The following is a 230,686-nucleotide window of genomic DNA, read 5'->3' on the forward strand; positions in this document are numbered from 1 at the left end:
AAAGCTAAGAAATACGGAGGAGAATTTGTTGCACTAATCAGTCGTTATGTAGAAGATAATGATATTATTCGTCCAGACGATCTTGTGGTGAAATCTACAGGAGTAAATTCTGCGAATAAATTATATATCATTCAAAATATAGATCGAAAATTATCTTTGAACGATATTGCTTCTGCCAAAGGATTATCTATGGATGCCTTGATCAAAGAAATGGAACAAATCGTTTACTCGGGCACAAAACTGAATATCAAATATTGGGTTGATGATATGCTTGATGATGATCAACAAGAAGAAATTCACGATTATTTCATGGAATCAGAATCAGATAAAATCGAAGACGCACTTAAAGAATTCGATGGCGATTATGATATTGATGAATTACGCTTAATGCGAATTAAATTTATTAGTGAAGTAGCTAATTAGATATAAGTTAAATGTGAGATGTAAAATGTATTTCAGTTTCATCTCACATTTTTCATTTTACAGATTACTCAGAATAAACTTCTCCTCGATGCGGTTTCAAAGCATCTCGTACCTGAATCATATTTTCATCGGTTACAACCATAAAAGCAATAGCTTGCATTTCGTTTATGATTTTAAAACCCGTAATATTCAACGGAAGTTTTTCTATCGCGATATATTCTTTGAGATGAATTTCATGATGTTCGGCTGTTTTTGCAGAAGCCGGACCACGAAAATCCCAAATCAATTTTATTTTTCTAGACATTTTTTTTAAGGTTCAAAGGTTCAGGGTGGCAAAGGTACAAAGTCTATTTTGAAAAAAAGGTTCTGAGTTTTTTTTCTGTAGAGACGCACTGCAGTGCGTCTAACTGTTCTTGCAATATTTATAGATTTTGCGATGAAGAGAAAGTTGCTGTAGAATTAACCGCAAAGTGCGCTAAGGTTTGGTTTTTCTTTATGCATAAAACACAAAGTTCACAAAGCTAAATCAACACAAAGCTTTGCGAACTTTGCGTTTTTGTAAAACCATACTGTTAAAAAAACTTAGCGCACTTTGCGGTTAATTACATAATCTCATTTCAAAATAGTATTTTTGCATGTTCTTTTCATAGATAGAAAAGCTAATTGAATAAATAAAATAAAATGCCAAGAGAACTTTTACTTCAGGTAACTCCAGAAATTGCTGCAAACGAATTGTTGCTTAAAGACTATTTGTCTAAACAAATAAAGGTTTCTCCTAAGGAAATTCAACATGTTTCTATTTTAAAACGATCAATTGATGCGCGTCAAAAAGCGATCAAAATCAATTTGAAAGTGGTTATCTATTTACAAGGAGAGCTGTTTCAGGAAACTAAAATTGAGCTACCTATATATAAGGATGTTTCATCAGCGCAAGAAGTGATTGTAGTTGGAGCAGGTCCGGCTGGACTTTTTGCAGCTTTGCAATTAATCGAATTAGGCTTAAAGCCAATTGTAATTGAACGCGGAAAAGATGTTCGCGGTCGCCGACGTGATTTAAAAGCTATTAACGTAGAACATATCGTAAACGAAGATTCTAATTACTGCTTTGGCGAAGGTGGAGCCGGAACTTATTCTGATGGGAAATTATATACGCGTTCTAAAAAACGTGGTGATGTAACCAGAATCCTGGAGCTTTTAGTTGCATTTGGAGCTTCTGAAGATATTTTGGTAGAGGCGCATCCACATATTGGAACTAATAAATTACCGAAAATCATCGAAGATATCCGAAATAAAATCAGAGAGTTTGGAGGTCAGGTTTTATTTGATACTCGAGTTACAGATATCTTAGTGAAGAATAATGAAGTCGAAGGAATTGTAACGCAAACGGGCGATAAAATTCTGGCTAATAAATTGATTTTAGCAACTGGACATTCGGCACGTGATATTTTTGAATTATTAGATAAAAAGAAAATATTTATCGAAGCAAAACCTTTTGCTTTAGGAGTTCGTGCAGAACATTCGCAACAATTAATCGATAGCATTCAATACAGTTGTGATTATCGTGGTGAACATTTGCCACCGGCGCCATATTCAATTGTGAAGCAAGTAAATGGTCGCGGAATGTATTCGTTTTGTATGTGTCCGGGTGGTGTAATTGCGCCTTGTGCCACAAGTCCGGGCGAAGTGGTTACAAATGGTTGGTCGCCATCTAAACGTGATCAGGTTACGGCAAATTCAGGAATTGTAATCGAGTTGAAATTGGAGGACTTCAAACCTTTTGCAAAATTTGGAGCTTTGGCAGGGATGGAATTCCAAAAAAGTATCGAACAAAAAGCATGGCATTTGGCTGGTGAAACTCAAAAAGTTCCGGCACAACGAATGGTTGATTTTACTCAAAATAAAGTTTCGGCTGATATTCCTAAAACTTCTTATGTTCCCGGAACGACTTCGGTAGAAATGGGACAGGTTTTTCCGGGTTTCTTATCGCAAATTCTGCGTGAAGGATTTAAAGAATTCGGAAAATCTATGCGTGGTTATTTGACCAATGAAGCAATTTTGCACGCTCCGGAAAGCAGAACTTCATCTCCGGTTCGTATTCCGAGAGATCCAATAACTTATGAGCATTTGCAAATAAAAGGTTTGTATCCGTGTGGAGAAGGTGCAGGTTATGCAGGCGGAATTATATCTGCAGCAATCGATGGTGAAAAATGCGCTTTGATGATTGCAGAGACTTTAAAATAGCATATTTTGATAAAAGACTTCTTCTCTGATTTTTTTGGCAGAAATAACGATCCAAAATCAATTGTTTCTTTTGATGTTATTGATTCTATTTATTCTCATTTATATAATGAAGAGAATAGATTAGAGATTAAGCTAAAAGGGATTTATGATACGATTTCGGTAAATTTATACTCGTTTCCAAATTCATTTAATAATGAAGAAGCGCAAAGAGAAATTAAGAAAGCGGGATTTAAAAATGCTTATGAAGTCTTAAACGAATTATATAAAAAGCTTAATATCGGAGCTATTTCTGAAGAAGATATTCAGGCAGAATTAGAATTCGATTATATTCATATTCAGTTTTACACAGAGCCGCCAACTCCGGAAATGAAAAAACATTTAAAACATGTTTTGCATAATTTTATCATTTTCTTTTGTTGTACAAATAGTTTAGAAACCAACGATTTTAGAATTTTATATAACAATAGTTACTTTCTGGACTATACAAGAGGAATACTTGATACAGAATATATTGACTTTAATGATCCGAAAAATGATGTTGAGAAAATAGGTTTTGAAGAATTCGGAAGAGTATTACAGGGAATTTGTCAATATATAGAAATTGAATTACCGGAAAGTATCAAACTTCCTTCTCAAGAAAATTTATTACCGGAAGATGTTGAGATTACTCAGGAAACTTTTGAAGAATTTATTAGGTTGGTTTCAAGAGGAAATGTTGAAGGGAAGTTACTTCAGAAACAAGCTAAAAAGCTTGTGAAGAATTTTGAAAAAGATTCAAAAGAATATTACAAGATCGTTGAAAATCATTGGAGTTTTTTTGAAAGCATAGATTGCTGGAATAGCGATTGGAAATTTGATCCTGAAGACGCAGAATATTTCATTTCCGAAATGATTGGCGAAGACCTTAATTTCGAATATCCGGAAGAAACTTATAGTCATGATTTATTTCCTTATATTCAATCGGCTTTAGCGAAACGTGATCTCGAATTAATGACTTACGATACGCGCGGAGATAATTATTTGTTTTTTGTCGCGAATAAAAAGGATGTTGGTCGAATCTTAGAATTATCTGAATTGACTAAGATTGAGATTAATCAGTTGTAAATTGAGTTGAGTTTTCCTGAAAAGAAAGTACGCGGATAAAACGGATTCGCTAAGCGAAAACGCGGATTAAAACGGATTTTATATACGCATTTTGTGTCATTTCGGCGGAGGAGAAATCACACTAGAAACTCTATACAGAAATTCGTCAATCTTTGTCGCGAATCCCGATTGTGATTTCTCCTCTGTCGAAATTGACAAGATTACTTGGTAAACTGAGACTGAAAACTGTCTCCCGCGTGAGGGATAGAGCTAATCCGCCGCGGGGGAAGTGAAAGCCCGACAGCAATAAAAAAAGGGGCGACTAAGCGATTGCATAGTCTGCCCCTTTTTTTATTGGTGGCACGCCCAGATTATTATTTAAGGAATTAAAATTATTTTTCCTGTGCTTTTTCGGCTTTCTAAATAATCGTGCGCTAGTTTTCCTTCGGATAATTTGAAAGATGTTGGTGTTGAAAGTGTAATTTTTCCTTCGATAATCCAAGAGAATAATTGATTGGCTCTTTTGATTCTTTCTTCCTTTGAGTTTAAATAACTCCATAAATCTCCGCCGGTTAATGTTTTTGAAGTGTCCATTAACATTCTTGGATTTACAGGTTCAGGATCTCCGCCTGCCATTCCGAAGAAAACAACTTGTCCGCATTCTTTTGTGACTTCGAAACTTTCTGTTAAAGTGCTTCCGATGCTGTCGTAAACTACATCGACGCCTTTTGGAATCGTTTTAAAAATATCCGATTTCCAATCTTCATTGTATAGAAAAACATGATCTGCACCTTGTTCAAGTGCAACTTTTGCTTTGTCTGAAGAAGAGGTTAAGCCAATAACATTTGCTCCAAGAAGTTTGCTGATTTGTGTTAGAAACTGACCAACTCCGCCAGCAACAGCGTGAATTAAAACGGTTTCGCCTTTTTGAGTTTTATGGCTGTCTGTCGCTAAATAATGTGCGGTTAAACCTTGCAGTAAAATAGAAGCAGCAGTTTCAAAAGAAATAGCTTCGGGCAAAGGAAGAACGTGATTTGTATTAACGGCAACAAACTCAGCATTTGCAAAAGGAACATCGGCGAAAGCCACGCGATCTCCAATTTTATATTCTGGATGATTATTTGCATCAACAACAATTCCGGCACCTTCGTAACCAGCAATAAAAGGAGGATTTCCTTTTAAATGATAGTTTCCTTTTCGTCTGTAAACATCGGCAAAATTTAATCCGATGGCTTTCATTTCGACTAGAATTTCATCTTTTTTTAATTGCGGATTCGGAATTTCGATATATTCTAAAACATCAGAATCTCCGAAAGAGGAGAAGGTAAGTGCTTTCATTTTTAATGTATTTAGGAATACAAAGTACGTGAAAAATTAGTTTAAGTTTTGAAAGCTTTTCTTAAAACTGAATAAAAAAACCTCGCTTAAATTTAGACGAGGTTTTGAATTTTTTGGCCACAGATTTTAAAGATTAAAAAGGATTTTAAAATCTGGATCAATTTGCCACGAATTTCACAAATTCACACTAATTAATTCGTGCTAATTCGTGAAATTCGTGGCGAAAAATAAATTATATTTTTGGGAATTTCATTTCGTTGAATGTGCTTTTTTGAGCTGCAAGTTTCTCAATATCCTGCCATTTTCTCGGAGAATCAGCAGATAAATTTTCGTAAGAATCTTTTTTGATTGCAATATCATCTTCGATACGAACGCCAATGTTCCACCATTTTTTATCGCATTTACTATTTGCAGGAATGTAAATTCCCGGCTCAACAGTTATAACCATATTTTCTTTAAGACCACTTTTTGGACCGCTAAAATTTCCCTTATCATGAACATCTAATCCTAGAAAGTGAGAACAACTGTGCGGATAATATAGTTTTACGTCTTTTGGATCTGTGATGATTCCTAATTTTATTAAACCATTCGCCAGAACTTCTTTTGCAGTATTATTCAAATCTACAAGTGGCGTTCCTTCTTTACAGATTTTAAAAACAGCTTCCTGAGCATCATAAACTAATTGATAAATGGCTTTTTGCTCTTCGGTGAATTTTCCGTTTGCCGGAATTGTTCTTGTAACATCCGCTGAATAACCGTGATATTCAGATCCAACATCCATTAATAGTAGTTGATTGTCGATTTTTGTGCTGTTGTTATCGCCATAATGTAAAATACATCCGTTTGCTCCGGCGCCAACAATTGGTGGATAACCTTCGCCTTCGGCACCATATCTACGATGAATATAGGCGTGAATTCCGTCAGCTTCATTTTCGCTCATATTTGGTCCGATGGCTTTCATAACTTCGTTGTGAGCGACACAGGAAAGTTTAACGGTTTTGCGCATTAATTCCATTTCCTCCGGAGTTTTTATTTCTCTAAGTGTAGAAGTAATCGATCTGAAAAGCTCTAAAGAAGCTGGATCTTCTTTTGTTATTTCGGCTTTGGTTTTGAAGCTTTGAATTAATCCAAAAAGATCAAAACCTGTTGTGTTGTTTCTAATATCGACAGGAATGTTGTCGTAGATTATTTTATCGAATTTTTTGAAATCAATTGCAAAATCTTTAAAATCTTTTCCGTTGTAAGCAGTTGAAATTCCTAATTGAGATTTTGCGCCTTCAACGCCAAGTCGTCTTCCTGTCCACATTTCTTTTCCGGCATTTCTTTCTCTTATAAAAAATACTTCATTGTAGGTTTGATCTGTTCCTTGAGTTTCTTTGAAAATTAATAAAACAGCGTCTGGTTCTTTATATCCTGTTAGATAATAAAGATCAGGATTTTGGTGGAAATTATAGTTAATGTCTTTTGAAAAAACTCGCTCTGGATAAGAAAAAATTACCGCAACAGAATTGGCTGGCATCAGATTTCTGAATGCTTCTCTGCGACCTTTGTGAAATTCTTTTGAAAGATAATCTGTTGGCAGATTTTCTTGTGAATGAATTTGATTAAGAGTAATTAAGAAAACAAAGAATAGAAATAATTGTTTCATTTGGTAGTTTTTAGTTTTAGATTTTGATTGATTTGTTGTTGCAAATTACAAAAAATATGAATTGATTTTTGTGTAAAAATTTTACCACGAATTATACGAGTTATTATTATGTGTTTTTTTGCCACAGATTAAAGGATTCTATGGATTTTAAATCTGTGAAAATCTTCTAATCTGTGGCAAAAAAAAATATTCCGATTTTGAGAGAAGAAAAATTCGTGGCTAAAAAAAACATAAAAAAACCGCCCATAAAAAATGGACGGCAACTATATTAACCAGATAAAATATTTTATTTCTTTTTTAATTTGTCTTTAAAAACCTTTTCGAATTTCTCGATTTTAGGCTGAATTACCATTTTGCAATACGGTTGGTTTTTATTGTTTGCATAATAATTCTGATGATAATCTTCGGCTTTATAGAAAGCTTTAAAAGGTTCTACTTTCGTTACAATTGGACTATCGTAAACTTTTGCTTTGTTAAGATCTGCGATAATACCTTGCGCGGCCTTTTTTTGCTCTTCATTTTTATAAAAAATCACAGAACGATATTGCGTTCCAACATCTGCACCTTGTCGGTTTAAAGTTGTTGGATCATGAACGGTGAAAAAAACTTTGAAGATTTCATTAATATCAGTTACGTTTTTATCGAAGGTAATTTGTACCACTTCGGCATGACCAGTTGTTCCCGTGCAAACTTCTTCATAACTTGGGTTGGCTACTTTTCCTCCGGAAAATCCTGAAACAACAGATTTTACTCCGTCAAGATTTTCATAGACAGCTTCTACGCACCAATAACATCCTCCGCCAAGAGTAATTGTTTCAAGGTTTGGAGCTTTTTTATTTTGCGCAAATCCATGTAAGGATAAGGCAAAAAGGCAAATTAATATGGTATTTTTCATGTTTGTATTATTTGTTATCAGGAATAAAATCTAATGCAATCGAATTCATGCAATAACGTTTTCCGGTTGGAGGAGGTCCATCATCGAATAAATGTCCTAAATGTCCGCCACAACGACCACAAAGGGCTTCTGTTCTTTCCATTCCAAGTGAATTATCGTTTTTGTAAACCACACTTTTTTTGTTGTCCTGTTCAAAAAAGCTTGGCCATCCGCAACTGCTGGCAAATTTGGCACCGGATCTAAAAAGTAAATTTCCGCAGGAAGCGCAGTAATAGGTTCCTTTTTCATCAGTTTTCCAATATTTTCCTGTAAAAGGTCTTTCGGTGTCAGCTTCGCGCATTACGGCGTAAACATCATCCGGAAGTACTTTCTTCCATTCGGCGTTACTCACATTTAGTTTTGTGGTATCTGTATTCGAATAATAAGGATTTCCGGGTTTAGAGATTTTGTTTTCCATGACCACTGTTTTTGTATTTTGTTTTTTTGCGCTTTGTCCACATGCCTGTAAGATAAAAAGCGGAATTAAAAAGCAAAGGCTGAAGATTTGAGTTTTTGTTTTCATTGTTTTTGTGTGCTTTAATTCTGTATTTCAAAGATACGACGAGATTTTACCTCGAAATGTCGTGTACTTTACAATTCAGATTTATTTAAGTATGTTTTAACTTTTTATTATTTACGAAAAATAACAAGTTGCAGTTTTTATGTCTTATTTTTAAAGGTTTTTAAGAAGTAGGTGAGACGCAAATATTTGTAAATCAGTTTTGTATAAAATGCAATGCTCGTTAAACTTTTCACAATCTTTTCTGAGATTTTCAAGCCATTTCTTTTTTCGTATTTTTGTTTGTACAAAACGCCCTAATGATAGAAGAAAACGTAATACTAGTTAATCAAAATGATGAGCAAATTGGCTTAATGCCAAAATTAGAAGCACATGAAAAAGCATTATTGCATCGTGCTTTTTCGGTTTTTATTTTAAATAGTAAAAACGAGATTATGCTACAACAGCGTGCTCATCAAAAATACCACTCACCTTTACTCTGGACCAATACTTGCTGTAGTCATCAGCGTGAAGGCGAAACGAATATTGAAGCAGGAAGCAGACGATTGTTTGAAGAAATGGGTTTTAAAGCAGAATTGAAAGAACTATTTCATTTCATTTACAAAGCTCCTTTTGATAATGGTCTTACAGAACATGAATTAGATCATGTTATGATTGGATATTATAATGAGAATCCAGATATAAACTTCGAAGAAGTCGAAGCTTGGAAATGGATGAAGATTGAAGACGTAAAAAGTGATATTGAAAAACAACCCGAAATTTATACCGTTTGGTTCAAAATAATATTTGATGAATTTTATCATTATTTAGAAGACCATAAAATATAAAGCCATAACAACCAAAAACCTAAATGAAAGTAACCATATCAAGAAAAGCACATTTTAATGCTGCACATCGATTGCATAGAAAAGACTGGACATTTGAAAAAAATAATGCTGTTTTTGGAAAATGCAACAATCCTAATTTTCATGGTCATAATTATGGTTTAACAGTAAGTGTTACAGGAAAAATTGACCCGGAAACTGGTTTTGTTTTAGATGTGAAAGTATTAGCGGATATTATACACGAAGAAGTAGAAATACCGTTTGATCACAAAAACCTGAATCTGGATGTTCCGGAATTCCAGGATTTGAATCCAACTGCAGAAAATATTGCAGTTGTGATATGGAATAAAATTAGAAAAAGAATTCAGCCTGATTTTGACCTAGAAATCGTTCTGAATGAAACGGACCGCAATTTTGTAACTTATAAAGGAGAATAATAAATGTCATTAAAAATAGGAGATATAGTTCCGAATTTTACTGCAAAAGATAGTCATGGTGAAGTTTTTGAAAGCCAAAGTGTTTTGGGGCGGAAACCACTCGTGATTTATTTTTACCCAAAAGATAATACGCCTGGTTGTACTACAGAAGCTTGTAGTTTTAGAGATCAATACGAAGATTTCAAAGACTTAGGAGCTGAGGTTATCGGTATAAGCAGTGATAGTATAAAATCACATCAAAAATTTGCCAAAAAACATCAATTGCCATTTATACTGTTATCTGATCAGGATAAAAGAATCCGACACCTTTTTGGTGTTCGTGATACTTTATTTGGTCTTGTACCAGGTCGTGTAACATATGTTATTGATCGAAATGGCGTTGTTATTTTGATTTTTGATAGTATGAATGCAGCAAAACACATTCCGAAAGCACTTGAGACTATTAAAGAATTAGTATCGTAAAACTAGAAAATAGTATTACATCAGTGTTTATTAAATAATAATATTTGCCAAAAAAAGATATTTATGAAGCCAAAATTATATCCATTGCAATTTGAACCTATTCTGAAAGAAAGAATTTGGGGAGGAGAAAAACTAAAAACAGTTCTTAATAAACCAATTGTTTCTAAAATTACTGGAGAAAGTTGGGAATTGTCTACAGTAGAAGGCGATGTAAGTGTTATTGCAAATGGAACTTTGAAAGGAAAATCATTAATGGAACTTATTGATGAAACGCCAAATGAAATTCTGGGAACAGAAGTTTATAAGCGTTTTGGAAAACAGTTTCCGTTACTTTTTAAATATCTGGACGCTCGCGAAGATCTTTCGATACAAGTACATCCAAACGATAAATTGGCAAAAGAACGTCATAATTCTTTTGGTAAAACCGAAATGTGGTACGTTCTGCAAGCTGATACTGATGCCAGAATTATTGTTGGTTTTAAAGAAGATTCCAGTAAAGAAGAATATTTAGAGCATTTACACAATAATACACTGGTTTCTATTTTAGATACTGTGAAAGCAAAAGTTGGTGATGTTTTCTTTTTGGAAACTGGGACCGTTCACGCAATTGGCGCAGGACTTGTAGTTGCCGAAATTCAGCAAACTTCTGATATTACGTATCGTTTATATGATTTTGATCGTGTCGATGCTAATGGAAATAAAAGAGAACTTCATGTAGATTTAGCACTCGATGCTATAAACTATAATAAGGTTGATACACAAAAAAAATACGAGACAAAAACAGATACTTCGAATGTAGTAGTTGATTGTCCTTACTTTACCACCAATTTTATTCCGTTAAAAGATAAAGTAGCGGTTTCTAAATCCGGAGAAACTTTTACTGTTTATATGTGTATCGAAGGAAGTTTTGAAATTGAATTTGATGGGTTTAAACAAAACTACCAAAAAGGAGACACGGTTTTGGTTCCTGCTGAGATAAATGCATTTTTCTTAAGCGGAAATGCTTCAATTTTAGAAATTTACATTTCATAGCACTTAATAAAAAGATTATGTGTACTTTTGCAGTCGCAAATTAAAATATAAATAAAAATGGCAAACGTTAAAAATTTAAAGAAAGACATCAACTTCGTATTAGGAGATATTATTGAGGCAATTTACTTATTTGAAATGTCTACTACAGGAAATCCTACTCCAGAAACGAATGCTTTGATCGATCAGGCTATTGCAGCTTTTGATACTTTGATCACAAAAGTGAATGCTAAGAACGTTGAAAACAAAAAAGCACACTTCAAACAAATCAATGTTGAATTGGAAGAAACTGCTAATCAATTGATTGCTAAAATCAACGAATTGTAAGCAAAAAAAAGTATAAAAAAGTGCAAATTTATTTTGGTAAAACGAAAAACCGCTTTATATTTGCACCCGTAATGAGTCGCCAGCGTAGCTCAGTTGGCTAGAGCAGCTGATTTGTAATCAGCAGGTCGTGGGTTCGAGTCCCTCCGCCGGCTCAACAAAAACCATCACTTAGTGGTGGTTTTTTATTGAAATAAGCAGTAAATTTATTTTGGAAATTACAAAAATCCATTTTATATTTGCACCCGTAATGAGTCGCCAGCGTAGCTCAGTTGGCTAGAGCAGCTGATTTGTAATCAGCAGGTCGTGGGTTCGAGTCCCTCCGCCGGCTCAACGGAAAACCATCACTTTTTAGTGGTGGTTTTTTTTTGCTTTATACTTAAGAATCAATCTCCATACCTTGGTGAAGAATATTTTAAACCCGACAGGTTTTTAAAACTTGTCGGGTTTGTCATTTCGAGGAACGAGAAATCTTCGTAAGTAACTCGACAAAGATTCGTTACCTTGCTTTTTGTAGTACGCGGATGATACTGATTCGCTATCGCGAAAACGCGGATTTACACAGATTTTGTTCGTATTTTTGTCATTTCGAGGAAGGAGAATTCACACGAGAAGCTCTACAAAGATTGGAATCCCGTTGCGGAGTCACTTGTGTGATTTCTCCTTTCGTCGAAATGACAAGATTGTGTGTTTCATTTTTGTAGAATAAACAATCAAAATATCATTTGTCCGAAAAATTGTATTTTTGTCAGTATCGTACATCAGTAAATATGTTTCTTACATATTGTTACTATTACACTTAATTATTATCTTTGAATTATGAGCACACTAGCAAAACCAAATCATATAGGGCGAAAAATTAGCCGTATTCGTGAACTAAGAGATATGAAGCAAGAGGCATTGGCGCAAGCTTTGGGAACAAACCAACAAGCGATTTCTGCTATTGAAAATAGTGAAACTATAGATGAAGAAAAATTAATTGAAGTGGCAAAAGCGCTTGGTGTGACTGCAGAAGCAATTAAGAATTTTTCGGAAGAAAATATGATTAATTATTTCAATACATTTCATGATACTGATTTTAGCAATAGTCAAGGAGCTTTCAGTCAAAACCATCAGTGCTCATTCAATCCTCTTGATAAAGTTGTAGAACTTTATGAGCGTTTGGTTCAGGTTGAAAAAGATAAGGTTGAATATTTAGAGAAAATTCTAAAGGGAAAATAGTCTTTTTAAAAGTATATAAAGCAAAAAAGAGATCTCGCGAGAGTTCTCTTTTTTTTTGCTTTATATAATAATTAAAAGTGAAAAGTTATTTGATTTAAGCGTTAGGGTTTGCAAAATAACTCTAAAAGATCTTTCGATTTGTGGAATGTTAGGTGGGTAAGGAAATAAGAAGGCGTTTGATAGTTGAATTTGATCTTTGTTATCTTCCAAATTTTTGATGCGCTGCTGTAAACTGTCCGCACGACATAGCGGCCAGGATCGATATTTCGCCGGCTAAACAAACGTTAATAGCAATTTCGGCAAGTTTCGTGCTTTTACCTGGTCCATAACAGTCGATCAGTTCTAAGCATTCTTTTTGTGTTGGAAAAGAAGTTCCGCCACCAACTGTACCAACGATTATATTGGGCATTGTGATTGAGCAATATAAATTTCCATTTTCGTCTATTTCCATTCTTGTTACAGCAGTAGAAGCTTCTCCGGTACAAGCGACATCCTGACCACAAGCAATGAATAGTGCTGCAAGCGCATTAGCGGGATGCATTCCTGTGCCATTACTGCCACATTTTATTGCTCCCGAGGTAGTAATTTTCCATTGTTGCTGCAATAGTTCAGGAGTTGTTTTCAGGACAGATTCAATTACACTTCTTTTTAATGTGATTTCTGAAGTTACTTTTTTTCCGCGTACTCTTGTCGCTAATGACGTAGCTTTTTTATCTCCCGACGTATTTCCTTCTATGGTCCAGAAAATTGGCTTCGTTGGGCAGTTTTCAAGGATATATTTACAGATTCTATCCGTACATATTGTAACTATGTTTTGACCTGATGCGTCTCCGGAAGTATATTCGAATCGTAATATTAAAATATTTCCTTCTATATTGATTCCTACATCATTTAAGATGGCATAATTACTGGATTCTCGGGTTAATGCGCTGAAGATTTCTTTGTTGTCTAGAACCCATGTTACGAATTTTCCAAGATCAATTAAGTTTTTAAATTTAAAGGTAGGTGTTCTTTGTACTCCTTCTTGCAATGTAATTGTGGTAATTGCACCAGATTCTCTACAAGCTTTTGCGCCTCTGTTGTATGATGCTAATAATGTGCCTTCGGTTGTAGCAAGGGGAATATAAAAACCTCCTTGTGCATGAGTACCATTAATTAATATTGGTCCAATAATTCCTGTTGGGATTTGTGTCATGCCAATATAATTTTCAATATTCCCTTTTAGACTTTCGTTGTCGTTGAATACTTTTTCTCCGGATAAATAGTCAACGTTTGTACTTAATTGTTTTCGGATAAAATCTAAACGCAATTTTTGACCGTTTAAAGAGTAGGGATCAAGTTTTGGGATTATCTCTAATTCTGGACTAGGTTTTGAATTGTAAGATTCAAGCTTTTCAATTACTGATGAATTAATAAAATCAAACTTTGCACGACTAATAATACTAGGTGGGTTTTTCATGATTTTTTTATTTAGGATGTGCTAAGTTAGTCTAAATAGAAAGTAATTGAATGAAATTTCCGAAGTATTTTTACGTAATTATCTAATTATCAAATATTTAAGAATTTAAAAAATATAGCAGGAAAAAGATCATAAAAAAATCCTGTTTTACTAAAAAAACAGGATTTAGGGTATTGTAGAAAGTATGTTACCAGATGTTTTGTTTTAACTTCAAAAATCTATTTTTGCTGTTGCTTTTTGATTTCAGCAATATATTTGGTTAGCTTTTTTCCATATAGAGAATTAGCTACTTTTGGAGTCATTGATTTTTGAATCGTATCAAGAAATTTGATATTAATGTCATAAATCTCTGCTAATGCAATATATGGTGCAATTTCGTGATCTTTGTTGTTAATGGCAAAGTTTGTAGCGTATAGATATTTTCTTTTGATATTTGAAGATTGTTTTGCGTCAATGCTATCAATTGCTTTTTGATCTTTTCTTTTTATAGCTTTAAATCTTGGTTCAACCAAAGAAAGATTCTCTCCAATAAAACGAGAATTTATTTTTTGATATTGCTCATACAATTCCTGATTTTTTGATCCGGTGATTTTAGCGCTATAAATAAAATTATCCAGATTAGTATCAATATTGATGTTTCCTGGTTCTGCAAAAAATAAAATGTTATTGTCTAATGAATTGGTTACTCCACGATCCAGGAATAAATAAAGCATTTCAGGAGATTCTAATTTTATGTCACTTTCAAAAGCTGAGTTTCCGTCAATTTTTATACTGTCAATAGCAACAAGCGAAGTATCAACAATTCTTTGAATATATAAAGTTCCTTTTTTTAATCCTTTTATATTTCCGGTAATATGTAAGTTGTCAGTTGATGATTCTTTTTTGCTACAAGATGCTAATACAGCGAGAGTAACAAAAGCAATAATTGATTTTTTCATTGGTTTTTTAGATTTGGCTGCAAAATAAAGAAAATAGTTTGAATGTATAGATGTAGTTGTTAAATTTTGCTAAAAAATAAATCCCAATCTGAAAATAGATTGGGATTCTTATTATTTATGGAAGAAAATTCTTTTACATTACTAAATTGAAAACCTTTCCGTTTTCATGAGTATAAGTGTATTTACCGTCACAATCGTTGTTTCCGTAATCAACAACTCCGTTTAAGGCTCCTCCCTGAACTTTTAATTTTCCTTTAGAAATAAAAGTACAAGAATATTTTTTTACCAATGTTTCAAGAACCGTCAGAGTTAATGTTCCTCCTTTGTCAGAAGTTACAGTAAGATTTCCGTTAGTCATTTCATATACATTATCACTTAATAAAAAAGGAGTATCAACACCTGCAGTTTGTTTTACTGTCCATGTGCTTGAGTTTGTAAATGTTTTTCCTTGTGTATCAGTTAATTTCCCATTTGTCACTTTTCTAGTCCATTGTGGTACAGTTGGAGTCGTTGTTGTGTTTGTATATTCTATAGTTCCTTCTACTTTTAATCCATTGATAGAGTAGCCAATTCTTTCGATAGTCATTTTGCTTCCCGTTGTGGTTACAGGTCCGGAAACGGTGATTTGTAATTTTCCTTTTCTTGTAAGTTGCTCAGTTGTGCAACCTGCAGTTCCAAAATCTATAGTAAATACTTTAGGGTAAGTATCTGTTGTTGGAGATACTGTGATTGTACCACAAATTCCTGCTGGAGGAGTTTCGGTTGGTTTTCCGGTCGAAGCAGCTGGTGCTGTTACAAGTAACCCTGTGTTGATGTCCATTTCGTTTACAGCGTCAATCGCTATAGCAGCTCCAACTGCACTTACATCCGTTTGCTGCGTAATACTGTCATTGTTAGAACATGAAATGTAAGTTAGCGCTGATGTGCAAACTGCCAGGAATAAAAGGATCGTTTTTTTCATATTGTTTTTTTTGTTTAAGTTAGATGAATGGGATTCAAATGTAATAAAAAAATAAATTGCAATAAAAAATTCCTATAAGCGAGACTTACAGGATTTTATAAACGTTATTTTATGGGATAATGTTTTATAGTTGATTGGTTTTCTTTGGTCTAAAAGTTTTTTTCTGTAAAGCATAAAAAAAAACCTGCAAGTATAACTTGCAGGTTTTTAGATAGATTTTTGTAAAATCTTATTTAATCATTTCAAAACTTCTTTTTACAAAAGCAGTCAAAGCTTCTCCTTTTAATAGGTTTTGCGATAATTTGGCTAAGTCTAAAGCTTGTTTTACCAAATGTTCCTGATGTGTTTTGTCTTCAGTATTTAAGATACTTGTTGCCAAATCAGAATTTGTGTTTACAACCAAATTGTACATTTCCGGCATATTACCCATTCCGAACATTCCGCCACCACCAGATTGACTCATTTCTTTCATTCTACGCATAAATTCCGGTTGCGTAATAATGAATGGAGCAGCTTGGCTATCCATAGCTTCCAATTGTACAGAATATGCTTTTGGAATATAAGCTTCTAATGAAGTTTTAAGTGTTTCTTTTTCTTCATCAGATAATTTAGAAATCGTGTTTTCGTCTTTTTTGATTAAATTATCAATATGATCAGAATCTACACGTACAAAAGTTACGTCTTTGTTATCTCCTTCAATTTTTTGAATTAAATGCGAAATAATTGGCGAATCCAAAAGTAAAACTTCGTATCCTTTTTCTTTTGCTGTTTCAATATAAGAGTGCTGAGCATCTTTGTTTCCAGCATATAGAACAACTAATTTTCCGTCTTTATCAGTTTGATTTTCTTTTAAGTTCTCTTTTAATTCTTCAAGAGTAAAATATTTATCATCAACTGTTGGATATAAAACAAACGCACCTGCTTTTTCATAGAATTTATCTTCAGAAAGCATTCCGTATTCTAAAACGATTTTAATATCGTTCCATTTTGCTTCAAAATCAGCACGGTTTTCGTTGAATAAAGCTTTTAGTTTATCAGCAACTTTACGAGTGATGTAGTTAGAGATTTTCTTAACTGCACCATCTGCTTGTAAACCAGAACGAGAAACGTTTAATGGAATATCCGGTGAATCAATAACTCCTTTTAGCATTGTCAAAAATTCAGGTACAATTCCTTCTACATTATCAGTAACGTAAACTTGGTTTTGGTACAATTGAATTTTATCTTTTTGAATTTGCATATCTGAACCTAACTTAGGGAAATATAAAATTCCGGTTAAGTTAAACGGATAATCTACATTCAAATGAATATTGAATAACGGATCTTCAAACTGCATTGGATACAATTCTCTGTAGAAGTTTTTATAATCTTCATCAGATAATTCGCTTGGTTGTTTTGTCCATGCTGGATTTGGATTATTGATGATGTTATCAACTTCAATTGTTTCGTTGATATAATCTTCAGGAGCATCTTCCGGTTTTGGAAGTGTTTCTGTTCTTGATCCAAATTTAATTGGAATAGGCATAAACTTGTTATACTTATTCAATAATCCGCTGATTTTAGAATCTTCTAAAAATTCAAGAGAATCTTCAGCGATATGTAAGATGATTTCTGTACCACGTGAAGTTTTGTCAGCCGGCTCTAAAGTAAATTCAGGGCTTCCGTCACATGTCCAGTGTGCTGCAGGTTCGTCTTTGTATGATTTTGTAATGATTTCTACTTTTTCTGCAACCATAAATGCAGAATAAAAACCAAGACCAAAATGACCAATAATTCCAGAATCTTTTGCAGAATCTTTATATTTGTCAAGAAATTCTTCGGCTCCTGAAAAGGCAACCTGATTGATGTATTTTTCAACTTCATCAGCCGTCATTCCTAAACCTTGGTCAATGATGTGGATTTTCTTTCCTTCTTTATCAACTTTGATTTCGATAATTGGATTTCCGTATTCTACTTTAGCTTCGCCAATACTAATTAGGTGTTTTAATTTTAAAGTAGCGTCTGTTCCGTTCGAAACCAGCTCACGTAAAAAGATTTCGTGGTCGCTGTACAAGAACTTTTTGATTAAGGGAAAGATGTTTTCTACCGAAACATTAATTTTACCTGTTGTCATATTTATTTTTATTTTTTAGTTTAATGTGATGATACTCATTTCTTCAAATAGAATACCAATTGTTTTTTGAGTGACAAAATGTCGTAAGTGTTAATTTTGAAAGAAAATAATCAGATTTTGGAACTCAAGATATTCCTATGAATTGTATCTTTGTACTATAATAATTGTTAAACGTGTCAGTATTAACTTAAAAAAAATGTACAAAATGAAGAAAGTTATTTTCATTTGCTTGATCGCCACGATGTTCTTCGCGTGCAAATCAGCTTCGTCTACAACAGCTTCAACAGAAGCGCCTACACTATCAACTAAACTTGACAGACCTACTCAAGTAGCACTTAAAGGAAATTGGGTACTTACAAATGTATCTTATCCGGGTTCAGACTATATTAAAGTAAACTCGTTTGATCTTGCAGATTCTAAATGTTTTATTGGAAGTACATGGAACTTTATTTCAAATAATAATAAAGGTACTATGGCTTTAACGGCACCAAGCTGTACAGCTTTTACTTCTCCAATCGTTTGGAGTATTAACAATCAAGGACTTTTTGTACTTAAGATTGTAGATCCGGGATTGAAATCAAAAAATGTTAAATCAGGATATTTACTTAAAGTAGCCGGATTAACTGATAATTCATTTCAATTGATCGACAACATTAATGTTGGTGGACAAGTTAAGGATGTAACATACCAATTTCAAAGAGCTAATTAATATAAAAAAATAAAAATATGAGAAAGATAACCGTTTTAAGCCTGAGTAGTTTATTTGTATTAGCAAGTTTCTTTACAAGTTGTGATTCAGTGAAAAATGCAAACAATACACAAAAAGGTGCCGGAATTGGAGTAGTTGCCGGTGGACTTATTGGTGGTATTTTAGGAAATAATTTAGGTCACGGAGGTAATGCTGCTTTAGGTGCTGCAATTGGAGCAGCCGTAGGTGGTGGAACCGGAGCACTTATTGGAAACAAAATGGATAAACAAGCCCGTGAAATTGATCAGGCTTTACCAGGTGCTGATGTAGAAAGAGTTGGAGAAGGAATTCACTTAACTTTAAATGAAAACTCTGTTCGTTTTGATACTAACAAATCGACTTTGACTTCTCAGGCAAAAGCTAACTTAGATAAATTAATTCCTGTATTTACGGAATATGGAGATACAGATATTCAAATTTTTGGTTACACTGATAATACAGGAAAACCAGAATATAACTTGACACTTTCAGGACAAAGAGCGGCATCTGTGCAAGCTTATTTAGTTTCAAAAGGATTAAAATCTAGCCGTTTCAAAACTTCAGGTTTAGGAATCGCTGATCCAATTGCAACAAATGATACTGCTGAAGGAAAAGCACAAAACCGTCGTGTAGAATTCTCAATTACTGCAAATGACAAAATGGTAAATGATGCAAAAGCTCAATCCGGAAAATAAGTTTCAGACGCAATAAAATTTCTTTAAAGCTGTTTCTTAATTGAAGCAGCTTTTTTTTTGACTTTAGAAATTAAACATTGTAAATTTGACCTTTCAAATATAACCCATGCTCGACATTCAAAATATTTCTTTTTCGTATACCGAAAACCCTGTTATAAAAAACGTTTCTTTTACTGTAAATAAAGGCGATAATATTGCCATTATTGGTGAGAGTGGCTGCGGAAAAAGTACGCTTCTTAAATTAATGTACGGTTTATATGATCTGGATGAAGGCAAGATTTTTTATAATGAGAAACCTGTTTTAGGTCCAAAGTATAATTTAATTCCCGGAATGCCTTATATGAAATATCTGGCACAGGATTTTGATTTGTCTCCTTTTGAAACCGTAGCCGAAAATGTTGGAAAGTTTCTTTCGAATGGTTTTGCAAACATGAAAAAACTTCGTGTTCAGGAATTACTAGAAATGGTGGAAATGGAATCTTTTTCTAATGTAAAAGCAAAATTTTTAAGTGGAGGTCAACAACAAAGAGTGGCGCTGGTAAGAGTTTTGGCCTTAGAGCCGGAAGTTATCTTATTGGACGAACCGTTTAGTCAAATTGATGCTTTTAGAAAAAATGCTTTACGCCGAAATTTATTCCGTTACTTAAAACAAAAAGGAATTACGTGCATTATTGCAACGCATGACAGTACGGATGCTTTGTCGTTTGCAGACGAAGCGATTGTAATGCGAAACGGAGAAATTATTGTTAAGGATAATCCATCAAAAATATACGAAGATCCGCAAACTAAATATGTAGCGTCACTTTTTGGAGAAGTAAATGAACTTCCAACGCATTTATTACTTCCGTATGAAGATCAGGAACATAAGACTTTGGTTTATCCGCATCAATTTAAAATGGTTACAGAATCTAATTTACCAGTAAAAATTAGAAGAACTTATTTTAGAGGAAATCATTATTTGATTGAAACTGTTTATAAAAGACAACTTGTGTTTTTTGAAAGTGAAATCGATTTGCCTCTTGAACAGGAAATTTTCTTAAGTTTAAATTATTTGTAATTAGATAATGTGTCAATTAGAAAATTAGATAATTTTTTTTAATGTTATAAAAACAAACCCGATAGATTTTTGAAATCTATCGGGTTTGTTTTTATTTGATAATCTTTAATAATCTAGTTTTTTAAATATTTTTCTAAAAACTGATCTTGTTCCCAAAGTAAATGTAGAATGTTTTCTTTGGCAACATAACTATGTGCTTCTTTAGGTAAAATCACCATTCTTGCTGGAGCGCCTAAACCTTTTAAAGCTTGAAAATAACGTTCTGTCTGCAAAGTAAAAGTTCCCGGATTATTATCGGCTTCGCCATGAACTAATAAAATTGGAGTTTTCATTTTATCTGCATTCATAAAAGGAGACATTGCGTTGTAAACATCTGGAACTTCCCAGTAATTACGTTGCTCACTCTGGAAACCAAACGGAGTCAAAGTTCTGTTATACGCGCCGCTTCTTGCAATTCCGCAGGCAAATAAATTAGAATGTGTTAATAAATTTGCCGTCATAAATGCGCCATAAGAGTGTCCGCCAATAGCGACTTTTTTACGATTAATATATCCTAAAGCATCAACAGCATTAATTGCAGCTTCGGCATTGTCTACTAATTGCGAGATAAAGTTGTCGTTTGGTTCTGTAGTTCCTTCTCCAATAATAGGGAAAGCTGCATCATCCAAAACCACATACCCTTTGGTTACCCAATAAACAAAAGATCCATAATAAGGAAAAGTAAACTCATTTGAATTTTGAGTCGATTGTCCAGCACTATTTCGGTCTTTGTATTCGGCAGGATAAGCCCAGATTAATAAAGGTAGTTTTTCTTTTTTTGCTTTATCATATCCAGCAGGAAGATATAAAGTTCCCGAAAGTTCCAAACCGTCTTTACGTTTGTATTTAATAACTTCTTTACTCACATCTTTAATACTTTCAAACGGATTTTTGAAAGTTGTAATTGGAGTTAAACTGTTTTGTTTTTTAATGTTTCTGAAGTAATAATTTGGATATTCACTTTTTGACTGAATCTGAACTAAAACTTTACCGGATCTGAAATCTTCAATTTCCAATAAATCTTCTTTTTTGTCTTTATAAGAAGAAGTATAAATGCGTTTAGATTGTAATGTTTTTAAATTGAATTCATCAATAAATGGAAACTGACCATTTTTAGTATATCCGTCACCAATTCTGTAAGCGTTATCTTTTTCGATTGCAAGAACATATTTATTATATTCATTCTTTTTGGTTTCAAAAGTACCAGGATCTGAGTAAACGTCTTGTTGGTTTCTGTCCGTAATCACTTTTGCTTGCTGACCAGGATTTGATGGATTAATCAAATATGTTTTAGTATTACGCGTATCGTACCATTCGTCAGTAACAAAAGCAATATTATCATTTCCCCAAACAATATCAGAATAACGTTGAGGTATTTTTACCAATGAAGTTGCATCGCTTGTAAAAGGCGCATCCCAAAGAAAAACTTCATCTCTAAAATCTGCTTTGTTCGCAGGATCTCCTTCATCCAGAGCTGTAACATAAGATAAAGTAGCTGGTTTGTCATTTCTCCATGCCATTTCTCTTTTTCCTTTTCGAACCGCCATAAAACCTTTTGGTATAATTTCGTTCAACGGAACTTCGTTAACTGTTTTGATTTCTTTTCCTCGAATGTCATATACAACTGATTTAGATGGAAATCTGCTTAAAGGAACAACATAAGAAAATGGTTTCTGAATGGTTGTTAACATAATATAATTACCGTCTGGAGAGATTTTTTCTCCGACAAACATTGCAGCTTCTTTAAATAAAACAGCATTTCCGTTAATGTTGACTTTGTATAATTCAGATGTAATGATATTTTCAAAATTAACTTCATCGTTTTTGTTTTTCAACATATCCGGATAAGTTCTGTTTTGAGATTTTTCGCCTGAAGTATTCGAAATAATTGGTCCTGTTGGTAAATCTTTTTTAGAATCCAGAAGTGGTTTTCTATCTTTTGGAAGCATTTTTACCAGGATAGTTTCATTGTCTAAAAGCCAGCTAAACGGATTTCCCAGATTTGCATTTACAGTAGCTTCCGTTAGTTTTGTGGCTTGTGCCGATGCAACATCCAAAACCCAAAGTTCTAAACCAGTATTTGTAGTATGCGAAAACAGAATTTTTTTGTCATTTGGTGACCAAAGGACATTACTGATTTTAGGATTATTTGGTAGTCCTTTTACTTGAATTTCGTCTTTACCATTAGTCTTTCTTAATTTCAGATTGTTGATATAAGTAACGGTACTTGAAATATTGGTAACAGGATTAATCCTTAAACCTCCCAAACGAAGTTCCTCCTGATTTAAATCGTCTAATGTTTTGTATGTACTTCTATATACTAAGAGCATATTTTCTTTTTTAGTATCCATAGATACTGTAGGAGCTCTTTCATAATCTGCTAAATCCAGGATAGATTTAGACGGTTTTTGGTAGGTTAGGTTTTCCTGAGCAAAAGCAAAGAAACCAATATTTAAAAATAAGAATAATGTAACCTTTAATTTCATAGTTTGAATTTTATGGGTTTGAAAAAAGTGGGCTTCATAAATGTTTGTCTAAGGTAGTTTACTCTTGTTACATTTTATGCGTTATTTTTCATACTTTTCATTGTTTTGGACTAAAAACTGGTTTTTTAGAATTGAACTTGGTTTAATAGCTTGTATAATTAAAGTATATTAAATTGCTAATTACGAAAAAAAGAGTAATTTGTACGCTTATGTTTTAAACAATACTTAAATTTGCAATCCAATTTTTTAACAAATAATAAAAGAATATGTATCATTCAAAAATAGCGGGCCTAGGATATTATGTTCCTTCAAATGTTGTGACCAACGATGATTTGTCTAAGATTATTGATACCAATGATGAGTGGATTCAGGAGCGAACAGGGATTCAGGAGCGTAGACATATTATTCGTGGAGAAGATACCACGACAACAATGGGAGTAAAAGCAGCTAAAATTGCTATAGAACGTTCTGGCGTTGCCAAAGAAGATATTGATTTTGTAGTTTTTGCTACATTAAGTCCTGATTACTATTTTCCAGGACCTGGAGTTTTAGTACAACGTGATTTAGGATTAAGAACTGTAGGAGCATTAGATGTTAGAAATCAATGTTCTGGTTTTGTTTATGCAATTTCTGTTGCAGATCAATATATTAAAACCGGAATGTATAAAAATATTTTGGTGATAGGCTCTGAGGTTCATTCAACAGGATTAGACATGACAACTCGCGGACGTGGAGTTTCAGTAATTTTTGGAGATGGAGCAGGAGCGGCAGTTTTAAGTCGTGAAGAAGATTTGACAAAAGGTATTTTATCTACACATTTACATTCAGAAGGACAACATGCTGAGGAACTAGCTTTGCAGGCACCAGGAATGGGAGCGCGTTGGGTAACAGATATATTAGCAGATAATGACCCGAATGATGAAAGTTATTATCCTTATATGAACGGACAATTTGTATTTAAAAATGCAGTAGTTCGTTTTGCTGAAGTAATCAATGAAGGTTTGGAAGCAAATGGTTTGCAAGTTTCAGATATTGATATGTTGATTCCGCATCAGGCAAACTTGAGAATTTCGCAATTCATTCAGAATAAATTTAAATTGAGTGATGATCAGGTTCATAATAATATTCAGAAATACGGAAACACAACTGCAGCATCTATTCCAATTGCTTTGACAGAAGCTTGGGAACAAGGAAAAATCAAATCAGGTGATACAGTTGTTTTGGCTGCTTTTGGAAGTGGTTTTACCTGGGCAAGTGCTATTATAAAATGGTAATTTAATTCCTCTTACATTATATTTTAAAACCTGCTCTTTTTGGAGCAGGTTTTTTTTATACTTTCGTGTTGAATTACGCAATCTTGTCATTGCGAGGAACGAAGCAATCACATTTAGTGTGTTATTTTTGATAAAGAAATGTGTTTATTGTTAGTGTGGTTGCTTCGTTCCTCGCAATGACAAATAATTTAAATTACAATGAAAAAAAATCAACTTGAAATAGCGTGTTTTAATTACGAATCGGCCATAATTGCACAAGAAAATGGAGCTGATCGAATAGAACTTTGTGATAATATGAAGCTTGGCGGAACAACTCCTAATTATATTTTAGCCTTAAAAGTGAGGGAGAATGTATCCATGAAAATGCATGTAATCATAAGACCTCGAGGCGGAGATTTTGTTTATACAGATGAAGAGTTTATAGAAATGAAACAAGATATTAAACAATTTAAAAAATTGGGTGTTGATGGTTTTGTTTTCGGAATCTTAAAAGCAGACGGAAGCGTTAGTAAAAGACGCAATAAAGAATTGGTTGATTTAGCAAGTCCGCTTTCTTGTACTTTTCATCGTGCTTTTGATGTTGTAAAAGACGTTAAAGAATCTCTTAAAGATGTAATTGAATGTGGTTTTAATACTATTTTGACTTCGGGACAAGGAATCAATGTCGAAGAAGGAATTTTTACTTTAGAGAAAATTCAAAAATGGGCCAAAGATAAAATAGAAATCATGCCCGGCGGCGGTTTGCGATCTTCGAATATTAAATTATTACAGGATAAACTAGAACCAACTTTTTATCATTCATCGGCGATTACAGATAATACAGAAACTGCAAATCCCGAAGAAGTAAAAGAACTAAAGAATTTTTTGTAAAAGCATTTAAATAAAAAAGCCTGGAGTTGGCATACTCCAGGCTTTTCTTTTCTACAAGAACTATTAAAATCTACTAATAAAAGAGGGATTAAAACATTCCGCCACCACCTTTATTAGTGTTATCTTCTCTTTGTTTACGTTGAAGGTTTTTGATTTTTGCACCTCCAAAGTTATAAGTCAATCCTAAGTAAACCGTTTGACTTTCCCATGTAAATTGCCCTTCCTGAGGATAAGGATAAACACCGTCAAAAGCATATTTCATTGTGTTGAAAACATCGTTAAAACGTACACTTATGTTCATTTTATTGTCTAACAATGTATAACGTGAACCAATGTCCATTTTGTACATTTCTTTTCTGTGTTGTTGAATTTCCTCAACCGGACCTCTGTAAAAACCAAACAATAAAAAGCTTAAACGTTTTGTAGGTTTGAAGTTTGAGTTCATACGGGCATTAAATGCTGATGTTGTTACAGTACGTTCAAGCGGTGAACTTTTACCTGTTTTAGGATCAAATTCAAATACAACACCGTGTTGTTTTATACTTGAAAAGTCAATCGATGGTTGGATATCCCACCATTTTGTAAGCTTATAATTTAATGAAGCTTCAAAGCCATAAGAGCTGCTATTGTCATAATTTGCAAAACCTAAAATTTGTTTATATCCTGAATCATCATTTGGATCAGGACTTAAAGTTCTGCTTATTTGATCATTAATTCTTCTTACAAAAACTCCGGTAGTGATACTTCCCTTTTCAAGAGTTCTTGTGTAGTTTACTTCAACCGAATTGGTGAACTGAGGTCTTAAATTTTGATTTCCGTAAGATGTTACCAACGGGGTAGAAAACTCACGAATAGGTTTAGTTTGCTCTAAACTTGGACGGTCAACGCGACGACTATAGCTTAATTGCAATACATTTTTGTCATTTAAATTATAAGTAAAATAAGCTGATGGATACAAAGTGATATAATCATCATTAAAGGTTTTATAACCATAATTAAGATTAGACTTAACTTGATAGCTTTCAAAACGAGTTCCTATCTGGTAGCTGAATTTTTTGTATTTCTGACCAAAAGTTACATAAGCAGAGTAAATATCGGTATCATATGTATAGATAGAAGTTTGATCTTGAGGGTCAGTAACCGCTGGGTTTGCTGTATGGTAATCGTTATCCGTTCTTGTAATTCTGGCTTCAGCACCGGCTTCAAGAGTAGTTTTTTCGTTCAACGGGTTTACATAATCAACATTTAAAGTACCTAGTTTTCTGTTTTCACCTGTAGCATCATTGTACACAATATCTTTAGAGGTGTTGTTAGGACTTGTTGTTTTAGTGTCGAAGCTTGCATTTTGAGTTTCTTTAGTGTCACTATAGTTTCCTTCAAAATCTAAAGTATGACCTTCTTTTTTAAAGATGTGTTTGTATGCTAAATTGTAAGTACCAGTTTGATTAGGTCCTTGGTATCTTGCTTTTTGGTAAATGTTTTTAATATCCGGATCACCATTATTATAATCAATATCAGTTAATACAATTCCGGTTCCGGTAGATTTATTTTGATTCGTATAAAAAGATAAAGTATTATGATCATCGATTAAATAATCCATACCAACTTTGTACAAATAATTGTCATTATCATTAGAGATTTTTAGTTTTTGCTTAACATCCTGATCTAATCTTTCAATTCGGCCATTGTTAAAATAGGTACCAAAATTTTCACCCACATTTCCGAAGAAGTTTACTTTTCCGGTTTTATAATTCAAATCTAATGATTGATTGTATTTGGCAGTTTCTCCAAAAGTAATACCACCGCTATAGCTTCCGTTGAAACCAGTGTTGGCATTTTTATGCAAAACAATATTGATGATTCCAGACATTCCTTCCGGATTGTATTTGGCACTTGGATTTGTAATCAGCTCAATTTTTTTGATAGAAGTTGATGGAATTTGTTTCAACAATTGCGCAGGATCAATATTAGATGGTCTTCCATCAATTAAGACACGTACATTATCGTTTCCACGAAGAGAAAGTTTACCGTCCTGATCAACATTTACAGACGGAATGTTACTCATAATATCAGAAGCAGAAGCTCCCGCTGTTGTTAAATCTTTTCCAACAGTAATTACTTTTCTATCAATTTTTTGTTCAATAGTAGAGCGCTCAGCTACAATGTTTACCCCTTTTAATTGCGTTGCTTCTTCTTCAAGCGATGCATTAACAGTAGCTGTTTTTTTGTTATCACTTAAAATTACAGAACCTATATATTTTCTAAATCCAATGTATTGAATTTCGATTGTATAGTTTTTTATCGCTAAATTTTTAATGGTAAAATCACCATTATCATCAGTGTTAACTCCGGTTACTACTTTTCCGTTGTCTTTAATAGAAACTGTAGCATAAGAAATTGGCGCATTGTTTGACTTTTCGGTAATTTTTCCGGACACTACACCGGCATTCTGGGCTTGTGCTGTTGCAAATACACCTAGTAATGCAAACAGAAAGAATTTTAGTTTCATAATATGGGAATGATTGATTTTTTTGATTGATTGATGATGATGATTGTTATTTTGTTTTTTTTTTAGTTTTTTTTCTTTAAACGAATTTAAAGTGTCCCTATTAAGACTCTTTTATCATCGATATGTTACAGGAAAATCAAATAAAAAAAATGTTTTATTTGGAGATTATCTGTTTTATAGGAGATTAGCGTTTTGATTTTTTGATAATTTTAACATTAAGAATGATTTGCTTTTTAAGGAATTCTAATCGTTTTCTTGTATTTTATATGTTTTTCATTTTCTGTAATTGATGAATAAGCAGTATCTTTGCTCACTTTAAAAATAAGTTTACATGTCATTATCACAAATTCTTACTCCTTCTATACAAAAAGCAATACAAGCATTATTTGATGTTACTGTTGATAAAATCGAATTTCAAACTACCCGAAAAGAGTTTGAAGGCGATATAACAATGGTGATTTTTCCTTTGCTAAAAGTTATCAAAAGCAATCCTGTGGAATTAGGAAATAAAATAGGAAATTATTTAGTAGATAATCTTCCTGAAGTAGCACGTTTTAATGTTGTTTCGGGATTTTTGAATATTGTAATTTCGGATAGTTATTATCTAAATTTCTTTAATGAAATCAGAGAGAATAATAAGTTTGGATATGTAAATCCAAACCCGGAGGATAAAGCAATAATGGTCGAATATTCTTCGCCAAATACTAATAAGCCTTTGCATTTAGGTCACGTTCGTAACAATTTGTTAGGATATTCTGTGGCGGAAATTATTAAAGCTTCAGGGAAAAAAGTATATAAAACTCAAATTATAAACGATCGTGGAATTCATATTTGTAAATCAATGCTGGCTTGGCAGAAATTTGGAAATGGTGAAACTCCTCAAAGTTCAAATTTAAAAGGAGATAAACTGGTTGGTAAATATTATGTTGAATTTGATAAAGCTTATAAAGCCGAAATCAATCAATTAATAGAAACCGGTAAAACCGAAGAAGAAGCAAAAAAACAAGCTCCGATTATTGTTGAAGCTCAGGAAATGCTGCAAAAATGGGAAGCTGGAGATGAAGAAGTAATTGCGCTTTGGAAAATGATGAACCAATGGGTTTATGATGGTTTTGCAGTAACATATACTAATCTTGGAGTTAACTTTGATAAATATTATTATGAAAGTAATACTTATTTATTAGGAAAAGATGTAGTTCAGGTTGGACTTGATAAAGGAGTTTTCGAAAAAGATCCTGATGGTTCAGTTTGGATTGATTTGACAGATGAAGGTTTAGATCGTAAAATCGTATTACGTTCAGATGGAACAGCGGTTTATATGACGCAAGATATCGGAACTGCAATTCAGCGTGTTAAAGATATGCCAGATGTTGGAGGAATGGTTTACACAGTTGGAAACGAGCAAGATCATCACTTTAAAGTTTTATTCTTAATCTTGAAAAAATTAGGTTTTGATTGGGCTTCAACTCTATATCATTTGTCTTACGGAATGGTTGATTTACCTTCTGGGAAAATGAAAAGCCGTGAAGGAACTGTTGTAGATGCAGATGATTTGATGCAGGATATGACAGATACAGCCAAACAAATTTCAGAAGATTTAGGTAAACTGGACAGTTATTCTGCCGAGGAAAAAGCGAAGTTGTACAAAACAATTGGTTTGGGAGCATTGAAATATTACATTTTAAAAATAGATCCTAAAAAACGTATTTTATTTAATCCTGAAGAATCTGTTGATTTCGCTGGAAATACGGGGCCTTTTATACAATATACTTACGCAAGAATTCAATCTATTATCCGTAAGGCCGATTTCGATTTTTCAGCTAAAAGCGACATTCAGGAATTACACGAAAAAGAAAAAGAACTGGTAAAACAAATTGAACTTTTCCCTGAAGTTATTCAAAATGCAGCTCAAAATCATAGTCCTGCTTTAATTGCGAACTACACATATGATTTGGTAAAAGAATATAATTCATTTTATCAATCGGTTCATATATTAGGTGAAGTTGATTTGACAAAAAAAATATTCAGAGTTCAGCTTTCGCAAAAAGTAGCCGAAGTTATAAAATCTGCGTTTACTTTATTAGGAATCGAAGTTCCGGAAAGAATGTAAAAGTTTTAGTATTTAAATATATGAAGCCAATAGTTTTTTAACTATTGGCTTTTTTTATTGCTTTTAAAACTTATGGTGTCAGATTATAGTGTTATTATGTAATACTTTTACGACAAGTTTTCATAGGTTAATAATTAGTAAAACATCTCCTTATGTTTATTTTTAGTTATTTTAAATTAGTAAACTTTAATAAGAAAATAAAATAAGGAATCAACAATTAAACCGTTTAAACTTGATTTAGACGGTTTTTTTATGCCTTGCCTTATTCGGAAGAACGAAAAGAATGAAATTCTATTGGTAGTTTCCGTTTAAAATAATTAACCTCATATTATTTTATTTAACATTTTATTCTGTAAGAATTAAATTATAAACATATATTTGTAAGAAATGTATTTAATTTTAAGCCTTATGAGTAAATATCTACCAGTTTTTGTCTTATTATTCTGTTTTTCTGTAAAAGCACAAACCAAACTTACTTTCGATTATGATGCAGCAGGAAATCAAACCAATAGAACCTTGTGCATTACCTGTGTCTTAAAATCTGCAAAACAGGTCAAAGAAGTTGAAGCAATTGTACAGGATGATTTATTGAAATTTTCTCCGGATGATGTCATTTCTTATTATCCAAATCCTGTAAAAGAAGAATTGTATTTGCAATGGCAGCTTGCCAATGATAATTATGTGACTTCTGTTTATGTCTATTCTATAACAGGACAGGTTTTACAAACCTATCAAACCAATAGCGGTTCAAACAACTTAAATATCCCTTTTCAGCAATATTCGACTGGTGTTTATCTGGTATTACTTTCGTACAAAGACGGGGGCGAGAAATCTATTAAAATCATTAAAAAATAAAAGCTATGAAGAATATATATTTAACCCTTGTTTTTTTATTGTTTAGTTTTTTGGTTTCTGGACAGTCAGCAGAAGTCGGTGTTACAGAAGGTCAATTGTCTGTTTCCTTGTCTGGAGGTGCAAATTATATAATTCCTATTGCTGTACCTCCGGGAATCAATGGAATAGTGCCACAGATAAGTTTGGGGTATAATAGTCAGGGCGGAAATGGTACAGCAGGGTATGGCTGGAATATTTCGGGTGTCTCAGCAATTTCCAGAATTCCTGCGACTAAATTTCATGATGGAATAATTGATGGAGTAGATTTCAATAGTTTAGACCGTTTCGCACTAGATGGACAAAGATTGATAGTGAAAAACGGAACAAATGGAATTTACGGGGCAGACAAAACTGTTTATGAAACCGAAAGCTTCTCAAACGTAAAGATAACATCTTTTGGTGTAAACCCAATAGGAGCAAAGTATGGTCCGTCATATTTTTTAGTTGAGTATCCGGATGGTTCAAAAGCATATTATGGTAACTCAGCAGATTCACGTTCTGCAACAGACTGGGCGATTGTTTATTGGGAAAATCCACAAGGAATAAGAATCAGTTATGCTTATTCTTTGGCTAATAATACGCTGGATATAACTACTATAAAATATGGTAGTATCACGACTCAAACACCAATCAACGAGATTAAGTTTAAATACGGTACTAAAAAGCGTGGTGAACAAGCCTATGTAGGAGGCTCGAGTATTACTAGAAATACATTGCTTAAAGAAATTAATATAGTTGGGAACGGTATAGGTTTTAGAAATTATATTTTGAAACAAGAAGAGACTTCTTTAGGGTATGACCGTCTAATTAGTATTACAGAAAAAAATGGCGATAATTCTAAGAGTTATAATCCTACTACATTTAGTTATGATACTACTGTTAGTGACGTTCCTATGATAATCAATAATCCTGCGACAATTGGCATGTCAGGAGTTAATTCAGTAAATACAGACTATATATCCGGTGATTTTAATGATGATGGAAAAACAGATTTTATTTTGTTTTCAAAGACCGGATTAAAAAACAGCTTCACACTTTATTCAAGTTTAGTACCAGGACAACTTAGTAATGGCAGGACAGAAAATGTAGACAGCTTTGATGGTATTTTTCCTGCTGCCTTTTTAAGTTTAGATAATAAAATGCTGCCTCAAGGTTGGATGATTGTAAAAAAGAACGCTACTAATTACACTTTTTCATTATATGGAGGAGGATCAACTTCATCTACTTCTAAACATTATGAAAGAATTGTAAATTTTCCTTTAGATGTATATGATGAAGTTTGTAATTCTACTTGTAAAATTGTAAGCAGCTCTCAATCAGTATATCCTAAAAAAATAATATCAGGTGATTTTAATGGAGATGGCTTGACAGATGTAATTGCCATTGATTTAGGTACAAGTAGTATGAGTTATTGCGGAGATGATGGGATAAAACGTTGTGTAACGCAATCTGACACAATGACTTTGAAAAATGTATATTTTGTGGATTTAAAACGTGATAAAACAAGTGATTTTTTAACTCATTCAGGCAAATTAGCAATTATGTTAAATGATCTTTCTAAAATTGAGGTCATTGATTTTAATGGTGATGGAAAGTCAGACTTTATTATTTTCGATCCGGGTTCTGTAAGGGTTTATACTTTAGATAATGCGAATAAATTGGTTTTACTATATAAAAGTGCAATCAGTGATTCGGGTATTGTTCTGGACAAACCAATCTTGATGGGGGATTTCAATGGAGACGGAAAAACGGATTTTGTAATACCTCAAACTGATAATGTAGACAGTTGGAATTTTTATTTCTCAACGGGGACAGTTTTTAATAAAGTAAATACTGCAATTGGTGTCGCATACTATACTTCATATGCAGGGTATTTTGGTGTTGTTGGTTTTCCTACAACTACATATAGCATAAACGAAGGAACTTTTATTGCGAACGATTTTAACGGAGATGGAAAAACAGACATTTTGTATCAGCAGAATCTTACCGTAGAATATATTATGGGTGATAAGAATATGTATGCAAGAAAAGGAGAGTCACAAGTTACCAAATTAGTTCTGCTTGAAAATATATCATCTACAGGCAATGCTATTAGCTTTAATCTACTCAATAAGCATTCGCAGCTTGCTGGAGTAAAAAGATTTCCAATTTCAATTTTCACAAATCACAACAAGATAAACCAAAATTTAGAATATAGTTTAATTAGTGATAATGCTATAATCTCTTTTAATAGCCCAAAGGATAATAGAGTAGATGTGTTATTAAAAACAATTACAAATGGCAATGGCGTTAAGGAAACAATAACGTACAAACCTTTACAACAAGATCCTTATGAGCCTATATATACACCAACTATTTTTACGGAAACCTATCCTAATATTGATATTATAGTGGCTTCAGGAGTTAAAATTGTTTCATTTCTTGAGAAACAAAGTAAAGATGTAAATAAAAAACAACAATTCTTATATGCAGGAGCTGTTTCCAATACCGAAGGATTAGGGTTTTTAGGTTTTAGATCGACAGTAAGAACCAATTGGTACGATGATGACAATGAAGAAATTTCGACTATTTCAAAGAATGATATTACTTTAAGAGGTGCAAATACAGAAAATTACACTGTATTAGGACTTGGTAGACCATTAATGCCAAACGCTACTCAAATACCATCAGCTAATTTCATAACGAAAACAATATTAAGCTACGAAAGTGAATTACTAAGTAATAAAGTTTTTAAACTTAAAAACACAATTACAAAACAATTTAATAGCTTAGATAATACAAGTTCGGAAAATTATATAGAGTTTGATGCTGATAACAATCCTTTAAAATCGAGGACCTATTTAAAAGAATCTGGAGCTACAATTCAAACAACGGTTTCAGATATTGCATATAATGTACCTACAGCTTCGCCTTATGTGATAGGAAGACCTAAAAGTAAAAAACAAAGTGTTACAGTTTCTGGTGATGTAATGACATCTGAAGAATTGTATTCTTATCAGAACAGTTTATTAACTCAAATCAAGAAAAAAGGAACTAATACAGACTATATTATCGAAGATAACATTTATGATGTCTGTGGTAACATTACTAAAAAAACAATAACAGCATCAGGGCTTACTCCAAGAGTTACAAGTTATGAATATGATCCTTCAGGTCGATTTTTGACAAAAAGCACCGATATCGAAAAGTTGTCTACATCATTTGTTTATAATCCGGACAGTACATTAAAATCAGAAACAAATCCTTATGGATTAACAACTTCTTATTTATATGATTCATGGTTCAAGAAAACGACAACAACAGATTATCTGGGCAAAAAGAATAGTTATGCTTATATGCGTAGTGGTCAAAAAAACATCGTTACGACAACAGCAGATGATGGCAGTGCAAGTGAAGAAACATTTGACGATTTAGGACGAAAAGTAAAAGAAGGACGTAAAAACATAATGGGGGCTTTCTCTTATGTCGATTACTTGTACGATATTCAGAATCGTAATTATAAAGTAAGTGAACCGTATTTTGGATTAACAGGAACACAGTGGAATGAAACCAAGTATGATATTTATGGAAGGATAATTAAAAATATTGCTGCTACAGGAAAAACAACTGACATTACTTATTCTGGATTATCAACAACGGTAAATGATGGCACAAAATCAAAAAAGTCAGTTAAAAATGCTATCGGAAATGTGGTGTCTATGACAGACACTCCGGGCGGTACAATAAAATATACCTATTTTGCCAATGGAAATTTAAAAGAATCTGACTATGCAGGCGTAAAAACCATGATTAAACAGGATGGTTGGGGTAGAAAAGTAGAATTAAAAGATTCATCTGCAGGTATCTATGGATATGATTATAATGCTTTTGGAGAAATAATAAGTACAACCACTCCTAACGGAACTACAACATATATATTAGATCCCGCAGTTGGTAAAGTAGCTCAAAAAACTATTAAGGGTATTAATACAGATTCAAAAACGACTTATTCGTATGATTCGTCAAGCAAGTTGTTGATTGGTATTGAATTTACCGATGTAGCAAACGGATCAAAGAAAACCCTTAATACAATTACTTACGACGATTCAAAAAGAATAAGTACGACGATAGAAGCAACACCTTATGCGACATTTACAAAAGAATTTAAATACGATGATTTTGGAAGAGTTTTTACTGAAACCTTTATTGCACAAGCAGGTGGGAAATCGAGTTCGAAAACTATTAAAAATAAGTATTTAAACGGATCGCACTGGCAAATTGTAGACAACAATACAGGTGCCATATTGTGGCAAACTAATACTGTGAATGCGAGAGGTCAGCTTACCAGTGCGCAAAACGGACCAACAACCGTAACAAATAATTATGATAGTTATGGTTTTGCTTCTGAGCTTAAATATGACAAAACCTCTGGAGCAACAAACATACTGACTTTAAATACTGCTTTTGATGCCAAAAAAGGAAATCTGACAAGCAGAACAAACAGTTTGTTTAATCGAAATGAAAGTTTTAAATACGATGCACAAGATCGTCTGATAGAATTTACAAATGCAAAAGGTTTACAGGAAAAGCAAATTTATGATGATCAAGGCAGGATTACTGAAAATAGCTTAGGAACCTATACTTATTCAAAAGATAAACCATATCAAAACACAGCAATTGACCTTACTATTCAGGCATTGGATTATTACTCTAATAGCAGAAATAATAACAATAATAGTAATAATAATGAGGAGATTTTTTATGCAGATATGGAAAATAAAACCGGATGGTCTATGCTTCCACAAGCTCTGCAATGCATATCATTTGATAATACGAAAACTCATACAGGTAATAATTCTATTAAAATAAGCACTACACCTATAGATAGGGTAAGCCATGTGCTATCAGATATAGCACTTGATATTAATAATACAATAAATATTGAGTACACGTTTTCAGGTTGGGTATATAGTGATAGTCCAACTGCAGAGTTAACTTTGCTTGGTTACAAAGGAACCAGTACGGGGTATAATTATGCATTTGTAGATCGTGTTGGTACTGGAACTTTAAATAAATGGACTTTTATAACGAAAACCATTCTTGTTCCGCCAGACACTAAAAGTCTGCGATTGCGAGTTGGAAATATAGGAAGTGGTAATGTTTGGTATGATGATGTGCAGATATATCGAGCAAATTATTATTCTACTAACGGAGATAATCATAATGTAGAAGTTTTTAATGATGGTATGGAATATAGAACAGGATGGTCTATGCTTCCGCAAGCGTCACAATGTATATCATTTGATAATACAAAAGCATACACAGGAATTAATTCTATTAAAATAAGCACTACATCTGCAGACAGAGTAAGTCATGTATTGTCAGATATAGCACTTAAGGTTAATAATATAGTAAGTACCGAGTATACCTTTTCAGGTTGGGTATATAGTGACAGCCCAACTGCAGAGTTAACTTTGTTTGGTTACAAAGGAACCAGTACGGGGTATAATTATGCATTTGTAGATCGTGTTGGTACTGGAGCTTTAAACAAATGGACTTTTATAACAAAAACCATTCTTGTTCCTCCAGATACTAAAAGTCTACGATTGAGAGTTGGTAATGTTGGAAGCGGTAATGTGTGGTATGATGATATACAGGTATATAAAAAAGATAATATTGGAAGCGATAATACATCACAAAATATAACATATAATACTTTTAAAAGTCCTGTAGAAATTACAGAAGCTGGTGTAGACAAAATAAGCTTTATTTATAACGATGGCAACGATCGTAGTGCCATGTTTTATGGAGGTTTACAAGATGAAAAATTAGACAGACCGTTACGAAAATACTATTCTGCTGATGGCAGTATGGAGATTAAAGAAAACAAAACAACAAAGACATTTGAGTTTATTACTTATATTGGTGGAGACGGATACTCTGCACCAATCGTAGTAAAAAGTAACGGAACAACACAAGATTATTTATATTTACAACGAGATTATCAAGGCTCTATAGTAGCGATAACAAATCAGGTAGGAGCAGTTGTAGAGAAACGTTCGTTTGATGCCTGGGGAGCCATTGTCATTGTGCAAGATGGTGCCGGGAATATACTTGCTGGATTAACGATCTTAGACCGTGGGTACACAGGTCATGAACATTTGCAAAGTGTAGGACTCATAAATATGAATGGTCGTATTTATGATTCTAAACTGCATCGTTTTTTACAGCCGGATAATTTTGTGCAGGATCCTTTTAATGCCCAGAATTTTAATCGTTATGGTTATTGTTGGAATAATCCTTTAAAATATACTGATCAAAGTGGAGAGTTTATTCCTTTAGTTATAGTTGGAATAATTGTGGTTAGTGCCGCAATAAATGTATATAATAATTGGGATAATATTACTGGAGGAACTGGTAAATTTTCAGATATTAAATGGGATAAATTTACTGGTTATACAGTGTCAGGAGCAGCTTCTGGGGCATTAACAGTTTATGGCGGTCCTTATGGTGTAGTTATAGGGGCAGGAGTACAATCGTTTATGAATTCAGCCATTAAAGGAGAAAGTATGCAGCAAACAGTATTAAATACAATGGGAGGAGTTGCAGGGGGATTTGTAACACGAGGTATTGGATTAAGCTTTGATGTTAATTTCACTAATGGACTAATAGGAGGTAATAGTATGTTTAATTCAATTATATCAGGTGCTACTAGAGAGGTATTTGCTAATGTTGGAGGGAATGTTACATATGATCTAATTAGTACAGAATTTAAAAATCCTGATAAAAGTTTTAAAGGAGCTTTAGACCCAGTGAATTTAGGCCTTAGTGCTGTTGGTGGAGGACTAACAGGATTAAATCGATTTGTGGTACAACCATCATATATATCCCAAACACAATCCCCGTTAATAAATTCTTTAGAGTTAAGACCAATAACACCTTTTAATGTAAACCCAAATCTTGTTATTCCTAATTATATTATACCAGCAAGAAATGTGATTCCACCTTCGTTTTATGTTCCTAAGCTTAAACCACAATTTAAAGGATAACTTGTCTAAGAATTATTTATTATGAAACAAATTTTGAATATTGGTGAACATGCTAAAATGGTTGTAATTATTTACATTATCGTTTTGATCTGTATTTCGTTTTACTTTTATAGGAACTTTAAAACAATTGATTATCAGCTTAAAATAATATTGCTTTTTTTGTTTTTCTTTTTTATATACGCTATTTATTACAGTATAGAAAAAAATGAAAAAGTTTTTTTACTAAAAAACAATTTCTCTCTTACAACAGGAAATATTGAAGAATATTTTGTTCCAAAACTTAGAGGACGTGGTAGTAATACTAGTATTAAATATATTTATCGAGTAGATGATCAATTTGTGGAAAATCAATATCAAGAAAATTATTATGTTGATATTCCTGATATCAAGCCTGATTTAAGTCTTTTATATTTGGTTATTTACGAAAAGGCAAATCCTAAGAATAGTTTTATACTCTTAAATTATCCCATCAATTCTTCTGACGACTTAGAGCGGTATAAAAAAATGTTTAAAGAAAAAATTCCTGAAGATGCTATTAAGCAAAATTAAATTTTAAGAAAGGACGTGGTGATATAAACTTATAGTATTGGCTTACATGACGGAGTAGGAAATAAACTTATAGGATTAGCCATCTTAGATAAAAATTAAATACATTTTATTGCGTTTATAATGTAGTAAACAAAAATCCCTATATCGTTTTGAATTATATTGGATTAGTAAACATTTAGAAGAAAACATAAAAGGGTAAACCGTCTGGATTAAATTTCAGGCGGTTTTAATTAAAAAAAGCCGATAGTTTAGAAACTATCGGCTTTTTACAACTAACACAAACAATTTTATTTTACGAACTTGTTGATGATCGCATCTGTTTCTGCTTTTGTAGCGTCTGGTTTTAAATCAAACAAAAGAGAATACAGCGCTTTTCTATCAACTTTAGCTTCTAAGTTTAAGTCTTGGTGTCTGTCAAATAGCGTTTGCCATTTGTCACGAACATTTTTCCAAAGTGCATTGTTGGCAACCCACCATTTTTGAGCAGCGATACATTTAACATCTGGAACTTTAGTATAAACATCTAGTCCTTTTTCTTGTGCTAACAAAACATCTTTTCCACTGTCATCTCTAACCAATTTATCGTTGTCTTGCTCATGATTCCATCCTGTAGCAGTAATTTCGTGAATATTTCTTCTTTTCAAAACATTGTAATCATTACGTATAGTTTGCTCTCTTCTTGGTAGAGGTGCATCAGCAACGTTTGCCCAATAATCTTGTCCGTCAACGTGTACCCAAGTCGAAGATCCTTCATATCTTGGACTATCATCTACCTGATATACTTTTTGAGTCCATTGACCTTTAACAGCTTTCTTGTCTAATTTTTTGTATTTCCAAGAAGTTCCTTTGTCAAATGAATATAAATCAGTGTTTTCATATAGCCAATCTTGTCTCCAGTGTTTGATGATCATATCATCACTTACTATTAATAAGTGTTGCATTACAATTTTATTTGGAGTGTCTTCTAAAAGTTCTACCCATTCTAATGCAGATTCGTGTTTAGTTGGTGAAGATTTATATGTAATAGAATCTTTAGGGTACTTAAAAGTTTCTGTAAAATTAAATTTTACTTCATAACAACCACACATTGATTTGATTGACTTAATGTCTTGTTGTTTTTTGTCCTGACTGAAACCAAGGCTGCATGTCAAAGCCATTAAGGCTGAAAAATAGAGGCTTTTTGAAATCATAACTTTATTTTTTTGTTTTAAAATTTTTCGCAAATATATGGTTTTTATTTAGAACAAATAAAAATAGTTTCTATATTTGCGTCATTATTAAGACTGAATAAAAATAATGAAAATAAAATTTACCCTTTTTGCTGCTTTTCTTTTTTGCCAAATATCTTTTGCGCAAGAGAAACAAAAAGATAGTATAAAATCGAATGAATTATCAGAAGTTACTGTTACAACGGCAACAAGAACTGAAAGGGTGCTTTCTTCTTTGCCATTACCAATGACAGTTATTACATCTGAAGCAATTATAAAATCGGGTGTTACAAGATTAAATGAAATTCTAAATGAACAAACAGGGATTATTTTAATTCCGGATGAAAGTGGTTTTGAAGGTGTTCAGATTCAGGGTTTAGATGCAGCTTATACTATGATTCTGATCGACGGAGTTCCTCTTGTGGGAAGAAGTTCGGGAGTTTTAGATTTATCAAGAATTTCTGTTGGAAATATAGAGCGAATTGAAATTGTAAAAGGAGCGTCTTCTGCTTTATATGGTTCAGAAGCAATGGGCGGGGTGATTAATGTAATTACAAAAAGACCTAAAAAAGATATGTTTTCAGGTAATCTGTCTTATCGATATGGTACATTTAATACCAATGATGCGAATGCTAATTTACTTTGGAAGAAGAAAAAATTTGCAGCCAACTTATTTACCAATTATTATTCAACTGACGGATTTGACTTAAATAAAGATTCCTGGTTACAGAATGTTGAAAAATATCATAACACGACAATTCAGCCAAAAATATATTACGATTTTTCGGAAAATCTTAAATTAACTGTAAGTAACCGTTTTTTTAATCAAAAGATGGATAACAAAGCTATAATTGAAAATGAAAAGTATACTGGTGACGCAAAAGAAAATGAATGGAATTCACAAATTAAATTAGAACATAGATGGAATTCCAGATTATACTGGGAATATGAAATGTATGCTACGAATTATAAGAATGATGCTTTTTTGAATAATCCGGATAATGTACTTTTTGAGAAAACATATTATAATCAATGGCTTGTTCGACCAGAAATTAGAACAACGTGGTCTATAAATAGGGATAAATTAACAGCTGGAGCAGGATTAAATTATGAAACGTTGGATCGTACGTATTTTGCTAATAATGTCCAGTTTAATTCGCAATACATTTATCTGCAGTATGATTATAATCCCACAGAAAAATTAAATATTCTTGCAGGATTCAGATATGATAATCATAGTGAATATGCATCTCAGCTAAGCCCAAAATTAGCAGTAAATTATAGATTTAATACTAATTTTTCTCTTAAAGGTTCAGTAGGTTATGGTTATAAAGCACCAGATTTCCGTCAGTTATATTTCGATTTTACAAATCCATCAGTAGGATATACTGTTTTGGGATATAATGTAGCCGAAGCTCGTTTAAATGAATTTGAAAGTCAGGGTCTTCTTTCTTCTAGAGTAGCGGGAGTAAATTTCGATCAACCACTAAAACCGGAAAGTTCGATCAATTTTAATTTTGGAGGATATTATAGAAAAAATAAACTTAAAATAGAGCTAAATGCTTTCTACAATTCGATTAGCGATTTAATTGATACAGGCGTAGTTGCTGCAAAAAAGAGTGGTCAAAACATATTTAGCTACTTCAATTATAGCAAAGTTTTTACCTATGGTTTAGAGTTTAATTCTACTTATAATTTTACCAAAGACTTTTCGGCTTCGCTTGGATACCAATTTTTAACTGCCAAAGACAAATCGGTTGTTGATAATTTTGAGGAGCATCAATACATTCGAAATTCGGATTTGCAAACCATTAAAATTGATAAATCTGATTATTTCGGGTTGTATAACAGATCAAAACATACAGCCAACGTTAAATTTGGTTATACCATTCCGTCAATAAAAGCCGATGTCAATTTGCGTGTTCTATATCGAAGCAAATACGGATTATTTGATACTAACGGAAATGGAATTCTAGACAAATATGACAATTTTATAGGGGATTATTTTATCGCAAACCTATCGGCCTCAAAATATATTATGGATAAATTCATGCTTCAGGCAGGAGCTAATAATTTATTTAACTACACAGATCCTAGCCAAATTCCGAGTTTGGCAGGAAGACAGCTTTATGCACGAATTCAATATAATTTCTAAATCAACAATTATTTAAATACCATTATTATGAAAACAAATTTTTTTAAACTTTCGCTTTTAGTATTAGTACTTTTTACTGCATCTTGTAGCAGTGATGATGATAAAAACACAACTCCTGAAGTAGTTGTAACAACAAAAGTATCTGACCTTAATGCTCCACAATCAGGTGGTCAAGGGCAGCCAGTTACTGGTGCATATACAAAATTCAGCTTTTCTGAAAATAAAGTTGTTACTAATGACAATTGGGATATCGCTTTTCGTGGAACGTTTATTATTGTAAACGGAGGAGCAAAAGTCAATGTTGATGATGCAGGTGAACCGGCAAGAACTGGATCAGGAGCTATTAGTATTGTTTCTAATACTTTTGCGGCTGTAACAGCATTTCCGGCAGCAGCTACTTTTAAACAAGATGCAGCTACTGTTTACGCAATTCCTGGAGTAAGCGGACAAGGATGGTATAACTATGCTAATACTATAATTTCTCCAATCGCAGGAAAAGTTATTGTAGTAAAAACTCATGATGGGAAATACGCAAAATTTGAAATCTTAAGCTACTATAAAGGAGCACCAGTAACTCCAACGGCAGAATCTACGTCAAGATATTACACTTTTAATTTCGCATACCAAGCTAATAGCACAACAACATTCTAAAAAAAATATTAGTAACCTCGGATGATTTATTTTGTCTGAGGTTATTTTTTAACCTATAATTAATTTTAACATGTAGAAAGTTACTTTTATTTTATTGTAATTTTTGTTTTACGTCTTTTTTTATAAAAAGAGATCTAAAATTAATTTTAAAGTAGCTGAGGGTAATTACTTAATGTTATCTAAATCATTATAAATATGAAAATAAAATTACTATTATCAATCGCTGTATTATTTTTTGTTGGATTGTTTGCAATTCCAGGTTATTCTCAAACCCAAATGATTTCAATAAGCAATTTAAAATATACAAATGGTGCTGCAATACCAAATGGAACATCAATTAAAATTGCCGAAGGAGGGACTGTTTATGTAACGTTTGATTTAAGTATCAATAATCCTCAAATGGCATTAATAAAAGGGGGAACCTTATCTGTTTATAGTAAATTAAATAGTAATTCAAATATACAACATGTGTCTATAAACTTTGGTCAAAATGCGATAACAGGAACGGTTACTAGACAATGTACAATTGATTTAAGATCTACACATTTCCCTACAGGTACAGGTTCTATATATGCACAATTTTCTCCTATAAATAATAGTCCTATTTTAGGAACAAGCGTACCTGTAAAAGTAGTTCCATTAATAACGAGTAATTATATTTTAGGAAATCAAACAGTCTACGAAGGCGATCCTGTAGGTTCTATAAATGGACCAGTTCCAAATGGTGGAGATGGATTGTATACTTACTCTTGGCAGCAAAGAATTGGCAGCGGAGGTTCATGGACAACTATATCAGGAGCTACTGGTGTTACTTATAAACCTGTAAATGTTTCGGCTTCTACAATATCGTATAGAAGAATTGTTACATCATTATTTGGCACGCTTACTAGTACAAGTAATGAAATAACAGTTACGATTTTGCCTATTACGCCACTGCTAAATAACACAATAAGTAGATCTGGTTCTGAATTACAGGGTAGTTTACCAACCGGAGGAACTGGGACATATGTTTATTATTGGTATGCATATGTTCTACAAGACGAAGATCCTTGGTTGCTTGGACAATCAATAAACTGCACGATTCCTAATAGTGTGTATAATTTTGTTGATTCTATGGGGTATAATGGATATATTAACCGTGTAGTTGTATCGGGTAAACAACAGGTAGTTAGTAACACGATAACTATTACTCCTTCACAAGAAATTACAAATAATACAATTACATTATCAGGGAATAGTATTTTAGGTAGTTTACCAAGTGGTGGCACAGGAAATTTCACATATGAATATAATGTCTATAATGAATTCGCTGATGGTGAAATTGTTGATGGAGTTAGCGTAGTTGGATTTAATCAAAATTATGATTCGGTCGTTCAAGGGTATTTAACTACCAAATTTTATAGAAAGGTTTACTCAGGAAATAAAGTTTCTTATAGCAATACAATAACCATATTGCCTAAAGTAAGTTTTGCAAAAACGGCAAGTACGAATAATGAAGAAACGGCTTCTGGCGATTTAACAGTTTACCCAAACCCAACAACTGAATCAGTTAACTTCTCAACAAATTTTTCAACTAATAAAGAAATTGATATCGTTGTGTATTCAGATAAATTAGGAAATGAAAAATCAGTTTTTAAAGGAACAGTAACACCAAATCAAGTTGTGAACTGGAATATTCCTGCTAGTTACCAAAAAGGAATTTATTTCTATAAAATACTTTCGGGAAATAAAGAAGTTAAAACGGGTAAAATAATAGTTCAATAATGACAATATAAGAGTGAATTGACTTTTCGTAATTTAAAGTTTAGTTAATCATTAGCTTTGTTTTTTTTATTTTTTTTTTGATAAAGAGGTTAGATTCGTCTGACCTCTTTTTTTGTTTTTAGTTCAAATAAAATGAACAATACATTCATTTTTAGTCCTATCTTTGCGCATATTTTTTTTTCAAGCAGTTAACATAGATTTAAATATGGTTTAATTCTTGTAATGTTATTCTTCAAATTTATAATTAGTAAGTGAATACAAAATCTTATTTTTTTCAGTCTTTTGCAATCGTCGCTTTAGCGTTTGTAGCTTTTATTGGATTTAAGCAAATCTTGCCGAATAAAATCTTTTCAGATAGTAAAATTGATTCCAAAAATGTACTAATCGATAGTATGCTTTTAGAGTCAGTAGCAAAAGATTCATTATCGCTAAAAGGCGATAGTATCGATGATAGCGAAAGAAAACTGGGAGAGGAAAAAATCATTTATGATGCTACAGAAGGAATTGAATTTCCATCCGAGACTTTTGATAACTATAAAGGTTATCAGTATTTGATTTCTTTTTATGAAAAATTATACCAGCTTGAAAAGAACCCGCAAGGCAATGTCAGAATTGCTTATTACGGAGATTCTATGACAGATGGAGATTTAATTGTGCAGGATGTTCGTGCCAATTACCAGGAACGTTTTGGTGGAAATGGAGTTGGTTTTGTACCTATTACTTCAGAATCTTCCGCTTCGAGAGGTTCCGTAAAATCATTGTATTCTAAGAATTGGAAAACACAATCGTATTTGAATGTCAAGAGACCAATAAGTCCTTTTGGTGTAAACGGACACGTGTTTTTTGCAAATGATAAAGCAAATTCGACGTGGGTTCAATACGAAGCAGGATTAAATAAAAATTCAACATCATTAGATAATCCAACATTGTTTTATGGAAGAGCTTCCAAGAAAGGAAATGTGAATTTTATCATAGGAAAAGATACTTTACGAAAAAGTTTAATTCCGAATAATTTAGTAAATACTTTAAAAGTGACTTCGGGAAGTATTAAAGCTTTCAAAGCAAACTTTATTCATGCAGATTCAATTCCGATTTACGGATTTAATTTCGATAACGGAAAAGGAGTTCACGTTGATAACTTTTCGCAAAGAGGAAATTCAGGACTACCAATTTCGACTTTTGATGCCGGAGTAATGAGAGCTTTCGATAGTAGTTTGAAATACGATTTGATCATTTTACATTACGGAACAAACGTATTGAATTATGGTACCAAAAATTATTTCTGGTATGAAAGAGGAATGAAAAAAACAGTGAATAAAATCAAAGAATCTTTTCCGGGAGTTTCAATTTTGATTATTTCAACTGCAGATAAATCGACTAAGTATGATCTTGAAATGAAAACAGATTCTGCTGTTGTTCCATTAATGAAAGCTCAAAAAAGATATGCTTTAGAAACTGAATCCGGATTTGTAAATTTATACACTTTAATGGGCGGTGACGGATCTATGGTAAAATGGGTTGATGAATCTCCGGCTAGAGCCAATAAAGATTATACGCATTTTAATCAACGTGGCGCAAAAGCAATTGGTAGATTATTGTACGATCAATTGAATAAAGGATACGAACAATATAAAGCACTTCGTGAAAATAGAGAAACTGTTACCGATAATCGGAAAACAGTCAGAAAAACAAATGCAGATTCCGTTTCTGTAAAAAAAGATAGCGTAAATGACTAGACTCCTAATTTTATTTTGTTGTCTTTTTTTCTCAACAAACGAAAAACCAAAGACGGCAGATTCACATTCAATAACAAAAAATATGATTCACAAAGTAGATTCAGCAACGATTGAACCTTTTTCTGATGATGAGATTTATAATGCGAAAGTATTAGAAAGTGTATTTGAGAAATTACAGAAAATTGAAAAGAACAACAATCAAAAGATAAACATTGTTCATATTGGAGATTCTCATATTCAGGGCGATTTAATGACCAATGAAATCAGAAAGAATCTACAGCAGAAATTTGGGAATGCTGGTCGCGGTTTGGTTTTTCCATATCAATTAGCCAAAACAAACGGTTCTTATAACGAGCGTTTTCGTTCGAATAGAGTATGGGAAAGTTACCGAAATATTCATCCTTTTAAAAATGTTCCGGTAGGTTTAAGCGGAATTGGACTTTGGAGAGATACCGGAGGTTTTGCGGTTGAACTGAATGTCAAAGATGCGGCTTATAAGTTTAATACAATTCGAATTATTACGCCTCAAAACCAAAATATGTTTGATTTGGCAACATCATCGCAAACCAGTATTATTCAGTCGACAGAGCGAAAAGTAATTACGCATAAAATCAAAAAAGGTGAAGCGATCTCAACCATTGCTGATAAATACAATGTTTCGGTTGCCGAAATCAAAAGAAACAATCATCTTAAGTCAGATAATATTCGTGCAGGAAGAGTATTGAAAATTCAAACAAACGAAACAAAGCTCAAAGCAATCAAGAATTCATCGTTTGTTTCTTTAGATTTAGAATCGGATTCCTTTAGTCATTATTACAATTCAGATAAAGCATTAGATAAGATTTATTTGATTCCGAATAAAAACGCTAAAGAATATGAACTAAACGGAATTGTTCTCGAGAAGGATTCACCAGGTTTGATTTACAGCAGTATTGGAGTAAATGGCGCTAAGTTTTCGGATTATACTAAATATCCTTTGTTCTTTGAGCAGTTAAAAGCATTACATCCTGATATGTTGGTTCTTTCTTTAGGAACAAATGAAAGCTACGATCATATGGAAGCTCCGGTTTATATTGAACAGATTCGTCATTTTATTAAGAAAGTAAGAGAACAAAATATAAATGTTCCAATAATTATTAGTACGCCGGCACCTTCTTTGCTTAAAGGGAGAAGAACTAATACATACATATTCGATTATGCCAGAAGTATAATTCAAATTGCCGAAACGGATAATGTTGCTGTTTGGGATTTATACGATGAATTTGGCGGAATGCATGGAATTAATCAATTAAAAACTCAAGGATTAATTGGGCCGGATTGGGTTCATTATTCTAAAAAAGGATACGAAAAACAAGGAAATTTGTTTACACAGGCATTTTTAAGCGCATACAATAATTTTAAATTAAAGAATTAAGTTGATTACAATAGATAGCATAAATGATTGGTTTGTTCAAAATTTTGGTGCAATTACCTTAGAGCAAGCTAAAAGTTGGTTTATATACAATCCCGAAGAAAAATTATTGTTTAATACAGGTTTATTCTTAGGACTGTTTTTGGTTTTTTATTTTGTGTATGCTTTTTTACGCAAGACATTTTATTTGAGATTAACGTATGTTATTCTCTTCTCGCTTTTCTTTTATTATAAGTCAAGCGGAATTTACTTTTTACTCTTATTACTTTCTTCGGTCGTAGATTATGGTTTGAGTCAGATTATTTTTAAAACAACAAAAGACAGTACAAAGAAAATTTATCTTGTAATAAGTGTAATCCTGAATTTAGGATTATTGGGGTATTTCAAGTATATGAATTTCATGATTGTGACATTCAATGATATGTTTCATGGTAATTATCAGCTTCATGATGTTTTTCTTCCTGTTGGAATTTCGTTTTATACTTTTCAGTCGATGAGTTATATTATTGAGATTTATCGTGAAGAAATCAAGCCAACAAAAAACTATATTGAATATTTATTTTTCGTTTCGTTTTTCCCGCAATTAGTTGCCGGACCAATCGTTAGAGCAAAAGATTTCTTGCCACAGATTTATCAAAAATTAAATCTAACAAAGCAAGATGTAAACAACGCTTTGTTTTTAATTATTGGAGGTTTAATCAAGAAAACTGTAATTTCAAATTATATCTCTATAAACTTCGTTGACCGTGTTTTTGATACGCCAATGAATTATACTTCGTTTGAAAATTTAATGGCATCTTACGGATATGCAATTCAAATTTATTGTGATTTCTCAGGATATTCAGATATGGCAATCGGGATTGCTTTATTGTTAGGATTCAAATTACCGGCCAACTTTAGAACGCCATATAAGTCAACTTCTATAACAGATTTCTGGAGAAGATGGCATATTTCGCTTTCAACCTGGTTAAAGGATTTCTTGTATATTTCTATTGGAGGAAACAGAGAAGGTTCGTTTGCAGGATATCTATTCCCTAGTTTATTCTTTTTCGGGTTATTGCTTTGGGGAATTTCAAATGTAAAAGAGAGTTTTATTCCATTTGGGATAGCAATTGGAGCAATCGTATTATTCTGTTTGACATTTTTACTTTCAAAGAAAAAACATCAAACATTGGTAACCAATTTCAATTTGTTTACCACAATGCTTTTAGGCGGATTATGGCATGGAGCAGGAGCACAATTTATTGTTTGGGGAGCATTACACGGATTAGCATTAGCGGTACATAAAATTTTCATGGAATTTTTCCCTTCCAAAAAAGAGGGAAAAAGTTCAAATTTCTTGTGGACATTATTCTCTATAGTAATAACATTTCATTTCGTAGTTTTCTGTTGGATCTTTTTCCGAGCTAGAGATTTCGAAACAGCTTTGCAAGTAATCAATAATATTGGTCAATTAACTTTCGAGCCGGAACATTGGAAAGCAATTGTTTTAGGATATAAAAACGTATTTGGATTAATGCTTTTTGGATATGTTTGGCATTTCTTACCGGAAGTATTTACAGACAAAATGAAATTAGTTTTCGATAAAACTCCTTTACTAGGAAAAGCAATTATTCTAGGTTTCGTATATTGGGTTGTTTATGCAACAGCAGTTGCGGGTTCACAACCTTTTATTTATTTCCAGTTTTAATAGAGAAGGTTCAAAGGATCAAAGTTACAAAGGCGCAAAGGTTTATTCTTTGCGTTTTTTTTATTTATAGCCACAGATTAAAAGGATTGAAATGATTTTGAAATCTGCTAAAATCTTTTTTAATCTGCGTGAAACAAAAAAAACTTTGCGTCTTCGCGGCTTTGCGAGCAAAAAAACATAGCGAACTTTGCGTAAAACTTCGCGCACGTTGCGGTAAAATCAAAACGCACTTTGTACTTAAATAAAAATTGCCTGAAATATCTAATTAGATTATCTTTGCACTTCAAATAAAGAAAAAATTATGTTTGATAATTTAAGTGATAAGTTAGATAAAGCGTTCCATATATTAAAAGGACACGGTAAAATTACAGAAGTAAACGTTGCCGAAACCTTAAAAGAAGTTCGTCGTGCCTTACTTGATGCCGATGTTAACTTTAAAATTGCTAAAGATTTTACTGCCAAAGTAAAAGAAAAAGCGATTGGACAGGACGTTTTAACAACACTTCAACCAGGACAATTATTGGTGAAGTTAGTAAAAGACGAACTAACAGAATTGATGGGTGGAGATGTTGCGGGAATAAATCTTTCCGGAAATCCAAGCATTATCTTAATGTCAGGATTGCAAGGTTCTGGTAAAACAACTTTCTCTGGTAAGCTTGCCAATTTTTTAAAGACTAAGAAAAATAAAAAACCACTTCTTGTAGCTTGTGATATCTACCGTCCTGCGGCGATTAATCAGTTGCACGTTGTTGGAGATCAAATAGGTGTTGAGGTTTACTCAGAGCCAGAAAACAAAAATCCTGTAGAAATTGCTCAAAACGCAATCAAACATGCAAAAGCAAACGGTTTCAACATAGTTATTGTCGATACCGCTGGACGTCTTGCAGTAGATCAGGAAATGATGGATGAAATTGCTCGCGTTCATAAAGCAATTCAGCCACAGGAAACTTTGTTTGTTGTTGATGCAATGACAGGACAAGATGCTGTAAATACAGCAAAAGCCTTCAACGATATCTTAAACTTTGATGGAGTTATCTTAACAAAATTAGATGGTGATACACGTGGTGGAGCTGCAATTTCGATTAAATCGGTTGTAAACAAACCTATCAAATTTGTGGGTACAGGCGAGAAGATGGAAGCAATTGATGTTTTCTATCCGGATCGTATGGCTGAGCGTATTCTTGGTATGGGAGACGTTGTGTCTCTTGTAGAAAGAGCGCAAGAACAATTTGACGAAGAAGAAGCTAGAAAACTTCAAAAGAAAATCGCTAAAAACGAATTTGGTTTTGATGATTTCTTAACTCAAATTCAGCAAGTAAAGAAAATGGGTAATATGAAAGACCTGGTTGGAATGATACCGGGAGCTTCAAAAGCCATGAAAGATGTAGAAATAGAAGATGATGCTTTTAAACATATTGAAGCAATCATTCACTCGATGACGCCAATCGAAAGAAGCAAACCTGCCATAATCGACGTAAAAAGGAAAGCCAGAATCGCTAAAGGTTCCGGAACCAAAGTCGAGCAAGTAAATCAGTTAATGAAGCAATTCGACCAAATGAGCAAAATGATGAAGATGATGCAAGGTCCGGGCGGAAAAAACCTGATGAAAATGATGGGAGGCATGAAAGGAATGCCAGGCGGAATGCCGAGATAAAGAAAAATTTGTTTAAGGTTTAAAGTTTCAAGTTGCTTGGAATTTTAGACCTTAAATTTTTTAACTATATTAATAATAGAGAAGCAGTTAACTTCTCACTTTTAACTCAAAACATTTAACTTACAAGAAATGCAACTACTAGACGGTAAAAAAACAGCTGAAGACATTAAAAACGAAATTGCAGCCGAAGTTCAATCGATAAAAGCAGCCGGAGGAAAAGTACCTCATTTGGCAGCAGTAATTGTTGGGACAAACGGAGCGAGTTTAACTTACGTAGGAAGTAAAGTAAAATCTTGCCAGCAAATAGGCTTTGATTCAACTTTAGTAAGTTTACCGGAAGATATTACCGAAGCAGATTTATTGGCAAAAATCAAAGAACTAAACGAAGATGACGATCTTGATGGATTCATCGTTCAGTTGCCATTGCCAAAACATATCGACGAACAAAAAATCTTATTGGCAATCGATCCTGATAAAGATGTTGATGGTTTTCACCCAACAAACTTTGGTAGAATGGCTCTTGAAATGGAAAGTTTCATTCCTGCAACACCATTTGGAATCATGCAATTATTAGAGCGTTACAATGTAGAAACTGCCGGAAAACATACCGTTGTTATTGGTAGAAGCCACATTGTAGGTCGCCCAATGAGTATCTTAATGAGCCGTAAAGGAAATCCTGGAGATTCAACAGTAACTCTAACGCACAGTAGAACTAAAAACTTAGCTGAGTTCACTAAAAACGCCGATATTATTATCACAGCATTAGGAGTTCCAGAATTCTTAAAAGCAGATATGGTTAAAGACGGAGTTGTAATCGTAGATGTTGGAATTACTCGCGTAGAAGATGCATCAAACCCAAAAGGATACGTTATCAAAGGAGATGTTGATTTTGACGGTGTAAGCAAGAAATCATCATTTATCACGCCAGTTCCTGGTGGAGTAGGACCAATGACAATTGCAATGTTATTAAAAAATACACTTTTAGCAAGAAAAATGAGAAGCGCGAAAAAATAATTTTTGCAATCAAATCATAAACAAAGCCTATTCAATCGAGTAGGCTTTGTTGTTTTATATACTTTGGGCGTGACCGTATTTACAAAAGGCGCTATTTAACATACCGCTTATGCGCGCCTTCCGCAAATACGGTCGGGCTATCCACGCTACTTCGGTAGCCAGCTCCTATCCCTCACGCAAATATTAGGTGAGTGATCAAATCTCAACGGGCAATGTCATTAAGTTAAGCTTTAAACACAATCCCTTTGCGATCTTAAAGCAAAGCGCAATTCACAAAACTTTGAGAACTTTGCGTAATCCTTTGCGAACTTTGCGGTAAAATTTTATGTGTCGAGTTACTTACGTGACTTCGACTTCGCTCAGCCTGACAAGATTGCATTTTTTTTTAAAAATTTAACTTAATAATTGCTCAACGGGACGAGATTTAACTCCGCTAGGAGTTGCAGATTGGTAGAAAAAAATACAGAACAAAGAATAAATTATACGTCAAGAAAAATAACTCCGCTAGGAGTTACAGGTTGGTAGAAAAAATACAGAACGAAGAATAAATTATACGTCAACAAAAATACTCCGCTAGGAGTTACAGGTCGGTAGCAAATATATATAGTGAATCCATAAAATATCCCGTAGGGATTACACATTTTTAGATAGCACAGATTTATTTAAAACCATAAAAAAAAATCACAATAAAAAAAATCAACATTAATACTTGTCAATTCAAAATAAAACATAACTTTGCAATACAAAGTACTTTTATTATGAATCAGAAGCACCAAGAAGATTTAGCACATATTCGTTCCATGATGGAGCGCTCTTCAAGATTTATATCCTTAAGCGGACTCTCAGGAGTATTTGCCGGACTTTCAGCTTTAATTGGAGGATTATATGTTTATCAGCTTTTTAAAGCAAGCGGACTTGAATATTTTGATGGCGAACATAAATTGTATTCAGCTAATTTAGTTTCTCATTTATTCATTACTGGAGTTGTTATTCTGATCTGTGCTTTTACGTTTGGACTTCTTTTTACGATCAGAAAAAGCCGAAAATACGATTTGCCTATTTGGACAACGGCCACAAAAAAAATGCTGTTTAATTTAGCCGTTCCACTTTTGGCAGGAGGTATATTTTGTTTAGCACTTTTGCATCATGAAATTTATGGTTTTGTAGCGCCAACGACTTTGATCTTTTACGGTTTGGCACTTGTAAATGCTGAAAAATATACTTTTTCGGATGTGAAATATTTAGGATTCAGTGAGTTAGTATTAGGATTTATTTCTCTTTTTTATATTGGATATGGTTTAGTTTTTTGGATCATAGGATTTGGTATTTTGCATATCTTGTACGGATTAATAATGTTCAAAAAATATAAATAATCCAAGCAATGGGAATTATTGATAAATTAAATAAAGATTTTGAAAGCCGTGTCAGATTGGGAATTATGTCCATTCTGATGGTTAATGAATGGGTTGATTTTACTGAGATGAAAAATCTCCTTAATATCACTGATGGAAATTTAGCAAGTCATTCCTCAGCACTTGAAAAGTCAGAATATATCGAAGTCAAAAAAGAGTTTGTAGGCAAAAAGCCCAAAACCTCGTACCAAGTTACACCTAGAGGACGTGCGGCCTTTAAGGAACACCTTTCTTACCTTGAAAAATTAATGAAATCGTAATAACTATATTTTTTTATCTAAATACTTTGAAACGCAAAGTGCTTTTAAAATTTAAAACAATGAAAAAACACCAAATTATTCTAGCTAGCAGTTTGATATTTACGCTGCTTTTTTACAACGAGTCAGTAGGAGTAAACCTCGCTATTTTTGGACTATTCTTAACCTGTTTAATTTCCTATTCCTTTCAGGATCGGTCTGTTGACAGATTGCATTTGGTTTTGGTAATTACTTCAGTTTTATCTTGTTTGGCATTTGCCTGGTATGGCGATGCTGCGTCTTTTTTTGCTATGGCAATGTCTATTCTCTTTTTGCAATTCAAAACACAGGATTCGCAACTCAAAATAATACAGATTTTTCCACTTGTGTTTTTAAATGCATTTGCCACATTGGGACGTGTATTTATCTTTACTCAATGGCTTCCGGAAAGAAAAATTCACAACAATTTCACTAAAAAACTAGTTGCTTATTTTATTATTCCAACAATATTCCTGGTTGTTTTTTTTGCAGCTTATTCGTTCGGAAGTACTCATTTTTCGTCTTTGCTAACAGATTATACTTTAGATCTTGATATTGTTCAGGTTATTCTAATTGGATTATTAGGGTTTTATATCTCTTTCAGTTTTTGGAATTATTGGGTACCAGAAGTTTGTTATGAAAAAAATGAAATGCTGAATAATGATTTCACTAATGCAGCTGAAATCAAAAATCAACAAACATTTTCATTTCTGGATTTGGATTTCGAAAGAAAAAGTGGCGAAATTACTTTAGCGCTTTTAAATTTTATGCTTTTGGTTTTTATCGTGACCTATAATTATGAACAGTTTTTTGAAGTGGTAAAAAAATCAAACTTAAGTGCCGATACACACGAGAGAGTCAATTCAGTAATCTTCTCGATTATTATGGCGGTTGGTTTAATATTGTTCTATTTTAAAGGCGGATTTAATTTTGATAAAAAAGCTGATAACCTTAAAAAATTAGCTAAAATATGGATAGTCTTAAATGGACTTTTAATTGTAAGTACAGTTATTAAGAACTCGGAATATATTGCGATTCAAGGATTAACTTATAAACGATTGGGTGTTTATGCTTTTCTTATTTTAGCAATAATAGGTTTGTTTTTTGTATTTCTAAAAATCACAAAACAAAAAACAAATGCTTATCTGGCAAATCAAATGGTGTGGTATTTTTACGGAACAGTTTTAATATGCAGTTTTGTAAATTGGGGAAGTCTAATTACGAGTTATAATATTTCTGTTAATAAATGTGTAGAACCGATATTCTTAAGTAGTTTGAATTTTAATGATGAAGCCAGAAGAGAATATTTTTCAAAGAATCACTTAGATGGTCAATTAGAAGAAATTAACAGAGAGCAGCTAATTGATGGGTATCAGAATAAACCATTTCTATCAAAAGCGCTCTATTATGAGTTTATGAATAATAAATAGTTTGCATAACCGTCTTAAATATGATATTAAGGCGGTTTTTTAATGCCTAATTGTTTTTGATTCTAAAAATAAAAGATACTTTTGCAGCACTTAAAAAATGACTTCTCCAATGGACGATTATTATTCGTTAGTATTAAATTAAAAAGTAGCTTTTTGATCTTTTTCAAATTGCTATGATAAACCCCGCAATTTTGAAATGAAAGCCTTTTACAAAAACAACAACGGACTAATCGAGACACAAGAATGGACTCCAAATTGCTGGATCAATATTGAATCTCCTACTGAAACTGAGAAAAAGTACTTACTGGAAGAACTTCAAATTCCCGAAGCATTTTATAATGATATTGAGGATATTGACGAAAGGCCTCGTGTCGAAATAGAAGATGGCTGGACGCTAATTATTATGCGTGTTCCTATAAAAAGTAACGATGTTAAATTACCTTTTCAAACCATTCCGATGGGTGTGATTTTTAAAAAGGATATCTGTGTTACCATTAGTTTTTATGAAACACAAATTATTTCTGATTTTGTACAATATACAAAACGAAAAAACATCCATATAAAAGACAACTTCGATTTAGTTTTAAGGTTGTTATTGTCATCAAGTGTTTGGTATTTAAAATATCTGAAACAAATCAATCAAAAGATAAAACTAGCCGAAGATAATTTGGAGAAATCTATAAAAAACGCAGAACTACAAGCGCTTTTGCAAATAGAAAAGTGTTTGGTGTTTTTTATTACTTCCTTGAAAGGAAATGATGTTTTGTTTCACAGAATAAAAAACCTAAAAGCACACAGAGAAGATTTTGATCCTGATTTGCTTGAAGATGTAGAGATCGAAATAAGTCAGGCACAAGATACAGCCAATATTTACAGCAACATTTTGACAGGAATGATGGATGCTTATGCTTCGGTAATTTCTAATAATATGAATAATATTATGAAGCAAATGACTTCAATTTCTATTATTCTGATGATTCCTACTTTAATCGCCAGCTTATACGGAATGAACGTGCCAAATGGTATGGAAGAAAGTAAATACGGATTTTGGATACTTCTTTTTATATCTGTTATTTTATCTTCTTGCGGCGCATTTTTGTTTAAAAGAAGAAGATGGTTTTAATAAAAATATTTTAAAAATAGTCATAAAAAGAGAAGTCCCATTCGCCGCGGCGAATGGGATTTTTTTATAAATTTAATAATCTCCTTTTTTCTTAAATCGAGGATCATATTTTGAGATGAATTCTGTTCTTCTTGTTGGAGGAGTTTTAGGAGCTTTGGGAGCTTCTACTTTTGGTAAACTCGCTTCTTCTGTTTTACTAGATGGCTCAATTAATTGATTTAATTCTTTAATCTCATCATCAGTCAAATCGCGATAACGACCAACCGGAATATCAAGCGATATGTTTATAATTCGAATACGTTTAAGCGCCGTTACATCATAACCCAAGTATTCGGTCATTCTACGAATCTGACGGTTTAAACCTTGCGTTAAAATAATTTTAAACGTGTATTTACTAATTTGTTCCACTTTACATTTTCGGGTAACCGTATCCAAAATCGGAACACCATTTCCCATTCGTTCTATAAAGCGATCCGTAATTGGTCTGTTAACTGTTACCGTATATTCTTTTTCGTGATTGTTTCTGGCGCGCAAAATCTTGTTTACGATATCACCGTCATTTGTCATAAAAATTAATCCTTCACTGGCTTTATCCAATCTTCCAATCGGAAAAATACGTTTAGGATAATTAATATAATCCACAATATTGTTTCGAACCTCTAAATTCGTTGTACATTCAATTCCAACAGGTTTGTTAAAAGCCAGGTAAACCAATTTCTCATGTTTTTCAACAATCAATTTTCCGTCTATACGTACTTCGTCATTTGGTGAAACTTTCGTTCCCATTTCAGGCACAACACCATTTATTGTTACACGTCCTTCTTCGATAAGTTTATCGGCTTCACGACGAGAACAGTAACCTGTTTCTCCAATAAATTTATTAAGACGTTTTAAATTCTCTTCCATATTGCAAAAGTAAGCAAAATTTAGACTTCTTAGAATTTTAGATTTCAGACTTTAAATTGCTGGATTGTGAATTTTATGCAATTTTGTTATTCTAAGGCACAAAATCTTCACAAACGTTTCATTGTACGCGGATGACGCAGATTTGCTTCGCAAAGACATGGATTAAAACGGATTTTTTTCTTTCTGCATGAAACACAAAGTAATTACTTTATTCACTAAAAAAAACTTAGAAACTTAGTATCTCAGAACCTTAGTGACTTAAAAAAAAAGCCTTTGTCCCTATGAACCTGTGAAACTTCGAACCTTTACTCATGATATGAAGAACTATCTTCCGGCGTTTCTTTGCGATCAAACATTCCGTAATCGCGAACTACGGTTGCAATTCTTAAATGATAATCTTTAAAAACTTCATTTCTTCCTTTTGCTTGCGCATGACGATGCATTTCGAGATTTCTCCATTGCTGAATACTTTTTTCATCTCGCCAAAAAGATAACGACAAAACCTTTTCCGGATTGTTAAAGCTTTGAAATCTCTCAATAGATATAAATCCATCGATATGATCTAATTCAGGGCGAAGATTTGCTGCTATTTCAAGATATTCTTCTTTTTTCCCTTCGTTAGGAATTACTTCAAAAATTACTGCTATCATATTTTTTGTTTTTTAATTATTGAATAGAAAGCCAAATGTTTTTAGGTAATCTGGCATTAATCATTGGTTCGTATTGAATGTTGTTTTCTAAAATTGTAATTGTTTTATATTTATCAAATAAAAACCATAAAGCTTCAGTTGCCAATTGAATCGAGAAATATTTAGCCAGACACATATGACCGCCAATTCCGAAAGTTAGATTTTCGATATTGTTATTTCTTTCAATATCAAAAATAGCCGGATTTTTAAACTTTTCAGAATCGCGGTTTGCCGAAGCCAGAACAATTAAAATCAAATCATTTTTTTTAATAAGGCTTTCGCCGATATGAAAATCTTCAGTTGCAACTCTTCTTGTGTTGTGAATTGATGGATCAAACCGAACTGTTTCTATAACTGATTTTTCTATTGCAGTTTTATCCGAAAAAGTCTTATTGTGAATGATTTGTAACAACGAATTACTCAAAATTCCGCGTCCGGCATCATAACTCTGAATAAATAATCCGATTAAATTACTCAGGGCTATTTTTATAATCTCATCAGATGAAATTTTATGCTTTTCGCCGATGGAAAACAATGATGATTCAAGAACAAGAACGGATAAATGTTTCTCAATTCTTAAAAACAAGTCCTCTGAAATTTCATTAATAGCATTTACTTCTTCATCAGTTTTCTTTGGAAGCATTATTTTAACTATGGTTTCTATATTTTTAGAAATAAAATTAGAATCGCTGCCATTAAAATTAAAGCTTTTCAGAAGAATTAGTATCGGCAGTTTTTTGGATACAGAATTGACCCAATCTATTTTGTTTTCGATTAAATCATTTTGAATTAATGCAGTGGTAACCGAACTTATTTCAACAGATTTCATTTTTGAAAAAAGCATTATCGAAATTTCTCTTCCAATTTCATGTTGAATTCCATTTGATAATCGAGTCAGATTATTCAAAATATCTAAAGCATATTCGTTTAGATTCTGAATGTTATCAGGATTTATAGTCGGAATTTGGGCTTTAGGATTTTTTAAAACTTCAACACAATGTTTATGAGAATATATTGCCCATATTTTATTTGATTCATCCCAATAAACGGCATTTTTATTCCGCATATTTTCATATAATAAATAAGGATCAGAAACATCAGATTGCAAGAATAAAGAAGAGTTCATGTTTATTTTTTTTGCAAAGTTATTTAACTTTACAAAGAGATACTTCATTCTGTACTTAACTATAAAAAACCAAATGGAAGATCAATTTATAAAAACAGCAACTTTAATTGGTGATCCAACTCGTGCAGCAATTATGTGGACATTGCTCGACGGAAGAGCATTTACAGCAACAGAATTGTCAATTGCAGTAAATACGTCTCCACAAAATATGAGTATGCATTTGGGTAAACTTCTAGATGCCAATTTACTTAGCGTTGAAAAACAAGGGCGCCATAAATATTACAAATTCTCGAATAAAGAAGTTGCGTACGTTATTGAAGCAATGGCGAATCTTATTCCAAAACCAGCAATTCAATCCAAAAAAGAAACCGAAAGTTATCCTCCAATAAAATATTGCAGAACTTGCTACGATCATTTAGCAGGAAAGATAGGTGTTGCTGTAACGGATAGTTTGCTAAATCAAAAGATATTAATAGAAAATAAAAGTAATTTTGAAATCAGTCCTAATGGAGAAAAATGGTTTTCTGATTTTGGAATTAATATAGAAGAAGCTCAAAAGCAAAAACGAATATTCTTAAAACCTTGCCTGGATTGGAGCGAAAGAAAAAATCATATTGCTGGTTCGATAGGTTCACTTTTGTTCAATAAAATGATAAATGAAGATTGGCTCAGAAGAACAAAAGATTCAAGAGCGATAATCATCACAGGAAAAGGCGAGAAGGAATTGTTGAAATATTTTAATGTAGTTGTTTAAAAATTTTAGATTGCAGATTTTAGACTTCAGATTAATAAATTTCACGCAATCTTGTCATTTCTCCTTGGTAGAAATGACAATACTACCATTTATTAAGGAAAAAACTTAGAACCTTAGCTACTTAGTACCTCAGAACCTTTAAGACGAAAACAAAAACTCAATTACTCTCTGATACAATTCATCGTCATGCATTCCGTGGCCTAAACCTTTGGTTTCGATAAACTGACTGTTTTTCCAATTACTGGCAATTTTCTTTCCTTCTTCAAAAGCAACAATCTTATCAGAAGTATCATGTGCAATTAAACCCGCAACATTAAATTCTGAAGCGAATCTTTGTCCGGAGAAATCTTCCAGTTTAAAGTTGAAACGACTCATGAATTTACTTTCTAAAAGTGAAAACATCTTCGTATTTAAACTCAACATCGATATGTAATTATTAATCAAAGTTTTCAATTCTGATGGAGCTCCAAGAATAACCATTTTGTTAATGCTGGTATTCGGGAATAAATATTGGTGATAAACGCAAGCCGCTCCACCAATCGAGTGACCAATAATAATTGTAGGCTGATATTTTTCGACCGCTTTATTAATGAATTCAGCGTAAAGCGGAACATTAAATTCTTTTCCGCTGCTTTGTCCGTGTGCCGGAGCATCAATAGCAATTATCGTACTTCCTGATTCTTGAAGATGTGGTAAGGTTTTTTTCCAGCGCGAAGCATTACTTTCCCATCCGTGAACCAGTAGAATTTTGGTTTCGTTTCCTTTCCAGATATACGTCTGAAAATGATGTTCGTTATGATGAAACGTTTCTGTTTCGGTATTTTTCAGGACTTTTGGTAAACTCTCTTTTTGTAATCGGCCAATTCTGGGTTGGCTAAAAAGAGCATATGAAAGTTCGACAGCTTTTTGTGGACGAACATAACTTAAGAAATTAATATATTGTCCAACTGATTTTACTGTAATGAAACGAATTCCTTTTTTAATTCCCAAAACTTAAATTTTTTCTAAAGGTAAAAAATGTTTTGCCACAGATTAAAATGATTTTCACAAATTAGTGAAAAGTTTCGCCACGAATTTCACGAATTCACACTAATTAATTTGTGCTAATTCGTGAAATTCGTGGCGGAAAATTTTAAGCAAAAAAAATCCCGATTTAATCGGGATTTTAAATATTTAGAATTTAGAGAACAATTGTTCCATTTTTTCTTTTTCTTCTTCAGCTAATGCGCTGTCAACCAAAATTCTTCCAGAGTGCTCATCAGTGATGATCTTCTTTCTAGAAGCGATCTCAACTTGAGTTTGTGGCGGAATAGTGAAGAATGATCCTGCAGAAGCACCTCTTTCGATAGATACTACAGCTAAACCATTACGAACACTAGTTCTGATTCTAGTATAAGCAGCTAATAATCTTTCTTCGATTTGACCTGAAAACTCAGCTGATTTCTCAGATAAGAAGATTTCTTCTTTTTGAGTTTCTGCCATAATCGCATCTAATTCATTTTTTTTGTGTTTTAAATGAGAGCTTTTAGCATCAAGTTTTTCTTTTAAGTTAGAAATAACTTCTTTTTTATGCTCGATAGAAGCTTTCATTTCTTTGATTTGCTTTTCAGCCAATTGAATTTCTAATTCTTGAAATTCAACCTCTTTAGTCAAAGAATTAAATTCTCTGTTATTACGAACTGATTCTTGTTGTTTTGTGTATTTTTTGATAACCTCTTTGTGCTCATCAATCGCATTTTTCTTCGATTTGATAAGATCCTCAATCACTTCAAGTTCACTTTTCAGTTTCTCTGAACGAGTGCTTAAACCTGCAACTTCATCTTCTAGATCTTCCACTTCTAAAGGAAGTTCTCCTCTTACGTTTCTGATTTCGTCAATTCTAGAGTCAATAAGCTGTAAATCGTATATTGCTCTTAACTTGTCCTCAACACTTAATTCTTTCGTATTCGCCATATTCTATAAGTACTTAACTGGATTTGTATTTTCTTCTGATAAAATGATTGCAAAATTAAGGATTTTTTTTCGAAGATAATCAACAATATAGTTTTTTGTATAGCGTTCGCTCTCAAAATGACCAATATCGGCTAAAAGTAGTCGGTTTTCAGCTTCATAAAACTGATGGTATTTTAAATCGGCAGTCAAAAAAGCATCGGCTCCAGCCTGAATTGCATTTTTTATGGCAAAACTTCCTGAACCTCCCAAAACGGCAACTTTCTTAATTTTTTTTCCTGTAAAGGCAGAATGGCGAATTCCATCGGCAATCATTTTGTCTTTTACGAAATGCAGAAACTCTTTTTCATCCATTTCGGTTTCAAATTCTCCAATCATTCCTAATCCAATATTTTGATGAGAATTTTGAAGATCATAAATTTCATAAGCGACTTCTTCATAAATATGATTTGCAAAAAGAGCTTTTAGAATTTTAGATTGTAAGTGCTTTTCAAAAACAACTTCAATTTTTATTTCAGTTCCGGTATGTAGTTTTCCTTTTTCTCCAATTACAGGATTACTGTCTTCATTTCCTTTAAAAGTAAAAAAGCCTTCCGTATTAAAACTGCAGTTATCATAATTTCCAATTGTTCCTGCACCGGCTTCAAACATCGCATTACGCACTTTTTCTGAATTATCCGGAACGGTATAAGTAACTAATTTTTGAATGAAATTCTGTTTCGGAATTAGAACTTTAGTATTCGTTAATCCTAAAGCATCGCAGAAAATTTTATTAACTCCAGCCGAATGATTATCCAAAGCGGTATGAACGGCATAAATAGCAATGTCATTTTTGATAGCTTTTAAAATCGCACGCTCAACATAGTTTTTACCCGTGATTTTTTTAATTCCCGAGAATAAAATAGGGTGAAAGCAAACCACAAGATTGCAATTTTTAGCAATAGCTTCTTCAATTACATTTTCTAAAGCATCGTGACAAACTAAAACTCCTGTACTTTCGGTTTCAGCATCACCGACTAAAAGTCCAACATTGTCAAAATCCTCGGCGTAAGCCAAAGGTGCCATTTCTTCGAGAACTTCTATTATATTTTTGATTTTCATTATTTTGTTGTTTCAAGTTTTATTTGTTTCAGGTTTCAGGTTGTTGTGTGAATCTTGAAATCTGAAACAAATTCATCAAACAAATTAACGAATAAAGGTATCAACTTTAAAATATTTGATAGATATTGTTTTATGTAAATAAGTACTATAATATTACAAGTATTACACGTAATAGTAATTTTGTATCTTTGTGTTTAAATCAAGAATCATGAAAACGCTAACCGTAAAAATAAACGAACGCACAAAGATAGGGAAAGCTTTTATTGCCATATTTGATAGTTTTAAAGGTTTTGAGGAAATTGAAATTATTGAAACAGATGCTTATGGACAAGTTAACGAGGAACAAAGCATATATAGTTCAGAATTTATTGAAAAGGTTAAAAAAGCAGAAGAGAATATTAGACAGGGAAAAACCACAAGATTAAATCCAGATGATATATGGGGAAGTATTTTGTAGAATTTGACGATATTGCTCGTAAAGATTTGAAAAATCACTATAAATCAGGAAATAAAGCTACTATAAAAAAGATTGAAAAAATACTTTTGGAATTAATTGAAACACCTTTTTCAGGAGAAGGACAGCCAGAGGAGTTGAAACATAATTTTAATGGATATTGGTCTAGAAGAATTAATCAAAAAGATCGAATGATTTATCGGGTAGAGGAAGAAATTGTGACTGTTATTATAGTTTCTGCGATGGGACATTATTCTGATAAATAACTTTATGAACTTACTTCGAAAAATACTTTTTCCGTTTGCCATCTTATACGGATTCATTACTTCAATCAGGAATTTTCTTTTTGATAAAGGAATTCTAAAATCGACTTCATTTGATATTCCGGTTATTGCTGTTGGAAATCTGAGTGTTGGCGGAACCGGTAAAACACCTCAAATAGAATATTTAATCCGATTGTTGTCTGATCGATATAAAGTGGCAACTTTAAGCCGCGGTTATAAACGTAAATCCGAAGGTTTTGTTTTGGCTAGTGCAACTTCAAATGCTGAAATTCTGGGAGATGAACCGTTTCAGTTTTATCAAAAGTTTCCAAATATTCAGGTTGCAGTTGATGCTGATCGAACAAACGGAATTACGCAATTGCTTTCGCAACAAGAAAAACCTCAGGTAATTTTATTGGATGATGCTTATCAACATCGAAAGGTAAAAGCAGGATTTTATATTTTACTGACTTCTTACGGTGATTTGTTTGCCGATGATTTTATGCTTCCAACTGGAAATTTGCGTGAAAGCAGAAGTGGAGCAAACAGAGCTAATGTTGTAATTGTAACAAAATGTCCAAAATCTTTATCTGATGAAGAACAAGCTCAAATTCGTTTGAAATTAAAACTTACTTGTTCTCAACAAATTTATTTTACTTTTATAGATTACGATAGTTTTATTTATGGCGAAAATGAAAAAGTAGCGGTTAGTGAAATTAAAGACGAATCGAAATTACTTCTTGCCGGAATAGCAAAACCAACTCCGTTTTTTGATTATTTAAAAAATGAGAAAGATGAATGTTTGACTTTTCCGGATCATCATAATTTTTCTGATGCCGATTTAGAATTGGTTCAATCTAAGGCTCAAAATAAAAGAATCATTACAACAGAAAAAGATTATGTGCGTTTAAAAGATTCTAAATTAGCTTCGCAATTGTATTATTTGCCTATTAAAAGTACATTTATCAAACATCAGCAAAATTTTGACGCAACAATTTTGGAGTATGTCAAGTAAACTTAAAACTGAGAATCTTAGAGACTTAGTCCCGAAGCTTCGGGATAGTAATTCAAAAAGACTAATCAAAAAACTTAGCGATAATGCTGTAAAATTCATCTGGAACAAATGGTTTTGTAATAACATCATTCATTCCAAAAGATAGAAGCATGTCTCTGTTTTCGTCAAGCGAAATTGCTGTAAGTGCAATAATAGGAGTCGTTTTATCAAATTCTCTGATTTGTTGTGTAGCCGTCGTTCCATTTATTCCAGGTAAATGAACATCCATTAAAATCATGTCGAAACGTTTGACTTTCAGAAGTTCTACAGCGTCTTCACCATTATCGAGAATCTCGCAACAAATCGCTTTGTTTTCAAGCATTTTTCGAGTAATCATTTGATTGATTTTGTTGTCTTCAATCAATAAAATCGATTTGTGTTTGAGTTGCTTGTCATTATACGGTTTAGCTTCTTCGACTACTTCCAATGGTTCATTGTTGATTTTAAAATTTAGTTTGAATGTAAAAGTAGATCCTTTTCCAACTTCACTTTTTAGTTTTATTTCTCCGCCCAAAAGCTCGATTAATTTTTTTACAATGGTAAGACCCAATCCGGTTCCGCCATATTTTCTATTAACCTCAATTGATCCTTGTGAGAAACTTTCGAAAACAGATTGTAATTTGTCTTCGGGAATACCAATTCCGGTGTCTACAATTTCAAAATAAACGGTAGCAATTTCATCTTCCTGCGCATACAATTTGGCTATAACATTTACGTTTCCGTTTTGCGTAAATTTTAAAGCATTGTTTATTAAGTTCAGTATGATTTGGGATAGCTTTGTTGGATCGCCAATTAAATTATCCGGAATTGTTTTGTCAATCTCCAGATTAAAATAATTTTTATTGGCTGTTGCTAATTCTTTCAGAGAGCTCTGAATGTTGAATAGTAATTCTTTTAGGTTGAAGCTAATGTTTTCTATCTCAACTTTAGTCGAATCGATTTTGTTGATTTCAAGAATTTCATTAATAAAAGTAGTGAGGTAATTTCCGGAGAATTTTAAAGACTCAAGATATTTTAATTGTGTTTTTTTAGGATTGTCTTCGAGTAATAAATGCGTGATTCCGTTAATTGCATTCAAAGGCGTCCGCAGTTCATGACTTACAGTCGAAAGAAATTCTGATCTGGCTTTAGATGCTTTTTCAGCTTTGTTTTTTGCGAGAATAAGTTCTTTATTTTTCTCTCTCAAAAGTAAATTATTCTGATTTCGAATAATATTGTTTTTGTATAAAGCTAAACTTAAAAGGGATAAAATCGAAATAAGAGCAATTGCCAAAATACTCACAAGTTTGGAGTATCGATATGTTTTCAGCTGAATTTTTTCTTCACTTTCGCGTTTAAGCGTATTGTTTAAAGATTGATTTTTTTTGAATTTTTCAAATTCATTAAGATCAATCTTTGCATTTTTTAGTTTTAAAAGATAGTTTTCTATTTGGTAATGTTCGTCTAAATAAGAGTAGGCAAGGTCGTAGTTTTTATTTCGTTTGTAATACTCGCTTATTCCTAAGATGATTTTAGATTTTTGAGCCAGATTATTGGTTTTAGCATTATAATCTAAAGCGCGATCAAAATAAATTATAGCAGAATCGTTTCGTTTAAGTTGTGTTTCGATTAGACCAAGTTGATAATAAGCGTCAGTTTTTGCTTTTAGAATAGACGCATTATCCGGTTTCTTGATTATTTTTTGAAAAGATTTTGCAGCTAAAGGTAGATTTTTACTTGTTTTTAGTGCCATTGCTTTCTGATAACTTAAAAGCTCAGCATGGTCTGTAATATTTAGCTGTTTTAAAAGATCGTCGGCTTTTTTATAATAAATATCAGCTGTTTTGTAATCGCCTTTTGCGGTATTGGTCAGGCCAATGTAATGAAGTCCTAATACTTTAGTGCAAGTTGGATTTACAACATCAAAGTAAGAAAGGCTTTTGTGGAAGTTTTTTAGTGCTTCTTCGTATTTTTTTTGATTGTAATAGATTTTTCCAAGCTTAAAAGTCTGGTTCGCCAGATTCTCTACTTTATGATTGGTTTCGCAAAAATCGATTGATTTTTTAGTGTAAAAGACTGCCTGATTATACTCTTTTTGGTTAAGATTCTTGTTTGCTAGTTTGTTGTAATAGGAAATGCTATCTGTACTCTTTTTAATTTGAGAATACAAAAATGAATTAAAAAAACAAACAAGAATAAAAAGATGATATTTCATGTATGGCAATGCTTTTACAATGAATTCTACGTTTTCTTTATTAGTAAAATCAAATCTATTAATCTTGATGAATAGCCAATTTCGTTATCGTACCAACCTACAACTTTTACCATTTTGTCAATGACAGATGTTAGTTGCGCGTCAAATAAGCACGAATGTGTGTTGCCAATTACATCAACAGAAACGATTGGATCTTCTGTGTAATCTAATATTCCTTTTAAATTTGTTTTTGAGGCTTTTTCAAATGCGTTATTAATTTCTTCAATCGTAACAGCGCGTTTTACATTAAATGTTATGTCTGTCAGGGAACCATCCGGAACAGGAACACGAATTCCACAACCTCCGATTTTATGATGCAATTTAGGAAAAATTTTCGTTAATGCCTTAGCTGCACCCGTAGTTGTTGGAACAATCGACTGACTCGCACCTCTTGCACGTCGCAAGTCCTTATGTGGTTGGTCGTGAAGACTTTGGTCTGTTGTGTAGGAATGTATTGTTGTGATGTAAGCTTGCTCAATTCCGCATAAATCATCAATGATTTTTATCATTGGAGCGGCATTATTTGTCGTACAGCTTGCATTCGAAACAATATTTTCAGTTCCGTCCAGGATATTTTCATTTACACCAAGAACTACCGTTTTTATAGTGTCAACTTCTGATGGAGCTGAAAGAATTACTTTTTTTGCTCCGGCTTCAATATGAGCATTAAGTTCTTCATGAGTTTTGTATTTTCCGGTAGACTCAATCACAAAATCAATATTGTGGCTTTTCCAGTCTAAATTAGAAATGCTTTTTTCATGAAAGAATAAATAATGTTTTTCGTCAACAATAATACCTTCGTCATCATGACTAACTTTATAAGGTAAAACTCCGTGAATACTGTCGTATTTTATCAAATGCGACATGGTTCTGTTATCTGCAATATCATTAATTGCAACGACTTCTATTTGGGGATGGTTTAAAAGAAGACGGAACAAATTTCTTCCAATTCTTCCAAAACCGTTGATAGCAATTCTAGTTTTCAATTTTTTTGTTTATTCGGTAAATCGTTTATTCGTCTAATCGATTTACCGAATAAACGAATGAACGATTAAACTTTTTATAAAATATGTTTTTGTGCTTTGTATGAGGAACGAACTAAAGGCCCGCTTTCGACATGACGGAAACCTAATTCAAGACCAAATTTTTCATACTTAGCAAATTGTTCGGGTGTGATAAATTCTTTAACAGGTAAATGTTTTTTACTTGGCTGTAGGTATTGGCCAATAGTAACAACATCAACATTTGCATTGCGTAAATCTGTCATTGTCTGAAAAACTTCCTCTTCAGTTTCACCTAATCCAAGCATAATTCCGGATTTGGTTCTGTTGATTCCTTTTTCTTTCAAATAACGTAAAACTTCCAGACTACGATCATATTTTGCCTGAATACGAACTTCACGAGTTAAACGACGAACGGTTTCAACATTATGAGAAACTACTTCAGGATTTGCTTCTACAATTCGATCAAGATTTCTTTCGATTCCTTGAAAATCAGGAATTAAAGTTTCAAGAGTAGTATTTGGGTTCATTCTACGAATTGCTTTTACAGTTTCAATCCAGATAATAGAACCACCATCTTTCAAATCATCTCTGTCAACACTAGTAATTACAGCGTGTTTGATGTTCATGATTTTTATAGAACGTGCTACTTTTTCCGGTTCATCCCAATCTACTGTTTCAGGTCTTCCGGTTTTTACGCCGCAAAATCCGCAAGAACGCGTACAAACATTTCCTAAAATCATGAAAGTTGCTGTTCCTTCACCCCAACATTCGCCCATATTAGGACAACTTCCTGAGGTACAAATAGTATTTAAGCTATATTTATCAACCAAACCACGTAGTTCAGTATATTTTTGTCCAATTGGAAGTTTTACTTTTAACCATTTAGGTTTTCCAGTTGGTATATTTTCAATGACTGTTTCCATATATCAAAATTCAAAGTACAAAGATAAGCAATGTAGTTTATTTGGAGATTCGTTTAAGATTTAATTTGGTATTGATCTATTTGGTATTTATAAAACCTTGTTTAGTAATAATTTTATCATAATGTTAAATTTCTGTTTTTAAATCATGATGTTGGTTTAAAAGCTTGTTTTTTGTCTGTTAATTCAAGAAAGACGAATAATAATGATAGAAGTCTGATTTTTACTCGTTTAAAATTTATATCTTTAATTGTTAAAAAAATAATCTTTATTGAAATAAAAAGGCATTGATGTTGTACTACATTTGTTGTTAAATTGTAATAATAAAAAACATGAAAAAGAAAATTATTGTATTTGGAGTTTTATTTGCCACATTTGGTTTCACTAGAATGAATGCGCAAATTAATTTTGGAGATAAAGCTATAGGAGCCGTTCAAAAAGGAATTTCAGGTTTTACATTTAGTAATGCTGATGCAGCTGCGTTATCTAAAGCAGCAGTTGATAAAATGGATACAGAGCATGATGTTGCAAGTGCAACTGATCCTTATACTTTAAGATTGAATAGAGTTTTTGGAAAATATACTGCTGGTGAAGGTTATACACTAAACTACAAAGTTTATAAGTTAAAAGAAGTAAACGCTTTTGCAACTGCAGACGGAAGTGTTCGTGTATATACAGGTTTAATGGATATCATGGATGATAATGAATTGCTTGCGGTAATTGGTCACGAAATTGGTCACGTTGCAAATCATGATTCTCAAGATGCTATAAAAGCGGCTTACAAAAAAGAAGCTTTAATGGATGCTGCAGCTTCTCAATCAGCAACAGTTGCAAGTGTTACAGATAGCCAGTTAGGAAAAATTGGAAGTGCGATTATTGATAGTAAATTTAGCCGTAAACAAGAAGCTGAAGCCGATTTGTTTTCTTATAACTTTATGAAAAAGAATGGTTATAATGTAAATGCCGAAGAATCTGCTTTTAGAATTCTTGCTAAAATGAGCGAAGGAACTGAAGCTTCATTTATTGATCAGATGATGAGTTCTCACCCAGATTCTAAACAAAGAGCTGAAGATGCTAAAAAACGTGCTGAAAAAGACGGTTTGTATAAGCCTTATGTGCAACAAAAAATTGTAAATACAGCACCGGCAAAAACAACAACTAAAAAAGCTACGACGAAAAAAACAACTAAAAAGAAATAATAATTTCTAATTAGAAAAATAAAACCCGACAAGTTTCAGAAATTTGTCGGGTTTTTTATTTTTAAGATTAACCTAAAACGTGAAATGCTAATACTTTTTGCACATCATAAACATTTACAGATTTGTTGAATTGTTTTACGATACTTGGTTGTAATTCACTTGCAACCCAGATTTTTAATTCGGCATCAAGATCAAAAGTTCCTGCAGTTTCTACACTGAATCTTGTAATGCTTTTGTATGCAATTGATTTATATTCTGTTTTGCTTCCAGTTATTCCTTGTACATCAACTAAGATTAATCTTTTGTTAGTGAAGATAAAAGTATCACGGATTAATTTGAAACCCATTTCGATTTCTTCGTTATCAGTTAAAAGTTGTCCGTATTTTTTAAGTAAATCTTCTTGGCTTACTGAACCGGCGTTACCAAGAATAGCAGAAAATATTCCCATTTTTTAGTTTTTAATTTTATTACAATTTTTTCTCCTTTTTAGGAGGTGTAAAAGTAATTAAAAATAAAAAAAGAAGATTGTTTTACCATTAAGAGATTAAGAGATATAAAGCGAGTATTTTCGATAAAGAATAAAACAGAAAAAAGATTTGTTTTAATTTATATATTTATAAAAGCAAAAAAAAAAGCAGAACCTAAGTTCTGCTTTTGAAGTTTATTATTCTAGTTCAGTTTTTATCGTTATTGGGAGATTGTAAGCGGTTCTCACTGCTTTTCCGTTTAGCATTCCCGGACTCCATTTTGTTTTTAATGATTTTAATACTCTGATTGCTTCTCTACCCATTCCGTAACCCGGATCTCTTTTTACTTCGATGTCAGTCATTGAACCATCTCTTTCAATTACGAAAGAAACATACACTTTTAATGTTTTTTCTGCATCTAATTCAGGTCTGTTGAAATTATTTCCCACGAAAGTGTAGAATTTATTAATTCCTCCAGGAAACTCTGGCAATTTGTCTAATGCGGCAGCAATTACAGGAACCTCTGGACTCACAGATGGTGTTACTACTGTTTCTGGACCGTTACCACCAGGTAATGCATTATCACTAGGAGTTCCATTTCCTGGCGCAGCATTGTCAACAGCAGGACCGTTTTGTTTATTAGTTGCAATTTCCGGTATAACCTCAGTTGGTGCAGCAACAACAGGATGTGTTAACTGAACTACTTCAGGAGTTGGTACAGTTTGTTTTGGAGGCGCAACTGGTTTTGGCGCTTCCGGCTTCACTACGTTGTCGTGAATGTCAACTTTTGTTGTATGCGTTGGAGTGTCAGGAATAGTTGGTGTATCTACTACAGTCCCGCCTCTAAATTTATTAATCAACATCGAACCAGTTCCAATGCTTGCCAATAATAGCAATCCTGCAAATAGTGCTGTAATGGTAGTTTTAGAATTTTCCTGACGTAATTGATACGCGCCGTACTCTTTGTTTTTGTTTTCGAAAACTAGGTCAGTCCAAGTGGTTTCGTAGATGTTTGATTTAGACATGATTTTTGGATTTTAAGGTTAAGTAACTTTAAATCATAAGCAATTGGGTTTTGGTTTTAGCTAACAACGCAGGGATTGTTATTTTAGTATATGAATAATTTATTTTTTTAAGAATAAATGCGATTATATTTTATTCTTTACCTAAAGATAATAAATTATCTATTACGTTCAATGATTTCTGCTAATAATTTTTTGGCACGAAGTAATTTTACTTTTACGTTGCTCAGAGGCTCGTCAATCTTGACAGCGATTTCCTGATAAGTCATTTCCTGAAAGTAACGTAACTGGATTGCTTCCTGATAGTGGGGTTTTAATTCTTTGATGCAAAGAAGCAATCGGGAGAGGTTTTGCTCTTTAATTAAAGCATCTTCAGCAGATGGAGTAGGGTCAGCAATATTATAAGCCTGCTGATCGTCGGCGTCAGTGATTTCTATAAAAAGATTGGTTTTCTTTTTTCGAAGTAAATCTATATAGACATTTTTTGCAATGGCAATTAACCAGGTATTGAATTGAAATTCAGAATTGTAACTGGCTATTTTGTCAAAAGCTTTTGAGAAAGTCTCAATGGTAATATCTTCAGCAGTAGTTTCGTTTTCGGTACGTTTTAGCATGAAGCCATATACTTCATTCCAGTAATAATCTAATAAAAAAGTAAAGGCGATCTGGTCACCTTTTTTAGCTTTTTCTATTTTAGAATTTATTTCCAATGTACAGGTTTTGAAAAGATATTAGTTATAAAGATATTAATTTGCGTGAATATAAGCACGATTTCTACAATAGGAAACCAAATTTTAAGATCATTTTCTTTTAATTTCCCCGCAGAAAATCCAATTACTGTCCAAACAACGGTGTAACGTGTTGCCAGAATAGCCAATACGGCAATCCATTGAAATTGGAAAGCCAATAAAACAATAACTAATATAAAGAATAATAATTGTGTGCTGAAAAATAAACCCAATTGCATTTTATCAAAAAACTTATAATACTCAGCCGTAGAAGTATGTCTTCTTTTTTGAGTAAACCATTCTTTATAAGTTTCCTTTGGTTTTGAATAGGTGAAACTTTCCGGAGTATAAGAAATTGCAGTATTTGCTTTGGTTGCCGCCTGATTAATAAATAAATCATCATCGCCGGAACGAACCTGAATGTGATCTATAAAACCATTAACATTAAAGAATTCTTCTTTTTTATAAGCAAGATTTCGTCCAACTCCCATATATGGAAGTCCAATTTTTGCCCACGAAAAATATTGCACTGCTGTTAAGATTGTTTCAAAACGGATTATTTTATTTAATAAAGAGCGTTCTATTTTTTCATAACCGCCATAACCCAAAACAATAGTTTTGTTCATTGTAAATTGCGAAGTCATTGCAGTAATCCAGTTTTTTGAAGTTGGATAACAATCAGCATCAGTAAACAATAAGTATTCTTTTCTTGATGCTTTGATTCCTAATGTCAGGGCGTATTTTTTATTTCCCCAAAAGGCTTCGTTATTTTGTACTTTAACCAAGCGAATATTTGGGTATTGTTGTTCGAATTCTTCAAAAACTTCTAACGTTTCATCGCTTGAAGCATCGTCAATTAAAACAATTTCAAAATCAGGATAATCTTGTTCCGCTAATAATGGAATGAATTTTTTAACGTTTTCTTCTTCATTTTTAGCACATACAATTACTGAAACCGGTAGATTTTTTGATGTAATTTCTTGAGGTTTCCCAAAAGCAAATTTTCCAAAAATTCCTAAATAATAGAAAACTTGAAGAACAACAATAGCAATAAAGAAGTAAAATAAAGTTATAAGCATCTGATTTTAATGTCTTTTAATTTCTGAATCTTGCGAGTGCAAATGTACTTATGAATTCCTAGATTTCAATGGCTAAAGCCGATTTACTTTCGGCATTTCGACATTTCTTTTGCAACAGCAATAGCCTGAGGGTTTTCGCTTTTTTCTAACTCCGAAATTATATTTTTATAATTATGATCGTCTCTGTTTTGAGATAGTTTTTTGGTGGCCTGAATCTCGTCGATTTCAATTTCAAAACCAAAGATTCCTCTGGCTTCACGCATTGTTTTTGTTGATAAATCTTCAACACGAACAGGATTTACAGAATTGGCTTCGTATTTATCGACCAATTTTTTAAGCTGTTCTATCGAAGTTGCTTCGTCAACAATTTTAATTCGTCCGTAAACATGTACGGCTATATAATTCCATGTTGGTACATTTTCATGATCGTACCAAGACGAAGAAATATAAATATGCGCTCCTGTAAATACTGCTAAAACCTGATCGTTTTCTGCAAAACCTTCTGCTTGCGGATTAAGTTTAGAAATATGTCCTTGCAGTATTTCTTTTCCATCAGCATTTACTTCAAGTTCGATTGGAATATGTGTTGCACATAATTTTCCATGAGTTTGATTGATCAGGATTCCGAAACTATTTTCTTTCAAAAAAGTTCTGATAGATTCCGGATCTTCGTCTTTGTATATTTTAGGTGTGTACATTGCTTCAGGTAATGAAATTTATTTTAGAGATTTTCCAAGACAAATAGCTTCTGGTCGATCTGCATATTTTCCGTAATTCGGAATTGTTTTATATCCTTGTTTTTGGTAAAATTGAATTGCTTCCAGATTTTTTACTCGTGTTTCCAGAATCAAATCCGTATATCCAATTGTTTTGGCTTTATCTTCTAAAAAAGCTAAAATGGTTTGACCAATCTTCTGTCCCGGAAATTTTGAATACATTCGTTTTACTTCGCCAATAGTATCGCTAATTGGTCTTATAGCGCCACAACCCAGAATCTCATTTTCAAGTTCGGCAATAGCAAAGACAAATTTGGGATTGTTATATTGCCAATCTGTAAAAGAATTTTTTCCGTCACTTCCAAAACGAAGATAAAGATTTATGGACAATTCTTCGATAATTGCAGCGACTTTTTCATCACTTGGATTTGCTGTTTTTATAGAAGGTATTTGAGTCATCTTTTAATTTGAAACTAAGTCTTTTCGGGAGCTAAACCAATTGGGATGAACACTGAGCCATAGAATTGCAAGTCCCATTAAAGTAAAAAGAACTCCTCCAACAATAAATTGTACAGTAATGTCATCAGAAAACGCAGATGTAAATGAGTGAAATAAACGAGAGAAAACTCCTCTTCTGAAAGATTTAAGCCTTATAATAATGTACATTACTATAGCAACTATAATCGAATTTAACGACGAAAATTTATGTTTCCAATTCAGGAAAGAAATTACAAAAATTCCAATTAGCAAACCAAGAAATATCCAAATATAGATACTTGGCCAAAAATTAAGTATAATTTCTTTGGTCGGGAATAACTCATTCCAACATTCTGATTTTTGTCCCTGAAGATACTTTATGGCACAAATATATTGTTCTGCTACGCTGTAATATCGCAATTGTAATATGCCATGAATGAGGAAAATCATTCCAAACAATTGTATTACAATTACGAGTATATTAATCTTTTTCATTTAGAACTTAAATGGTATTATGCTTATTTTAAATTACATTTACTTCTGCTTCAATATGAATTCCGAAGGTTTCAAAAACGGTTTTCTGAACATCTCTCGAAACGGCTAAGATTTCTTGTCCTGTTGCGTTTCCGTAATTTACCAAAACCAAAGCTTGATTTTTATGAACTCCCGCGTCACCAAAACGTTTTCCTTTAAAACCAGCTTGTTCGATTAACCAGCCAGCCGGAACTTTTACTTCGGTTTCTGAAACTTCATAATATTTCATTTCAGGGAATTTCTGATGGATTTTTTCGAAATCAGATTTCAATAAAATTGGGTTTTTAAAGAAACTTCCGCTATTTCCTAATTCTTTTGGATCAGGTAATTTGCTTTGTCTGATTGCGATTACAGCATTACTAACATCTTTTAGAGTTGGATTTGTAATGTTGTTTTTAGCCAATTCGGCAGTAATATCTCCGTAAGAAGTATTGATTTTATGATTGTGTTTCGTCAATTTATAAACTACAGAAGTAATTATATATTGATCTTTAACTTCATTTTTAAAGATGCTTTCACGATATCCAAAATTACATTCGGCATTAGTGAAAGTTTTCATTTCCTGAGATTCGATATTAATCGCTTCACACGAAACAAAAGTGTCTTTTATCTCCGTTCCGTATGCGCCAATATTCTGAACTGGCGTTGTGCCAACATTTCCAGGAATTAGAGACATGTTTTCTAAACCTCCAAAATTATTGTCGATTGTCCATAATACGAAATCGTGCCAGGTTTCACCAGCTTGGCTTTCAACCCAAACAAAATCGTCGTCTTCTTTAATGATTTTTTTTCCTTTTAAATCAATATGAATCACCAAAGCATCGATGTCTTTAGTAAGAAGCATATTGCTTCCGCCTCCTAAAATAAATTTTTTCTCGTTTTTATTTTCTTCCAGAATAGTTTTTAATTCAGTAACTGAATGTACTGCAACAAATTGTTTAGCGCTGGCTTCAATGCCAAAAGTATTGTAGTTTTTTAAAGAAAAATTGGATTGGATTTCCATAAATAAAAGGCTTTTGAATCCCGAAATGCAGGGATATTTCTGGGCTCAAAAGTACGGATTATAATTTATTTGAGTTAGATTTTGATAAATTATGAGGTAGAAATTTAAATTCGCTTTATCGGACTTTATAAAAGATTTGCTTAATGAAAACTTTTCAATTTCGTAATTCAATTTTTATATTCTTTTTCTGATATGAATCTTTTCTTTTGTATGTTTGATTCCCCAAATTAACTATACCAAATAAATGAAAGTAGCCCTTAAAACATTGTTTTTTACAATTATAATTTTACAATTCTTTAGTTGTAATAATTCAAAAAAGGAAATAGCATTAAAAACTGAGCTACATAAAAGTTCTGATAAAGCGTCTGAAATTGTAGAGAATGATCCTGTAAAAGATGAATTTTCTTTTCCTGTTGATAGTGCTTTACCAGTCAAAATTATTCGTTTGGAAACTTTTCATTCTGATGAAATTGAGGAGAATTATAATAAGAAAGTTTGGTTTGGACTTTTTAAAAATAATAACGATTATTCACTTGCCGAAACTAAAGTGTCTTTTAAACGTGTGAATGATCCGATAATTGATGAAACTGACGAAGAGAAAACAGGTTGGGAAGTTAGTGCTCAGGCAAAAGATTCTTGTTTGATTTTAATTGAAAAACTTCCTTATTTTATTGATGGAAATATATCAAGCGTCAAAATACCAGAAAGTATTTATCCAGACGAGAGTTTTAAATTTAGCTATAAAAACGCCGAATACACTTTGTTCGCAACTGGCAAAAAGAAAAAGGAACAATCAGATTCAGATTGGATTGTAGTTTCGAATTATAAATTATATCTAAAAATGGTTGTTGATGGTAAAGAAACTACAGAACTTCTGGTTGCAAAGAAAAACTTTGATGACCAAATGATCAGAATAATATTTGCCGGAGATCTTGATGACGACAACAAATTGGACTTAATTATTGATACAGCAAGTCATTACAATGTTTCGAGTCCAACATTATATTTATCAAAACCCGCCGAAAAAGGAAAAGCAATTAAACCTGTTGGAGTTTTTGTTACCGTAGGATGTTAATTATTATAGACTTTAGTTTATAGCGGCAATAAATCGTTGCATTTCTTTTAAGGTTCCTATGGTGATTCTGGTCCATTTTCCGTTTTCTTCATAGATTCTGGTTCCCATTATATTATGATCTGCTAATTGTTTGAAATAATCTTTTTTGTAGTTTTCTAAAGAGAAATAAACAAAATTTGAATAAGACGGAATGCATTCCAGATTAAGTTTGGTAAGTTGTTCTATCGTATATTTTTTTACCTCTTCATTTGAAGTATAAACTTGCTGAATGAATTTTTCGTCATTTAAAGATGCAATTGCGGCTGTAGCTGATACAACGCTTACGGACATATTTGGTGAAGACTTAAAAGAATTAATTTCATCTATTGTAGCCGAATGCGCAACAGCATAACCAACGCGAGCCCCTGCCAAACCATACATTTTTGAGAATGTTTTGGTGATAATTACGTTTTTGTTTTCCATAACAAGATCTGTTAAAGATTGTTCTTTTGTGAAATCAATATAAGCTTCATCAACAAAAACGATTGCTTTTTTTGAAGCTTCATTTATAAAAGAAACCAATTCTTCTCTATTACAGATGGTTCCTGTTGGGTTATTTGGATTACAGATATAAATCATTTTAGTTTCTGAATCAATAGCTTTCAACATTGCTGGTAAATCATGCTTTTTATCTTTGGTTAATGGAACCGTTATTTTCTTAAGTCCTAATTTTTCATAAGGAGCGGTCCAATAATCAAAAGTGGTTTCGGCCATTATAAAGTTCCCTTTTTTAGATGCCGTGTATTGAAGTACTAAATCTAAAATTTCAGTTGAACCTGCGCCTAATGTAATATTGTTGTCCGAAACATTATTTTTTTTAGCAATGAGCGTAATTAATTCAGGCCAAAGAGTCCAGCCGTATCGATTACTGCTGTTAATACTTTTTGCCATTGCAGCTCTTGCTAACGGAGATGGACCATAAGGATTTTCATTTGATCTGAGTAATATTGGAGAATTGTCTAAATCAGGTAAAATGTATTCTTCTGTAGGACTTGCAAATGCTTCAAGCTGACAAAATCCTAATCCTATTGTGCCTAATCCTATTTGTTTTAGCCAATTTCTTCTGTTATTCATCTCTTTTAGATTAAATTAAACAATTCAGTACAATAGTATGTCGTTGAAATAGGAGGAAAGTTACGAGGTATTTTTAGATTTTCTTTTTGTAAGTTTGAATGAATTATAAAGATATAATTATGTTTAAATCAATTCTTAAGAATAAAGTTGCAGTTCTTTTAATTCTATTTTTCTCAATAGTTTCTAATGCCCAAATAAATATATTTGGAGATTGGAGAATTGATAATGTTATTGGAATTCGTGATCTTAAAGAATATTCTATGGTTAAACAAGAAGAGAATAATCGGTGGGGAAGTTTGTTGACATTAAATTCAGACGGAACATTTTTAAGTAGAAATTTACCTGAATGTGGGAATTTAATCTCCGCGAATATTTTAGGTGATTTTGTATTAATAGACGATAATCATATTCGTTTTATTCTAGGAGAAACTTCTTCAAGAAAATATAATAAAGCTCATAATTTAGACTCAGAATCAGATTTGAATAGAGATTTAGGGATTTTTTATATTTATAAAGATTCAAAATCAATTCGATTAATCGAAAGCAATGGCGTTTTAGAAGACGATAAAAATAAAATTTTATACAATAAACTGATGAATTCTTTTGATTGGAGATCGTATGATTTTGTTTGGAATAATACAAAAGGAAAGAATCAGGAGGAAATCGTAAAAGATTGTATTGATTCAAAAAAACTGATTGATTTGTCTAATTGTAAAGTTGTTTTTTCTAAAAAAGAAAAATACGGTGATGTTCTTCTTGTGCAAGAAAACAGCAATTTTCACTTTGTGATTTATGATGATTTTAAAAAGAAAGTTTCTTTGGCGTATCCTCGATAAAATTGAAAAAGTTAATTATGAGTTATACTTGATCGTCAAAATCAGTTTGTTCTCTTAAATGTGATGCTATTATACAGCCAATAACAAATCCACTTATAAGTCCTCCAACGTGCGCTGCATTATCAATATTTCCAAATAATCCCATTAATAAATTGTAACCCACAAATATTGCACTGAAAACTAAATAAGCTTTGTTTAATAGTGGTGAAAAAACTTTTAGAAGTGATAACGCAATAAAAAGTCCATAAAGCCCAAAAATTGCTCCTGATGCTCCAACACTTACCGTTGCATCATGCCACCAAATGCTGGCGAGACTTGCAAAAAATCCTGTAACCAGATATATTGTAAGATATTTTGCTTTTCCTAAAACAGGTTCCAGAAATATGCCAACAATATAAAGGCCAAACATATTTGAGACTAAATGCATTATACTTCCATGTAAAAAAACAGATGTAAGTAATCTCCACCATTGTCCGTCTTCTACAAAAGGTCTAAAGTTAGCGCCCCAATCGAGTAAATCTTTTCCTTTGAAAGAAAAAAATCCAAAACCTGTACAAACCATTAAAATGAAAATGAATAAGTTGAGGTTAATTAAAATTGGAGTGATGTAAAAACCTTCTCTCGGAACTAAAAAATCAAAAGTATCTTTTAGACTTTCTAATTTTGATTTTTTTCCAGTTATAGAATTTCTAAAGCTTTGTGGTTGCAGTTTGGTGAAAAAGATTAGGATAAACCAAAATAAAAAGCCAATTCCTAAAGAACCTAAAAGCCATTCGAGTTTTTTACCGTTTCGATTTTTAAAAGGTTCGTCGTGTGCTTGTAATAAAATAGGTTTATTAAGATCGTAATGTGTGTTTTGTTCGATTGCCGAATTAAAATTATCATGATCTTCTGTGTTTCCTACTAGTTCTAAATAAGTAAATTGATTAAAATCTGTACTATTAAATTCCTTTTCAGTTCTTGCGGCAAAATCCTTGAATTTAATCTGTTTTTCGCCATTGGATAAACTATTGCTTATTTCTTCGGAGTATCTTTTTCCTAACCAATATTTACATTCATGTCTGGAAGTTTCCTTAGAAGTTTCTAAGATTGGCATTGCGACATAGATAAGCATATTAAAACGGTTATTGTTTTTTCCGGTTGCTTCGCCAGTGTTTAGAACGCCAATATTCTTTTTGTCAATATAGAATTTTTGTAATGTATAATATTTTGTCTTTTCATGTTTCGGAATCTCTGAAATAGTTTCAATTGGAGTAAGTTTTCCAGTTGCTGTAATCAAATATTCTTGCGCGATCATAGTTGGAATTGCGATTACTAAGATTGCCATTAAATGAAAGAAAAAAGATTTATTATCATTTTTGAATTTTAAGTTCTTTAATCTTGGGCTTAAAAAAAGGTAAACAAGAATACATGGAATACCAAAAGGAAGCCAAAACTTTAAAAACATTTCTTTAGCAGGAAATAATTCAAATTTGATGAATAAAAACCAATGCAGGAAAGTATAAATAGAAATAAAACTAATTGCAATTATTAAAAAAGGCAAGTAAATTAATTTGATTTTTTCTAAAAGATCTTTCATTCTAAAATATAAAAAAGGTTGCTTTGATTGGTTTTATGGAGCGTTAGTTAGAATATTGGTTTAATAACTCATGATATTTATCTGCAATAATCTTCATGTTGATGTTATAATTTGCATTTTCTTCTACAAACTTTCTGTTTTGTAAAATAGCATTGTTTCGGGATTCAGCATTTTTAAAAGACCAGATAAGTTCTTCGGCAAGCATTTCGATATTATCGATTTCAATCAATTGTCCGTTTTCGCGATGTTTAATCCAGCTTTGGTTTCCTGCAATATCCGAAACTACAGGATAACAATTGCAAGCCATTGCTTCAAATAAAGAAGCCGAAACACCTTCGGTAATTGGCATACTAATATAAATATTCGATTGTTGTAATAATTTAGGAAGTTCCGTATTTGGAATTCTTCCTGTAAAGATTACTTTATTTTCGATTTGTAATTCTTTTGCCAGATCTTTTAGAAATTGTAATCTCGTTCCGTCGCCAACAATAGTTAAGGAGAAATCAATTCCTTTTTGGTTAAGAATCGCAAAAGCTTTCAAAATAGAATCATGGCGATATTCAGGTTGCAAAGAACGAGTTACAATCGCTTCAATTTTGCTTGAATTATTTATTGAAGGAGAAAAAAGTGACAAATCAATTCCTTTCGGGATAACCAAAACTTTATTCATATCAACACCAATTGCTTTCATAGAAATCGTCATAACCAGACCCCAGGCATGAATTAAATCTGCTTTTTTGAAAGCGTGTTTCTGTATGATTTTCTTAAAAGGAAGTAAAACTGAACCATCCGGCCACAAATCAGTTCGCCCTTGTTGCGCAATTGCAATTGGATGCATTCCTGAAATCGCAGCAAGAAACCCGTAACTTGTGGTTCTTTCTGCGATAATCATATCCGGTTTTTGTTCTTTGATTGTTTTTCGAATAGAAATAGGAGAGAACGCATATTCTAAAATACGCTTGAATCGATTGAGTTTCGAATTATTTGGCGTTTGAAGTTCCCAAGTGCAGATTTCAAAATCCCCAAATTCTTTCAAACCTTTCATCCATGTAATCGCGTCGGCACGATAAGATTCTCCCAGAAAAAGTATTTTTCTTTTTTTCATTCGGCAAACTTAATTTTTTTGCCACGAATTTCACGAATTTGCACTAATTTTTATTGTTTGGCTTTGACAAAGTTTTAAACTTTGTCAAAGCTTTTAATTAGTGAAAATTAGTGAAATTCGTGGCAACCTTTTTTAAAACTCATCAGTATCTAAAGCGCGATTGATAAATTCGTTCAATGGTTTTAAGGCAATTAATTTCTTGCTTATTTTCGATACAAAATCTTTTTGTGTCACTTCAGAAATATCATATTTTTGAGTTGCCGTAAAACTTTTTAGTTTCAAAAACTCAATTGCCGGATGTTCTTTTTCGTAACCTCTTGGTGGATTTTTTAGCGAATTATTTTCATCAAAATCTAAATTTCCAAATTCTTTTTTGAAGTTTTTGTCTGCTAAAATAGCTTCAAGATCATCATGGAAAAATGCAATTTCTTTACGTACTTTTTTCAATTGATCCGGATCTGGAGAATAAAATCCTCCGGCAATAAAACTGGCTCCTTTTTCTATATGTACATAATATCCGGAACGATTTTGACCTTTTGCGCCAGATGACATCCAAACGCCCAAATGTGCTTTATAAGGAGATTTGTCTTTAGAAAACCGAATGTCACGATTGATTCTGAAAGTACAATTTTTAACTTCCAATAATTCTAATGACGGATCAAGTGGTTTCATCGCATCCAGAAAATCACTGACCAATTGATGGTAATCCTTTTTGAAAACTTCGTATCGCTTTTTATTGTCCTGAAACCAATCTCTGTTATTGTTCTTTTTTAAATCGTCTAAAAATTGCAATGATTCTTTAGCTAGCATATTCGTTATATTATTGCAGTTGTTTTTTTAAATCTTGTTCACCAATAAAGCCTGTGTTTTTCCATTGTACAGCTTTGTTTTCGTATAAAACCATTGTTGGCAATTGATCAATTTTTAGTTGAGTAGCCAAAGTTTTGTTTTTATCTACATCAATACGAATGATTATTACTTTGTCGGCCATGTCTTTTTGCATTTTCAAAAGATACGGTTCCATTTGTTTGCATGGACCACACCATTCGGCATAGAAATCAACCAAAACTTTTTTATCTGAATTTAATAAATCATTAAACTCATTCATCGTCATTCCAACTTGCGCTGAAGAAGCATTTGATAATCCCTCAGCATTCCATTTCATGATTCCGCCTTCCAATTCATAAACATTTGTAAAGCCTAATTCGTTTAGTTTTGCAGCCGCTTTTTTACTTCTTCCGCCACTTAAACAATATACAAATACAGGTTTCGATTTATCGTAAGAAGCAACATTTGCAGCAAAATCTTCACTGTTCCAGTTTACATTTGCAGCATTATCAATATGTTCCGATTCGAATTCTTCAGGAGTTCGAACATCTAATATTTGAGGATTTTCGGTTGTTTTGATTTTCTCTGCAAAATCTTTTGGAGCAATTTCCTTAAAGGAATTGTCTTTCTTTTCGTTGCAGGAAATTAGTAAAACAGAAACTATTAGGAATAAAATTTTAGAAAACTTCATAAAGCTGAATTTTAAAATATAGAATTGCTAAAGTAGTGAATTTTCAATTTTTGAATTCATAATAGAAAGTGAAAAAAAAAGGTTTGTTGGGATTAAAGGTTTTTAGCCACGAATTTCACTAATAAGCACGAATTTTTTATTTAGTGTGCGCATTTTTGTCATTCCGAGGAACGAGGAATCTCCGTAAGTAGCGCGACAAAGATTAGTAACTTATCTTCAGCGTCCCGAAGCTTCGGGATTGCGGAGATTCCTCGTTCCTCGGAATGACAAACTTTGATAGGAAAGTTTTTAAATCCGTTTAATCCTGATAATCTGTGGCTAAATATTTTTTAGACAAAGACAATTAGTGAAAATTCGAGCAATTCGCGGCAAAAAATTACCCTAAATTAAACATCTTATAACTCTGATGCGTCGATTTTACAATCGCTTCGGTACGTTCAGGATGTGTATCTGAGATAAAAAGCTGACCGAAAGTTTCGCTGTTTACCATTTCGATTATTTTGGCAACCCGATTTTCGTCTAATTTGTCAAAAATATCATCAAATAATAATAACGGTTTTACGCCGCTTTGTTTCTTTAGAAATTCGAATTGGGCAAGTTTCAAAGCAATCAGGAAAGATTTCTGCTGACCTTGTGATCCAAATTTCTTTATTGGATGTGAATCTATTTCAAAAGATAAATCATCTTTATGGATTCCGACACTTGTATATTGCAGTGCGCGATCTTTATTGATGTTCTCCTTTAATAATGTCAGTAAATCTTTTTCGAACAAATTACTTTCATAAACCAATTGTACCGTTTCTTCAGATCCCGTTATGGCTTGGTGATGCACATTAAATATAGGTATAAATTGTTCCAGGAAATCTTTTCTTTTTTCGAAAATCGATTGTCCGAAACTATTTAGCTGTTCATTATATATAGATAAGGTATCATTGTCAAAAACATGATTCAGTGCAAAATACTTCAGCAAAGCATTTCGCTGCACAATTACTTTCTGGTATTGAATAAGCTGATGTAAATAAGTAGAATCTAATTGCGAAATTACGCTGTCCATGAATTTACGGCGTGTTTCACTTCCTTCAACAATTAAATCACGATCTGCGGGAGAAATAATTACAAGCGGAATAAACCCAATATGATCGGAGAATTTATCGTAAGCTTTTCCGTTTCTTTTTAAAATTTTCTTTTGTCCTTTTTTTAAACTGCAAACGATTTGTTCCGTTCTTTCATTTTTCTCTAATTCGGCATCAATTACAAAAAACTCTTCTCCGTGTTTGATATTTTGAACTGCCAACGGATTAAAATAACTTTTCCCGTAAGCCAAATGATAAATTGCATCAAGCACATTGGTTTTCCCAATTCCGTTTTTCCCAACAAAACAATTGATCTTGTGGTCAAAATCAAAACTGATCTCGGAGAAATTTTTATAATTGAATAAAGAAATTTTGTTTAAATGCATTGTTAATCAGTAGTAATGATAAAATTTAAAAAAGAAAGTTTACAAATTTATGATTTTGAAGCACTACTTGTTTTTTATGAGGTCACTTTTTGTTTTTATTATTAAATCAAAAACAGATTTTACTTTTGGAATATTATACATTACATTTTTATCTTCAAAAAAATTGATTCCACTATGAAATGTAAATGAATCAGTTGAGCTTCCTGCTATTGATTCTGGTTCTCCAATAATAATATAACCGTAATCATTTGCTTTTTCTCTATAATTGAGAATTAAGGTTTCTAATTCGAAACTTTCGTTGATTATTTTAGAATTTGAGTCACAAAAGATTATTCTTTGATTTGTTAAGAAGAATTGTGTTGCTCTAGTTTTAAACCATCTAATTAGGATTCTTCCTAATGTTAAAAGAAGATAAAAGAATGTGAGAATTGGGATGATAAAATAGTAATATAATTCTTGATAGTTATTGATTTGAATATCTTTTGAAGGTTTTACTAGAATTATTAATACCAAGGCTATAAAAGTAAAAATTGGTATTGTGACCAAATCCTCAAGTCGGAAAGGTATTTTTTTGGTGTGTTCGATTTCCCGAATTAATACTTCGTCTTTTTTTAAAATCATTTATATATTTTCGACTCTTTATATTTGTTATAAAGTTTAAGCGTGCAAATTATTGAAAATTATCGAAACAATAGACTTTTCGCGTGTTACGAGATGAATTATTTCCCCTGAAATACTAAAGAAGTTACTGTTTAGTGAATTATTTTTTTAAAATGGATATAAATTTGCTTTTTTTTGCTTTAGTTTCAATAAAAATTTTATTTTTGCCGTTCACTAAATTAAATTGAAATGGCAACTTATAATAAAAGAGGATATAAAACACCAAAAGAAAAGGAAGTTAAAGATGTTGTTACAGAAGAACAACAAGTAATCATTGACGAGAAGGATAGTACAACAGCTGGTGTGTTCTCAAAATTAGATGAAACCGCTTCAAGAACTGAGGATTGGGTTGCTAAAAATCAAAAAATCATTATTGGTTTAGTTGCTGGTATTGCAGTTGCTACTATTGGATATTTGGCTTACCAAAAATTTATTGAAGCTCCAAAACAAAATGAAGCTGCAAGCGAAATGTTTGTTGCTCAACAAAATTTTGAAAAAGCAACAAATGGTGTAGCAAGTGATTCATTATACAAATTGGCTTTGAATGGTTCTGAAGGTAAATTCGGATTCGTTAAAATTGCTGACGAATATTCTGGAACTGATGCAGGAAATTTAGCAAACTACTATGCAGGTATTGCTTCTTTGAACATTGGAAAATATGATGACGCTATTAAATACTTAGGGGAATTTAAATCAAAAGAAGCTATCGTTGGAGCTTTGGCAATTGGTGCAATTGGAGATGCTTATTCTCAAAAGAACCAACAAAAAGAAGCTTTAGACTATTATGTGAAAGCTGCTGAATCTAATAAAAATGATTTCACAACACCTCGTTTCTTATTAAAAGCAGGTAAAACAGCTTTGGCTTTAGGTCAAAAAGAAGATGCTATTAAGTATTTAACAGATATTAAAGAAAACTACGATGCAACTCCAGAAGCAGCTTCTGTTGATGTATTGATTGGATTAGCACAATAAAAATTTTAGACTTTAGATTTAAGATTGTAGATTTGTATTTAAGAATCTATCCCGAGACTTCGGGGCGAAAATCAAAAATTTAAAATATCACTGATGGCTACTGAAAATAAAAACTTATCAGAATACGATAAAAACACAATCCCAAATGCGAAAGACTTTCGATTTGGGATTGTTGTTTCTGAGTGGAACGAAACCATAACAGAAGGACTTTATAATGGCGCTTTTGACGCTTTAGTTGATTGTGATGTACCGCAACAGCAAATTATTCGTTGGAATGTTCCTGGAAGTTTTGAGCTGATTTATGGTGCAAAGAAAATGTTGCAAACGCAAAATGTAGATGCGGTTATTGTAATTGGATGTGTAATTCAAGGAGAAACTAAACATTTTGATTTTGTATGTGAAGGTGTAACACAAGGAATTAAAGATCTGAATGTTCAGACTGATGTTCCGGTTATCTTTTGTGTCTTAACAGATAATAACATGCAACAATCTATTGACAGAAGTGGAGGAGTTCATGGAAACAAAGGAACCGAAGCAGCAATTGCAGCTATAAAAATGGCATATATTCGTCAACAAGCGTCTATGTCGCATCCGTTTCACCAGCCATTATTGTCTTCAGGTGCGCTTCAGATCGAAGATTCACCAAGAAAAATTGAGAAGGAATAAAACACAAATGTTTTAAAAATACTAAAACCTATACTGTGTAAAAATAGTATAGGTTTTTTTGTTTTTTTTATGATAGCTGTTATTCTAAAACACAACAGAAATTCATTAAATTTGTACACCTTGGTTTAGATTTTAAATCAAAAATCTTAAATCGTTAATCTACAATCTAAAATTTTAAATGTCGAGTATAATTCAATTACTTCCTGATCACGTTGCTAATCAAATTGCTGCTGGAGAAGTGGTTCAAAGACCCGCTTCAGTTGTAAAAGAGCTATTAGAAAATGCTGTTGATGCAAAAGCAACTGATATTAAATTGATCATTAAAGACGCTGGAAAATCATTGGTTCAGGTGATCGATAATGGTCAGGGAATGAGTGTTACTGATGCTCGTTTATGTTTTGAGCGCCACGCAACTTCAAAAATACGTCAGGCCGAAGATTTATTCTCACTTGCGACCAAAGGTTTTCGTGGAGAAGCTCTGGCTTCTATCGCCGCGATTGCGCACATGGAAATGAAAACCAAACAAGATCAGGACGAACTTGGAACTCATATTATAATCGAAGGAAGTAAATTTGTCTCGCAGGAAGTTGCCGTTTTACCAAAAGGAACATCATTTGCCGTTAAAAATTTATTTTTTAATATTCCGGCACGTCGTAATTTCTTAAAATCAGATACAGTTGAATTTCGCCATGTTATGGACGAGTTTCAGCGAGTAGCAATGGCGCATCCAAATATTCATTTTACATTTTATCATAACGGAAGTGAAATGTATAATTTGCCAGCGGCAGGTTATCGTCAACGAATTGTTGGGATAATGTCCGGTAAAACAAATGAAAAATTAGTTCCGGTCAATGAAGATACAGAAATTATAAACGTTCAGGGATTTGTTTGTAAACCTGAATTTGCCAAGAAAAGCCGAGGAGAGCAATTCTTTTTTGTAAACGATCGTTTTATAAAAAGTGGTTACTTGCATCACGCTGTAATGGCAGCATATGACGGACTTTTGAAAGATGGTTCTCAGCCAAGTTATTTCTTGTATTTGCAAGTTCCGCCTAACACAATCGATATCAATATTCATCCAACTAAAACAGAAATTAAGTTTGATGATGAACAGGCATTATACGCTATTTTAAGAGCTTCGATAAAACATAGTTTAGGACAGTTTAATGTAGCACCGGTTTTAGATTTTGATCGCGATGCCAATTTAGATACACCATATCATTATAAAGATTTAGAAGCCGAGACACCTACGATTCAGGTTGATGGAACTTTTAATCCGTTTACGGATGATAAGACAAATCAGCATTATTCTAAATCAAATTCAAGTTCTGGATCAGGTTCAAGTTCAGGTTCTAGTTATAGTTCAGGATCTAATTCAAATTCCTATTCGGGAGGATATTCTAAACGAGTAGAACCAACTACAAGCTGGGAAAGTTTGTACGTAGGTTTGGATACAGAAAGTGTCGAAAGTTCACCTTTTACATTCGAAAACGAAGAAGTTACTTCATCATTGTTTAATGACGATGAGGTAGAACAAGCAAGTCAGGGAACGTATCAGATTCATAAAAAATATATTGTTTCGCCAATAAAATCAGGAATGGTTATTGTTGATCAGCAACGTGCACATCAACGAATTTTGTACGAGCAATTTTTGTTGAATATGACCGTTAATCAAGCATCAAGTCAGCAATTATTGTTTCCGTTGAATTTATTTTATTCGTCAGGCGAAATGGAATTAATCGAAGAATTAAAGCCTTCGCTTGAAACAACAGGTTTTGTTTTTGATGAAGCGCAAACAGATCACATCGTGATTTCGGGAATTCCTGTAAATATTACAGAAAGTGAAGTTTCGTTGGTAATAGAACAATTATTAAGTGATTTGCAAGACGGAATTCCAGCTAATAGTTACAGTCAGAATGATACGATTGCAAAATCTATGGCGAAGAGTTTAGCGGTTAAAACCGGATCTTATTTAACCGAAAAAGAACAAGATAATTTGGTAAACGGATTGTTTGCCTGTAAAGATCCAAATATTTCACCTTTTCAAAAACCTACCTTCATTACCATGCGTGTTGAAGATATAGATAAAAAGTTTGCCTTATGATGAAAATAACTCCCGTAGTAAAACAATTGCTGATAATTAATATTATATTTTTTATTGGTACTTATTTAGTGCCGGCTGCACAAGCTTATTTTATGCTTTTTTTTCCTGAAAATCCAGGATTTAGAGTTTGGCAACCTATCACACATATGTTCATGCATGGAAATATCATGCATATTGCTTTCAATATGTTTGCTCTGTATTCTTTTGGTTCGACATTGGAGCATTTTTGGGGTGGTAAAAAATTCTTGTTTTTTTATATATCATGTGGTTTAGGTGCAGCTTTAATAAATTATGCTGTAAACTTCTATTTCTTTCAGGATGCAATGAATACCTTAGCTGCTAATGGGTTTAATAAAACAGAAATTTTGCAGTTGCTTGATGAGGGTAAAATGAATACAAAATGGAATGAACTGTTGTCAGTCTCTGAGCTAAAACATTTTTATTCAGCTTATTATGGTACTGTTCTGGGAGCTTCTGGAGCAATTTATGGATTGCTTGTTGCTTTTACTTTTATGTTTCCAAATGCGGAACTTGGAATTATGTTTATTCCGATTCCAATTAAAGCTAAATATTTTGTTCCGGTTTATATGCTTTTATATGATGGTTTCTTCGGAATTTTAGGAAATTCATTTTTAGGTATGGCCGATGGAGTAGCTCATTATGCACATATTGGAGGAGCGCTTTTCGGATTTTTAATAATGTGGTACTGGAAAAAAAATCAGTTTAATCAAAATCGTTGGAATTAATTTTTAACTTTAATATAAAAAATAGAAACTAAAGAAAAGCTTTTATGAATATTCTCGACGATTTAAAACTACAATATAAATTAGGTGGAATTGCAATGCGTGTCATTTATTGGAACATTGCTTGTTTCTTGATTTCGTTAGTGTTTTTTTACCAATTTTCTATTGGTCAATTTGCTTTCCCAAGTTGGTTGGCATTGTCGTCAGATCCTCAAGCTTTTTTGTTTAGACCCTGGACATTTTTAACGTATGCATTCTTTCATGACGGATTCTTGCATTTGTTGTTTAATATGATGGTTTTAAACTTTGCCAGCAATTTATTTTTGACATTTTTTACTCAAAAGCAATATTTAGGATTATACATTTTAAGTGCTATTTTCTCCGGAGTTATTTTTGCCTTGAGTTTTTATTTTTCTAATATATATGGTTCTATTGTTGGTGCTTCTGCCGCTATTATGGCAATTTTGGTTGCAACAACAACATATCAGCCCTTAATGAATGTGCGTTTAATGTTTTTTGGAAACGTTAAACTCTGGCATATTACGGCTGTAATTTTAGTTTTAGATTTAATGCAGTTTCGTTTAGACAATACCGGCGGACATATTTCGCATTTAGCCGGAGCAATTTTTGGATTTATTTACATTAAGTTGCTTCAAAACGGAACAGATTTGAGTATTATTATTTCCAAAACTCTTGATTTCTTTACAAATCTATTTAGAAAATCCCCATCGACCCCATTCACAAAAGTTCATAAAAATTACAAAAAACCTACAGAAAAAGTGACGTCCCGAATTGTTACGAAAGACAAAACGCAGCAACAAATTGACGAAATTTTAGATAAGATTAGCCAGTCCGGTTATGATTGTCTCACAAAAGAAGAAAAAGAGTTTTTATTTAAAGCTGGAAAATAATCCTTTTAGCAAACAAATATGAAAAACCTTTCATGGTTTAATAAAATAATGTTCTTTTTGAATATAGTTCTGACTGTACTAACATTTAGTATCTATATTTTACCCTTTTTAGCACCTAAAAGTTTTCCGCTTTTATCGGTGCTAACCTTGTTTATGCCCGCTTTTTTTGTCCTTAACGGATTGTTCTTTGTTTACTGGGCAATTCAGTTTAAAAAGCGACTTATTTTGTCTGGTTTAGTCTTGTTAACCGGAATTACCTTTATCAGTAAATTTTATAAATTTTCGACGAAAGAATATGTACCTGATGAAAAAGATTTTTCTATAATGAGTTACAATGTTCGTCTTTTTAATGTTTTTAAATGGTTGGATCGTGATGATATTCCATCAAATATTAAAACTTTTATTGACGAAAAAGATCCGGATATTCTGTGTATTCAGGAATATTCGAATTCGGCTCATATTGATTTAAAAGTATATCCGCATCGTTATATTTTTATTGAAGGAAATAAGATCAAAACCGGTCAGGCAATTTTCTCCAAGTTTCCAATTTTGTATGAAGGAAATATTATTTTTCCAAATTCAGATAACAATGTAATTTATGCTGACATAAAACGCGGAAAAGATGTTATCAGGGTTTATAATATGCACTTGCAGTCGATTAAGATTTCTCCCGATGTTAGCGATATTTCAAATAATATAGACAATGTAAATCAGGAAAAATCACAATTGATTTATACCAGAATCAGTAAAGGTTTTAGACAGCAGCAAGAACAAGCTCAAATATTTAAGGAGAATATCAAACAATGCAAAACCCCGATTATTATTTGTGGAGATATGAATAATAGTCCGTTTTCGTATGTATATCGAAGTATAAAAGGGAAACTAAAAGATGCTTTTGAAGAAGCTGGAGAAGGTTTTGGAGCGACTTATAAATTTCGTTATTACCCCGCCCGAATTGATTATATTTTTACAGATCCTAAAATGAAAGTCAAGCAATTCGAGAGTTTTTCTGATTTCGAAAACTCAGATCATTATCCAATTATGACGAGACTTTCTATAGAATAGTTTTTTAATTGGAGCGATTTTTTTTAACCGCAAAGATGCAAAGGTTTACGCAAAGTTCGCAAAGCTATTTTTGTTTTAATCTCGCAAAGTCGCGAAGTCGCAAAGAAAATTAAACTTTGCGACTTCGCGACTTTGCGAGAAATATACTAGCGCCCCTTGCGTAAACCCTTGCGAACTTTGCGGTTAAATCCAAATCACAAATTTAATTTTCGATATTGTAAAGGAGAAGTTTGTTTTAACTCTTTGAATTTTCTGTTGAAATTTGAGATGTTATTAAAGCCACATAATTCGGCAATTTCTAAAACAGAAAGTTCACTGTTATTTGCTAATAGCTTTGAAGCGTGCTCAATTCTCACTTCTATTAAAAACTGGAAAAAAGACTTGTTCGTCCGGACTTTAAAATACCGGCAAAAGGCATTTTTGGTCATATTGGCAATCGAGGCAATTTCGTCTAAATTTATATTTTTACTAAAGTTAGTCATTACATGTTCGAAGACGGTCTGCATACGTTTACCTTCATTATCCGTAATTTTTTTATCATATAAGTGATTCGATAATTGCTCTTTATTGTTGTTTGAAAGCCATTTTAAAATTTCCAAAAACAAAATAAAACGTTGGTAATTGTCGGCTTTATTTAGCTTTTTAAAAGACTTGGTAATTTTCTTTGGAGCATTGTGAATGATGAAGCCGTTTCTGCTGCTTTCTAAAAAAGGATGAATGTTTTTGAAGGTATTTAGATTGAAAAAATCCTTTCCAAATGAGTTGGTTGTAAAAAATAAGGTAAGCATTATTGAAGATTCATTTTCGTGCACTTCACTTCTAAAAACATGAGGTAAGTTGCTGCCAATCACTAATATGTCGCCTTGGTTATAGTGCGAAATAGTATCTCCGGCAAAAACGGCACCTTCGCCTTTTTCGATAAAACTAATTTGAATTTCTTCATGTTGGTGAAGTTTATCATAGAAAACAATTTCTCTATCTTCTTGATATATAAGCGGATCTTCTCCCGATTTAGGGATTTTAAATGGAAAAACTTTCATGGTTGGTTGGTTAGATAGTTATATCAAATATATTTTATTTCGATAAAAAATAGCAATATATTAGTTGGTTTTTTGCTTAAGTGCCTTATATAGGGTAATATAGTATTGTTTTGAGATAATTTTTACGCCTCTTGCTTTGTTCAATATAAATAATTTTGGTCCTAATTAAAATCGATATTATGAGTATTCAATGGAAAGGCGTTATGCCGGCGGTAACCACAAAATTTACTGCAGATGATAAATTAGACTTCAGAATGTTTGAAGTAAACTTAAAAGCGCAACTAGACGCAGGTGTTGAAGGAATCATACTTGGTGGAACTTTAGGAGAAGCAAGTACACTTCTGGAAGAGGAGAAAAGAGAGTTGGTAAAAGGTACTGTGAGCATGGTTAACAATCAGGTTCCTGTAATCATGAATATTGCTGAACAAACAACTCGCGGAGCAATTTTGGCAGCTAATATTGCAGAGCAAGATGGAGCAAAAGGATTGATGATGTTGCCTCCAATGCGTTACAAAGCTTCTGATTTTGAAACTGTAACGTTTTTCTCAGAAGTGGCTAAAAACACTTCACTTCCAATAATGGTTTACAATAATCCAGTTGATTATAAAATTGAAGTTACACTAGATATGTTCGAAGAAATCCTGAAATTCGATAATATTCAGGCGGTAAAAGAATCGACAAGAGATATTTCTAATGTAACAAGAATGATCAACCGTTTTGGAGATCGTCTAAAAATATTATCAGGAGTCGATACATTGGCTTTAGAAAGTTTATTGATGGGATCTCACGGATGGGTTTCTGGTTTGGTAGATGCTTTCCCGAGAGAAACTGTAGCGATTTACAAGTTGGCAAAAGCTGGCCGAATTGACGAAGCGCTAAAAATATACAGATGGTTTTTGCCTTTGTTAGAATTAGATATCAATTCTTTTTTAGTTCAGAATATCAAGCTTGCAGAAGTCGCAACAGGAATTGGAACAGAAAATGTTCGTGCGCCAAGATTGCCGCTTCGTGGAGCTGAGAGAGAACAAGTTTTAGGAATTATTACCAAAGCATTGGAATCAAGACCGGAATTACCGGATTATAAAAATTTATAATCAAGGATAGTACATTGATGTGTCCGAAGAGCAAGAAACCTGGTTTGGTTTCAGACCTTGTAAACCTTCTGGTTTGCCAATTATTTCGCGAGCAGAAAAAGTTGTAAATTTGACTTTCGCAACCGGACACGCCATGATGGGTTTAAGTCTTGCGCCGGCAACAGTAAAAGTTATTACTGAGATTATTTCTGGTAAAACGAATTCTGTTGCTACTAAAATGTTTCAATTATAAAAGATGAGATACGATTCAATTCCAGTTTCTTTGTTTGAGAATAACCGAAAAAGGTTTATCGAAAAGATGCAAAATAATAGTTTGGCAATCCTAACTTCAAATGATGTAATGCCTAATAATGCTGATGATGTAATGGGTTTTGCACAAAATAATGATTTGTTTTATTTGTCAGGAATTGAGCAAGACGAAACTATTTTGGTACTTTATCCAGATGCTTTTAAAGAAGAAAATCGCACTATTTTATTTGTAAAAGAAGTTACTGAAATGACTTTGATTTGGGATGGCGATTTTTTGACCAAAGAAAAAGTTTCGACTATTTCAGGAATTAAAAATGTAAAATGGATTCATGAATTCGAAAAGACAATTCAGCTTTTTGCTTTTGAAGCAGATACAATCTATTTAGGACATAATGAGCACATTAAAAGAATAACTTCGGAAATGAATACGCGTCAGGATCGAATGATTCAATGGTGTAAACAAAAATATCCGTTGCATCAATACGAGCGTGTTGCCAAAATTACAAGAGAACTGCGACCAGTAAAATCTGTTGAAGAAATTGACTTGATGAAAAAAGCAGTTTCTATAAGTGTAAAAGGGTTTAAAGGACTTTTGAAAGCTGTAAAACCTGAGGTGAAAGAATACGAACTAGAAGCAGAATTAGCGTATCAATATATTAAGAATGGAGGAAATCGCCATGCATTCAAACCAATTATAGCTTCGGGTAAAAATGCCTGCGCGCTTCATTATAATACCAATGATTCTGTTTGTAAGGACGGCGAAATGGTTTTGGTCGATTTTGGTGTTTGTTATGCTAATTATAATTCAGATATTACGCGTTGTGTTCCGGTAAACGGAAAATTTTCAGCACGTCAGAAAGAAATTTACGAATCGGTTTTGTATTGTTTAAAAGAAGGATCAAAATTTTTGAAACCGGGAGTTTTGTCGAAAGATTACGAATTGCAAATGGCAAGTCTGATCGAAGCGGAATTGGTTAAGTTGAAATTAATTACGTTGGAAGAGATCGCTTCTCAAAATCCTCAAAATCCGGCTTACAAAAAATATTTCATGCACGGAACAGCTCATTTTTTAGGGCTTGATGTTCATGATGTTGGTTTGTATTCAAAGCCTTTCGAAAAGGGAATGGTCTTAACCTGTGAACCCGGAATTTATATTCGCGAAGAAGGAATTGGCTGCCGATTAGAAAATGATTACTTACTGACAGAAGACGGAAATATCAATTTATCTGAAGAAATACCAATCGAAATTACAGAAATAGAACAGCTAATTAACACCAAATAAACATGATTAAAAAACAATTTTTATTACTACTTTTTATTTGCTCAGGAATCTTTGCTCAAACTGGCATTGATATTAATGAGTTAAAATGGTTGCCCAATTCACATTCTTTTTGGGTGAATTCTAATCATAATGTTTTAGTTTATGATGTTGATAAATTAAATCAAAGTACTACAGTTTTAACAGATCAACAATTAAAAAGTGCAGGTTTCAAAGGAGAAGTTGAAGATTTGGTTTGGAATCAGAATAAGACAAAAGTTCTGGTTTATACCAATTCAAAGATGGTATGGAGAGCTAAAACCAAAGGTGATTATTGGTTTTTTGATTTAGCAACCGGAAAAGGAAGAAAACTGGGAGGGAATTTAGAAGAATCCTCTTTGATGTTTGCTAAATTTTCAAATGATAACGAAAATGTTGCTTATGTTTCTAAGCATAATATTTATTTGGAGAATCTGGCTTCGGGCAAAATTACTCCTTTAACAACAGATGGAACAGATAAGGTAATCAACGGAACTTTTGACTGGGTTTATGAAGAAGAACTTGCTGCTCGCGATGGATTTCGTTGGAGTCCTGATGGAAAAAGTATTGCTTTTTGGCGTGTTGATGCTACAGAGACAAAATTCCATTTGATGATTAATAATACTGATGCTTTATATCCATTTGTAGTTCCTGTAGAATATCCAAAAGCGGGAGAAAAACCTTCTTCTGTAAAAATTGGTGTTATCGATATTGCTTCTTTGAAGACAAATTGGCTGGATATTCCAGGTGAACCAGATAATAATTATTTGGTTCGTATGGAATGGGCTGCTAAAGATGCCGTAATGGTGGTTCAGTTGAATAGATATCAAAATCAGGCTTCGATCTATAATTGTAACTCACAAACTGGAAAAGCAAATTTAATATATCAGGAAAAGTCACCGGAATGGATTGATGTTTTTGATATTTCTTCTGGGATTTACGATGGGTTTCCGTGTCAGTTTGTAGACGATGGAAAAGCTTTTTTATGGAGTTCTGATGCTGATGGCTGGATGCATGTTTATAAAATAAGCAGCGACGGAAAGAAGAAAGAGTTAGTTACAAAAGGAAATTATGATGCGTATTATAAGGCTTATAATGATAAGACAAAATCTATTTATTACATCTCAAGTCCTAAAGATGCAACGCAAAGATATTTGTACGAAACGAATTTAAAATCGGGGAAAACCCAAAGAGTTACTCCTGAAATATTTGAAGGAACTAATGAATATCAATTTTCGACTGATGGATCGTATGCAAAACACACGAATATGAATATCAATCGAAATATAAATACCCGTTTAGTTTCGTTATCCGATCATAAAAAAATATTGCCAAAAGAAGCTGATGTTTTTGTAAAACCAAACCGTAATTTTTCTTTGGAAAAGTTTAAAGTAACAACGGTTGATGGCGTTGAAATGGACGGAATTATGGCAAAACCTTTAGATTTTGATCCAGCAAAAAAATACCCATTGTTTTTTTATGTTTATGGTGAACCAATGGCTTGCGTTGCAAATGATATGCCTTATTTGAATGAATTTATTGATTTACTTATTCCGGAAGGATATATAGGAATTGCAATGGATAATAGAGGAACTCCATCTTTGAAAGGAACAAAATGGAGAAAGTCTATTTATAAAAACATGGGAATTATAAATACTCGTGATCAGGCGATGGCTGCAAAAGAAATTCTAAAATGGAATTTTATTGATGCTGACAGAGTTGCTGTTCATGGTTGGAGCGGTGGTGGAGCTGTGACGTTGAATTTAATGTTTCAATATCCTGATATTTACAAAACGGGTGTAGCTATTTCGGCAGTTACAGATCAGCATTTTTATGATAATATCTACACAGAACGTTATATGGGATTACCAAGCGAAAACGAAGCGAATTATATTAAGGCTTCGCCGGTAACATACGCTAAGAATTTAAAAGGAAATTTACTTTACATTCATGGAACTGGTGATGACAATGTACATTACAAAAATGCAGAAGTTTTGATTAATGAATTTATAAAATATGATAGAATGTTTAATTTAATGATTTATCCAAATCGTTCACATTCTATCTATGAAGGCGAAGGAACTACACAGCATTTAGTAGATACTTTTGTAAAATTTATATATGAGAAATCTCCTCCGGGAGCAAAATAAAATTCACGAATTAGATTAAAAAGGGGAGAGTTTCTGTAAAAAGAAGTTGTCCCTTTTTTGTTTTGAGATAAATTCAACCGCACAGTTCGCTAAGATTTAATTTTACTTTATACATAGAAAACGCAAAGTTCTCAAATACAGATCAATACAATCCCGATAGCTATCGGGATTGCGGACTTTGCGCTTTTATAAAAGCTACGATTGTCTAAATGTCTTTGCGTGCTTTGCGGTTAAAATAATTGGTGCAAACAATATATTTTATATCTCTCCACCGATCATTTAAAGTTGTAAAAAGATTGATTTTTAAAGGTAGGATAATATGTGTAAAAATAACAATTATTCAATTAAGGATAATATAATAGGCTTTTATGGTAATATATTGCCATTAAAATTGTCAAAAAAGCAAAACATTTGCCCCTACTAATTATAAAACCATTTTATGAAATTTAAGTTTTTTCAAAGAAAAACGGTGGTACTTTTTTTTGTACTGCTAGCGCAATTTGCGTTCGCACAAGAGCGGGTTGTGTCAGGAATTGTTTCAGATAATGCAGGAATGCCTTTGCCGGGCGCGAGTGTATTGATTAGAGGAACAAAAACGGGAACTCAAACAGATTTTGACGGAAAATATTCGCTTAAAGCAAGTTCAAATTCTGTATTGATCTTTAATTATATCGGAATGAAAACTCAGGAAATAATGGCTGCAAATACTACTGTAAATGTAGTTATGGCTGGAGGTTCAGAGCAACTTCAGGAAATTGTTGTAACGGCCTTGGGTGTTAAAAGAGAAAAGAAATCTCTGGGATATGCCACTCAGGAAATTAAAGGCGAAGATTTGACAAAAGTAAATACTGGTAACGTAGCCAATTCAATTTCCGGGAAAATTGCCGGCGTACAAATCAGACGTAATAATAATATTGGAGGTTCTACCAATGTAATTATTCGTGGTACAACTTCATTAACAGGTAATAATCAGGCATTATGGATTGTAGATGGTATTCCGTTAAACAATGACAATACTAATAGTGAAGATCAAAAAAGCGGTGGTAATGTTGGTGGATATGATTACGGAAATGCTGCTGCAGATATCAATCCTGATGATATTGAAACAATGAACGTTTTAAAAGGTTCTGCGGCTTCAGCTTTATACGGTTCAAGAGCTTCAAACGGAGTTATTTTGGTTACGCTTAAAAAAGGAAGTAAATCTAAAGGTGGTTTGGGAGTAACTTTTAGCTCTGGGATTACTATTGGTGTAGTCGATAAAAAGACATTACCGGAATATCAAAATCAATATGGCGGGGGTTATGGAGATTTTTATGGTACTGTAAATTTAGGCAGTGGTGTGCATCCTTATGCGGCAACTGATGATGCTTCCTGGGGACCAAAATTTGATCCTAATTTATTAGTTTACAATTGGAAATCATTTTATCCTCAGTTGCCAGGTTATGGAAAAGCAACACCTTGGACAGCGGTACAGGAAAACCCAAATAGTTTTTATCAAAAGAGTGTGACGTATGTAAATAATGTTGCAGTTGCAGGATCTAATGAAAATGGTGATTTCAGATTTGGATATACAAATTATAATATGGATCAGGGAATTTTGCCTAATAGCGATAATCGCAAGGATAATTTTAATTTATCTGCAAGTTATAATTTAAAGCCTAAAACTAAAATTTCGGCTTCAGCCAATTACTTAAAGGCGAATGCGAAAGGAATGAATGAAACTGGTTATGGTGATGGAGGAAACAATTATTTGAGCAGTATTAGACAATGGTATTCAACGAGTGTAGATTTTAAAGATTTAAGGGATGCTTATAATTTAACAGGACAAAATACAACCTGGAATGTGGCTGGTCCTAATGATTTGGCAGTTCAGTTTCATGATAATCCATACTTTCAGAGATATAATAATTACAACAGTCTGGCTCGTGATCGTTTCTTTGGAAACGTTAATTTAACTACACAAGTAAACGACTGGTTTGATATTACTGGTAAAGGAGCTGTAGATTATTATCACCAATTACAAGAAGAGCGCATTGCTGTAGGTTCAAAAAGAACTCCAAACGGACTTGGACAATATTCAAGATACGATAAAGATTTTAGAGAGATCAATTTTGATTTGATCCTAAATTTTAAAACTGGTATCACCGAAGGTATAAAATTCAATGGAATGGTTGGGGCAAATTCAAGACGATCTGTTAGTAATTCAATATACGCCAGAACAAATGGAGGTTTGGTAGTGCCGGGAATGTATGCTTTGAATAATTCTATTGACAAAATAAACAGTCCTGACGAACGTGAGATTACACTTGGAACAAATAGTGTTTATGCTAATGCAAGTTTTAATTTCTTAGATACTTATTTCTTAGAGGGAACTTATCGCGTGGATGAATCTTCGACGTTGCCAAAAGATAATAATGTTTATTCATACCCTTCTATTACCGGGACTTATATTTTTAGTAATCATATTAAAACGGATTGGTTGTCTTTTGGAAAATTACGTCTGAATTATGCTGAAACAGGAAATGATGCTCCTTTTGCTGTAACTACTGCAACTTATCCTAAAAGTGACAATTTTGGTGATGGCGGAATTCGTTTTTCTACAGAAAACGATAAAAGTAATGCCAACTTAAAAAGTGAGTTGACAAAAGGTGTTGAAGCGGGTATTGAACTTAAATTGTTTAAAAACAGATTAGGTTTTGATTTTTCGTACTATAAAACAAATACGACAAACCAAATTCTTTCTATTGAAACTCCGTCGCAAACAGGATATACAAGAGCGTGGATAAATGCCGGAGATGTTCAGAATAAAGGATTTGAAGTAACGATGAATGTAATTCCGGTAAAAACTGCAAATTTCTCATGGGAAGTAAAAGTAAACTGGTCTACAAATAAAAATGAAGTGATTTCGTTAGGAGAGGCAAACAGAATTTCGTTAGGGTCTTTTCAGGGTGTAGGTTATGTTGCTGAAGTAGGAAAACCAGTTGGACAACTTATTGGTTCCGGATTTACATATTTAAACGGGCAAAAAGTAATTCGTGCAAACGGAAGATATTTACAAACTGCCGGAGCTACTATTGGAGATGTAAACCCAGATTGGATTGGTGGTGTAAATAACGTTTTGACGTATAAAAACTTCACATTTAATTTCTTAATTGATGTTAAAAAAGGCGGAGATGTTTATTCATTAGATCAGCGTTTTGGACATACTACGGGAATTTATGAAAGTACAGTAACAAATAATCATTTAGGACATCCGCAGAGAGATCCTGTTGCAAGCGGAGGAGGAATTTTATTGCCTGGCGTGAAAGAAGACGGAACTCCAAATGATAAAATTGTAAGTGTAGAAGGTGCCAATGGATATTCTTTTTATAACTCAATGCCAGAACAGCAATATGTTTATGATGCTTCTTATGTAAAGTTACGTGAGGTAGGATTAAGCTACAGATTACCTTCTAAGTTTCTTGCAAAGACTTTTATGAGCAGTATAATTTTTGCTTTTAATGGATCTAATTTATGGATCATAAGTAAAAATTTACCTTATGCAGATCCGGAAGCAGGAATGTCTTCAGGAAATCTTCAGGGTTTTCAAACAGGAGTATTACCTACATCAAAGGAGTATAACTTTAATATGAAAGTTCAATTCTAAAAACAAACAAAATGAAAATAGTAAAAACAATATTTTTTGCAGGAGCCATTTTACTTTCAGTTGCTTCGTGTGATAATTTAGATGATTTAAATCAAAATAAAAAAGCATATACAAGTGTTTTGCCTTCTAGTTTAATGGCAAGCGCACAGGTTGCATATGCTTATTTCCTGACGAATGCTTCTGTAAATGATAATAATTTTAGAGGATACGCGCAATATTGGACCAGTACAACTTACACAGATGAGGTAAATTATAATCAGGAAAGAAGAAATTTAGGAAATTCTCATTCGGTTCTATTGTACAGAGATGTTCTGCAGGATTTGACAAATGCCCAAAAACAAATTAGGAATAGAGAGGCACTTGGAACAATTGAAAAAGAGATCAAGAAAAATGATATCGCAATTCTTGACGTTCAAATTATAATAGTGTATCAAACTCTTGTTGATTTATTTGGTAATGTTCCTTATACAGAAGCTTTAGATATTGTAGGACATCCACGCCCTAAGTATGATGATGCAAAAAGCATTTATTTGGATTTGGCAGCCCGTTTAGATGTTGCCATTGCAGATTTAAGCGGAGGCACAAGCAGTTTGGGTGGTGGAGATTTAATATTTCGCGGTAATGTTGGTCAATGGAAATTATTGGCGAATAGTGTAAAGTTAAAATTAGGTTTACATCTTGCAGACATAGAATCGGCAAAAGCCAAAGAAATGGTTGAAAGTGCGTATAATTCAGGATTGATGACAAATAAAAATGAATCGGCGTTGTTTAAGTATTACGCAACAGTAATTGATATGAATCCTTTGTATAATACTTTGGTAAATGAAAGCCAAACGGTACCAACAGAGTTTTTTGTTAATGAATTGAATGCAAAAGATGATCCAAGGCGAGATGTTTATTTTAATCCGGAATCTAAAATAGGAGGCGTTTATAAAGGAGCTCCTTATGCTAAGCAAGTGAGTTATGGTAATTTCTCGAATGTAGGACCAAAGTTAAAGGAGAAAACAAATCCGGGAGTTATTTTTGATTATACAGAAACATGCTTCTTGTTGGCAGATGCAGCAAATAGAGGGTTTTCTGTAGGAGGAACGGCAGAAGATTATTATAAAAAAGGAATTTTGGCAAGCATGAATTTCTGGGGAATTGGAAGTAGTGATGCGCAAACTTATCTTGATAGAACTGATGTAGCTTTTACAACAGCAGCAGGAACGGCTAAGCAAAAAATTGCCTACCAACTTTGGATTGCTTATTACAATAGAGGATTTGAAGCTTGGACCGAATATAGAAGATTAGATTACCCAATTTTGCAAGCGCCTTCAACTGCGGTTGATGCTGCCGAAGGGAAAGTTCCGGTTCGTAATATTTATTCACTTTTTGATAAAACGTTGAATAAAAACAATTATGAAGCTGCTGCTACTGCTATTGGAGGAGATCGAATGACAACAAAAATATTTTGGGACAAATTTTAATTTGAGTTAGTTTATGTTTTTGAAACCGGGAGATCTTTAATTAGATTTTTCGGTTTTTTTTAAAATGAAATAACAGAAGTTTTACCGCAAAAGTCGCTAAGGGGCTATTTTACTTTACTTATAGGAAACACAAAGTCCGCAAAGCTTGATCTACACAATCCCGATAGCTATCGGGATTGCGGACTTTATGTTTTTACAAAACCATATTTAAAAGAAGCTTAGTGAGCTTTGTGGTTATATAAAGTCAGTTTTAAAATTAACTGGACAAAACATAGTACGACGCTAAGGTTTACGCAAGGTTCGCAAAGTTTTTAATAAAAAGCTTTGCGAACCTTGCGTTTTGTTTCATTGCGAACTTTACAGTTAAACTAGTAAATCCATAGCGTTTGTATTTGTTTGGTAAAATGCTATTTTTTGTATTAGATTGATATTTTATTATGGATATTTTTTTAAAGTATGTTTTTTTAGGGTTAAAAAGATGTTAATTATGTATTATTTTTAATTAAGATAGTATCAGTAAAATAGTACATATGTAGGTAATTTTGGTGGTAACAATTTAACCTAAAACTATTATGAAAATAAAATTACTAATGTTATTACTGGTTTTCTCGGCAGGGAAAATTAGTGCGCAAGGACTTCCTTGCCGGACGACGGAAGAAAACGCTAAAGTGTATCGGGCGAACCCAAATTCACTTCAGGAGAAAAAAGATTTTGACAATTTTACAAAGAATTTTACGCTTCAGCGAAAAAGTAAAACTTCAAAAACAGCAGCAGTTACCTATACAATTCCAGTAGTTTTTCATATTTACGGAGACGTGCAAAGTGGTAAAACAATTACTTATGAAAAGATCGTAAATCATTTGGCGCAATTAAATGATGACTTTAACGGAAGAAACGCAGATTTTCAAACCGTTGAACCTTTTTTTCAGGCAAGAAGAGGAACAATAAACATCGAATTTAAACTTGCCAAAAAAGACCCAAATGGCGGTTGTACAACCGGTGTAGTTTTTCATACCGCAAAAAATGGTTACGGAAACGGCGGTGGCTACGATGATCAGATTGCCGCAGATGCCTGGGATAATAAAAAATACATGAACGTTTATATTCAGAATGATTTGTATAATGACGGTGCTTTAAATAATTCAGGAGTTGCATGGTATCCGGATTCTGGCATGACAGCAAGCAATACAGCGCGTGTGGTTTTTAACGGAGCTTATCTTTATGATAACTCCTATAGCAAAGAATTTTCGGCAACCTTAACACATGAGTTTGGTCACTTTCTAAATTTAATTCACACTTTTGAAGGAGGTTGTACCGGAACTGATGAAGTTGTAGATACACCTCCAGAAGATGGTTTACATACTTTGGCTTGTACGCCTGGAACAAACTGTAGCGGAGACAAAGTAAATTTCGAAAATTACATGGGATATAATGGCGCACAAGGCTGTTATAAAATGTATACGCAAGGGCAAATCGACAGAATGTTGGCGGCATTGCAACATCCTGCAAGAATCACACTTTGGCAACCTCAAAATTTAATAGACACAGGTGTAAATTCAACAGAAAGTAGTTTAGTTGCCAGTGTAACCACATTAAAAGAGACAGTTGTAAACGATGGAGCTTTTAATACGTCATCAGTAGTGACGTTAAGTGCTGGTAAAACATTTGCTTTAAGCTCAGGAACAATGACAGCTGGAACACATTTTACTCACACTTTTCCAGCAGGAATAACTCCGGTAGTTACAGTAAATTCAAACGGACAATTAACAGTAACGCTAATAGGAAAAGCTGTTAATCACGCCGCAGCACAAAATACAACAGCTGGAATTACATTTTTACCCGCTGCTTTTACCGGAGGAACAACAGGTTTATCTTGTACATCTTTATTTTTCAATTTGAAATTTACAGATCCGTATGGGATATTTTTTGTTGATATGCCTAACATAACTATTTCTTCTGGTTTAACATGGAAAGCATTCGATATTGCAAAAGGAGATGATACTTCTTTCGGAGCTTGGCGTTATGTTGCCAATGCATTAAAAATTGAAACTTATGGTAAGAGATTAGCATGCGAAACAGGAACCAGAAATATTTCGCTATTAGCACAAAATGTAGCTGTTGGTCCGGCAAGTAATATGACAGCGCCGGGAGTATATCCGAATCAGTTAGATTTAAGGACCCCAACTTATACTACTTGGGAAGGGAAATCCGGATATGTAGGTTTTGAATACCAAATAGAAGGACAAACTTGTTATGGTTGGTTCAAAGTTGATGTTGCAGCGGGTGGAGATGCTTTTACCGTTTCGGAATATGCTTATAACACGCAGCCAAATGCACCAATTTATACCGGAATGTCTAATAAAACTGCGGTAACATTATCTGATAGTGTTTTGTATGAGGCAGAGGCAAATGATGGAGGTGTTACAAGTACCAGTACGATTACATTGTCAACTAACAACGGAACATTTACGAAAAGTACAGGAACCTTTACAGCAGGAACTGATTATACGGTAACTGGAGTTCCTTCGGGATTAACAGCTGTATTAACGCTTCAGGCGAATAATAAAGTTGCGGTATCTTTTACAGGAAAAGCAACTGCACATCTTCCGGCAAATGATGCTTCTGTGGTTATTACTTTGAAAGATGCTGCTGTAACAGGAGGAGTTTCAACTCTTGATAGTGCGACAAAAACAATCAATTTAAAATTTGATTCGCCTTACGGAGTTTTCTATGTTAACAATCCTGATTATGTTGCTTCGGCGGCACAAACATGGCAGTATTTTAATTTAGCACTTGGCGATAATACAGAATATGGAGCTTGGCAATTTGCAGCTGCGGCTTTAAAAATCGAAACTTATGGTAAAAGATTAGTTTGCCAAACCGGAACAAGAAATATTACCTTAATTAATCAGGGAACTTCAATTGGTGCATCAAGTAGTTTTGTGGCTCCTGGAGCGGCATATCCGGATCAGTTGGATTTGAGAACGGCAACTTACACATCTTGGGATAATCAAACAGGATATGTTGGTTTTGAATATACAAGCAGAGGGCGTATTTGTTACGGTTGGATGCATATTAAAGTAGAAGTCGGAGGAGTTGGTTACGCTGTTTTGGATTATGCTTATAACACAAAACCGAACGAATCAATTTTAGCAGGAACTCAAACTCCTGTAACAGTTTTGGCGCCAACAAGTTTAACAGCGACTGCTAATAATGCTAATTTGGAAGTACAATTGACATGGGTTAATAATGCGACAAATGCTACAAACATTGCCATTGAAAGAGCAGGAACTGATAATGTTTTTGCCGAAATAACAACATTGCCAAGTACAGCGTTAACGTATACAAATACAGGATTAACAGCTGGAAATACTTATAAATACAGAGTTCGTGCAAAAGCAAATACTATTTATTCGGGGTATTCTAATGAAGTTTCTGCAACAATAACAGCCAATTCGGCTTATTGTACTACTCAGGCAGACAATAAATATGAATATATTAACGCTGTAACTATCGGAAGCTTTAATAATGCTTCGGGTAAAAATACAGGAGGTTACGCTGATTATACTTCTAAAACAATTACAGTATCGCCAAGTGCTCCTACAAACGTAAGTTTAACAGCTGGTTTCTCCGGTGATGCTTATACAGAGTTTTGGGGAATCTGGATCGATTATAATAAAAACAATATTTTTGAAGCTTCAGAAAAAGTGATTGACGGAATTTCGTCGAACGGAACTGCAACCGGAAGTTTTACTGCTGCTGCATTTACAGGATCAACAAGAATGCGTATAGTGATGAAATACTATTCAAATCCTTCTGCTTGCGGTAATATTGCTGACGGAGAAGTAGAAGATTATACGGTAGTTTCAGGAACAGTGACAAATCCAAATCCAACTACATTGGCTACGCCTGTTGCAGGTAATTCAGGAGTTTATTCATCAGGATTTTATAGTTCATGGACTACAGTTACGAATGCTACGAGTTATGAAGTGCAATTAAATAATGCAACTACAGGTTGGACAACATTTGGAACTTCGACAACTTATTATTTATGGATTCCAAAACAAGGAACGCAAACTGTTTATCAATTTAGAGTAAGAGCAAAAAATGCTACAGAATTCAGTGATTGGAGCAATCCATTGACAATTGATTTACAAAGCGGAAGTGCAGGACCAGATCAAATCGATTTTACCAAGTCATTTGCGATGTATCCTAATCCGGCTTCAGATGTTGTTAATTTTAGTTTCAAAAACCTAAATATAGCAACTACTAAAATAACGATTTATGATAGTACAGGAAATTTGATAGATGTTTTACAAAACAATGTAACTTCTTATCCTGTAAATCATCTTAGAAAAGGAATTTACATTGTAATAGCAACAGACGGAGGTTTTACAGAAAACAAAAAATTATTAATTAAGTAATTATAAATTGGTTATAAGAAGAAAAGGGGAAACTATAAATAGTTTCCCCTTTTGTTTTACTTCTAATAAAGGTTATAATAAATATATAATTATGCTGATCAAGGGTTGAGATGTACCGTTAGGCACTAAATATTGGTAGAAAAACAAGGATCGCAAAAAAAACAGCGTGCCGTAGGTACGCAATGATATTATTTTGTTGCGTACCTACGGCACGCCAACGAATTTCAAATCTAATGACTACCGATATTGAGTGCCTAGCGGCACTTTTTTGTTTTTATTTAGAATAAAAAATTAATTTACATCAATACCAAAAGGATTCTCAATACTATGCATAGGAGTTGTAAACCATTTTGGACCTTCTGATGTCATGTAAAAATGATCTTCATGACGAATTCCAAATTGTCCCGGAATACAAATCATTGGTTCATTGCTAACAACCATTCCTTCCTGTAAAATTGTAGAATTACCTCTCACAAGATATGGGAATTCGTGAATGTCTAATCCTGTTCCGTGGCCCACACGATGAGGTAATCCCGGAAGTTCATAATCAGGGCTTAAACCTCCTGCGGCAATTACTTTTCGGGCAGCATCATCTACGGATCCGCAAGTGGCGCCCAATTGTGCTGCATCAAAAGCTGCTTTTTGAGCCGCTTTCTCTAAGTTCCAAATTTTTGTATGTGCTTCAGTTGGAGTTCCGTATATATAAGTTCGCGTGATATCAGATAAATAACCTTCTAAACGACATCCTGTATCAATTAATACAACGTCATTATCTTTTAAATCCTGCGGAACAGTAACGCCATGTGGATATTGAGAATCATCGGCAAAAAGAACAATGCAAAAGTATGAACCTGACGGAATCCCCGCTTTGATATGTGCACGATTTATAAAATCAACAACCGTTTCTACTTTTATTCCTGGATGCAAAATACGCGCAGCGGCGCGTTGCACAACCATCGTTATTTCTTTTGCTTGCTGAATAATAGCAATTTCATTTTCTGATTTTTGCATGCGACATCCTGCGGTAATAGCTTGTGCAGTCTCAAATTCATAAGTTGGATTAGCTTTGATTATTCCATCAACTAAAAAATAACCCGCAGATTCGTCCAAAGCAATTTTTCCTGTAGTGATGTTTTTATCCTCAAGTATTTTTCCAAATAAAACAGATGGAGATTCATGCTCTTCCCAACAATTAAGTTTACCGTCTATTTGTTTGTATTTTTTGAAAGTTCCTTCTTCGAATTTAGGAACAATGTATTCCAGACTTCCGTCTTCAAACAAGATTCCGCCAACCATTCTTTCAGAAGCATTCCATTTAGTTCCTGTAAAATAATATAAATTGGTTCCGGCATTTAAGTACAATGCCTCAAATCCCGCTTTTTTAATAAGAGACACTGCTTTTTGAATACGTGTTTGGTATTCTTCGGGCTGAATGGCTTTTACATTCAGTGTCATATTTTGTATTTTTTCCAGTTCTGTATTTACGTTAGATCCGCCAACTCCAATAGTCATCTTTTTTGTTTTAAGGTTAATGATTCAAGTTCATTTCAAAATTAAGATATTATTTCTGTATAGTTTTATTTTAACTTTAATCAGATAAAATAAAACAATTTAAGGGTAATATAATATCATATTTAGATTTGTATTGCCTGTATTTTTAGAAGCTCAATTAAATATCAAAAAATGCAAAAAATACAAAATTCATTAGTATTACTTTGTTTTGTTCTGATGTCCTTTTTTGGTTCAGCACAAACAACTTCAAATTTACACCAAAAGCTTGTTGAGTTATTTCCGAAAGCCGAAATTACCGTTATCGAAAATTTAGAAGGTTATTCAGAATCTTATCAATTGATTTTGGATGAACCATTAGACCATAAAAATCCGCAAAAAGGAACCTTTAAACATTATATTTATCTTTCTCATCTTGATTTTAATAAACCAATGGTTGTCGAAACGCATGGCTATAATACAGGTAATATTAAAAGTGAAGTAAGTAAGTTATTAAACGCAAATCAAATTGCGGTAGAGTATCGTTTTTACGGAAAATCGCGTCCGGAACCACTTCCGTGGGAATATTTGACAAACGATCAGGCTATTGCTGATTATCATGTTATTGTGACAAAATTAAAGCAAATATATTCCGGTAAGTGGGTCTCAACCGGAATCAGTAAAGGCGGAGAAACAGCGCTAATTTATAAGTCAAAATATCCAAATGATGTAGATGTTGCGATGCCTTATGTAGCGCCGCTAATTAATACGCAGGAAGATTCCAGAACAATAAATCATGACAGAACCATTGGAACGCCGGAATGCAGAGCTGCAATTACGGTGTTTCAAAGAGCGATTTTAGAAAATAGAGAAGCTGTTTTGAAAGAGTTTGCACAATATGCAGAAGCTAAAAAAATGACATTTGCAGAAGTTCCGTTTAATGAATCTTTAGAATATGCTGTTTTGGAATTTCCTTTTTCTTTCTGGCAGTGGGGAGGGAAATGTGAAGCTATTCCATCGCCAAAAGCTACTCCAAAAGAACTGTTTAATTATTTGAATGATATAGTCGGAATGGGAACTTATAATGACAAGAATTATTTTAATTATTTACCGTCGTATTATCAGCATTTGAGTGAACTTGGATATTATGGATTTGATTTAACTCCGGTTGTTGATTTATTACAGGTTGTAAAAAGTTCTTCAAATGACCGATTTGCGCCCAAAGATGTTGTAATAAAGTACAATCCGAAATACATCAAAAAAGTTAGAAAATATGTTGAAAATAAAGGAAATAAGATTTTATATATCTACGGAGGTTATGATACGTGGTTTTCGTGCTCTCCCACACCGAATCCTAAATTAGATGCATTGAAAATGGTTCTGCCAGCTGGAAGTCATTCTACGAGAGTTAAAAACTTCCCTGAAAAAGATCAGAAGTTAATTAAGGAAACCTTAAATAGATGGTTAGAAATAAAACCGTTAGAGTATAATGCTGAGGTGAAATAGAGATTCTTGTAATGCTCTTAACTGCAAAGGACGCAAGGTACAAAAGCGCAAAGTTCGCAAAGCTTAAAATAATCTTTGCGAACTTTGCGGAAACCTTTGCGCTCTTTGCGGTTAGGTTTAAACTAATAGTTTTTGTGTTTTCAAATAATCCATGGCAAATTTACCTTCATTGAAAAGTAAATCTAAAACACTTAAATTATTTACAAAACCATGTTTGTCATCAAAAACCTGAGTGTATTTTTCGAATGAGTTAAGGTCTTTTTTTCCGTTTGCCAAAACTCTAAAATCAGAAATTTTTTCTACTTCATGAAAATACTCTGTAGTTTTATTAAACTCCAGTTTCATACGCAGGCATTTTGTAGTGATGTCTAAAACTTCAAAATTTAAATCCATCAAAAATTTATGCTCTTTTTCAAATATCGGACGAATATCATCTTCAAAAAACTCAAAAAAAGGAGAACTTCTATAAGCTGCTTCCAGAGATTTGAAATGTTGTTTTTGCCAGTCAAATTCATTTTCAATTAACACATCTTTTGTTTTTTGATGTGGTGCTTTAGAATGCTTCACAGGAATATTCAATAACTGAATCCCATTTGGACTATAAATATAAGTACGATTTCTATTGGTCTGTTTTTGAAAATTATCTTCCGTTTCAAACGTAATACTTTCAGATTGAGCTATAACTGCAAAGTGGCTTATCGAAGGAAAATAGGTAGGAAGTAATAGTGATGAGTTCATTTGATTTTTTGTTTAATCGGTAAATCGTTTAACCGTACTTTTTGAGATACGATTAAACGATTTATCAGTTCAACGAATTAACGTTTTTTAAGCTTTATTTTCTTTTCTTTTTCTCCAGAAAAAATCTCCAACGAAGTAAAGAGCAAGAATAATTAGGAAATATTTAAAATAAGATTGTGGTTGTCCTTCACCATCAACAGTTGTAAATACTCTGTTCCAACGAACTTTATTAATTCCTTTTCCGTTAGTATCCCAGCTCATCCAGATGAAAACCGGTTTTCCTACGATGTGATCTTCGGGAACGTAACCCCAATAACGGCTATCTTCAGAGTTGTGACGGTTGTCTCCCATCATCCAATAGTAGTTTTGTTTGAAGGTATAAGTTGTTGCTGGTTTTCCGTTTATGATAAATTTTGAACCGTCCAATTGCAACGTGTTTCCTTCGTAGTTTGTAATGATTTCTTTGTAAAAAGGTAAAGATTCATTATTCAAAGCAACAGTTTTTCCTGCTTCAGGAATGTAAATCGGACCAAAATTATCCTGATTCCATTTGTTTATATGAGGGAAAATTGAATTGTCGTTTCCTTTTTGAATTTGTCTTATTACGCCAGTTATACCAGGAGTGTTTTTGAATCTCTCGGCACTAGCTTCTGTTAGGGCTCTAAAGTAAATTGTATCTTTTTTATCATTTGTATTAAAGCCGTCTGTTATGTCCAGCTCTTTAAATAAAGATTCAAAATCGATTGGAGTTTTCCCATCTAATGCAACTGCATAAGAATATTGTGGCTTAGCACGCTCTGGTAAAACTAATTTTTTTCCGTTTATAAAAACAAATCCGTCTTTGATAGACAAGCTATCTCCAGGAATACCAACGCATCTTTTTACATAATTCGATTTTTTATCGATTGGTTTTATAACCCCTGGTCTTCCTTTTTGTTCGTAAAAATAATGTACGGTATCAACCGGCCAGTTAAAAACTACAATGTCAGTTCGTTTTATTTTTTCTAAAGCTGGCAACCTAAAATATGGTAATTGCGGCCAGCTTAAATATGATTTACGTTTCATTAACGGTATAGAGTCGTGAACCATTGGTAATGCAATAGTTGTCATAGGTACTCTAGGACCGTAATTTACTTTACTAACAAACAAAAAGTCACCAATTAATAATGATTTTTCTAAAGATGAAGTAGGAATTGTATAAGGTTGTACTACATAAGTATGTACTAATGTTGCTACGATAATAGCAAAAAGTAAAGAACTTACTGTATCTGCTGCTTTATTTTCTGAAGTTAATGTACGATTGGCATTGTACTCTAATTTTTGAGTATAACTCACATAATAGATATAAAAGCCAAAAGTAAAAATTCCTAATACAGTATCTAAAGTAGATTTTTTTCCAAAAGTTCTTAAAGTCTCTACCCAAATAACCGGAAACATGATCAGGTTGATAATCGGAATGAAAAGTAAAATTGTCCACCAGGTTGGTCTTCCAATTATTTTCATTAAAACAATTGAATTATAAACCGGAATTGCTGCTTCCCAAGATTTTCTTCCTGCCGTCATGTACAATTTCCATGTTCCTATGAAGTGAATAATCTGAACTGCTAAGAAAAAAACAAACCAAAGATATAAAGTCATGATATTGTGTTTAAAGTTTTAGGATTAAGGTTTTAATTTGAAGTTTTACCTTAATACTTAAATCTGTTTATTTTAAGTTTAATACGTCTTTCATGTTATAAATACCAGTTTTCCCGGCAAGCCATTCTGCGGCGATAACGGCACCAAGAGCAAAACCTTCGCGATTGTGAGCAGTATGTTTTAATTCGATGCTGTCTACAATCGAATCGTATTTTACGGTATGAGTTCCCGGAACATCACCAATTCTTTTTGCTTCGATATGAATTTCGTTGTTTTTTGCTTCTTCTAAAGTCCAGTTAGCATAATTGCTGTTTTCAATAACGCCTTTTGCTAAAGAAATAGCTGTTCCGCTTGGAGCATCTAGTTTTTGAGTATGATGAATTTCTTCCATCGTAACTTTGTAAGAATCAAATTGTGCCATGATTTTGGCTAAATATTCATTTAATTCGAAGAAGATATTTACGCCTAAGCTAAAGTTGGAGCTTGAGATAAAACCTCCTTGTTTTTCATTACAAAGTGCTACCATTTCGTCAAAATGTTCTAACCATCCTGTTGTGCCTGAAACTACAGGAACATTAGCATGAAAGCAATTTGATATGTTGTCAACAGCTGCAGTAGGAACGCTAAAATCGATAGCAACGTCTGCATTAGAAAGTCCATCATATGTATTGTTCTCATCTTTTTTTAAAACAATTTCATGACCTCTTTCTAAAGCAATTCTTTCGATTACTTTTCCCATTTTTCCGTATCCTAAAAGCGCAATTTTCATTTTGTGTATTTTTTAATTTTTAAATAAAAACAAAAGTTATTTAAAAACGATAATTAAAAGTTAGTCCAACATTTGGTTTGAAAGTTACATCTGCCGGATAGATTTCTGGACGCATTGATAGTCTTTCGTTTACATTGAATTGAATTAAAGCTGCGTCAACGTTGGCATCAATAATGTTTAAAACATAAAAGGCAACAACAAATAATGCCGATAAGTCACGGTTTCGTTGATAGAATTTTTGTCCGGCAATAAGTCGGCTGTCATCTAAAAACTTGTAATTATCGTCATTGTAGCCTTCTAACCTTCGTTTGTAGGCATCGCGATAATCGTGGTATTTTTTGTTGTTGTCAATATAAAAGTATAAACTGGTACCTATTGCTCCATAAACAAGAGGAATTTTCCAGTACTTTTTATTATAGGCTTGACCTAAACCAGGTAAGATTGCAGAGTAAAACGCTGCTTTTGCTGGTGTAAGAGGATCTATTTCTTCTAACTTGGTAGTGTCTTTAGCTACCAAAACCGTTTCTTCTTTTGCCTGAGCAAAAAGAGAGACGGTTCCTATGAGAAAGAACAATAGACTTATGGGGACAATCTTATTCACTATCCGTTTATTAATTTTATAATTCTATTAAAGTCGGCTTCAGAATTAAAAGGAATTGTGATTTTTCCTTTTCCATTACCAGCGACTTTTACATCAACTTTCGCTCCAAAATAATCGTTGAAAGAGTTTTTTTGCGTTTCTCTAACTACAAATGAAGAATCAGGTTTAGCTTTTCCTTCTTCTTTTGGTTTTAAACTTTCGTGATAATTTTTTACTAAAGTCTCTGTTTCACGAACAGATAAATTTTGACTTACTATTTTTTGATAGATATCTGTTTGAATATCTAAATCTTCAATATTGATAATCGCTCTACCATGGCCCATGCTGATAAAACCATCACGAATACCGGTTTGAATAATTGGATCTAATTTTAAAAGACGCAAATAATTCGCAATTGTAGAACGTTTTTTTCCAACGCGCTCACTCATTTGTTCCTGTGTTAATTGAATTTCGTCAATTAAACGTTGGTACGAAAGAGCAATCTCGATTGGATCTAAGTCATGACGCTGAATGTTTTCAACCAAAGCCATAACCAAAGACTCATTGTCATTAGCAATACGAATGTAAGCCGGAACATGAGTTAAGCCAACTAAAGTCGAAGCACGAAGACGACGCTCTCCAGAGATTAATTGGTATTTATTGAATTCTAATTTTCGAACAGTTATAGGTTGAATTACGCCAAGTTCTTTGATAGAAGTAGCTAATTCACGTAATGATTCTTCATTAAAATTGCTTCTAGGCTGAAACGGATTTATTTCGATAGCACTTATTTCAAGCTCTATGATATTTCCAACAACTTTGTCAGCATTTTTATCTTCTGCTGATACAATGTCGTTTTCCGGATCTTTTAATAATGCTGATAATCCTCTTCCTAAGGCTTGTTTTTTAATTGCTTTTGTCATAAAAACTATTTGCTGTTTTTCTTTATAATTTCCTGAGCTAAATTAATGTAATTAACTGCTCCTTTGCTGGTTGCGTCATAGTTAATGATGCTTTCACCAAAACTTGGAGCTTCACTCAATTTTACATTTCGTTGAATTACGGTATCAAAAACCATATCGTTAAAGTGTTTTTGAACCTCTTCAACAACCTGATTTGATAAACGCAATCTTGAATCGTACATCGTTAGCAATAATCCTTCAATATCAAGATCAGGATTGTGTATTTTTTGAATACTTTTAATAGTGTTCAATAATTTTCCAAGACCTTCAAGTGCAAAATATTCACATTGAATTGGAATAACTACAGAATCAGCCGCAGTCAAAGCATTCAAGGTTAATAAACCTAATGAAGGCGCACAGTCGATAATGATGAAATCATATTCTTCTTTTGCTTCTTCTAATGCTTTTTTAAGCATATACTCACGGTTTTCTTTGTCAACCAATTCGATTTCGATCGCAACAAGGTCAATGTGAGCAGGGATCACATCAACATTTGGCGCTGAACATTTTAAAATGGCTTCTTTTGGCGTTATTGTATGTTCAAGAATTTGGTAAGTTCCAAGTTCAACAGATTCTACGTCAATCCCAAGGCCAGATGTAGCATTAGCCTGAGGATCAGCATCGATCAATAATACTTTTTTCTCTAAAACACCTAATGAGGCTGCAAGATTTACAGATGTTGTCGTTTTTCCAACGCCTCCTTTTTGATTAGCAATCGCAATGATTTTGCCCATTTATTTTCTGAATTTTGAACCGTAAAAATACAATTATTTATGGTTTCTGAAAATCTATTTTGTTAACATTTCTAAAACTTCGGTAAGCCTTTGTTTCGTGCGTCTTTTACGGATTTTATTTTTTGCCATATTAGAAAATACTAACGAAATTTCGTTCGGTTTATTTCTTTTTTTAGCTGAAAGAATATGTTAATTTATAATTTGTACGTGTAAAATCAACATTCTTTTTTTGAGTTTTTCTTTTTAATGGGAAATCGTTGAATGTTGATGTTGTTTTTTTTGCTCTGAAAGTTCTTCGGTCATTAGATTTATAATAATAGGTCAAGCACGGGAATTTTATTCTGTATAATTATGTATTACCATTTAGTAAATAAGCATCTGTAATATTTTTCATTTTCTAAATTCTATTAACTGAAAAAAAAGCATAAGGAAAGAAAGTACTTATTGTTTAGGTCTTTTTACGCTGTTAAATGGCAAATTGTATAGTTTTTGATCGGAAATTTGAAACTAAAAGTGAACTTACAGGTTAAAGATTATGACTATTTTTCGAATCCCGAAAAACTATTATTTCTATTAAACCCAAAAAGATTTATTTATGATTAAAAAGTTAATCTCAGTATTTACTGTATTTGCAGTTATGCTGATGTTATGCAGTTTTGTAACATCCAATTCATCTGATGAAAAAAATCAGCAGAATGATCTAAAAGGCAAAATTGTCTACAACAAGAAAAAGCATAATATCACACTGTCGTGGCCAGCATTTGGTTCATCTGGAAATTATATAATTACAAGAGGAGGAAGTCGTCTGGCATCCGATTTTGTGTCTGTAGGTTCAACTTCTAAATTATCATTTATAGATAATAAACCCAATACAGATAAGTATGAGAACTATTATAAAATTACTCGTAACGGAATCACAATAATAATTTCGTTGGAAAATCAGATTTTCGGCAGCAATATGTATTTCTACGATAGGAAATATGAAAAAGCCGAAACTGCCCGAAACAATATTAACTCACAGTTTAGTACTATTGGTCTTGGCGGATCAAATGGCGAGTGGACAACAAAACGTCAGGCTTATTATTTTAAAACAAATGTTAAGGATCAAACGTATGATTCAGGCGGATCAGGTTCTGCGTCATCGGCGGAAGCTAATTCAATAGAATTAGGATTTTATTCTCACATTGGAGGTTTGGGCAGAGTTCCGTCAGATGTTAAATTGGGTTCTATATTCACCAGACCTCATCTTTCAGGTGGGGCAAATGCTACGTGTACGTTTTGGCGCTCTGTAGAAAATGTTGAAGTAATGCGAGATTTTGCGTGGACAGTTTCTCAATCAACCAGCGCACGAAGAATGCTGATTGAAAGTACATCAAAATATATTTCAGATATTGGAGATACTAACTTTTGGGGAAGCGGTGGTTTTATTGCCGATACGCATTATACTTCTTCCAGACCAAACTGGGGCGGACAGCAGCAATGGTACACGAGAAATTCTATTTTTCCTTCTGGTTCAGGGGCAATGGGAGGTTCGTATAATATGGTTTGGCAAGGTTGTGTTAATTCTCCGCAAGAAGATGAAGCGAATTCTCCAGTTTCAACTACGCCTATTATTAGAGAAAAACCTTTTCTTTTTATAGATAAAGATGGCGAATACAAAGTGTTTGTTCCGGCATGGCAAAAGGACAGAGTTGGGATTTCCTGGTCGGCAACTGATATGGGAAAAGGTGAAATTCAAGATTTGCTTACAGATTGGTATGTTACCAAAGAAGGCGACACCGATTTGGAAATTAACAATGCATTAAAAGCAGGAAAAAATATATTTTTCACTCCGGGACATTATACTTTAAATGCCCCAATTCAGGTAAACAGAAAAGATGTAATACTTTTAGGTGCTGGTATTGCTGCGGTAACATTAGAACCTAGCGAGAAAAATACTTGGGGATGTATCTATGCTGATGATAAAGACGGAATTATTATTGCCGGACTTCTTATGGATTCATTTAATAGTACGATTTATCAAGTTAGAATTGGTAACGAAGGAGCAAATGCGGACCATTCTGCAGATCCAATTTTGCTTTCAGATATTACTTGCAGAGTAGGAGGTGTTCAGTCAAAAAATATTCAGATACACGCTTCAATGCAAATAAACAGTAATAATGTCGTGGGTGACCACTTCTGGCTTTGGCGTGCCGATCATGGTTCGCAACGTGGCGGAACTGCGCGTTGGCTAAGAGACAGATGTAAAAACGGACTTATCGTAACAGGTAATGATGTTACGCTTTATGCTTTATTTGTTGAGCACTTTCAGGAATATGAAGTGTTATGGTTAGGAGAACGCGGCAGAACTTATTTCTTTCAAAACGAACCGCCATATGATGCACCAAATCAAGCAAGCTGGAATAGTCAAGGAGGAAAAGTTGATGGTTATGCAGCATTTAAAGTTGCCAATACGGTAAAAGAACATCATACTATCGGAATGGGTTCTTATGCGGTTTTTACAGGAAACGATGGTATTGTAAACAAGAAAAATGGATTTGAAATACCTAATAGCCCAAATGTAAAACTCGAAAAAATGTGCATCACTCGTTTTGCTGGTTCTGGAAATATTCTAAACGTTGTTAATAGCACGGGCGGAAGCACAGCAACTGGTGTAAAACGCATAGTGTTATATAATAATAGTGCAGGAACACAACCTTACGATGAGAGCTTCGATTTGCCAAATCGAGAATCTTATCCTTCATATATTATTATGGAGAAATAAGGGGATGTACATTCATATTAGAAAACTTTTCAAATAAAAAAAAAACTCTGAAGACTAATCGATCTTCAGAGTTTTTTTATTTCCCAATATTATATCTAATAGTTTAATATTATGAAGCAGGATTTTTAATTTGTCAAAATTTCAATAGTTACATACTCTAATCCGCTTTGTTTATTTGAAGCAATATCCATAAAAGCTTTTTTGCTTAAATCAATTTCTCTTCCTTTTATAAAAGGACCTCTGTCAGTAACTTTTACAATGACGGATTTATTATTTTTCTCGTTTGTGATTTTTAGTTTTGTTCCAAAAGGGAATTTTTTGTGAGCGGCAGTCAGTTTATCGTTGTCGAATCTTACGCCACTTGCTGTTTTTCTTCCGTTAAATTTATCATGATAATAAGAGGCATGTGCATTTTTCTTGTATAATTGAAGAGTATCGGTTTTTGAATTTTCAGCTATAAGTTCAGAACTTTTTTGAGCAGTTGTTATTGTTGAAACAAGAAATAGAAGATACAGTAATATTTTTTTCATTTTTAAAATTTCTAATTTTTGACAAAAAAAGATTATTCTAAAAAAGATGATATATAGTATAGGATTTATTTATGCAAAGAAAAGACTTTTGTCGGGGTGGTAGTCCCGAAAGCTTTCGGGAGAACCTGCGGCCTTCCCGATTTTCAATCGGGACGCTATAATTGTTCTCTGTTGTTGATGATATTTGAACATAGCCCGTGGTTTCAACCATGGGACACAATGCATCATCGCAATACGTTTCCCATGGTTGAAACCACGGGCTATGGTTGAAACGGAAATGTTTTTAGTTTGATTTTTACTTTAAAGCAAAAAAAAAGTCTCTCCATTTCTGAAAAGACTTTTGTCGGGGTGGCAGTCCCGAAAGCTTTCGGGAGAACCTTTGGTCTTCCCGATTTCCAATCGGGACGTGATAGCCGTTCAGAATTAATTTATGTTTTAAAAGATTTTGAGTTATATGCAAAAAAAAAAGTCTTTCCATTTGTGAAAAGACTTTTTTGTCGGTGTGGCAGTCCCGAAAGCTTTCGGGAGAACCTGCGGCCTTCCCGATTTCCAATCGGGACGTGATAACCGTTCAGAATTAATTTATGTTTTAAAAGATTTTGAGTTATATGCAAAAAAAAAGTCTTTCCATTTGTGAAAAGACTTTTTTGTCGGGGTGGCAGTCCCGAAAGCTTTCGGGAGAACCTTTGTTCTTCCCGATTTCCAATCGGGACGTGATAACCGTTCAGAATTAATTTATGTTTTAAAAGATTTTGAGTTATATGCAAAAAAAAAGTCTTTCCATTTCTGAAAAGACTTTTGTCGGGGTGGCAGGATTCGAACCTGCGGCCTCCTGCTCCCAAAGCAGGCGCGATAACCGGGCTACGCTACACCCCGAAGATGTATTTGTTGTACTGCCCGTAAGCGGATGCAAATATAGTAATAAATTTGATTTGCAAAAGAAAAAAGTGAAAATAAATAAAACTTATTTCGAGATAGTTATTTAGGATTTGTTTTGGGTGCAAATTTTTATAATAAAGTTTACATTTGCATCACTAAAAACTATACATACTATGTCAGATACAATCGAAAAAATTAAATGCCTAATTATTGGTTCTGGTCCTGCAGGATATACTGCGGCTATTTATGCTGCCAGAGCAAATATGAATCCAGTATTATATCAAGGAATGCAGCCTGGAGGTCAGTTGACTACAACTAATGAAGTAGAAAATTTCCCTGGTTATGTTGATGGAGTTACAGGACCTGAAATGATGATTCAGTTACAAGAACAAGCAAAACGCTTTGGTGCTGATATTCGTGATGGTTGGGCTACTAAAGTTGATTTTTCAGGTGATATTCATAAAGTTTGGATTAACGATACAATCGAATTGCACTGTGAAACCGTTATAATTTCTACAGGAGCATCAGCAAAATATTTAGGATTACCATCAGAACAACATTATTTACAAATGGGAGGCGGAGTTTCTGCTTGTGCCGTTTGCGACGGATTTTTCTACCGCAATCAGGAAGTTGTAATTGTTGGAGCAGGAGATTCAGCTTGTGAAGAAGCGCATTACTTATCTAAACTTTGTAAAAAAGTAACAATGCTGGTAAGAAGTGAGAAATTCAGAGCTTCTAAAATCATGGAAGACCGCGTTCGTAAAACCGAAAACATCGAGATTTTAATGAATCACGATACAGTAGAAGTTTTAGGAGATGAGAATGTTGTTCATGCAATCAAAGCAAAAAACAAAACAACAGGTGAAGTTTTTGATATTCCTGCAACAGGATTTTTCGTTGCAATTGGTCATAAACCAAATACAGATATCTTCAAAGAGTATATTACGCTTGACGAAACTGGTTATATCATAAATACTCCGGGAACTTCTAATACAAATGTACCAGGTGTTTTTGTTGCCGGTGATGCTGCAGATCATGTGTACCGTCAGGCAATTACTGCTGCAGGTACAGGATGTATGGCTGCACTTGACGCCGAAAGATATTTGGCTTCAAAAGAGTAAGAATCAGTCTCAGTCACAGTATTCAGTTTTTGTTGAAACGTGAAAAAGGCTATAAAACAAAAAGTCCCAATCTTAATTAAGATTGGGACTTTTTGTTTGTTTTAAATAATTTAATAGGTTTCAGACTGAAAACTGAAACTGAAAACTGTGAATAGATTCTATTTTATCTTCTTAAAAAGTTTTGCTTCCTCAGAGAAACGGGTTAATTGAATGGCTGGATTTCCAAAAAGAGAAAGTTCCGCTTTATCTCCAATTGCTAATGAAACGGTAGTTTCTGCCAAAATACTTCCAACAGAATAACTTTCCGCAGTAATGTTTGCATCTTTTAGAGTAAATTTTGTTCCTGTAAAAATTGAATTATTATCTAGTCGTATAGTTGCTTTCTCTGCAATTCCTTCAATAGCGGCATTAGATTTTTGATATAAATCACATTTGAATTTTATTGCTGATACTAATGTCTTAATAGAGGCAGATTTACTCAATTGCAAACTTGCATCTTCAGATTTTAAATTCAATTCTGTTTTTGATTTATCATCAGCGATTAAGGTGAATTTTTTTGCATTTACATTCAAAAATAATTTAGAAAAATCAACACTATTAAAAGTAATATCATCCAGCTGAACTTCCTGAATGGCATAGATTATAGCTTCATTTTTAGCAATTACATTCTTTAAGGAACTTGTGTATGTAATACGCACGCTAAGCTTTTTGAAGATGGTACTTTCTTTCGAAGTATATAAGCGAAGTGTTTTATCTCTTAAATCCATTGCGATGATATCATGTAAATTGTCATCGGCTTCAATTCTAATTTCGTTTTTTTCTCCTTTTTCCAAATAAACCTCCAGATTATCGTCGGCTTCGATAGCGTCAAAATCTCCAACTTCTTTTTGTGATACAGTAACAATTTTAGAACCTTTTATTTTTTCTCTTTTTTGAGCAAAAGTTAATGTTGTAACTAGTAATAATAGGATTAGGGCTGCATGTTTTTTCATTAATTCTAGATTTGATTTTGACAAATATAAAAAAATCATCCACTTTTGATGAATGATTTCTTTTATATTTAACAGATAAATAAAGTTTAGCCCTGACTAATGCTTCCTCCTGAACTAGCAGTTTTTTCAATTGTTTTAGGAGCATTGTTATAATTAATACTTCCTCCACTTGATGCACCGGCTTTCAGACTCAAAATAGGGTGAACTTCCAGATTTCCTCCGCTTGAAGCATCTGCTTCAATTTCATTTGCGAATAATTTACCTGCATTTACACTAGATCCGCTTGAAGCTCTTGCAATTGTTTTTAAAGCTTTCCCTTCGATTGTAATAGAACTTCCGCTGCTTGTTATACATGAAATGTTGTCTGATTCTACATTTACATCCATTGTTGCGGCACTTGATGTTTCTAATTCTATATCTTGTCCCTGAATAACATTTTTACTCGCTACAGATGCAGCGCTTGAAGCTTCTATTTTGTTAATAACAGGCATTTTAACAGTCACCTTTTTTTGAGAGATGTTACGGAAAGAATTGAATTTACATCTAATTACTAAAGTTCCATTTTCAACCGTAGTTTCAATTTCTTTCTGCAAGTTATCATCAGCTTCTACAGTAATTGAAGTAGAATCGGATTGTTCGATAACTAAATCGATCGCATTGCTCACTCTGATATTTTTAAAATCTCCCTGAACAATTCTTTTCTCGGTCGTTACATTTCCACTTCCTTCAATAGTATTCATGTTTAAATTACATGAAGCAAATAATAATGCGGTTAATGTAACAACAATAAATTTCGTAATATGAATGATTATTTTTATCATGGCTTAGTTAATTTTGATTATAACTCCGTTTTTATCAGTGGTTAATTTTCCTGATGTTTTTTTTCCGTTTAAAACTTCTTTTCCATTTATTTTAATCGATACTTCTTTTACAGTATCGTTGTTAATTATTCTGCCTTCATCGTCGTATTCATAATCATTGTCTCCATCGTTGTCTCCGTCATTATATTCATTTTCTTCTGCTGGACAGTTTAGACATTTAATTTTTGATCCTTCAACTTTATAGTTATAGTCTCCGCTAAAGTGTAAGTTGAAAAAATCATTGTCAGAGTCGTCATAATCCTGAACTGAAGCATCTGGTTTAAACAATTGTCCTTCTGGCAAGTACAAATATACATCAACTTCCTGACCTCTAAATTTGTTTTTTACATCTGTTAAAAAGTAATTATCAAGAACTAAATGATTACCATTGATTTGATATTTATAGTTGATTTTTTCAGCTCTTTGTCTTGCATTTATAAATGAATTTCCTCTTGCGCTTTTCTCTATTTGTAGATACGCAGTTGGTTTATCAGTATGCAAAACATGTAAACGAACGTCAGTAGAATAAATCAATTGATTGTTGGCAGAATCCTGAACAAATTCAAAATCTCTATGTTGATTAAGGCTTTTAGCGTAGTAATCATTGTATCTGAATTTTACATAAAGAGTATCTTCTGCACGAACAGTGATTTCTTTTTTCTCAATCGTTTTGTTGTCATAAGAAAGTTCTGTTGCTTGTTTAATTCCAATACTTATTGCGATTGTAATTGCGATAATCCAGATTGCCAACAAAGTATATTTTGTTATGTTTCCAATTGATTTTAAGTTTGGAGATAACAATTTGAAACCTAAAAGAGTCAAAAAGAAAAACGGAATTCCAATTGCAAAGAACATCAATAAACCAAATGACCAGATTGGGTAATCAGTAAAGTTTCCGGCTTCTACAAAGTTTTGCCAGGGAAAATCAATAAAGATGTTTGTTCCCAAAGTAAAAACTCCAATCAATAATGCGATCAAAACACTAATTCCTGATATGATTAAGATTACTCCTAAAAATTTAGCAAAGATTTTAAAAACCGTCATAACAAAGTCTCCAAATGAACTACTTATTCTCTCAGCTCCCGACTTTACCTGGTTTCCCATTGCATCATAATCTGCATTTTTGAATTTATCAGATAAGTTTTCAATTTCTTCACGAACCTTTTTTTCGATGTTCGAAATTGTAACCGGTTCTCCAGTCATTTCCAATTTCTCAGAAGTTGTAATCGCTTCCGGAGTTACAACCCAAAGAACAAAATAAGCTAAAATACCTGTTCCAAAACCTGCGAAAACAAATACTAAGAATATGATTTTAATCCAAACAGCGTCAATTCCAAAATAATGTCCTAAACCTGTTGCAACACCACCAATCATACCTTTTTCTTTATCACGGTATAATTTTTTATGTTTTCTTGTACCGTAATCATTAAAAGACTGATTTGGTTTTTCTTCGTCTTCAATAATGTAGTCCTCAGGTTGTCCCATAACCGCAATCACTTCGTCAACGTCTTTTAAGCCTACAACATGTTTTTCACTTTTTTGTTTTTCTGTTAATAATTCAGAAACACGCATTTCGATATCTTTAATAATTTCATCTTGACCAGACGAGTTGTTAAGTGATCGTTTTATAGCGTCAAAATAGCGTGTCAATTTTAAATATGCGTCTTCATCGATGTGAAAAAACATACCGCCTAAGTTAATATTTACTGTTTTGTTCATGACTTATTGATTTTGATTGGTGATTAGATTTACGGCGTCAGACAATTCTGTCCAGGTTCCGCTAAGTTCTTTTAAAAATGTTTGTCCTATTTCGGTTAATCCATAATATTTTCGTGGTGGCCCAGAGGTTGATTCTTCCCAACGATAATTTAGCAAACCGTCGTTTTTCAGCCTAGTCAAAAGCGGGTAAACTGTTCCCTCAACAACTAGTAATTTTGCGTTTTTTAAAGTGTCTAATATCTCTGATGTATAAGCGTCTTTTTCTTTCAATACTGATAAGATGCAAAACTCAAGAACACCTTTGCGCATCTGTGCTTTTGTGTTTTCAATGTTCATAATTTCATTTTGTTTTTTTTAGATTGAACAATTCGTTTTTTGATTGATGATGATTGATTGATGATTGATTGATGATTGATTTCGAAACAATTCTTGTTGATTGCTTGTAAAGTTTCGACTATAACTTTTAATTTTTTTATGTCACACTGAGCGAACTCAATGTCAGGCTGAGCGAAGTCGAAGCCCCTTTTTTATTACTTTATAAAATTGATTGTCAAAGGATATTTATACAATTCTCCGTTTGAAGCTTTTATAGAAGCATAAATCACTAAAAAGAATTCAACAAATTTTAATACTCCAAAAAGCACTACTGCTGTCGCTCCAATACTTAATAATCCAATGTTTCCTTGAAAATTAAAATTTCTAATATAAAAATCGTCATTGTTAAAAATAGCTTCCACTGGAAGATTTTGAAAAACAACAGCGATAAAAATCGGAATTGCGATTAAAGCCAAAATCAAAGTGTAAAGCAATACGCTTAACTGAAAATTTAGCGCTTGTTTTCCGTGGTGATTTACAAATTCTGATTTGTCTTTGTAGCTCGACCAGATCAATATTGGAAAAATATAATTCCCAAACGGAATAATATACTGACTCAAAGTACTTAAATGTGTGAACGTTGCAGTGTTTCTTTCTGATGATGTTTCCATGATGAGTGGTGTTGTTGTTTCCATGATTAAAAGTATATAGTAATTTCTTATACAAATATATGGCTAAAAGACAGTATCTTGTTTTGCATAGTACTAATTATTAACAAAATTTTAACAAATATGAAATTTAAAATTGCCTTATAATCAGCTGAAAATCATTGTTAAGTATTGATTTTACTGGAAAAACAGGAAAGTAATTGTAATTTATTGTGCGTGCATAGTTTTTTTGTATTTTTACATAAAAAAATAAATATCATGGCAATTTCAGTTTCCAAACTCAACAAATTTGTATTATTCAAATTACCATCAGCATACATTTGTGGTGTACGTGTAAAAGCAATCGACGAAGACAGATGCGTTGTGAGTGTAAAACACAGATGGATTAATCAGAATCCTTTTAATTCGATGTACTTTGCAGTTCAGGCAATGGCAGCTGAGTTAACAACAGGAGCTTTAGTGATTTCTCAAATTCAGCAAAGCGGAAAAAAAATCTCAATGTTGGTTGCCAATAATAAAGGAAACTTCACCAAAAAAGCTACCGGAAGAATAACATTCGTTTGTAACGACGGACATTTAATCGCCGAAGCAATCCAAAGAACAATCGCAACAGGCGAGGGGCAAACCTTCTGGATGAAATCTATTGGAACAAATGAAGAAGGCGTTCAGGTCTCAGAAATGGATTTTGAATGGAGCGTAAGAATTAAATAGTTTTAAAGTTTTTGCCACGAATTTCACGAATTTTCACAAATTCAAGATGCTTAATGCATTTTGTAGAAAAAAATAATTCGCGAAAATTCGTGAAATTCGTGGCAAAAAAATAACGATAAAAAAAAATGCCTCAAATATTTGAGGCATTTTACTTTTAAAACGTGTTATGCTTATTTCTTAGCGCAACATTTTTTGTCTTTTTTGTCAGCAGTTTTTTTGCAGCAAGATTCTTTTTTAGCTTTTTCTTTTTTAGGAGCTGGTGTTGTGTCTTGTGCTTGTAATCCAATTGTGAATAAAGCGATCGCTAAAACGGTAAATAATTTTTTCATTTTTTATTTCATTTAATTGTTAGTACTTTTCTTTTTTTTGATTGAAGATTTGATTCAAATATAATACGATTTAGTTTTAGAATTTGTCAATGATAAGTTAATGCCTGTCAAAGAAGTATTAAATTTAAAACTAACCTTTCTTTAATCTTTTTCTGAAACAGCTGTGTTGTTAATCTTTGTACATAATACCTCATTAAGAAATCCAGCCATCTTCTATTTTATCAACGACCCATTTATCATTTACTTTTTTAATATAGATTAGATATCCATATCCGCACAAACCACCACATTCAATTCCTGCAGTGAGAACGCCATATTTTTTTTCATCATCAAACTGAATTCTGCTTAGAATAACTATTCCTGGTACAGAATAGCAACATTCATTATAAAATTTCCTGTCATTTCCACGGGGTATTCTGGAAACATATTTAAGATGAAAAGCGGTATATGCATCCAGTTTTTTTCTGTCTAGTTTAAAATCAAGCGTATCCGTAACATTGTCTTTTGATATTACAGCATCTTTAAAATGTTCGTGAAGTGCTTTAGAATTGTCTCTTACAGCCAATTCATCAAAGAAAACAAGATCAACAGGAAATTTCTTTTGTTTAGATTCGGCTAGTTCTTTATTGAATCGTTTTTTTGATTCATTTCGTCTATTCAATTTATATTCCGACGGATCTATTCCCGGAGGCGCAGGCGGAACATAAGTTAACACAGCATTTACCCAAACCGAATCAATAAGAGCCGGATAAACCTCATAAAACACCTCTTTTTCAAATTGTAAATCTTTCTCTTTATTATTACAGCTTGTCAAGATTATTCCAGAAATAAGAAATAGTACAAAATAGATTTTTCTCATCTTTTAATTCGTTAAATCATCATTAATATTGATGTTTACTGCTGTTTTCCACCAAAAACCTTCTTGGTTTTTTATCAATATTTTTTCAATTGATTTTTGTGATTTATAAACGGTTTTATAGTCATTATTCTCAATTTCAATTCTTTTTACATCTTCGGCGACAGTTTTTAGTAAATTTTCATTCCAAACCCCTATTCCAAAATATATTCCATCTTCATTTTCTCCGGTATTATATGGTTCTAAGTTAAATACGATCGAATCTCCGACTTTTATATCATTCAAGCGTTCAAATTGTGTTTTTGGATTTATGACCAATTTAACTTTCACATTGTTTTTTCCTTTGTTTATGAAATTAATAGTATGAGCGGGATCACAACTCATTAAGATTAGTGGAAGAATAAGAAGTATTAAAAAACTTTTTTTAGTCATTTTGGATTAATTGATTTTAGAATATAATTAAAAGTTAGTCAAAGAGCTAAGATATAATTTATTCGCCGCTAAAATCTGTTTTATAAACACACTTTTAAATGAACTTAAATCACTTATATGGTAAAAAAAACAATTAATAATTCAGATTCAATCCAAAGCCAACTCCCATATCGCTATCATAATGTGTAGTAATTCCAAAGTTTCTGCCAACAATATATTTTAGACCCGCCATGTATTCTTTATCCGTATTCCACATTAAGTTCATTCGCAAACGTCTCGAGAGCGGAATATCTTTTCGTTCAAATTGAACCCTCACATTTCCATCGGTGTAAACCTCAACTTGTGCTTTTACGAGCATTGGCAAAGTATATTCCATACCGGCACTAAAAACAGATCGATTGTCTTTAGTATTCTTTTGCCCGAACATATTTTGTTCCTGTTCGTCCATTCCCATTCTTCGATAGCGCCAATCAAAACCTATAAAAGGCATAAACCATTGCATTTTACCAATATATCTACCAATATGCGTTTCAGTTTCATAACCGTGTTCATTATTATAACCCAATCTCCATTCCGTTCCAATGCTCCAACGCGTGTTGCTAAACATTGCTTCACCGTCATTTCCGTTTGAGGCAAAATCATTCTCAGCCATAAAATGGAACATTCGATCATCCATTTTTAGCATTTTATAAGCCATTTCAGGATGATGAATCAACGGATTTGGAGCTGAATTTTCATAAGTAAAAATACGTCCCATTCCCGCCATCATATGATATAATATATGACAGTGAAAAAACCAATCGCCATCGGCATTAGCCTGAAATTCGATTGTATCGGTTTCCATTGGCATAATATCAATTACGTTTTTTAGCGGAGAATATTCGCCATGTTCGTTAATAATCCTAAAATCATGCCCGTGTAAATGCATCGGGTGACGCATCATCGAACCATTGTATAATGTAATACGAACGTTTTCGCCTTTTTTGATTAAAATTTTATCCGTTTCAGAAATCACTTTATTGTCTAAACTCCAAACATAACGGTTCATATTTCCGGACAATTCAAAACGTAATTCTTTTACCGGCGCATCTTTAGGCAAAGTTGTTACAGTTGGAGATTTTAGCATTGCGTAATTTAAGGTTGTAATTTCGGCGGTTTCGGTAGAATCGCTTGACATTTTCATATCGTCCATTTTCATGCCTTCCATATTATGCATCGAATGATCTTCAGGTTTTGCAGATTCCTCTTCGCCCGAAATTTCAGGATACATTACAGCATTCATGTCCATTTTGTTCAGAGACATTTTCATACCCATATCATTCATTTCGCCGTTCATCTTCATCATATCATTCATCATTTTCATACCTTCAAAATATTTCAATTTCGGAAGATGTTTTACAGGCTGTTTCGTTCCTTCGCCTAAAAATAAGGAAGCAGATCCGGTTCTGTCTTCGGCTGTAGCCAAAAAAGCAAAGGATTTATGATCTTCCGGAATCGTCACGACAATATCATAAGTTTCAGAAACTGCAATAATTAATCGGTCGACTTCTACAGGTTCAACATCGTTTCCGTCGCTGGCAACAACCGTTATTTTTCCGCCACCATAAGTCAGCCAGAAATAACTCGAAGCACCACCGTTTGCAATTCGCAATCTGACTTTATCGCCCGCTTTAAATTGCGAAAGCTGATCTTCATTTTTTCCGTTAATTAAAAACTTTTCATAATAAACATCACTCACATCCATGGCATTCATGCGTTTCCATTCGTTGGTAACTTTTGTCGAGAATTGCCCTTTCTTGATTGCTTCGGCATAACTTTGAGTTGTTCCTTTTTTTATGGCAAACCAATCGTTGGCATTATGAAGCATTCGTTGCACATTCTCAGGTTTAAGATCTGTCCATTCGCTTAGAATAATCGGAATTGTTGGTAAATCATCAATTCCTTTTCTAAAAGTTGGATCATCTTTCTTCTTATTAATAATAAAAATTCCGTACAAACCTATTTGTTCCTGCAATCCCGAATGACTGTGGTACCAATAAGTTCCGTTTTGGATAATTGGAAAAGTATATTTATGTGTTGTTCCTGGTTTTATGGGCATTTGAGTCAAATACGGAACTCCATCTTCTTTATTTGGCAGAAATAATCCGTGCCAATGTAGCGCTGTATCTTCGTTTTTTAAATCGTTATGAACATAAATCTCCGCAATATCACCTTCAGTAAAAGTCAAAGTTGGCATTGGAATTTGTCCATTTACGGTAAGTGCACGTTTTTGCTTTCCCGAAAAATTAACAATCGTATCGCGAACGTGTAAATCGTAACGAACTACTTTTTGAGCATTTGTACTAAAGGCAATCAAAAAGGCAATAAGAATAGTATATAGTTTCATATTGATTTATTAAAGTTTTAGATTTCGCAATCTTAATGCGTTTACAATTACGGAAACGGAACTCAAACTCATTGCCAGTGCAGCCAACATCGGCGAAAGCAAAATCCCGAATACAGGATATAAAATTCCCGCTGCAATTGGCACGCCTAATACATTATATATAAAGGCAAAAAACAGATTTTGTTTGATGTTTTGCATCACCGAAAAACTTAGTTTTTTAGCTTTTACGATTCCGTTTAAATCACCTTTTACCAATGTAATTTTAGCACTTTCGATAGCAACATCAGTTCCGGTTCCCATTGCGATTCCAATATTGGCTTGAGCCAAAGCCGGAGCATCATTGATTCCGTCACCTGCCATGGCAACAATTTTACCTTCGGATTGCAAACGCTGAATTTCTTTGAGTTTATCTTCCGGAAGACAATCGGCTTTAAACGAACTTAAGTGTAATTGATTAGCGACTGCTTTTGCAGTATTGCCATTATCGCCCGTCATCATAATTACTTCGACACCTTGATCGATTAAATCTTTGATTGCTTTTACGCTATTTTCTTTAATCGCGTCTGTAATCGTTACATATCCCAAAACAACTTTGTCAACGGCGATGTAAGAAACCGTTTTTCCCAGATTTTGTTCGGCAATAATTTTATTTTCAATATCATCAGAAATCGAAGCACCAACCTGAATCATTAATTTTTTATTTCCTAAAGCTACTTTTGAGTTATTCACCGTTCCTATAACACCTTTTCCAGCAACGGCTTCAAAATCCGGAACATCAAGAATCGTTTGGTTTTTAGCTTTAGCAAAATTTACTACGGCTTGCGCCAAAGGATGCTCGCTATGTTGATTTAATGAAGCAATATTTTGAAGCAAAAGATCTTCATTATTATTAACGGCGTAGATTTTTTCTACAGAAGGTTTTCCTTCAGTAATAGTTCCGGTTTTATCCGTGATCAAAACATCTATTTTGCTCATGTTTTCTAAGGCTTCGGCATTCTTTATCAAAATCCCGAATTGCGCTCCTTTACCAACTCCAACCATTACAGACATTGGAGTTGCTAATCCTAAAGCACAAGGACAAGCAATAATCAAAACGGCAATCGCATTAATTAATCCGTAGATATAAGCAGGTTCCGGACCAAATTTTGCCCAAACGAAAAACGTTATAATCGAAATAATGACAACCGTTGGAACAAAATATTTGGCAACACGATCTGCCAGTTTCTGGATTGGCGCTCTCGAACGGCTTGCGTCATTCACCATTTGTATAATTTGAGAAAGCAAAGTTTCTGAACCAACTTTTTCGGCAATCATAACAAATGATTTATTTCCGTTTATAGTTCCCGCAATTACAGAATCACCTACTTTTTTATCCACCGGAATTGGTTCTCCGGTAATCATAGCTTCATCAATGCTGCTTTCGCCGATGGTAATTTTTCCGTCGACTGGAATTTTCTCTCCTGGTTTTACACGAAGAAAATCTCCTTTTTTAATATTATGGATTGATATTACTTTGTCAGTTCCGTTTTCGACCAAAGTTGCTTCAGTTGGAGCTAATTTTAGTAAAGCTTTTATCGCTCCGTTTGTTTGTCCGTGCGCTTTTGCTTCTAATAATTGACCTAATAAAACCAATGTTATAATAACAGTTGCAGCTTCAAAATAAAGATGAATGGTTCCGTGATGTGATTTAAATTCAGATGGAAAAATATCTGGAAAGAACATTCCCGCAACGCTGAATAAAAAAGCAACACTTGTCCCGATCCCAATAAGCGTGAACATATTTAGGTTCCAAGTGATAATTGATTTGTAAGCGCGAACAAAAAACATCCATCCAGCATAAAAAAGTACCGGAATTGAAAATAAGAATTGAACCCAATTCCAGTTTTCTATAGACATTAGTTTATACAGCGGATTATCAGGAATCATTTCTGACATTGAAATAATAAAGATAGGAAGTGTGAATAAAATCGCAATCTTCATTTTCTTTAATAAGTCGGTATAAGTTTTGTTTTCTTCAGATTCAGAAGCTTGCATTGGCACCAAATCCATTCCGCAAATTGGACAATCACCAGGTTCATTCGAAACAACTTCCGGATGCATTGGACAAGTAAATTGAGTTGTCTTTATGGCAACTTCCGGAACTAAATCCATTCCGCAAACGGGACAATCTCCCGGTTTGTTATAGGTTTTGTCGCCTTCACAATGCATCGGACAATAAAAAACTCCTGTTGTATTATGATTGTGAATTACAGCTGTTTCTTTTTTGTGATGATGTCCTTCGTGATTTTCTTTCTTATTACTGGAACAGCATGATTTGGCGGGAGCTTCTGAGGTATGTTTAGACGATGTCATTTCAATAGTATACTTTCCGGCTTCGGTTAAAGCTTCTTGAAATTTTTCAGTTGCAACATGTTTTTCCATTGTTATAGTTGCCAATGGAGGATTTAAAGTTACTTCGGCTTGAATTCCTTCAATCGTATTCAAAGTTTTCTCGACTTTTTTACGACATCCATCGCACGACATTCCTGAAATTATATATTGATGCGTCATTGTTTTATCTTTTAAAGTATTACAATGCAAATTTCCGAAGTAACGTTTACTTTGGTTTGTATAATTTTGAGAATGATTTGTAATATTTAGGAAAGGTTTTTTAACCGCAAAGAGCGCAAAGTTTTTTTGGATATGCTTGTTCTAAAAAAACGCAAAGTTCGCAAAGCTTTGTCTAAAATAACTTTGCGAAAAAACATAGCCCGAGGTTTTAACCTTGGGAAGCATATCGTGATAAATTCGTTGCGTTCCAATGGTTAAAAAAAATAGCCACAGATTAAAAAAAATTAACACAGATTTTTAAAATCTTTTTAATCCTTCTAACCTGTGGCTAAAAATCTTTGTGAACCTTGCGTAAACCTTAGCGTTCTTTGCGGTTAAATAATATTACAAATTCTCAATCTGAATCCTTTTTTTATCCTTCAATTGCTTGAAATAAGTAGGAGTGAAGCCCGTAATTTTCTTGAACTGATTGCTCAAATGCGCGACATTACTATAATTTAGCATATCGGCAATTTCGCTTAACGAATGTTCGTTATATATAAGGAGTTCTTTTACTTTCTCTATTTTCTGACTTATAAAATATTTTTCGATAGTAGTATTTTCAATTTCTGAGAAAAGATTACTCAAAGTGCTGTAATCCTGATTTAGGTTTTCGACTAAATAATCAGATAAATTGATTTTGAGATCATTGTTTTTATGATGCACTAAGTCAACGATGAGGTTTTTTATTTTCTCGATCGTTTTACTTTTTTTATCATCAATAAAATCAAAACCCAAAGCCTGAAGATTTTTTAGGAGAATTTCTTTCTGAGAATCGGTGATGTCATTTTGAAGTTCGACTTCGCCTAATTCAACAGAAATAGTATGAAGTCCAAGTTTTTCAAACTCAGACTTCACAACCATTTTACAGCGACCACACACCATGTTTTTGATGTAGAGCGTCATATTTATTTGATGGTTTCTACCACGTTTCCGCAAGTCAACATCGAAGAACCGTAATACGGATTCTTAACTGCTTTTTCTTTGCTTAACCAGTCAGCATCCGCCATTGGGCAATATTGTTTGTAGACAACTTCAGTAGATTTTGAAACTTTAACTAAGTCGTAAGTGCTTTTAGTTAAGGATTTAAAAGTCTCACGTTGCTTTTTAATATCTGAGCTTGTAGAAATACTTTTAGCGTCAGCGGTTAATTTTTTAACGACTTTCATCCAAACAGTGTGTTCGTTGCTTTTAAGTTTATCCATTTTTACGGCAGTAATTGCGGCCAATAAATCTGTGGCTTTCGCCGAAGTTAACTTCGCATCGCTTTTAATCAAGGCATCTTTTACCGTAAAGTAAGCATCATAAACAGTTTGTAACTGACTTGAATCTACATCTTCGATTGTAGATATTTCTGTTTTAATTGAATTTGCCTGAATAGTATTTGCAGAAAATAAAACGATTATTACTGCTGCTATAGTTGATATTGTGTTTTTCATTTTATACGATTTTAATAGAGAATGTGAATTTATCCTCTAAGTTAAATAATTTATTTTTTTTATAGGATGTTTTAATCTCGCAATCTTGATAGCTATCGGGAGCAGAGACATAAAGTTTGATTTTTTTGCTTAGAACCTTAGTATCTTAGAACCTTTGTGGCTTAAAAATAATTATGGCTATCAGGAATACAATTATTTTATTTTTGGCGGAAGCCAAATAGAAGTAAAACCATCAGAAAGACTGGCAGTTTTGTGACTTAAAGCTGTTTTTTTAGTAGAGAAATTGAATAGATTCGTATCAAATTCAAATTCATTTGTAGCAATTAAAATAAAAGCTAAACCGGAAGTTGTGCAACCAGAATGATCGCATTTTCTGTTGCAGCCATGTTGGTCTTTCTTAGAATCATGATTTTCCTTGCAACAATCTTTTTCACAAGAATCAGCGGTTTCTTTATTAGAAATTACTTTTTTCTCACAAGATGTTTTTTCAGAAGCTTTTCCACAAGCATAACCAGAATTGGACATCAAAAAGAAGCCAAGAGTTATGAAAAGAAATAATATGTGAAGCTTTTTTGCCAATGAAAGTGTTTTAGAAATACAAATTTAGATATTTTTTTTAAGCGTAGCTATTTATTTAAGATTTCCAATTTTAAGTTTTCTTAAAATCTGTTGGCTTCATATTTTTTCGCTTTTTAAAATAGTTTGACAAGTGACTTTCATCGGTAAAACCAAATTCATAAGCAATTTGTTTAATCGGTAATTGATTGTTATGAATTCGCTTTTCTATTAAAGTTGTTCTTAAATTATGAATATAATCGCGGTAACTAATAGAGAATGTTCTCTTGAAATAAGCACTAAAATAAGTTTCGGCAATATTAAAATGACTCGCGATTACTTTGATCTGAACTAATTTCGGATTGTAAATGTTCTGATGAATATAAGACGTGATTTGTTCGTTGTCAATAGAATTTCCTTTAACAACAAGATTTTGACCACGCATGGTTTCTTTGATTAATCCAAAAATCGAAAGAATCTGATAAAATACAATTGGGGAAGTCGAAACATCGGTTTTGCAATTATAGGCGGCTATGTTTTCGATCGTGTTTTTTAATATTGTTTTGCAGGGATCGTCGAGTTTAAGAACCGTTTCTTTTAGTGTTTTATCCCGCATGAAACTTTCCGGGGTATGAATTAAGAATTCGTCGCAAGTAAGATTTTGTTTCGAATTAAAGTAATTGTCCGTAAACTTGATATAAAAGAAACGAGTGCTTTTTTTAATATCAAAATAATGCTCGTCTTCCGGTGAAATCACAAAGAGATCTCCCGTTTTATAAGGTAATAAGTTGTTATTCAGATGATGAACTCCGCTTCCTTTTTTGATATAAATAATTTCATAATAAGTATGCGTGTGTGGCGGAAGATGAAATTTCTCATCTTCAAACTCATCAATGGCAAGAGTTTTGAATTGATTTAAAATTGGCATAACTTAAATTTACAAGTTTATGTCGTAAATGTACAACTTATTTTGCATTTAACAGCGTTAACTTTGCGTCATAGAAATTCTATTCCTTTCTTGTAAAAACAAATGAAAAAAAGTCTTATCGCACTCTCATTAGGAGGATTAACAATTGGTATTACCGAATTTGTTATGATGGGTTTGTTACCGGATATTGCCTCAGATATGAAAGTTTCGATTCCGGTTGCCGGATATTTAATTTCGGCTTACGCACTTGGCGTTGTTATTGGAGCTCCTTTATTAGTAATCTTAGGGAGAAATTTAGCTCCAAAGAAAATGCTTTTAATATTAGCTTTAATGTTAACGGTGTTTAATGCACTTTCGATTATTGCGCCAAGTTATAATTTTTTATTCGCATCCAGATTTCTTTCGGGATTGCCACACGGAGCTTTTTTTGGCGTTGGAGCTGTAGTCGCAAGCCGTTTGGCAGACAAAGGCAAAGAAGCGCAGGCAATCGCAATTATGTTTTCGGGTTTGACGTTGGCGAATTTGATCGGAGTTCCAATTGGGACATATATTGGTCATAATTTTATATGGCGTTATACCTTTATACTAATTGCAATTGTAGGTTTACTTACGTTTTTGTTTATTTCTTTATGGATGCCAAATCTGGAGAAAAGCGGCAATGTAAATATGAAAACCCAACTGCTATTTTTTAAGAAAACAGAAGCTTGGTTAATCATCGGAATTACTGCAATTGGTTTTGCGGGATTATTTGCCTGGATTAGTTATATCGCGCCTTTATTAATTAATGTTTCTAAATTTAATGCAGAAGATGTTTCCTATATTCTGATTCTTGCGGGACTTGGAATGGTTGTTGGAAATTTTGCCGGTGGTAAACTTGCAGATAAATTTTCTCCTGCACCAACGGTTTTGGCTTTATTATTTGTAATGTCGATTGATTTAATTTTAGTTTACTTATTTTCTTTCAATCAATACATTTCTTTATTCCTGACTTTCTTAACAGGCGCTATTTCTTTTTCGGTAATTGCACCAATTCAAATGTTAATGATTAAAACTGCAACAGGCGCTGAGATGATTGCTTCGGCAGCACTTCAGGGAAGTTTTAATATTGGGAATGCTTTAGGAGCCTTTTTAGGTGGATTACCTTTGGCAGCTGGTTACAGTTATGCTTCTCCTAATCTTATTGGAGTTGGAATGGCAATTACCGGTATGATTATTACGCTTGCTTTAATGCAAAAACACAAAAGTAATTTACAATTGCAGAATGCCTAAAGAATAATTTACTTTATAAAATAGAAAAAGCTCTTAAGCCTAATTTGGTTTAAGGGCTTTTTTGTGCTTTGTAATGATTGGTTTAATCTCGTTTAATGTTTAGATTTCTCTTCTCAGAAGTTGTTTTTTCTTTTAACAATCATACTTGTTTTTTTTAATCCCTCAAACCTATTTCTTACATTAATAATTTTTCAGTATTTAGATTTGTAATCGATTGTTTTTTGCGAAAAACCTAAAGTAAGTGTAAATTATACAATAATATATTTGCTATTTATTAGTCTCATAAATTGCATATGCCATAGAAAAAACCTTCTTTATTTTTGATATATAATTTTTATTATGAAATTTTTAGGAATTTTAATTTTTTATATGAAAAAAATATTTATGTTTGTGTAATCGATTACATATTATTTCAAACGTTATAGTTGAAAAGCGAAAAAGCCCGAGAAATAAGGGAAATATTCCATATTTGTAAGACAGATAAAGTTTTATTCTGGATAGAAAAAGTATTAAGAATAAAAGAAAAGGAACATGCTAAACTAAAAAACCATTAATAACTTAAACAATCAATCATGAATTTTAAAGATTTATTTAATAAAGGAGCTAATTGCTGTTTTGTAGTTGTTTTCTTATTGTGTTTATTAACGAGCAATCGTATGAGCGCACAAGGAGTAACTGTAGAAGGAACCGTAAAAGATGCTGCCGGTTTAACTTTACCGGGTGTCAATATAATCGAAAACGGAACCAAGAATAGCGCTTCTACTGATCTTGACGGACATTATATAATAAAGATAACGAATCCTAAAGCAGTTTTGAGTTTTTCATCTATAGGATTTAAATCAAAAGAAATAGCTGTTGCGGGTAAAACGAAATTAGATGTTAGTTTAATCGAAGATTCACATGCTTTAAATGAAGTAGTTGTTGTAGGTTATGGAACGGTAAAAAAATCAGATTTAACCGGAGCTGTTGCTTCAATTTCTGGAAATGATTTAAAGAAAATTCCTGTTTCTAATGTTGCCGAAGCTTTAACCGGAAGAATTGCGGGAGTTCAGGTAACTTCGACCGAAGGTTCTCCGGATGCCGATATTAAAATTAGAGTTCGTGGCGGCGGATCATTAACACAAGATGCTTCACCTTTGATTATTGTTGATGGTTTTCCTGTAAATAGCATGAGCGATATAGCAGCTTCAAATATTGAATCAATGACAGTATTGAAAGATGCTTCTTCGACTGCGATATATGGATCGAGAGGAGCAAACGGAGTTATCATTATTACAACTAAAACGGGTAAAGACGGAAAAATGGCTGTTAGTTTCAATATGTTTTACGGCATGAAAACTATGGCTAAAGATATTGATGTTCTTCCTGTTGATGATTTTGTAAAATGGCAATATGAATATGCTTTGTTGGATCAAACGGATAAAACTATTTTAAGTAATCCAAATTCTTATACCAAGTATTTTGGTAACTGGCAAGACCGTGATTTATATAATGGTGTAAAAGGAACAAACTGGCAAAAGCAAATTTATGGTCGTCGTGGCGAAGTAAATAGCCGTGATTTAGGAATTCGCGGAGGAAATGATAAGCTTAGTTACAATTTTAATTATGCTTATTATGATGAAAAAGCCATTATGGTTGGTTCAGATTTTAAAAGAAATAACTTGTCTTTGGCATTAAAAAATAAGGCAAGTGAGAAAGTTGATCTTGCTTTTACGGTACGTTATTCAGATACAGAAATAAATGGAGGAGGCGCTAATGAACAAAATGAAGTTTCGTCGCTTGATAGCCGTTTGCGTCATAGTGTTGGATATTCTCCGGTTCCAATGCCGGGATTAACTACGGATAATGATGATCAAAGTGTTAATAGTTATTTAGTAAACCCATTTTTGGCAATATCAGATAATGAACGTCAACAGACCAAGAAGAATTATAATTTACTAGGAAGTTTTGGATGGAAATTAATTGAAAACCTAAAATTTCAGAGTGATTTAGGATTAGATAATTATAATTATTCGGATTATCGCTTTTATGGATCTTCTACTTATTTTTCGAGCACTGCAAAAATAGGTGCGGGAAAACCAGGAATGGTAATGGCTGATCGTAAAGATGTACGTTTTAGAAATGCGAATACATTAAATTATGATTTTAAAAATATTTTAGGGAATAATCATCATTTGACAGCACTTTTGGGAGAAGAGATGATTACGACTACTTCAAATGTTGAAACGACAACAATGTTAAACTACCCGAAATTCTTTGATTTGGATGATGCAAAGAAATTAACAACTCAGGGAACACCGTTTTCGGTAGATAATTTCTACAGTCCTGATGATAAATTATTGTCCTTTTTTGGTCGTGTGAATTATGATTTTAAAGATCGTTATTTATTAACCGCTTCATTTCGTGCCGATGGTTCAAGCAGATTTTTAGGTGATAATCGTTGGGGATATTTTCCTGCGGCAGCTGCAGCATGGAAGATTTCTGAAGAAGATTTCCTGAAAAATGCTTCTTGGCTAAGCCTTCTTAAATTAAGACTTAGTTATGGTGAAGCTGGAAATAATAATATTCCGGTAGGACAAACAGTTCAAAGTTATATGTCAAACACCAACTCTTTTATCAATGGATTTGACAGTTACTGGTCGCCATCGAGCGTTTTGGCAAACCCAAATTTAAAATGGGAAACTACTGTTACGCAAAATTTAGGTCTTGATTTTGGATTTTTCAGAAATCGCTTAAACGGAACTGTTGATGTGTATAAAAACGTAACTCATGATTTGTTAATAGAATTTCCGGTAGGAGGTACAGGTTATAAAACTCAGTATCGAAATATGGGGGAAACACAAAATACAGGTTTTGAAGCTACTTTGAATTTTATAGCAATTGAAAACAAAAATTATGGTTTGAATTTTTCTGTGAATGTTGGTATCAACAAAAACAAAATCAATTCGCTTGGCGTAATGGATAATTTTGGAGTAAACACCAACTGGGCATCGACTGATATTGGTAATGATTATGCTGTAAATGCAGGTTCGCCAATGGGATTAATGTACGGTTATAAAAGCGATGGACGATATGAAGTTTCTGATTTTAATTATGTTGGAGGAAAATATGTCTTAAAAGCAGGAATTGCAGATGCGACTTCGGTTATTGGAAGCGCTGTACAACCTGGAATGATGAAGTTGAAAAACACAGATGGTTCTGCGGATAATAAAGTTACTGCATCAGATCAAACAATTATTGGAAATGCTAATCCTAAAAGCACAGGAGGTTTAGTTATTAATGCTAATGCTTATGGTTTTGATCTTTCGGCTGCTTTCAACTGGACTATCGGAAATGATATTTATAATGCAAATAAAGCTGAGTTTTCTACTGCAAACAGAAACGGACAATACAAAAACTTAAGTTCTGAAATGGCAGATGGTAAAAGATGGACAAATCTTGATCCGGCTTCGGGACAATTAGTAACAGATCCTACTGCGCTTGAATCTTTAAATGCAAATACAACAATGTGGTCGCCTTATATGCAAAAATTTATGTTTACAGACTGGGCAGTAGAAGATGGCTCTTTCTTTAGATTAAATACTTTGACTTTAGGATATACTACACCAGAATCGTTTACCTCGAAATTGGGCGTAAGCAAGTTGAGATTCTATTTTACAGCAACAAATGTTTTTATAATTACAAATTATTCTGGTCCGGATCCTGAGGTGTCAACAAAAAGAAAATCACCGCTAACGCCAGGAGTTGATTATTCAGCATATCCACGAAGCAGACAATTGGTTTTTGGTTTAAACCTTAATTTCTAATTTAAAAATTTATCAAAATGAAATATAAAGTAATAATAACAGCATTGATTATCTCAGGTTTATTGACTTCGTGTCAGGATTTTGCTGATGACTTCTTTGATACTCCTGCACAATCAACATTAGGAGATGAACTTATTTTTTCTAATGCTGAGTTGGCACAAGGAGCTGTTGATGGAATAAAAGTATCTTTTGGAGAAGAACAATCTTATAGAGGAAGACTTTTGACATACCAAGGATTAAACACAGATAGTGAATGGCTTTTGGCATCTTCTAGTGATAATGCCAAATCAGACTTGGTTGTTTATGATGCTAAAGCTGATAACACAGAAATGAACTCGCCAAAAAATGCCTGGGCAATGATGTACGAAGGAATTGAGCGTGCTAATTTATGTATCAGAGGTTTGCGTATGTATGGAAATCCGAAATCAGATAATGAATTAGGACATTTATTAGGAGAAGCATTAACATTACGTGCTATTTATTATGCTGATTTGGTTAGAAATTGGGGAGATGTTCCAGCACGTTTTGAGCCAGTTGCAACCGCAACTATTTATATTCCTAAAACAAGTCGTGATGTAATTTACAAACAATTAATTGCTGATTTAGGCGAAGCTTCAACATTAGTAGCGTGGCCAAATGGATCATCAGCAACCACTAGTACAGAACGCATAAACAAAGCTTTTGTAAAAAGTCTTAGAGCTCGTTTGGCTATGATGGCAAGTGGATATCAACAATATTCTGATGGAGTTAGAAGAAGTACAGATCCGGAACTTTCCGTAGCCAATATGTATAAGTTGGCATTGGCGGAATGTCGTTCTGTTATTGCGAGTGGTTCAGCACATTTAGAACCAACTTTTGAAGGTTTATGGAGAAAATACAATCAGGAGAATTTAGCAGCCGGTGGAGAATCTCTTTGGGAAATTCCTTTTGCAGCTACACGAGGAAGAGTGCTATTTACTTTTGCTGTGAGACATGATGCTATGGATCAATTTCAACAAATGGGCGCAAATAAAGGCGGTGTAAACGGACCGTTGCCATTTGTTTTTTATGACTATGAGCAAACTGATACCCGTAGAGATGTTACTTGTGTTCCTTATAAATGGGGAGCTGCAGTAAGTGGTAAATCAAAACAGGAACTTACAGATTTACAAACTTGGTATTTTGGTAAATATCGTTTTGAATGGATGAACCGAATTGTTACTGCGCCAAATGACGATGGTGTAAATAAAATCTACATGCGTTATGCAGAAGTACTTTTAATTGCTGCCGAAACCGCAAACGAATTAGAAGGTCCGGGATCTGCTGCAGTTTACTTGAAAGAAATTCGTCGTAGAGCTTTTGCTCCAGCAAATCACGCTGTGCAAGTAGATGCTTATGTAGACGCATTGACAAGTAAAACAGCAATGATGAATGCTATTGTTGATGAAAATAAATATGAATTTACTGGAGAAATGGAGCGTAAGTTTGCTTTAATACGATGGAATTTACTTAAAGAAAAATTAGACGAAGCCAAAGATAAAATGGCTAATCTTAAAGCGCGTACCGGAAAATATCAGGATGTGCCTTCGACATTATATTATAAATATAAAGACGATCAGACTACCTTGGATATTTACGGATTGAATAGAGGCGAAACCCAAGCTCCGGCAGGATATATTTCGAAAAGTTGGGATAAATTAGAAGATGCTAAAATAACCACATTGTATAAAGCGGGAGTAAATCCGGATAAAAGACAGTTTTGGCCAATTTGGCAAACGTTTATTGATGCGAGTAATGGTCAATTAACAAACGACTGGGTTTTTGGTAACTAATACAATTAACAAATAAATTATAGTTTATAATTATGAAAGCAAAATATATATTGAAAGGCTTGCTGGCTATGTTTTTATTGATAGTTGCCGGTTGCGAAAGTTACAATGAAGCAGTATTAGAAGATATAGGAGCAAATAGAGTCTTTTCTCCAATCGAGCTTAAAGCTATCGTTAGAAATCAAACTTCGGTAGAATTAAATTGGACTGTAAAAGACGATGTAGATTATTATACAGTAGAATTTAGTGCAGATGATGCCGATTTTAAAACGATTTACAAAACACTTAAAGTTGCACCTAAAGAACTTCCAATAACGGTTCCTTTAGAAGGAGAAACTGTATATTCAATACGAGTAAAAGGCGTAAGTGCAAAAGGATTAGCAGATTCTAAATGGTCAGTTGTTACGGCAAAAACTTTAACAGAACAGATATTGTTGCCAATTGCAGATGCTGATATCGAAGCAACAAAAGTTACTTTAAGATGGACTCCAAATAGTACTGTAACGCAAATTACGGTTGCTCCAGGCAATATTACACACACAATTACACCAGCAGAAAAAACAGCAGGAGTTGCAATTGTGACAGGATTAACGGGTGAAACATCTTATACTGCTACGTTAGTAAATGGAACAAAAACAAGAGGTCTTAGAACATTTAAAACCGGAATTGATATTGGAACCGGAATTTTAGTACAACCTACTGATGATTTGAATGCTGCGATTGCTGCGGCTCCTGCAAATTCAATATTGGTATTAATGCCGGGAGATTATAGCGTATATAAAGGAGATATAGATTTAAATAAAACCATAACAATAAGAGGACTTCGCGCAGGAGATAAACCAAAATTACATGTTAAGTTTACAGTAAATACAGGCGTTAGTAATCTTTCATTGATAGATTTAGATTTAGAAGGATCGACCGCTGGAGATAGTAATTTTATCACAGTCTCTGACGCTAATACAATTTATGGAGATATTTTAATAAGCGGTTGTAATATTCGTGATTATTTGAGAGCCTTAGTATATGGAAATGCTGCCACATCAAAAGTAACGTCATTTACCGTGGAAAATAGCATTGTTAAAAATGTAAATACCAATTCGCAAGCAGATTTTATCGACTTTAGAAATACATACATCGCAAGCATAGTTTTGAAAAACAGTACGTTTAATTCTTGCTCAATCGGGCGTGATTTTGTTCGTGTTGATGCTGTAGCTTCTCCTAAAGGTTTTTCAGGAACCGGTTTAACAACAAATGTATTAATTGATGGTTGTACTTTGTATAATGTATCAAATACTGTAGCGCCAAAAAGGATCTTATATCTTCGATTTGCATCTAATAAGTCAACAGTAAGAAACACTTTGATTGCATCGACGACAGCAATTTTCACCAATCAGCCAAGTACTGATTTACCGATATTTAATAACAATTATTATTATCAGGCACCAAGTTTTATGGATGCTGCGATTACAAATAATAAAGTTGATGCTTCAGGCACAACGGCAAATCCTCAATTTGCAGATCCTGCAAATGATAATTTTAAAGTAGGAAACCAAACTCTAAAAGATAACGGAATTGGAGATCCGCTTTGGTTAAAATAAATTTTTATTCGGTTGGTTTTTAGAAAGAGAGGGATGCAGTTTTTGTATCCCTCTTTTGTTTTTTATTGTTGCGTATAAATTGGCACGCGGATTAAACGGATTCACTTCGTGAAAACGCGGATTTTATTATTTCCTGATTTATGCGCATTTTTTGTCAGACTGAGCGAAGTCGAAGTCCGTAATTTGAGTAATCAACTAAAATCAATGATTGCCTGCAGACCTTTGTCAAAGTTTTAAACTTTTACAAAGGTTTTGTGCGTAAAACAAAAAGAAAAAAAACCGTGTAAATCCGTGTTTTCACGAAGTGAATCCGCGTCATCCGCGTGCCATCTCAACACAATCCATTCACTCAATATCCAAATCAAATTTTTCAAGTAATCCTGCAAGCGCCGAATTAGAAACTTTAGTTCTTTTGATTTTGTTTTCAGAAGGATCAAAAGCATAATTGCGAGAAGTTCTGAAATCGGTTTTCTCTAGATTTACATCTACAAAAGTCGCATTTGCAAGATCGCAATTCTTGAAAATTGCCAGAGATAAATCAGTATTAGAAAAATCTACATCTTTTAAAGAGCAATCGATGAAGTTTGTTTTCTTTAATTTTTTGTAAATGAAAGTCGAGTAATCAAGAAGGCAATCCTGAAAATTCATCGAAAACAGAAAGCTATTACTCGAACTGAAATCAAGTCCCATTAATTTACAACCAATAAAAGTAATGTTCTTTAATCCAGTACTTTTTAAACTCGCTAAAGAAAGATTACAGTTTTTAAACGTACAATCTAAAAAGTCAATATAGCTAAAATCACTTTTCGAAAAATTGCAATTGACGAACTCGCAATTTATAAATTCGTTCTCTGATAATTTTTGATCAGAATAATCAATTGTGTCAAAAGTTTTGTTTTGTTGTAATACAGTTTCCATAATACTTGGTTGAGGTTGGGTTGAAGGCAAAAGGGATTATTCTAATTCGACACAATCAAAAATGTCGTTTTTTAGCATTGTTTCTGTTATTTCATTCTCACTGTCGATTCTTAATATATTATCACAATCTTCGAGATCAAAATTCCATAAAGAATTGGGTAACAATTCATAAAGTAATGCGTTTGCGAACTCTAATTTCAATTTTGTATTAACGGAAGTTTTAAAAACATAAATCATAATTTGCTCATTTTTTTACGGAGCAAATTTCAACAAATGCTTTTGGAGTTGGTAGGATTCTATAATCAATAATTAGGACTTATCAATCATTTTTCGATATTGAATCGGACTTATCGATTCGTGTTTTTTAAAGAAACGGCTAAAGTAAGATTGATCCTCATGCCCAACCAACATTGCTATTTCGCTTATCGAAAGTGTAGTTTGATAGAGTAAATATTTGGCTTCAAGTAAAATGGTCTCATCAATCCAAGACGTTGCAGATTTGCCTGTTGCCGCCTTAACCGATTTGTTCAAATGATTTGGCGTAACATTTAGTATTGAAGCATAATAATTGACCTGATGGTTTATTTTAATATTCGGATAAATAAGCTCTTTGAATTTTGCCGAAAGAACCTCAGCGGCAGTTCCTTCTTTAGGAATTTTGACAGCGTTTCTATTCATTTCGCAAAACAAAGTCACCAAATAAGTTTGTATCAGATCTAAATTTATCGTTTCGGCTTCAAGATATTCTATCTGGAGACGCGTTAAAATATTATTGATAAAAGGAGCATCTTTTTCGGAAAGAATAATTTTGGGATTTCCGGATATTTTCAGAAAACCAAAATCATTTATGATGTCTCGATTTCCATATTTCCCAATTAAAACATCAGGATGAAACTGGCAAATAAAACCGCTGTGTTTACTATTAATATGTTCAACCGAAAAAATTTGACCAGCGGGAACCACAATGATTTCGTTTTGATTGGTCTGACATTCCTCAAAACCTAATTTTATAATATGAGTTCCTGAAGTGATAAAAATTAAAGTATGGCAATCGTGTTTAGAAGGCGGAACAGGATATTGAAGCTGCATTATTTCTTCCATCTTCAAACAAAAAAAATGATCGGAATTTGTTTTGAAAAGTTTATGGATAGGATTTTCTATACCAAGAAACTTTTCGCGAAATCCCTTAGCGCCATACGTTTTTATTTTTTCGTTTGTTTCCATTGTTTAATAGTACAGTCTAAAATCGAGTAATTTGCACAAAGCATAATGTTTCTGATACAGTTCTTCGACAACCTCAGTAATATCATCATTCTCTTGATATAAACTAAAAAAAGCTTTGTCGATCGTGCTGCTGCTCGCTATTTTATTATAAGAAGATCCATAACCAGAAATTGCTCGTGCGCCTGTAATGTCCAGAAAATATTGAGCTTCATCATCCTTTAAATCCAAAACTTTTAAATTGGCAAAATGAATGATTTTTCCTTTCATTTTTCCTTCAAATAATTCTGCAATTTCTTCGAGGCTGTAATAATAATCGTGAAGACAAATGTTATTAGGTTCGCCTGGCATTACTAAATAAATGATTTCATAATCCTTAAAATTATGATCTTCGTAGAGTAGTATATTCAAACTTTCTTCTAAACCTTCAATTGTATCGCAGGTTTTATATATGCTCGAAATCCCTTGGTCAATTGCGATTTCTTCTAAGTTTTTGACTACTAGTGTTGCAACATGCGTATCTACATCAGGAACACCTTCTAAACAGAAAATAAATTTTTCGTTATCCATATCAGCAAACATTCAGATTAGGTATAAATGAGGTGGGACTTTTTGGTTTGACAAAAGTATTTTTTATTGGGTAAAAACTATAATTTGAAGGATATTTTAACGCATTTTTTACATTAGTTTAAAGCAGAAATTTTCATTTTTTAGAAATTAGAGAGGATAAAAAGTTGAATGTTCTTATGAAAGTAATTTTATATAAGGCGATTCTCTGTTTTTGGAGATCGTCATTTATAGAACGTAATTTTAAACATTGTCGATTTTTCCAGAGATTCTGATGTTGCATTTAAATAAATAAACAGTTTTCAGGTTTCATTTTATAATATGAAACAGAGTTGAATTGCAAATCGTTTTTTTAAATTTCAATATGACTTAATTTTATGGAAGTATTTTTCTCTAATAAAAAATATAAAATAGTGTATTGTTTCGTTTTCTATGAGCAAAAATTTAAACGGTTGATTTATTGTTTTTGATTTTTCCGATTTAGTGGTTTTGAATTCAATTTGTTTTATAAAAATTATATACTATGGCGGTCCCTAAAGAGTTATATAATGCAAAATTCCTGGAATATATAGAATCTTTGAAGATTTTATATTTAGTAGATGACAAATTCAAAGGGATTTGTGATGATTATTGTGATAGTAAATTGAAAACAGAAATGTATAAGAGGAAGTTTGAAAAACACTTTCAGCATAAATTAGAATATGAAAATTTATCAAAAGAGCTAGAAGATGAAATTCTGATTTATTTGATAAGAAAAGGCTAGAAGAGTCTATAGATATTTACAAAGAAATGATTTGTTGATATTCTCTAAAATAGTTAACAACAAACCCTTAGTCATTCAATGATTAAGGGTTTGTTTTTTTTGTGTAGAAATAAAGAATTCAATAATTAGTTTGAAATTATAAAACTGATCTGTTTAAAATCAGGTCTAAAATTTTACATTTGATATATAAAATTAAAAAAACTATTACATGCCGGAGATTATTATTAACTCATTTTCAGTTGCAATCTGCTTCCTAATAGGGATGCTGGCAATTTTTTATTTGCCATTTAATAAAAGAGGAAATTTCTGGTTTGGCATTTTTTTAGTATCACTTGGTTTTGCATTGTTGAGTAAAATAATCTGGCAAGAAGGATTGGATACAAAATTCCCGTACATTATTCCGGTTTCTGAATTATCTCGATTTGTTGTTGCACCAAGTTTTTATTTAAGCATTTGGTATTATACACATTTGAGTAAAATAAGCCTTGGAAAAAAAGTGTTGCATTTTATACCAACTTTAGTTTTTATTCTTTTGATATCTGTACCTTATTTTCTTTCGCTGGGAAATACTTCTGATTTAATTGGTGAACGCGCCAGTCGTATTGTGGGAGGTTTAATGCGTATTGTATTGCCGGTTCAACTAATTGCTTATTGGATTTTGTCTTATCAATTATTAAAAAGACATAGAAAAGGTATATTGTTATTTTCATCTCAGAAAAAAGAAAGGGATTTAAAATGGCTGCAGAGCATATTGATATGGATGCTTTTTATAATAGTTCTGTTTCTGATCATGAAAATAAAAGAAAGCAGCTTCCTTAATTCGGTTAGTACCTATTTTTACTTAGTACTTACCCTATTTATGGTTTATAATCTTTTAAGACAAAAAGAAGTTTTTTTAAATGATAAAAATGAAAACGCGACGCTTGAAAATATTATATATCCCAATATTAGGTTTCAAACCGAAAAACCTGCGTCTCGACTTAATGAAGAAGAATTATTAAAATACAAGTCAATTTTGAACAATCTACTAGAAAATGATGAGGTGTTTACAGATTCTGAGATTAATTTGGCTTCACTTGCGGGTAAAGTCGGAATTTCGATGAATGATGTGTCTTTCATGATAAATAATAGTTATAATATGAATTTCTATGCTTTAATCAATAATTACAGAATTGAAAAAGTGAAAGAGATGTTGACAAAAAAGCAATACAATCATTTAACAATTCTTGGTATTGCTTATGAGGCTGGATTTACATCAAAGTCAACTTTTAATAATATTTTTAAGAAAACAACAGGACTTACGCCTAGTGAGTATATGAAAAAAAATAACCCAAAAGAGGTCTGAATGGGTACATCAGGACGACTCAAGCCTTAAGAAGATGTTTTTTTGCTGAGAATTTAAACAGCAAGATTATGTATTCAACATCTTTAAAAACCAAAATTTGGTTAGGTTTATGCTTTGGTTTGGTTGTAGGTGCAACCTTTTTACGATTATCCACTAAGTATTTTTCTCCTTGGATTCCGCCTCCTTTTCTCCTTGGAATATCAATTTTATTTTTGATTGCAGCATTGATTTTGCCCTTCGTGTGGCATTCGATGGAAAAAGAAAAAGGGATTAATGGCAGCGATCTAAAAACAAGATTAGAGCATCGGATTATTTATGCGATGTCTCTGGATTTGATAATGTTTGGTTTTCATAAAATTGAAGGACTGCAAATGATTGTCCCGTTAGGTATACTCGACACGCCATTTAGTAGTTTATCCGGAGAAACTCTAGTGTGGGCATTCTTTAAATATTCGTATCCTTTCACCGTTTTTATAGCTTTATTGCAAATTTTGACCGCAGTACTTTTACTTTTTTCAAGAACTAGACTTTTTGGATTAATGCTGGCAGTTCCTATGTTAGTTTTTATAACGTGTCTTGATATTTTTTATCAAATGCCATTGGGACCATTATCACATGGTATAATATTATTGTTAGGAGTATTTTATTTTTTATCTCAGGATTCAAAAAGGTTAATCGGTTTTATTTTTCAGCCTTTACAGGGAAGTAAAAGTATAAATATCCCAAATTATTATAAAAACATATACAGAATATCATTATTTATCTGGCCGCTTTTTTTTCATTTTATTTATAATTATCCAGACAAACATCCGCAGCTAACCGGGAAATATCAAGTCCAAAATTTAAAAATTGACAATGTTGCCCTAAAAGCAAAGAGTCCAAAAGATAGTGTGTTGACAACTGTTTATATGGATCTTGAAGATGAAATAGCATTTGATTTTAATGATTGGAGATACAGATATATTGGAACCTATTTTCTTAACGAAAAAAATGATTCTATTACGATTCGTTGGCGATATCCATCTGATAAATTAGATAATTTTAAAGGTAAATTGATAAGAACAAATAATCAAATGTTTTTGAAAGGGAAAATGAATGGCGAGATGCTCGAAATGCAATTAAAAAAATAATTGTTTTTTGGCGAAAGGCATTCAGTAAATTTGAAACTTAAGTGAATAAAAAAATGCGCAAAGTCAGAAACATTTGCGCATTTTTTTATAAGAATGATTTAGAAAACAATATTATTTGTCTTTTAATAATTTTTCTAAAAATTCGACTTTATCTTTTTCAGCTTGTAGTAAACGTTCGTAAAGTTTTTTGTTTTCTTCAATTGATTCAAGTAATTTATCTAAAGGATTGAATGTACAATTGTAATTAGTCCCAGCATTAACAATACCATTAATAGTGTTGTCACTAAAGTTGTTGAAATAATTAATCATTCCTTCTTCCGAAAAGTTTTTAATTGCTTCTACAGTCACACCAAGCGCTTTTGCTACAGCGATAAGTTTTTCTTCATCAATAGTTTCGCTATTTTCTATAGCCGAAATCGCCTGTTGATTAGTTCCTAAAGCTTGTGCCAAAGCTTCTTGTTTCATGTCTTTCAGTTCACGAATACGGCTAATTTTTCGCCCTATATGATTTGGTTTTGTAGATGTGCTCATAATTCAAAGATACTTAAAATTCGTTGAAATTTCTAGGGGTTGATAAAACACATTTGATATCTGTAGAATACATCTTTACGTGTTGTTTTAAAAAACTAAATCCCAATTGAAATATTTCTAAAGGGATTTGTGATGATTATTGCGATAGTAAATTAAAAACAGAAACTTATAAGAGGAAGTTTGAGAAACATTTTCAGCATAAATTAGAATATGAGAATTTGTCAAAAGAGCTAGAAGATGAAATTCTGATTTATTTGATTAGAAAAGGATAGAAAAATAGATAGCAGTTGTTGAAAAAATTAAAGAATGGGATTCCTCATTGATGTCTTCCCAAAGGAAGCCTTCCCTGTCTTATGACAAAAATTTTCACGATAATTCATGTTTTCGAATTGTACCCAACTTCTGTAGGCTCCATCGCTAAATGGGCGTTTAGGATTAAATGGGATTCTTTGGCCTGTTCTAATGCAAAAACCGAATGTAAAGCTTTCTTCCTCTCTTTCGGGTCTTATTGTGTTTTCTGAACCTAACTCTAAATCATCAGGAAAGTCAGCAATTTTTTTTATTAACTTATTTTGTTTGTAATTAACAAAGCGATTGTAAAAGTTGTCTGTAGTATCGTGTAGAATTTCTGACTTTATATAGTTTTTACCAAGTAATGTGCTTAATAGTTTTTTCTCATAAAGAGGTCGCTTTATAAAAACTGCCTCATTATCATTTGCGATTTCCAAGCTAGTTAGCCAAGCCTCTTGATCTGTTGTCGTTGTAAAGCTACTCAAGAGATTTGACTCAGAGTAAACACCAAACTCTATATTGTTTTTAAAAGAGTAGTCATAAAGATTAATTGATGTAATTACTCCTTTTATTTCGTTGCCATAATATTTTGCATGCAGTTTTGGAGCGTAGATAATTGAAACATTTAAGAATTTCTTGAAGTAATCAAAGTCATTTTTGCTTAAGCTTCTGCTTACATCTTCTTCGTTTTTGCCAAAAACAATTAGAAGATGAACTTTAGGATTATTTGCATGCTTGTCAAATAATTTCTTAAAATAATCATCTAGTTTTATATAAGGAGAAACAATAAGAAGCATGTTTTTTGCTTCCCAAATGATATCATAAACGACCTTTTCAAGGTCATTTCCTGTTATGAATTTTGCCATTTAGTCCTTTATCTTTAAATATTACTACCGTTTCAAAAGCCTACAGTTACTATGTCTTAAGTATTATATAGCAGATTTTATGACTTTGCTTTTGAGAGGTTTAATATGTATTAGTATTTTGTTAATGCTAATATAGTACTAATTTTATTACAGAAGAAAATATTTTTGAAACAGCAATTTGCAGATATGTTTTTTTTATTTTAGATAAAGCTTTAAAGACAATTGTTCTTGCTTAATGGTTTTAATTTTTTTTAAGTAATATTCTATATTATTTCTCCTCTTCCAAACCGTCAACGGCCGAAATCTGATCAAGAATATTAGTTTGGTTTGGCGAAATATAATTTTTTACTTCAGGTGGAGTTTCTTTCTTAAAAAGAAGATCTAATGCATGATAAAGTCTTAGTAAAACATCTTTATCTTCTTTTTCAATTTCTAAAGCAGTATTAAAATTAAAAACATAGTTATTCGAATTTCGTACTTCTACTTTTATCGTTTTTGATGTGATTTTAAATTTAACTATATCCATATTTATAACGTATTAATTTTTTTGCTTTTTTTAATATGAAAATTACAAGATGTCTCTAAGAAGTATTAAAGATATTTAATTATTTGGAGTTACAACTTAATTAGTTAAAGTTCTTTACTGTAATTTTATAGACAATGAGTGGTCATTCTCAATAAAAAACCCCTAATCAATTGATGATTAGGGGTTTGTTTTTTGTAGCGAGGACGGGAGTTGAACCCGTGACCTCAGGGTTATGAATTTGAAAGGGAACCCTAACCCTCACTAAATTCTTAGGTTTACAATGTCTTGTTTATTTAAAAAAAACACAAATCGTGTTCGTTTGAGTGTTCTTGATTATAATGAAATTTTTGATTGTCAATTAAAGGTCTAAATTTTGATCCAAGTTCAATTCAAATTATTTTACAGATTCTTTATAAACAAGCAAAATATCATATTTGTGGCTTGTTTTTTCTTCTCCCCAACTACCCTTAGTCCACATGTAAATTGTAAAATAATCTTTTGTTACGTCTTGTATTGCTAATTGTACTCCTTGATATGGCGAAATGGTTATGCTTGGTGGGTTTGAAAAATCTGGTAATTTATTTCCACTAATGGTTTTTAAATTTTTAAAATAGACAGTGTCTAATCCTTTTTGAGATTCTTGATAATAAATATCTGTAACTAAATAAACCTGATTTAAAAAATCTATTTTCTTAATTTCTTCTACATCTTTTTTAATATTTACAACATCTTTTTCTGCATTATTAACGTTGTCAATTTGGGATTGTAGTTGCTTTTCTGAATTATAAAGTTCTTTGTTTAGGCTTAAGAATTGATTATATAGTTGATAAAATCTATCATTCGTTTTTTCATTGTTTTCTAATATTGATTTATTTGATTCTTTGATTCGCTCATTTTCAAAAGCAATTTTAAATAATTCGTTTTGAGTAGATTCAATTTTTCTAGTTATTTCTTTTTTAGATGCTTCTAAAGTATCTTTTGTTTTTTCTGATATTTCATGTGTAACTTTTTCTACAATTTCATTGTAAGAACTGTAACCTAAAAATGTAAAAACTCCAATTAAAACAGAAAATACAGCAACATAGAATTGCAATTGGTATTTCAATTCTAAGTATTCAGTAGTTTCTTTGTTTAGTTTGATGTTTTTCTTGAATAAAATAATATTCCAAATTAGAAAAATTATAAAAGCAAGGAGTAAAGTGAAAACTAGAATTAAAAAAATCTTATTCATATTTTTTCGTTAAGTGATATTTAAGCTAGTAGCTCTGTTCGGGTCTTTGCATATACTTTGAGGTCTAAATTACATGGTGTGGGAGTGTCAGTAAAATTACCTTCAGATATATGAATTTTGTGTGTATCTTTTTTCTTTTGAAAGTTTAAGCTTTTGGTATGGTCAATTTATTTTCGGTGATGGCGAGTTTTTTGAAAATCGAAAAGATTTTTAGTTTATTGAGGTTAATAAAAACTACTTTTTTGTGATTATTAAACTTTTATTCCAAACCACCTGCAAATTGCTAGGCGATATGACTTCTATCTGAGTTTCCGGTTGTATTATTTTCTAAGTTTTTAATTTTTTCTTTATAAAGAATGATCATTTCTTGCAATTGTTCTTTACTATCTTTTAATAGCTGATTTTGCTCTTCTAATAATTTTACTTTTTCTGAAATAACATTACTATTTTCCGTTGGAACATCACTTTTAAGAACACTATCGTTTAAAACAAAATACTTTTCGTATTCGCTTCCTTTTAGAAAGTAATAAGGACTTTTCTTTACTGCTTCACATAATTCAATCAAAAAACTAATGGTAACATCCTTTGTTTTGAATCTGCTATTCAAACTTTGAGGAGTTATTTGGAGATTTTTAGATAAATCAACTAATTGAATGTCAAGAAGTTGTAATTTTTCCTTTAAAAAATTACCGGTCATAGTAAAGAAATTTGTTTATTATAAAGAAATATGTTTATATTTACATCGTTAAAACATAACAGATGTATTACAAATGCTCTTAGAGCACATAACCACGAATATAGTAAAAATCACATTGCAAATATTTTTAAATTTTTGTAGGAATCTTAATAGTCAAAAGTAATGCAAAACGAGTGCCAAGTTTTACGGAAATCCATAAGGACAGCTAAAGAAAATAGACGATATCGCTTGCATCAAAAATTAAGAAAAGCAGGGGTAAGATTTAGCTCCAATATAAAAACTGTTTTTGTGCCGTACGATGATGATTTACAAAATAGGGATATTAAAGAATTGCAGAAAATCTATAACTATCAAATACAATTTGAGATATGATTTCTAAAAAGGAAAAAAAACTAATTATTGAAATACTAGGACATCAATATACACCTAAAGTGATGCCACATTTAAAAAAGCTAGGCATTAAAAATGAGAAGAATAAAGATTTCTCTGTCGATAGTATTCGTATGATAACAAATGGTTTTCGTGAAAACGAGACTGTAGAATTAGCAATCATGCAACTAGTAAATAAGACGATTAAAGCTAAAAAAGCTATGGCTCTGAAACGTAAAAAGCTTTCAAAAAAATAAACTTCAATGAATCCCAAAGTATTATCAATATTCAACAATGCAAAGATTTTTCTTTCCCCTGAGGAACTGAAAGAACTTGCTGTTTGTATTGATAATGAATTTGGAAAACCATTACCTAAAAAAGCTAAAAAGAAAACGGTTTTAGAAAACTGGACACTAGAGAGTGTTACCGAAAGACTTTTAGCGACTCAATTCAATAAAAAGAGAACATAAAAATACGTCCAGCAAAAGCTGAAAATCCCTAGACGCATTCGGGCGTAAATGCCCGATGCTGAAAGGTTAGAAAAAGTAATTATGAGTAAACAAAGTTTAGATTCCAAAGTTTTTTCGTTAGCATCTAACCTTTTTGGTTTTGGTAATACAACTGAAAAGAAAACAGAAGAAAATAACATTGCAACAAACATTGCAATTTCCCTGCAACCTGAAAAACGTATAATGGCTATTTATCCTGCAATTAGTTTGGATGCATTTAGTATTACGATGGATAACTACCGAAAATATATTTCTGCTTACAACTTCAAAACTATTGCAGAAAATGAGTTAACAGAAAAACATAATGCTTTTGTTAAAAATTTTTTAATCGAAAATACACTAACCGATATACAAAGAGAATTTTCAAAAGTTTTTTTACATAAAAGTAAATTACTTAAACCTAGAGCCTATAACGAGCAAGCAGAGGCTTTTATGAAAGACCACGGTTTGATTATCGAAAAGAAGAAAATTCAAACAGTAAAATACGCTACAGAATTGGTATTTCAGAATCTTTTGCATTTATATAACTCGCAATTAATGAAACGTAATGAACAGTATATGCGATTGAGAGTTACGGCAATTAGACCAATAGAGGAATTTAAAATTAACTCATTTTTAGTAACTGCATTGCAACGCAATGGTGTAACTAGTTTAGACCTCTGTAAAAAGACTGTACGCAACCATAGACAACGTTTAGAAGAATGCGGTGTTTTTGTTGATTATCATTTTTCAGGTCAAAACAGACCTGTTGAAGTACACATAAATAGCGAAATTTTAACTGTTTTAGATCTCAAAACCTCAAAATTAACAACTGCTGAAAATCAACGAGTTACTTCTGAAATTGAGAATGTTTTACCTGATAACAATGAGAATACAAGAACAGATTTAAATGAATATCAAATGAATGAGAATGTTAAAAACATTTCTCATGATAAGGAGTTCCCTTCGGTCACGCCTTTTGATTTATTTTTTACAAGAACACGAGCCTGCAATAAAGAAATTTCAACCAGTGGGGGCGCGGAAAATGTTAAAGTTTTAAATACGTTGTCTGAAAAACTTGAAAATCTGATAATGCATCCGCAAGAATTGGCTGTTAATCTCTCTAATCACGAATATAACAACTATAGACCAATTGATCTTAGGATTTTGTTTAAAGAAGCTTATTCCGGAACAATGCCAAAAGAAAGTTTCAGAGAACTTATAATTCAAGATTTTTTCAAAAGCATATCTAAAATTTATAGAAATAGTACGCCGTTTGCGGGTTCTTGGAAAAAAGCAATCAATTTTTATATGCAAAATAAATTTATAGCCTTTACAGGCGATGCTTTTAATAAACAATCCATTGTAGATGATATTCATGAGCTCCGATGGAGGATAGAGTGGGCTAGGAAATGGTTCGTAAAAAATAGTAATGTAAATCCTTTGTTTCCTGCTGATTATTTTGATATGACAAGGAAAACTTCTAAAGAAATAGGATTTGAATACACCAAGGTAAAATATAGTGAGCATTTAAAATCTAAAGCAAAATATGAGATTTTAAAAAAGAAGCGTGAAGCTGATGCAGTTCGCAGAAAAGCGACCATTAATCACGCTAAGAAATTCGAAAATGAAGTAAATCGATTCTTTAAAGACAAAACTACACTGCCACAATTGTATGATTATGTAGAGAATAATTTACCATCAGAATTTTTAGAGAAATTACCACAAATGATTTTAGAAAAGTCACTAAAAATGAGCCGTAAAGTTGCTTTTGATGATGATTTTTTACAATATAATTTATCTGAGTTTTAATCTAACCAATTTTTAATTATGCCAGTATTTGCTCCCGAAAAATCTAAAATTAAAATGGTAATACTTACCAAGACAAAAGAAAAAAATGCAGTATGGTGGTCGCCAATTAACCAAAACAAGCGTAATAGTGAATCTGTTATAAAAAGCATGTTAAGGCGCTTTGAAAAACATACGCTTGCTAAAATTACCAACGTAATACAGTTCTATGAAAATGGGAATTTAATTGCAACAAAAAGGCTATGACAACAATAACACTAAAGAAAATTAATTTGCACGATTTTTTAATACTTCAAAATGTTGTTGTTCAATTGCGATTAAAAGCACTCAATAAATTGCAAAATAACCAAGTTGATAATGAGTACATGAAGAACGTTTTGTTTGTAGATATTTCTACAATACTTTTTTTTAAGCTAAGAATGAAAATTGAAAATCAAGCCAAATCACTCTCAAATTTTAAACTCAAAATTCATGAAGCAATTATTCTGCTTCAATGTTGTAATGACTACGAGTCTAGCAATTTATTCGAAAAATTCATTACTAGAAAATACTTTACTGAGATTCACGAACAAATAACTAACCTTTAAAAAAAAAGTAGATTTTTTTGCGAACCTGGAAAAGCTGCAGCTGCGGATCTATTCAAAAAAAATCTACATATTCAACAAGATGATAAAGAAAAGTACCTATATACGAAGTTTTACAGCATCACAACAAAAGCAACTTGAAAAGATTGGAAAAGATCAGAACTTCAAAACTACTCCCGAAATATTATTTTTTGCGGTTGATAAATATTTAGAACAGAAAAAACAAATTGAAAAATTGAATGAAATCATTGATTCTAAAAAACAAGAAATTTTTCAATTGAATTTAAAAATTGATTTTTTTAAATCAGCGTCAAAAAGAATACATGAATTAAGTGAGTTCCTGAAAAAGGGAAAAAAATAAAATCATCAATCAAAAAACGAGCAATAAATCAAATCTATCAACTATTCAAAACCTAGATATTTTATGAATCTCAAAACTTTAAACTACATAAGAAACAAAGCGCAGTTACAAGACTTATTTATCAGCCAATTTACAGCCGACTATATCCGAAAAGAAATACATGAAATTTTAAAAGAGACTCGAAAAAATGCAACCGAAGGAACGAGACTTTTTGCGAAAAATATTTCCACAAAAGAGCTAATTATTTTCATTGATAGAAATGGGAAACCTGATGGTTATCTGCTTTCAGACGAATTAAAAATTATGCTTCAAGATCACAGAGAAGAAGAATTTAAAACTAGAAAATTTCAAAATCAACTTTAGAACTAATGGCAGAGAAATCAAACAACCCAACAAATGCATTAATAAATCGTAACTTTATTATTCGAGTTTTGGAAAATCCAAAGGAAAATCATGTCAAAAATACCAAATTAACTTCTGCAAATAAGCTTTCGAATTACATAAATGACGAAGAAATCAAAATAAAGCTATTTAACAAGATATTAGATGGTGGAAAGGATAAATATACTTTTCTTATCAGAAGTAGGCTTAAAATCGATTTTCTATCGAAATAACTTTTAACACCAATGTATCAAAACACACCACTTACGATATGCGAATAGTTTTATCAAAAGTCATAATGAATTACGATAAGATTTTTGATAAAAATTTTAAATATCACATATCCTAATAGTGGTGATGAATATCTAATTTTGTTCTTTTACTTCTATCTCACTATCCGCTACAAAATGACAATAACGTTCTTAAAGGACAAAGTTAAATTTTATCTGTATTCAAAAATTTATTTTCGGGACTATCTTCTAATCTTTCAGATAGCATTTTTTTTAATAAACCATAATCATCTAATATATCTTCATTCGTCAATTCAAAGCGAGGGTCAGGAATCTTCGTTTCATATAAATATATTTCAGTCATAGCATCAAGTAATATAAATAATCGGATGCAATTTTCTTTAGTCCCAAATGATTTATCATTAAGTAAATGTGAGGCAACATGTCTGTTAAAATTTTCATGAGAATCTCCATTTTTTTGCGTATCCCTATAGAATTGTTCTTTTAAGATCTTATCACATACTTTAATAAAAACATCATAAAACAAAGGATTATTTGGACATGGTTGTCGCATATATGAATTTTTGAAAAATTTTTTAATTTCATCAAACTCAGGTTTTTTATCTGTTTCTTTGTATCCCATCCATCTTATAATTACACCTTCTATAAAGGGCAACAATGTTAAATAGCAACTAATAAAATTATCTCTATAGTAAGAAAGAATCGCAGCATCAACCATTTTTGCAAAGACTTTAAAATGATCAAATTTTTCAATTCTACCTTTTTTTTGAAGCATTCTCATTTTAGGATTCATTGTAACAAGACCAATATATGCAACTAGCAAAGATTCTGATGAAGGTAAGTCTTTTATTAAGTCTTTTATTGTATTCACATCACTCTTTGTTGAAAAAACAGACATAAATAGAGCGTACTTAGCGAGAATATCATTTGCATCTAAAATATCTTGTATTTCTCCAATTGATGCAGAAATAGTACCGGGAGTCAATAGATCTTTTTTTCTCTGTTTTTTAGCATTTTCAAGATTTATATTATATGCTTTGGCACTACATCTATTCCAGTCACTTATATCGTCACATATTGTGTTTTTTATCGATTCAATTGTAACATTTTCTATTTTAATAGCTTCTATGATTTTTAATGCTTTAAGATCTGTTTTTGACATTAGCGATTTTTTAATAAACGTGATTAATTGCTTTATTATTGAAAAACTTTTTTTTAATATTTTTTTATCCATTTCATAGAATTAATAGTATCTTTTAAAATAGTTGAAATAATATTTGCAACTCTTTTAGCTAATATATAATTTATTTAAAAAAACATCACGCATATTTCTTACTAAATTTTTCAAAAAAAGTAGATCAAATAACACTAACAAAATAAGTTCTTTATTTGACCTTGTTTTGCTATTAATTACTTTGTAAATAGTACTTCAATAATCACTACCTTTAAAAAACCTGTACAGATTTACAATCATCATATCTGTTTATTTTTAAAAACATGACCAACTACCCGCTTCTACAAAGAAACGGGTATTTTTTTTGCAAAACCTTTGCAAAGCCTTTGTAATCGTAAGAAATCTTTCTGCAATCCTCTGCAATCTTTAAACGCTTCTTTTCTTCTGTTTCATATTTGTAATCGAAAAGCCTAACAACCTAATACAAGAACGAAAATGAAATAAATGGATATTGATAACTTGTTACAAAGGAACATCTTAGGCGGTCAGGAGTACGAACCGTTGTTTCCACGTGTTAGCTGTGATAAGACTAAACTGGGCAACGGTAATACTTTTGATACTGTCAGAATGATTAAACAAATGGTTGTGAAATACAACTATCAGACAAAGGAAGTTGCAAAGGTTTTGCAACAAAGTTCATTGAAAGAAACGTGTGATAAGATTTATTGGTTTTTGTACAATCACATTCAGTACAAAGCCGATGGAATAGAGCAAAATCTTAGAAGTCCTGCCTGCGCTTTCAAGCAAAGAGTATCGGGAGTTGATTGTAAAACCTATTCCATTTTTGCCAGTTGTTTACTTGCTAATATGGGTATTCGCCATTATATCAGGCAGATTAAACAACCAAGTTTTCGCCCAGATCTATATACTCACGTTTACGTAATTGTGCCTCTTAATCAAGAAACAGGCGACATAAAAAACGGCTATTTTATTATAGACGGTACTACAAGTAATAACCGAGAACCAATATATACTATGGCACACGACACCGATGTTAATTTACCGCATTATGGGCTTAATGCTCCCAGTGCAAAGGGTAAGCGCAAAACTATTGCAACAAAAACTACAACCGTTGCAAAGGAATCTAATAAACCAGTACTTCTAGGGATAGGAGCATTTTTAACGGGTTTATTTCTATTTGGGAAATCTAATTAAATAATGAAGTATGATACATATCAATGTAAATGATGGGGGACTCAGAAAACCCTTTTGGAAAAAAATTAGAATCAAAGACGTCAATTTAAAAAACGTTACTAAAGCAACACTTGCACCGCATTTGCTTCTTTCTAAAAAAGCTCAGGGCACAATTGCAAAGGCAGCACTTGCACCGCATTTGCTTCTTAAAAATAAAAACAAACGTTTGGTTAGATCAAACCGAGCAAAATCACCAACAATTAAAAGACAGGCAAATGGATTATGTACTTGTAAATAGGGGACTTGGAAAACCTTTTTGGAAAAAGATCCGAATCAAAGATGTCAGTTTAAAAAATGCGGTTAAAGTTACTAAAGGTCTCATACCAATTGCTACAAGTATTATACCTGTAGTGGGTCCCGCAGGATCAGGTATTTTGTCAAAAGTTTTGAAAAATTCAAATGGTTCGGCAAGTTTTGTAGGTCGAATTGCCGACAAAGCAACAATACTTTCAAAAACCACAGCAGGCAAAGCAATTGTAAATACAATAAAAAGCACTGCACGACCACAAGTACAAAGTGTTAACGCTTTGAAACCTGCACCAGTTGTTACAAATCCCACATCTAACACCGCAGGTCAAGACGATCAGCCCGTAGGAGATTTAACGCCAGTAACCCCTGCAACGGCTTCGGAACTTTTGCAAAGTCCCAAAAAAGATAATACTGCTTTATATGCCGTGGGCGCTGTAGCTGTATTGGGCGGAATTTATTTAGCCACAAAAAATAGTTAGTAATTAAATTAATCAAAAATGAATAAAGAAGTAGTAATTATTGGAGGAGGGGTACTAGGCGGTATGGTATCAAATGGAGCAAGTACGTTATTACCTGCATCTGACAGCCCGATTATGAATATTGCCTTAGCGGGTGTTTCCGTGTTTGGGGCAACAAAAGTAAGCGGAACAACAACCAAAGCAAACTTGCTTAAAGGTGCATTAATGGGTAGCGCTGTTGTGCAAATCTTATTGGCAGTAAAAAAAGTTTCAGCCAAAAGTTTAGGCACATCCCTTTCAGGTACAAGCAAATTTTCACAATTCGCAAAAGGTGCTGTTGGTTTGGGGTGTCCTGATGAAAGCGGTTTAAGTGGTCAATTTGTTGGCGCAGACGGTCAACTTTATCAATTTGACGAGCAAGGTTTAAACGGTCAATTTGTGGGTGCGGATGGTCAACTTTATCAGTATGATGAACAAGGCTTAAACGGTCAGTTTATGGACGAAGCAGGAAATGTTTTTGAGTTAGTAGACGATGGTTTACATGGAGCGGAGGAAGCACTCTACTTAGAAAACGGTTTAAACGGAGCGGAAGAAATCTACGGAGAAGAGAGAGGATTAAATGCTCCTGAAACAGAAATCTACAACGAACTGTATCAACAATAAAAGTCAGCAAGCTAAGAACTTGCATTAAAAAATCAATCATCAATCAAAAAACAATTAAAATGAGAAATCAACAATTAGCTTCTGCAACTGCAACACTTAAAGCCAAAGCAACCGCAGGAATCCCAAGAATAGGAAATGTAGCCCTGACCGATAAAACGATTTATTTAAACGTTGCTATCAAAGGACAAGCGGGAACTGTCGATATTATCGATGTGCAAACAAAACGTGAAGTCGGAATCACCAATTTAGATGGGAACAAATTAAACTCGGGACGTGATTATGTCATTGATGGCGTGAGAGTTTTGGTTGATTCAGCTTCAAAAGCAGACATCAAAACTTCAACATGGGTTCCTGCAAACGGAACAAATCTTGATCCGGCATTTTTAAATGCAGAGTTCAGATTAAAGCAGGAAGGTAACGTTCTTATTGATATGCCTATCACTGATTTATCAGGAGAAGGTGATATTCATAATTTGTTCAGAGCGATTTCAACTTCTCCGCTTTTGCGTTCAAACTTAGAGTTTGAAATGGAAATTGAATATCCAAAAGGTACGACCGTGGACAATGCAACTGCTCATAACGTTCGTTTTGAATTCAGAGCAACGCAAGCCAAACTATAATCAAACAAAGTCTTTTCTAAATCTAAAAAAGCCGTAAAACGTATGGGTTACGGCTTTTTTTAAATAATCAATAAAATGTCAGTAAGAGAAAAAGTAATCAATTTGGTGTTAGCAGTCGGACAAACAGAGGTTGATTTTACAACCGCACTGGATTCAGGTTTTATACTCGGAGCAGAATTGCACACCAATCATACAGATGTAGATAATTACGCTGAATTTGGAATTTTTGACGATAGCGGTGTAGCGTTTTCAAAACCTACTCCAATTGGTCACTGGAAGCGTAGAGAAGGTTCGGGATTTGCAGAAAGTTACAAACCCTTGTTGTTTGAAACAGAACACAAGACGTTTCAATTTAAAGCAAAAACCAAAGCACCAGTTACAAAAGAAACCTATTTCGCTTTGATTTTGATGTACAAAATTAAAGCTGAATGTAAATAAATCACGATCAAATGACACTTACGAAAATTACAGGAGTTGTTTTTTTAAAACTAAAAGAAGATAAAGAAATATCGGTCGATCATGTGACTACTCTGCAAGTTAGAAATAACGGTGTTGTTAGTGTCTTTGTCAATGATTTCGAAATCGCAAGTAAAGAAACTTTTGTTCTGGTCACTCCCGATGGGTCGCAATCTAAAGTTGATTTAAACATTCGCTTTGGTGATAAGGATTCAGGAGATTTTCAAAATTCAAGTTGGAATAAAAAAGAAGTTGATATTATTTATAAAAAGACATTAAGATGCAAGAATTAGACAACCTGATAGGGAAATTAAATACCGATAAATATTCGGCTGTTTCGGTTTTTGATTTAAAAGCAAACAAATGGCTTTTTAGAAATAAATCACATCAGGAAATTAAGGACGATTTTGAAAGTGCCGAAGATTTCTTTGAAGATCTTTTTGCAAAGGGCTACCGAAATTTAAACCTGTCTCTAAAGCGCAAAAACGGAAGTACTTTTAAAATTGACGGTGAGCCTTTCGATGTGAATTTTTCAACTCAAAACGCTCCCCAATCTGTGGAAGTTCAACCCGCAAAACCCGTTCAGACGCAGGATATTTTCTCTAATTCATTTGGTCTTGGTACTCTTGATGTTATGAATTTGATGGTTGCTAAAAATGATGCATCCCGATTACACACAGAAAACGAGTTTTTGAAATCCGAAAACAAAGATCTCAAGAAAAAGTACGAAGACATTAGAGAAGAGCAATTGGCTTCTAAGTATGATGTCAATAAAAGCAAAGGCACTCAGGAAATGTTAATGGGGGCAATTCAACAATTACCTACCCTGATAAGCTTTGTTAAAGGCACACCGACTGTCGGGCTTTCCGCTCCTGTTGAAACCTTTGCAAGCGAAGTAAAACAACACTTTGCAATGACTTTGCAACACCTTGACGATACTGCTGTAGGCGTTTTGGACAGTATAGGTAAAGGACTTAATACCAACAATGAGTTTTCATCAGAATTAGCACAACTATTAAAAAAATACAAACTATGGGAAGCTTAGATACCCCGATTCAAATTGAAGTAAAAACGGCTAATCTTTTTGCAAAAGAAGCCAAAAAAAAAGCTTTGACAGATTTAGCACAGCTTGACAATGATGTGCTTGCAAAGCTGGCTGAACTTTCTAAAAGTCCAAAAGCCATAGAGCAGTTAAAAACCAATTTTCCCATGATTAAAGGTTTTTTGTCTAACTAAAAAACCGACACTATGAAGAAAAAAGGTCTGAGAAATCCCGCAGTTATTGCCAGTGTTTTGACAAGTCCGCAAGGGCAAAAGATGATCGAAAAAACACAGGAAAATACAGAGAAAACAATCAGTACAGGATTTACATTTTTAAAGGTTTTACTTGTGGGTGGAATAGTTGCAGTGATCTATTTTAAATTCTTAAAAGGATTTACCAAGATAAAAGAAGATACCCGCTACAAGCCCAGTAATATTAATGTTACCCAAGCAAGAGCTAGAGCCGAAGCCATCTACACTGCTTTACTGGGATTTGGAGCGAATTATAGCGCAGTTGAAAACAACTTAACAGGACTTAACCACAACGGATTTATTCGGGTATATAATGAGTTTGGAGAGCGTCGAAGCGCAACGCTCAGTAAAATGAATTTAGTGGAATGGCTACAGGATCAGTTTAAAGAGGATGATATCGCCAAATTAAGATTTTTAATAAAAGGATTTTTCTAATGATGACAACAAAGAAAAAGATAGTTATAGTAACCGCCTCAGTGGTTATTCTAGGTTTGGGAGTTTATTTTTTGACCAGAACCAACGCAAACGGAAAATCTGTTTTAGGTGGCAATAAAAAGTATATCGATGAAGGTGACATTAATACGGTTCCTGCTTTTTCTGCCAGTCAAAAAGTAGCCTTATTGTATGACGCTATGAATCGTTACAATGGTACAGATGAAACCTTAATTTTTGAAACTCTAACAGGAGTAACACAGGCACAATTTGGACTTATTCAAAAGGCATTCGGGCTAAAGAATTACAATCGTTTATTAGGTTATAATACCATCGGAGGCACAAAATTACCTTTGAAAACTTGGTTAAAAGAAGAATTAAGCGACTCGGAATATAGCCTTCTTAGAAAAAAATTCCCGCTCTATTTATAAACTCAAATGTAGATTTTTTTAAGTGCCTGGAAAAACGCCGGCGCAAGATCTTCTTAAAAAAAATCTACAATTTAAAACAGGAAAGTATGAAATTGAAAAATGAAGATAAGTTATTGATAGGAGGCGGAATAGTTGCATTAGGAACAATTGGGTTTCTCTACTGGAAGAAAAAGAAAAAAGAAAAAGAGGATGATCTGCTCGTAGATGATATTCCCGAACCGCCAAATGTTTTAGATAATCCTATCCCGCAAGCAGGCGCATCTTTAGACAGAAACAAAGTCTTATCAAAAGGTAGTAAAGGTCTTGAAGTAAGAGAATTGCAAAGGCTTTTAGGAGTGGCAATCGACGGAGATTTTGGCACAAACACCCTTAAGGCTTTGCAAAGTAAAAAAGGTGTTGTAAAGATTAGTTTATCCAGTTACATTACTACTAAACCCGTTGTAAGCAAAGTAATCAATGCTATTCCGACAGCGCTTGTTGTTCCTAAAGTCGGTCAGAAATTAATGGCAAACACGGATAAGGTTAGTCTTTTCAATGCCAAGAGAACCGCAAGCGGGGTTTATTTCAATGATGGTACAAAACCCTTTTTTAAAAACTCCCTTAATTATGGTCAGCACATCGGAACTTTTGTAGCTTCTAAATTAGGCGGGCAATATTTAATTAAACGTGATAATGTTTACTATTTCGTAAACGCAAATGCGGTAAAAGCGTATTAAAATGCCAACAACCACACAATCAACCTTAATGATAAGCACAATAGCAGTACTGGCAGTTGTACTGTTATTGCCGAAATCTGAACCTAAAAAAGTGATATTATAATGAGTTTCATTTTAGACAATAGCAATGTATTTTTAAAAGCATTTTTAAAATATAACATTAATAATCCGCTAAGAATTGCGCATTATTTAGCACAGCTTTCCCATGAATCAGGGAATTTTACAAGGCTTGTAGAAAACCTGAATTATACCCCTGAGGGACTCGCTAGTACAAGCCCTTTTAATAGCCGTATGACTGCTGTACAAAGAAATCTTTACGGTCGTACGGCTTCGCATCCCGCCAATCAAATAATGATCGCCAATATTGGGTATGCCAATTCAAACGGTAACGGAAATGTTGCCAGTGGTGACGGTTGGAGATTTAGAGGACGTGGTTTGATTCAGCTTACAGGAAGAGCCAATTACGAAGCCTACAAAAAGTACTCGGGATATGATGTTGTTACTAATCCTGATCTGCTTTTGCAGGTCGGTATTGCCATTGATTGTGCAGCTTGGTTTTTTTCTGTTTATAAAGACCTTAATTCTTTGGCAGATGCCAATTTAATTACCAAGATCACACAGAAAATCAACGGAAAAACCAACGGATTAGCCGATAGAATAAGCAAGTTTAAATTTTACAAAGCTCAAAACATCACCATTGAGTTATTAAAAAAAAAAGCGAAACCCTTACCTAATTTTAACAGTATCCGCACTTACGCTTTTAATTGGCTATCACCTTTTAACACAAAACAAACATGAGAGAAATATTATTTGAGTTAAAGATTTGGAGAGATTATATTTTACTGGGGATAGTTATCCTAATGGGGATTTTTACCAAAATCTACAATGCCACACAAAAAGGAAAAAAGGCAACACTTAGTTACATTTTAGCCGAGGGGATTGTTAGTGTTTTTGTTGCTATTTCAGTTTATGTTATCACAAGCGAGTTTTTAAATCTCAGCAAGTTTTTGACTTTCGTGCTTTGCGCTTGGGGCGGATCGCTGAGTACTTTAATCCATAGTGAAGTTGAGCAGTTGATAAGCAGTTTTTTTAACAGTCTGAAAATTTTAATTAAAACAAAACTAAAATAATGACAACAAATTTAGATCATAAAGACCCGTTTAAAGAGTTCTTAAGAATTCTGGTCATACTATTAATATCGTTTTCATTTGGATGCGCTTTGCTTTGTTGCAGTTCAAAAAAAACTATTCCAACGCGCACCATCGAGCGTATTATTGAGCATAAAACAGATAGTGTAAAAACTACTGAAATAAATCGGGCAATTTTAGACAGCCTGATTGTGAAAGTTGCAAAAGTCAAAACAGCAAAGCCCGAATGTGACAGTATAACTCAGGCAACGCTCGATCAGGTTTTAAGGCAACTTAACAGTTATAAAAAATCAGGGAGCAACGAAGCGAGTGTTCGGTACGATGAAGCCTTGAAACAAATTGTAGTGCTTCTTAAACAAGCTGAGACTAAATCTCAAATCACCTCTGTAAATAAAGAAGACAAGGAAAAAGAAAAGGAAATCGAACCCATTGTTATAAGGGAAAAGTATATCCCGAAATGGGTTAAAATACTGGCTTTTATTGGTGGTTTAGCAATTGTCTTTTTAGCTTGGAGAATTGGTAGAATTTTTATTTAAAAAATTAGAAAATGAGCGCTAAAAAAATAATTATCGGAGCGGGAATAATTGCAATTGCAGGTTATTTTTTTATTGAATACAAAGTACAGAAGATCATCGAAAGATTCCAATTTGTAAAAGTTTATCCTACTGCGATAAAGAAATTCAATATCAAATGGAATGAAGGATCTCCGTTTGTTTCGTTCAATTTGGATATCAAATTAGTCAATCCAACACCGGAGGTTTTCTCGGCAAAGATTGTGGCTGTTAAACTCAAGAGAATTATATTTTACGATAAAAACAATATTCTCTTAGGTACGGCAACCGTAAACACGGATGCTATAACAATTCCTGCTAACGGAAGCACAACGCTTTTCGATATTCCAATTCAGTTAGAACTCAAAACGATTGCCAGTACAATTATATCAGCAATTCAAAACAGTTTTAATTTAAAAGACATTAGAATTGAAAGCGTCGTAAGCATTTTAGGCACTGAACATAAAATTTAATTCCATGACCCTAGCCCAAGAATTTAATAGTTTGAATGGTTTGATCGTTTCCCGCAAAACCTTAGAAGATTTACTTATTAAGGCTGAAAAAGAAAAACACACTGTAATTTCAAAGCGAGTTATAAAAGTGTTGCAAGCCTTTGCAGATGATACTTTTTTGATTGAAATAAACAATCTTGTTGAGCCGTACGGACTAAATGGCGTTGAAGCTGAAATGTTGTTACCGACACTGGAGTATATTTCTGAGGATCATAACGAAGGATTAAATGCCGTTTCACCTGATGAAATTTACAATTACATTACTGATCTAATCATTAATACCATTAAACAGGTTGGTCATTTGCCTTGGCAAAAAGAGTGGAAAGGTTCGGGCGCAGAAAATTCAGTAATGAACTATGTTTCAAAAAAGGAGTATTCAGGCGCAAATTTTATTTTGAACTTTGATATAAAATTCGACTCACAGCTAAAACCTTATTTAGTTCCTGCAAATTTTATCCAACCTTACTATTTGACCTTTAACCAAATTGAAGAAGCTAAGGCAAGGCTTAAAAAAGGCAGTAAAGCAAGACGTGTAGTTTATTATACTCTGATTCACGATTATCATAGTGAGAATCTGAAATTCAAAACCAACGACAACAAAAAGTTTACGGATTTTGTCAATAGTAACAATCTTACCAAAGAGGATCTAAAAAAGAACCTGAGTAAGTTCCCAGTTTTAAAATACTACAATGTTTTTCGTGCTGATGATTGCGAGGGATTAAAATTCCCTGCTGTAAAAGAGAGAAAAAAAACAGATCCAATTCAGGAAGCGCAAGCCATAATTGACGGTTTTAAAAACCCGCCAATTTATACCAATATTGGAGACAGAGCCTATTATCGTCCAAGTACAGACGAATTGAATATGCCTACTATTGAAGCTTTTACAAGTGAGGCTTTTTATTACTCTACATTTTTTCATGAAATGGTACACAGTACAGGAGCAGAAAAGAGATTAGGTAGAGATATGACAGGCACTCGCAATGGCGGAGGAACTGGAAATTATGCTTTTGAGGAATTGATCGCTGAATTAGGAGCCGTTTTTTTATGTAGCGAATCAGGAATATTATTTCATACTAAAGAAAATTCAGCCAAGTATTTAAAGAGTTGGAACAATCATTTAATTGATGAATTAAGCGATGATAATCGTTTTTTCTTGAAAGCTTCGGCTCAGGCTCAAAAAGCTACAAATCACATTTTAAGTCGTGAAACAGAAAACAAAGAAGCTTCTGAAAGTTCTAAAAAAGAGATTCCAAAACCAGTAGAAAAACCAGTAGAAAAACCAGTTGCAAAAAAGAGAGAGAAATCAAAGACAAAGCAATTAGAATTGTTCGACGGTCTTAACGGAATTGCAAAGAATAAAAAGAAAATCGTTGTGAAGAAAGTTATTAGAAAAAGGGTTGCAAAGCCCATTGCAAAGGCAAAAATAGTTATTGCAAAGCCTAATCTTAATAAAAACACATTAGCCTACAAAATGGCTAACAAGCCAACAAACGTAGCCTATTTTAAAATTCAGGATAAAGCAATTTCGGATTTTTTGGGACAGATAGAGAAAAAGGAAAAAGAGAGCATTGTTATTTCTCTTACAGGCGGTCAGGGTTCAATGAAAACCCGAATGTGCTTTCAGTTTATGAATGCCTTTGCACAAAATTATAAAGTAGGTCATGCCAGTATTGAAGAGCATCCCGAAAGTAGTTTGTATTATGATAAAGCGGAAGAATATTTAAACGCAAAAGCTTTGCAAAACATCGAAGCTCCAGAAATCAAAAGCGTTGCAGATCTGAATAAACTTATAGTTTCCAATGATATAATAATTATTGATAGTTTCTCTAAAATGCAGGAAATGCAAAAGGGTTTTGAAGTGGATAAGGATTTAAGAAAAAAATACAACGGAAAGTTATTCATTGTCATTTTTCAGCAAACAACAGACGGCAAAATGCGTGGCGGTTCAAAAAGTCAATTTGATGCAGATGTTGTTTTGTTTACGGAAAAGAAATCAGACTATAGAGAGAATTACATTTTCGCTGACAAAAACCGTTACCAAAACAAACCGCTTGACACCTTAAAGTTTAATATTTTTAATAAAAAGCTTGTACCTGTTCAGGCTGAGAATCGCACAGAATCAAAAACAAAGAAAAAATTATCGTTCACGGTAAATTAATAAAATAAAAAGTAGATTTTTTTTTAATCCGGATAGTCATTTCTCCAGGGAATTTTGCTTTAAAAATCTACAATTCAAAAACAATCATCAACTAAAACAATCAAAGACATGAAAACGACAAGAAGAAAAACGACAACTAAAAGAACAACTGCAAAAAAGCCAACCGTTAGAGGATTAAAGAAAGTTTGTAGCGGTGTTGTTAAAGCCACTGGACTCAAAGCAGACGGGACTTTGAAAAAAGGTTACAAATACATTGCAGGAGGAAAAATTGTGAAAGTAACCCCGAAATCAACTGTAAAAAAGAAAGTGGTTAAGAAGCCAGTAGCAAAGAAAAAGGCAGTTAGAAAAACTAACAAATAATCTATGGAAGGTATAGACGCGCGAATTGTAAAGTTTGTGAAAGATGAAAACGGGAATGTTTTATTGAAAAAGTTAGACAATACATTGATTTCTTCTTTTAATCCTGCTCAAAATTTATTGAGAATCCCTGAGGCTAAAAATAAATTCAAAGTTCAATCTATTTCGTCCTTTGCAAACAATAATTTTATACTAGATTATACTGAGGTTAATTGTGATTTGTGCGAGCCAATAATTCAGGCACAAAACTTTAATGATTTTTTGATTGAATTGTCATACAAATTCTTCTTTGTAGAAAATAAAGGCACAGTCAGTTCAGGTGGTAGCTCTAAATCTTCTATCTATGGAATTATAAGACCAACTTTTGTTTATTCTAATAATTTTATAACCCAAAACTCAAAGTTCATACGATTTCAAAGAATTGTTGGTGCTGATTATCCAACCGATATCACTGTTGAATATGGTGGTTTTAGAGAAGGCACTTTAGAGCCTTATACCAAGCCTTTTTACGGTGGTATTGATTTAGATCCTACCATATCTGTTAACTGGATGAGTATAGAGTCTTTGTATTCTATAGATGATTTATTTTTTAGATTCTCTTCATCATCTTATTTAAAGTATTTTGATGTAAAGCTGATTGTGAATCCCGATAGTAACACTTTTTCATTTATGCATGCTAATCCGCTGTTTGTAACTTCTGATGCAGATTATAACGTAGGTGCTGTAAGTGATACTTTGAACTTAAAATTAAGCACTGCGGACAATAATAAAATAGAAGCCTTTTTACGTTGGAAAAATGTTCCTGAATTAGAAGCGAATCCAGAATAAAAAAGAGGATTTGCAGACCCACAAAAGCGTATTCTTGTATATTATTTCAAGTTCTACTTAAGAAATTTTTATAGCTTTGTTCTTATTATAAGTTTGAGAAGGTATCACAGACACTTTATCAAAGAAAAAAAATCCACTCATTTTCGAGTGGATTTTTTTTAAAGGGCTCATTAATTATTGAATGGGTAGTAGATTATAAAATAATTTTCCTTTTTTCTTATTTAAAGTAAACTTTATAAATTAGTTCTACTCTGTCTATTTTTTACCAAATAAAAGATCGTACCGATAATAAATATAGGTAAAACAAAATAGAAATAACTTATGAGGTAGTAAGTATCACCCAAGTTAATTGCATATAAATACTCATTAAAGAAAAAAAAGACAAATAGCAAAATGCAGATTGTCGCAAAAATCAAATAGTTTCTAAGTGGTGTTTTCATTATAAAAGTTTTTTCTAAAAATCTGAATATTCCCAATCTACTTCATATTTGATTAATTTATCATTCTTAATTTTCTCTACAACATAAACTTTAAAATACGGATGTATCGAAGTAACGGGGAAAGGTGGTATGAATCCAGATTTCTTATAAGCATCAGTTTTTTTACTTTCTGTTTTATAATACAAAACTTCATTTTCTCTCAGTTTTGCAATGTTTTCTAGTTTTATATTATTTAAAAAGCTAACAAGACAAGTGTCTGCTCTATGTTTTTTCTTATCAAAAACAAATCTTTCAGATTTTATCTTAAAATATATTTTTCCCTCTCTTTGAACTTTTGCATCATTCTCTTTTGAGTTAAACAATATATATTTTATAGGCTTTAGGGATTTATTCCCTCCTTTATAAAAAGAATAGTAATCACTTTCTTTTGTTTGTCCACTGAGGAAATTTACTAGGAGAAAAAACAGTATAGTTATATTTGTTTTCATAATTAGTTACAGTTTGAAGGTCCCTTGTATATATTTTGACTTATTAAATTACTAATTGCCGTCTTTTGTGCAGTTGATAAATTAGCCCAAGCAACAGTAGTTTTTCCATCGCCTAAATTCCCTAAGCCAAACCAAGCAACAGATTCATATGTCGAACGAGGAAGGCGATTATTGTCAAATTGTTGTATAATATCAGCAATGATACCTCGATAGTGAGTTGCCATCATATCATGATTCCAAGTAGCATGAAATCTATTGTAAAAATAATCCATCAAGCCCGGATAATTATCTTTCAAAGCATTTACATAGGCAGTTTGTTGCTGAGCAGTCATTGTCGCAGGATCCAAACTTCCACTTTGTGCAGCTGATAACATTTTTCTAAACATCTCAGCATGAATAATTTCATGAGCGAACACTGTTGCACTTCCTAAATCGGATAGAGTTCCTAGTTTAGTATTGTCATATTGAATTTCCGTTATATAATTTACAGGTGGTTTTGTGATGCCAAAAACATACGGATCTAGATTATTATTAATAGTCAATTTCAAATGACTTACAGAAAAATCTCCATCAAACTTTTTTATTGCATTACTAAATAAAGAAGAAGCCATTAATCGTAAATATATACATTTAGCTTTTCCTGTTAGTTGATCGAATATTTTTTGATCTAAAAAACAATCCCCAAGTTTATAAACATATCCTGCTGGACAACCTTCCGAAGGATTAGGATTAGTGCTAGTTCCACCTCCATAATCAGGTGCAGGTAAATACTGAGGGTCACTTCCGCCACTAGCATAACAACCTACTTCGTAAAGTGGTTCGAAATGTCCATCCTCATACCAATAGCCATAATAAACACATTGTATTTCATTTTCAGAGTATTTTGCTGTCAAAGAAGGTTCTAACTTTTTTCCTTTTTTAAATTCAATTTTAGTGCCAGCATTAGTAGCTAATTCTTGTACAAAAATTTTACCGTTAAAAGTATCTTTAATATTATAATAATTATAATTTTTATCTTGAATTTTATAATTCTCATCATTCGTTAAAATCTGAATATAAAAAAGTTTAAATCCATTTTGTTCATCTTTTATAAACATTAAACGATGGTGGTCATTATATTGATTGGCTTCTTTAGTTGTAGCACTTAAATTACTACTAAGATTAAAAGGCACTTCTATTATTTGTCCATCTTCACCTTCAGAAATAATTGCGTTTTGCCACTGCAAACTTCCTATATAATTTAAAACCGTTGAGCTATAATCTTTTTGATGATTATCAAACCAAATTTTAGCCTCAGAAGAAGACTGAGCAACATTTTTCTGTCCGATTTCTTCAGTCGCACAATTTGTCATTAATAACACAAGACTTAATAACAGTAAGCTTTTAAACATTTTTGTAATTCTTCTCATAGTTAATTATTTTCTTACAGCTAAAGTAAAAATTATTAATTGTAATCAAAGAAAAAACTTATAAAAACCACTCTGAATTAAAAACAAACCTATAGTCTTACGCGTGTTAAAAAAAAGACCTTCAATTTTTAATGTAGATTTTTATTAGATCCTGGAAAAAGATCCGGAACAGATCTGAGTAAAAAAAGTCTACATTTATTTAGTCTTTCTACGTTGATAATAACTTTTCTCTTCTTCCTTAGGTTCTGCTTTCAATTTCATTACATTTTCGTAATATTTGATAATAGCTTCTTCACTAAGAATTACTTTGTTTCTACTCAATGGGCATTCAAGCCCAAGAACATTTAAACCCCTCCTTATATCAAGGGCAAAACTCATTTCAAAGAAAATAAAATCTAGTTCACCTTTTTCGAACAAATACTTTATCGCTTTGTATCTTTTGTCTCTTTCATCTAATTTCGATGCTGACAGTACATGATATTCTACCGCACTTTTTTCTTGCCATGTCATAATACTTCATTTTTAGAAGTACAAAGGTAAAACGTATCATGGCATTGTGTTGTCCCAAATTATAACAGATTGTGTTTAGAGTAATCCTATTGCTCATCTGTTGTAATAGCTGTTATGCGTTCTACAATTTTTTATTTAATTGGTAAAACGGCTCTTGCTTCATTTTCGATCGACCATTGAACTTGCCATGTATCTCCATCAACTTGGTCAAGTAAGACAAAATTATAAATATTAGCCGTTGGATATAGCGTAAACCTACCGTTCATTTCCATTTCATTTAACACTAGGGGAGTTGTGTTTAATTCCGTTACCATTCTATTTCCTTTTAAACTAAATTGAACTTGCCACATTTTTCCGTTACGTGTGTTCAACTTTATAAATGTCCATGTATTTTGTGTCGGAAAAAGTTCATAAACATCAGTTAAGTCACTTTGTTTTCTCTGAGTATTATCTTTTTTGGGTTCATTTTGTCCGACCACAGTTGTTACTGTTAATATAAAGATTAATAAGGGTACAATCTTCTTCATACTTTTAATATTTAGAGTTTCTTTTCTTCTACCATTAACTGCTGTGCTGACTTATTAATTAAATCCAAATTCGATAAATTTAGATCCTATTTCATTTATACTATAGATTAGTCTTGGTTGAATATCATCTACTTTTCCACCAACTCTGATTTGCATTTGTTTCTCCCTTTTTATATCAGAAATTGATTGTTTTATAAGTCCTATTTGATGTAAGTTTGATTTAACATCATTATCTATCCTTTCAAGATAGTAATTATTTTCCAATAACTTTAAGTCTTCTATATACGCATTATCAATAATGTGAGTTAGTCTAATAAAATCTTTATATTCCAATTTTCCAATAATTGTTTTTTTAAATAGTCTTCCTATAAAGGTTGCTTTTTCATCATCGTTTAACCTATTTAGTGTTATAAGTAGCTTTTCTCCAGCATTATTTGTTTCCTTTCTAGATTCCAATTCATTTATAAACTTTTCTCGGTCATTTAACTCAATATCCTTTAATTCAAACAGAAATTTAAGCAGTTTTTTGATAAAAAAAGATTCTGTTATCTTTTGGTATAAGCTATAACCCTTAAAACCTATTCCGAATATAGGAATATCCTTTAAAACTCCTGATTCTATAATTAAATCTAGACTAGTTTCAAAAAGTTCAGGTGTTAATTCAGTTATTGCTTCTGATTTAACAGATTTAAAAATATCAACTTTATTTTTTTCTTCTTTATCTCTCATTTTTGGAGCTTGCAGGTAACGTTCCTCGGCTTGGTGCAGTAGCTGCTGCGTGAACATTTATTTTTTTTACTAAGATAAGATTTTTCAGCGGAAAATCGAACAGCGGGTTTAGGACTAAATTAAGTCCATTCTTCGGATTTGCCAAGTCATTCAAAATACAAAAAAAACTTTCTATTGAAGCAATTGCCCAAATCCGTTGTACTAGCTGTTGGCACATCGTCTTTTTTAATTTGATGAGATGAAAGTTTCTCCGTTAAATTCATTCATCTGCCCTTTTATAAATTTATCTTCGATTATTTCTTTCAATTCTTTTGTACAGTTTTCTGAATAAACTGGATAAACTGTTCCTTTAAAATTAATGTTATCTCCGTTAATTTCTGTCCACTCTATTAAACATAAAATCACTCCAAAATTCATCTCTTTTTTCATTATTTCTTTTACCTCATTTAAAGACATAGAAACAGGAATATTTTTTTCAAATGTTTGATATGTAGCTTCTGATATGTCAATTATTAATGCACAGTTTGGATTCGCATACTTTTTTGCATTTTTATTTCTAAATGTATTCAGTAATTTATTTCCTGGATTTATTTCATTTGTTGCTTCTGAAAATCTGATTGAAGTAATTTCAAATCCGGAGTTATTTACAATAAAATCCGGTTCTTTTAAATTCGCATCACCAAATTTAAAATCTAAATTCGCATTTCTGCAAGTTTCTATGAAATGTGCACATTCCTTAATTTCAAAAATGTGTCCGTGAATTGAAATGTTTTTATTGTTTACAATTCTTTTAAGATATGTTTTGTAAATATTCTCGTTGTAGTTTTTTATGTCCATTAATGCTAACCCAAGAATTCTTAAATGATGTTTTTTAATTTCTTTTTCTTTTTCAGAAAAATCACTTATTGAACTGATTTTTTTTGATATAGGGTGCGATAAATCTGTTAAATCTATTCCCAATTCATTTTTATAATATTCAATAATATACTTCATTTCTATTTTGGGTTTTTCGGTGAAAATTTCTGCCAACTTATTTATATATACTTCAAAATCACACATATCGATCTTGATTTGGCTAGCTTTGTGTGATTGATAGCCACATATTCTTTTTCTTTCAAATGTATAATTTTTCTTTTTTCAAATTTTGGAAACCTATTTAACGCATGGTTTTCAAAAACAAAAATACACAATAATCTACAAAGCAGACTTTTAACAAAATGTATTTCCAAGTTTCCTAAAGAAACCGTGTTTTTTGGTGTCACTCATTAAAACATCAAAATGAAACGTTTGCTGATTGAATTGTTACGTCACAATCCTTATTTCTTGGGGTGTCTAATTCCGTTGTTTTTAGATTTGCAGAAAGGAAGCTTGTCAAAAAAAAAATCCACATTGTATTTGATTAGTAACTAATTAAATGTAGATTTTTATTTGATCCTGGAAAAAGATCCGGAACAGATCTGAGTAAAAAAAGTCTACATTTATTTTATGTGTTGAGAGTAATCTTCGGGCATAACAGCATCTATATCACGTAAGTATTTTTCTAAAGCGCTCATTGTTGTATGACCAGTAATAAGCATTAGTTTACTTTTTGCTTCATTTGGGGTGCTATTTTTAACCAGTTCTTTATATAATTTGGTTATGAAAGTATGTCTAAAACTGTAAAGACCGTAATCTTTTCCTAGTTTCAGACTAGTTTTTACTTTCTTAAAGCGATCTCCAAAATAGCCACGTTTATCGGTTTCGTTTGTTGTCCACTCATGACCTATACCTTTTGGTGTGAATAAGTAACTTTCAGGTTCTAATTTTTCAAGGTTTGGTATTTCATTAAGTAGTATTTCAGGTATTAACTTTGTCTTTACCGCTTTGTTTTTGGCACGAACATAAATTAGTTTGTCTTTTATGTTAATGTCGCTAATGCGTAAGCGAACCACTTCTATAGGACGTAAATGATTATAAGAAATAAACTGTATAAATAGGAGAAGAAGAGTATCATGTTTTAGAAGATAATTCAAGATGTCGTTTTCTTGATCACTGCTAAAAGTTTTATTTCTTTCAGGGGTAGACTTTAAAACATTGATCTTTGGTATAAAATTATCTTCAATAATCTCGTTTGCTTCAAGTGTTTTAAAAAACATTGATAAGTTTGATCTAGTATTGTTTCTGTTTTTTGGACTAGTGCTGGCTAATACAGAATTTAGATAATTTACGACAGTTTTTTTATTTACTGATGTAATATATCTATTTTCGAATCCATTTGCCAAAAGCCACTTTTCAAATGATTTTAGTCGAACTCTAAAATCTCTGTAGCTATTTTCTTTTAAGGTGTTTTTATTTAATTCAAGTGCAAAAGTAACAGCATCTGGAATATTATAATTTTTCGATTGATCTACTGGATTAGAATCTTCAAAAGGATTATAGCCATTTACAAGAATTGTTTCAACGGCATCACGAAGAATTTTTATGGCTTCTTTACGTTCTTTGAGAGTTTTGAACTGATTTACGCCTGCGTAGACATGAGTTTGACGTTCTAATTTTCCTGTTGCGGGATTTCTAAAGGAGAAATAAACATACCAACGTTTTGATAAATCGCCATCTGCATTATAAATACTAGGTGTTGAATATTGCTTTTTGTAACTCAAAACGTGTGCGCTTTCGTGTTCTTTAGATAAGAGTTCGTGAATTTTAGGCATAAAAAAACGGTTTTAAATCACTCTAAAACCGTTTAACTTGTTGTTTTTAAAAAACTTAACATTTTGTAGCGAGGACGGGAGTTGAACCCGTGACCTCAGGGTTATGAATCCTGCGCTCTAACCAACTGAGCTACCTCGCCAAGATTGCAAGTGAACCGTGTTCCTCATTGCGGGTGCAAAGATAGAAATAATATTAATTGTTGCAAGAATAAAATGAAGAAAAAAAAATATTTTTAAAAATGCATTGTTTTTGGACATATATTCTTATATTTCGAAAAAATTAAAAGTAGCACATGGATCCAAAAATACGTTACGAAATCGAGTTTCCTATAAATTCTTCGCCGCAATTATTATATCAGTATATATCAACGCCGTCAGGTTTGTCAGAATGGTTTGCAGACAATGTAAATTCAAGAGGCGAATTCTTCACTTTCATTTGGAATGACTCGCAGGAAAAAGCGCGTTTGGCTTCTAAGAAAACCGGTGAAAAAGTAAAATTCAAATGGGTTGACGAAAGCAGCAAGGATACGGAGTACTTTTTTGAATTGCATATTTTAGTTGATGAATTGACTAAAGATGTATCATTAATGGTTGTCGATTTTGCCGAAAAAGAAGAAGTAGGAGAAGCTAAACAATTGTGGGAGAATCAGATCTCAGACCTGAAACATCTTATAGGATCTGTTTAGTGAATTTCTATTTTAAACCTTATATTTGCCCTGAACAAAATTCAGGGTTTTTTTATGATCAATTTTAACGGAAACATAGTAGAGCGAGAAGAGAATATATTAACTCAAAATCGTGCTTTTTTGTATGGAGATGGTGTTTTTGAAACACTAAAAATAATCAATAACAAAATCTTGTTTCTGGAAGATCATTATTTCCGATTAATGGCTTCGATGCGTGTTGTTAGGATGGAAATTCCAATGAACTTTACGATGGAATTCCTTGAAGAACAAGTTTTAAGTCTGGTGCAGCAAAACGGATTTTCAGCTTCAGCACGAGCTCGAATTACGGTTTTTAGAAACGATGGCGGATTTTATTTGCCAAAAACCAATGAGGTTTCATATTTAATTCATGCAACCGCACTTGAAAACACTGCTTATGCTTTAAATTCAAGCGAATACGAAGTTGATTTATACAAAGATTTCTATGTGACCAAACAATTATTATCGTCGATTAAAACGACTAATAAGATGATTAATGTTACAGGAAGTATTTTTGCTCATGAAAATGGTTTGGCAAATTGTCTTTTAATAAATGATACTAAAAATGTTATCGAAGGATTACAAGGTAATTTATTTATGGTTGTGGGCAAAAAGTTAATTACCCCACCAATTTCCGAAGGTTGTTTAAACGGCGTAATGCGCAAGCAAATTTTAGCTTTGGCTAAGAAAGTTGAAGGCATAGAAGTATTGGAAGAAATAATTTCGCCTTTTGACCTTCAAAAGGCAGACGAATTATTTCTCACCAATGTAATCATGGGAATACAGCCGATAACCAAATATCGAAAAAAGGAGTTTACCAGTAATCTGGCTCATTTACTTTTGCAGAAACTAAATGAATCCATCTCTGAAAATTAATTCAGATATGGATTTTCAGGTGCATTAGACCATATAAGATAATCTCCACCAAGCTCAATTATTTGTTCTTTCCAAAAATGAGTGGTTGACTTTCCTATAATTTTGTTTTTGTAACTATTATCAGCAATGATCCAGGAGTTTCCCTGCATTTCATTTTCAAGCTGATTTTCATCCCAACCGGTATAACCTAAGAAGAAACGAATATTATTTTTACTAATAGATCCGTTGTTAATTAAGTCTTTGGTCGATTCGAAATCACCTCCCCAATAAATTCCATTAGAAATCTCGACACTATTCGGGATTAAATCTGGAATATTGTGAATGAAATATAGGTTATCCTGTTCAACAGGACCTCCATTATATATCTTGAAAGAAGCATCGATCTCTGGGATTAGATCATTGATAGTATACTTTAGTGGTTTATTAATGATAAATCCTATTGATCCTTCTTTGTTATGGTCTGCTAATAAAATTACCGATCTATTAAATGATAAATCTCCAATTATCGAAGGCTCGGCAATAAGCAGGTGTCCTTTTTTTAATTTTTCTGAAATCATACGGCTACAATTTTTACTAAATTTAATCATAAATTTTTTAAAATCCCAAATAAAATCGTTAAACCGCACAAAAAAACCCTCCATGAGGAGGGTTTTGATTATATTATAAGTTTAGAGAACTTTCTTACTTAGTTCACTGCACCTTCTAATTCAGCTCCAGCTTTGAATTTCACTACATTTTTAGCAGCGATTTGGATAGTTTTACCAGTTTGTGGGTTTCTACCGTCTCTAGCAGCTCTAGCAGATACTGACCAAGATCCAAAACCTACTAATGAAACTCTACCACCTTTTTTCAAAGTAGCTCCTACGTTTCCTAAAAAAGACTCTAAAGCTAATTTTGCCGCAGCTTTTGTAATTCCTGCATCAGCAGCGATAGCATCGATTAATTCTGATTTGTTCATAATAATTAGTTATTAATTGTTGGTTAAAAAAAATTGTTAATACACAAATTTAGTAGGAAATCCGTTCCTTGCAAGTGTTTTCTTTAAATTTAGTAAAAATTGTTAATAACTTCGTTTTTTTGTTCATAAAGCGGGTTGTTCATCGGTGAAAATCAGGTAGAAACCCCTGTTTTACTGACTTTAATAGACCTTTGCTGTATCAGAAAAAGTTATACCATTTAGTAATTCTGCCACTTGCATTCTTTTTTTACCCGGTAATTGCAAACTCAAAAGCTGAATAAAGCCATCTTGAATCGCAACTTTGATTTCTTTTTTGCTGCAAATCAGCTTTCCAATCTCATAAGAATGCGTTTCAGAAACCAATTTTGCCTCATATATTTTGATGGATTGCTCTTCGTCTTTGTCTTTCAAGAAACACCACGAAGCAGGATATGGACTTAATCCTCGAATTAGATTATTGATTTCGTCGCCGGATTTCGTCCAATCGATCTTACAATTTTCTTTATTTAATTTATAAGCAGTTTTTATTTCCTCATTATCTTCCTGAATTGTCGTGGTTACATTTCCGTTTTCGATAACTTTTAAAGTCTCAATAACAGTTTCACTTCCTAATAACATTAATCGATCATGTAGTTGCCCTGCATTTTCTGTTGGCTCAATTGCAATTTCCGAATTTAAAATCATTGCGCCAGTATCAATTTTGTCGTCGATAAAGAAAGTTGTGACACCGGTTTTGGTTTCTCCATTAATAATTGCCCAGTTAATTGGTGCTGCACCACGATAATTTGGTAATAATGAAGCGTGAAGATTAAATGTTCCTAAACTTGGCATTTCCCAAACTACTTTAGGAAGCATTCTAAAGGCAACCACAATTTGTAAATTGGCATTCAAAGCTTTTAATTCAGCAAGGAAACCTTCGTCTTTAAGATTTGTGGGTTGTAATAAAGTTAGATTGTTCGCTAGCGCATATTCTTTTACAGCTGAATATTTTATTTTTTGTCCGCGTCCTGCTGGTTTATCTGCGGCAGTAATCACGCCAACAACATCGTAATTATTTTTGATAATGGTGTCCAGAATGCCAACAGCAAATTCCGGAGTTCCCATAAATATGATTTTCAATTTTTCCATTATGATTTTAAAGTGTATTTGTTATTCGGTTGAATGGTAATATGATTGTTTTCTAATAATTCCTGAAGTACCACAACAACATCGTTGGCATCCAGTTTTATTTGAGTTTGAATTTCTCTCGAAGTCAAAGCTGCCGATTTTAATAAATGCAGAATTTTATCGGCAATAGAATCAGCTTCTGTAATTTTTCCTTTTTGAGTAATGCAATAAGAACAAACACCGCAATTAGAATTAGTTTCTTCTCCAAAATAATCTAATACCAATCTGTTTTTGCAAGTTTTGTTCTCCTTTATATAATGTAGGACAGATAAAAGTTGTTCTTCCTTTAATTGATTTTGTTTTTCGAGATATTTTGCAACTCGATTTATCGTCAAATCATCTTCGCGAACTTCATTAAATAATATAGTAGCGTCGTTGTTTTTAGATTTATAGTCGATAATTTCTTTTTCTTTCAGTTTTTCCAGAACTGCCGAAACCTGTTCTTCCGTATGTTGTGATTTTTTTGCAATTAGCGAAAGGTTAAAAGGTGTTTTCATTTCATAAACGCCTGGATAAGTTCTCACGATTGCGAGAATAATTTCTTCATCATTCGGATTCAAGCTCATATAACGAAGAACTTCTTTTGATTCGATTAAAAACTGCAGAGTGATTTTTTCAGAAAACTCCTGAGACATCGTAATAATTCCCTGTTGGTTTAAAAACTGCAAAGCATTATAGGTTTTCAAAGTAGGGAAGTCATATTTATGACAAAAATGATTCAGTTTAAAAGAAAAAGAATCGTCTAAACCTTCGCCATAAGCAATCTGAAAATAGTTGCAGAGTTTTATATACATCAACTTCAGGAACTTTTTATCCGGCAAAACGCTTAAAAATTGCTGTTCCGTTTGATTAGCATCTGAATTATTATAAAGCAAAACCGAAAATGCTTTTTCGCCATTTCGTCCCGCTCTTCCGGATTCCTGATAATAGTTTTCGATATTTTCAGGTAACTGAGTGTGAATGACGGTTTTTACATTGTCTTTGTCGATTCCCATTCCAAACGCATTTGTAGCTACAATAACCTGCGCTTGTTCAGACATCCACAACTGCATGTTTTTATCTTTTTCTTTGGCAGAAAGTCCACCGTGATAATAAGTCGCTTTAAAACCTAATGATTGTAATTGCGTTGACATATTCAAACACGATTTTCTATTTCGTACATATATAATAGAAGGCTGTGGATTTTTTTTCAGGATTTGTTCTGTGCGGTATAATTTATCTTCAACTTCGAAAACCATGTAAGCAATATTTTTTCTTTCAAAAGATTGCTGAAAAAGAATCGGATCCTTCAAACCTAATTCGGTTTTAATATCTTCAATAACTCTTGGAGTTGCAGTTGCAGTTAAAGCCAAAAACGGAATCTTAGGAAAAAACTTTTTAAGTTCAGAAATCTTTAAATAAGCCGGACGAAAATCATGTCCCCATTGCGAAACACAATGCGCTTCATCAATAGCGATTAAATTTATAGGAAGATTTTTAATACGTTCCAATATCCAGTCTGACTGAAGTCGTTCCGGAGAAAGATATAAAAATTTAAAATTTCCGTATTGGCAATTGTCCAGAAGATCAATTATTTCTTCTGTATGAATTCCGCCTGTAAGCGCGATGGCTTTAATTTCTCGTTTCTGCAAATTCGCAACCTGATCTTTCATCAAAGCGACCAAAGGCGAAATGACTAAACATATACCTTCCTGCATCATTGCCGGAACCTGAAAACAAATTGATTTTCCGCCGCCAGTTGGTAAAAGGGCAAAAGTATCCTGACCGCTTAAAACCGAGTGGATAATCTCCTCTTGCAGCGGTCTAAAACTGTCGTGTTTCCAGTATTTTAAAAGAATTTCTTGCGCTTCTGGCATTGGTCATGTTTTAAAGTTAAAAAATTTAGAAATCGGTTTCTAGTTTTACAACTTTAAACATATGCCTAAATTTTATCTAAGATATAAAGAATTCTGTTCTCAACCGTATCTTTAGGCACTTCAATTAAGTCGTAACCGTATTTTTTATAGGTCTCAACAAGGTGTTTTTGTATCGTTAATGCCTGTTCAAAATTCTCGTAGCGTTCAGTATCGCTTTCGTAGATTTCTTCCCACGGCGGTAAAATAAAAGTTTTCGAATATTTAAAATCGGCACAAGCTTTTACAAAACTCTCCGGATAATCATCACCAATATAATCCATATATGCTACAACATCAGGAATACCGCGATCTATAAAAACGACATCGTCAGATTCTTCAAGAGCATTTTTAAATTGGTTGATGCGTCCTTCAAGTAACATTTCGCTAAACAATAAAGGCTGTTCCAAGAACAATTGTTCGATACCACGTTGTTGTGCTTCGAGTGTAACTTGTCTTGAAATTTCAGGGTAACAGCAGTAGCCACGAGCTACTAATTCGTTTATAAGAGTAGATTTTCCCGTTCCCGGGCCACCAATGAGAACTATGATTTGTTTTTGCACTTTCTAAAAATAAAGCGCAAATTTACCTAAAGTTATTGGTATTTAAAAAGATTATTTTGCTCTCAATAAATGATTTCGCAATTATTGAACATATTTCAAGATTTTGGCGGCATAAATTCATGACTTTTTGCTTCAAAATAAAATATTACTCTGATTATAACTTCTTTTTCAACTGTATTAATTCATAATATAACTTTCTGTAAAGTCAACAGTCAATTAGTTTCTTTATTTAGTGCTAATTTTCTTTATTATTTTTAGTTCCGTAATTATTTGTAAATAAAATCTTATATTTGAAATGATTAAAACTCACTAAGATACAAACTCCAATAAACATTTTTGATTTTTCTGGCTATTTATTAATGGTCAAAATAGTGTAATTATAAAAGTTTAATGCTTATCAAATCATTTTATTATGAGAAAAAAAATTAAAATTATTTTATTGTCGTTTTTAATCACCGCAACAAGTTGCAGTAGTGATGATAACAATAAATCGTATCCAGATACAAATCAGACTTATCCAACAATTGTGCAAAACAAATACCCTGTTGTTTTAGTGCATGGAATGTTAGGGTGGGGGCGTGATGAAATGAACGGATTTCATTATTGGGGAGGAAAAGGAGACATTCAGGAAGATCTAAAAAAAGAAGGGTATCAGGTATATACTGCTTCAATGGGACCATTGTCGAGCAATTGGGATAGAGCTGTAGAGCTTTATTATTACATAAAAGGAGGAACGGTAGATTATGGAGCAGTGCATGCGCAAAAATTTGGACATAATCGTTATGGTAGAACATATCTGGGAGCTTATCCGCAATGGGATGGAGTTAGTAAAGTACACTTGGTAGGACATAGTATGGGTGGGCCAACTCCTCGATACCTTATTGAACTTTTAGAAAACGGAGATGCTCAGGAGATGGCGTTTGTAGCAGCTGCCGGAGAAGCGCCAACATCAGATTTATTTAAAGGAGGAAAAAAATGGATTCACAGCCTTACAACTGTCGCAGGTGTGCATAATGGAGCATTGACAGCAGATTATTTTGAATTTAGAGAAACATTAGAAAAAATGTTTTTTGGATTAGCGGGGCTTGCTGGAGTTACGAACGAAAGTTTTTATGATTTTGATTTAGAACAATGGGGTATTAAGCGTAATACAGGCGAGACCATTCCTGCTTATTTTGAGAGAATAAAAAATGATAATTTCTGGAATAGTCAAGACAATTGTATGTATGATCTTTCTGTAAAAGCATCTGATTTGCAAAATAAAAATGCAAAAGCATCTTCAAGCATCTATTATGCTTCTTATAATATAGACGGTACCGAAGATGATAACAATGATGGAATAAGAAAACCACTTAAGTCAATGATGGAAATGTTAAAACCAGATGCTATAAAAGTAGGATCTACAACAATATCTCTTCCTTTTGGCTACATGGTATGGAGACCAAGCGATGGTTTAGTAAGTATTCCATCAGCTCAATATCCAATAGGAGATAAATATCAAATCATGGATACTGAAAAAAGAATGTTGGCGCCAATGGGAACTTGGGACGTACATTCTACCATTATGGGATTAGATCATATGAGTATTGTTATACCTGATGATAAAGCATCGACCTATAAATATTTATTGGATTTCTATACGCAAATTGCTAAAGATGTATCTAATTTGCCTCAATAAATTTGAAATAGTAAAATATAAGAAAGAACAACCGAAGGGTTGTTTTTTTATTAGAAAAAAGTGGATTGTTTTTGCGTGATTAAAATTAAAAAAAAAGATATTGGCTTTCCTGATATTATTGTAACTGGACTAAAGTCCAGCTCTACAAAATAATTCGTTCCTCCGGAACTAAAACGAGAAAGAGCCGGAGGTTCGGCAAATATTGTAGGGCTGGACTTTAGTCCAGTTTAGATAAGGAATATATTATAAGTTTCAATATTATACAATATCAATTTAAGATTGTAATTATTCACAAAACAAATATTTCCCAGAACCAGAACCTTTCTTCTCAGAAGGAATAATAATATGCGATTCAAATCTCTTTCCTTTCAAAACATCATTTACAAAATCCAAAACATATTGTTGTCCTTGGTGGAAAAGATAACCTGAGAATTCATGTCCGCCGCCACAAAAAGTAATCAGTTCAATATCTTTATGGAGATCATTCATTTGATTGTAAACAGCGTAAGATCCAAAAAGAATCAACCAACCCGAAGCATTTGTTGGGCAAGAACGATGCGACCCCGCAGCATATGGAACAGTTTGGTCATTATTTCCGTGTGCTAATAACATCGGAATTGCTTTTTCTTTTGTTATTAAATTAATATCCTGAATTGCTCCCGAACCTCCGATAAAACCTGCGTATTTGAAATTTTCAGGCAAATTGTTTTTATATAAATTCATCAGTTTATAATCCCAAAACGAAGCTTGAAAACCAATTTCGGCACCTGCACTAATTCCGGAAATAAATATTTTAGAAGTATCAAGATTATATTTATTCGCATTTTCGATTAAAAACGAAGTCGCTTGCCACATATCGCTCACGCCAATTTGGATTGCTTTTATTTTTTCGGTTAAAGTTCCTTTGCAGCCAAAATCTTTTCCCTTCATATATAAGCTGTACGAAATGCTGGCAACTGCATAACCGTTTTTAGCCATAAACATTCCGAAATCTTTCTCACTGGTACGTTCACCACCAGAAAATCCTCCGCCGAAAGCGAAAATGATTAACGGAATTTTTTCGTTAGTTTTCTTTTGTGGTAAATATAAATCCAGATCCAGTTTGATTGTATCATTCTGAAAGTAAGTCATGGTTTTGATTTCCTGAGCCTGAATGTTGTGAAAAGTGAGAATAGTAAAAAGTAAGATGATGATTTTTTTCATTGGATTGTATTTTAATCTCGCAAAGTCGAAAAGAAAACGTTCTAAGTTTAAAAACTTTGCGACTCTGCGACTTTGCGAGATATTTCGGCGTATTGTTTTCTCAAATATAAGAGGAAAATTGACAAAGAGATAAAGTTACAACGCTTTTTTCTTTGAACCTTTAAAACAAAGTTTTAAGCCTGAAAAAAATCTAAAATCTAAAATCTGAAATCTGAAATCAAAACCGTATATTTGCGTTTATTTTTAATTACGAATGGAGAACGATAAAGAAAAAAACACCGCCGAATTTTACGAAAGATTAAAGGTTGAGTTGGATAATTCAAATACCTGGCCAGCAGAATACTTGTATAAATTCATTGTGCCTTCAGTAGACGATAATGTAGAGAGAGTTGAAAAAGCTTTTGATAGCATGGGTGCGGTTATTAAAACTACAAAATCAAAAACCGGTAAATTTACCAGTGTTTCTGTAGATGTTACTATGCATAGTGCTGACGAAGTGATTATCAAATACAAAGAAGTTTCTACCATAGAAGGTATAGTTTCATTATAACTTATGAACGAAAAATATAAAAAAGAAGTCGCGAATGATGTTGTCTTTAATTTGGAATATAATTCTGAAAGACAACGTTTGATCATTCCAGAATACGGTCGTCATTTGCAAAAACTGATCGATCAGGCTACTCATATAGAAGATGCTGAAACGCGCAATAAAGCTGCGAAATATATCATTCAGGTTATGGGAAGTTTGAATCCTCATTTGCGTGATGTGCCTGATTTTCAGCACAAATTATGGGATCAGCTTTTTATTATGTCTGATTTTAAATTAGATGTAGAATCTCCATATCCAATTCCGTCTCGAGATGTATTACAGCTAAAACCGGATGTATTACAATATCCGCAAAACTTCCCAAAATATAGATTTTATGGTAATAACATCAAATATATGATTGATGTTGCCAATAAATGGGAGGAAGGCGAAATGAAAAATGCATTGGTATTGGTAATCGCCAATCATATGAAAAAATCATATTTAAGCTGGAATAAAGACACGGTAAAAGACGATGTGATTTTTGAACATTTATATGAATTGTCAGGAGGAAAAATCAATTTGTTGCAAAGCACAGAAGAGCTTTTAAATACAACTGATTTAATGCGTACCAATAAACGTATGTCAAACAAAATCACACCACCGGGACAACCAAAAATCCAGAGCAATAAAAACAATAACAACAAAGGCGGTAAAAAACCTTTTGTAAAAAATAATAATCAGAAATAAAAAAAGGAGCTAAGATGCTAAGCTTCTAAGTTGCTAAGTTTTTTACTTAGAATCTTAGAGACTCAGAACCTTAGAAACTTTGAAAGAACCTAAAAGAGATCTATGGGAATTTTTAAAATCGAAGGAGGAATTCCTTTAAAAGGAGAAATCACTCCGCAAGGAGCAAAAAATGAGGCGTTACAAATTTTATGTGCCGTGCTTCTAACGGGTGATAAAGTGAAAATTAATAATATTCCCGATATTATTGACATCAATAAATTAATCACATTGTTGGGTAATTTAGGAGTAAAAATTCAACGCAATGAACCGGGTTCGATTACGTTTCAGGCTGATGAAGTTAATGTTGGATATTTGGAAACCGAAGCTTTCAAAAAAGAAGGTGGAGCGCTTCGTGGTTCTATTATGATTGTTGGGCCATTATTGGCACGTTTCGGAAAAGGATATATTCCTAAACCGGGAGGAGATAAAATTGGTCGTCGTAGATTAGATACACACTTTGAGGGTTTTATTAACCTTGGAGCAAAATTCAGATACAATAGAGAAGATCACTTTTACGGAGTAGAATCTCCAGAAGGCGGACTTACAGGAACAGATATGTTGCTTGATGAAGCATCTGTTACGGGAACAGCAAACATTGTTATGGCAGCTGTTTTGGCAAAAGGAACTACAACTGTTTACAACGCAGCTTGTGAGCCTTACTTGCAACAATTGTGTAAAATGTTGAACTCTATGGGAGCTAAAATCACCGGAGTTGGTTCAAATTTATTGACTATCGAAGGTGTTGAAAGCCTTGGTGGTTGCGAGCACAGAATTCTTCCTGATATGATCGAAATTGGTTCTTGGATTGGTCTTGCGGCTATGACAAAAAGCGAAATCACGATCAAAAATGTAAGCTGGGAAAACTTAGGTTTGATTCCAAATACATTTAGAAAATTAGGTATTACAATCGAAAAACGTAATGACGATATTTATATTCCTGCTCATAAAGATGGATATGAAGTAAAAACTGATATTGACGGTTCTATCTTAACAATTGCAGATGCGCCATGGCCAGGATTTACACCTGACTTATTGAGTATCGTTTTGGTTGTAGCAACACAAGCAAAAGGTGATGTTTTGATTCACCAGAAAATGTTCGAAAGCCGTTTGTTTTTCGTTGATAAATTAATCGATATGGGAGCAAAAATCATGTTATGTGATCCGCACAGAGCTGTGGTTATGGGACATAATTTCGAATCTCAATTAAAAGCAACAACAATGTCATCTCCTGATATTCGCGCTGGGATTTCATTATTAATTGCAGCACTTTCAGCAAAAGGAACAAGTACAATTCAAAATATAGAACAAATTGACCGTGGATACGAGCGTATCGACGAACGTTTGAGAGCAATTGGTGCAAAAATCGTAAGAGCGTAAAAAAGTTTTAGCCATGAATTACACAAATTGACACGAAAAGAAATTTTTTAAAAGATTATCTAATTTGTGATAATTCGTGCAATTCGTGGCAAAAAAATATAATATAAATGTCGTGCTAAAAATTCGCAAATGACAGATGAACAAAAAGCTGTAAAAGCTACTATATTCAGTATAGTTGGGAACACCTGCTTAGCCTTGATAAAAGGTTTGGCAGGTTTTTTTGGCAATTCTTATGCCTTAATTGCAGATGCGATAGAATCGACTGCGGATATATTTTCGTCTTGTTTGGTTTTATTCGGAATCAAATATTCTAATAAACCGGCCGATGAAAATCATCCTTACGGACACGGTCGTGCAGAGCCTTTAATTACTTTTTTGGTTGTTGGATTTTTAATTACTTCGGCAACTATTATTGGTTACGAAAGTATTGCCAATATTCAAACGCCACATGGATTACCAAAATCATGGACTTTATATGTTTTAGGCGCAATTATTATCTGGAAAGAGTATTCGTATCGTTTGGTAATGAAACGAAGCAGAGAAACTAATAGTTCTTCTCTTGCCGCTGATGCCTGGCACCATCGTAGTGATGCAATTACTTCTGTAGCGGCATTTATCGGGATTTCGATTGCACTGATTATGGGCAAAGGTTATGAATCTGCAGATGATTGGGCGGCGCTTTTTGCTGCTTTTTTTATCTTGTACAATTGCTATAAAATTTTCAGACCTGCGCTTGGCGAAATCATGGATGAGAATTTAAATGATGATTTAGTCGAAGAAATTAGGGTAGTAGCCATGACTGTAGAAGGTATTTTAGGAACTGAGAAATGTTTTATTCGTAAAGCCGGAATGAAATATCATGTTGATCTTCATGCTATAGTTTCAGCACAAATATCAGTAAAAGCAGGACATGATTTGTCTCATAAACTTCAGGATAAATTAAAAGAAAAAATACCTCAGTTAGGAAATGTTTTGATTCACATCGAGCCAGATGATTATCATTGAGAAGAGGTTCAGAGGAACAAAGGTTCAAAGGGACAAAGGTTTTCTGTACTTTGTGAATCTTTGTCTAAGGTTTTCTTTTGCAACGATAAAAAATAAAATCCGTTTATTCTTTTAAAGAATAAACGGATTTTTTTATTGAGATAATTGTTAGTTCAAGCGAAACGAAAAACTTCTCAAAGCATTTGCCTCTGAACCTTTGTGCCTAATCCAAAACATTTAAAATCTTCAAGCCGAACACAACACCATTTTGCTGAATTCCGCCTTGATAAGAATGAACATAATCTACTCTGAATAATTTAAATTTTCCAAAACCCAGATTATCTAAACCAACAGTAAATTCAGTATATGGTTTTCTGTCTGGAATTGCAAGTGAATGAAATCCTAGATTCATAGTAGATTTCAAGAGATTCAACAATGGAATTTTATTCATAATAAATCCTGTGTCATTATGCTCTAAATGCATTTCAAAATAGCTGTCGTTTGTGCTATTGGCGTAATATGGCATCAAATTAAAAACATTCAGATAACGATCAGTTGTGCCGATATGAGTTTGGTTTCCGTTAAAATGTCTGTAATCTATGAAAGAAATATTCTCAGCATTAAAGAATTTTCCACCTCTAAAATTCATTCCCAGAATTCCTTTGTTTCCTAATGCTAAATCGTATTGTACAGAAGCGCCAATTCTTTCGAATTCATACTTTTTCTGATTGGCTGCAAAAGCCTTTTCAAAAGCTAAAAAGACCGTTGGATATTTATCATTTTTAAAATTGTATCTTCCGTCAGGGCGAGAAATATATTTATTTCCAAAATTAATTCGTGCCGATAAAGCCGCTTTGAACAAATGATGCGGATCAAAAGCCGGAGTTACAAAGTCATTTGGTGCCAACGGATTGTTTGAAGAATAGATATCATCTCTTTTGAAGAATGAATAATCCGTAGTATTAAAAAGAGGTTTTCGCTGCTCGTAACCAACTTTAGCATTCAAATTTACTCCGTTTGCAACATCTTGTGAATAATTAACCTGAGCAAATTCCAGATTATAAAGCTTCATGTAATTGTCTTTGAAAAACAATGAACTTATAGAATTGACAAAGTTGCTTATAGGTTGAGCACTATTAAATTGAGCGACTTTTGTTCCTCCCGAAGCCCAAATCGTAGCATAATTTATATTGTTGAATTTGTGACTGAATTCGCCGGTAACGCGAAAACGCTCATCAGAGAAACCATAATTAAAAGTTGTACTTATAGAAGTAGAAGTTCCTTTTTCTTCATTCCATTTTTTAAATGAAAAACCAGAATCGAGATTAAAACCCTGAACAGTATTAAAACTTAAAGACGAAAGATTCAATAAACCTTTATATTCAAAAGAGTGTTTTTTGAAAGTGTTTTTATAGTCATAACCCATTATCACATCCGTGACTTTAAACTTATTGTTTTTGGCATCGATAGAATCAGTATATTTTTGAGACTTTCTGATGGTTTGTAAACTGTCTTTTTTAGTATAATCATTGCTTTCCTCAATGGTCAAAGGAATTGGACGAATTTGATTCCAGAAAGCATCGTCTTTTTTATTTGCATCAGCTTCAAAAGCTACAATTTCATTTCCAAAAGTTTTCTTTTCAAAAGAAGCAGGAAATTCGTAATTCGAATAAACATAATTGAATTTTCCGGAGAACTTTACACCAAAAGCACCGGCATTAAACGAAAGTGTCTGAGCGTTTTTTGACCAGATTTTATTTTTAACATTATAACTAAAGCTCTGTTTTAGATTCATTACTTCAGTAAATTCGTTTTTCATTCTGTAACCTTTTATGTCTAAGTCTACAGCATAAATCGCAAAACTATCATCAACAATATAAATGTAACCTTCAAAAACAGGTTCTTTGTCGCGTTTTGGTGTTACTTTTATTTTATAAATCTGCTGATTATTGTCGTCAAAAAAACTACCTTCAAGTTTGTATTTGTAATAGTTGAAAGCATTGTCAGCAATAGGAGAGATGAGGTTAATGTTGAATTCTAATGTATTATCATAAAAATCATAAGTAGATAAAGTGGCAGTATTATAACTGAATCCTTTATTGTTTCCTGAAACTTTGGAAGCAATGATTTTCTCTTTTAGTTTTCCTGGTTTTTCAAAAGAAATCTTAGAAATAGTTTCTGATAAATATAAAATGCCTGTTCCGGTTGAATCTAAATTTGAAGCCATTTCGTCACCGATATCGACTTTCATTCCCATTATTTTCTTTGGAAGATCTTTTATCTTGAACATTCCTTTCGAATAAAAATCAGCGGTGTAACGTGCCGTCTTTTCCGAATTGTCTTTTTTGTTTGCGATTGCACTTTTTATAATTGCATTGGCAGGATTATTTTTGGGATCAATAACGACTTCATTCAATGCAAAACTTTCTTCCTGCATTACAATGTTTAATGTAACCGTTTTTGAATCTGATGCAACGGTTGATTTTTGAGTTTTAAAACCCAGGTATTGAAAAACTATTTTGTTTTTACCAATCTCTTTTACATTCAGTTGATATTTTCCCTGTTCGTTAGAAGTTGTTCCCGTATAGGTGTTTTCCTCAAAAACCGAAACAAAAGGGAGTGGATTTCCTTTATCGTCGGTTATGGTTCCTTTGATTTGTGCAAAGTTGGAAATCGAAAAAAATAAAAAGGCTGATAAAATAAAGTTTCTCATGGAAGTGGTTTCTCTAACAAAAATAGAATAAGTTAAAAATGAGCTTATTAAAAAATTGTTAAAAAAAGACTTACAAGAAAGATTGAATTGCTAAATCATAACTTTTTAAACCAAAACCAAGAATAACACCTTTTGCATTTCCGGACAAATACGATTGATGTCTGAAACTTTCGCGTGCATAGGTATTCGAAATATGAACTTCGATAACTGGAGTTGTAACCGCTTTTATAACATCGCCTAAACCTATAGAAGTGTGCGTGTAGGCGCCGGCATTTAGAATAATACCATCAAATGTAAAACCGCATTCCTGAATTTTTCCTATCAATTCGCCTTCAATATTACTTTGATAATAAGAAAGTTCAATGTTTGGAAATTTTTGTTTCAACGTTTCAAAATAATCTTCAAAGGTTTGACTTCCGTAAACTTCTGGTTCTCTTTTTCCTAAAAGATTCAAATTGGGTCCGTTGATAATGCAGATTTTCATATTTTGATTTTAATTATAAGTGATAGAAATTCATTTTAGGTTTTATTGAAAACATTTCACTAAAGTGTAAAAATAAAAAAACCGTTCTAATTAATAGAACGGTTTTTAGAAAAGTATGTGATATTATTTTTAGAACAAGATTCCAGCTGATAATTGGAAAGTTGAATTTTTAACATCTGCATTTTTAGATGCTTCTGTTAGTCCTAAACCATAACGACCTTGAATAAAAAGGTTCTTAGTAATTTTAAGACCTAAACCTGCATTTAGACCAAATTCGAAAGTTTCCCCATCTTTTACATCAAAGTCATTCTTTTCACTTAGTAAAAAGGAAGCTTGTGGTCCAAGTTCTAAACTTACTGATTTTGTTAGATAAAATTTAGCCATTACTGGAATAGATAAGTATCCTAATTCATTTTTAAATTCACTAACGGCATTTTTGTATGTTGCCCCTTGAGTAGAATATAAAAGCTCTGGTTGAATAGAGAATTTTTCTAACAATTTAATTTCTGCAAGAACACCTACGTGATAGCTAGTAATACCTTCTTTGTCAAATGCAACACCTTGAAGACCTGCATCTCCGGTTTGACTTGCAAAGTTAACCCCAGCTTTAACTCCAAATTGTACTAATTGTGCTTGTATTGTAGCTGATGTTGCGATGAACAATACAGCTGCTAAAATTATTTTCTTCATAAAAATGTTTTTAAAATTTGGTAATTTTTAAATGTTATCTATTAGTCAAAACTACAGAATTAGGAATTTATTGTTTTATATTTTGGTTTAAATAATTACTAAATTTCGCATGTTTTTTGATTTTTGACTAGTAAAACACTCTTTTTAAGATGTTTGAGACTGTTTTGTTTTGATAGAAAATTTTTGTATTTAGTACGAATAGTATTTCAAAATAGCTTTTAAAGGAATTGATTTTGGTAAGTATATTTTTATATTTATTTCTTTGCGAATGAAGATGCCACGCGCAATAATCGCATTTGAGCTATTGATTTTACTTACCGTTTAAGTTCAATTATCACTTGAAAATTTTTCTTTTAATAAGAGTTTTGGTCTAATAATTGCTTTATTTGTTAAAATAAAAATTAATTTTTATTAAGTATATTTTTATATTTGAGTTCAATAACCCTTAAACAATTGTAATGAAAAGAATTATTTTATCTACAATCGCTGTTACGGCGTTTGGTTTTGCAAATGCTCAAGACGGACATTTCAAAGTTGGAGCACACGTTGGTTTACCACTAGGAAACACTTCTGATTTGTTTTCTGTAAACTTAGGTGCTGATGTTTCTTATCTGTGGAATGTAGCCGATAAGTTTAGTGCGGGAGTAACTACGGGATATACAACCTATATAGGTAAAGATTATAATGCCTATATTGGAAATGTTAACTATGTAATGATAAGAAGTACTAATCAGAGTTTTATTCCAATTGCCGGAACCGCTCAATATTCAGTTGCGGATAATTTTTTTATTGGAGGAGATTTAGGTTATGCTATTAATGTTGATGGAGATGTAGACGGAGGATTTTTATATCAGCCAAAATTTGGTTTCCAAACTAAAAAAATCGAAGTCTATGCTTCGTATAAAGGGATTTCAAATAACGGAACTCTTTCTTCCGTCAATTTAGGATTCAATTATAAATTCGATTAATTAATATTTTTTGAGCCTTCTTTAAAATATGCAAAAGTTACTGTGATTTTTACTTCAATTTCTGATAACTAATATGTTAGTTCTATTTAATTTGGATTAAAGGTTTTAGTTACTGCGATATTTGTTTAAATAAAAATTAATTTTTATTAAGTATATTTTTATATTTGGCTATTATAACCCTTAAACAAATTGTATGAAAAGAATTATTTTAGCTGCAATGGCAGTAATGGTATTTGGCTTTGCTAATGCACAAAAAACTAGATTTGGAGTAAAAGGAGGTTTGAATATTTCAACTGTAGTTGGAGGAGAGGTTGATGATACTAAATCTTTGATAGGTTTCCACGTTGGAGGTTTTGCAGAAATTCATGTTGTTGAGAAATTTTTCATTCAACCAGAACTTTTGTTTTCTACTCAAGGTACTAAAGTTGACGGTCCTTTTGGAACTGATGGTGATGTTAAACTGAATTATTTGAATATTCCTGTATTGGCTAAATATTATTTTATAGAAAATAAATTTAGTGTTGAAGCTGGTCCACAACTAGGTATTTTATTGTCAGCAAAAGCAGAAGGTAATGATATTAAAGATTTTACCAGATCAACAGATCTTGGTTTTAATATAGGAGCTGGATATAATTTTACGGATAATCTTTCAGTAGGTCTTCGTTATACTATAGGTTTGTCTCCTCTTTCTGATAAAGATATCGATAATGCAGATGATTATTATGATAGTGCTAAAAATAGTAACCTTGCATTATCTCTAGCTTATAAATTCTAATTTTTAGTAAAGAAAAAAATATTTTAAAACCTTCCTGAATTTGGGAGGTTTTTTTATGGAATGATCATATTTGATTAATTTAATTATATAAAAAAATGAAAAGAATTATTTTCGCTGCAATGGCAGTAATGGTGTTTGGATTTGCTAATGCACAAAAAACTAGATTTGGAGTAAAAGGAGGTCTTAACGTAACGAGTTTTGCCGGAGGGTATAATTATAATGCTAAATCTTTAGTTGGTTTTCAGGTTGGAGGTTTTGCTGAAATTAAAGTTATTGAAAGATTAGCTATTCAACCAGAGATCTTATTTTCTACTCAAGGCGCTAAACAGGAATTAAGTATGACGAACTTTGATAGTAAGTTGAATTACATAAATGTTCCCGTTTTGGCTAAATTTTATATCACAAAACAATTTACTGTTGAAGCAGGTCCGCAATTAGGATTTTTAGTGTCAGCTAAACAAGATGGTCACGATGCAAAAGACAGTTATAAATCTGTAGATACAGGATTTAATTTCGGTGCTGGATATAACTTCACAGACAATGTTTCTGTGAATCTTCGTTATACCGTTGGTTTATCAAATATTGGAGATTATAGTACTAATACTATTCAGCAATATTACGATAGTCCAAAAAATAGCGTTCTAGCTTTGACATTAGGATATAAGTTCTAATTACTTATTAGAAATATTTTTAAAACCTTCCCTTAATCAGGAAGGTTTTTTTATTTGGGTTGTATAATGCTAAAAACTAATTATATATCAATTTGGTTTAAGATAAAATCTTATATTTGTATAAGAATATACTGTAATTTTGGTGTTGTGTTTTTTTTTAATTTTAATTTATAGCGAATGAGAAGAATTATTTTACCAATTGTGGCATGTATGGTATTTGGATTTGCGAATGCCCAGTCAACTAGATTTGGAGTAAAAGGAGGATTGAATGTTTCAAATTTTACAGGTTATGAACAAGATGTTAAGTCTTTAATCGGTTTTCATGTTGGAGGTTTTGCAGAAATAAAGGTTGCGAAAAAATTTGCTGTTCAGCCTGAATTTTTATATTCGACACAAGGAACAACAATTGAAGGTTTTGACGGAGATTCGAATACGACCGTCAAAGTGAATTATTTAAATATTCCGATTTTAGGTAAATATTATATTACAGATGCGTTTTCTGTTGAAGCAGGACCACAAATTGGGTTTTTACTATCGGCAAAAGCCAGAGGCGAAGATGTTAGTGATCTGTATAAATCAACAGATTTTGGTTTCAATTTAGGTTGTGGATATAATTTTACAGAAGATATTTCAATAGGGGCGCGTTACACAATTGGTTTAACAGATGTCAATGATATTTCTGATGGATCTCAGTATCCTGATCTGTATAATGCAAACTTTAAAAACAGCAATTTTGCATTGTCATTAGCGTATAAATTTTAATTTCTCATCAAAAAAATATTTAAAACCTTCCCTTAATCAGGAAGGTTTTTTTATGCCCAAAAATTGTTTTACTTTGTAAATATGAACTGGAACCGATACATAAAAGATTATCAATCGTATTTGCGAATTGAAAGAGGTTTGTCTAAAAATACAATCGAAAACTATGGTTTTGATATTGAGCGATTATGTCTTTTTTTAGATACCAATCAAATTGAAGTTTCGCCTTTAAAAATTACTGATGAAACAGTTCAACAATTTATATATTCTGTTTCTAAGGAAGTGAATCCGCGTTCTCAAGCGCGTATTATTTCAGGGTTGAAAAGTTTTTTTAATTATCTGGTTTTTGAAGATTACAGAAATGATAATCCGCTGGAATTAATTGAAACTCCAAAAACTGGGAGAAAATTACCGGATACTTTATCTGTTACCGAAATTGATGCACTTATTGCTGCAATTGATTTGAGTAAAAATGAAGGAGAACGAAATCGAGCGATGCTGGAAGCTTTATACGGTTGCGGACTTCGGGTTTCAGAGTTGGTTTCGCTTAAAATATCGGATCTGTTTTTTGACGAAGGATTCATAAAAATCACCGGAAAAGGAAATAAAGAACGTTTTGTTCCTATTGGTAAATTAACTCAGAAATACATAGAGATTTATCAAAAGGAAGTCAGAGTAAATCTGAATATTAAAAAAGGCTGCGAAGATACTTTGTTTTTAAACCGAAGAGGTAATCAACTTACTCGTGCAATGGTGTTTACGATTATAAAAGATCTGGCAGTAAAAATAGGTTTGCATAAAAGTATTAGTCCGCATACTTTGCGACATTCATTTGCGACACATTTACTTGAAAATGGAGCTGACTTAAGATCTATCCAATTAATGTTGGGACACGAATCGATAACAACTACAGAAATCTATGTTCATTTAGACAGGAGATTTTTAAAAGAAGTAATGCATTCTTTTCATCCAAGAAAATAATTTTTTGGGTATAGTCCTGATTTTTAAAGCAAAAATTAATATATTGTATATTATTTTCTACTAAAAGCAGATAAGACCGACAAACGGCACTTTTATTGTTTTAAACGTTATTGATCATTCAATTTAAGTAAAAATAAGTAGCATATGGTTTTTGATTTATATGAAAATGAGGATTGCTTACAGGTGAATAATTTTTATAAAAAATTGTTTGCAGAGATGCCTGATTTGTTATTTCAGTTTGTTGTTGACACCGATAACAATTATACTTTTCCACTGGTTAGTAAATCTGCTGATGAAATTTTTGAATTTACGGCGAGTGAATTCAACAACGACATTAAATTTATTATTTACGAAAGAGTTTTTCTTCAGGATCGTGAAGCATTTTTTCAATCTTTAGTTAAAGCGCGTAAAGAAATAAAACCCTGGGATATTGAATTTCGTGCTGTTTTGCCAAAAAAAGGTTTGCGCTGGTTTAAGATTTCTGCAAAAACAGAACAATCTGATGATGGCAGAGTGAGTTTCTACGGACATGTTTCTGATATTACCGAATTAAAAGATAAAGAAGAAAAACTGCGAATTTCAGAAGAACGATTTCAATTTGCGCTTGATGCTTCTACAGCCGGAATTTGGGATTGGGATATGGTGACGAATAATGTTTTCTATTCGTCTTTGTCACTAAAAATATTGGAACTTGATTCTACTGATATTTTTGATGATCCGGAACGTTGGGATAAAATTGTGCATCCTGATGATCTTCCTAAATATTATTCAGACATACAAGAGCATTTTGATAATAAGATTCCTTATTACGAAAACTATCATCGCGTAATGACTTCAAGCGGAAATTATAAATGGATTTTAGACCGCGGGAAAGTTATTAAACGTGATGAAAATGGTAAACCATTGCGTGTAATTGGAACCCATACGGATGTTTCTCTGCAAAAAGAAAAGGAACTCGAGCTTATGAAAACAATGAAATTGTACAGCGATCAAAATAGTCGTTTAGTGAATTTTTCGCATATTGTTTCGCATAATCTAAATACACAAGCAGGAAATATAAAGTCGATTTTAGACTTTATTGATGCTGATGGTGATAAAGAAACGGTAAGTGAAATGTTGGAACATTTGCGAACTGTTTCTAATGATTTAAATGACACAATTTCTAATTTGACACAAATCGTAAAAACGCAGAGTAATATTAATATTGCTGTTGTTCCTTTAAAGCTTTGCGAATACATCGAGAAAACAATTTCGACGATCAAAGGTTATGACAAACAGACCAAGGTTACGATTGTGAATAATGTTCCTAAATATCTGACGATTAATTTTAATCCTGCTTATCTCGAAAGCGTCTTGTTAAACTTTACAACAAACGCAATAAAGTACGCACATCCGGATCGCGAGCCAATAATAGTTTTTGATTTTTCGATCGAACCTGAAGGTTATAAATCATTAAAAATTACAGATAATGGTTTAGGAATCGATTTGGCTGTTTACGGTGATTTATTATTCGGAATGTATAAAACATTTCATAAGCATCAGGAAGCACGAGGAATCGGCTTGTATATTACCAGAAATCAAATTGAAGCTATGAAAGGAAGTATTTCTGTAGAAAGCGAAGTAGGAGTGGGAACAAGTTTTAAAATCGTCTTTAATGATCTTTAAACTGAATTTAACGTAAATAAAAAAGGCTATCATTCGATAGCCTTTTTTGTGTTATAATGTTTGAGATTACTTAGCAATATTAACTGCTCTGGTTTCTCTGATTACAGTAACTTTTACCTGACCTGGATAAGTCATTTCAGTTTGGATTTTTTGTGAGATCTCGAAAGATAGGTTTGCAGCGTTATCATCAGAAACTTTTTCGCTTTCTACGATTACACGAAGTTCTCTACCAGCCTGAATTGCGTATGCATTTTTTACACCGCTAAATCCGTAAGCAACTTCTTCAAGATCTTTCAAACGTTGAATGTATGAATCTAAAACCTGACGTCTTGCGCCTGGTCTTGCTCCTGAAATAGCATCACAAACCTGAACGATTGGGGAAAGTAATGATTTCATTTCGATCTCATCGTGGTGAGCTCCAATTGCATTACAAACTTCTTCTTTTTCGCCATATTTCTCAGCCCATTGCATACCTAATAATGCGTGAGGTAAATCGCTTTCAGTATCTGGCACTTTACCAATATCGTGAAGTAAACCAGCTCTTTTTGCTAATTTTACATTTAAGCCTAATTCGGCAGCCATGATACCACAAAGTTTAGAAACTTCTCTCGAGTGTTGCAATAAGTTTTGTCCGTAAGAAGAACGGTATTTCATTCTACCAACAACTTTAATTAACTCTGGGTGTAAACCGTGAATTCCTAAATCTATTACGGTACGTTTACCAACTTCGATAATTTCATCGTCGATTTGTTTTGCTGTTTTAGCAACAACTTCTTCAATTCTTGCTGGGTGAATACGTCCGTCAGTTACTAATTTGTGCAAAGACAAACGAGCGATTTCTCTACGAACAGGGTCAAAACAAGAAAGAATAATAGCTTCCGGTGTATCATCAACAATGATTTCTACTCCCGTTGCAGCTTCAAGAGCTCTAATGTTACGACCTTCACGACCAATAATTCTACCTTTTACATCGTCAGATTCAATGTTGAAAACTGAAACGCAATTTTCAACTGCTTCCTCAGTTCCAACTCTCTGGATTGTATTGATGATGATTTTTTTAGCTTCTTGCTGAGCCGTAAGTTTTGCCTCTTCAATTGTATCCTGAATATGAGACATTGCTTTGCTTTTAGCTTCAGCTTTCAAACCTTCTACTAATTGTTCTTTTGCTTCTTCAGCAGAAAGTCCTGAAATTACTTCAAGTTGTTGCAATTGACTTTTGTGTAATTTGTCAACTTCAGCTTGTTTTTTGTCTAAAACTTCAATTTTGTTGTTGTATTCCTGAGTTTTAGATTCAAAATCGTCATTTACTTTTTTAGCTTTCGAAAGTTCGTTTGAAACCTGAGATTCTTTATCACGCACTCTTTTTTCTACTTCAGCTACTTTTTTATCTCTAGCTAAAATAACTTGTTCGTGTTCTGATTTTAATTCGATAAAACGCTCTTTTGCCTGAAGAATTTTATCTTTTTTGATATTTTCTGCTTCTAAATTAGCGTCTTTTAAAATGGAAGAAGCTTCTTTTTTTGCGTTTTTAATTAAATTAGAAATATTGCTTTTTTCGATGATTTTAGCGATTGCAAATCCTGCTGCAATCCCTACAATACCTGAAATAATGATCGTTATTATGTCCATGTTTGTTAAAATTTATATATAAAAAAGCCTACATTAATTGCTTGAATAAACTCGTAAAGACAAGTTTTGAGCTAACTCACTGTTCAAGTTTCCCAGCCAAAAGGAGGGCATACTATAGTAGCGACGATTTGCTCATTCTAAATTGTTAGTGTTGAGTTTACCAATTGTGAACTAATGTAGGCAGTATCTTAGTTTCTGTAAAGAACGTTTAATTTTCGAGATATTGATCTAATAGCGAATTTAATCTTTTAATTCTTTCGATAGTTTCTTCACCATCGATTGCATTATCAATTTGTTTTTGTTCTACTTGCGATGCAAATTGCAAAGCGCACATAGCCAGAACATCTTGTTTGTCACGAACCGCATAACTTTCTTCGAATTGCTTGATCATAGCATCAATTTTCTTAGAAGCACTTCTAAGTCCTTCTTCCTGAGATGGTTCAACCGTTAATGGGTAAACTCTGTCTGCGATTGATATTTTAATTCTAAGCTTTCCGTCCATGTCTTTCTAATCTGATAGTTGTGCTATACAGTAATCAATTTCGCGAATTAATGAATTTATTTTAAGCTTTGTCTCTCTCTTGTTATTGTCGCTGCCGAGCAACGAATTGGCTATCTTAAGTGTATCATATTGCTTCTTCAAAGCCTCCATCTCTTCAGATTGTTTCTGGATAATTTGCGCAGCTTTGGTTAGTTCTAATCGTAAAACCTGATTGTTTTTTTCTAGAGCCTTTGATTTCTCAAAAAGCTTTTCGACTTTATATTCAAGAGTATCAATTATTTCTGCAATTACACTCATTATAAATCCTATTCATTACTTAATCATACAAAGTTAGTATTCCTTTTTATTAATGCAATTTTTTATCGATTTTTTTACATTAAAAATAATCAATCAAATGAATTTCAATTAATTGTATTTTTGTAGCTTTTTACTCGTTTTTAGGAGCTAATTTCTTTATCTTAGCAAAAATGTTGCCTTATGAGATTATCACTATTGACCCTGTTTTTTTGTAATTTTATTTTCGCCCAAACCCAATATCCAAAGGATTATTTTCGTGCTCCGCTTGATATTCCAATGCAGCTTTCGGGGAATTTCGGGGAGTTAAGACCCAATCACTTTCATGCCGGTTTTGATTTAAAAACAAATCAAAGAGAAGGATTAAGTGTCCATGCAATCGCTGATGGTTATGTTTCAAGAATTAAAATTTCAACTTTCGGAAACGGAAAATGTATCTATATTACGCACCCGAACGGATATACCTCAGTTTATGGACATTTGCAAACTCCTGTTGGTGAAATTTTAAATTATGTCAAAAAAACGCATTATAAAGAAAAGGCATACGAAATTGAAATGTTTCTAAAACCGGGTGAATTGCCAGTTACAAAAGGTGAAATTATTGGACTTTCCGGAAATACAGGTTCTTCTGAAGGACCACATTTGCATTTTGAAATTCGTGATACTAAAACTGAATTTGTTATTAATCCGATATTTTTTGGATTTGATAAAAATATAAAAGACACTAAAAAGCCTACAGTTTCGAGCGTATATGTTTATCCGTTAGATAATTCTACAGTAAATCAATCTAAACAGCCTTTATTGTTAAATGTTGCGCTTCAAAAAGACGGAACCTATTTAGCAAGTAAAGTAAAAGCAAACGGAAAAATTGGTTTTGGAATTGTTGCTGTAGATTTTGATGATGTCTCTTTTAATAAAAATGGAGTTTTTAATGTCTCTACTTTTTTTAACGGAAATCAAAATTACAATTATCAGTTCAATACCTATTCGTTTGACGAAATGCGTTATGTAAATGCATTGATTGATTATGGGAAATATAAAAAATCAGGCCAGCGCGTTCAAAAACTTTTCATGAAAACGCCATACGCTTTAAGCATCATAAAAACAGATTCGTTGCGTGGAATTATTCCGGTCGAGCCGAATTTAGCATCAACCTACAGAATTGAAGTTTCGGACTATTTCGGAAATTTGAATACGATTACAGTTCCGGTTGAATATGACGCTGCGACGCCAGTTGTAAAAGAAGAACCAATTACTTCAAAATATTTTATAAAAGTCAATAAAGATTCCAATTTCGAAAAAGATAATATGTCCGTGTTTTTTCCGGCAGGAACTTTTTACGATGATTTTAATCTGAATTTTGATGTAAAAAACAATCGTATTTATATTCACGACGATACGGTTCCGGTGCATTCAAATTTTACAATTACTATAAAAGATGATACTTATCCGGAAGCATTAAGAGATAAACTTTATATTGGAAGAGGTAACAGTTACAACGGAACGATTAGAAAAGGAGACGTTTTTACGGCCAAATCAAAAACATTAGGACAATTCGGTTTGGTTTTGGATACCATTAAACCAACGATAAAAATCGTAAAACCAATTCAGGATAAATGGATCAGTGATGTCAAAAAAATAGATTTCATCATCAATGATGCTGCATCGGGAATTAAATCTTACAACGGATATTTAAACGGAAATTGGATTTTGTTTGAATATGAAAATAAAACAAAGAAAATCACACATACTTTTGATGATGCATTGCTTGCCGAAGGGGCAAACGATTTAAAAATTGAAGTAATTGATAATGTGGGTAATTCTGCTATCTTTGAAACTCATTTTTTTAGAAGTCAACAAAAATAAAATCAAAACGTTTGAATAATAACAGAGTAATATTCGGTTTTCTTTTTTTATGCATTTCTTGTATTTCATTTGCTCAAAATGCTCATGTTAAAGGTATTATTTTAGATGATCAAAAACGTCCGGTTGTCGATGTCAATGTGACTTCTTCCGGGAATGCAACACGATCTGATGTAAACGGTTTTTTTGAAATCGATGTTCCTTCGAACAAAAAAACGTCTTTGATCTTTACTCACATTTCTTTAAAAATGATGAGTTTGGCAGTAAATCTAAAACCAAATGAAGTTTTTGTTTTTAATCCTGTAATGAGTAATTCTGAAGAGCAAATGGGAGAAGTTTTTGTTTCTTCCAAAAATAAAAAGCGCGTTCAGGGAATTACCACTATTGATGCTGCGACGATAAAAAAGATTCCCGGAGCAAATGCCGGAATCGAAAATATTCTAAAAACATTACCGGGAGTAAATTCAAATAATGAACTAAGTACGCAATATGCAGTTCGTGGCGGGAATTATGATGAGAATTTAGTTTATGTAAACGAAATCGAAGTTTATCGTCCGTTTTTAATTCGTTCCGGTCAACAAGAAGGATTGAGTTTTACAAATACAGATTTGGTTCAAAACGTTGATTTTTCGGCGGGAGGATTTCAGGCTAAATTTGGAGATAAATTATCTTCGGTTTTAGATATTACGTATAGAAAACCAACTCAGTTTGGTGCTTCTTTAGAGGCAAGTTTACTTGGAGGAAGTGTGTCTGTTGATGCTGTTTCTAAAGATAAAAAATGGTCTGCAGTAACAGGAGTTCGTTATCGAAACAACAGTTTGTTAGTCAATAGTCAGGATACGCAAACTAATTATACACCAACTTTTGCTGATATTCAAACGAACATCAATTATGATATTTCGCAAAAATGGCAAATTAGCTTTTTAGGAAATATTTCTGAAAATAAATATTTGTACCAACCTTTAACCCGTGAGACAAAATTTGGAACAATCGATCAGCCAATGTCGCTTGCCGTATATTATGAAGGGCAGGAAAGAGATAAATATGATACATATTTTGGAGCATTAAAAACGACTTATAAGGTTTCTCCAACTTTAACGTTGAAACTTATAGGTTCACTTTTTCATACCACTGAACAAGAGCATTTTGATATTTTGGCACAATATCGTCTTGGAAATGTTGGTGAGGACGGAGATACTTCTCAAGTTGATTTCACAAAAGGAATTGGTTCGCAATTGAATCACGCCCGAAATGATCTGGATGCTTTAATTGCTAATGCCGAAATTAAAGGATTTAAAGAATGGTTAAATGACAGCCAATTAGAATTTGGACTTAAATATACCAGAGAATCCATTAGAGATAGAATTGTAGAATGGGAAATGATCGATTCGGCCGGGTTTTCTATAAATCCGCCAATTGCTATTTTGCCGCAAAACAATCAGCCATATCAGCCTTATACAGGACCATTGTTGCCTTATCAGGATGTTCGTGCAACAAATTATAATACTATAAACAGATTTTCAGGTTACGCGCAATACAATAAAAAATCTGAATTAGGTTCGAATCAAATTTGGTATCATTTGGGAGCTCGTTTCCAGAGTTGGAATGTTTCCGGAGCAGCTGTTGAAGGAAAAAATCAGATTGTTTTTAGTCCGCGTGCACAATTTGCCATAAAACCGGATTGGGATATGGATATGGTTTTCAGGCTTTCGGGAGGATTATATCATCAGCCGCCTTTTTATAGAGAACTTCGGAATTTAGAAGGAGTTGTAAATCCAAATGTAAAAGCACAGGAATCAGTTCACATTGTTTTAGGGAATGATTATAATTTTAAAATGTGGAATCGTCCTTTTAAATGGGTAACGGAACTGTATTATAAGTCACTTTCTGATGTAAATGTATATTCGATCGATAATGTTAGAATTCGTTATGTTGCCAATAATAATGCAAAGGCTTATGCACAAGGTCTTGATTTTAGATTAAACGGAGAATTTGTACCGGGAACAGAATCGTGGATTAGTTTTGGTTATTTGAAAACCGAAGAAGATTACGCCGATAAAGGATATATTGCAAGACCAACCGATCAGCGTTTGAAATTTGCGATGTTGTTTCAGGATTATATGCCAAATATTCCAAGTGTAAAATTATACCTGAATTTAGTTTATAATACTGGTTTACCTGGAGGAGCGCCAGCATATTCAGATCCATATCTATATCAAAACAGATTAAACGATTATCGTAGAGTAGATATTGGTTTTGCTAAAGTTTTTGTTGATAGCAGTACTAAAGTTGCTAAAGCAAATTGGTTGAAAAACTTCAAAGAATTATCTGTTGGATTAGAGATTTTCAATCTTTTCAATAATCAAAATGCGATAACTAATACTTGGGTTCGCGATGTATATTCTAAAAATCAATATGCAATCCCAAATTATATGACTTCGAGAGTTTTCAATATAAAATTGAATGCCCGATTATGATCTTAAAGCGTGAAAAGCGAAAGAAGATTTTTTACGTTCCGGGAATGATTTCTTTGGTTTTGATTCCTGTATTTTGTTTTTATCATTTTTATAAAGTGGATGCTTTTAAGGTTTATGGAGGAATTAATCTTAATGTTCCTGTTGGAAATGAATTCGAAGATTATAAGGTTGCTACTTTACGAAAATATAAAGTATTTAATTTTGACGGAAGTTATTTAGAAAACAAGAAATTGAACGAAATGAAACTTTATCTTAGGAAATTAAGAATTGAAAAAGATACAGTTAATGGAATTAAAATGCATTTTGGTTCAAAATCTTATTATCAAACTTTTATTACTACTCTTGATATTTTAATTGAAGAAGATGCTCCAACCTGGGCGATAAACGACAATGATATTTATATTTTAGGAAGTAGTAATACACCAAAAAAAGTTAAGGATACAATTCATTATCAGAGAATGAACTGTAATACTAGTGCATTAATGGCAGAACAAAGAGCTTGGGAATTAAAGAATAAAAGAGAAGAGGAAGAAAAAGCTTTTCAAATATCATTTTTTCAAAACAAATGGGAAATTCTATCGTTAGGTTATTTAGGACTTGTACTTCTCAACATCTTCGTCTTAGTAAAATTCAATAAAAACAAATAATACAATCAAAAATACTATATTTGATATTCTATTATAATTAGCATACATGAAAAATTCCTTAAAATATATAGCCTTAGCAATCATCGGAACATTAGTGAGTTGTAAAGATGAAGTTCAGAAACCGAAAGTAATTTATGATGCTGCCAATAAAGCAAGTGTTGTCACAAAAACAGATTCAACGCAAATAGAAGTTGCTGATTTGCCTATTCAAATGGAAGGAACGAATTATTTGATTCATCCTGTTGGAGATTTGCGTGTTTTTGAAAGAGGTACGAAATCACGTTTTGGATCTTCAAGTGTAAATGATGTGAGTTTTACGATTTCGAATTTAGGGGAATATGAGATTACAGGTTATTTGCAAAACTTGAAATTTCAAAAAGTAGATTCAGATTCTATTCATGCTTTATCAGATAAACCGGTTTTGATTTTAACAGCGACTTATTTAAAAACAGTTGCGGATAAAACACAGAATAAAGTTATGGTTTATACCTTAACAGATTCTGATACTAATAAAGATGGTAAAATTGATACCGGAGATATCAAAACATTGTATTTGAGTAATGTTAGTGGTGAGAATTTTACTAAAGTTTCTGCAGATCTTCAGGAATTGGTAGATTGGAGTTTAATCGAGTCTAAAAACCGTTTATACTTTAGAACAATCGAAGATACCAACCAAAACGGACAATTTGATAAAAATGATGTTTTACATTATAATTATATAGATTTAGCTTCTAAAAAATGGGAAGTAAAAAGTTATAAACCTATTTAAAGGTTCTAAGGGACTAAGGTTCTGAGGTACTAAGATTTAGAAAAAAGCGATTTAAAAATTAATTTTTAAATCGCTTTTTTTATTAGGATCGATAAAAAAGAACCGAAGGTTCGGTAAATTTTGTAGAGCTGGACTTTAGTCCAGTTTATGTAAAGATAAAAAATACCATAATAATCAACGAATAATCTCAAAATGCGGGAATAGATCCAAAATGTAAAATCATTTTAATCAGTGGCTAAAAAACTTAGAATCTTAGCAACTCAGAACCTTAGTGTTTTATAAAAAAGCTAAATCAAAATATCGCTCTCGAGATCAGATTTTTCGATTTCGATTCCAAAACCCAGGCGATCTACTAAATCAATTACAAGCTTTTTATACCAGTTTTCTGATTTTGGGTGAATGTATATCTTCTCAATTAATTGACTGATATCAACATTGATTTTTAATCCGTCATTAAGTTTAATGTTGCTTTTTGAAGTATCTGTTATGATGCGAACTTCACGTTCGTATTGAAAGCTTTTTCGTTTAAAGAGAAAAGGGAAAAACAAATCATCAAACGGAATATATTCTTTTTTATAGTCGATATAGTTAACTTCACCAATATACTGGTCAAAATTATTTTCAGGTTTCAATGCTTTTTGCAGTCTTCCAATAGTAGACTGAATGGCTAATCCTTCACTATTTTGGGTAAAAATCTGCCACATGGCAAAAGATTCATATTCATTAATATGCCAACTGCTTATAGCGACTTGTTCACGATGTGTTTTGTAGTAATTTAAAAAGTCCGGATTATCAATGGCTAGTTTTTTAATTTCCTCAAAAGTAGGTTCGCTAAAAGTGCCTTCATACTGATCTTCAAATTTATCAGAGCGCGACATAAAAAGTTTCTTAGAGAGTAATAAATCCAGAAACTTAGAGAGATCCAGGTATTTCCAAACAACCGTATCCGGATCCTTAGGAAGTATTATGTTTGGATTGCTGAGATACATTTAGTAGGTGATTTAGTATTTCTAATAAAATTACAAATTGATTTTATAATAAACTATAAAAAAAAATACTTACTTAGTTTTCTGTGATTAATAAACCGACAGATAAACCTAGTAAGTATTTTTAAACAGAATTTAAGTCTGTTATGATTCGAAAGATTGCATTGTAACGAGTTTGTTATAAGTTCCGTTATGTGCAATTAATTCGTCGTGAGTTCCTTGTTCTACGATTTTTCCTTTTTGCATTACCACGATTACGTCTGCTTTCTGGATTGTAGAAAGTCTGTGTGCAATTACGATTGATGTTCTGTTTTGCATCATATTTTCTAAAGCAACCTGAACGAATTTTTCGCTTTCAGTATCTAATGCAGATGTTGCTTCATCCAAAATCATAATTGGAGGATTTTTCAATACTGCGCGAGCAATTGATAAACGTTGTTTTTGACCACCGGAAAGTTTGTTTCCGCTGTCTCCAATGTTCGTGTAGATTCCTAAAGGCAATTCTTTTACAAACTCAAAAGCGTTGGCAATTTTTAGTGCTTCGATAATTTCATCGTCTGTAGCATCTAATTTTCCTAACGAAATATTTGCTTTAATTGTATCATTAAATAAAATGCTGTCTTGTGTTACTAATCCCATTAAGCTGCGAAGAGATTGTAAATTCATGTCTTTGATGTTAATGTCGTCGATTGAAATCGTTCCGTCATTTACATCATAAAAACGCGTCAATAAATTGGCAATTGTACTTTTTCCACTTCCGGATTGTCCAACAAGAGCAACAGTTTGACCTTTTTTAATTTGAAGCGAAAAGTCTTTTAAAACTGTTTCGTTTTCATATTTAAAGTTAATATTCTGAATGTTTATAGTATTGTCAAAAGAAGTTTTTTCAATGGCATTAGGTTTTGAGACAATTGTGTTTTCCTGTTCTAAAACTTCTAAAACGCGTTCTGCAGCAGCATTTCCTCTTTTAACTCCGTAAGAAGCCTTAGAGATTGCTTTTGCAGGTGTAAGAATGTTATAAGCTAATCCCATGTAAGCAATAAAAGAAGGTCCGCTTAAAGTTTTATCGATCAAAACCATTTGACCTCCATACCACAATAATATAGCGATAACGGTAATTCCCATAAACTCACTTGCTGGTGAAGCTAAGTTCTGGCGGTTACCTATTTTATTTGATAAATGAAAAAAACGTTCCGTTGAATTTTGAAAAACACTATTAAAATATTTTTCTGAATTATATCCTTTTACAACTTTCAATCCACCAATAGTTTCTTCGATAGTAGACAAAAAAGTTCCTTGTTCTTCTTGCGCTTTTGTCGATTGCTTTTTAAGTTGTTTTCCAATTAGTGAAATAATGTAACCTGAAATCGGAATAAAAATAAAAACAAACAAGGTTAGTTTCGTGCTAATGATTAGCATTGTTGTTATCGTAAAAACGATGGTTAAAGGTTCTTTTACAATAAGTTCCAATATGGCTAAAAATGAGTTTTGAACCTCATTTACGTCAGCGGAGATTCTGGAAATAACATCTCCTTTTCTTTTTTCAGAATAGAATGCCAAAGGAAGTTCTAATGTTTTTTTATACATAGTATTTCGCATGTCTTTTAAGACCCCATTTCGCAAAAAAGTAATAAAAAACATTGCTAAATAATCTGCTAAGTTTTTTAATAAGAAGATTGAGATTATAATCGTTACCATTATAGACAAAATGTATCCAGGATCATGGTTGCCTTTTGTTGTTGTGATGTAATAGCTCAAATAATCTTCACCATATTGCTGAAGTTTTAAAATTCCCTGGTATACTGGTTTTATTTTTCTTGCCTTTGTTTGGTCAAATAATACCTGAAGCATTGGTATTAAAGCAACAAAAGAAAGTGTGCTGAAAAGGGCATACAAAACATTAAAAAAGATGTTTAAGAATGCATATTTTTTATACGGATATATAAAAGGAACTATTTTTTTGAAATTACTCATTTATTTGTGGATGTTATTTTCTGCTATAGCAATGGCTCTTTCCAGTTTTTCTAGCAATAATTTTTTTTCAGGTAATTGGGTTAAATAAGCAGAGACTTTGATTTGTTCGTCATTGTCAAGCATTAAATAATTGATTTGTTCAGGAGATTTTTCACTGCACAAAATTAATCCAATTGGTTTGTTTTCACCTTCTTTTTGCTCATTTTTCTCTAACCAACGCAGATAAAGCTCCATTTGGCCTTTGTAACCAGCCTTAAATTTTCCTAGTTTTAAGTCAATAGCAACTAATCGGCGCAGACCGCGATGGTAAAAAAGCAAATCGATGTAAAAATCTTCATCATCAATTATGATTCTTTTTTGACGGGCAAGAAAAGCAAATTCGCTGCCCATTTCGGTAATGAAATTTTGCAGTTGAGCTAAAATAGAACTTTCCAAATCCTTTTCAGAATAAGTGTCATGCAATCCTAAAAAATCTAAGAAATATGGATCACGAAAAGTTAAATCAGGGCTAATTTGTTTTTCGTTTTTTAATGAGGCTAAGTCATTAAGTATGGTTTGTTCTGGCTTTTTGCTAATTGCAGTTCTTTCAAAAAGCATACTATCAATGCGCTCTTGCAAAGTTCTTACGCTCCATCTTTCATGAATACTCATTTGGATGTAGAATTCACGTTTTATGTAGTCTTCAATGTAAATTAGAGCTCTAATATGAGACCAACTCAATTTTGCACACACTGTGTGCAAAATTGTAAAGTCTTCAATTACAGCGTTTAGTTTGATAAAACTTTGTAGGTTTCTTTTGTTAAAACCTATTCCGTATTTTTTTGTTAAAGCTTCGCTTAGTATAGGGATTATTTTCTTTCCATAATCAGCGCGATCATTTTTAAGAATCTCTTCGTTGATAGATTTTCCAATTTTCCAATATAGAAGCGTTAATTCCTGATTAACCGTTTTAGCAACAAAATGACGAGTCTGATCTATTAATCCAATTATAGAATCTAATAGTTCAGGTTGATTGTTAGTGTCAATTTTGTCACTCATTCAGCTTATTTCAGTTGCATTCCTGCAATAATACTTTGAATTTTTTCGTCTAAGAAACTTTCTGCGGCGTCAAAATTTTCAACTGAATCTAATTCTGCATTTACACTAATGTAGAATTTGATTTTTGGCTCAGTTCCACTTGGTCTGGCGCAAATTTTAGAACCATCTTCAGTATAATAAATCAATACATTTGACTTCGGAATATCCATTGTAGATTCTTCACCAGTCAATAAATTTAATGCAATTGACGATTGATAATCTTCAACCATAATAACACGTTGTCCACTGATTTCTTTTAGAGGATTTTCACGTAGATCAATCATCATCTGATTAATTTCCTGTAAACCTTCCATTCCTTTTTTGGTCAAAGAAACCAAGTGTTCTTTATAGAAACCATTTTCAACATAAAGTTGCAAAAGTTCTTTGTAGACACTGCTTCCGGTAGCTTTTGCCTGAGCAGCAACTTCGCATATTAATAAGGTAGCTGCAACAGCATCTTTATCTCTCACGGCGTCACCAACCATAAAACCAAAGCTTTCTTCGCCACCTCCAATAAATTCGAGTTCCGGGAAATCTTTAATCATTTTGGCGATCCATTTAAAGCCGGTTAAGCCAACTTTGCATTCAACGCCATAACTTGTTGCTAATTCCATCATCATTGGAGTAGAAACAATTGTAGAACCTACAAATTGTTTTCCGTTAATTTTTCCGGCTTTTTTCCATTGTTTCAATAAGAAAGAAGTCATTAAAATCATGGTTTGATTTCCGTTAAGCAAAATCATTTTGCCGTCGTTATTTCTAACGGCAACACCAAGACGATCACAATCAGGGTCAGTTCCAACCACAATATCCGAGTTTGTTTTATCGGCAAGAGCCAAAGCCATTGTCAAAGCTTCAGGCTCTTCAGGATTTGGAGATTTTACAGTTGGGAAATTCCCATCAGGAATTGCTTGTTCCGGTACAATGTGTACATTTTTGTAACCTGCTTGTGATAAAGTGTCAGGAACAGATTTTATCGAAGTTCCGTGCAATGAAGTAAAAACAATTTGTAAGTTATCTTTGGCTTCAGCCGGAGTATTAAAACTTGCGTTTTCTATAGATGATTTCACAAAAGCTTTATCAATTTCAGTATCGATATATTGAATAAGGCTTTCGTTAGCATTGAATTTAATTTTATCGTAACCCAGATTTTCGATTACGTTAATAATTGCAGCATCCTGAGGAGGAACGATTTGCCCGCCGTCTTCCCAGTACACTTTGTAACCATTATATTCAGGTGGATTGTGAGAAGCCGTTAATACGATTCCGCATTGACAACCTAAATATTTAAGTGCAAATGATAATTCAGGAGTTGGACGCAAATCCGAGAATAAATAAACATGAATTCCGTTTGCTGAGAAAACATCAGCAACAACTTTTGCCAATGTATTACTATTATGACGGCAATCGTAAGCAATAACAACTTTTAAAGGTTGATTTGGAAAAACCTCATGCATGTAGTCAGATAAGCCCTGAGTGTTTTTTCCAAGCGTATATTTGTTGATTCTATTATCTCCAACGCCCATAACACCACGCATTCCGCCAGTTCCAAATTCCAGATTTTTATAAAAACTTTCTTCAAGTTCCTTAGGCGATGTTGTTATTAATTCCTTAACCGCAGCTTGAGTTTCGTTGTCAAATGTAGGTGTCAACCATTCGTTTACAGCATTCAAAATATTAGGTGCTATATTCATCATTCGTATATTTTTATATTTAAAATAATAATAATTTTCAGGAGCTATTTCCTGCTATCATTCCAATCTTTTATATCCGCCGCGGCGGATATAAAAGGATTTTCCCTTCTCTCGGGGCTAGGCTTTATGTTAAAAATTAACCTCTCGGGCTACTTTATAACGGGCTTCGTTACTTTTAGTCCTCAAAATAATCTCACCAAGAAAACCTGCCAAGAATAACTGAGTTCCTAAAATCATAGTTGTCAAAGCAATAAAGAACCATGGATTACTGGTTATTAAACTATATTTCATTCCATTATACATATGGTATAATTTTGAAACTCCAATATAACCCGCCAATAAAAATCCGATAATAAACATTAACGAACCCATTGCGCCAAATAAGTGCATTGGTCTTTTTCCGAATCGGGATAAAAACCAAATTGTGATCAAATCCAGAAAACCGTTTATAAAACGCTCCATTCCAAATTTAGTCTCACCATATTTACGAGCCTGATGAATAACAACTTTTTCTCCAATTTTATTAAAACCGGCATTTTTTGCCAAAACTGGAATGTATCGGTGCATTTCGCCTGAAACTTCTATGTTTTTCACAACCGTATTTTTGTACGCTTTTAATCCGCAATTAAAATCATTCAATTCAACGCCTGAAGTTTTTCTGGCAGCCCAATTAAATAATTTCGAAGGAAGATTTTTTGCGACCACAGAATCGTAACGTTTCTTTTTCCAACCGGAAACCAAATCAAATTTCTGAGCTGTAATCATTTCATACAATCCAGGAATCTCATCCGGACTATCCTGCAAATCGGCGTCCATAGTAATAATCACATCACCTTGTGCTTTAGCAAAACCAGCATGCAAAGCTTGTGATTTTCCGAAGTTTTTCATGAAGCGAATCCCTTTTACATTGGAATTTTCCTTAGAAAAGCCTTCAATAATATTCCAAGAATCATCTGTACTACCATCATCTACAAAAATGATTTCATAAGAGTAATTGTTAGATTGCATCACTTTAATAATCCACGAATAGAGTTCTTTAAGTGATTCCTCCTCGTTTAGAAGCGGTATAAGTATAGATAAATTCATTTATAATTTTTATTCTTGTGTAGATTTGCTTTTAAAAAATGCAGCTAAAATTAATCCTAAAATTGAGTAGCCAATAATGCTAAAAACCAATGCTTTTAATTGTTCTGTAGTTGAGAAAGGGCTATTTTCTTTCATTTTAGCTAAAGCTTCATTTATTGCAGAAGCCGGAGTTCCGAATTTTTGCAATGTTTCAGCCATATATTTAATAAGTAGCTGGTGAACCGTTTCTTTTGCTTCAGGATCAATTACATTAAATAATAAGATGCTGAACAAAGTAGAAATTGCAATAGCGATTATTGTAGTTATAAAAAATGTAGTAAAGGCATCTTTAAAAGAGAAAAAACCGATTTCTTTTTTTGTTTTTGTAAGTAGCAAAATACCAACTACTACATAAATTACAAATGAAAGACCGCCAATCCAGCCAGAAACAAACAATTTTAAATCAATGGCATATATGGTTGCCGTGATTAACGCCAGAATAATACCTAAGGTAATTCCGTATGTAACTCCATTCTTTTTTATAACTTCATTGATCATATTTCTATATGTTTTAAAATTAATCCACAAATATAGCAATTCCCAATATAATGAGAGGTAAAAAAAGCTTTTTGAATTTAACTAAAAAAAAGTGGGCTAAAGATTTGTATATTAAAAAAGAATTGTAAATTTGCAGACTCAAAATAATTAAAATTTTAAACAAAAAAAAGAGTATCCTTTGTTTACACCTTTTTCTAACCATGGAAAAGCTTCAAAATAAAAATGCTCTGAACAATAAATAAAAGAAAAAGATGAAAAAAGGAATTCACCCAGAAAATTACAGATTAGTTGCATTTAAAGACATGTCAAATGACGAAGTTTTTATCACTAAATCTACTGCAGATACAAAAGAAACAATTGAAGTTGACGGAGTTGAGTATCCAGTTGTAAAAATGGAGATTTCTAGAACATCTCACCCTTTTTACACTGGTAAATCTAAACTTATCGATACTGCAGGACGTATTGATAAATTTAAAACTAAATATGCAAAACACGTTAAAAACTAATAACTGTTTTTATTTATACAAAAGCCTTCCAATTGGAAGGCTTTTTTTATGGAGTTGTAAAAATTTAACCGCAAAGTGCGCAAAGATTTTTATCTGGCAGTATGTTTAGAAAGTGCATCCCGAAGCCTCGGGACGCAAAGCTACATCTGCAGAAAGCTTTGCGAGCTTTACTTTTTATAAAAACTTAATAATATAAACTTTGCGCACTTTGCGGTAAAATGATTGTTAATATAAAAAACACGTTAACCCAAAAAAGCAATTATTTTCTTATTTTGGATATGGGTACTTTTAATCAAACCCATAAAATATTTGTAACTTTGAGCTCGATAACCAAATCAGATTTTAACAAGTACCAAATATTTTTATTTATGAATTACATTCTTTTTGACGGTCCCGTCCGGAATGCTTTATTGCCTTTTACTTTTACAAGACCAGTTGCGGATATACTAATTGGAATAATGACGATTCGTCAAAAATGGGAAACGCGTTTAGGTTCGACTATAACTACTATTACTGAGGAATATTTATCAGAGAAATTTCCAATGGTAGAATTGGAAGAAAACGTAATGATTAACGCAGCGTATTTGCCAAATGATACTCTTGCCGAAATGGTTTCTAATCTAACAACAAATCAGGCTATATTTAAAGGCGATGATGTAATTGCTTTTTTTACAAATGAAAATCAGGAAGAAGTCGATTTTGATTCTTACGAAATAATTCAATACAACGATGATTGTTTAACAGTTGAACATACATGGGATATCTTCTCTAAAAATGATGCTGCAATTCGTGAAGATTTTATTTATTTAACAGAAGATAGAAAGTCGCAACAAATTCCGAAAAGTGTTAATGTTATTGCGCCGGAAAATATATTTATTGAAGAAGGAGCAAAATTAGAATTTGTTACTCTAAATGCTTCAAGCGGACCAATATATATAGGAAAGAATTCTGAAATCATGGAAGGAACTGTAATTCGTGGTCCTTTTGTTTTATGCGAAAATGCACAAGTAAAACTAAACGCCAAGGTTTACGGTGCAACAACAGTTGGTCCAGGATCAAGAATTGGAGGAGAAGTTAAAAATTCGGTTCTTTTTGCTAATTCAAATAAAGGGCACGATGGATTTTTAGGTGATTCTGTTTTGGGCGAATGGTGTAATATTGGTGCTGATAGCAATAATTCGAACCTGAAAAACAACTATGAAGAAGTGAAATTATGGAGCTATGAGACGGAAGGGTTTGCAAAAACCGGACTTCAATTTTGTGGTTTAATGATGGGAGATCATAGTAAATGCGGAATTAACACGATGTTTAATACCGGAACTGTAGTAGGAGTGAGCGCTAATATTTTTGGAAGTGGTTTTCCTCGCAATTTTGTTCCGAGTTTTTCTTGGGGTGGAGCAGCAGGTTTTACTACTTATGTAACCAAAAAAGCTTTTGAAACAGCAAGATTAGTTATGGGAAGACGAAACATAGATTTTGATGAAACAGAATCTGCGATCTTAGAACATATTTTTGAGGAAACTAAAAAATGGAGAAAAGACTAATTTTAATGTGATAATTAGTCAATTTGAAAATTAGATAATTTAGCAAACCCCGACAGGTCTTAGAACTTGTCGGGTTTTGTTTTTGCTTTTTTTGCCACAGATTAGATGATTAGAAAAGATTTTTTTTGCAAAGACTAAAATTTTTTAGAAAAATAATCAGTAAAAATCCTTTAATCTGTGGCTGAAAATCTAATGTAAGATTTTAATTAAATGCTATTTATCGATTTTAGTAAAATCTCCTTTTAGATTGAATTTTAATTCTAGACCGTTGGTTAGTTTTGTTTCGTAGCTTGAAGATCCTAGTTCTATTTTGGTTATTTTTTCTTTAGGGAAATTTGTTTTCACATAAGAAGCAATTTTTTTTGGAATAATAGAGCTTGGAATTTTAGAGCCCTTAGCATCTACTTCTTTCCAATTTCCTTTTTTATCAAATTCAATTTCGGTTTTATTATCGTACTGAACTTTGTATTCTGTTGAGAGAATTTCTTTGTCTTCTAATATATAGCTCGGTTTTTTCGATCCAAAGTGAGCTTTTAAGAAAGTTTGAGCATTCGCCGGTAAAGCTTCTTTTTTAATTACGGTTTTTTGTGCATTTGCAGAAAATCCAAATATTAATCCTGCAATTAGACAGATCGTCAAGTTTAATTTCGTTCTCATATTTTCCTGATTTTTAAATTTTTATACAAGATAAGATTAAAATTTTGAAATATGAAAAGACAATTGTTGTTTCGTTCGTTGCGATTTAGGTATTATTTAATTGGTATATTATCTAATTAACACATTTTCAAAATTATCTAATTTTCAAATTGGCACATTATCTAATTAAATCTATCTTTGCACCACGAAAAAAATGGGTTAACAGCTAAACGATTAACCGATTAAACAAATTCACAGAAAGTAATGATTACAGTTAACGATATTTCGGTTCAGTTTGGTGGGACTACATTATTTAGCGATGTTTCTTTTGCTATAAATGAAAATGATAAAATTGCCCTTATGGGTAAAAATGGTGCGGGAAAATCGACACTTTTAAAAATAATTGCAGGTCAAAGCAAACCTTCTACCGGAAGTATTTCGACTCCAAAAGACGCTGTAGTAGCTTATTTGCCTCAGCATTTGTTGACTAAAGATGGTTCTACTGTAATGGAAGAAGCATCAAAAGCTTTTGGTGAAATTTTTAAAATGAAAGCTGAAATCGACGAAATCAACGAGCAATTAACGGTTCGTACAGATTATGAAAGTGATGCTTACATGAAATTGATCGAAAGAGTTTCTGACTTAAGCGAGAAATTTTATGCGATCGAAGAAGTAAATTACGAAGCTGAAGTTGAAAAAATTCTTGTTGGTTTAGGATTTGAACGTGAAGATTTTACACGTCAGACTTCTGAGTTTTCAGGAGGATGGAGAATGCGTATCGAATTGGCAAAGATCCTATTGCAAAAACCGGACTTAATTTTACTGGATGAGCCAACCAACCATATGGATATTGAAAGTATTCAATGGTTAGAAGAGTTTTTGATTAATTCAGCAAAAGCAGTTGTGGTAATCTCGCACGATAGAGCGTTTGTAGATAATATTACCAATCGTACTATTGAAGTTACAATGGGAAGAATTTACGATTATAAAGCAAAATATTCTCATTACTTAGAATTAAGAAAAGACCGACGTATTCACCAACAAAAAGCATACGATGAGCAACAAAAAATGATTGCTGATAACAGAGCTTTTATTGATCGTTTTAAAGGAACTTTCTCTAAAACAGATGCGGTTCAGTCTCGTGTTAAAATGCTTGAGAAGTTGGTAATTGTTCAGGTTGATGAAGTAGATAATTCGGCATTAAAATTGAAATTTCCACCAGCAGCGCGTTCAGGACAATATCCTGTTGTGGTAAAAGAACTTTCTAAATCATACGGAGATCATGTGGTTTTTAAAGATGCTAATATTGTTATCGAAAGAGGTGAGAAAGTTGCTTTTGTAGGTAAAAATGGTGAAGGAAAGTCGACTATGATTAAAGCGATCATGAAAGAAATTGGTATCGATGAAGGAAGTGTTGAAATTGGTCACAATTCTCAAATTGGATATTTTGCTCAAAATCAAGCTTCTTTATTAGACGAAAATGCTACTATTTTTGAAACTATTGATGATATTGCAGTTGGAGACGTTCGTACGCAAATAAAAAACATTCTTGGAGCATTTATGTTTCAGGGAGATGATATTACTAAGAAGGTAAAAGTGCTTTCTGGAGGAGAAAAAACACGTTTGGCAATGATTAAATTATTATTGGAGCCTGTTAACTTATTGATTCTGGATGAGCCTTCGAATCACCTTGATATGAAGACCAAAGATATTATTAAAGATGCATTACGTGATTTTGACGGAACTTTAATTCTGGTTTCTCACGATCGTGATTTCCTTGACGGACTTGCAACTAAAGTATTTGAGTTTGGAAATAAACGAGTGAAAGAACATTTTGAAGATGTTGCAGGTTTCCTTGCTCACAAGAAAATGGATTCTATGAGAGAAATTGAAAAATAGATTTAAGTCCTTATATAAAATTAAAAAAGCACAAGATTTAAAACTTGTGCTTTTTTTGTGCTTTGTATTTTTTTGTCTTCTATTTTAATGCTCTCAAAAGTCCTTCGGGAGCTTTTTCAAGATACATTTGGTTTTTGACACCATTCATAGCTTTAGAATCTGTAAAAGCCTGCAATGCTTTTTCGTTTCCTTGCTGAGCTCTTTTTCCGGTTGAACCGGTAATGTTTGAAATTGCAATACTCAATAATGGCTCAGATGGATCTCCTAAAGTTCCTAAATTTCCAATAAGTTCCTTTTGCTCAATTGTTGGTTTTAAACCATCAGTGTATTCGCCAAAATCAGCAGCATTTACAATTTTTAAAACCAAAGGTTGCATTGCATATTTATGATTTGGATTTCTATTTGTTTTACCAAAAGTTGGAGAATCATACACTGTAATTGAGCCTACGTTTTTACCTACAGTTGTTTCACCTACTTTAATTACGGAAATATATGGTACTAAACCATTTATAACTAATTCACTTGCAGATGCAGTTCCGCCAGTTGTGATAACATAAATTTTACTCAAATTCAGACTATTAATTGGCGCTCCGTCCATTTTGTCTACAAATCTGTCATTAAGTGATTCTGCATCTTCACTTTCGTAGTACGCATTTACTTTTGTATTCCATTTTATTTTAGCGAAAATTTTATCTTTAAATTGTCCGGTAATCATACTGGCTAAACGTGTTGCTGTTTGAATAGAGCCACCTCCGTTATATCTTAAATCCAAAACAAAATCAGTAATTCCCTGAGTTTTTAAATCGGCGAAAGCCGCATTAAGCTGAGCGTCATAATTGGCGTAAAATCCGTTGTACATCAAATATCCAATCTTGTGACTTCCTGAAGTAATCACTTTATTAATAAAAATAGGATTTTCGTCTAAAGTGGTTTTTGCTAAAGAAACCGTTTTGCCATTTGGCGTCACAGTTGTTCCGTCGTAAGTAGCAAGATTAAGCGTATAACTATCGGCTCCTAAAAGTGATTGATAATTTGAAGCTGTTAATTGAGTTCCGTTTACTCCCGTAAACAAATCGCCACGTTTTATAGCTTTGGTTGATGCATTAGAATTTGGAAGAATATAGCGCACAAAACCTACAAGCTCTGTTGTACTTCCTGGTTTATAGCTAAGTCTGAAATCAACACCATCATTCTTGGAAGTTCCCTGAAGTTCTTGTTCTAAGACAGTATAATCTTCAACAATCCAGCTAAAACGATCAATTGCCTGACCTTTCGGGAATTTGCTAATAGGTTTGTTTAGTAAATCCTGAAATAAATTTTCAGGAGTAGAATATCCTCTTAAAAATGAATTTAAAGCTTCTTGGTTGCTAAAGCGATTATCGGCTAAATTAGGTACGTCTGCTTGCCATAAATAATATTGATTTAATCCTTTCCAGATAAAATTATTGATTTGCAAGTCGGCAGGAGCTGCAACATCATCTTGGTCTTCGCAGGATTGCAAAGAAAATGCAAGTAGGAATAAGAGTAATACGCTCTTTAAAATTGTTTTCATATAGTGGTATCTATGTAATACTAACGTAAAAATAGTATCTTTAGTTTTAAGTGTAATAAGTTTATTTCATTTTTTTTAAGAAAAAAAATAAATTCGGATGTAACAAAAAGAATTGTGCCTCGTCTTGACTATATAAGCTAACGGGTAATTCTTCGGTTTATAGAATAAAAGGGAATTAGAATAACCCTGATTATTTAATAAGAGTAGATTACACAAGAGACCAAAAAACCAAAACAATCATAATATGAACCAGATTGTGTTTATAGAATTAGTAAATCCTTTTAAAGACAAAGTTTTTCGTCTGGCAAAAAGATTGCTTACCAGTACCGAGGAAGCCGAAGATGCTACTCAGGAAGTAATGGTGAAATTATGGAATAAAAAAGATAATTTGGATGCATACAATAATATAGAAGCTGTTGCGATGACAATGACTAAAAATTATTGTCTGGATCAGTTAAAATCGAAAAGAGCAGGAAATCTTAAAATAGTCCATAATAATTTTACAGATCGGGAACCTCAATTGGATAAAAAACTGGAAGATTCTAATAGTCTGGAATGGGTTGAGAAAATTATAAGTCAGTTGCCTGAACAACTTCAAATATTAATTCAGTTGCGCGATGTTGAACAATATGAATTTGATGAAATCGCAAAAATTGTCAACATGAATGAAACGGCTATTCGGGTGGCACTTTCGAGAGCGAGAAAAAAAATACGAGAATCAATGGTTAATACACACAGTTATGGAATTAGATAAAATAGAAAATATATTAGAAAAATACTTTCAGGGAGAAACTTCTATTGCAGAAGAAAAGGAGTTAAAAGAATACTTTTCGTCATCAAATGTTGCGCAGCATTTGGAGCAATACAAACCAATGTTTGGTTATTTCTCTCAGGTAAAAGAGCAAAAATCGACGCAGGAAATACCACTACAAACTAAAAAACGAAATGTTGCGTGGTTATCAATTGCGGCTTCAGCTGTTCTTTTACTAGGAATAGGAACCTTTTTTTATGTGAGCCAAAAAACTGCAACTCCAGTTGTAGCGCAATCAGAATTAGGAACCTATGACAATCCTGAAGAAGCACTTGCGGCAACGCAAAAAGCTTTAGCATTATTGTCAAACAATGTTAATGTAGGTATCGAAAGTGTACAATACGTTAAAGAATATGAACAATCAAAAAACAAAATTTTTAAACAATAATTAAAATTCAATCAAAAATGAAAAATTTCATCATAACACTAGTTTTCGCATTCGTTACACAAGCTTTTTACGCACAAGGTGCTTTTGACAAATTTGATGGTCAGGACGATGTAACATCTGTGATTGTAAACAAAAAAATGTTTGATTTAATGAGTAAAGTAAAAGCTGATGGTTCTGATAAAGAAACGCAGCAGTATATTAATCTGATTAAAAAATTAGACTACTTAAAAGTGTTTACTACGAAGAATCCAAAAATTGAAGCTGATATGAAAGCTGCTGCAGACAAATACATTAAAACTGCTGGTTTAGAAGAATTAATGAGAGTAAACGACAGTGGAAAAAATGTTCGTATAATGGTAAAATCAGGCGCAAGCGATACGCAAATTAAAGAATTGCTAATGTTTGTTGATGGAGCCAAAAACGACGAAACTGTTTTGCTTTCTCTAACCGGTAACTTTGATTTAAACGAAATTTCAGTACTAACGGATAAGATGCAACTTCCTGGTGGTTCTGATCTTAAAAAAGCTTCTAAAGGCAAAAAATAATATGAAAGCAAACGTTTTTACCACAGCTCTTTTAGTATTGCTAACTCTAGTAAGTTGTAATTCTGAACCTTCATTACAAAAGTATTTTGTGCAAAACAGCGATAATAAAGATTTTATTGCACTCGATGTTTCGCCTAGTATTTTGAATTTAGATAAAACAAAATTATCTGCAGAACAAAGTGAAGCTTTGAATTCTTTTGATAAAATGAATATTCTGGCATTCAAAGCAAACGATAAAAATCAGACACAGTTTGAAACAGAAAGAACTAAAGTTAAAGCAATTCTGAAAGATCCTAAATACCAACAATTAATGACAGTTGGTTCTGGTAAAGATGGTGCGTCTGTAAGTTATGTTGGCACTGATGATAATATCGAAGAATTTGTAATTTTTGCCAACAGAAAAGAAAATGGTTTTGCGGTGGTTCGCGTTTTAGGAAAAAATATGAATCCTAATAATATTATGACCTTAATGAGCGTTTTAAAACAATCAAATATTAATATGGACCAGTTGAAACCTTTGCAACAATTAATGAAATAATACATTCTTACTTTAAATTCAAAAAAAAGCTCCATGAAAATGGAGCTTTTTTTGTTTAACATTTTAGAAGATTATACGTAATAATATTTTTTTCGTTTTATTATAATCGAAATCTTATTTAATTATATTTGTTGCTAACCAAAACATGATTATTAAATTAAAGAATATGGTACAAAAAACATCGAATGCCTTTATTGCGGCATCTTGGGTAGCTCTTGGGGCTGGAACAGTAGGTTTTATCGTTGGACTTGCAAGAGCCGAAATGTTATTAAATGAAAAAGGATATTATTTTACAGTTTTAATGTTTGGATTATTTGCTGTGGTGTCCTTGCAAAAAAGTGTGAGAGACAGACTTGAAAATCTTCCTGTAACAGATATTTACTATGGTATTTGTTGGTTCGGAACACTATTGTCAATTGTTTTGTTAACTGTTGGACTTTGGAATGCGACTATTTTGCCAAGTGAAAAAGGTTTTTATGCATTTGCCTTTTTGTTGGCTTTATTTGGAGCGATCTCGGTACAAAAAAATACAAGAGATAATATGGTGTTTGAAAAAAGCGAATAAATATAAACGATCAAAAATAAAAAAGCTCCAATTACTTGGAGCTTTTTTTATATATAAAGGATTTGAGATTATTTACTCAAATACATTTTTCTTCTAGAGTACAATTCGTAGAATTGATCATCTTTTAAGTCATCAATAAACAAGATACTTTCTCCGGTTGATTTCATTTCTGGTCCTAATGCTTTGTTTACATTATGGAATTTACTGAAAGAGAAAACCGGTTGTTTGATTGCATATCCTTTTAATTGCGGATTAAAATCAAAGTCAGTTACTTTATTATGTCCTAACATAACTTTTGTAGCGTAGTTTACATAAGGTTCTCCGTAAGCTTTTGCAATAAACGGTACTGTTCTTGAAGCTCTAGGATTTGCCTCGATAATATAAACGGTATCGTCTTTTATCGCAAACTGAATGTTGATTAAACCAACAGTTTTAAGAGCTCTTGCAATTTTTACCGTATGATCTTTTATTTGTTGCATTACGAATTCTCCTAAGTTAAAAGGAGGTAAAGTAGCATTACTATCTCCAGAGTGAACTCCGCAAGGTTCGATGTGCTCCATAATTCCTATGATGTACACATTTCCGTCAGCATCACAAATTGCATCAGCTTCAGCTTCGATTGCTCCGGCTAAATAGTGATCCAGAAGTAATTTGTTTCCTGGAATCGTTTTCAACAAGTTGATAACGTGCTCTTCAAGTTCTTTTTTGTTGATTACGATTTTCATTCCCTGACCTCCTAATACATAAGAAGGGCGAATTAATAATGGGAAGTCTAGAGTATCTGCAAGAGCAGAAGCTTCGTCAGCAGTTTCAGCAATTCCGAATTGTGGGAAAGGAATGTGTAATTCTCTTAATAAATCTGAGAAACGTCCTCTGTCTTCGGCTAAATCAAGTGCGTCAAAACTAGTTCCGATGATTTTTACTCCGTATTTAGATAATTTCTCCGCTAATTTTAAAGCCGTTTGACCACCTAATTGTACAATAACGCCTTCTGGTTTTTCATGCTGAATGATGTCATATATATGTTCCCAGAAAACTGGTTCGAAATATAATTTATCAGCTGTATCAAAGTCAGTTGAAACCGTTTCAGGATTACAGTTGATCATGATTGTTTCGTAACCACATTCTTTAGCGGCTAAAACTCCGTGTACACAAGAGTAGTCAAACTCGATTCCTTGTCCAATTCTGTTTGGTCCTGAACCCAGAACGATGATTTTCTTTTTGTCAGTAACAACGCTTTCATTATCTACATAACGTTCTCCGTTTGCTTTTTCGATTTCAGCCTCAAAAGTAGAGTAGTAGTAAGGTGTTTTTGCTTTAAACTCGGCAGCACAAGTATCAACCAATTTAAACACACGGTTGATGTTTTGATCCATACGTAAAGTATGTACTTCGCTTTCAAGGCAGTTTACCATGTGAGCAATTTGTCTGTCAGCAAAACCTTTTTGTTTCGCTTCAAGCAAAAGTTCTTTTGGAAGATTTGATACTTTATAGTTCGAAATTTCTTTCTCTAAAGTATAAAGCTCTTCGTATTGTTTTAAGAACCACATATCGATTTTTGTGATTTCATGAATACGGCTCAACGGAATTCCCATTGCGATTGCATCATAAATTACAAAAACACGATCCCAACTTGCAAAAGTTAGTTTCTCGATAATTTGTTCGTAGTTTTTATATCCTTTTCCGTCAGCACCTAAACCATTTCTTTTGATTTCAAGAGATTGAGTAGCTTTGTGTAATGCTTCCTGGAACGAACGTCCAATTCCCATTACTTCACCAACAGATTTCATTTGAAGACCTAAAGTTCTGTCAGCACCTTCGAATTTGTCAAAGTTCCAACGAGGTATTTTTACGATTACATAATCTAAAGTCGGTTCAAAAAGAGCCGAAGTAGATTTTGTAATTTGGTTTTGTAATTCATCAAGATTATATCCTAAAGCCAGTTTAGAAGCAATTTTAGCAATTGGATATCCAGTTGCTTTAGATGCTAAAGCAGAAGAACGAGACACACGAGGATTAATCTCGATTGCTACGATATCTTCTTTTTCGTCTGGTGAAACTGCGAATTGTACGTTACAACCTCCGGCAAAATTTCCGATACTTCTCATCATTAAGATTGCGTAGTCACGTAATTTTTGGAATGTTGTGTCTGATAATGTCATTGCTGGTGCAACTGTAATCGAATCTCCAGTATGGATTCCCATCGGGTCCATATTTTCGATTGAACAAATGATTACAACATTATCATTTTTATCTCTTAAAAGTTCTAGCTCATATTCTTTCCATCCCATTAAAGCTTTGTCAATCAAAACTTCGTGAATTGGTGATGCTTCAAGTCCGCGAGTTAAAAGCTCATCAAAATCTTCTTTTTTGTAAACAATTGCTGCTCCGGTTCCTCCAAGTGTAAACGAAGGGCGAATTACTAATGGAAAACCAAATTCCTGAGCAATTTCTTTTCCTTCTAAGTAAGAAGTTGCAGTTTTTGCAGGTGCAGTTGGTACATTAATTCTTTCCAAAAGTTGTTTAAACTGCTCTCTGTCTTCAGTAATATTGATTGCGTTTACGTCAACTCCAATTAATTTTACTCCAAAATCTTGCCAGATTCCTTTTTCTTCAGCTTCCAAACACAAGTTCAAAGCTGTTTGTCCACCCATTGTAGGTAAAACAGCATCGATTTGTGGATGTTCCTTTAGAATTTCAATTATCGATTTTGTAGTTAATGGTTTCAAGTAAATGTGATCGGCCATACTTGGGTCGGTCATAATTGTCGCTGGATTTGAGTTTATCAAGATAACTTCAATTCCTTCTTCACGAATAGAACGTGCAGATTGAGATCCTGCATAATCAAATTCGCAAGCTTGTCCAATAACAATAGGTCCTGAACCTATTATTAAAACTGATTTTATTGATGTGTCTTTAGGCATTTTGTATGTATTGTGTAGTTATTATAATATGTATTCAAAAACATTCACAGTGCTTTAGAAACTAGAATGTTACAAATTTTTTACCGACAAGGTATAAAAAAAGGCGATACTAAAAAAGTAATCGCCTTATGTATGTTTATACAAACATTATTTTTTGTGTCTAGGTTCGCTAGAAACAGTTAATTTATGTCTTCCTTTAGCTCTTCTACGCGCTAGAACTTTTCTTCCATTCGCAGAAGCCATTCTGTCCATAAATCCGTGCTTATTTCTTCTTTTTCTTTTCGATGGTTGAAATGTTCTTTTGCTCATTGCTTTGTATCTTTAAAATGGTGTCTAATATCTCTTTTCTGTTTTTTGAATATCGTTACTCAAAAACCGAGTGCAAATATACAAAGACTTTTTTTTCTGGCAAGTACTTTAATAAAAATATTTTTAATTCATTTTACTATATTTGCAATCACAAATATACATCTATTATGTTTCATAAAAATATTAAACTTATTTTGGCCGGACTTCTTGTAGTTGCTGGCGTTTGGCAATTTACCGAAAGTAATATCGGGAATGGTATTTTCCTTTTATTGCTTACTGCAATTCCAATATTTCTTTACTTTAAAAACGAATTTATCCTTTTAGCTTTCCTTAAATTAAGAAAACAAGACTTTGAAGGCGCTAAAAAATGGCTGGCATATATCAAAAATCCCGAAGCTGCTTTAGTGCGCAAACAACAAGGATATTTTAATTACCTACACGGAATTATGGTATCTCAGACAAATATCAACCAAGCCGAGAAACATTTCAAGAAAGCAATCGAACTTGGATTATCTATGGATATGGATTTGGCAGTAGCAAAATTAAATCTTGCAGGAGTTGCAATGTCACGCCGAAGAAAACTTGAAGCAACTAATTTATTAAACGAAGCTAAAAAATTAGACAAACAAGGAATGCTGAAAGAGCAAATCACAATGATGAAAGAACAAATGAAGAAAATCTAATTTTTTTTTAAATTACAATATTTTAAAATCCCAAATTCCAATGTGAGTTTGGGATTTTTTTATGCTTGCGAGGAACGAAGCAATCTCACTTGCAGATTAAACGTTGTGTTTTATTGCAGTGAGATTGCTTCGTTCCTCGCAAGGACGTTGCCTGCGTAAAAAAACAATTGGAATTTGAAATTTAAAATTTGAGATTTAATAAAAATAAGGAGCTATTTCCTGCTATCCACTTGTATCTTTTATGGCGAACCCCGCCACAAAAGGATACCGCTTCTATCAGGGCTAGGGCTTTAGGGTTTTTAAAGATGCATCATTTTAGTTTCGTCTTTGCGAGGAACGAAGCAATCTCATGAAGTAACTAACACAAAGTTTATTCAGCATGTCGAGCTACTTGCGGAGATCCCTCGTTCCTCGGGATGACAAGATTACGGATAAAAACTTTGTGTAAAGATTGCGTGCAGACCTTTGTCAAAGTTTAAAACTTTGACAAAGGTTATAGAAACCTGAAACCTGAAACCTGAAACCTGAAACCTGAAACCTGAAACCTGAAACCTGAAACCTGAAACCTGAAACCTGAAACCTGAAACCTGAAACCTGAAACAAATCAACAATTATTCTTCCAATATAATAGAAGGTAAATTTTCGTTCAGCCATTTATATTTATTCAGAATCATAATATGAGTTCCGCCTTTTACAACAATACAGCTGTTGATATACTTTATAGGAAAAACATCATCCTGATCGCCGTGAATATGAACAACATTTGGATTAATTTCATTTCGATCCCACAAAATAACATTTTCAACTGCCCATTGTAAATAATTCAGATCGCGAACCGCCAGGAATTTCTCATATAATTTAATACGTTTATTGACTTTCTCGCCAAAAGAATATTTTGCAAGATTTTCGATATTCAAAATTAACTTCATCGGAATCAGCTTGTAGGCTTTTGTAGTTTTTCCGATTTTCATTCTTCTTGGGAATTCTACATTACTTCTAACACTTGAAATAATAATAACTTTTCGTGTTTCAATATGCTTTGCAATTTCCTGAACCAAAATACCTCCAAACGAAACTCCAATTAAAACCGGATTTTCGTGCTTGATGTTTTTAGATATCCGTAATGCATAATCAGACAAAGACTCTTTTGGTTGGGGAATTTCCCATTCTAACATGCATGTCTCAAAAATAGATTCGTCTAATTTGATTCTTTCAAAAATTGCCGGACTGGCAGCCAGACCGGGCATAAAGTATACAGGAATTTTACTCATTTGGCAGAAAAAGAATTATGGTTACAGATTTAATTTCAAGCTAAAATTACTTTTTTTAGTAATATGCACAGCAAATCTTACACCACATTTATGGATTAAACCCAATAAAATTTCGACAATAGAAAGGTTAGGGCAATATCATGCCTTTAAAAAATAATTTCATATTGAAAATCAAATGATTACCTTTGTAGTTGTAATAATCATTATTTAAATCTCTTTCCAGGATTTTTATGTAATGTACTTATCGTTCTTTTCTATTATTTTTAATCCAATCTCCCCAAAAAAACATGACTAATATGGAACCTATTGAAACTATGGAAATCAAAGACAACACTTTTGCAAGACAATTTGAAACCATAGTCCCTGAAGGATTACTTTCTATTGAATATTCTTTTCAGGAAAAGAAAATTTTCTTAACCAAAATCAACTCTCCGGAAGGCTTTGACAATCAAGCGATAATTGATACTTTACTTAAAAACATCATGGAGATCGTCATTGAAAAGAAATTTAAATTAATGCCTATTCATCCTAGAATTGTATTGTTTATTAAAAAGAATCCAGAATACAAAGAATTACTTCCTCCCGGAATCAGAAT

At 32.8% G+C, this 230,686-nt stretch carries 214 protein-coding genes and 4 tRNA genes (2 of these 218 running past the window's edge); 117 read left to right on the top strand and 101 right to left on the bottom strand.

From position 1 onward, the window contains the following. Positions 1-423 carry the end of a DNA helicase RecQ gene (gene recQ, locus C8C83_RS12855; protein WP_121328909.1) on the top strand. Its footprint begins 1,773 nt before the window's first position, so the window shows 423 of its 2,196 coding nt (coding positions 1,774-2,196); its start codon lies off the left edge, out of view; its stop codon occupies positions 421-423. 64 nt (positions 424-487) lie between these two features. On the opposite strand, the gene C8C83_RS12860 is transcribed toward recQ, so the two are convergent. Continuing rightward, a complete protein-coding gene (locus C8C83_RS12860) occupies positions 488-727 on the bottom strand; it encodes a hypothetical protein (protein ID WP_121328910.1) in 240 nt (79 codons plus the stop codon). A gap of 377 nt (positions 728-1,104) precedes the next feature. On the opposite strand from C8C83_RS12860, the gene C8C83_RS12865 reads away from it, so the two are divergent. Further along, positions 1,105-2,664, top strand: coding sequence for an FAD-dependent protein (locus C8C83_RS12865; protein WP_121328911.1), 1,560 nt, complete (start codon positions 1,105-1,107; stop codon positions 2,662-2,664). Positions 2,665-2,670: 6 nt separating this feature from the next. Beyond that, positions 2,671-3,768 carry a hypothetical protein gene (locus C8C83_RS12870; protein ID WP_233566063.1) on the top strand — a complete coding sequence of 366 codons (1,098 nt, stop codon included), beginning with the start codon at positions 2,671-2,673 and terminating at the stop codon, positions 3,766-3,768. A 357-nt stretch (positions 3,769-4,125) separates the two neighbouring features. Here C8C83_RS12870 and C8C83_RS12875 read toward each other — a convergent pair whose 3' ends face one another. From C8C83_RS12875 to msrB, 4 genes are all read right to left on the bottom strand, one after another. Continuing rightward, positions 4,126-5,085 (bottom strand): quinone oxidoreductase, encoded by a 960-nt coding sequence (locus C8C83_RS12875; RefSeq protein WP_121328912.1) that lies wholly within the window; start codon positions 5,083-5,085, stop codon positions 4,126-4,128. 232 nt (positions 5,086-5,317) lie between these two features. Next, positions 5,318-6,733 carry an aminopeptidase P N-terminal domain-containing protein gene (locus tag C8C83_RS12880; protein WP_132011768.1) on the bottom strand — a complete coding sequence of 472 codons (1,416 nt, stop codon included), beginning with the start codon at positions 6,731-6,733 and terminating at the stop codon, positions 5,318-5,320. Between the two features lie 286 nt (positions 6,734-7,019). Further along, the gene (gene msrA, locus C8C83_RS12885) at positions 7,020-7,628 is read right to left on the bottom strand and encodes a peptide-methionine (S)-S-oxide reductase MsrA (RefSeq protein WP_121328913.1); all 609 of its coding nucleotides are present in this window, start codon (positions 7,626-7,628) and stop codon (positions 7,020-7,022) included. Between the two features lie 7 nt (positions 7,629-7,635). Beyond that, positions 7,636-8,190 carry a peptide-methionine (R)-S-oxide reductase MsrB gene (gene msrB / locus C8C83_RS12890; RefSeq protein WP_121328914.1) on the bottom strand — a complete coding sequence of 185 codons (555 nt, stop codon included), beginning with the start codon at positions 8,188-8,190 and terminating at the stop codon, positions 7,636-7,638. A gap of 296 nt (positions 8,191-8,486) precedes the next feature. On the opposite strand from msrB, the gene idi reads away from it, so the two are divergent. The 8 genes from idi (at position 8,487) to C8C83_RS12930 (ending at position 12,484) form a co-directional block, all read left to right on the top strand. Next, complete coding sequence (gene idi, locus C8C83_RS12895; protein ID WP_121328915.1) at positions 8,487-9,014, top strand: isopentenyl-diphosphate Delta-isomerase; 528 nt, start codon at positions 8,487-8,489, stop codon at positions 9,012-9,014. A 23-nt stretch (positions 9,015-9,037) separates the two neighbouring features. Then, positions 9,038-9,448, top strand: coding sequence for a 6-carboxytetrahydropterin synthase (locus C8C83_RS12900; protein ID WP_121328916.1), 411 nt, complete (start codon positions 9,038-9,040; stop codon positions 9,446-9,448). 3 nt (positions 9,449-9,451) lie between these two features. Beyond that, on the top strand, positions 9,452-9,910 hold the full coding sequence (locus tag C8C83_RS12905) for a peroxiredoxin (protein ID WP_121328917.1): 459 nt from the start codon (positions 9,452-9,454) through the stop codon (positions 9,908-9,910). A 63-nt stretch (positions 9,911-9,973) separates the two neighbouring features. Next, positions 9,974-10,942, top strand: coding sequence for a type I phosphomannose isomerase catalytic subunit (locus tag C8C83_RS12910; RefSeq protein ID WP_121328918.1), 969 nt, complete (start codon positions 9,974-9,976; stop codon positions 10,940-10,942). A 57-nt stretch (positions 10,943-10,999) separates the two neighbouring features. Further along, positions 11,000-11,266, top strand: coding sequence for a hypothetical protein (locus C8C83_RS12915; RefSeq protein WP_026982865.1), 267 nt, complete (start codon positions 11,000-11,002; stop codon positions 11,264-11,266). A 78-nt stretch (positions 11,267-11,344) separates the two neighbouring features. Then, positions 11,345-11,418: transfer RNA gene (locus C8C83_RS12920), tRNA-Thr, on the top strand. Positions 11,419-11,520: 102 nt separating this feature from the next. Then, a tRNA-Thr gene (locus tag C8C83_RS12925) sits at positions 11,521-11,594 on the top strand. Between the two features lie 488 nt (positions 11,595-12,082). Beyond that, a complete protein-coding gene (locus tag C8C83_RS12930; RefSeq protein ID WP_121328919.1) occupies positions 12,083-12,484 on the top strand; it encodes a helix-turn-helix transcriptional regulator in 402 nt (133 codons plus the stop codon). A gap of 199 nt (positions 12,485-12,683) precedes the next feature. On the opposite strand, the gene C8C83_RS12935 is transcribed toward C8C83_RS12930, so the two are convergent. From C8C83_RS12935 to htpG, 4 genes are all read right to left on the bottom strand, one after another. Further along, positions 12,684-13,943 carry a hydroxymethylglutaryl-CoA reductase gene (locus C8C83_RS12935; protein WP_121328920.1) on the bottom strand — a complete coding sequence of 420 codons (1,260 nt, stop codon included), beginning with the start codon at positions 13,941-13,943 and terminating at the stop codon, positions 12,684-12,686. 218 nt (positions 13,944-14,161) lie between these two features. Further along, positions 14,162-14,881: a DUF4369 domain-containing protein gene (locus tag C8C83_RS12940; RefSeq protein WP_121328921.1), complete on the bottom strand. Its 720-nt coding sequence runs from the start codon at positions 14,879-14,881 to the stop codon at positions 14,162-14,164. 133 nt (positions 14,882-15,014) lie between these two features. Continuing rightward, positions 15,015-15,842: a hypothetical protein gene (locus C8C83_RS12945; protein WP_121328922.1), complete on the bottom strand. Its 828-nt coding sequence runs from the start codon at positions 15,840-15,842 to the stop codon at positions 15,015-15,017. A gap of 229 nt (positions 15,843-16,071) precedes the next feature. After that, on the bottom strand, positions 16,072-17,955 hold the full coding sequence (gene htpG / locus C8C83_RS12950; protein WP_121328923.1) for a molecular chaperone HtpG: 1,884 nt from the start codon (positions 17,953-17,955) through the stop codon (positions 16,072-16,074). A 205-nt stretch (positions 17,956-18,160) separates the two neighbouring features. Between htpG and C8C83_RS12955 the strand changes: the two genes are divergently transcribed. From C8C83_RS12955 to C8C83_RS12965, 3 genes are all read left to right on the top strand, one after another. Continuing rightward, positions 18,161-18,664 carry a lipocalin family protein gene (locus C8C83_RS12955; RefSeq protein WP_121330038.1) on the top strand — a complete coding sequence of 168 codons (504 nt, stop codon included), beginning with the start codon at positions 18,161-18,163 and terminating at the stop codon, positions 18,662-18,664. Positions 18,665-18,681: 17 nt separating this feature from the next. Then, positions 18,682-19,377 carry an OmpA family protein gene (locus tag C8C83_RS12960; protein WP_121328924.1) on the top strand — a complete coding sequence of 232 codons (696 nt, stop codon included), beginning with the start codon at positions 18,682-18,684 and terminating at the stop codon, positions 19,375-19,377. 106 nt (positions 19,378-19,483) lie between these two features. Beyond that, positions 19,484-20,434, top strand: coding sequence for an ABC transporter ATP-binding protein (locus C8C83_RS12965; protein ID WP_121328925.1), 951 nt, complete (start codon positions 19,484-19,486; stop codon positions 20,432-20,434). A gap of 113 nt (positions 20,435-20,547) precedes the next feature. Here the strand turns inward: C8C83_RS12965 and C8C83_RS12970 are convergent, their stop codons facing one another. Continuing rightward, positions 20,548-22,959, bottom strand: a complete 2,412-nt coding sequence (locus C8C83_RS12970) for a prolyl oligopeptidase family serine peptidase (protein WP_121328926.1) — start codon at positions 22,957-22,959, stop codon at positions 20,548-20,550. Between the two features lie 266 nt (positions 22,960-23,225). Here C8C83_RS12970 and C8C83_RS12975 point away from each other — a divergent pair, with 266 nt between their 5' ends. Together C8C83_RS12975 and C8C83_RS12980 are read left to right on the top strand one after the other, a co-directional pair. Next, entirely contained in the window at positions 23,226-24,233 is a 1,008-nt protein-coding gene (locus C8C83_RS12975; RefSeq protein WP_041519914.1) for a beta-ketoacyl-ACP synthase III, read from the top strand. 198 nt (positions 24,234-24,431) lie between these two features. Further along, positions 24,432-25,103: a copper homeostasis protein CutC gene (locus C8C83_RS12980; protein ID WP_121328927.1), complete on the top strand. Its 672-nt coding sequence runs from the start codon at positions 24,432-24,434 to the stop codon at positions 25,101-25,103. Positions 25,104-25,191: 88 nt separating this feature from the next. Here the strand turns inward: C8C83_RS12980 and C8C83_RS12985 are convergent, their stop codons facing one another. Further along, positions 25,192-27,612 carry an outer membrane beta-barrel family protein gene (locus C8C83_RS12985; RefSeq protein WP_121328928.1) on the bottom strand — a complete coding sequence of 807 codons (2,421 nt, stop codon included), beginning with the start codon at positions 27,610-27,612 and terminating at the stop codon, positions 25,192-25,194. A gap of 331 nt (positions 27,613-27,943) precedes the next feature. Here C8C83_RS12985 and argS point away from each other — a divergent pair, with 331 nt between their 5' ends. From argS to C8C83_RS13005, 4 genes are all read left to right on the top strand, one after another. Next, positions 27,944-29,722 (top strand): arginine--tRNA ligase, encoded by a 1,779-nt coding sequence (gene argS / locus C8C83_RS12990; RefSeq protein WP_132011769.1) that lies wholly within the window; start codon positions 27,944-27,946, stop codon positions 29,720-29,722. A 408-nt stretch (positions 29,723-30,130) separates the two neighbouring features. Next, a complete protein-coding gene (locus C8C83_RS12995) occupies positions 30,131-30,577 on the top strand; it encodes a T9SS type A sorting domain-containing protein (RefSeq protein WP_121328929.1) in 447 nt (148 codons plus the stop codon). A 5-nt stretch (positions 30,578-30,582) separates the two neighbouring features. Then, positions 30,583-37,644: an RHS repeat-associated core domain-containing protein gene (locus C8C83_RS13000; RefSeq protein ID WP_132011770.1), complete on the top strand. Its 7,062-nt coding sequence runs from the start codon at positions 30,583-30,585 to the stop codon at positions 37,642-37,644. A 21-nt stretch (positions 37,645-37,665) separates the two neighbouring features. After that, entirely contained in the window at positions 37,666-38,193 is a 528-nt protein-coding gene (locus C8C83_RS13005) for a hypothetical protein (RefSeq protein ID WP_121328932.1), read from the top strand. A 287-nt stretch (positions 38,194-38,480) separates the two neighbouring features. On the opposite strand, the gene C8C83_RS13010 is transcribed toward C8C83_RS13005, so the two are convergent. Continuing rightward, positions 38,481-39,383 carry a DUF6607 family protein gene (locus tag C8C83_RS13010; RefSeq protein ID WP_121328933.1) on the bottom strand — a complete coding sequence of 301 codons (903 nt, stop codon included), beginning with the start codon at positions 39,381-39,383 and terminating at the stop codon, positions 38,481-38,483. Between the two features lie 106 nt (positions 39,384-39,489). Between C8C83_RS13010 and C8C83_RS13015 the strand changes: the two genes are divergently transcribed. The 12 genes from C8C83_RS13015 to C8C83_RS13070 all read left to right on the top strand — a co-directional run bounded on the left by C8C83_RS13015 (position 39,490) and on the right by C8C83_RS13070 (position 55,716). After that, on the top strand, positions 39,490-41,556 hold the full coding sequence (locus C8C83_RS13015; protein WP_132011771.1) for a TonB-dependent receptor: 2,067 nt from the start codon (positions 39,490-39,492) through the stop codon (positions 41,554-41,556). A 27-nt stretch (positions 41,557-41,583) separates the two neighbouring features. Then, positions 41,584-42,207, top strand: coding sequence for an HmuY family protein (locus C8C83_RS13020; RefSeq protein WP_121328934.1), 624 nt, complete (start codon positions 41,584-41,586; stop codon positions 42,205-42,207). A 195-nt stretch (positions 42,208-42,402) separates the two neighbouring features. Then, positions 42,403-43,971: a T9SS type A sorting domain-containing protein gene (locus C8C83_RS13025; RefSeq protein ID WP_121328935.1), complete on the top strand. Its 1,569-nt coding sequence runs from the start codon at positions 42,403-42,405 to the stop codon at positions 43,969-43,971. A 251-nt stretch (positions 43,972-44,222) separates the two neighbouring features. Continuing rightward, on the top strand, positions 44,223-45,707 hold the full coding sequence (locus C8C83_RS13030; RefSeq protein WP_121328936.1) for an SGNH/GDSL hydrolase family protein: 1,485 nt from the start codon (positions 44,223-44,225) through the stop codon (positions 45,705-45,707). 82 nt (positions 45,708-45,789) lie between these two features. After that, positions 45,790-47,121, top strand: coding sequence for a GDSL-type esterase/lipase family protein (locus C8C83_RS13035; RefSeq protein ID WP_233566064.1), 1,332 nt, complete (start codon positions 45,790-45,792; stop codon positions 47,119-47,121). A gap of 1 nt (position 47,122) precedes the next feature. Beyond that, positions 47,123-48,808, top strand: coding sequence for an MBOAT family O-acyltransferase (locus tag C8C83_RS13040; RefSeq protein ID WP_121328938.1), 1,686 nt, complete (start codon positions 47,123-47,125; stop codon positions 48,806-48,808). Positions 48,809-49,109: 301 nt separating this feature from the next. Further along, complete coding sequence (gene ffh, locus C8C83_RS13045) at positions 49,110-50,462, top strand: signal recognition particle protein (RefSeq protein WP_121328939.1); 1,353 nt, start codon at positions 49,110-49,112, stop codon at positions 50,460-50,462. A 129-nt stretch (positions 50,463-50,591) separates the two neighbouring features. Beyond that, a complete protein-coding gene (locus C8C83_RS13050) occupies positions 50,592-51,476 on the top strand; it encodes a tetrahydrofolate dehydrogenase/cyclohydrolase catalytic domain-containing protein (protein WP_121328940.1) in 885 nt (294 codons plus the stop codon). A gap of 758 nt (positions 51,477-52,234) precedes the next feature. After that, positions 52,235-52,849, top strand: a complete 615-nt coding sequence (locus C8C83_RS13055) for a hypothetical protein (protein ID WP_121328941.1) — start codon at positions 52,235-52,237, stop codon at positions 52,847-52,849. Positions 52,850-52,857: 8 nt separating this feature from the next. Next, complete coding sequence (locus tag C8C83_RS13060) at positions 52,858-53,148, top strand: transcriptional regulator (protein WP_065450961.1); 291 nt, start codon at positions 52,858-52,860, stop codon at positions 53,146-53,148. A 59-nt stretch (positions 53,149-53,207) separates the two neighbouring features. Beyond that, a complete protein-coding gene (locus tag C8C83_RS13065; RefSeq protein ID WP_132011772.1) occupies positions 53,208-54,593 on the top strand; it encodes a DUF4173 domain-containing protein in 1,386 nt (461 codons plus the stop codon). Positions 54,594-54,789: 196 nt separating this feature from the next. Beyond that, positions 54,790-55,716: a magnesium transporter CorA family protein gene (locus C8C83_RS13070; RefSeq protein WP_132011773.1), complete on the top strand. Its 927-nt coding sequence runs from the start codon at positions 54,790-54,792 to the stop codon at positions 55,714-55,716. A 72-nt stretch (positions 55,717-55,788) separates the two neighbouring features. On the opposite strand, the gene rluF is transcribed toward C8C83_RS13070, so the two are convergent. The 3 genes from rluF to C8C83_RS13085 form a co-directional block, all read right to left on the bottom strand. Next, positions 55,789-56,622, bottom strand: a complete 834-nt coding sequence (gene rluF / locus C8C83_RS13075; protein WP_099709434.1) for a 23S rRNA pseudouridine(2604) synthase RluF — start codon at positions 56,620-56,622, stop codon at positions 55,789-55,791. Positions 56,623-56,927: 305 nt separating this feature from the next. Next, positions 56,928-57,272 carry an antibiotic biosynthesis monooxygenase gene (locus tag C8C83_RS13080; RefSeq protein WP_121328942.1) on the bottom strand — a complete coding sequence of 115 codons (345 nt, stop codon included), beginning with the start codon at positions 57,270-57,272 and terminating at the stop codon, positions 56,928-56,930. Positions 57,273-57,288: 16 nt separating this feature from the next. Then, a complete protein-coding gene (locus C8C83_RS13085) occupies positions 57,289-58,437 on the bottom strand; it encodes a cytochrome P450 (RefSeq protein ID WP_158598153.1) in 1,149 nt (382 codons plus the stop codon). Between the two features lie 73 nt (positions 58,438-58,510). Between C8C83_RS13085 and C8C83_RS13090 the strand changes: the two genes are divergently transcribed. After that, positions 58,511-59,191: a winged helix-turn-helix domain-containing protein gene (locus C8C83_RS13090; protein ID WP_121328944.1), complete on the top strand. Its 681-nt coding sequence runs from the start codon at positions 58,511-58,513 to the stop codon at positions 59,189-59,191. 138 nt (positions 59,192-59,329) lie between these two features. Here the strand turns inward: C8C83_RS13090 and C8C83_RS13095 are convergent, their stop codons facing one another. From C8C83_RS13095 to C8C83_RS13105, 3 genes are all read right to left on the bottom strand, one after another. Beyond that, entirely contained in the window at positions 59,330-60,181 is an 852-nt protein-coding gene (locus tag C8C83_RS13095) for an alpha/beta hydrolase (RefSeq protein WP_121328945.1), read from the bottom strand. 183 nt (positions 60,182-60,364) lie between these two features. Then, positions 60,365-61,144, bottom strand: a complete 780-nt coding sequence (locus C8C83_RS13100; protein WP_099709429.1) for a C4-type zinc ribbon domain-containing protein — start codon at positions 61,142-61,144, stop codon at positions 60,365-60,367. Between the two features lie 3 nt (positions 61,145-61,147). Beyond that, the gene (locus tag C8C83_RS13105; RefSeq protein ID WP_121328946.1) at positions 61,148-62,242 is read right to left on the bottom strand and encodes a Nif3-like dinuclear metal center hexameric protein; all 1,095 of its coding nucleotides are present in this window, start codon (positions 62,240-62,242) and stop codon (positions 61,148-61,150) included. Positions 62,243-62,450: 208 nt separating this feature from the next. Between C8C83_RS13105 and C8C83_RS13110 the strand changes: the two genes are divergently transcribed. Genes C8C83_RS13110 through lpxK form a run of 3 tightly spaced genes read left to right on the top strand, consistent with a single transcriptional unit; the run spans position 62,451 to position 63,974 of the window. After that, positions 62,451-62,699, top strand: coding sequence for a DUF2683 family protein (locus C8C83_RS13110; protein ID WP_121328947.1), 249 nt, complete (start codon positions 62,451-62,453; stop codon positions 62,697-62,699). Beyond that, positions 62,681-62,962: a Txe/YoeB family addiction module toxin gene (locus C8C83_RS13115; RefSeq protein ID WP_121328948.1), complete on the top strand. Its 282-nt coding sequence runs from the start codon at positions 62,681-62,683 to the stop codon at positions 62,960-62,962. Before C8C83_RS13110 ends, C8C83_RS13115 begins: the two co-directional genes overlap by 19 nt. Positions 62,963-62,966: 4 nt before the next feature. After that, positions 62,967-63,974, top strand: a complete 1,008-nt coding sequence (lpxK, locus tag C8C83_RS13120; RefSeq protein ID WP_121328949.1) for a tetraacyldisaccharide 4'-kinase — start codon at positions 62,967-62,969, stop codon at positions 63,972-63,974. 61 nt (positions 63,975-64,035) lie between these two features. On the opposite strand, the gene C8C83_RS13125 is transcribed toward lpxK, so the two are convergent. The 3 genes from C8C83_RS13125 to lipA all read right to left on the bottom strand — a co-directional run bounded on the left by C8C83_RS13125 (position 64,036) and on the right by lipA (position 68,173). Beyond that, the gene (locus tag C8C83_RS13125) at positions 64,036-66,207 is read right to left on the bottom strand and encodes an ATP-binding protein (protein WP_121328950.1); all 2,172 of its coding nucleotides are present in this window, start codon (positions 66,205-66,207) and stop codon (positions 64,036-64,038) included. Positions 66,208-66,233: 26 nt separating this feature from the next. Further along, a complete protein-coding gene (gap, locus tag C8C83_RS13130) occupies positions 66,234-67,232 on the bottom strand; it encodes a type I glyceraldehyde-3-phosphate dehydrogenase (RefSeq protein WP_121328951.1) in 999 nt (332 codons plus the stop codon). Positions 67,233-67,306: 74 nt separating this feature from the next. Continuing rightward, positions 67,307-68,173: a lipoyl synthase gene (lipA, locus tag C8C83_RS13135; protein WP_095382922.1), complete on the bottom strand. Its 867-nt coding sequence runs from the start codon at positions 68,171-68,173 to the stop codon at positions 67,307-67,309. Between the two features lie 329 nt (positions 68,174-68,502). Here lipA and C8C83_RS13140 point away from each other — a divergent pair, with 329 nt between their 5' ends. Next, the gene (locus C8C83_RS13140) at positions 68,503-69,369 is read left to right on the top strand and encodes a M48 family metalloprotease (RefSeq protein WP_121328952.1); all 867 of its coding nucleotides are present in this window, start codon (positions 68,503-68,505) and stop codon (positions 69,367-69,369) included. A gap of 67 nt (positions 69,370-69,436) precedes the next feature. Here C8C83_RS13140 and C8C83_RS13145 read toward each other — a convergent pair whose 3' ends face one another. The 8 genes from C8C83_RS13145 to murB form a co-directional block, all read right to left on the bottom strand. After that, positions 69,437-69,817 carry a PH domain-containing protein gene (locus C8C83_RS13145; RefSeq protein ID WP_121328953.1) on the bottom strand — a complete coding sequence of 127 codons (381 nt, stop codon included), beginning with the start codon at positions 69,815-69,817 and terminating at the stop codon, positions 69,437-69,439. A gap of 216 nt (positions 69,818-70,033) precedes the next feature. Beyond that, positions 70,034-70,861 (bottom strand): energy transducer TonB, encoded by an 828-nt coding sequence (locus tag C8C83_RS13150; RefSeq protein WP_121328954.1) that lies wholly within the window; start codon positions 70,859-70,861, stop codon positions 70,034-70,036. A gap of 155 nt (positions 70,862-71,016) precedes the next feature. Continuing rightward, a complete protein-coding gene (locus tag C8C83_RS13155; protein WP_121328955.1) occupies positions 71,017-71,568 on the bottom strand; it encodes a sigma-70 family RNA polymerase sigma factor in 552 nt (183 codons plus the stop codon). Beyond that, on the bottom strand, positions 71,559-72,665 hold the full coding sequence (locus tag C8C83_RS13160) for a glycosyltransferase (RefSeq protein WP_121328956.1): 1,107 nt from the start codon (positions 72,663-72,665) through the stop codon (positions 71,559-71,561). The genes C8C83_RS13155 and C8C83_RS13160 overlap by 10 nt, the downstream gene beginning before the upstream one ends. 83 nt (positions 72,666-72,748) lie before the next feature. Then, on the bottom strand, positions 72,749-73,363 hold the full coding sequence (locus C8C83_RS13165) for an FMN-binding negative transcriptional regulator (RefSeq protein ID WP_121328957.1): 615 nt from the start codon (positions 73,361-73,363) through the stop codon (positions 72,749-72,751). Positions 73,364-73,381: 18 nt separating this feature from the next. Then, on the bottom strand, positions 73,382-73,840 hold the full coding sequence (locus C8C83_RS13170; protein ID WP_121328958.1) for a GNAT family N-acetyltransferase: 459 nt from the start codon (positions 73,838-73,840) through the stop codon (positions 73,382-73,384). 3 nt (positions 73,841-73,843) lie between these two features. Further along, on the bottom strand, positions 73,844-74,353 hold the full coding sequence (locus tag C8C83_RS13175) for a hypothetical protein (RefSeq protein WP_121328959.1): 510 nt from the start codon (positions 74,351-74,353) through the stop codon (positions 73,844-73,846). Between the two features lie 28 nt (positions 74,354-74,381). Next, on the bottom strand, positions 74,382-75,395 hold the full coding sequence (gene murB, locus C8C83_RS13180; protein WP_121328960.1) for a UDP-N-acetylmuramate dehydrogenase: 1,014 nt from the start codon (positions 75,393-75,395) through the stop codon (positions 74,382-74,384). Positions 75,396-75,639: 244 nt separating this feature from the next. On the opposite strand from murB, the gene C8C83_RS13185 reads away from it, so the two are divergent. After that, positions 75,640-76,470 carry a hypothetical protein gene (locus tag C8C83_RS13185; protein ID WP_121328961.1) on the top strand — a complete coding sequence of 277 codons (831 nt, stop codon included), beginning with the start codon at positions 75,640-75,642 and terminating at the stop codon, positions 76,468-76,470. A gap of 12 nt (positions 76,471-76,482) precedes the next feature. Here C8C83_RS13185 and hisC read toward each other — a convergent pair whose 3' ends face one another. Then, positions 76,483-77,583: a histidinol-phosphate transaminase gene (gene hisC, locus C8C83_RS13190; protein WP_121328962.1), complete on the bottom strand. Its 1,101-nt coding sequence runs from the start codon at positions 77,581-77,583 to the stop codon at positions 76,483-76,485. 119 nt (positions 77,584-77,702) lie between these two features. Here hisC and C8C83_RS13195 point away from each other — a divergent pair, with 119 nt between their 5' ends. After that, the gene (locus tag C8C83_RS13195; RefSeq protein WP_121328963.1) at positions 77,703-78,419 is read left to right on the top strand and encodes a hypothetical protein; all 717 of its coding nucleotides are present in this window, start codon (positions 77,703-77,705) and stop codon (positions 78,417-78,419) included. 22 nt (positions 78,420-78,441) lie between these two features. Here the strand turns inward: C8C83_RS13195 and C8C83_RS13200 are convergent, their stop codons facing one another. The 6 genes from C8C83_RS13200 to C8C83_RS13225 all read right to left on the bottom strand — a co-directional run bounded on the left by C8C83_RS13200 (position 78,442) and on the right by C8C83_RS13225 (position 84,702). Then, positions 78,442-79,998 carry a rhomboid family intramembrane serine protease gene (locus C8C83_RS13200; RefSeq protein ID WP_121328964.1) on the bottom strand — a complete coding sequence of 519 codons (1,557 nt, stop codon included), beginning with the start codon at positions 79,996-79,998 and terminating at the stop codon, positions 78,442-78,444. Positions 79,999-80,041: 43 nt separating this feature from the next. After that, positions 80,042-81,103, bottom strand: coding sequence for a glycosyltransferase (locus C8C83_RS13205; RefSeq protein ID WP_121328965.1), 1,062 nt, complete (start codon positions 81,101-81,103; stop codon positions 80,042-80,044). Positions 81,104-81,235: 132 nt separating this feature from the next. Further along, the gene (locus C8C83_RS13210; RefSeq protein ID WP_121328966.1) at positions 81,236-81,913 is read right to left on the bottom strand and encodes a DUF2461 domain-containing protein; all 678 of its coding nucleotides are present in this window, start codon (positions 81,911-81,913) and stop codon (positions 81,236-81,238) included. 10 nt (positions 81,914-81,923) lie between these two features. Continuing rightward, complete coding sequence (locus C8C83_RS13215) at positions 81,924-82,622, bottom strand: thioredoxin domain-containing protein (RefSeq protein WP_121328967.1); 699 nt, start codon at positions 82,620-82,622, stop codon at positions 81,924-81,926. Between the two features lie 376 nt (positions 82,623-82,998). Then, positions 82,999-84,081, bottom strand: a complete 1,083-nt coding sequence (locus C8C83_RS13220) for a DNA replication/repair protein RecF (protein WP_121328968.1) — start codon at positions 84,079-84,081, stop codon at positions 82,999-83,001. 63 nt (positions 84,082-84,144) lie between these two features. Beyond that, positions 84,145-84,702: a hypothetical protein gene (locus tag C8C83_RS13225; RefSeq protein WP_121328969.1), complete on the bottom strand. Its 558-nt coding sequence runs from the start codon at positions 84,700-84,702 to the stop codon at positions 84,145-84,147. A gap of 228 nt (positions 84,703-84,930) precedes the next feature. Here C8C83_RS13225 and C8C83_RS13230 point away from each other — a divergent pair, with 228 nt between their 5' ends. From C8C83_RS13230 to C8C83_RS13255, 6 genes are all read left to right on the top strand, one after another. Then, positions 84,931-85,713, top strand: coding sequence for a tetratricopeptide repeat protein (locus C8C83_RS13230; protein ID WP_121328970.1), 783 nt, complete (start codon positions 84,931-84,933; stop codon positions 85,711-85,713). A 93-nt stretch (positions 85,714-85,806) separates the two neighbouring features. Next, entirely contained in the window at positions 85,807-86,379 is a 573-nt protein-coding gene (gene ribH, locus C8C83_RS13235; protein WP_121328971.1) for a 6,7-dimethyl-8-ribityllumazine synthase, read from the top strand. A gap of 178 nt (positions 86,380-86,557) precedes the next feature. Further along, entirely contained in the window at positions 86,558-88,483 is a 1,926-nt protein-coding gene (gene mutL, locus C8C83_RS13240; RefSeq protein ID WP_121328972.1) for a DNA mismatch repair endonuclease MutL, read from the top strand. Further along, positions 88,480-89,229, top strand: a complete 750-nt coding sequence (locus tag C8C83_RS13245) for a rhomboid family intramembrane serine protease (protein WP_121328973.1) — start codon at positions 88,480-88,482, stop codon at positions 89,227-89,229. Before mutL ends, C8C83_RS13245 begins: the two co-directional genes overlap by 4 nt. Before the next feature lie 44 nt (positions 89,230-89,273). Then, the gene (locus C8C83_RS13250) at positions 89,274-90,137 is read left to right on the top strand and encodes a rhomboid family intramembrane serine protease (RefSeq protein ID WP_121328974.1); all 864 of its coding nucleotides are present in this window, start codon (positions 89,274-89,276) and stop codon (positions 90,135-90,137) included. 18 nt (positions 90,138-90,155) lie between these two features. Next, the gene (locus C8C83_RS13255) at positions 90,156-91,202 is read left to right on the top strand and encodes an endonuclease/exonuclease/phosphatase family protein (protein ID WP_165877238.1); all 1,047 of its coding nucleotides are present in this window, start codon (positions 90,156-90,158) and stop codon (positions 91,200-91,202) included. Positions 91,203-91,396: 194 nt separating this feature from the next. Here the strand turns inward: C8C83_RS13255 and C8C83_RS13260 are convergent, their stop codons facing one another. Next, on the bottom strand, positions 91,397-92,242 hold the full coding sequence (locus C8C83_RS13260) for an AraC family transcriptional regulator (RefSeq protein ID WP_121328975.1): 846 nt from the start codon (positions 92,240-92,242) through the stop codon (positions 91,397-91,399). 179 nt (positions 92,243-92,421) lie between these two features. On the opposite strand from C8C83_RS13260, the gene C8C83_RS13265 reads away from it, so the two are divergent. From C8C83_RS13265 to C8C83_RS13295, 7 genes are all read left to right on the top strand, one after another. Continuing rightward, complete coding sequence (locus C8C83_RS13265; RefSeq protein ID WP_121328976.1) at positions 92,422-93,336, top strand: dihydrodipicolinate synthase family protein; 915 nt, start codon at positions 92,422-92,424, stop codon at positions 93,334-93,336. A 19-nt stretch (positions 93,337-93,355) separates the two neighbouring features. Beyond that, a complete protein-coding gene (locus tag C8C83_RS13270) occupies positions 93,356-93,568 on the top strand; it encodes an FAD-dependent oxidoreductase (protein WP_233566067.1) in 213 nt (70 codons plus the stop codon). 3 nt (positions 93,569-93,571) lie between these two features. Further along, positions 93,572-94,867 (top strand): aminopeptidase P family protein, encoded by a 1,296-nt coding sequence (locus tag C8C83_RS13275; RefSeq protein ID WP_121328977.1) that lies wholly within the window; start codon positions 93,572-93,574, stop codon positions 94,865-94,867. A gap of 2 nt (positions 94,868-94,869) precedes the next feature. Continuing rightward, entirely contained in the window at positions 94,870-97,032 is a 2,163-nt protein-coding gene (locus C8C83_RS13280; RefSeq protein ID WP_121328978.1) for a DPP IV N-terminal domain-containing protein, read from the top strand. 439 nt (positions 97,033-97,471) lie between these two features. Then, positions 97,472-100,678, top strand: a complete 3,207-nt coding sequence (locus C8C83_RS13285; protein WP_121328979.1) for a SusC/RagA family TonB-linked outer membrane protein — start codon at positions 97,472-97,474, stop codon at positions 100,676-100,678. 11 nt (positions 100,679-100,689) lie between these two features. Next, on the top strand, positions 100,690-102,147 hold the full coding sequence (locus C8C83_RS13290) for a SusD/RagB family nutrient-binding outer membrane lipoprotein (protein ID WP_121328980.1): 1,458 nt from the start codon (positions 100,690-100,692) through the stop codon (positions 102,145-102,147). Positions 102,148-102,719: 572 nt separating this feature from the next. After that, positions 102,720-106,571 carry a M43 family zinc metalloprotease gene (locus C8C83_RS13295; RefSeq protein WP_121328981.1) on the top strand — a complete coding sequence of 1,284 codons (3,852 nt, stop codon included), beginning with the start codon at positions 102,720-102,722 and terminating at the stop codon, positions 106,569-106,571. A gap of 291 nt (positions 106,572-106,862) precedes the next feature. Here C8C83_RS13295 and C8C83_RS13300 read toward each other — a convergent pair whose 3' ends face one another. Further along, on the bottom strand, positions 106,863-108,083 hold the full coding sequence (locus C8C83_RS13300; RefSeq protein ID WP_121328982.1) for a Xaa-Pro peptidase family protein: 1,221 nt from the start codon (positions 108,081-108,083) through the stop codon (positions 106,863-106,865). Positions 108,084-108,254: 171 nt separating this feature from the next. On the opposite strand from C8C83_RS13300, the gene C8C83_RS13305 reads away from it, so the two are divergent. Further along, positions 108,255-109,565: a S28 family serine protease gene (locus tag C8C83_RS13305; protein WP_121328983.1), complete on the top strand. Its 1,311-nt coding sequence runs from the start codon at positions 108,255-108,257 to the stop codon at positions 109,563-109,565. Positions 109,566-109,682: 117 nt separating this feature from the next. Here C8C83_RS13305 and C8C83_RS13310 read toward each other — a convergent pair whose 3' ends face one another. The 6 genes from C8C83_RS13310 to C8C83_RS13335 form a co-directional block, all read right to left on the bottom strand. Continuing rightward, positions 109,683-110,303 carry a WbqC family protein gene (locus C8C83_RS13310; protein WP_121328984.1) on the bottom strand — a complete coding sequence of 207 codons (621 nt, stop codon included), beginning with the start codon at positions 110,301-110,303 and terminating at the stop codon, positions 109,683-109,685. 87 nt (positions 110,304-110,390) lie between these two features. Continuing rightward, positions 110,391-111,941 (bottom strand): signal peptidase I, encoded by a 1,551-nt coding sequence (lepB, locus tag C8C83_RS13315; protein ID WP_121328985.1) that lies wholly within the window; start codon positions 111,939-111,941, stop codon positions 110,391-110,393. A gap of 67 nt (positions 111,942-112,008) precedes the next feature. Then, complete coding sequence (gene dapB, locus C8C83_RS13320; RefSeq protein ID WP_121328986.1) at positions 112,009-112,710, bottom strand: 4-hydroxy-tetrahydrodipicolinate reductase; 702 nt, start codon at positions 112,708-112,710, stop codon at positions 112,009-112,011. Positions 112,711-112,750: 40 nt separating this feature from the next. Further along, positions 112,751-113,311: a DUF5683 domain-containing protein gene (locus tag C8C83_RS13325; RefSeq protein ID WP_099709386.1), complete on the bottom strand. Its 561-nt coding sequence runs from the start codon at positions 113,309-113,311 to the stop codon at positions 112,751-112,753. Further along, the gene (locus C8C83_RS13330; protein WP_121328987.1) at positions 113,311-114,213 is read right to left on the bottom strand and encodes a ParB/RepB/Spo0J family partition protein; all 903 of its coding nucleotides are present in this window, start codon (positions 114,211-114,213) and stop codon (positions 113,311-113,313) included. Before C8C83_RS13330 ends, C8C83_RS13325 begins: the two co-directional genes overlap by 1 nt. 5 nt (positions 114,214-114,218) lie before the next feature. Next, positions 114,219-114,986 carry an AAA family ATPase gene (locus C8C83_RS13335; RefSeq protein ID WP_053472385.1) on the bottom strand — a complete coding sequence of 256 codons (768 nt, stop codon included), beginning with the start codon at positions 114,984-114,986 and terminating at the stop codon, positions 114,219-114,221. A 595-nt stretch (positions 114,987-115,581) separates the two neighbouring features. Between C8C83_RS13335 and C8C83_RS13340 the strand changes: the two genes are divergently transcribed. Further along, positions 115,582-117,750, top strand: a complete 2,169-nt coding sequence (locus C8C83_RS13340) for a hypothetical protein (protein ID WP_121328988.1) — start codon at positions 115,582-115,584, stop codon at positions 117,748-117,750. A 125-nt stretch (positions 117,751-117,875) separates the two neighbouring features. Here C8C83_RS13340 and C8C83_RS13345 read toward each other — a convergent pair whose 3' ends face one another. Together C8C83_RS13345 and C8C83_RS13350 are read right to left on the bottom strand one after the other, a co-directional pair. Beyond that, positions 117,876-118,280 carry a septal ring lytic transglycosylase RlpA family protein gene (locus tag C8C83_RS13345; protein ID WP_121328989.1) on the bottom strand — a complete coding sequence of 135 codons (405 nt, stop codon included), beginning with the start codon at positions 118,278-118,280 and terminating at the stop codon, positions 117,876-117,878. A gap of 801 nt (positions 118,281-119,081) precedes the next feature. Continuing rightward, a tRNA-Pro gene (locus tag C8C83_RS13350) sits at positions 119,082-119,156 on the bottom strand. Between the two features lie 176 nt (positions 119,157-119,332). Here C8C83_RS13350 and trxB point away from each other — a divergent pair. Further along, the gene (gene trxB, locus C8C83_RS13355; RefSeq protein WP_121328990.1) at positions 119,333-120,280 is read left to right on the top strand and encodes a thioredoxin-disulfide reductase; all 948 of its coding nucleotides are present in this window, start codon (positions 119,333-119,335) and stop codon (positions 120,278-120,280) included. A 158-nt stretch (positions 120,281-120,438) separates the two neighbouring features. Here trxB and C8C83_RS13360 read toward each other — a convergent pair whose 3' ends face one another. The 5 genes from C8C83_RS13360 to C8C83_RS13380 all read right to left on the bottom strand — a co-directional run bounded on the left by C8C83_RS13360 (position 120,439) and on the right by C8C83_RS13380 (position 124,861). Then, entirely contained in the window at positions 120,439-121,272 is an 834-nt protein-coding gene (locus tag C8C83_RS13360) for a DUF2807 domain-containing protein (RefSeq protein ID WP_233566068.1), read from the bottom strand. A gap of 86 nt (positions 121,273-121,358) precedes the next feature. Continuing rightward, positions 121,359-122,093 carry a head GIN domain-containing protein gene (locus tag C8C83_RS13365; protein WP_121328992.1) on the bottom strand — a complete coding sequence of 245 codons (735 nt, stop codon included), beginning with the start codon at positions 122,091-122,093 and terminating at the stop codon, positions 121,359-121,361. Positions 122,094-122,096: 3 nt separating this feature from the next. Further along, positions 122,097-123,851: a PspC domain-containing protein gene (locus tag C8C83_RS13370; RefSeq protein ID WP_121328993.1), complete on the bottom strand. Its 1,755-nt coding sequence runs from the start codon at positions 123,849-123,851 to the stop codon at positions 122,097-122,099. A 3-nt stretch (positions 123,852-123,854) separates the two neighbouring features. Then, positions 123,855-124,187, bottom strand: a complete 333-nt coding sequence (locus tag C8C83_RS13375) for a PadR family transcriptional regulator (RefSeq protein ID WP_121328994.1) — start codon at positions 124,185-124,187, stop codon at positions 123,855-123,857. A 194-nt stretch (positions 124,188-124,381) separates the two neighbouring features. Then, positions 124,382-124,861, bottom strand: coding sequence for a DUF4870 domain-containing protein (locus C8C83_RS13380; RefSeq protein ID WP_132011774.1), 480 nt, complete (start codon positions 124,859-124,861; stop codon positions 124,382-124,384). A 231-nt stretch (positions 124,862-125,092) separates the two neighbouring features. On the opposite strand from C8C83_RS13380, the gene C8C83_RS13385 reads away from it, so the two are divergent. Next, positions 125,093-125,545, top strand: coding sequence for a DUF4442 domain-containing protein (locus C8C83_RS13385; protein ID WP_068843992.1), 453 nt, complete (start codon positions 125,093-125,095; stop codon positions 125,543-125,545). 170 nt (positions 125,546-125,715) lie between these two features. Here C8C83_RS13385 and C8C83_RS27230 read toward each other — a convergent pair whose 3' ends face one another. The 9 genes from C8C83_RS27230 to C8C83_RS13425 form a co-directional block, all read right to left on the bottom strand. Further along, complete coding sequence (locus C8C83_RS27230) at positions 125,716-125,874, bottom strand: hypothetical protein (protein ID WP_158235319.1); 159 nt, start codon at positions 125,872-125,874, stop codon at positions 125,716-125,718. 193 nt (positions 125,875-126,067) lie between these two features. Then, positions 126,068-126,733, bottom strand: a complete 666-nt coding sequence (locus tag C8C83_RS13390; RefSeq protein ID WP_121328995.1) for a hypothetical protein — start codon at positions 126,731-126,733, stop codon at positions 126,068-126,070. 3 nt (positions 126,734-126,736) lie between these two features. Beyond that, positions 126,737-127,162, bottom strand: a complete 426-nt coding sequence (locus C8C83_RS13395; RefSeq protein ID WP_121328996.1) for a hypothetical protein — start codon at positions 127,160-127,162, stop codon at positions 126,737-126,739. A 133-nt stretch (positions 127,163-127,295) separates the two neighbouring features. Continuing rightward, positions 127,296-129,548, bottom strand: coding sequence for a multicopper oxidase domain-containing protein (locus tag C8C83_RS13400; RefSeq protein ID WP_121328997.1), 2,253 nt, complete (start codon positions 129,546-129,548; stop codon positions 127,296-127,298). Between the two features lie 9 nt (positions 129,549-129,557). Further along, a complete protein-coding gene (locus C8C83_RS13405; RefSeq protein WP_132011775.1) occupies positions 129,558-132,098 on the bottom strand; it encodes a heavy metal translocating P-type ATPase in 2,541 nt (846 codons plus the stop codon). 384 nt (positions 132,099-132,482) lie between these two features. Further along, on the bottom strand, positions 132,483-133,001 hold the full coding sequence (locus C8C83_RS13410) for an AraC family transcriptional regulator (RefSeq protein ID WP_233566071.1): 519 nt from the start codon (positions 132,999-133,001) through the stop codon (positions 132,483-132,485). A 44-nt stretch (positions 133,002-133,045) separates the two neighbouring features. Further along, a complete protein-coding gene (locus C8C83_RS13415) occupies positions 133,046-133,576 on the bottom strand; it encodes a DUF3347 domain-containing protein (protein WP_121328999.1) in 531 nt (176 codons plus the stop codon). 192 nt (positions 133,577-133,768) lie between these two features. Next, entirely contained in the window at positions 133,769-134,155 is a 387-nt protein-coding gene (locus C8C83_RS13420) for a hypothetical protein (RefSeq protein ID WP_233566072.1), read from the bottom strand. A 70-nt stretch (positions 134,156-134,225) separates the two neighbouring features. After that, positions 134,226-135,059 carry an AraC family transcriptional regulator gene (locus tag C8C83_RS13425; RefSeq protein WP_121329000.1) on the bottom strand — a complete coding sequence of 278 codons (834 nt, stop codon included), beginning with the start codon at positions 135,057-135,059 and terminating at the stop codon, positions 134,226-134,228. 102 nt (positions 135,060-135,161) lie between these two features. Here C8C83_RS13425 and C8C83_RS13430 point away from each other — a divergent pair, with 102 nt between their 5' ends. The 4 genes from C8C83_RS13430 (at position 135,162) to C8C83_RS13445 (ending at position 143,540) form a co-directional block, all read left to right on the top strand. Then, complete coding sequence (locus tag C8C83_RS13430; RefSeq protein WP_121329001.1) at positions 135,162-136,328, top strand: MFS transporter; 1,167 nt, start codon at positions 135,162-135,164, stop codon at positions 136,326-136,328. A 572-nt stretch (positions 136,329-136,900) separates the two neighbouring features. Continuing rightward, positions 136,901-140,134, top strand: a complete 3,234-nt coding sequence (locus C8C83_RS13435; protein ID WP_121329002.1) for a TonB-dependent receptor — start codon at positions 136,901-136,903, stop codon at positions 140,132-140,134. Between the two features lie 17 nt (positions 140,135-140,151). After that, complete coding sequence (locus C8C83_RS13440; RefSeq protein ID WP_121329003.1) at positions 140,152-141,945, top strand: RagB/SusD family nutrient uptake outer membrane protein; 1,794 nt, start codon at positions 140,152-140,154, stop codon at positions 141,943-141,945. Positions 141,946-141,977: 32 nt separating this feature from the next. Further along, on the top strand, positions 141,978-143,540 hold the full coding sequence (locus tag C8C83_RS13445) for a DUF4957 domain-containing protein (protein ID WP_121329004.1): 1,563 nt from the start codon (positions 141,978-141,980) through the stop codon (positions 143,538-143,540). A 345-nt stretch (positions 143,541-143,885) separates the two neighbouring features. Here C8C83_RS13445 and C8C83_RS13450 read toward each other — a convergent pair whose 3' ends face one another. The 4 genes from C8C83_RS13450 to C8C83_RS13465 all read right to left on the bottom strand — a co-directional run bounded on the left by C8C83_RS13450 (position 143,886) and on the right by C8C83_RS13465 (position 146,249). Further along, a complete protein-coding gene (locus tag C8C83_RS13450) occupies positions 143,886-144,458 on the bottom strand; it encodes a pentapeptide repeat-containing protein (RefSeq protein WP_121329005.1) in 573 nt (190 codons plus the stop codon). A 36-nt stretch (positions 144,459-144,494) separates the two neighbouring features. Further along, positions 144,495-144,659 carry a hypothetical protein gene (locus C8C83_RS13455; RefSeq protein WP_233566073.1) on the bottom strand — a complete coding sequence of 55 codons (165 nt, stop codon included), beginning with the start codon at positions 144,657-144,659 and terminating at the stop codon, positions 144,495-144,497. 108 nt (positions 144,660-144,767) lie between these two features. Next, positions 144,768-145,682, bottom strand: a complete 915-nt coding sequence (locus tag C8C83_RS13460) for a helix-turn-helix domain-containing protein (RefSeq protein WP_121329007.1) — start codon at positions 145,680-145,682, stop codon at positions 144,768-144,770. 3 nt (positions 145,683-145,685) lie between these two features. After that, a complete protein-coding gene (locus C8C83_RS13465; RefSeq protein WP_121330041.1) occupies positions 145,686-146,249 on the bottom strand; it encodes a DUF6642 family protein in 564 nt (187 codons plus the stop codon). A 520-nt stretch (positions 146,250-146,769) separates the two neighbouring features. Between C8C83_RS13465 and C8C83_RS13470 the strand changes: the two genes are divergently transcribed. The 3 genes from C8C83_RS13470 (at position 146,770) to C8C83_RS13480 (ending at position 149,484) form a co-directional block, all read left to right on the top strand. Next, positions 146,770-147,009 carry a hypothetical protein gene (locus tag C8C83_RS13470; RefSeq protein ID WP_121329008.1) on the top strand — a complete coding sequence of 80 codons (240 nt, stop codon included), beginning with the start codon at positions 146,770-146,772 and terminating at the stop codon, positions 147,007-147,009. A gap of 208 nt (positions 147,010-147,217) precedes the next feature. Then, on the top strand, positions 147,218-148,354 hold the full coding sequence (locus C8C83_RS13475) for a helix-turn-helix domain-containing protein (protein ID WP_121329009.1): 1,137 nt from the start codon (positions 147,218-147,220) through the stop codon (positions 148,352-148,354). 68 nt (positions 148,355-148,422) lie between these two features. Further along, entirely contained in the window at positions 148,423-149,484 is a 1,062-nt protein-coding gene (locus tag C8C83_RS13480) for a hypothetical protein (RefSeq protein ID WP_121329010.1), read from the top strand. A gap of 111 nt (positions 149,485-149,595) precedes the next feature. Here the strand turns inward: C8C83_RS13480 and C8C83_RS13485 are convergent, their stop codons facing one another. From C8C83_RS13485 to C8C83_RS13505, 5 genes are all read right to left on the bottom strand, one after another. Continuing rightward, positions 149,596-150,015 (bottom strand): helix-turn-helix transcriptional regulator, encoded by a 420-nt coding sequence (locus C8C83_RS13485; protein ID WP_121329011.1) that lies wholly within the window; start codon positions 150,013-150,015, stop codon positions 149,596-149,598. A 299-nt stretch (positions 150,016-150,314) separates the two neighbouring features. Beyond that, complete coding sequence (locus C8C83_RS13490; protein WP_121329012.1) at positions 150,315-151,172, bottom strand: phospholipase D family protein; 858 nt, start codon at positions 151,170-151,172, stop codon at positions 150,315-150,317. A gap of 268 nt (positions 151,173-151,440) precedes the next feature. Beyond that, positions 151,441-151,698, bottom strand: a complete 258-nt coding sequence (locus tag C8C83_RS13495; protein ID WP_121329013.1) for a hypothetical protein — start codon at positions 151,696-151,698, stop codon at positions 151,441-151,443. 394 nt (positions 151,699-152,092) lie between these two features. Further along, positions 152,093-152,929 carry a hypothetical protein gene (locus C8C83_RS13500; protein ID WP_121329014.1) on the bottom strand — a complete coding sequence of 279 codons (837 nt, stop codon included), beginning with the start codon at positions 152,927-152,929 and terminating at the stop codon, positions 152,093-152,095. 283 nt (positions 152,930-153,212) lie between these two features. Then, complete coding sequence (locus tag C8C83_RS13505) at positions 153,213-153,626, bottom strand: hypothetical protein (protein WP_121329015.1); 414 nt, start codon at positions 153,624-153,626, stop codon at positions 153,213-153,215. A 368-nt stretch (positions 153,627-153,994) separates the two neighbouring features. On the opposite strand from C8C83_RS13505, the gene C8C83_RS13510 reads away from it, so the two are divergent. The 8 genes from C8C83_RS13510 (at position 153,995) to C8C83_RS13545 (ending at position 157,851) form a co-directional block, all read left to right on the top strand. Further along, a complete protein-coding gene (locus tag C8C83_RS13510) occupies positions 153,995-154,252 on the top strand; it encodes a hypothetical protein (protein ID WP_132011776.1) in 258 nt (85 codons plus the stop codon). A 6-nt stretch (positions 154,253-154,258) separates the two neighbouring features. After that, on the top strand, positions 154,259-154,465 hold the full coding sequence (locus C8C83_RS13515) for a hypothetical protein (RefSeq protein ID WP_121329018.1): 207 nt from the start codon (positions 154,259-154,261) through the stop codon (positions 154,463-154,465). Between the two features lie 81 nt (positions 154,466-154,546). After that, positions 154,547-156,295 (top strand): hypothetical protein, encoded by a 1,749-nt coding sequence (locus C8C83_RS13520; protein WP_132011777.1) that lies wholly within the window; start codon positions 154,547-154,549, stop codon positions 156,293-156,295. A gap of 18 nt (positions 156,296-156,313) precedes the next feature. Next, on the top strand, positions 156,314-156,538 hold the full coding sequence (locus C8C83_RS13525; protein WP_121329020.1) for a hypothetical protein: 225 nt from the start codon (positions 156,314-156,316) through the stop codon (positions 156,536-156,538). After that, positions 156,535-156,879 (top strand): hypothetical protein, encoded by a 345-nt coding sequence (locus tag C8C83_RS13530; protein WP_121329021.1) that lies wholly within the window; start codon positions 156,535-156,537, stop codon positions 156,877-156,879. The genes C8C83_RS13525 and C8C83_RS13530 overlap by 4 nt, the downstream gene beginning before the upstream one ends. Before the next feature lie 79 nt (positions 156,880-156,958). After that, entirely contained in the window at positions 156,959-157,237 is a 279-nt protein-coding gene (locus C8C83_RS13535; RefSeq protein WP_121329022.1) for a hypothetical protein, read from the top strand. A 63-nt stretch (positions 157,238-157,300) separates the two neighbouring features. Next, on the top strand, positions 157,301-157,600 hold the full coding sequence (locus C8C83_RS13540; RefSeq protein WP_121329023.1) for a hypothetical protein: 300 nt from the start codon (positions 157,301-157,303) through the stop codon (positions 157,598-157,600). 5 nt (positions 157,601-157,605) lie between these two features. Then, complete coding sequence (locus C8C83_RS13545) at positions 157,606-157,851, top strand: hypothetical protein (RefSeq protein WP_121329024.1); 246 nt, start codon at positions 157,606-157,608, stop codon at positions 157,849-157,851. 202 nt (positions 157,852-158,053) lie between these two features. Here C8C83_RS13545 and C8C83_RS13550 read toward each other — a convergent pair whose 3' ends face one another. Continuing rightward, on the bottom strand, positions 158,054-159,031 hold the full coding sequence (locus C8C83_RS13550) for a hypothetical protein (RefSeq protein WP_132011778.1): 978 nt from the start codon (positions 159,029-159,031) through the stop codon (positions 158,054-158,056). 516 nt (positions 159,032-159,547) lie between these two features. On the opposite strand from C8C83_RS13550, the gene C8C83_RS13555 reads away from it, so the two are divergent. From C8C83_RS13555 to C8C83_RS13645, 19 genes are all read left to right on the top strand, one after another. After that, positions 159,548-160,258, top strand: a complete 711-nt coding sequence (locus tag C8C83_RS13555) for a transglutaminase-like domain-containing protein (RefSeq protein WP_121329027.1) — start codon at positions 159,548-159,550, stop codon at positions 160,256-160,258. Between the two features lie 10 nt (positions 160,259-160,268). Next, entirely contained in the window at positions 160,269-160,535 is a 267-nt protein-coding gene (locus tag C8C83_RS13560; RefSeq protein WP_121329028.1) for a hypothetical protein, read from the top strand. Then, a complete protein-coding gene (locus C8C83_RS13565) occupies positions 160,513-161,025 on the top strand; it encodes a hypothetical protein (RefSeq protein ID WP_121329029.1) in 513 nt (170 codons plus the stop codon). The genes C8C83_RS13560 and C8C83_RS13565 overlap by 23 nt, the downstream gene beginning before the upstream one ends. A gap of 18 nt (positions 161,026-161,043) precedes the next feature. Then, the gene (locus tag C8C83_RS13570; RefSeq protein ID WP_121329030.1) at positions 161,044-161,667 is read left to right on the top strand and encodes a hypothetical protein; all 624 of its coding nucleotides are present in this window, start codon (positions 161,044-161,046) and stop codon (positions 161,665-161,667) included. Positions 161,668-161,726: 59 nt separating this feature from the next. After that, complete coding sequence (locus tag C8C83_RS13575; RefSeq protein WP_121329031.1) at positions 161,727-162,287, top strand: hypothetical protein; 561 nt, start codon at positions 161,727-161,729, stop codon at positions 162,285-162,287. Positions 162,288-162,362: 75 nt separating this feature from the next. Beyond that, positions 162,363-162,725 carry a hypothetical protein gene (locus C8C83_RS13580; RefSeq protein WP_121329032.1) on the top strand — a complete coding sequence of 121 codons (363 nt, stop codon included), beginning with the start codon at positions 162,363-162,365 and terminating at the stop codon, positions 162,723-162,725. Between the two features lie 11 nt (positions 162,726-162,736). Then, the gene (locus C8C83_RS13585; protein WP_121329033.1) at positions 162,737-163,036 is read left to right on the top strand and encodes a hypothetical protein; all 300 of its coding nucleotides are present in this window, start codon (positions 162,737-162,739) and stop codon (positions 163,034-163,036) included. Beyond that, positions 163,024-163,788: a hypothetical protein gene (locus tag C8C83_RS13590; protein ID WP_121329034.1), complete on the top strand. Its 765-nt coding sequence runs from the start codon at positions 163,024-163,026 to the stop codon at positions 163,786-163,788. Before C8C83_RS13585 ends, C8C83_RS13590 begins: the two co-directional genes overlap by 13 nt. Continuing rightward, a complete protein-coding gene (locus C8C83_RS13595; RefSeq protein WP_121329035.1) occupies positions 163,776-163,979 on the top strand; it encodes a hypothetical protein in 204 nt (67 codons plus the stop codon). The genes C8C83_RS13590 and C8C83_RS13595 overlap by 13 nt, the downstream gene beginning before the upstream one ends. Positions 163,980-163,991: 12 nt before the next feature. Next, entirely contained in the window at positions 163,992-164,471 is a 480-nt protein-coding gene (locus C8C83_RS13600) for a hypothetical protein (protein ID WP_121329036.1), read from the top strand. Further along, the gene (locus tag C8C83_RS13605; RefSeq protein WP_132011779.1) at positions 164,471-164,899 is read left to right on the top strand and encodes a hypothetical protein; all 429 of its coding nucleotides are present in this window, start codon (positions 164,471-164,473) and stop codon (positions 164,897-164,899) included. The genes C8C83_RS13600 and C8C83_RS13605 overlap by 1 nt, the downstream gene beginning before the upstream one ends. 86 nt (positions 164,900-164,985) lie before the next feature. Further along, entirely contained in the window at positions 164,986-165,615 is a 630-nt protein-coding gene (locus C8C83_RS13610; protein ID WP_121329038.1) for a hypothetical protein, read from the top strand. Positions 165,616-165,717: 102 nt separating this feature from the next. Continuing rightward, a complete protein-coding gene (locus C8C83_RS13615; protein WP_132011780.1) occupies positions 165,718-166,413 on the top strand; it encodes a glycoside hydrolase family 19 protein in 696 nt (231 codons plus the stop codon). After that, a complete protein-coding gene (locus C8C83_RS13620; protein ID WP_132011781.1) occupies positions 166,410-166,745 on the top strand; it encodes a hypothetical protein in 336 nt (111 codons plus the stop codon). Before C8C83_RS13615 ends, C8C83_RS13620 begins: the two co-directional genes overlap by 4 nt. Further along, positions 166,745-167,299: a hypothetical protein gene (locus C8C83_RS13625; protein ID WP_121329041.1), complete on the top strand. Its 555-nt coding sequence runs from the start codon at positions 166,745-166,747 to the stop codon at positions 167,297-167,299. Before C8C83_RS13620 ends, C8C83_RS13625 begins: the two co-directional genes overlap by 1 nt. 11 nt (positions 167,300-167,310) lie before the next feature. Then, the gene (locus tag C8C83_RS13630; RefSeq protein WP_121329042.1) at positions 167,311-167,787 is read left to right on the top strand and encodes a hypothetical protein; all 477 of its coding nucleotides are present in this window, start codon (positions 167,311-167,313) and stop codon (positions 167,785-167,787) included. A 4-nt stretch (positions 167,788-167,791) separates the two neighbouring features. Further along, entirely contained in the window at positions 167,792-169,984 is a 2,193-nt protein-coding gene (locus C8C83_RS13635; protein ID WP_132011782.1) for a zincin-like metallopeptidase domain-containing protein, read from the top strand. Between the two features lie 108 nt (positions 169,985-170,092). Further along, a complete protein-coding gene (locus C8C83_RS13640) occupies positions 170,093-170,344 on the top strand; it encodes a hypothetical protein (protein WP_121329045.1) in 252 nt (83 codons plus the stop codon). Between the two features lie 3 nt (positions 170,345-170,347). Beyond that, a complete protein-coding gene (locus C8C83_RS13645; RefSeq protein ID WP_121329046.1) occupies positions 170,348-171,169 on the top strand; it encodes a hypothetical protein in 822 nt (273 codons plus the stop codon). A 454-nt stretch (positions 171,170-171,623) separates the two neighbouring features. Here C8C83_RS13645 and C8C83_RS13650 read toward each other — a convergent pair whose 3' ends face one another. From C8C83_RS13650 to C8C83_RS13685, 8 genes are all read right to left on the bottom strand, one after another. Further along, positions 171,624-172,097 (bottom strand): hypothetical protein, encoded by a 474-nt coding sequence (locus C8C83_RS13650; RefSeq protein ID WP_121329047.1) that lies wholly within the window; start codon positions 172,095-172,097, stop codon positions 171,624-171,626. Positions 172,098-172,099: 2 nt separating this feature from the next. Next, entirely contained in the window at positions 172,100-173,506 is a 1,407-nt protein-coding gene (locus C8C83_RS13655; RefSeq protein ID WP_132011783.1) for a hypothetical protein, read from the bottom strand. Between the two features lie 195 nt (positions 173,507-173,701). Continuing rightward, on the bottom strand, positions 173,702-174,016 hold the full coding sequence (locus C8C83_RS13660) for a hypothetical protein (RefSeq protein WP_121329049.1): 315 nt from the start codon (positions 174,014-174,016) through the stop codon (positions 173,702-173,704). Between the two features lie 131 nt (positions 174,017-174,147). Continuing rightward, positions 174,148-174,543: a hypothetical protein gene (locus C8C83_RS13665; protein ID WP_121329050.1), complete on the bottom strand. Its 396-nt coding sequence runs from the start codon at positions 174,541-174,543 to the stop codon at positions 174,148-174,150. A gap of 54 nt (positions 174,544-174,597) precedes the next feature. Then, positions 174,598-175,272, bottom strand: coding sequence for a hypothetical protein (locus tag C8C83_RS13670; protein WP_132011784.1), 675 nt, complete (start codon positions 175,270-175,272; stop codon positions 174,598-174,600). Between the two features lie 225 nt (positions 175,273-175,497). Beyond that, positions 175,498-176,331: a hypothetical protein gene (locus tag C8C83_RS13675; protein WP_132011785.1), complete on the bottom strand. Its 834-nt coding sequence runs from the start codon at positions 176,329-176,331 to the stop codon at positions 175,498-175,500. A 419-nt stretch (positions 176,332-176,750) separates the two neighbouring features. Further along, positions 176,751-177,962 carry a tyrosine-type recombinase/integrase gene (locus tag C8C83_RS13680; RefSeq protein WP_121329053.1) on the bottom strand — a complete coding sequence of 404 codons (1,212 nt, stop codon included), beginning with the start codon at positions 177,960-177,962 and terminating at the stop codon, positions 176,751-176,753. Between the two features lie 66 nt (positions 177,963-178,028). After that, positions 178,029-178,102, bottom strand: a tRNA-Met gene (locus C8C83_RS13685). Positions 178,103-178,255: 153 nt separating this feature from the next. Here C8C83_RS13685 and C8C83_RS13690 point away from each other — a divergent pair. Both C8C83_RS13690 and C8C83_RS13695 read left to right on the top strand, forming a co-directional pair. Continuing rightward, positions 178,256-178,648: an START-like domain-containing protein gene (locus tag C8C83_RS13690; RefSeq protein ID WP_026984135.1), complete on the top strand. Its 393-nt coding sequence runs from the start codon at positions 178,256-178,258 to the stop codon at positions 178,646-178,648. A 54-nt stretch (positions 178,649-178,702) separates the two neighbouring features. Next, the gene (locus C8C83_RS13695) at positions 178,703-179,542 is read left to right on the top strand and encodes an aminotransferase class IV (RefSeq protein WP_121329054.1); all 840 of its coding nucleotides are present in this window, start codon (positions 178,703-178,705) and stop codon (positions 179,540-179,542) included. On the opposite strand, the gene C8C83_RS13700 is transcribed toward C8C83_RS13695, so the two are convergent. From C8C83_RS13700 to C8C83_RS13720, 5 genes are all read right to left on the bottom strand, one after another. Further along, positions 179,539-180,099: a YqgE/AlgH family protein gene (locus C8C83_RS13700; protein ID WP_121330042.1), complete on the bottom strand. Its 561-nt coding sequence runs from the start codon at positions 180,097-180,099 to the stop codon at positions 179,539-179,541. The two genes, C8C83_RS13695 and C8C83_RS13700, sit on opposite strands and share 4 nt — an antisense overlap. A gap of 128 nt (positions 180,100-180,227) precedes the next feature. Further along, positions 180,228-180,500, bottom strand: a complete 273-nt coding sequence (locus C8C83_RS13705) for an HU family DNA-binding protein (protein ID WP_017498096.1) — start codon at positions 180,498-180,500, stop codon at positions 180,228-180,230. A 180-nt stretch (positions 180,501-180,680) separates the two neighbouring features. Then, positions 180,681-181,628, bottom strand: a complete 948-nt coding sequence (gene fmt / locus C8C83_RS13710) for a methionyl-tRNA formyltransferase (protein WP_121329055.1) — start codon at positions 181,626-181,628, stop codon at positions 180,681-180,683. Continuing rightward, positions 181,628-183,523, bottom strand: coding sequence for an ATP-dependent DNA helicase RecQ (locus C8C83_RS13715; RefSeq protein WP_132011786.1), 1,896 nt, complete (start codon positions 183,521-183,523; stop codon positions 181,628-181,630). Before C8C83_RS13715 ends, fmt begins: the two co-directional genes overlap by 1 nt. A gap of 65 nt (positions 183,524-183,588) precedes the next feature. Then, a complete protein-coding gene (locus C8C83_RS13720) occupies positions 183,589-184,122 on the bottom strand; it encodes an ATP-binding protein (RefSeq protein ID WP_121329056.1) in 534 nt (177 codons plus the stop codon). 412 nt (positions 184,123-184,534) lie between these two features. On the opposite strand from C8C83_RS13720, the gene C8C83_RS13725 reads away from it, so the two are divergent. Continuing rightward, positions 184,535-185,800: a lipase gene (locus C8C83_RS13725; protein WP_121329057.1), complete on the top strand. Its 1,266-nt coding sequence runs from the start codon at positions 184,535-184,537 to the stop codon at positions 185,798-185,800. 285 nt (positions 185,801-186,085) lie between these two features. On the opposite strand, the gene C8C83_RS13730 is transcribed toward C8C83_RS13725, so the two are convergent. Further along, complete coding sequence (locus C8C83_RS13730) at positions 186,086-187,003, bottom strand: carboxylesterase family protein (RefSeq protein WP_121329058.1); 918 nt, start codon at positions 187,001-187,003, stop codon at positions 186,086-186,088. A 253-nt stretch (positions 187,004-187,256) separates the two neighbouring features. Between C8C83_RS13730 and C8C83_RS13735 the strand changes: the two genes are divergently transcribed. The 4 genes from C8C83_RS13735 to C8C83_RS13750 all read left to right on the top strand — a co-directional run bounded on the left by C8C83_RS13735 (position 187,257) and on the right by C8C83_RS13750 (position 190,700). Beyond that, the gene (locus C8C83_RS13735; protein ID WP_121329059.1) at positions 187,257-187,553 is read left to right on the top strand and encodes a DUF493 family protein; all 297 of its coding nucleotides are present in this window, start codon (positions 187,257-187,259) and stop codon (positions 187,551-187,553) included. 3 nt (positions 187,554-187,556) lie between these two features. After that, entirely contained in the window at positions 187,557-188,279 is a 723-nt protein-coding gene (locus C8C83_RS13740) for a DUF4290 domain-containing protein (RefSeq protein WP_121329060.1), read from the top strand. Between the two features lie 102 nt (positions 188,280-188,381). Beyond that, entirely contained in the window at positions 188,382-189,695 is a 1,314-nt protein-coding gene (murA, locus tag C8C83_RS13745) for a UDP-N-acetylglucosamine 1-carboxyvinyltransferase (RefSeq protein WP_121329061.1), read from the top strand. A gap of 129 nt (positions 189,696-189,824) precedes the next feature. Beyond that, on the top strand, positions 189,825-190,700 hold the full coding sequence (locus C8C83_RS13750) for a cation diffusion facilitator family transporter (RefSeq protein ID WP_121329062.1): 876 nt from the start codon (positions 189,825-189,827) through the stop codon (positions 190,698-190,700). A 202-nt stretch (positions 190,701-190,902) separates the two neighbouring features. On the opposite strand, the gene C8C83_RS13755 is transcribed toward C8C83_RS13750, so the two are convergent. The 3 genes from C8C83_RS13755 to C8C83_RS13765 form a co-directional block, all read right to left on the bottom strand. Beyond that, positions 190,903-193,392: a DUF5686 and carboxypeptidase regulatory-like domain-containing protein gene (locus tag C8C83_RS13755; protein ID WP_121329063.1), complete on the bottom strand. Its 2,490-nt coding sequence runs from the start codon at positions 193,390-193,392 to the stop codon at positions 190,903-190,905. 70 nt (positions 193,393-193,462) lie between these two features. Beyond that, complete coding sequence (gene aroQ / locus C8C83_RS13760) at positions 193,463-193,876, bottom strand: type II 3-dehydroquinate dehydratase (protein WP_121329064.1); 414 nt, start codon at positions 193,874-193,876, stop codon at positions 193,463-193,465. A gap of 129 nt (positions 193,877-194,005) precedes the next feature. Then, a complete protein-coding gene (locus tag C8C83_RS13765) occupies positions 194,006-194,566 on the bottom strand; it encodes a porin family protein (RefSeq protein WP_132011787.1) in 561 nt (186 codons plus the stop codon). 458 nt (positions 194,567-195,024) lie between these two features. Between C8C83_RS13765 and C8C83_RS13770 the strand changes: the two genes are divergently transcribed. The 6 genes from C8C83_RS13770 to C8C83_RS13795 all read left to right on the top strand — a co-directional run bounded on the left by C8C83_RS13770 (position 195,025) and on the right by C8C83_RS13795 (position 200,385). Then, on the top strand, positions 195,025-195,534 hold the full coding sequence (locus tag C8C83_RS13770; RefSeq protein WP_121329065.1) for a hypothetical protein: 510 nt from the start codon (positions 195,025-195,027) through the stop codon (positions 195,532-195,534). A gap of 193 nt (positions 195,535-195,727) precedes the next feature. Beyond that, positions 195,728-196,309, top strand: coding sequence for a porin family protein (locus tag C8C83_RS13775; RefSeq protein ID WP_121329066.1), 582 nt, complete (start codon positions 195,728-195,730; stop codon positions 196,307-196,309). Positions 196,310-196,404: 95 nt separating this feature from the next. Continuing rightward, positions 196,405-196,980: a porin family protein gene (locus C8C83_RS13780; RefSeq protein WP_121329067.1), complete on the top strand. Its 576-nt coding sequence runs from the start codon at positions 196,405-196,407 to the stop codon at positions 196,978-196,980. Between the two features lie 177 nt (positions 196,981-197,157). Next, complete coding sequence (locus C8C83_RS13785) at positions 197,158-197,742, top strand: porin family protein (protein WP_121329068.1); 585 nt, start codon at positions 197,158-197,160, stop codon at positions 197,740-197,742. Between the two features lie 81 nt (positions 197,743-197,823). After that, positions 197,824-198,720 carry a site-specific tyrosine recombinase XerD gene (gene xerD / locus C8C83_RS13790; protein WP_099709334.1) on the top strand — a complete coding sequence of 299 codons (897 nt, stop codon included), beginning with the start codon at positions 197,824-197,826 and terminating at the stop codon, positions 198,718-198,720. A gap of 144 nt (positions 198,721-198,864) precedes the next feature. After that, complete coding sequence (locus C8C83_RS13795) at positions 198,865-200,385, top strand: PAS domain-containing protein (protein WP_121329069.1); 1,521 nt, start codon at positions 198,865-198,867, stop codon at positions 200,383-200,385. 66 nt (positions 200,386-200,451) lie between these two features. On the opposite strand, the gene rny is transcribed toward C8C83_RS13795, so the two are convergent. The 3 genes from rny to C8C83_RS13810 form a co-directional block, all read right to left on the bottom strand. Beyond that, positions 200,452-202,014 carry a ribonuclease Y gene (rny, locus tag C8C83_RS13800; protein WP_121329070.1) on the bottom strand — a complete coding sequence of 521 codons (1,563 nt, stop codon included), beginning with the start codon at positions 202,012-202,014 and terminating at the stop codon, positions 200,452-200,454. 208 nt (positions 202,015-202,222) lie between these two features. After that, positions 202,223-202,516, bottom strand: a complete 294-nt coding sequence (locus C8C83_RS13805; protein WP_056246511.1) for a cell division protein ZapA — start codon at positions 202,514-202,516, stop codon at positions 202,223-202,225. 6 nt (positions 202,517-202,522) lie between these two features. Next, a complete protein-coding gene (locus C8C83_RS13810) occupies positions 202,523-202,813 on the bottom strand; it encodes a hypothetical protein (protein WP_121329071.1) in 291 nt (96 codons plus the stop codon). Between the two features lie 180 nt (positions 202,814-202,993). Here C8C83_RS13810 and C8C83_RS13815 point away from each other — a divergent pair, with 180 nt between their 5' ends. Genes C8C83_RS13815 through C8C83_RS13830 form a run of 4 tightly spaced genes read left to right on the top strand, consistent with a single transcriptional unit; the run spans position 202,994 to position 208,566 of the window. Beyond that, positions 202,994-204,676: a M23 family metallopeptidase gene (locus C8C83_RS13815; RefSeq protein ID WP_132011788.1), complete on the top strand. Its 1,683-nt coding sequence runs from the start codon at positions 202,994-202,996 to the stop codon at positions 204,674-204,676. Positions 204,677-204,687: 11 nt separating this feature from the next. After that, positions 204,688-207,150, top strand: a complete 2,463-nt coding sequence (locus C8C83_RS13820) for a TonB-dependent receptor plug domain-containing protein (protein WP_132011789.1) — start codon at positions 204,688-204,690, stop codon at positions 207,148-207,150. Further along, on the top strand, positions 207,147-207,797 hold the full coding sequence (locus tag C8C83_RS13825; RefSeq protein ID WP_121329073.1) for a hypothetical protein: 651 nt from the start codon (positions 207,147-207,149) through the stop codon (positions 207,795-207,797). The genes C8C83_RS13820 and C8C83_RS13825 overlap by 4 nt, the downstream gene beginning before the upstream one ends. Positions 207,798-207,843: 46 nt before the next feature. Beyond that, positions 207,844-208,566, top strand: a complete 723-nt coding sequence (locus C8C83_RS13830; protein WP_121329074.1) for a hypothetical protein — start codon at positions 207,844-207,846, stop codon at positions 208,564-208,566. 287 nt (positions 208,567-208,853) lie between these two features. Here the strand turns inward: C8C83_RS13830 and C8C83_RS13835 are convergent, their stop codons facing one another. The 6 genes from C8C83_RS13835 to C8C83_RS13860 form a co-directional block, all read right to left on the bottom strand. Then, positions 208,854-209,555, bottom strand: coding sequence for a DUF2971 domain-containing protein (locus C8C83_RS13835; RefSeq protein WP_121329075.1), 702 nt, complete (start codon positions 209,553-209,555; stop codon positions 208,854-208,856). Between the two features lie 141 nt (positions 209,556-209,696). After that, a complete protein-coding gene (locus C8C83_RS13840; protein ID WP_121329076.1) occupies positions 209,697-211,526 on the bottom strand; it encodes an ABC transporter ATP-binding protein in 1,830 nt (609 codons plus the stop codon). Next, the gene (locus C8C83_RS13845) at positions 211,527-212,564 is read right to left on the bottom strand and encodes a PDDEXK nuclease domain-containing protein (RefSeq protein WP_121329077.1); all 1,038 of its coding nucleotides are present in this window, start codon (positions 212,562-212,564) and stop codon (positions 211,527-211,529) included. A gap of 5 nt (positions 212,565-212,569) precedes the next feature. Next, complete coding sequence (locus C8C83_RS13850) at positions 212,570-214,297, bottom strand: phospho-sugar mutase (RefSeq protein WP_121329078.1); 1,728 nt, start codon at positions 214,295-214,297, stop codon at positions 212,570-212,572. 129 nt (positions 214,298-214,426) lie between these two features. Next, positions 214,427-215,383, bottom strand: a complete 957-nt coding sequence (locus C8C83_RS13855) for a glycosyltransferase family 2 protein (protein WP_121329079.1) — start codon at positions 215,381-215,383, stop codon at positions 214,427-214,429. 9 nt (positions 215,384-215,392) lie between these two features. Beyond that, positions 215,393-215,920 (bottom strand): DUF4199 domain-containing protein, encoded by a 528-nt coding sequence (locus C8C83_RS13860; RefSeq protein ID WP_121329080.1) that lies wholly within the window; start codon positions 215,918-215,920, stop codon positions 215,393-215,395. A gap of 251 nt (positions 215,921-216,171) precedes the next feature. On the opposite strand from C8C83_RS13860, the gene C8C83_RS13865 reads away from it, so the two are divergent. Both C8C83_RS13865 and C8C83_RS13870 read left to right on the top strand, forming a co-directional pair. After that, complete coding sequence (locus tag C8C83_RS13865) at positions 216,172-216,426, top strand: type B 50S ribosomal protein L31 (RefSeq protein ID WP_029272307.1); 255 nt, start codon at positions 216,172-216,174, stop codon at positions 216,424-216,426. Between the two features lie 368 nt (positions 216,427-216,794). Continuing rightward, complete coding sequence (locus tag C8C83_RS13870) at positions 216,795-217,970, top strand: GlmU family protein (RefSeq protein WP_121330043.1); 1,176 nt, start codon at positions 216,795-216,797, stop codon at positions 217,968-217,970. Between the two features lie 213 nt (positions 217,971-218,183). Here the strand turns inward: C8C83_RS13870 and C8C83_RS13875 are convergent, their stop codons facing one another. Further along, on the bottom strand, positions 218,184-218,627 hold the full coding sequence (locus C8C83_RS13875) for a PepSY-like domain-containing protein (RefSeq protein ID WP_121329081.1): 444 nt from the start codon (positions 218,625-218,627) through the stop codon (positions 218,184-218,186). A 243-nt stretch (positions 218,628-218,870) separates the two neighbouring features. On the opposite strand from C8C83_RS13875, the gene C8C83_RS13880 reads away from it, so the two are divergent. Next, complete coding sequence (locus C8C83_RS13880) at positions 218,871-220,505, top strand: ABC-F family ATP-binding cassette domain-containing protein (protein WP_121329082.1); 1,635 nt, start codon at positions 218,871-218,873, stop codon at positions 220,503-220,505. Between the two features lie 79 nt (positions 220,506-220,584). Here C8C83_RS13880 and C8C83_RS13885 read toward each other — a convergent pair whose 3' ends face one another. Continuing rightward, a complete protein-coding gene (locus C8C83_RS13885) occupies positions 220,585-222,057 on the bottom strand; it encodes a S41 family peptidase (RefSeq protein WP_121329083.1) in 1,473 nt (490 codons plus the stop codon). Positions 222,058-222,301: 244 nt separating this feature from the next. On the opposite strand from C8C83_RS13885, the gene C8C83_RS13890 reads away from it, so the two are divergent. From C8C83_RS13890 to yiaA, 5 genes are all read left to right on the top strand, one after another. Then, on the top strand, positions 222,302-222,811 hold the full coding sequence (locus C8C83_RS13890) for a sigma-70 family RNA polymerase sigma factor (protein WP_121329084.1): 510 nt from the start codon (positions 222,302-222,304) through the stop codon (positions 222,809-222,811). Next, a complete protein-coding gene (locus tag C8C83_RS13895) occupies positions 222,798-223,256 on the top strand; it encodes a hypothetical protein (RefSeq protein WP_121329085.1) in 459 nt (152 codons plus the stop codon). The genes C8C83_RS13890 and C8C83_RS13895 overlap by 14 nt, the downstream gene beginning before the upstream one ends. Positions 223,257-223,273: 17 nt before the next feature. Continuing rightward, positions 223,274-223,801, top strand: a complete 528-nt coding sequence (locus C8C83_RS13900) for a DUF4252 domain-containing protein (RefSeq protein WP_099709315.1) — start codon at positions 223,274-223,276, stop codon at positions 223,799-223,801. A 1-nt stretch (position 223,802) separates the two neighbouring features. Continuing rightward, on the top strand, positions 223,803-224,339 hold the full coding sequence (locus tag C8C83_RS13905) for a DUF4252 domain-containing protein (RefSeq protein WP_121329086.1): 537 nt from the start codon (positions 223,803-223,805) through the stop codon (positions 224,337-224,339). 166 nt (positions 224,340-224,505) lie between these two features. After that, complete coding sequence (gene yiaA / locus C8C83_RS13910) at positions 224,506-224,904, top strand: inner membrane protein YiaA (protein ID WP_121330044.1); 399 nt, start codon at positions 224,506-224,508, stop codon at positions 224,902-224,904. 68 nt (positions 224,905-224,972) lie between these two features. Here yiaA and carB read toward each other — a convergent pair whose 3' ends face one another. Further along, complete coding sequence (gene carB, locus C8C83_RS13915) at positions 224,973-227,828, bottom strand: carbamoyl-phosphate synthase large subunit (protein WP_121329087.1); 2,856 nt, start codon at positions 227,826-227,828, stop codon at positions 224,973-224,975. Between the two features lie 147 nt (positions 227,829-227,975). Beyond that, complete coding sequence (rpmH, locus tag C8C83_RS13920; protein ID WP_008464848.1) at positions 227,976-228,137, bottom strand: 50S ribosomal protein L34; 162 nt, start codon at positions 228,135-228,137, stop codon at positions 227,976-227,978. A gap of 167 nt (positions 228,138-228,304) precedes the next feature. On the opposite strand from rpmH, the gene C8C83_RS13925 reads away from it, so the two are divergent. After that, positions 228,305-228,820: a DUF2892 domain-containing protein gene (locus C8C83_RS13925; RefSeq protein WP_132011790.1), complete on the top strand. Its 516-nt coding sequence runs from the start codon at positions 228,305-228,307 to the stop codon at positions 228,818-228,820. Between the two features lie 611 nt (positions 228,821-229,431). Here the strand turns inward: C8C83_RS13925 and C8C83_RS13935 are convergent. Then, positions 229,432-230,091: an alpha/beta hydrolase gene (locus tag C8C83_RS13935; protein ID WP_121329088.1), complete on the bottom strand. Its 660-nt coding sequence runs from the start codon at positions 230,089-230,091 to the stop codon at positions 229,432-229,434. Positions 230,092-230,378: 287 nt separating this feature from the next. Between C8C83_RS13935 and C8C83_RS13940 the strand changes: the two genes are divergently transcribed. After that, positions 230,379-230,686, top strand: the 5' portion of a protein-coding gene (locus C8C83_RS13940; protein ID WP_233209678.1) for an N-acetyltransferase. It continues 4 nt past the right edge of the window; only the first 308 of its 312 coding nucleotides appear in the window; its start codon is at positions 230,379-230,381; its stop codon lies off the right edge, out of view.

The organism is Flavobacterium sp. 90 (genome assembly GCF_004339525.1).
Lineage (GTDB): Bacteria > Bacteroidota > Bacteroidia > Flavobacteriales > Flavobacteriaceae > Flavobacterium.

Coding starts and splice junctions, on each gene's coding strand:
- C8C83_RS12860 (WP_121328910.1), bottom strand. CDS start 727: ATGTCTAGAAAAATAAAATTGATTTGGGATTTTCGTGGTCCGGCTTCT.
- C8C83_RS12865 (WP_121328911.1), top strand. CDS start 1,105: ATGCCAAGAGAACTTTTACTTCAGGTAACTCCAGAAATTGCTGCAAAC.
- C8C83_RS12875 (WP_121328912.1), bottom strand. CDS start 5,085: ATGAAAGCACTTACCTTCTCCTCTTTCGGAGATTCTGATGTTTTAGAA.
- C8C83_RS12880 (WP_132011768.1), bottom strand. CDS start 6,733: ATGAAACAATTATTTCTATTCTTTGTTTTCTTAATTACTCTTAATCAA.
- msrA (WP_121328913.1), bottom strand. CDS start 7,628: ATGAAAAATACCATATTAATTTGCCTTTTTGCCTTATCCTTACATGGA.
- msrB (WP_121328914.1), bottom strand. CDS start 8,190: ATGAAAACAAAAACTCAAATCTTCAGCCTTTGCTTTTTAATTCCGCTT.
- idi (WP_121328915.1), top strand. CDS start 8,487: ATGATAGAAGAAAACGTAATACTAGTTAATCAAAATGATGAGCAAATT.
- C8C83_RS12900 (WP_121328916.1), top strand. CDS start 9,038: ATGAAAGTAACCATATCAAGAAAAGCACATTTTAATGCTGCACATCGA.
- C8C83_RS12905 (WP_121328917.1), top strand. CDS start 9,452: ATGTCATTAAAAATAGGAGATATAGTTCCGAATTTTACTGCAAAAGAT.
- C8C83_RS12910 (WP_121328918.1), top strand. CDS start 9,974: ATGAAGCCAAAATTATATCCATTGCAATTTGAACCTATTCTGAAAGAA.
- C8C83_RS12915 (WP_026982865.1), top strand. CDS start 11,000: ATGGCAAACGTTAAAAATTTAAAGAAAGACATCAACTTCGTATTAGGA.
- C8C83_RS12930 (WP_121328919.1), top strand. CDS start 12,083: ATGAGCACACTAGCAAAACCAAATCATATAGGGCGAAAAATTAGCCGT.
- C8C83_RS12935 (WP_121328920.1), bottom strand. CDS start 13,943: ATGAAAAACCCACCTAGTATTATTAGTCGTGCAAAGTTTGATTTTATT.
- C8C83_RS12940 (WP_121328921.1), bottom strand. CDS start 14,881: ATGAAAAAATCAATTATTGCTTTTGTTACTCTCGCTGTATTAGCATCT.
- C8C83_RS12945 (WP_121328922.1), bottom strand. CDS start 15,842: ATGAAAAAAACGATCCTTTTATTCCTGGCAGTTTGCACATCAGCGCTA.
- htpG (WP_121328923.1), bottom strand. CDS start 17,955: ATGACAACAGGTAAAATTAATGTTTCGGTAGAAAACATCTTTCCCTTA.
- C8C83_RS12955 (WP_121330038.1), top strand. CDS start 18,161: ATGAAGAAAGTTATTTTCATTTGCTTGATCGCCACGATGTTCTTCGCG.
- C8C83_RS12960 (WP_121328924.1), top strand. CDS start 18,682: ATGAGAAAGATAACCGTTTTAAGCCTGAGTAGTTTATTTGTATTAGCA.
- C8C83_RS12965 (WP_121328925.1), top strand. CDS start 19,484: ATGCTCGACATTCAAAATATTTCTTTTTCGTATACCGAAAACCCTGTT.
- C8C83_RS12970 (WP_121328926.1), bottom strand. CDS start 22,959: ATGAAATTAAAGGTTACATTATTCTTATTTTTAAATATTGGTTTCTTT.
- C8C83_RS12975 (WP_041519914.1), top strand. CDS start 23,226: ATGTATCATTCAAAAATAGCGGGCCTAGGATATTATGTTCCTTCAAAT.
- C8C83_RS12980 (WP_121328927.1), top strand. CDS start 24,432: ATGAAAAAAAATCAACTTGAAATAGCGTGTTTTAATTACGAATCGGCC.
- C8C83_RS12985 (WP_121328928.1), bottom strand. CDS start 27,612: ATGAAACTAAAATTCTTTCTGTTTGCATTACTAGGTGTATTTGCAACA.
- argS (WP_132011769.1), top strand. CDS start 27,944: ATGTCATTATCACAAATTCTTACTCCTTCTATACAAAAAGCAATACAA.
- C8C83_RS12995 (WP_121328929.1), top strand. CDS start 30,131: ATGAGTAAATATCTACCAGTTTTTGTCTTATTATTCTGTTTTTCTGTA.
- C8C83_RS13000 (WP_132011770.1), top strand. CDS start 30,583: ATGAAGAATATATATTTAACCCTTGTTTTTTTATTGTTTAGTTTTTTG.
- C8C83_RS13005 (WP_121328932.1), top strand. CDS start 37,666: ATGAAACAAATTTTGAATATTGGTGAACATGCTAAAATGGTTGTAATT.
- C8C83_RS13010 (WP_121328933.1), bottom strand. CDS start 39,383: ATGATTTCAAAAAGCCTCTATTTTTCAGCCTTAATGGCTTTGACATGC.
- C8C83_RS13015 (WP_132011771.1), top strand. CDS start 39,490: ATGAAAATAAAATTTACCCTTTTTGCTGCTTTTCTTTTTTGCCAAATA.
- C8C83_RS13020 (WP_121328934.1), top strand. CDS start 41,584: ATGAAAACAAATTTTTTTAAACTTTCGCTTTTAGTATTAGTACTTTTT.
- C8C83_RS13025 (WP_121328935.1), top strand. CDS start 42,403: ATGAAAATAAAATTACTATTATCAATCGCTGTATTATTTTTTGTTGGA.
- C8C83_RS13035 (WP_233566064.1), top strand. CDS start 45,790: ATGATTCACAAAGTAGATTCAGCAACGATTGAACCTTTTTCTGATGAT.
- ffh (WP_121328939.1), top strand. CDS start 49,110: ATGTTTGATAATTTAAGTGATAAGTTAGATAAAGCGTTCCATATATTA.
- C8C83_RS13050 (WP_121328940.1), top strand. CDS start 50,592: ATGCAACTACTAGACGGTAAAAAAACAGCTGAAGACATTAAAAACGAA.
- C8C83_RS13055 (WP_121328941.1), top strand. CDS start 52,235: ATGAATCAGAAGCACCAAGAAGATTTAGCACATATTCGTTCCATGATG.
- C8C83_RS13060 (WP_065450961.1), top strand. CDS start 52,858: ATGGGAATTATTGATAAATTAAATAAAGATTTTGAAAGCCGTGTCAGA.
- C8C83_RS13065 (WP_132011772.1), top strand. CDS start 53,208: ATGAAAAAACACCAAATTATTCTAGCTAGCAGTTTGATATTTACGCTG.
- C8C83_RS13070 (WP_132011773.1), top strand. CDS start 54,790: ATGAAAGCCTTTTACAAAAACAACAACGGACTAATCGAGACACAAGAA.
- rluF (WP_099709434.1), bottom strand. CDS start 56,622: ATGGAAGAGAATTTAAAACGTCTTAATAAATTTATTGGAGAAACAGGT.
- C8C83_RS13080 (WP_121328942.1), bottom strand. CDS start 57,272: ATGATAGCAGTAATTTTTGAAGTAATTCCTAACGAAGGGAAAAAAGAA.
- C8C83_RS13085 (WP_158598153.1), bottom strand. CDS start 58,437: ATGAACTCTTCTTTATTCTTGCAATCTGATGTTTCTGATCCTTATTTA.
- C8C83_RS13090 (WP_121328944.1), top strand. CDS start 58,511: ATGGAAGATCAATTTATAAAAACAGCAACTTTAATTGGTGATCCAACT.
- C8C83_RS13100 (WP_099709429.1), bottom strand. CDS start 61,144: ATGGCGAATACGAAAGAATTAAGTGTTGAGGACAAGTTAAGAGCAATA.
- C8C83_RS13105 (WP_121328946.1), bottom strand. CDS start 62,242: ATGAAAATCAAAAATATAATAGAAGTTCTCGAAGAAATGGCACCTTTG.
- C8C83_RS13110 (WP_121328947.1), top strand. CDS start 62,451: ATGAAAACGCTAACCGTAAAAATAAACGAACGCACAAAGATAGGGAAA.
- C8C83_RS13115 (WP_121328948.1), top strand. CDS start 62,681: ATGGGGAAGTATTTTGTAGAATTTGACGATATTGCTCGTAAAGATTTG.
- lpxK (WP_121328949.1), top strand. CDS start 62,967: ATGAACTTACTTCGAAAAATACTTTTTCCGTTTGCCATCTTATACGGA.
- C8C83_RS13125 (WP_121328950.1), bottom strand. CDS start 66,207: ATGAAATATCATCTTTTTATTCTTGTTTGTTTTTTTAATTCATTTTTG.
- lipA (WP_095382922.1), bottom strand. CDS start 68,173: ATGGAAACAGTCATTGAAAATATACCAACTGGAAAACCTAAATGGTTA.
- C8C83_RS13140 (WP_121328952.1), top strand. CDS start 68,503: ATGAAAAAGAAAATTATTGTATTTGGAGTTTTATTTGCCACATTTGGT.
- C8C83_RS13145 (WP_121328953.1), bottom strand. CDS start 69,817: ATGGGAATATTTTCTGCTATTCTTGGTAACGCCGGTTCAGTAAGCCAA.
- C8C83_RS13150 (WP_121328954.1), bottom strand. CDS start 70,861: ATGTCTAAATCAAACATCTACGAAACCACTTGGACTGACCTAGTTTTC.
- C8C83_RS13160 (WP_121328956.1), bottom strand. CDS start 72,665: ATGCTTATAACTTTATTTTACTTCTTTATTGCTATTGTTGTTCTTCAA.
- C8C83_RS13165 (WP_121328957.1), bottom strand. CDS start 73,363: ATGTACACACCTAAAATATACAAAGACGAAGATCCGGAATCTATCAGA.
- C8C83_RS13170 (WP_121328958.1), bottom strand. CDS start 73,840: ATGACTCAAATACCTTCTATAAAAACAGCAAATCCAAGTGATGAAAAA.
- C8C83_RS13175 (WP_121328959.1), bottom strand. CDS start 74,353: ATGAAAAAGATTAATATACTCGTAATTGTAATACAATTGTTTGGAATG.
- murB (WP_121328960.1), bottom strand. CDS start 75,395: ATGGAAATCCAATCCAATTTTTCTTTAAAAAACTACAATACTTTTGGC.
- C8C83_RS13185 (WP_121328961.1), top strand. CDS start 75,640: ATGAAAGTAGCCCTTAAAACATTGTTTTTTACAATTATAATTTTACAA.
- hisC (WP_121328962.1), bottom strand. CDS start 77,583: ATGAATAACAGAAGAAATTGGCTAAAACAAATAGGATTAGGCACAATA.
- C8C83_RS13195 (WP_121328963.1), top strand. CDS start 77,703: ATGTTTAAATCAATTCTTAAGAATAAAGTTGCAGTTCTTTTAATTCTA.
- C8C83_RS13200 (WP_121328964.1), bottom strand. CDS start 79,998: ATGAAAGATCTTTTAGAAAAAATCAAATTAATTTACTTGCCTTTTTTA.
- C8C83_RS13205 (WP_121328965.1), bottom strand. CDS start 81,103: ATGAAAAAAAGAAAAATACTTTTTCTGGGAGAATCTTATCGTGCCGAC.
- C8C83_RS13210 (WP_121328966.1), bottom strand. CDS start 81,913: ATGCTAGCTAAAGAATCATTGCAATTTTTAGACGATTTAAAAAAGAAC.
- C8C83_RS13215 (WP_121328967.1), bottom strand. CDS start 82,622: ATGAAGTTTTCTAAAATTTTATTCCTAATAGTTTCTGTTTTACTAATT.
- C8C83_RS13220 (WP_121328968.1), bottom strand. CDS start 84,081: ATGCATTTAAACAAAATTTCTTTATTCAATTATAAAAATTTCTCCGAG.
- C8C83_RS13225 (WP_121328969.1), bottom strand. CDS start 84,702: ATGATTTTAAAAAAAGACGAAGTATTAATTCGGGAAATCGAACACACC.
- C8C83_RS13230 (WP_121328970.1), top strand. CDS start 84,931: ATGGCAACTTATAATAAAAGAGGATATAAAACACCAAAAGAAAAGGAA.
- ribH (WP_121328971.1), top strand. CDS start 85,807: ATGGCTACTGAAAATAAAAACTTATCAGAATACGATAAAAACACAATC.
- mutL (WP_121328972.1), top strand. CDS start 86,558: ATGTCGAGTATAATTCAATTACTTCCTGATCACGTTGCTAATCAAATT.
- C8C83_RS13245 (WP_121328973.1), top strand. CDS start 88,480: ATGATGAAAATAACTCCCGTAGTAAAACAATTGCTGATAATTAATATT.
- C8C83_RS13250 (WP_121328974.1), top strand. CDS start 89,274: ATGAATATTCTCGACGATTTAAAACTACAATATAAATTAGGTGGAATT.
- C8C83_RS13255 (WP_165877238.1), top strand. CDS start 90,156: ATGAAAAACCTTTCATGGTTTAATAAAATAATGTTCTTTTTGAATATA.
- C8C83_RS13260 (WP_121328975.1), bottom strand. CDS start 92,242: ATGAAAGTTTTTCCATTTAAAATCCCTAAATCGGGAGAAGATCCGCTT.
- C8C83_RS13265 (WP_121328976.1), top strand. CDS start 92,422: ATGAGTATTCAATGGAAAGGCGTTATGCCGGCGGTAACCACAAAATTT.
- C8C83_RS13275 (WP_121328977.1), top strand. CDS start 93,572: ATGAGATACGATTCAATTCCAGTTTCTTTGTTTGAGAATAACCGAAAA.
- C8C83_RS13280 (WP_121328978.1), top strand. CDS start 94,870: ATGATTAAAAAACAATTTTTATTACTACTTTTTATTTGCTCAGGAATC.
- C8C83_RS13285 (WP_121328979.1), top strand. CDS start 97,472: ATGAAATTTAAGTTTTTTCAAAGAAAAACGGTGGTACTTTTTTTTGTA.
- C8C83_RS13290 (WP_121328980.1), top strand. CDS start 100,690: ATGAAAATAGTAAAAACAATATTTTTTGCAGGAGCCATTTTACTTTCA.
- C8C83_RS13295 (WP_121328981.1), top strand. CDS start 102,720: ATGAAAATAAAATTACTAATGTTATTACTGGTTTTCTCGGCAGGGAAA.
- C8C83_RS13300 (WP_121328982.1), bottom strand. CDS start 108,083: ATGACTATTGGAGTTGGCGGATCTAACGTAAATACAGAACTGGAAAAA.
- C8C83_RS13305 (WP_121328983.1), top strand. CDS start 108,255: ATGCAAAAAATACAAAATTCATTAGTATTACTTTGTTTTGTTCTGATG.
- C8C83_RS13310 (WP_121328984.1), bottom strand. CDS start 110,303: ATGAACTCATCACTATTACTTCCTACCTATTTTCCTTCGATAAGCCAC.
- lepB (WP_121328985.1), bottom strand. CDS start 111,941: ATGACTTTATATCTTTGGTTTGTTTTTTTCTTAGCAGTTCAGATTATT.
- dapB (WP_121328986.1), bottom strand. CDS start 112,710: ATGAAAATTGCGCTTTTAGGATACGGAAAAATGGGAAAAGTAATCGAA.
- C8C83_RS13330 (WP_121328987.1), bottom strand. CDS start 114,213: ATGACAAAAGCAATTAAAAAACAAGCCTTAGGAAGAGGATTATCAGCA.
- C8C83_RS13335 (WP_053472385.1), bottom strand. CDS start 114,986: ATGGGCAAAATCATTGCGATTGCTAATCAAAAAGGAGGCGTTGGAAAA.
- C8C83_RS13340 (WP_121328988.1), top strand. CDS start 115,582: ATGATTAAAAAGTTAATCTCAGTATTTACTGTATTTGCAGTTATGCTG.
- C8C83_RS13345 (WP_121328989.1), bottom strand. CDS start 118,280: ATGAAAAAAATATTACTGTATCTTCTATTTCTTGTTTCAACAATAACA.
- trxB (WP_121328990.1), top strand. CDS start 119,333: ATGTCAGATACAATCGAAAAAATTAAATGCCTAATTATTGGTTCTGGT.
- C8C83_RS13360 (WP_233566068.1), bottom strand. CDS start 121,272: ATGAAAAAACATGCAGCCCTAATCCTATTATTACTAGTTACAACATTA.
- C8C83_RS13365 (WP_121328992.1), bottom strand. CDS start 122,093: ATGATAAAAATAATCATTCATATTACGAAATTTATTGTTGTTACATTA.
- C8C83_RS13370 (WP_121328993.1), bottom strand. CDS start 123,851: ATGAACAAAACAGTAAATATTAACTTAGGCGGTATGTTTTTTCACATC.
- C8C83_RS13375 (WP_121328994.1), bottom strand. CDS start 124,187: ATGAACATTGAAAACACAAAAGCACAGATGCGCAAAGGTGTTCTTGAG.
- C8C83_RS13380 (WP_132011774.1), bottom strand. CDS start 124,861: ATGGAAACAACAACACCACTCATCATGGAAACATCATCAGAAAGAAAC.
- C8C83_RS13385 (WP_068843992.1), top strand. CDS start 125,093: ATGGCAATTTCAGTTTCCAAACTCAACAAATTTGTATTATTCAAATTA.
- C8C83_RS27230 (WP_158235319.1), bottom strand. CDS start 125,874: ATGAAAAAATTATTTACCGTTTTAGCGATCGCTTTATTCACAATTGGA.
- C8C83_RS13390 (WP_121328995.1), bottom strand. CDS start 126,733: ATGAGAAAAATCTATTTTGTACTATTTCTTATTTCTGGAATAATCTTG.
- C8C83_RS13395 (WP_121328996.1), bottom strand. CDS start 127,162: ATGACTAAAAAAAGTTTTTTAATACTTCTTATTCTTCCACTAATCTTA.
- C8C83_RS13400 (WP_121328997.1), bottom strand. CDS start 129,548: ATGAAACTATATACTATTCTTATTGCCTTTTTGATTGCCTTTAGTACA.
- C8C83_RS13405 (WP_132011775.1), bottom strand. CDS start 132,098: ATGACGCATCAATATATAATTTCAGGAATGTCGTGCGATGGATGTCGT.
- C8C83_RS13410 (WP_233566071.1), bottom strand. CDS start 133,001: ATGGTTGTGAAGTCTGAGTTTGAAAAACTTGGACTTCATACTATTTCT.
- C8C83_RS13415 (WP_121328999.1), bottom strand. CDS start 133,576: ATGAAAAACACAATATCAACTATAGCAGCAGTAATAATCGTTTTATTT.
- C8C83_RS13425 (WP_121329000.1), bottom strand. CDS start 135,059: ATGCCAATTTTAAATCAATTCAAAACTCTTGCCATTGATGAGTTTGAA.
- C8C83_RS13430 (WP_121329001.1), top strand. CDS start 135,162: ATGAAAAAAAGTCTTATCGCACTCTCATTAGGAGGATTAACAATTGGT.
- C8C83_RS13435 (WP_121329002.1), top strand. CDS start 136,901: ATGAATTTTAAAGATTTATTTAATAAAGGAGCTAATTGCTGTTTTGTA.
- C8C83_RS13440 (WP_121329003.1), top strand. CDS start 140,152: ATGAAATATAAAGTAATAATAACAGCATTGATTATCTCAGGTTTATTG.
- C8C83_RS13445 (WP_121329004.1), top strand. CDS start 141,978: ATGAAAGCAAAATATATATTGAAAGGCTTGCTGGCTATGTTTTTATTG.
- C8C83_RS13450 (WP_121329005.1), bottom strand. CDS start 144,458: ATGGAAACTGTATTACAACAAAACAAAACTTTTGACACAATTGATTAT.
- C8C83_RS13460 (WP_121329007.1), bottom strand. CDS start 145,682: ATGGAAACAAACGAAAAAATAAAAACGTATGGCGCTAAGGGATTTCGC.
- C8C83_RS13465 (WP_121330041.1), bottom strand. CDS start 146,249: ATGGATAACGAAAAATTTATTTTCTGTTTAGAAGGTGTTCCTGATGTA.
- C8C83_RS13470 (WP_121329008.1), top strand. CDS start 146,770: ATGGCGGTCCCTAAAGAGTTATATAATGCAAAATTCCTGGAATATATA.
- C8C83_RS13475 (WP_121329009.1), top strand. CDS start 147,218: ATGCCGGAGATTATTATTAACTCATTTTCAGTTGCAATCTGCTTCCTA.
- C8C83_RS13480 (WP_121329010.1), top strand. CDS start 148,423: ATGTATTCAACATCTTTAAAAACCAAAATTTGGTTAGGTTTATGCTTT.
- C8C83_RS13485 (WP_121329011.1), bottom strand. CDS start 150,015: ATGAGCACATCTACAAAACCAAATCATATAGGGCGAAAAATTAGCCGT.
- C8C83_RS13490 (WP_121329012.1), bottom strand. CDS start 151,172: ATGGCAAAATTCATAACAGGAAATGACCTTGAAAAGGTCGTTTATGAT.
- C8C83_RS13495 (WP_121329013.1), bottom strand. CDS start 151,698: ATGGATATAGTTAAATTTAAAATCACATCAAAAACGATAAAAGTAGAA.
- C8C83_RS13500 (WP_121329014.1), bottom strand. CDS start 152,929: ATGAATAAGATTTTTTTAATTCTAGTTTTCACTTTACTCCTTGCTTTT.
- C8C83_RS13505 (WP_121329015.1), bottom strand. CDS start 153,626: ATGACCGGTAATTTTTTAAAGGAAAAATTACAACTTCTTGACATTCAA.
- C8C83_RS13510 (WP_132011776.1), top strand. CDS start 153,995: ATGATTTCTAAAAAGGAAAAAAAACTAATTATTGAAATACTAGGACAT.
- C8C83_RS13515 (WP_121329018.1), top strand. CDS start 154,259: ATGAATCCCAAAGTATTATCAATATTCAACAATGCAAAGATTTTTCTT.
- C8C83_RS13520 (WP_132011777.1), top strand. CDS start 154,547: ATGAGTAAACAAAGTTTAGATTCCAAAGTTTTTTCGTTAGCATCTAAC.
- C8C83_RS13525 (WP_121329020.1), top strand. CDS start 156,314: ATGCCAGTATTTGCTCCCGAAAAATCTAAAATTAAAATGGTAATACTT.
- C8C83_RS13530 (WP_121329021.1), top strand. CDS start 156,535: ATGACAACAATAACACTAAAGAAAATTAATTTGCACGATTTTTTAATA.
- C8C83_RS13535 (WP_121329022.1), top strand. CDS start 156,959: ATGATAAAGAAAAGTACCTATATACGAAGTTTTACAGCATCACAACAA.
- C8C83_RS13540 (WP_121329023.1), top strand. CDS start 157,301: ATGAATCTCAAAACTTTAAACTACATAAGAAACAAAGCGCAGTTACAA.
- C8C83_RS13545 (WP_121329024.1), top strand. CDS start 157,606: ATGGCAGAGAAATCAAACAACCCAACAAATGCATTAATAAATCGTAAC.
- C8C83_RS13550 (WP_132011778.1), bottom strand. CDS start 159,031: ATGTCAAAAACAGATCTTAAAGCATTAAAAATCATAGAAGCTATTAAA.
- C8C83_RS13555 (WP_121329027.1), top strand. CDS start 159,548: ATGGATATTGATAACTTGTTACAAAGGAACATCTTAGGCGGTCAGGAG.
- C8C83_RS13560 (WP_121329028.1), top strand. CDS start 160,269: ATGATACATATCAATGTAAATGATGGGGGACTCAGAAAACCCTTTTGG.
- C8C83_RS13565 (WP_121329029.1), top strand. CDS start 160,513: ATGGATTATGTACTTGTAAATAGGGGACTTGGAAAACCTTTTTGGAAA.
- C8C83_RS13570 (WP_121329030.1), top strand. CDS start 161,044: ATGAATAAAGAAGTAGTAATTATTGGAGGAGGGGTACTAGGCGGTATG.
- C8C83_RS13575 (WP_121329031.1), top strand. CDS start 161,727: ATGAGAAATCAACAATTAGCTTCTGCAACTGCAACACTTAAAGCCAAA.
- C8C83_RS13580 (WP_121329032.1), top strand. CDS start 162,363: ATGTCAGTAAGAGAAAAAGTAATCAATTTGGTGTTAGCAGTCGGACAA.
- C8C83_RS13585 (WP_121329033.1), top strand. CDS start 162,737: ATGACACTTACGAAAATTACAGGAGTTGTTTTTTTAAAACTAAAAGAA.
- C8C83_RS13590 (WP_121329034.1), top strand. CDS start 163,024: ATGCAAGAATTAGACAACCTGATAGGGAAATTAAATACCGATAAATAT.
- C8C83_RS13595 (WP_121329035.1), top strand. CDS start 163,776: ATGGGAAGCTTAGATACCCCGATTCAAATTGAAGTAAAAACGGCTAAT.
- C8C83_RS13600 (WP_121329036.1), top strand. CDS start 163,992: ATGAAGAAAAAAGGTCTGAGAAATCCCGCAGTTATTGCCAGTGTTTTG.
- C8C83_RS13605 (WP_132011779.1), top strand. CDS start 164,471: ATGATGACAACAAAGAAAAAGATAGTTATAGTAACCGCCTCAGTGGTT.
- C8C83_RS13610 (WP_121329038.1), top strand. CDS start 164,986: ATGAAATTGAAAAATGAAGATAAGTTATTGATAGGAGGCGGAATAGTT.
- C8C83_RS13615 (WP_132011780.1), top strand. CDS start 165,718: ATGAGTTTCATTTTAGACAATAGCAATGTATTTTTAAAAGCATTTTTA.
- C8C83_RS13620 (WP_132011781.1), top strand. CDS start 166,410: ATGAGAGAAATATTATTTGAGTTAAAGATTTGGAGAGATTATATTTTA.
- C8C83_RS13625 (WP_121329041.1), top strand. CDS start 166,745: ATGACAACAAATTTAGATCATAAAGACCCGTTTAAAGAGTTCTTAAGA.
- C8C83_RS13630 (WP_121329042.1), top strand. CDS start 167,311: ATGAGCGCTAAAAAAATAATTATCGGAGCGGGAATAATTGCAATTGCA.
- C8C83_RS13635 (WP_132011782.1), top strand. CDS start 167,792: ATGACCCTAGCCCAAGAATTTAATAGTTTGAATGGTTTGATCGTTTCC.
- C8C83_RS13640 (WP_121329045.1), top strand. CDS start 170,093: ATGAAAACGACAAGAAGAAAAACGACAACTAAAAGAACAACTGCAAAA.
- C8C83_RS13645 (WP_121329046.1), top strand. CDS start 170,348: ATGGAAGGTATAGACGCGCGAATTGTAAAGTTTGTGAAAGATGAAAAC.
- C8C83_RS13650 (WP_121329047.1), bottom strand. CDS start 172,097: ATGAAAACAAATATAACTATACTGTTTTTTCTCCTAGTAAATTTCCTC.
- C8C83_RS13655 (WP_132011783.1), bottom strand. CDS start 173,506: ATGAGAAGAATTACAAAAATGTTTAAAAGCTTACTGTTATTAAGTCTT.
- C8C83_RS13660 (WP_121329049.1), bottom strand. CDS start 174,016: ATGACATGGCAAGAAAAAAGTGCGGTAGAATATCATGTACTGTCAGCA.
- C8C83_RS13665 (WP_121329050.1), bottom strand. CDS start 174,543: ATGAAGAAGATTGTACCCTTATTAATCTTTATATTAACAGTAACAACT.
- C8C83_RS13670 (WP_132011784.1), bottom strand. CDS start 175,272: ATGAGAGATAAAGAAGAAAAAAATAAAGTTGATATTTTTAAATCTGTT.
- C8C83_RS13675 (WP_132011785.1), bottom strand. CDS start 176,331: ATGTGTGATTTTGAAGTATATATAAATAAGTTGGCAGAAATTTTCACC.
- C8C83_RS13680 (WP_121329053.1), bottom strand. CDS start 177,962: ATGCCTAAAATTCACGAACTCTTATCTAAAGAACACGAAAGCGCACAC.
- C8C83_RS13690 (WP_026984135.1), top strand. CDS start 178,256: ATGGATCCAAAAATACGTTACGAAATCGAGTTTCCTATAAATTCTTCG.
- C8C83_RS13695 (WP_121329054.1), top strand. CDS start 178,703: ATGATCAATTTTAACGGAAACATAGTAGAGCGAGAAGAGAATATATTA.
- C8C83_RS13700 (WP_121330042.1), bottom strand. CDS start 180,099: ATGATTTCAGAAAAATTAAAAAAAGGACACCTGCTTATTGCCGAGCCT.
- C8C83_RS13705 (WP_017498096.1), bottom strand. CDS start 180,500: ATGAACAAATCAGAATTAATCGATGCTATCGCTGCTGATGCAGGAATT.
- fmt (WP_121329055.1), bottom strand. CDS start 181,628: ATGGAAAAATTGAAAATCATATTTATGGGAACTCCGGAATTTGCTGTT.
- C8C83_RS13715 (WP_132011786.1), bottom strand. CDS start 183,523: ATGCCAGAAGCGCAAGAAATTCTTTTAAAATACTGGAAACACGACAGT.
- C8C83_RS13725 (WP_121329057.1), top strand. CDS start 184,535: ATGAGAAAAAAAATTAAAATTATTTTATTGTCGTTTTTAATCACCGCA.
- C8C83_RS13730 (WP_121329058.1), bottom strand. CDS start 187,003: ATGAAAAAAATCATCATCTTACTTTTTACTATTCTCACTTTTCACAAC.
- C8C83_RS13735 (WP_121329059.1), top strand. CDS start 187,257: ATGGAGAACGATAAAGAAAAAAACACCGCCGAATTTTACGAAAGATTA.
- C8C83_RS13740 (WP_121329060.1), top strand. CDS start 187,557: ATGAACGAAAAATATAAAAAAGAAGTCGCGAATGATGTTGTCTTTAAT.
- murA (WP_121329061.1), top strand. CDS start 188,382: ATGGGAATTTTTAAAATCGAAGGAGGAATTCCTTTAAAAGGAGAAATC.
- C8C83_RS13750 (WP_121329062.1), top strand. CDS start 189,825: ATGACAGATGAACAAAAAGCTGTAAAAGCTACTATATTCAGTATAGTT.
- C8C83_RS13755 (WP_121329063.1), bottom strand. CDS start 193,392: ATGAGAAACTTTATTTTATCAGCCTTTTTATTTTTTTCGATTTCCAAC.
- aroQ (WP_121329064.1), bottom strand. CDS start 193,876: ATGAAAATCTGCATTATCAACGGACCCAATTTGAATCTTTTAGGAAAA.
- C8C83_RS13765 (WP_132011787.1), bottom strand. CDS start 194,566: ATGAAGAAAATAATTTTAGCAGCTGTATTGTTCATCGCAACATCAGCT.
- C8C83_RS13770 (WP_121329065.1), top strand. CDS start 195,025: ATGAAAAGAATTATTTTATCTACAATCGCTGTTACGGCGTTTGGTTTT.
- C8C83_RS13775 (WP_121329066.1), top strand. CDS start 195,728: ATGAAAAGAATTATTTTAGCTGCAATGGCAGTAATGGTATTTGGCTTT.
- C8C83_RS13780 (WP_121329067.1), top strand. CDS start 196,405: ATGAAAAGAATTATTTTCGCTGCAATGGCAGTAATGGTGTTTGGATTT.
- C8C83_RS13785 (WP_121329068.1), top strand. CDS start 197,158: ATGAGAAGAATTATTTTACCAATTGTGGCATGTATGGTATTTGGATTT.
- xerD (WP_099709334.1), top strand. CDS start 197,824: ATGAACTGGAACCGATACATAAAAGATTATCAATCGTATTTGCGAATT.
- C8C83_RS13795 (WP_121329069.1), top strand. CDS start 198,865: ATGGTTTTTGATTTATATGAAAATGAGGATTGCTTACAGGTGAATAAT.
- rny (WP_121329070.1), bottom strand. CDS start 202,014: ATGGACATAATAACGATCATTATTTCAGGTATTGTAGGGATTGCAGCA.
- C8C83_RS13805 (WP_056246511.1), bottom strand. CDS start 202,516: ATGGACGGAAAGCTTAGAATTAAAATATCAATCGCAGACAGAGTTTAC.
- C8C83_RS13810 (WP_121329071.1), bottom strand. CDS start 202,813: ATGAGTGTAATTGCAGAAATAATTGATACTCTTGAATATAAAGTCGAA.
- C8C83_RS13815 (WP_132011788.1), top strand. CDS start 202,994: ATGAGATTATCACTATTGACCCTGTTTTTTTGTAATTTTATTTTCGCC.
- C8C83_RS13825 (WP_121329073.1), top strand. CDS start 207,147: ATGATCTTAAAGCGTGAAAAGCGAAAGAAGATTTTTTACGTTCCGGGA.
- C8C83_RS13830 (WP_121329074.1), top strand. CDS start 207,844: ATGAAAAATTCCTTAAAATATATAGCCTTAGCAATCATCGGAACATTA.
- C8C83_RS13835 (WP_121329075.1), bottom strand. CDS start 209,555: ATGTATCTCAGCAATCCAAACATAATACTTCCTAAGGATCCGGATACG.
- C8C83_RS13840 (WP_121329076.1), bottom strand. CDS start 211,526: ATGAGTAATTTCAAAAAAATAGTTCCTTTTATATATCCGTATAAAAAA.
- C8C83_RS13845 (WP_121329077.1), bottom strand. CDS start 212,564: ATGAGTGACAAAATTGACACTAACAATCAACCTGAACTATTAGATTCT.
- C8C83_RS13850 (WP_121329078.1), bottom strand. CDS start 214,297: ATGAATATAGCACCTAATATTTTGAATGCTGTAAACGAATGGTTGACA.
- C8C83_RS13855 (WP_121329079.1), bottom strand. CDS start 215,383: ATGAATTTATCTATACTTATACCGCTTCTAAACGAGGAGGAATCACTT.
- C8C83_RS13860 (WP_121329080.1), bottom strand. CDS start 215,920: ATGATCAATGAAGTTATAAAAAAGAATGGAGTTACATACGGAATTACC.
- C8C83_RS13865 (WP_029272307.1), top strand. CDS start 216,172: ATGAAAAAAGGAATTCACCCAGAAAATTACAGATTAGTTGCATTTAAA.
- C8C83_RS13870 (WP_121330043.1), top strand. CDS start 216,795: ATGAATTACATTCTTTTTGACGGTCCCGTCCGGAATGCTTTATTGCCT.
- C8C83_RS13875 (WP_121329081.1), bottom strand. CDS start 218,627: ATGAGAACGAAATTAAACTTGACGATCTGTCTAATTGCAGGATTAATA.
- C8C83_RS13880 (WP_121329082.1), top strand. CDS start 218,871: ATGATTACAGTTAACGATATTTCGGTTCAGTTTGGTGGGACTACATTA.
- C8C83_RS13885 (WP_121329083.1), bottom strand. CDS start 222,057: ATGAAAACAATTTTAAAGAGCGTATTACTCTTATTCCTACTTGCATTT.
- C8C83_RS13890 (WP_121329084.1), top strand. CDS start 222,302: ATGAACCAGATTGTGTTTATAGAATTAGTAAATCCTTTTAAAGACAAA.
- C8C83_RS13895 (WP_121329085.1), top strand. CDS start 222,798: ATGGAATTAGATAAAATAGAAAATATATTAGAAAAATACTTTCAGGGA.
- C8C83_RS13900 (WP_099709315.1), top strand. CDS start 223,274: ATGAAAAATTTCATCATAACACTAGTTTTCGCATTCGTTACACAAGCT.
- C8C83_RS13905 (WP_121329086.1), top strand. CDS start 223,803: ATGAAAGCAAACGTTTTTACCACAGCTCTTTTAGTATTGCTAACTCTA.
- yiaA (WP_121330044.1), top strand. CDS start 224,506: ATGGTACAAAAAACATCGAATGCCTTTATTGCGGCATCTTGGGTAGCT.
- carB (WP_121329087.1), bottom strand. CDS start 227,828: ATGCCTAAAGACACATCAATAAAATCAGTTTTAATAATAGGTTCAGGA.
- rpmH (WP_008464848.1), bottom strand. CDS start 228,137: ATGAGCAAAAGAACATTTCAACCATCGAAAAGAAAAAGAAGAAATAAG.
- C8C83_RS13925 (WP_132011790.1), top strand. CDS start 228,305: ATGTTTCATAAAAATATTAAACTTATTTTGGCCGGACTTCTTGTAGTT.
- C8C83_RS13935 (WP_121329088.1), bottom strand. CDS start 230,091: ATGAGTAAAATTCCTGTATACTTTATGCCCGGTCTGGCTGCCAGTCCG.